Source organism: Marinobacter albus, assembly GCF_030238305.1.
GTDB classification, from domain to species: domain Bacteria; phylum Pseudomonadota; class Gammaproteobacteria; order Pseudomonadales; family Oleiphilaceae; genus Marinobacter; species Marinobacter albus.
On the sequence record NZ_JASSQD010000003.1, the window covers coordinates 343,018 to 573,703 of the forward strand.

The 230,686-nt window shown below is 58.7% G+C and carries 214 protein-coding genes and 3 tRNA genes (1 of these 217 cut by a window edge); 85 read left to right on the plus strand and 132 right to left on the minus strand.

What is annotated here, in order from left to right; translation table 11 throughout:
- Positions 1 to 71: 71 nt before the first annotated feature.
- From QQF73_RS16480 to QQF73_RS16510, 7 genes are all read right to left on the minus strand, one after another.
- Positions 72 to 566, minus strand: a complete 495-nt coding sequence (locus QQF73_RS16480; RefSeq protein ID WP_285368864.1) for a copper chaperone PCu(A)C — start codon at positions 564 to 566, stop codon at positions 72 to 74.
- A 96-nt stretch (positions 567 to 662) separates the two neighbouring features.
- The gene (locus QQF73_RS16485; protein ID WP_219868433.1) at positions 663 to 2,936 is read right to left on the minus strand and encodes a putative bifunctional diguanylate cyclase/phosphodiesterase; all 2,274 of its coding nucleotides are present in this window, start codon (positions 2,934 to 2,936) and stop codon (positions 663 to 665) included.
- 89 nt (positions 2,937 to 3,025) lie between these two features.
- Entirely contained in the window at positions 3,026 to 4,147 is a 1,122-nt protein-coding gene (locus QQF73_RS16490; protein WP_285368866.1) for a dihydrolipoamide acetyltransferase family protein, read from the minus strand.
- Positions 4,144 to 5,136: an alpha-ketoacid dehydrogenase subunit beta gene (locus QQF73_RS16495; RefSeq protein ID WP_285368867.1), complete on the minus strand. Its 993-nt coding sequence runs from the start codon at positions 5,134 to 5,136 to the stop codon at positions 4,144 to 4,146. The genes QQF73_RS16490 and QQF73_RS16495 overlap by 4 nt, the downstream gene beginning before the upstream one ends.
- Positions 5,136 to 6,212, minus strand: coding sequence for a pyruvate dehydrogenase (acetyl-transferring) E1 component subunit alpha (pdhA, locus tag QQF73_RS16500; protein WP_285368868.1), 1,077 nt, complete (start codon positions 6,210 to 6,212; stop codon positions 5,136 to 5,138). The genes QQF73_RS16495 and pdhA overlap by 1 nt, the downstream gene beginning before the upstream one ends.
- Positions 6,213 to 6,399: 187 nt before the next feature.
- Complete coding sequence (locus QQF73_RS16505; RefSeq protein WP_219868437.1) at positions 6,400 to 6,738, minus strand: zinc ribbon domain-containing protein YjdM; 339 nt, start codon at positions 6,736 to 6,738, stop codon at positions 6,400 to 6,402.
- Positions 6,739 to 6,806: 68 nt separating this feature from the next.
- Entirely contained in the window at positions 6,807 to 7,379 is a 573-nt protein-coding gene (locus tag QQF73_RS16510; protein ID WP_285368869.1) for a histidine phosphatase family protein, read from the minus strand.
- 121 nt (positions 7,380 to 7,500) lie between these two features.
- On the opposite strand from QQF73_RS16510, the gene QQF73_RS16515 reads away from it, so the two are divergent.
- From QQF73_RS16515 to QQF73_RS16540, 6 genes are all read left to right on the plus strand, one after another.
- Positions 7,501 to 7,953, plus strand: a complete 453-nt coding sequence (locus QQF73_RS16515) for a YaiI/YqxD family protein (RefSeq protein ID WP_219868439.1) — start codon at positions 7,501 to 7,503, stop codon at positions 7,951 to 7,953.
- Between the two features lie 111 nt (positions 7,954 to 8,064).
- Positions 8,065 to 9,855 (plus strand): ABC transporter ATP-binding protein, encoded by a 1,791-nt coding sequence (locus QQF73_RS16520; protein WP_219868440.1) that lies wholly within the window; start codon positions 8,065 to 8,067, stop codon positions 9,853 to 9,855.
- Positions 9,856 to 9,937: 82 nt separating this feature from the next.
- Positions 9,938 to 10,711, plus strand: coding sequence for an ABC transporter ATP-binding protein (locus QQF73_RS16525; RefSeq protein ID WP_219868441.1), 774 nt, complete (start codon positions 9,938 to 9,940; stop codon positions 10,709 to 10,711).
- Positions 10,701 to 11,630 carry an ABC transporter substrate-binding protein gene (locus QQF73_RS16530; protein WP_285368870.1) on the plus strand — a complete coding sequence of 310 codons (930 nt, stop codon included), beginning with the start codon at positions 10,701 to 10,703 and terminating at the stop codon, positions 11,628 to 11,630. Before QQF73_RS16525 ends, QQF73_RS16530 begins: the two co-directional genes overlap by 11 nt.
- On the plus strand, positions 11,620 to 13,647 hold the full coding sequence (fhuB, locus tag QQF73_RS16535) for a Fe(3+)-hydroxamate ABC transporter permease FhuB (protein ID WP_285368871.1): 2,028 nt from the start codon (positions 11,620 to 11,622) through the stop codon (positions 13,645 to 13,647). The genes QQF73_RS16530 and fhuB overlap by 11 nt, the downstream gene beginning before the upstream one ends.
- Positions 13,634 to 14,446: a (2Fe-2S)-binding protein gene (locus QQF73_RS16540; RefSeq protein ID WP_219868444.1), complete on the plus strand. Its 813-nt coding sequence runs from the start codon at positions 13,634 to 13,636 to the stop codon at positions 14,444 to 14,446. Before fhuB ends, QQF73_RS16540 begins: the two co-directional genes overlap by 14 nt.
- Positions 14,447 to 14,575: 129 nt before the next feature.
- Here the strand turns inward: QQF73_RS16540 and QQF73_RS16545 are convergent, their stop codons facing one another.
- Entirely contained in the window at positions 14,576 to 16,753 is a 2,178-nt protein-coding gene (locus tag QQF73_RS16545; RefSeq protein WP_219868445.1) for a TonB-dependent siderophore receptor, read from the minus strand.
- 212 nt (positions 16,754 to 16,965) lie between these two features.
- On the opposite strand from QQF73_RS16545, the gene QQF73_RS16550 reads away from it, so the two are divergent.
- The gene (locus QQF73_RS16550) at positions 16,966 to 18,087 is read left to right on the plus strand and encodes a PQQ-dependent sugar dehydrogenase (protein WP_219868446.1); all 1,122 of its coding nucleotides are present in this window, start codon (positions 16,966 to 16,968) and stop codon (positions 18,085 to 18,087) included.
- On the opposite strand, the gene QQF73_RS16555 is transcribed toward QQF73_RS16550, so the two are convergent.
- On the minus strand, positions 18,081 to 18,494 hold the full coding sequence (locus tag QQF73_RS16555) for a GFA family protein (RefSeq protein WP_345782973.1): 414 nt from the start codon (positions 18,492 to 18,494) through the stop codon (positions 18,081 to 18,083). The genes QQF73_RS16550 and QQF73_RS16555 overlap by 7 nt on opposite strands.
- Before the next feature lie 120 nt (positions 18,495 to 18,614).
- On the opposite strand from QQF73_RS16555, the gene dkgB reads away from it, so the two are divergent.
- Positions 18,615 to 19,424, plus strand: a complete 810-nt coding sequence (dkgB, locus tag QQF73_RS16560) for a 2,5-didehydrogluconate reductase DkgB (protein WP_285368877.1) — start codon at positions 18,615 to 18,617, stop codon at positions 19,422 to 19,424.
- Here dkgB and QQF73_RS16565 read toward each other — a convergent pair.
- The 4 genes from QQF73_RS16565 to QQF73_RS16580 form a co-directional block, all read right to left on the minus strand.
- Entirely contained in the window at positions 19,360 to 20,073 is a 714-nt protein-coding gene (locus QQF73_RS16565) for a DUF6064 family protein (RefSeq protein ID WP_285368879.1), read from the minus strand. The genes dkgB and QQF73_RS16565 overlap by 65 nt on opposite strands.
- Positions 20,070 to 21,005 (minus strand): aldo/keto reductase, encoded by a 936-nt coding sequence (locus tag QQF73_RS16570; protein WP_285368881.1) that lies wholly within the window; start codon positions 21,003 to 21,005, stop codon positions 20,070 to 20,072. The genes QQF73_RS16565 and QQF73_RS16570 overlap by 4 nt, the downstream gene beginning before the upstream one ends.
- Before the next feature lie 66 nt (positions 21,006 to 21,071).
- Positions 21,072 to 21,764, minus strand: coding sequence for a glutathione S-transferase N-terminal domain-containing protein (locus QQF73_RS16575; protein WP_228743575.1), 693 nt, complete (start codon positions 21,762 to 21,764; stop codon positions 21,072 to 21,074).
- A gap of 110 nt (positions 21,765 to 21,874) precedes the next feature.
- The gene (locus QQF73_RS16580) at positions 21,875 to 22,348 is read right to left on the minus strand and encodes a sterol desaturase family protein (protein WP_219868451.1); all 474 of its coding nucleotides are present in this window, start codon (positions 22,346 to 22,348) and stop codon (positions 21,875 to 21,877) included.
- 329 nt (positions 22,349 to 22,677) lie between these two features.
- On the opposite strand from QQF73_RS16580, the gene dacB reads away from it, so the two are divergent.
- Entirely contained in the window at positions 22,678 to 24,234 is a 1,557-nt protein-coding gene (gene dacB, locus QQF73_RS16585) for a D-alanyl-D-alanine carboxypeptidase/D-alanyl-D-alanine endopeptidase (protein ID WP_285368885.1), read from the plus strand.
- A 64-nt stretch (positions 24,235 to 24,298) separates the two neighbouring features.
- Here dacB and QQF73_RS16590 read toward each other — a convergent pair whose 3' ends face one another.
- Positions 24,299 to 25,699, minus strand: a complete 1,401-nt coding sequence (locus tag QQF73_RS16590; protein WP_285368886.1) for a DUF4397 domain-containing protein — start codon at positions 25,697 to 25,699, stop codon at positions 24,299 to 24,301.
- 158 nt (positions 25,700 to 25,857) lie between these two features.
- Positions 25,858 to 26,100, minus strand: coding sequence for a DUF2798 domain-containing protein (locus tag QQF73_RS16595; RefSeq protein WP_285368887.1), 243 nt, complete (start codon positions 26,098 to 26,100; stop codon positions 25,858 to 25,860).
- Positions 26,101 to 26,247: 147 nt separating this feature from the next.
- Here QQF73_RS16595 and QQF73_RS16600 point away from each other — a divergent pair, with 147 nt between their 5' ends.
- On the plus strand, positions 26,248 to 27,153 hold the full coding sequence (locus QQF73_RS16600) for a DUF6279 family lipoprotein (protein ID WP_285368889.1): 906 nt from the start codon (positions 26,248 to 26,250) through the stop codon (positions 27,151 to 27,153).
- On the opposite strand, the gene QQF73_RS16605 is transcribed toward QQF73_RS16600, so the two are convergent.
- Genes QQF73_RS16605 through QQF73_RS16625 form a run of 5 tightly spaced genes read right to left on the minus strand, consistent with a single transcriptional unit; the run spans position 27,150 to position 31,783 of the window.
- Positions 27,150 to 27,920: an SDR family oxidoreductase gene (locus QQF73_RS16605; RefSeq protein WP_285368891.1), complete on the minus strand. Its 771-nt coding sequence runs from the start codon at positions 27,918 to 27,920 to the stop codon at positions 27,150 to 27,152. The genes QQF73_RS16600 and QQF73_RS16605 overlap by 4 nt on opposite strands.
- Positions 27,921 to 27,936: 16 nt before the next feature.
- Entirely contained in the window at positions 27,937 to 28,626 is a 690-nt protein-coding gene (locus QQF73_RS16610; protein ID WP_219868457.1) for a histidine phosphatase family protein, read from the minus strand.
- The gene (locus QQF73_RS16615) at positions 28,626 to 29,690 is read right to left on the minus strand and encodes a phosphotransferase family protein (protein WP_285368893.1); all 1,065 of its coding nucleotides are present in this window, start codon (positions 29,688 to 29,690) and stop codon (positions 28,626 to 28,628) included. Before QQF73_RS16615 ends, QQF73_RS16610 begins: the two co-directional genes overlap by 1 nt.
- Before the next feature lie 36 nt (positions 29,691 to 29,726).
- Positions 29,727 to 30,548 (minus strand): SDR family oxidoreductase, encoded by an 822-nt coding sequence (locus QQF73_RS16620; RefSeq protein WP_219868459.1) that lies wholly within the window; start codon positions 30,546 to 30,548, stop codon positions 29,727 to 29,729.
- A gap of 23 nt (positions 30,549 to 30,571) precedes the next feature.
- Positions 30,572 to 31,783, minus strand: a complete 1,212-nt coding sequence (locus tag QQF73_RS16625; RefSeq protein WP_285368894.1) for an acyl-CoA dehydrogenase family protein — start codon at positions 31,781 to 31,783, stop codon at positions 30,572 to 30,574.
- A 123-nt stretch (positions 31,784 to 31,906) separates the two neighbouring features.
- Between QQF73_RS16625 and QQF73_RS16630 the strand changes: the two genes are divergently transcribed.
- Positions 31,907 to 32,800 (plus strand): LysR family transcriptional regulator, encoded by an 894-nt coding sequence (locus tag QQF73_RS16630; RefSeq protein ID WP_285368896.1) that lies wholly within the window; start codon positions 31,907 to 31,909, stop codon positions 32,798 to 32,800.
- A gap of 9 nt (positions 32,801 to 32,809) precedes the next feature.
- On the opposite strand, the gene QQF73_RS16635 is transcribed toward QQF73_RS16630, so the two are convergent.
- Complete coding sequence (locus QQF73_RS16635; RefSeq protein WP_219868462.1) at positions 32,810 to 33,166, minus strand: hypothetical protein; 357 nt, start codon at positions 33,164 to 33,166, stop codon at positions 32,810 to 32,812.
- Between the two features lie 28 nt (positions 33,167 to 33,194).
- Positions 33,195 to 33,959, minus strand: coding sequence for an EAL domain-containing protein (locus tag QQF73_RS16640; RefSeq protein ID WP_219868463.1), 765 nt, complete (start codon positions 33,957 to 33,959; stop codon positions 33,195 to 33,197).
- Positions 33,960 to 34,152: 193 nt separating this feature from the next.
- Between QQF73_RS16640 and QQF73_RS16645 the strand changes: the two genes are divergently transcribed.
- Complete coding sequence (locus tag QQF73_RS16645) at positions 34,153 to 35,307, plus strand: isocitrate/isopropylmalate dehydrogenase family protein (RefSeq protein ID WP_219868464.1); 1,155 nt, start codon at positions 34,153 to 34,155, stop codon at positions 35,305 to 35,307.
- 73 nt (positions 35,308 to 35,380) lie between these two features.
- Here QQF73_RS16645 and QQF73_RS16650 read toward each other — a convergent pair whose 3' ends face one another.
- The 3 genes from QQF73_RS16650 to QQF73_RS16660 form a co-directional block, all read right to left on the minus strand.
- On the minus strand, positions 35,381 to 35,953 hold the full coding sequence (locus QQF73_RS16650) for a YceB family lipoprotein (protein WP_219868465.1): 573 nt from the start codon (positions 35,951 to 35,953) through the stop codon (positions 35,381 to 35,383).
- Between the two features lie 97 nt (positions 35,954 to 36,050).
- Entirely contained in the window at positions 36,051 to 36,242 is a 192-nt protein-coding gene (locus QQF73_RS16655) for a CPXCG motif-containing cysteine-rich protein (protein ID WP_219868466.1), read from the minus strand.
- A gap of 9 nt (positions 36,243 to 36,251) precedes the next feature.
- The gene (locus QQF73_RS16660; protein WP_219868467.1) at positions 36,252 to 37,478 is read right to left on the minus strand and encodes a pyridoxal phosphate-dependent aminotransferase; all 1,227 of its coding nucleotides are present in this window, start codon (positions 37,476 to 37,478) and stop codon (positions 36,252 to 36,254) included.
- A gap of 227 nt (positions 37,479 to 37,705) precedes the next feature.
- Between QQF73_RS16660 and QQF73_RS16665 the strand changes: the two genes are divergently transcribed.
- Complete coding sequence (locus QQF73_RS16665) at positions 37,706 to 38,689, plus strand: D-2-hydroxyacid dehydrogenase (protein WP_285368900.1); 984 nt, start codon at positions 37,706 to 37,708, stop codon at positions 38,687 to 38,689.
- Positions 38,690 to 38,747: 58 nt separating this feature from the next.
- Here QQF73_RS16665 and QQF73_RS16670 read toward each other — a convergent pair whose 3' ends face one another.
- From QQF73_RS16670 to QQF73_RS16690, 5 genes are all read right to left on the minus strand, one after another.
- Positions 38,748 to 39,755 carry a fatty acid desaturase family protein gene (locus QQF73_RS16670; protein WP_285368901.1) on the minus strand — a complete coding sequence of 336 codons (1,008 nt, stop codon included), beginning with the start codon at positions 39,753 to 39,755 and terminating at the stop codon, positions 38,748 to 38,750.
- A 335-nt stretch (positions 39,756 to 40,090) separates the two neighbouring features.
- The gene (locus tag QQF73_RS16675; protein WP_218637053.1) at positions 40,091 to 40,756 is read right to left on the minus strand and encodes a LuxR C-terminal-related transcriptional regulator; all 666 of its coding nucleotides are present in this window, start codon (positions 40,754 to 40,756) and stop codon (positions 40,091 to 40,093) included.
- Between the two features lie 41 nt (positions 40,757 to 40,797).
- On the minus strand, positions 40,798 to 42,747 hold the full coding sequence (acs, locus tag QQF73_RS16680; RefSeq protein WP_285368902.1) for an acetate--CoA ligase: 1,950 nt from the start codon (positions 42,745 to 42,747) through the stop codon (positions 40,798 to 40,800).
- 352 nt (positions 42,748 to 43,099) lie between these two features.
- On the minus strand, positions 43,100 to 44,638 hold the full coding sequence (locus QQF73_RS16685; RefSeq protein ID WP_285368904.1) for a fatty acyl-CoA reductase: 1,539 nt from the start codon (positions 44,636 to 44,638) through the stop codon (positions 43,100 to 43,102).
- A gap of 237 nt (positions 44,639 to 44,875) precedes the next feature.
- On the minus strand, positions 44,876 to 46,177 hold the full coding sequence (locus QQF73_RS16690) for an AAA family ATPase (protein ID WP_219868472.1): 1,302 nt from the start codon (positions 46,175 to 46,177) through the stop codon (positions 44,876 to 44,878).
- A 223-nt stretch (positions 46,178 to 46,400) separates the two neighbouring features.
- Between QQF73_RS16690 and QQF73_RS16695 the strand changes: the two genes are divergently transcribed.
- The 4 genes from QQF73_RS16695 (at position 46,401) to QQF73_RS16710 (ending at position 52,519) form a co-directional block, all read left to right on the plus strand.
- Positions 46,401 to 48,380: an HDOD domain-containing protein gene (locus QQF73_RS16695; protein ID WP_219868473.1), complete on the plus strand. Its 1,980-nt coding sequence runs from the start codon at positions 46,401 to 46,403 to the stop codon at positions 48,378 to 48,380.
- Positions 48,381 to 48,404: 24 nt separating this feature from the next.
- Entirely contained in the window at positions 48,405 to 50,579 is a 2,175-nt protein-coding gene (locus QQF73_RS16700) for a putative bifunctional diguanylate cyclase/phosphodiesterase (RefSeq protein ID WP_219868474.1), read from the plus strand.
- 235 nt (positions 50,580 to 50,814) lie between these two features.
- Positions 50,815 to 51,468: a class I SAM-dependent methyltransferase gene (locus QQF73_RS16705; RefSeq protein ID WP_285368907.1), complete on the plus strand. Its 654-nt coding sequence runs from the start codon at positions 50,815 to 50,817 to the stop codon at positions 51,466 to 51,468.
- Between the two features lie 43 nt (positions 51,469 to 51,511).
- On the plus strand, positions 51,512 to 52,519 hold the full coding sequence (locus QQF73_RS16710) for a DUF2156 domain-containing protein (RefSeq protein WP_285368908.1): 1,008 nt from the start codon (positions 51,512 to 51,514) through the stop codon (positions 52,517 to 52,519).
- Here the strand turns inward: QQF73_RS16710 and murI are convergent.
- Positions 52,497 to 53,357 (minus strand): glutamate racemase, encoded by an 861-nt coding sequence (gene murI / locus QQF73_RS16715; protein ID WP_219868477.1) that lies wholly within the window; start codon positions 53,355 to 53,357, stop codon positions 52,497 to 52,499. The two genes, QQF73_RS16710 and murI, sit on opposite strands and share 23 nt — an antisense overlap.
- Positions 53,354 to 54,181, minus strand: coding sequence for an NAD(+) diphosphatase (nudC, locus tag QQF73_RS16720; protein WP_219868478.1), 828 nt, complete (start codon positions 54,179 to 54,181; stop codon positions 53,354 to 53,356). Before nudC ends, murI begins: the two co-directional genes overlap by 4 nt.
- Positions 54,182 to 54,322: 141 nt before the next feature.
- Here nudC and plsB point away from each other — a divergent pair, with 141 nt between their 5' ends.
- Entirely contained in the window at positions 54,323 to 56,791 is a 2,469-nt protein-coding gene (gene plsB / locus QQF73_RS16725; RefSeq protein ID WP_219868479.1) for a glycerol-3-phosphate 1-O-acyltransferase PlsB, read from the plus strand.
- A 6-nt stretch (positions 56,792 to 56,797) separates the two neighbouring features.
- Here the strand turns inward: plsB and QQF73_RS16730 are convergent, their stop codons facing one another.
- The 6 genes from QQF73_RS16730 to ppc form a co-directional block, all read right to left on the minus strand.
- Positions 56,798 to 57,592, minus strand: a complete 795-nt coding sequence (locus QQF73_RS16730) for a class I SAM-dependent methyltransferase (protein ID WP_219868480.1) — start codon at positions 57,590 to 57,592, stop codon at positions 56,798 to 56,800.
- Positions 57,593 to 57,630: 38 nt separating this feature from the next.
- Positions 57,631 to 57,993, minus strand: a complete 363-nt coding sequence (locus QQF73_RS16735; RefSeq protein WP_285368909.1) for a UDP pyrophosphate phosphatase — start codon at positions 57,991 to 57,993, stop codon at positions 57,631 to 57,633.
- 80 nt (positions 57,994 to 58,073) lie between these two features.
- Positions 58,074 to 58,772 (minus strand): tRNA (adenosine(37)-N6)-threonylcarbamoyltransferase complex dimerization subunit type 1 TsaB, encoded by a 699-nt coding sequence (tsaB, locus tag QQF73_RS16740; protein WP_219868482.1) that lies wholly within the window; start codon positions 58,770 to 58,772, stop codon positions 58,074 to 58,076.
- A 35-nt stretch (positions 58,773 to 58,807) separates the two neighbouring features.
- Positions 58,808 to 59,461, minus strand: coding sequence for an adenylate kinase (gene adk / locus QQF73_RS16745; protein ID WP_219868483.1), 654 nt, complete (start codon positions 59,459 to 59,461; stop codon positions 58,808 to 58,810).
- Positions 59,462 to 59,662: 201 nt separating this feature from the next.
- Positions 59,663 to 61,033 carry an HDOD domain-containing protein gene (locus QQF73_RS16750; RefSeq protein ID WP_219868484.1) on the minus strand — a complete coding sequence of 457 codons (1,371 nt, stop codon included), beginning with the start codon at positions 61,031 to 61,033 and terminating at the stop codon, positions 59,663 to 59,665.
- A 61-nt stretch (positions 61,034 to 61,094) separates the two neighbouring features.
- Positions 61,095 to 63,740, minus strand: a complete 2,646-nt coding sequence (gene ppc / locus QQF73_RS16755) for a phosphoenolpyruvate carboxylase (protein ID WP_285368911.1) — start codon at positions 63,738 to 63,740, stop codon at positions 61,095 to 61,097.
- Positions 63,741 to 63,844: 104 nt separating this feature from the next.
- On the opposite strand from ppc, the gene QQF73_RS16760 reads away from it, so the two are divergent.
- Positions 63,845 to 64,078 (plus strand): hypothetical protein, encoded by a 234-nt coding sequence (locus QQF73_RS16760; RefSeq protein WP_219868486.1) that lies wholly within the window; start codon positions 63,845 to 63,847, stop codon positions 64,076 to 64,078.
- A 106-nt stretch (positions 64,079 to 64,184) separates the two neighbouring features.
- Here the strand turns inward: QQF73_RS16760 and QQF73_RS16765 are convergent, their stop codons facing one another.
- The 5 genes from QQF73_RS16765 to cysM all read right to left on the minus strand — a co-directional run bounded on the left by QQF73_RS16765 (position 64,185) and on the right by cysM (position 70,081).
- Positions 64,185 to 64,529 carry a pilin assembly protein gene (locus tag QQF73_RS16765; protein ID WP_285368912.1) on the minus strand — a complete coding sequence of 115 codons (345 nt, stop codon included), beginning with the start codon at positions 64,527 to 64,529 and terminating at the stop codon, positions 64,185 to 64,187.
- A 130-nt stretch (positions 64,530 to 64,659) separates the two neighbouring features.
- A complete protein-coding gene (gene mazG, locus QQF73_RS16770; protein WP_285368914.1) occupies positions 64,660 to 65,517 on the minus strand; it encodes a nucleoside triphosphate pyrophosphohydrolase in 858 nt (285 codons plus the stop codon).
- Positions 65,514 to 67,751 carry a GTP diphosphokinase gene (gene relA, locus QQF73_RS16775; RefSeq protein WP_219868489.1) on the minus strand — a complete coding sequence of 746 codons (2,238 nt, stop codon included), beginning with the start codon at positions 67,749 to 67,751 and terminating at the stop codon, positions 65,514 to 65,516. Before relA ends, mazG begins: the two co-directional genes overlap by 4 nt.
- Before the next feature lie 57 nt (positions 67,752 to 67,808).
- Complete coding sequence (rlmD, locus tag QQF73_RS16780; protein WP_219868490.1) at positions 67,809 to 69,158, minus strand: 23S rRNA (uracil(1939)-C(5))-methyltransferase RlmD; 1,350 nt, start codon at positions 69,156 to 69,158, stop codon at positions 67,809 to 67,811.
- A gap of 29 nt (positions 69,159 to 69,187) precedes the next feature.
- Entirely contained in the window at positions 69,188 to 70,081 is an 894-nt protein-coding gene (cysM, locus tag QQF73_RS16785) for a cysteine synthase CysM (protein ID WP_219868491.1), read from the minus strand.
- A 224-nt stretch (positions 70,082 to 70,305) separates the two neighbouring features.
- Between cysM and QQF73_RS16790 the strand changes: the two genes are divergently transcribed.
- The gene (locus QQF73_RS16790) at positions 70,306 to 73,182 is read left to right on the plus strand and encodes an ATP-binding protein (RefSeq protein WP_219868492.1); all 2,877 of its coding nucleotides are present in this window, start codon (positions 70,306 to 70,308) and stop codon (positions 73,180 to 73,182) included.
- Between the two features lie 22 nt (positions 73,183 to 73,204).
- Here the strand turns inward: QQF73_RS16790 and pdxJ are convergent, their stop codons facing one another.
- The 13 genes from pdxJ to rpoE form a co-directional block, all read right to left on the minus strand.
- The gene (pdxJ, locus tag QQF73_RS16795; protein WP_285368917.1) at positions 73,205 to 73,945 is read right to left on the minus strand and encodes a pyridoxine 5'-phosphate synthase; all 741 of its coding nucleotides are present in this window, start codon (positions 73,943 to 73,945) and stop codon (positions 73,205 to 73,207) included.
- Entirely contained in the window at positions 73,935 to 74,663 is a 729-nt protein-coding gene (recO, locus tag QQF73_RS16800; protein ID WP_285368918.1) for a DNA repair protein RecO, read from the minus strand. Before recO ends, pdxJ begins: the two co-directional genes overlap by 11 nt.
- A 7-nt stretch (positions 74,664 to 74,670) precedes the next feature.
- Complete coding sequence (gene era, locus QQF73_RS16805; RefSeq protein WP_219868495.1) at positions 74,671 to 75,588, minus strand: GTPase Era; 918 nt, start codon at positions 75,586 to 75,588, stop codon at positions 74,671 to 74,673.
- A complete protein-coding gene (gene rnc, locus QQF73_RS16810) occupies positions 75,588 to 76,277 on the minus strand; it encodes a ribonuclease III (RefSeq protein ID WP_219868496.1) in 690 nt (229 codons plus the stop codon). Before rnc ends, era begins: the two co-directional genes overlap by 1 nt.
- Entirely contained in the window at positions 76,274 to 76,663 is a 390-nt protein-coding gene (locus QQF73_RS16815) for a DUF4845 domain-containing protein (protein ID WP_219868497.1), read from the minus strand. Before QQF73_RS16815 ends, rnc begins: the two co-directional genes overlap by 4 nt.
- 27 nt (positions 76,664 to 76,690) lie before the next feature.
- Positions 76,691 to 77,491 carry a signal peptidase I gene (gene lepB / locus QQF73_RS16820; RefSeq protein WP_219868498.1) on the minus strand — a complete coding sequence of 267 codons (801 nt, stop codon included), beginning with the start codon at positions 77,489 to 77,491 and terminating at the stop codon, positions 76,691 to 76,693.
- Positions 77,492 to 77,502: 11 nt separating this feature from the next.
- Entirely contained in the window at positions 77,503 to 79,305 is a 1,803-nt protein-coding gene (gene lepA, locus QQF73_RS16825) for a translation elongation factor 4 (RefSeq protein WP_285369025.1), read from the minus strand.
- Positions 79,306 to 79,409: 104 nt separating this feature from the next.
- Positions 79,410 to 82,136, minus strand: a complete 2,727-nt coding sequence (locus QQF73_RS16830; RefSeq protein ID WP_219868500.1) for a bifunctional diguanylate cyclase/phosphodiesterase — start codon at positions 82,134 to 82,136, stop codon at positions 79,410 to 79,412.
- Between the two features lie 120 nt (positions 82,137 to 82,256).
- Entirely contained in the window at positions 82,257 to 83,732 is a 1,476-nt protein-coding gene (locus QQF73_RS16835; RefSeq protein WP_219868501.1) for a DegQ family serine endoprotease, read from the minus strand.
- A 91-nt stretch (positions 83,733 to 83,823) separates the two neighbouring features.
- Positions 83,824 to 84,273: a SoxR reducing system RseC family protein gene (locus QQF73_RS16840; RefSeq protein WP_219868502.1), complete on the minus strand. Its 450-nt coding sequence runs from the start codon at positions 84,271 to 84,273 to the stop codon at positions 83,824 to 83,826.
- Positions 84,270 to 85,307 carry a MucB/RseB C-terminal domain-containing protein gene (locus QQF73_RS16845; protein WP_345782971.1) on the minus strand — a complete coding sequence of 346 codons (1,038 nt, stop codon included), beginning with the start codon at positions 85,305 to 85,307 and terminating at the stop codon, positions 84,270 to 84,272. The genes QQF73_RS16840 and QQF73_RS16845 overlap by 4 nt, the downstream gene beginning before the upstream one ends.
- Positions 85,308 to 85,309: 2 nt before the next feature.
- Entirely contained in the window at positions 85,310 to 85,867 is a 558-nt protein-coding gene (locus tag QQF73_RS16850; protein ID WP_219868503.1) for a sigma-E factor negative regulatory protein, read from the minus strand.
- Positions 85,868 to 85,882: 15 nt separating this feature from the next.
- Positions 85,883 to 86,569, minus strand: coding sequence for an RNA polymerase sigma factor RpoE (gene rpoE, locus QQF73_RS16855; protein ID WP_219868504.1), 687 nt, complete (start codon positions 86,567 to 86,569; stop codon positions 85,883 to 85,885).
- Positions 86,570 to 86,703: 134 nt separating this feature from the next.
- On the opposite strand from rpoE, the gene nadB reads away from it, so the two are divergent.
- From nadB to QQF73_RS16880, 5 genes are all read left to right on the plus strand, one after another.
- Complete coding sequence (gene nadB, locus QQF73_RS16860) at positions 86,704 to 88,308, plus strand: L-aspartate oxidase (protein ID WP_219868505.1); 1,605 nt, start codon at positions 86,704 to 86,706, stop codon at positions 88,306 to 88,308.
- Between the two features lie 49 nt (positions 88,309 to 88,357).
- Complete coding sequence (locus tag QQF73_RS16865; RefSeq protein WP_219868506.1) at positions 88,358 to 88,630, plus strand: FAD assembly factor SdhE; 273 nt, start codon at positions 88,358 to 88,360, stop codon at positions 88,628 to 88,630.
- On the plus strand, positions 88,614 to 89,096 hold the full coding sequence (locus QQF73_RS16870) for a hypothetical protein (RefSeq protein ID WP_285368919.1): 483 nt from the start codon (positions 88,614 to 88,616) through the stop codon (positions 89,094 to 89,096). Before QQF73_RS16865 ends, QQF73_RS16870 begins: the two co-directional genes overlap by 17 nt.
- Positions 89,097 to 89,099: 3 nt before the next feature.
- Positions 89,100 to 90,113 carry a CAF17-like 4Fe-4S cluster assembly/insertion protein YgfZ gene (gene ygfZ, locus QQF73_RS16875; RefSeq protein WP_285368921.1) on the plus strand — a complete coding sequence of 338 codons (1,014 nt, stop codon included), beginning with the start codon at positions 89,100 to 89,102 and terminating at the stop codon, positions 90,111 to 90,113.
- Positions 90,114 to 90,230: 117 nt separating this feature from the next.
- Entirely contained in the window at positions 90,231 to 91,064 is an 834-nt protein-coding gene (locus QQF73_RS16880; protein WP_219868508.1) for an HDOD domain-containing protein, read from the plus strand.
- 3 nt (positions 91,065 to 91,067) lie between these two features.
- Here QQF73_RS16880 and ung read toward each other — a convergent pair whose 3' ends face one another.
- The 13 genes from ung to ffh all read right to left on the minus strand — a co-directional run bounded on the left by ung (position 91,068) and on the right by ffh (position 104,611).
- The gene (gene ung / locus QQF73_RS16885; RefSeq protein ID WP_285368922.1) at positions 91,068 to 91,799 is read right to left on the minus strand and encodes a uracil-DNA glycosylase; all 732 of its coding nucleotides are present in this window, start codon (positions 91,797 to 91,799) and stop codon (positions 91,068 to 91,070) included.
- A gap of 3 nt (positions 91,800 to 91,802) precedes the next feature.
- The gene (gene lysS, locus QQF73_RS16890) at positions 91,803 to 93,344 is read right to left on the minus strand and encodes a lysine--tRNA ligase (RefSeq protein WP_285368923.1); all 1,542 of its coding nucleotides are present in this window, start codon (positions 93,342 to 93,344) and stop codon (positions 91,803 to 91,805) included.
- A gap of 52 nt (positions 93,345 to 93,396) precedes the next feature.
- A protein-coding gene (gene prfB / locus QQF73_RS16895; RefSeq protein ID WP_219868511.1) for a peptide chain release factor 2 occupies positions 93,397 to 94,492 on the minus strand; the annotation gives its coding sequence in 2 pieces (ribosomal slippage) (positions 93,397 to 94,419 and positions 94,421 to 94,492; 1,095 coding nt in all).
- Between the two features lie 139 nt (positions 94,493 to 94,631).
- Positions 94,632 to 96,365, minus strand: coding sequence for a single-stranded-DNA-specific exonuclease RecJ (gene recJ, locus QQF73_RS16900; protein ID WP_285368924.1), 1,734 nt, complete (start codon positions 96,363 to 96,365; stop codon positions 94,632 to 94,634).
- A gap of 6 nt (positions 96,366 to 96,371) precedes the next feature.
- The gene (gene thrC / locus QQF73_RS16905; RefSeq protein WP_285368925.1) at positions 96,372 to 97,772 is read right to left on the minus strand and encodes a threonine synthase; all 1,401 of its coding nucleotides are present in this window, start codon (positions 97,770 to 97,772) and stop codon (positions 96,372 to 96,374) included.
- An 11-nt stretch (positions 97,773 to 97,783) separates the two neighbouring features.
- Positions 97,784 to 99,085 carry a homoserine dehydrogenase gene (locus QQF73_RS16910; RefSeq protein WP_219868514.1) on the minus strand — a complete coding sequence of 434 codons (1,302 nt, stop codon included), beginning with the start codon at positions 99,083 to 99,085 and terminating at the stop codon, positions 97,784 to 97,786.
- 148 nt (positions 99,086 to 99,233) lie between these two features.
- On the minus strand, positions 99,234 to 99,980 hold the full coding sequence (locus QQF73_RS16915) for a DsbC family protein (protein WP_285368926.1): 747 nt from the start codon (positions 99,978 to 99,980) through the stop codon (positions 99,234 to 99,236).
- A 123-nt stretch (positions 99,981 to 100,103) separates the two neighbouring features.
- Complete coding sequence (xerD, locus tag QQF73_RS16920; RefSeq protein WP_219868682.1) at positions 100,104 to 100,985, minus strand: site-specific tyrosine recombinase XerD; 882 nt, start codon at positions 100,983 to 100,985, stop codon at positions 100,104 to 100,106.
- Between the two features lie 135 nt (positions 100,986 to 101,120).
- A complete protein-coding gene (gene rplS, locus QQF73_RS16925) occupies positions 101,121 to 101,477 on the minus strand; it encodes a 50S ribosomal protein L19 (RefSeq protein WP_070969457.1) in 357 nt (118 codons plus the stop codon).
- Between the two features lie 25 nt (positions 101,478 to 101,502).
- A complete protein-coding gene (gene trmD / locus QQF73_RS16930; RefSeq protein WP_219868516.1) occupies positions 101,503 to 102,261 on the minus strand; it encodes a tRNA (guanosine(37)-N1)-methyltransferase TrmD in 759 nt (252 codons plus the stop codon).
- A 3-nt stretch (positions 102,262 to 102,264) separates the two neighbouring features.
- Complete coding sequence (gene rimM, locus QQF73_RS16935) at positions 102,265 to 102,792, minus strand: ribosome maturation factor RimM (RefSeq protein WP_285368927.1); 528 nt, start codon at positions 102,790 to 102,792, stop codon at positions 102,265 to 102,267.
- A 27-nt stretch (positions 102,793 to 102,819) separates the two neighbouring features.
- A complete protein-coding gene (gene rpsP, locus QQF73_RS16940) occupies positions 102,820 to 103,059 on the minus strand; it encodes a 30S ribosomal protein S16 (protein ID WP_219868518.1) in 240 nt (79 codons plus the stop codon).
- Between the two features lie 163 nt (positions 103,060 to 103,222).
- The gene (gene ffh, locus QQF73_RS16945; RefSeq protein ID WP_219868519.1) at positions 103,223 to 104,611 is read right to left on the minus strand and encodes a signal recognition particle protein; all 1,389 of its coding nucleotides are present in this window, start codon (positions 104,609 to 104,611) and stop codon (positions 103,223 to 103,225) included.
- A 181-nt stretch (positions 104,612 to 104,792) separates the two neighbouring features.
- Between ffh and QQF73_RS16950 the strand changes: the two genes are divergently transcribed.
- The 5 genes from QQF73_RS16950 to QQF73_RS16970 all read left to right on the plus strand — a co-directional run bounded on the left by QQF73_RS16950 (position 104,793) and on the right by QQF73_RS16970 (position 110,939).
- Entirely contained in the window at positions 104,793 to 105,599 is an 807-nt protein-coding gene (locus QQF73_RS16950) for a cytochrome C assembly family protein (RefSeq protein ID WP_219868520.1), read from the plus strand.
- A gap of 81 nt (positions 105,600 to 105,680) precedes the next feature.
- Entirely contained in the window at positions 105,681 to 106,961 is a 1,281-nt protein-coding gene (locus QQF73_RS16955; RefSeq protein ID WP_219868521.1) for an HlyC/CorC family transporter, read from the plus strand.
- A 150-nt stretch (positions 106,962 to 107,111) separates the two neighbouring features.
- Positions 107,112 to 107,714, plus strand: a complete 603-nt coding sequence (locus QQF73_RS16960; protein WP_219868522.1) for a Yip1 family protein — start codon at positions 107,112 to 107,114, stop codon at positions 107,712 to 107,714.
- Between the two features lie 196 nt (positions 107,715 to 107,910).
- On the plus strand, positions 107,911 to 110,118 hold the full coding sequence (locus QQF73_RS16965; RefSeq protein ID WP_219868523.1) for a DUF1631 domain-containing protein: 2,208 nt from the start codon (positions 107,911 to 107,913) through the stop codon (positions 110,116 to 110,118).
- 5 nt (positions 110,119 to 110,123) lie between these two features.
- Positions 110,124 to 110,939, plus strand: coding sequence for a TonB family protein (locus QQF73_RS16970; RefSeq protein WP_285368931.1), 816 nt, complete (start codon positions 110,124 to 110,126; stop codon positions 110,937 to 110,939).
- A 10-nt stretch (positions 110,940 to 110,949) separates the two neighbouring features.
- On the opposite strand, the gene grxD is transcribed toward QQF73_RS16970, so the two are convergent.
- Positions 110,950 to 111,276, minus strand: coding sequence for a Grx4 family monothiol glutaredoxin (grxD, locus tag QQF73_RS16975; protein WP_285368933.1), 327 nt, complete (start codon positions 111,274 to 111,276; stop codon positions 110,950 to 110,952).
- A 240-nt stretch (positions 111,277 to 111,516) separates the two neighbouring features.
- On the opposite strand from grxD, the gene argF reads away from it, so the two are divergent.
- Together argF and QQF73_RS16985 are read left to right on the plus strand one after the other, a co-directional pair.
- Positions 111,517 to 112,431: an ornithine carbamoyltransferase gene (gene argF / locus QQF73_RS16980; RefSeq protein ID WP_219868526.1), complete on the plus strand. Its 915-nt coding sequence runs from the start codon at positions 111,517 to 111,519 to the stop codon at positions 112,429 to 112,431.
- Between the two features lie 4 nt (positions 112,432 to 112,435).
- Positions 112,436 to 113,509 carry an ABC transporter ATP-binding protein gene (locus QQF73_RS16985; RefSeq protein WP_219868527.1) on the plus strand — a complete coding sequence of 358 codons (1,074 nt, stop codon included), beginning with the start codon at positions 112,436 to 112,438 and terminating at the stop codon, positions 113,507 to 113,509.
- A gap of 7 nt (positions 113,510 to 113,516) precedes the next feature.
- Here QQF73_RS16985 and glpK read toward each other — a convergent pair whose 3' ends face one another.
- The 3 genes from glpK to QQF73_RS17000 form a co-directional block, all read right to left on the minus strand.
- Complete coding sequence (glpK, locus tag QQF73_RS16990) at positions 113,517 to 114,998, minus strand: glycerol kinase GlpK (protein ID WP_285368936.1); 1,482 nt, start codon at positions 114,996 to 114,998, stop codon at positions 113,517 to 113,519.
- Between the two features lie 260 nt (positions 114,999 to 115,258).
- Complete coding sequence (locus QQF73_RS16995) at positions 115,259 to 116,839, minus strand: ATP-binding protein (protein WP_219868529.1); 1,581 nt, start codon at positions 116,837 to 116,839, stop codon at positions 115,259 to 115,261.
- A gap of 68 nt (positions 116,840 to 116,907) precedes the next feature.
- Complete coding sequence (locus tag QQF73_RS17000; RefSeq protein ID WP_219868683.1) at positions 116,908 to 117,645, minus strand: response regulator; 738 nt, start codon at positions 117,643 to 117,645, stop codon at positions 116,908 to 116,910.
- Positions 117,646 to 117,892: 247 nt separating this feature from the next.
- Between QQF73_RS17000 and QQF73_RS17005 the strand changes: the two genes are divergently transcribed.
- Together QQF73_RS17005 and QQF73_RS17010 are read left to right on the plus strand one after the other, a co-directional pair.
- Positions 117,893 to 118,654: a GNAT family N-acetyltransferase gene (locus QQF73_RS17005; RefSeq protein ID WP_285368943.1), complete on the plus strand. Its 762-nt coding sequence runs from the start codon at positions 117,893 to 117,895 to the stop codon at positions 118,652 to 118,654.
- A gap of 24 nt (positions 118,655 to 118,678) precedes the next feature.
- Entirely contained in the window at positions 118,679 to 119,497 is an 819-nt protein-coding gene (locus QQF73_RS17010) for a lysophospholipid acyltransferase family protein (protein WP_219868531.1), read from the plus strand.
- On the opposite strand, the gene QQF73_RS17015 is transcribed toward QQF73_RS17010, so the two are convergent.
- From QQF73_RS17015 to QQF73_RS17030, 4 genes are all read right to left on the minus strand, one after another.
- Entirely contained in the window at positions 119,457 to 119,927 is a 471-nt protein-coding gene (locus QQF73_RS17015; protein WP_219868532.1) for an FKBP-type peptidyl-prolyl cis-trans isomerase, read from the minus strand. The genes QQF73_RS17010 and QQF73_RS17015 overlap by 41 nt on opposite strands.
- Positions 119,927 to 122,137, minus strand: coding sequence for an acetyl-CoA hydrolase/transferase C-terminal domain-containing protein (locus QQF73_RS17020; RefSeq protein ID WP_285368945.1), 2,211 nt, complete (start codon positions 122,135 to 122,137; stop codon positions 119,927 to 119,929). The genes QQF73_RS17015 and QQF73_RS17020 overlap by 1 nt, the downstream gene beginning before the upstream one ends.
- 145 nt (positions 122,138 to 122,282) lie before the next feature.
- A complete protein-coding gene (locus QQF73_RS17025) occupies positions 122,283 to 122,606 on the minus strand; it encodes a hypothetical protein (protein WP_219868534.1) in 324 nt (107 codons plus the stop codon).
- A 219-nt stretch (positions 122,607 to 122,825) separates the two neighbouring features.
- The gene (locus QQF73_RS17030) at positions 122,826 to 123,863 is read right to left on the minus strand and encodes an NADP(H)-dependent aldo-keto reductase (RefSeq protein ID WP_219868535.1); all 1,038 of its coding nucleotides are present in this window, start codon (positions 123,861 to 123,863) and stop codon (positions 122,826 to 122,828) included.
- Between the two features lie 114 nt (positions 123,864 to 123,977).
- Here QQF73_RS17030 and QQF73_RS17035 point away from each other — a divergent pair, with 114 nt between their 5' ends.
- Together QQF73_RS17035 and QQF73_RS17040 are read left to right on the plus strand one after the other, a co-directional pair.
- Positions 123,978 to 125,198, plus strand: a complete 1,221-nt coding sequence (locus tag QQF73_RS17035; protein ID WP_219868536.1) for a glycosyltransferase family 4 protein — start codon at positions 123,978 to 123,980, stop codon at positions 125,196 to 125,198.
- Positions 125,164 to 125,736: a phosphatase PAP2 family protein gene (locus QQF73_RS17040; protein ID WP_219868537.1), complete on the plus strand. Its 573-nt coding sequence runs from the start codon at positions 125,164 to 125,166 to the stop codon at positions 125,734 to 125,736. The genes QQF73_RS17035 and QQF73_RS17040 overlap by 35 nt, the downstream gene beginning before the upstream one ends.
- Before the next feature lie 2 nt (positions 125,737 to 125,738).
- Here QQF73_RS17040 and dinB read toward each other — a convergent pair whose 3' ends face one another.
- A complete protein-coding gene (dinB, locus tag QQF73_RS17045; RefSeq protein ID WP_219868538.1) occupies positions 125,739 to 126,803 on the minus strand; it encodes a DNA polymerase IV in 1,065 nt (354 codons plus the stop codon).
- 116 nt (positions 126,804 to 126,919) lie between these two features.
- Between dinB and QQF73_RS17050 the strand changes: the two genes are divergently transcribed.
- From QQF73_RS17050 to minE, 5 genes are all read left to right on the plus strand, one after another.
- On the plus strand, positions 126,920 to 127,198 hold the full coding sequence (locus QQF73_RS17050) for a DUF1244 domain-containing protein (protein ID WP_219868539.1): 279 nt from the start codon (positions 126,920 to 126,922) through the stop codon (positions 127,196 to 127,198).
- Positions 127,198 to 127,578 carry a HopJ type III effector protein gene (locus QQF73_RS17055; protein WP_219868540.1) on the plus strand — a complete coding sequence of 127 codons (381 nt, stop codon included), beginning with the start codon at positions 127,198 to 127,200 and terminating at the stop codon, positions 127,576 to 127,578. The genes QQF73_RS17050 and QQF73_RS17055 overlap by 1 nt, the downstream gene beginning before the upstream one ends.
- Positions 127,575 to 128,345: a septum site-determining protein MinC gene (gene minC, locus QQF73_RS17060; protein WP_285368947.1), complete on the plus strand. Its 771-nt coding sequence runs from the start codon at positions 127,575 to 127,577 to the stop codon at positions 128,343 to 128,345. The genes QQF73_RS17055 and minC overlap by 4 nt, the downstream gene beginning before the upstream one ends.
- A 76-nt stretch (positions 128,346 to 128,421) precedes the next feature.
- Positions 128,422 to 129,234 (plus strand): septum site-determining protein MinD, encoded by an 813-nt coding sequence (gene minD / locus QQF73_RS17065; RefSeq protein ID WP_219868542.1) that lies wholly within the window; start codon positions 128,422 to 128,424, stop codon positions 129,232 to 129,234.
- A gap of 3 nt (positions 129,235 to 129,237) precedes the next feature.
- Positions 129,238 to 129,489, plus strand: a complete 252-nt coding sequence (gene minE / locus QQF73_RS17070) for a cell division topological specificity factor MinE (protein ID WP_219868543.1) — start codon at positions 129,238 to 129,240, stop codon at positions 129,487 to 129,489.
- Positions 129,490 to 129,521: 32 nt separating this feature from the next.
- Here the strand turns inward: minE and QQF73_RS17075 are convergent, their stop codons facing one another.
- Positions 129,522 to 130,529, minus strand: coding sequence for a DUF2804 domain-containing protein (locus QQF73_RS17075; RefSeq protein ID WP_285368950.1), 1,008 nt, complete (start codon positions 130,527 to 130,529; stop codon positions 129,522 to 129,524).
- Positions 130,530 to 130,666: 137 nt separating this feature from the next.
- Here QQF73_RS17075 and QQF73_RS17080 point away from each other — a divergent pair, with 137 nt between their 5' ends.
- The 3 genes from QQF73_RS17080 to QQF73_RS17090 all read left to right on the plus strand — a co-directional run bounded on the left by QQF73_RS17080 (position 130,667) and on the right by QQF73_RS17090 (position 133,375).
- Complete coding sequence (locus tag QQF73_RS17080; protein ID WP_285368951.1) at positions 130,667 to 131,404, plus strand: START domain-containing protein; 738 nt, start codon at positions 130,667 to 130,669, stop codon at positions 131,402 to 131,404.
- Between the two features lie 69 nt (positions 131,405 to 131,473).
- Positions 131,474 to 131,965 (plus strand): CBS domain-containing protein, encoded by a 492-nt coding sequence (locus QQF73_RS17085; RefSeq protein WP_219868546.1) that lies wholly within the window; start codon positions 131,474 to 131,476, stop codon positions 131,963 to 131,965.
- Positions 131,966 to 131,989: 24 nt separating this feature from the next.
- Complete coding sequence (locus tag QQF73_RS17090; protein WP_416383217.1) at positions 131,990 to 133,375, plus strand: PhoH family protein; 1,386 nt, start codon at positions 131,990 to 131,992, stop codon at positions 133,373 to 133,375.
- Positions 133,376 to 133,422: 47 nt separating this feature from the next.
- On the opposite strand, the gene QQF73_RS17095 is transcribed toward QQF73_RS17090, so the two are convergent.
- The 10 genes from QQF73_RS17095 to QQF73_RS17140 all read right to left on the minus strand — a co-directional run bounded on the left by QQF73_RS17095 (position 133,423) and on the right by QQF73_RS17140 (position 144,807).
- Complete coding sequence (locus QQF73_RS17095) at positions 133,423 to 134,775, minus strand: sigma-54-dependent transcriptional regulator (protein WP_285368952.1); 1,353 nt, start codon at positions 134,773 to 134,775, stop codon at positions 133,423 to 133,425.
- Positions 134,772 to 136,586: a sensor histidine kinase gene (locus QQF73_RS17100; protein WP_285368953.1), complete on the minus strand. Its 1,815-nt coding sequence runs from the start codon at positions 136,584 to 136,586 to the stop codon at positions 134,772 to 134,774. The genes QQF73_RS17095 and QQF73_RS17100 overlap by 4 nt, the downstream gene beginning before the upstream one ends.
- 96 nt (positions 136,587 to 136,682) lie before the next feature.
- The gene (locus QQF73_RS17105; RefSeq protein ID WP_285368954.1) at positions 136,683 to 138,878 is read right to left on the minus strand and encodes a TRAP transporter permease; all 2,196 of its coding nucleotides are present in this window, start codon (positions 138,876 to 138,878) and stop codon (positions 136,683 to 136,685) included.
- 92 nt (positions 138,879 to 138,970) lie between these two features.
- Positions 138,971 to 139,948 carry a TAXI family TRAP transporter solute-binding subunit gene (locus QQF73_RS17110; protein WP_219868549.1) on the minus strand — a complete coding sequence of 326 codons (978 nt, stop codon included), beginning with the start codon at positions 139,946 to 139,948 and terminating at the stop codon, positions 138,971 to 138,973.
- A gap of 256 nt (positions 139,949 to 140,204) precedes the next feature.
- Entirely contained in the window at positions 140,205 to 140,627 is a 423-nt protein-coding gene (locus QQF73_RS17115; RefSeq protein ID WP_285368955.1) for a secondary thiamine-phosphate synthase enzyme YjbQ, read from the minus strand.
- A 14-nt stretch (positions 140,628 to 140,641) separates the two neighbouring features.
- Complete coding sequence (locus tag QQF73_RS17120; protein WP_285368956.1) at positions 140,642 to 141,706, minus strand: succinylglutamate desuccinylase/aspartoacylase family protein; 1,065 nt, start codon at positions 141,704 to 141,706, stop codon at positions 140,642 to 140,644.
- A gap of 3 nt (positions 141,707 to 141,709) precedes the next feature.
- A complete protein-coding gene (gene rimK / locus QQF73_RS17125) occupies positions 141,710 to 142,615 on the minus strand; it encodes a 30S ribosomal protein S6--L-glutamate ligase (RefSeq protein ID WP_219868552.1) in 906 nt (301 codons plus the stop codon).
- On the minus strand, positions 142,612 to 143,109 hold the full coding sequence (locus QQF73_RS17130; protein ID WP_219868553.1) for an ATP-dependent zinc protease family protein: 498 nt from the start codon (positions 143,107 to 143,109) through the stop codon (positions 142,612 to 142,614). The genes rimK and QQF73_RS17130 overlap by 4 nt, the downstream gene beginning before the upstream one ends.
- Entirely contained in the window at positions 143,090 to 143,950 is an 861-nt protein-coding gene (locus QQF73_RS17135) for a mechanosensitive ion channel family protein (protein ID WP_219868686.1), read from the minus strand. Before QQF73_RS17135 ends, QQF73_RS17130 begins: the two co-directional genes overlap by 20 nt.
- 47 nt (positions 143,951 to 143,997) lie before the next feature.
- Entirely contained in the window at positions 143,998 to 144,807 is an 810-nt protein-coding gene (locus QQF73_RS17140; protein ID WP_219868554.1) for a hypothetical protein, read from the minus strand.
- 155 nt (positions 144,808 to 144,962) lie between these two features.
- Between QQF73_RS17140 and phrB the strand changes: the two genes are divergently transcribed.
- Positions 144,963 to 146,363 carry a deoxyribodipyrimidine photo-lyase gene (gene phrB / locus QQF73_RS17145; RefSeq protein WP_285368958.1) on the plus strand — a complete coding sequence of 467 codons (1,401 nt, stop codon included), beginning with the start codon at positions 144,963 to 144,965 and terminating at the stop codon, positions 146,361 to 146,363.
- Between the two features lie 132 nt (positions 146,364 to 146,495).
- Here phrB and QQF73_RS17150 read toward each other — a convergent pair whose 3' ends face one another.
- From QQF73_RS17150 to hemA, 4 genes are read right to left on the minus strand one after another with little or no spacing between them, the layout of a single operon-like run.
- A complete protein-coding gene (locus QQF73_RS17150) occupies positions 146,496 to 147,245 on the minus strand; it encodes a HesA/MoeB/ThiF family protein (RefSeq protein WP_219868556.1) in 750 nt (249 codons plus the stop codon).
- Positions 147,235 to 148,125: a peptide chain release factor N(5)-glutamine methyltransferase gene (prmC, locus tag QQF73_RS17155; RefSeq protein WP_219868557.1), complete on the minus strand. Its 891-nt coding sequence runs from the start codon at positions 148,123 to 148,125 to the stop codon at positions 147,235 to 147,237. The genes QQF73_RS17150 and prmC overlap by 11 nt, the downstream gene beginning before the upstream one ends.
- The gene (gene prfA, locus QQF73_RS17160; RefSeq protein ID WP_219868558.1) at positions 148,115 to 149,203 is read right to left on the minus strand and encodes a peptide chain release factor 1; all 1,089 of its coding nucleotides are present in this window, start codon (positions 149,201 to 149,203) and stop codon (positions 148,115 to 148,117) included. The genes prmC and prfA overlap by 11 nt, the downstream gene beginning before the upstream one ends.
- Entirely contained in the window at positions 149,200 to 150,489 is a 1,290-nt protein-coding gene (hemA, locus tag QQF73_RS17165; RefSeq protein ID WP_219868559.1) for a glutamyl-tRNA reductase, read from the minus strand. The genes prfA and hemA overlap by 4 nt, the downstream gene beginning before the upstream one ends.
- A gap of 236 nt (positions 150,490 to 150,725) precedes the next feature.
- Between hemA and QQF73_RS17170 the strand changes: the two genes are divergently transcribed.
- From QQF73_RS17170 to QQF73_RS17215, 10 genes are all read left to right on the plus strand, one after another.
- The gene (locus tag QQF73_RS17170) at positions 150,726 to 152,471 is read left to right on the plus strand and encodes a tetratricopeptide repeat protein (RefSeq protein WP_285368960.1); all 1,746 of its coding nucleotides are present in this window, start codon (positions 150,726 to 150,728) and stop codon (positions 152,469 to 152,471) included.
- Positions 152,471 to 153,112: a lipoprotein insertase outer membrane protein LolB gene (gene lolB, locus QQF73_RS17175; protein WP_219868561.1), complete on the plus strand. Its 642-nt coding sequence runs from the start codon at positions 152,471 to 152,473 to the stop codon at positions 153,110 to 153,112. Before QQF73_RS17170 ends, lolB begins: the two co-directional genes overlap by 1 nt.
- Positions 153,085 to 153,972: a 4-(cytidine 5'-diphospho)-2-C-methyl-D-erythritol kinase gene (gene ispE, locus QQF73_RS17180; protein ID WP_285368961.1), complete on the plus strand. Its 888-nt coding sequence runs from the start codon at positions 153,085 to 153,087 to the stop codon at positions 153,970 to 153,972. The genes lolB and ispE overlap by 28 nt, the downstream gene beginning before the upstream one ends.
- Positions 153,973 to 153,991: 19 nt before the next feature.
- Positions 153,992 to 154,066, plus strand: a tRNA-Gln gene (locus QQF73_RS17185).
- A gap of 52 nt (positions 154,067 to 154,118) precedes the next feature.
- Complete coding sequence (locus QQF73_RS17190; protein WP_219868563.1) at positions 154,119 to 155,069, plus strand: ribose-phosphate pyrophosphokinase; 951 nt, start codon at positions 154,119 to 154,121, stop codon at positions 155,067 to 155,069.
- Positions 155,070 to 155,235: 166 nt separating this feature from the next.
- Entirely contained in the window at positions 155,236 to 155,886 is a 651-nt protein-coding gene (locus tag QQF73_RS17195; RefSeq protein ID WP_219868564.1) for a 50S ribosomal protein L25/general stress protein Ctc, read from the plus strand.
- Positions 155,887 to 155,907: 21 nt separating this feature from the next.
- Positions 155,908 to 156,498, plus strand: coding sequence for an aminoacyl-tRNA hydrolase (pth, locus tag QQF73_RS17200; RefSeq protein WP_285368963.1), 591 nt, complete (start codon positions 155,908 to 155,910; stop codon positions 156,496 to 156,498).
- A gap of 81 nt (positions 156,499 to 156,579) precedes the next feature.
- Positions 156,580 to 157,671: a redox-regulated ATPase YchF gene (gene ychF / locus QQF73_RS17205; protein WP_219868566.1), complete on the plus strand. Its 1,092-nt coding sequence runs from the start codon at positions 156,580 to 156,582 to the stop codon at positions 157,669 to 157,671.
- Positions 157,672 to 157,763: 92 nt separating this feature from the next.
- Positions 157,764 to 157,840 (plus strand) — tRNA-Met (locus QQF73_RS17210).
- Positions 157,841 to 158,422: 582 nt separating this feature from the next.
- Positions 158,423 to 158,827, plus strand: a complete 405-nt coding sequence (locus QQF73_RS17215) for a hypothetical protein (RefSeq protein WP_219868567.1) — start codon at positions 158,423 to 158,425, stop codon at positions 158,825 to 158,827.
- Positions 158,828 to 158,839: 12 nt separating this feature from the next.
- Here the strand turns inward: QQF73_RS17215 and QQF73_RS17220 are convergent, their stop codons facing one another.
- The gene (locus QQF73_RS17220) at positions 158,840 to 159,172 is read right to left on the minus strand and encodes a DMT family transporter (protein ID WP_219868568.1); all 333 of its coding nucleotides are present in this window, start codon (positions 159,170 to 159,172) and stop codon (positions 158,840 to 158,842) included.
- 149 nt (positions 159,173 to 159,321) lie between these two features.
- Here QQF73_RS17220 and QQF73_RS17225 point away from each other — a divergent pair, with 149 nt between their 5' ends.
- The 4 genes from QQF73_RS17225 (at position 159,322) to QQF73_RS17240 (ending at position 165,678) form a co-directional block, all read left to right on the plus strand.
- The gene (locus tag QQF73_RS17225; protein WP_219868569.1) at positions 159,322 to 160,536 is read left to right on the plus strand and encodes a serine hydrolase domain-containing protein; all 1,215 of its coding nucleotides are present in this window, start codon (positions 159,322 to 159,324) and stop codon (positions 160,534 to 160,536) included.
- Positions 160,537 to 160,625: 89 nt separating this feature from the next.
- Positions 160,626 to 161,903, plus strand: coding sequence for an O-acetylhomoserine aminocarboxypropyltransferase/cysteine synthase family protein (locus tag QQF73_RS17230; protein ID WP_218636940.1), 1,278 nt, complete (start codon positions 160,626 to 160,628; stop codon positions 161,901 to 161,903).
- A 130-nt stretch (positions 161,904 to 162,033) separates the two neighbouring features.
- Positions 162,034 to 163,083, plus strand: a complete 1,050-nt coding sequence (gene lipA, locus QQF73_RS17235) for a lipoyl synthase (RefSeq protein ID WP_218636939.1) — start codon at positions 162,034 to 162,036, stop codon at positions 163,081 to 163,083.
- A 99-nt stretch (positions 163,084 to 163,182) separates the two neighbouring features.
- A complete protein-coding gene (locus tag QQF73_RS17240; RefSeq protein ID WP_219868570.1) occupies positions 163,183 to 165,678 on the plus strand; it encodes an efflux RND transporter permease subunit in 2,496 nt (831 codons plus the stop codon).
- A gap of 65 nt (positions 165,679 to 165,743) precedes the next feature.
- Here QQF73_RS17240 and QQF73_RS17245 read toward each other — a convergent pair whose 3' ends face one another.
- Positions 165,744 to 166,202, minus strand: a complete 459-nt coding sequence (locus QQF73_RS17245) for a Spy/CpxP family protein refolding chaperone (RefSeq protein ID WP_219868571.1) — start codon at positions 166,200 to 166,202, stop codon at positions 165,744 to 165,746.
- Between the two features lie 242 nt (positions 166,203 to 166,444).
- Between QQF73_RS17245 and ylqF the strand changes: the two genes are divergently transcribed.
- Positions 166,445 to 167,377 (plus strand): ribosome biogenesis GTPase YlqF, encoded by a 933-nt coding sequence (ylqF, locus tag QQF73_RS17250; RefSeq protein ID WP_219868572.1) that lies wholly within the window; start codon positions 166,445 to 166,447, stop codon positions 167,375 to 167,377.
- Here the strand turns inward: ylqF and QQF73_RS17255 are convergent.
- Positions 167,334 to 168,209: a helix-turn-helix domain-containing protein gene (locus QQF73_RS17255; protein ID WP_285368967.1), complete on the minus strand. Its 876-nt coding sequence runs from the start codon at positions 168,207 to 168,209 to the stop codon at positions 167,334 to 167,336. The two genes, ylqF and QQF73_RS17255, sit on opposite strands and share 44 nt — an antisense overlap.
- Positions 168,187 to 168,720, minus strand: a complete 534-nt coding sequence (locus QQF73_RS17260; RefSeq protein WP_219868573.1) for an Mpo1 family 2-hydroxy fatty acid dioxygenase — start codon at positions 168,718 to 168,720, stop codon at positions 168,187 to 168,189. Before QQF73_RS17260 ends, QQF73_RS17255 begins: the two co-directional genes overlap by 23 nt.
- Positions 168,721 to 168,937: 217 nt before the next feature.
- Between QQF73_RS17260 and fabB the strand changes: the two genes are divergently transcribed.
- Both fabB and fnr read left to right on the plus strand, forming a co-directional pair.
- Positions 168,938 to 170,146, plus strand: coding sequence for a beta-ketoacyl-ACP synthase I (gene fabB, locus QQF73_RS17265; RefSeq protein WP_219868574.1), 1,209 nt, complete (start codon positions 168,938 to 168,940; stop codon positions 170,144 to 170,146).
- A 140-nt stretch (positions 170,147 to 170,286) separates the two neighbouring features.
- Positions 170,287 to 171,039: a fumarate/nitrate reduction transcriptional regulator Fnr gene (gene fnr, locus QQF73_RS17270; protein WP_219868575.1), complete on the plus strand. Its 753-nt coding sequence runs from the start codon at positions 170,287 to 170,289 to the stop codon at positions 171,037 to 171,039.
- Positions 171,040 to 171,056: 17 nt separating this feature from the next.
- Here the strand turns inward: fnr and QQF73_RS17275 are convergent, their stop codons facing one another.
- Entirely contained in the window at positions 171,057 to 171,932 is an 876-nt protein-coding gene (locus QQF73_RS17275) for an SDR family oxidoreductase (protein ID WP_219868576.1), read from the minus strand.
- 160 nt (positions 171,933 to 172,092) lie between these two features.
- Between QQF73_RS17275 and QQF73_RS17280 the strand changes: the two genes are divergently transcribed.
- A complete protein-coding gene (locus QQF73_RS17280) occupies positions 172,093 to 172,449 on the plus strand; it encodes a hypothetical protein (protein WP_285368970.1) in 357 nt (118 codons plus the stop codon).
- Between the two features lie 23 nt (positions 172,450 to 172,472).
- Here the strand turns inward: QQF73_RS17280 and alr are convergent, their stop codons facing one another.
- The 8 genes from alr to rnr form a co-directional block, all read right to left on the minus strand.
- On the minus strand, positions 172,473 to 173,549 hold the full coding sequence (alr, locus tag QQF73_RS17285) for an alanine racemase (protein WP_219868578.1): 1,077 nt from the start codon (positions 173,547 to 173,549) through the stop codon (positions 172,473 to 172,475).
- Complete coding sequence (gene dnaB / locus QQF73_RS17290) at positions 173,549 to 174,955, minus strand: replicative DNA helicase (protein WP_219868579.1); 1,407 nt, start codon at positions 174,953 to 174,955, stop codon at positions 173,549 to 173,551. Before dnaB ends, alr begins: the two co-directional genes overlap by 1 nt.
- 179 nt (positions 174,956 to 175,134) lie before the next feature.
- Positions 175,135 to 175,581: a 50S ribosomal protein L9 gene (gene rplI / locus QQF73_RS17295; RefSeq protein ID WP_219868580.1), complete on the minus strand. Its 447-nt coding sequence runs from the start codon at positions 175,579 to 175,581 to the stop codon at positions 175,135 to 175,137.
- A gap of 20 nt (positions 175,582 to 175,601) precedes the next feature.
- The gene (locus QQF73_RS17300) at positions 175,602 to 176,468 is read right to left on the minus strand and encodes a hypothetical protein (protein ID WP_219868581.1); all 867 of its coding nucleotides are present in this window, start codon (positions 176,466 to 176,468) and stop codon (positions 175,602 to 175,604) included.
- A gap of 26 nt (positions 176,469 to 176,494) precedes the next feature.
- Complete coding sequence (gene rpsR / locus QQF73_RS17305; protein ID WP_007154918.1) at positions 176,495 to 176,725, minus strand: 30S ribosomal protein S18; 231 nt, start codon at positions 176,723 to 176,725, stop codon at positions 176,495 to 176,497.
- A gap of 25 nt (positions 176,726 to 176,750) precedes the next feature.
- Positions 176,751 to 177,167, minus strand: coding sequence for a 30S ribosomal protein S6 (gene rpsF / locus QQF73_RS17310; protein WP_219868582.1), 417 nt, complete (start codon positions 177,165 to 177,167; stop codon positions 176,751 to 176,753).
- A gap of 241 nt (positions 177,168 to 177,408) precedes the next feature.
- Positions 177,409 to 178,146, minus strand: coding sequence for a 23S rRNA (guanosine(2251)-2'-O)-methyltransferase RlmB (rlmB, locus tag QQF73_RS17315; protein WP_219868583.1), 738 nt, complete (start codon positions 178,144 to 178,146; stop codon positions 177,409 to 177,411).
- 15 nt (positions 178,147 to 178,161) lie between these two features.
- Complete coding sequence (gene rnr / locus QQF73_RS17320) at positions 178,162 to 180,732, minus strand: ribonuclease R (RefSeq protein WP_285369027.1); 2,571 nt, start codon at positions 180,730 to 180,732, stop codon at positions 178,162 to 178,164.
- A gap of 255 nt (positions 180,733 to 180,987) precedes the next feature.
- Here rnr and QQF73_RS17325 point away from each other — a divergent pair.
- The 5 genes from QQF73_RS17325 (at position 180,988) to QQF73_RS19295 (ending at position 188,253) form a co-directional block, all read left to right on the plus strand.
- Positions 180,988 to 181,074, plus strand: a tRNA-Leu gene (locus QQF73_RS17325).
- 478 nt (positions 181,075 to 181,552) lie between these two features.
- Positions 181,553 to 183,151 carry a methyl-accepting chemotaxis protein gene (locus QQF73_RS17330; protein ID WP_285368973.1) on the plus strand — a complete coding sequence of 533 codons (1,599 nt, stop codon included), beginning with the start codon at positions 181,553 to 181,555 and terminating at the stop codon, positions 183,149 to 183,151.
- A 38-nt stretch (positions 183,152 to 183,189) separates the two neighbouring features.
- A complete protein-coding gene (locus tag QQF73_RS17335; RefSeq protein WP_285368974.1) occupies positions 183,190 to 186,867 on the plus strand; it encodes a PAS domain-containing protein in 3,678 nt (1,225 codons plus the stop codon).
- Between the two features lie 8 nt (positions 186,868 to 186,875).
- The gene (locus QQF73_RS17340) at positions 186,876 to 187,949 is read left to right on the plus strand and encodes an HD-GYP domain-containing protein (RefSeq protein WP_219868586.1); all 1,074 of its coding nucleotides are present in this window, start codon (positions 186,876 to 186,878) and stop codon (positions 187,947 to 187,949) included.
- A gap of 43 nt (positions 187,950 to 187,992) precedes the next feature.
- Positions 187,993 to 188,253, plus strand: a complete 261-nt coding sequence (locus QQF73_RS19295) for a hypothetical protein (protein ID WP_416383219.1) — start codon at positions 187,993 to 187,995, stop codon at positions 188,251 to 188,253.
- Here QQF73_RS19295 and QQF73_RS17345 read toward each other — a convergent pair.
- Positions 188,243 to 189,172 carry an AraC family transcriptional regulator gene (locus QQF73_RS17345; protein WP_219868587.1) on the minus strand — a complete coding sequence of 310 codons (930 nt, stop codon included), beginning with the start codon at positions 189,170 to 189,172 and terminating at the stop codon, positions 188,243 to 188,245. The two genes, QQF73_RS19295 and QQF73_RS17345, sit on opposite strands and share 11 nt — an antisense overlap.
- Positions 189,173 to 189,749: 577 nt before the next feature.
- On the opposite strand from QQF73_RS17345, the gene QQF73_RS17350 reads away from it, so the two are divergent.
- The 6 genes from QQF73_RS17350 to QQF73_RS17375 all read left to right on the plus strand — a co-directional run bounded on the left by QQF73_RS17350 (position 189,750) and on the right by QQF73_RS17375 (position 194,068).
- The gene (locus QQF73_RS17350) at positions 189,750 to 190,388 is read left to right on the plus strand and encodes a hypothetical protein (protein ID WP_285368975.1); all 639 of its coding nucleotides are present in this window, start codon (positions 189,750 to 189,752) and stop codon (positions 190,386 to 190,388) included.
- 9 nt (positions 190,389 to 190,397) lie between these two features.
- Complete coding sequence (locus tag QQF73_RS17355; RefSeq protein ID WP_219868589.1) at positions 190,398 to 190,931, plus strand: GTP-binding protein; 534 nt, start codon at positions 190,398 to 190,400, stop codon at positions 190,929 to 190,931.
- Positions 190,928 to 192,265: a phosphatase domain-containing putative toxin gene (locus QQF73_RS17360; protein WP_219868590.1), complete on the plus strand. Its 1,338-nt coding sequence runs from the start codon at positions 190,928 to 190,930 to the stop codon at positions 192,263 to 192,265. Before QQF73_RS17355 ends, QQF73_RS17360 begins: the two co-directional genes overlap by 4 nt.
- Positions 192,266 to 192,303: 38 nt before the next feature.
- A complete protein-coding gene (locus tag QQF73_RS17365; RefSeq protein WP_219868591.1) occupies positions 192,304 to 192,711 on the plus strand; it encodes a hypothetical protein in 408 nt (135 codons plus the stop codon).
- Between the two features lie 69 nt (positions 192,712 to 192,780).
- On the plus strand, positions 192,781 to 193,188 hold the full coding sequence (locus tag QQF73_RS17370) for a roadblock/LC7 domain-containing protein (protein ID WP_219868592.1): 408 nt from the start codon (positions 192,781 to 192,783) through the stop codon (positions 193,186 to 193,188).
- Between the two features lie 16 nt (positions 193,189 to 193,204).
- Positions 193,205 to 194,068 (plus strand): 2Fe-2S iron-sulfur cluster-binding protein, encoded by an 864-nt coding sequence (locus QQF73_RS17375; protein WP_219868593.1) that lies wholly within the window; start codon positions 193,205 to 193,207, stop codon positions 194,066 to 194,068.
- Positions 194,069 to 194,114: 46 nt separating this feature from the next.
- Here QQF73_RS17375 and QQF73_RS17380 read toward each other — a convergent pair whose 3' ends face one another.
- From QQF73_RS17380 to mpl, 4 genes are all read right to left on the minus strand, one after another.
- Entirely contained in the window at positions 194,115 to 196,016 is a 1,902-nt protein-coding gene (locus tag QQF73_RS17380) for a hypothetical protein (RefSeq protein ID WP_285368976.1), read from the minus strand.
- Between the two features lie 155 nt (positions 196,017 to 196,171).
- Positions 196,172 to 197,311, minus strand: coding sequence for an acyl-CoA dehydrogenase family protein (locus QQF73_RS17385; RefSeq protein ID WP_285368977.1), 1,140 nt, complete (start codon positions 197,309 to 197,311; stop codon positions 196,172 to 196,174).
- 122 nt (positions 197,312 to 197,433) lie between these two features.
- A complete protein-coding gene (locus QQF73_RS17390) occupies positions 197,434 to 198,087 on the minus strand; it encodes a flavin prenyltransferase UbiX (RefSeq protein WP_285368978.1) in 654 nt (217 codons plus the stop codon).
- A gap of 37 nt (positions 198,088 to 198,124) precedes the next feature.
- The gene (gene mpl / locus QQF73_RS17395; protein WP_219868597.1) at positions 198,125 to 199,519 is read right to left on the minus strand and encodes a UDP-N-acetylmuramate:L-alanyl-gamma-D-glutamyl-meso-diaminopimelate ligase; all 1,395 of its coding nucleotides are present in this window, start codon (positions 199,517 to 199,519) and stop codon (positions 198,125 to 198,127) included.
- Positions 199,520 to 199,675: 156 nt separating this feature from the next.
- Between mpl and QQF73_RS17400 the strand changes: the two genes are divergently transcribed.
- Positions 199,676 to 200,938, plus strand: coding sequence for a 6-phosphofructokinase (locus tag QQF73_RS17400; RefSeq protein WP_219868598.1), 1,263 nt, complete (start codon positions 199,676 to 199,678; stop codon positions 200,936 to 200,938).
- Between the two features lie 80 nt (positions 200,939 to 201,018).
- Here QQF73_RS17400 and QQF73_RS17405 read toward each other — a convergent pair whose 3' ends face one another.
- Positions 201,019 to 201,273 carry a GrxA family glutaredoxin gene (locus tag QQF73_RS17405; RefSeq protein ID WP_219868599.1) on the minus strand — a complete coding sequence of 85 codons (255 nt, stop codon included), beginning with the start codon at positions 201,271 to 201,273 and terminating at the stop codon, positions 201,019 to 201,021.
- A 160-nt stretch (positions 201,274 to 201,433) separates the two neighbouring features.
- Positions 201,434 to 203,560, minus strand: a complete 2,127-nt coding sequence (locus tag QQF73_RS17410) for a methyl-accepting chemotaxis protein (protein ID WP_285368980.1) — start codon at positions 203,558 to 203,560, stop codon at positions 201,434 to 201,436.
- Between the two features lie 60 nt (positions 203,561 to 203,620).
- On the opposite strand from QQF73_RS17410, the gene QQF73_RS17415 reads away from it, so the two are divergent.
- Positions 203,621 to 204,049, plus strand: coding sequence for a YqaA family protein (locus QQF73_RS17415; RefSeq protein WP_219868601.1), 429 nt, complete (start codon positions 203,621 to 203,623; stop codon positions 204,047 to 204,049).
- Here the strand turns inward: QQF73_RS17415 and QQF73_RS17420 are convergent.
- Positions 204,004 to 205,434, minus strand: coding sequence for an ABC1 kinase family protein (locus QQF73_RS17420; RefSeq protein ID WP_219868602.1), 1,431 nt, complete (start codon positions 205,432 to 205,434; stop codon positions 204,004 to 204,006). The genes QQF73_RS17415 and QQF73_RS17420 overlap by 46 nt on opposite strands.
- Positions 205,435 to 205,684: 250 nt before the next feature.
- Here QQF73_RS17420 and QQF73_RS17425 point away from each other — a divergent pair, with 250 nt between their 5' ends.
- Entirely contained in the window at positions 205,685 to 206,776 is a 1,092-nt protein-coding gene (locus tag QQF73_RS17425) for a GGDEF domain-containing protein (protein ID WP_285368982.1), read from the plus strand.
- Between the two features lie 3 nt (positions 206,777 to 206,779).
- Here QQF73_RS17425 and lipB read toward each other — a convergent pair whose 3' ends face one another.
- The 10 genes from lipB to QQF73_RS17475 form a co-directional block, all read right to left on the minus strand.
- Complete coding sequence (lipB, locus tag QQF73_RS17430; protein WP_219868604.1) at positions 206,780 to 207,418, minus strand: lipoyl(octanoyl) transferase LipB; 639 nt, start codon at positions 207,416 to 207,418, stop codon at positions 206,780 to 206,782.
- Positions 207,419 to 207,423: 5 nt separating this feature from the next.
- Positions 207,424 to 207,693 carry an HP0495 family protein gene (locus QQF73_RS17435; RefSeq protein WP_218636911.1) on the minus strand — a complete coding sequence of 90 codons (270 nt, stop codon included), beginning with the start codon at positions 207,691 to 207,693 and terminating at the stop codon, positions 207,424 to 207,426.
- Positions 207,694 to 207,732: 39 nt separating this feature from the next.
- Positions 207,733 to 208,896, minus strand: a complete 1,164-nt coding sequence (locus QQF73_RS17440; RefSeq protein WP_219868605.1) for a D-alanyl-D-alanine carboxypeptidase family protein — start codon at positions 208,894 to 208,896, stop codon at positions 207,733 to 207,735.
- A 44-nt stretch (positions 208,897 to 208,940) separates the two neighbouring features.
- Positions 208,941 to 209,834 (minus strand): septal ring lytic transglycosylase RlpA family protein, encoded by an 894-nt coding sequence (locus tag QQF73_RS17445; protein WP_219868606.1) that lies wholly within the window; start codon positions 209,832 to 209,834, stop codon positions 208,941 to 208,943.
- 126 nt (positions 209,835 to 209,960) lie between these two features.
- Positions 209,961 to 211,103, minus strand: coding sequence for a rod shape-determining protein RodA (gene rodA, locus QQF73_RS17450; protein ID WP_219868607.1), 1,143 nt, complete (start codon positions 211,101 to 211,103; stop codon positions 209,961 to 209,963).
- Complete coding sequence (mrdA, locus tag QQF73_RS17455) at positions 211,103 to 212,998, minus strand: penicillin-binding protein 2 (protein ID WP_219868608.1); 1,896 nt, start codon at positions 212,996 to 212,998, stop codon at positions 211,103 to 211,105. Before mrdA ends, rodA begins: the two co-directional genes overlap by 1 nt.
- Before the next feature lie 9 nt (positions 212,999 to 213,007).
- Entirely contained in the window at positions 213,008 to 213,478 is a 471-nt protein-coding gene (gene rlmH, locus QQF73_RS17460; RefSeq protein WP_219868609.1) for a 23S rRNA (pseudouridine(1915)-N(3))-methyltransferase RlmH, read from the minus strand.
- Between the two features lie 2 nt (positions 213,479 to 213,480).
- Positions 213,481 to 213,831: a ribosome silencing factor gene (rsfS, locus tag QQF73_RS17465; RefSeq protein WP_219868610.1), complete on the minus strand. Its 351-nt coding sequence runs from the start codon at positions 213,829 to 213,831 to the stop codon at positions 213,481 to 213,483.
- A gap of 70 nt (positions 213,832 to 213,901) precedes the next feature.
- A complete protein-coding gene (gene nadD, locus QQF73_RS17470) occupies positions 213,902 to 214,552 on the minus strand; it encodes a nicotinate-nucleotide adenylyltransferase (protein WP_285368987.1) in 651 nt (216 codons plus the stop codon).
- A gap of 5 nt (positions 214,553 to 214,557) precedes the next feature.
- A complete protein-coding gene (locus QQF73_RS17475; protein ID WP_219868612.1) occupies positions 214,558 to 215,811 on the minus strand; it encodes a glutamate-5-semialdehyde dehydrogenase in 1,254 nt (417 codons plus the stop codon).
- Positions 215,812 to 215,952: 141 nt separating this feature from the next.
- On the opposite strand from QQF73_RS17475, the gene QQF73_RS17480 reads away from it, so the two are divergent.
- The 3 genes from QQF73_RS17480 to QQF73_RS17490 are packed head-to-tail and all read left to right on the plus strand — an operon-like array spanning position 215,953 to position 219,409.
- A complete protein-coding gene (locus tag QQF73_RS17480; protein WP_219868613.1) occupies positions 215,953 to 216,969 on the plus strand; it encodes a GGDEF domain-containing protein in 1,017 nt (338 codons plus the stop codon).
- Positions 216,966 to 217,964, plus strand: coding sequence for a GGDEF domain-containing protein (locus QQF73_RS17485; protein ID WP_219868614.1), 999 nt, complete (start codon positions 216,966 to 216,968; stop codon positions 217,962 to 217,964). Before QQF73_RS17480 ends, QQF73_RS17485 begins: the two co-directional genes overlap by 4 nt.
- Positions 217,961 to 219,409 (plus strand): bifunctional DedA family/phosphatase PAP2 family protein, encoded by a 1,449-nt coding sequence (locus QQF73_RS17490; protein ID WP_219868615.1) that lies wholly within the window; start codon positions 217,961 to 217,963, stop codon positions 219,407 to 219,409. The genes QQF73_RS17485 and QQF73_RS17490 overlap by 4 nt, the downstream gene beginning before the upstream one ends.
- Here the strand turns inward: QQF73_RS17490 and QQF73_RS17495 are convergent.
- Together QQF73_RS17495 and QQF73_RS17500 are read right to left on the minus strand one after the other, a co-directional pair.
- Positions 219,406 to 219,984, minus strand: a complete 579-nt coding sequence (locus QQF73_RS17495; RefSeq protein WP_219868616.1) for an LON peptidase substrate-binding domain-containing protein — start codon at positions 219,982 to 219,984, stop codon at positions 219,406 to 219,408. The two genes, QQF73_RS17490 and QQF73_RS17495, sit on opposite strands and share 4 nt — an antisense overlap.
- A 50-nt stretch (positions 219,985 to 220,034) precedes the next feature.
- The gene (locus QQF73_RS17500; RefSeq protein ID WP_219868617.1) at positions 220,035 to 221,291 is read right to left on the minus strand and encodes an HDOD domain-containing protein; all 1,257 of its coding nucleotides are present in this window, start codon (positions 221,289 to 221,291) and stop codon (positions 220,035 to 220,037) included.
- Positions 221,292 to 221,464: 173 nt separating this feature from the next.
- On the opposite strand from QQF73_RS17500, the gene ilvD reads away from it, so the two are divergent.
- A complete protein-coding gene (ilvD, locus tag QQF73_RS17505; RefSeq protein ID WP_285368990.1) occupies positions 221,465 to 223,300 on the plus strand; it encodes a dihydroxy-acid dehydratase in 1,836 nt (611 codons plus the stop codon).
- A 64-nt stretch (positions 223,301 to 223,364) separates the two neighbouring features.
- Here the strand turns inward: ilvD and QQF73_RS17510 are convergent, their stop codons facing one another.
- Complete coding sequence (locus QQF73_RS17510; protein WP_219868619.1) at positions 223,365 to 223,775, minus strand: peptidoglycan-binding domain-containing protein; 411 nt, start codon at positions 223,773 to 223,775, stop codon at positions 223,365 to 223,367.
- Between the two features lie 123 nt (positions 223,776 to 223,898).
- A complete protein-coding gene (locus QQF73_RS17515; RefSeq protein WP_219868620.1) occupies positions 223,899 to 224,999 on the minus strand; it encodes an AI-2E family transporter in 1,101 nt (366 codons plus the stop codon).
- A gap of 154 nt (positions 225,000 to 225,153) precedes the next feature.
- Between QQF73_RS17515 and QQF73_RS17520 the strand changes: the two genes are divergently transcribed.
- The 3 genes from QQF73_RS17520 (at position 225,154) to QQF73_RS17530 (ending at position 226,870) form a co-directional block, all read left to right on the plus strand.
- On the plus strand, positions 225,154 to 225,498 hold the full coding sequence (locus QQF73_RS17520; RefSeq protein WP_219868621.1) for a hypothetical protein: 345 nt from the start codon (positions 225,154 to 225,156) through the stop codon (positions 225,496 to 225,498).
- A gap of 71 nt (positions 225,499 to 225,569) precedes the next feature.
- Positions 225,570 to 225,824, plus strand: a complete 255-nt coding sequence (locus tag QQF73_RS17525) for a hypothetical protein (protein ID WP_228743581.1) — start codon at positions 225,570 to 225,572, stop codon at positions 225,822 to 225,824.
- Between the two features lie 146 nt (positions 225,825 to 225,970).
- Positions 225,971 to 226,870: a haloalkane dehalogenase gene (locus QQF73_RS17530; protein WP_219868622.1), complete on the plus strand. Its 900-nt coding sequence runs from the start codon at positions 225,971 to 225,973 to the stop codon at positions 226,868 to 226,870.
- Here the strand turns inward: QQF73_RS17530 and QQF73_RS17535 are convergent.
- On the minus strand, positions 226,853 to 227,206 hold the full coding sequence (locus QQF73_RS17535) for a thioesterase family protein (RefSeq protein ID WP_285368993.1): 354 nt from the start codon (positions 227,204 to 227,206) through the stop codon (positions 226,853 to 226,855). The genes QQF73_RS17530 and QQF73_RS17535 overlap by 18 nt on opposite strands.
- Positions 227,207 to 227,442: 236 nt before the next feature.
- Between QQF73_RS17535 and QQF73_RS17540 the strand changes: the two genes are divergently transcribed.
- Positions 227,443 to 228,957 (plus strand): DEAD/DEAH box helicase, encoded by a 1,515-nt coding sequence (locus QQF73_RS17540; RefSeq protein WP_219868624.1) that lies wholly within the window; start codon positions 227,443 to 227,445, stop codon positions 228,955 to 228,957.
- Here the strand turns inward: QQF73_RS17540 and QQF73_RS17545 are convergent.
- The 3 genes from QQF73_RS17545 to lgt all read right to left on the minus strand — a co-directional run.
- Entirely contained in the window at positions 228,954 to 229,463 is a 510-nt protein-coding gene (locus tag QQF73_RS17545; RefSeq protein WP_219868625.1) for a dihydrofolate reductase, read from the minus strand. The genes QQF73_RS17540 and QQF73_RS17545 overlap by 4 nt on opposite strands.
- A gap of 77 nt (positions 229,464 to 229,540) precedes the next feature.
- On the minus strand, positions 229,541 to 230,380 hold the full coding sequence (locus QQF73_RS17550) for a thymidylate synthase (RefSeq protein ID WP_219868626.1): 840 nt from the start codon (positions 230,378 to 230,380) through the stop codon (positions 229,541 to 229,543).
- Positions 230,377 to 230,686, minus strand: the 3' portion of a protein-coding gene (gene lgt, locus QQF73_RS17555; protein ID WP_219868627.1) for a prolipoprotein diacylglyceryl transferase. It continues 479 nt past the right edge of the window; the window shows 310 of its 789 coding nt (coding positions 480-789); the start codon falls outside the window, past its right edge; the stop codon is at positions 230,377 to 230,379. The genes QQF73_RS17550 and lgt overlap by 4 nt, the downstream gene beginning before the upstream one ends.

The following is a 230,686-nucleotide window of genomic DNA, read 5'->3' on the forward strand; positions in this document are numbered from 1 at the left end:
ACTAGAATTATAGTCGTCAAACAGGCGTGCTCCATAACATTGGGCAAACCTGCCGCGCTCTGGCAGTCTCGTCATTCCATCTGATGCCCAGAATGGTCCATTTCTTTTTTCATTACGCCGTAATCCAACGGCTCAACAGTGAGCTCGACCTGCACGGTTTCCGCTCCCCTGAACTTCAGTGTGAGAGGTATGCGTTCGCCTTCGTGCAAGGGTTCCGGCAGTTTCTCCAGCATCAGGTGATAACTGTGGGGTTTCAGCTCAACGGTTTCACCCGCGGGGATGACAAGACCCTGCTTCAGGGGCTTCATACTCATTACACCGTCACTCATGCTGGACTCGTGAATCGAGACGTGCCCTGCCCTTGGGGTTTGCGCTCCGATCAGGGTGATCGGCGCCTCGCCAATGTTGGTGATGGTCAGGTAGCCAACGCCGGTGGGGGTGCCCGGCGGGGTTGGGCGACTCCAGGGGTGGTCGATTTTCAGGTTGTCCTGAGTGTAGTCGTGGGCACTGGCCAGTGCAGGAATGATGGAAAGCAGCAAGGCAACAACAAGGGATTTCACTTTCACGGTGCTTGGGTCCTTCGGGCAATTGATTGTGTGTTTGAGCTTACCCGAGGGCCATGACGGAACAAGGGTTTTTCTGCGACGAATCGTCGCACAAGGTCATTCGACGGAAGCGGTGAGCAGTTCCCGGACGTCGCCAATCGGTACGGGACGGCCGAAAAAGAATCCCTGAAAACGCTGGCAGCCGATGGCAATCAGGGTGTCGGCCTGCTCCTGGCTTTCAACGCCCTCGGCGACCAACTCCAGTTCGTGATTGCGGGCAATGGCGACGATGCTCTCCACCATTTTGCGGGCCTGTTTGTCTTCATTGATGCTGTCCACAAAGGTCTTGTCGACCTTCAACTCATCGATGGGCAATGAGCGCAGCAGACTCAGGGAAGAGTATCCCGTTCCGAAATCGTCCATGGACAGCCGGATTCCGGAATCCCGCAACTGATTCAAAACCGGCAGGATGGTGCTCTGGCGGGACATGAACATGGTTTCGGTGATTTCGAGGGTCAGCTCGTTTGGGGCCATGTGATTTTGGCGAAGCTTTTCGAGCACCGTTTCTGCAAACCCGGGCTGCATGAACTGCAGCACTGAAATATTGACGGAAAGCTCCAGTGGAAATGCCTTCTGCCGCGGCAACGTGCTGAAATCCTCAAGGCTACGATCCAGTACGTAGTTGCCAAGCTGAACCATCAGGCCCGAGGCCTCGGCGACAGACACAAATTCGTTCGGCGGTACATACCCCAGTTCGTCGTCATACCAGCGTGCCAGCGCCTCCATGCCGACCACCCTGCCCTTGGCATCAACCTGAGCCTGGTAGGCCATGGTAATCAGATGGGGTTCGAGCGCCCCTCTCAGGCGTTGTTCAATGTGAACCCGCCGCAGGTACCGGGTTTCGATGTCACTCTGGAACAGGCACACGTCGTTTCGGTTCTTCTTGGCCTTGTGGAGTGCAAGGTGAGCGCTGCGCACAATGCTGCTGAACGAATCGCCATTGGCTGGAAAAATCGCGGCACCGATGCTGGCGCCAATCTGCATGTTGAGCGCTCCACTGAGTACGCAGCTGCCGGTTTCGGTCAACAGGCTCTGGCAGTACTCGTAAACCTGTTGTTCGTCCGACACTCCCGCAACCACCGCAAATTCGTCACCACCAAGACTGGCCACCACGGAATCTTCGCCGGCGGCCTGGCGCAGGCAACGGGACCAGTCAGCCAGCACCCGGTCACCAAAATCCTGACCAAACCGATCGTTGATGCCGCGGAAGTTATCAATGTCCACGAGCGCGATGCAAAAGGGACGCCGGGCATCAATCCGCGCGTGGATCTCATCGATGAGCCCTACCCGGTTCATCAGTCCGGTCAGGTCATCATGCCTGGATTGATGAAAGAGCTGGTCCCGCCGTTTCTTTTCAACGCGATCAATCAGACTGAACAGGTAATAGAGAAGGGCCGATATAACCACAAACAAACCAACGAAAATCGCCAGCTGCCGGAAGAACTCCCGGAGAACGCCGGCCATGTCGGATTCCGAGATAACCCAGAGTTCAAATCGTGAATCATAGACCGCCGCTCCCAGATAGGTACCGCTGTCCCGTTCGGAGTAATAGATGACGATATCCGCGTCTCTCTTGATGGCCTCGATACTCTTGCCGGACTCCCGCTCAAGGCGCTCGGTATCCGCCCGGATCTGATCGTCCGGGCGGCGAACCGTGGAGTAGACTTCAGGCCCGACGTCCTCCCGCGACAGAAACTGTAAGTAGCCATCCCGTTCACGAAACAGCATGAGGCTTTCGTCGTCTTCGTTGGGCCGATCACTGCTGAAAATACCATGCTCACCCTCAATCCGTATCCCGGCCGTCATTACCGCCAGCACTTCACCGGCGTCATTACGCAAGGCTTTGCGAACGGGAATGATCCACTCACCAAGAGGTTCGAAGAAATAGGTGCGCCCCAGAATCATCTTCTCTTCCATCAGCGCCTGCTGGAAACTCGGGCGCGTTCGTTCCGATTCCAACAGGTTGGGTAGCCGGTCCATATTGATGTTGGAGCTGAGCGCAATCAGTTGGCCATTGGGTCGGGCCAGGCCCAGGCCGGCCAGCGAAGGACTGGATTTCATGGCGCTGTCCAGCAGTGGCAAAGCCTGCGGTTCCACCGGGAACCTATTCCGACGCAACAGTTCCCGGCCGACCACATCCAGTACCAGTTCCTGCGTGCCAAGGATGTTGGCGACCGATTGGGCAAAGAACTCCACACGGGATTCGTGGTGACGTTCGTATCGGTCAATCGTGGTATTCCAGGAGGATGAAACAAGAGCAATGAGCAGCACGAGGCCGCCGGCATAAACCAGCCAGAAGAGCGTCCAGATGTTACGCTTGAGTGTGGTCAAAGTACCTCCCGGGCATTCCCGCGAGATGTCGAGGGCATCCAGCCAATGCATTGAGTATAGGCTGACTCTCGCCCTCCGTATGCCCGGACCTATTTCGCCGTCAACGCCTCGACCATGGCGCCCAGAAACCGCGAGGCCTCACCTCCGGTCGCCGCCCGGTGATCGAACGTGAGGGACAATGGCAGAATGCGCCGCACTGTCGGTTTTCCACCGCGAGGAACGACTTTCTCGCGGATCCTGCCAGCGCCAACAATCGCCACCTGGGGAGGGGTCACAATGGGGTTGGCGTACTGACCGGTCATGGTGCCGAAGTTGGACAGGGTGATCGTGGCCCCCTGCATTTCCCGGGGTGGAATCTTGCGGGTGGCAACCGCTTCCCGCAGGTTTTCCAGCCCCTGGCGCAGATCCTGTTGCGACCGGTGATTCACGTCCCGCAGCACGGGCACGAACAGCCCCTCCGATGTATCCACCGCAATGCCCACATGCACTTCATCCAGCAGCCGCCGGCTCAGGTTATCGCCATCGAACCAGGCATTCAGCTGCGGAACCGCCTCACAGGCAAGGGCGATCGCCTGCACCAGGCGCATGGTGATGTCCGTGCTTTCGTTCCAGTCGCCGATGTCAGCGTCCTCGTAAATGGAGACTGGCACCACCTGGGCGTGGGACAACGCCATGTTCTTGGCCATGGTCCGGCGCGGGCCCCGCAGCATTTCCGCCTCACCCAGCTGTTTCTGATGGCTGGCCTGTTTGTGCACATCGTCGTTGGTAATCAGGCCGCCGGGGCCGCTGCCCTTGATCGATTCGAGGCTGACACCCAAGCGCTCCGCCAGCGCACGGACTCCCGGCGTCGCACGGTTGGCCCGGGCCCGTCGGCTGGACACCGCTGCGCCGATGATGAACTGATCCCGGGTGGATTCTGCCCCATTGCCCTTGTCGGAGGTTTTCAGCTCACCCACCACAGTGCCGGTGTCATCCCCCTCACCTTCAAACGCCAGCAAAGGCTCACCGGTGTGGATGATGTCGCCTGGATCGCCGTAGAGCTTCGCGATGGTACCCGCCTCGGGAGATGGCACCTCCACGATGGCCTTGGCGGTCTCCACGGAAACCAGCACCTGATCGACGTCGACAACGTCGCCCACTTTGACGTGCCACTCGACAATTTCAGCCTCGGGCAGGCCTTCGCCAAGATCGGGGAGTTTGAAATTTTTCATAGCGCAATCACCTGTTCCACAGCCTCGACAATGTCGCCTACGGTGGGCAGGTAGGCCATCTCATTCCGGTAATACGGCATGATGGTGTCGTAACCGGTTACCCGAACCACGGGTGCCTGGAGATCAAGAAACGCGCCTTCCGCAATGGAAGCGGCAATTTCAGCGCCCACGCCGCCATTGCGGCAGGCCTCGTGAATGATCACGGCGCGGCCGGTTTTGGCCACCGAACACAGCAGCGTTTCCCGGTCCAGCGGGCTGACGGAGGCGACATCGATTACCTCCGCGGACACCCCCTGCTCGGCCAGTTTGTCGGCCGCCTGCAGGGTTTCCATCACGCACGCCCCCCACGTGATCAGGGTGACATCATCCCCTTCCCGGAGCGTGAAGCAGGTATCGAGCGGTAAGGCCTCACCGTTGTTTTCCACGCTCTGGGTCACCGCGCGGTAAATGCGTTTGGGTTCGAGGAACACCACCGGATCGGGGTCACGAATGGCGGCCAGCAACAGGCCGTACGCCCGTTGGGGCGAACTGGGGATGACCACACGCAGGCCGGGAATGTGCGCAAACAGGGCCTCGGTGCTTTCCGAGTGGTGTTCCGGTGCGTGAATACCCCCGCCAAACGGCGCCCTGTAGACGATCGGGCAATGCAACCGGCCCCGGGTACGGTTGCGCATTCGGGCAGCGTGACTGACGATCTGCTCCATACCGGCGTAGATGAACCCCATGAACTGGAATTCCGCCACGGGTTTCAGGCCCTGGGTGGCCATGCCCACGGCCGTTCCGGCAATCAGGTTTTCCGCCAGGGGCGTGTCCATCACCCGCTTGAAGCCGAAACGTTCCTTGAGCCCCACCGTGGCCCGGAACACCCCGCCATTGGTGGCAATGTCCTCGCCCAGCAACACCACATTCTCGTCATGAGCCATTTCCCAGGCCAGAGCCATGTTGACGGCCTCCACCAGGGTGACGTCACGAACCTCTGCCGAGCTCATTATTCACCTCCCCGGTATTTGGCGGCAAGGCGCTCCCGCTGCGCCCGCAACGAGACGGGCAGGTTTTCGAACAGGTAATCCACCATGGCCGTGGGTGGTTCGGCTTCGGTGGCGAGGTACTCTTCCACCGCCTTCTCAACCGTTTGCTTGCACTCGGCCTGCAGCGCCTTTTCCTTGTCCGGATCCCAGAGGCCGGCATCGTGCAGGTAGTTCTGCAAACGTTTGATGCCATCCTTCTCCCAGGCTTTTTTCAGATCCTCGGCACTGCGGTAGCGGGTGGCGTCGTCAGCCGTGGTGTGATCCCCCAATCGATAGGTGACCGCCTCGATCACCATGCCGCCCTTGCCGGCGTGAGCCCGCTCGAGGGCAGCATCCAGGGCCTCGATGACGGAAAAGTAGTCGTTGCCGTCCACAATGTGGCCTGGCAATCCGGCGCTGATGGCTTTCTGAGCAATGGTCTCGGCACCGGTCTGGATGCCGCGGGGCGTGGAAATCGCCCATTGATTGTTGATCACCATGAACACCACGGGCAGGTGCCAGGCGCCGGCGAGGTTGATGCTTTCGAGGAAATCGCCTTTGGACGTGCCACCATCTCCCACGCAGCAGACCACCGCCCGCTCCTCACCACGGATGCGAATGGCCGACCCCACACCCACGGCATGGCAACACTGAGTGGCAATGGGAACGGCAATGGGAAGGTCTTCCGGGCAGCTTTTCCACGCACTGCCCCGTTCGTCACCGCCCCAGTACAACAGCATTTCCACCAGTGACGCACCGCGAAGAATGTGCGCAGCCTGGTCCCGGTAGTAAGGTACAAAAACATCGGTTTTTGCCAGGCTCTGGCCAATTGCGGTGCCAATCACTTCGTGCCCGAGCACCGAGGGGTAGGTGCCGCATTTGCCGGTGCGTTGCAACGCGATGGCTTTGGCATCGAAAGTGCGGGTGAGCACCATATTTCGGTAGGCAGCCAGGGTACGCTCGGTATCCTCGGCCTGGGCCGGCAAATCATCCAGTGGCTTGCCGTGGTCATCCAGATAGCGGGTGCTATCCACATGAAATTCGAAGCGTTGTTTCATCCCACCCTCCTTGCCCCCGCTTCCTGGTGAAAGCGCAACTGCAGGAGTTCTCCGCTTGTGGCGGAGGGGCCGGCAGTTTAGGAGCCAGTCGTCTTGTCGTAACGCGGGTCGCACGTTGTTGGGATTTACTCAGAGCATTCGAAGACGCCCTGAGTAATATCTAGACGATCCGGAGGGATTGGGCAATTCAGGCTTTTTTCACGAACTCCGACTTCAGTTTCATGGCACCGATACCCTCAATTTTGCAGTCAATATCGTGATCACCGTCGACAAGGCGGATGTTCTTCACCTTGGTGCCCACCTTAACGACCGAGCTGGATCCTTTGACCTTCAGATCTTTGATCACTGTGACCGTATCACCGTCCTGCAGTTCATTACCGTTGGAATCCCGAACCACTGCGCCGGCCTCGGCTGCGGCGGCTTCCGCTTCCGACCATTCGTGACCGCACTCGGGACAGACGAGCTGAACGCCGTCTTCATAGGTGTATTCAGAGCTGCATTGGGGGCAGGGAGGAAGCTGGGCCATGAGGGGTTCCTGAAAAAGTAAAGGGCGCGCATGATACCAGAAAGCACCCTTCTGCCGCCCGCCTGCCGTTACTTCCCCGGTGCCACCCGAGCCAGGATTTCCGGCGAGTCCGACAGTGGAAGTGCGATTATGACGCCCTCATTGGAGGCCGGATAAATCCCTGTCAGTGCCGTGGTGTTGACCTGATGGGATACCAGGATAATGGGCGCCCCGTCTGCCATGGCGTTCACGCCCTCAATGGTTTCCCGGGTCTTGCGGGGCCCGCTGCTCCGGTTCTGGAAGAACGAGTTCAGCGGCGGCCAGCCGGTCACCTCGCCGACATTCATTTCGGTTGCGGTATCCATGCACCGGCACCACTGGCTCGAATACACTCGCGCCCCGGTAATGCCATGCTCCGCCAGAAACGTTTTCCAGGCCCGGCCCTGCTCCCTGCCGGTCTCGTTCAGGTTCCGCTGGGTGCTGCAGTCATCCAGTTGGAAATTCGCCGGGTCGCCTGTACCCGGAGCCAGGGCGTGGCGCATCATCAGTATCGCTTCGCCATCGCGAAGTGCCTGCCATGCACTGCCGTTGTTGTCACTGGCCGCCGCCGGTAACGACAAAACCAACACCAATATTCCCAAGGCCAAACCTTTTGAAATCATGTCAGTCCCTCCTGTGCCTGAAATCTCCTGCCATAGAGTGTGATACGCCACATCAACCTACCAGGCTCACACCAACAGAAGGTAAACTTGCCGCCAGAACCAATCGATGAAGGAATCCGCCATGCCTATCTGGGTCGATGCCGACGCCTGCCCTGTCCCCATCCGGGAAATCCTCTGCCGCGCCGCCACCCGCTGGCAGGTCCAGACCACTTTCATCGCCAATCACAGCATCAACCTCCCGCCGAGCCCCTACATACAGCGCCGCCAGGTGCCCCAGGGCTTCGATGTGGCGGACAACGAAATTATGGACCAGATGAGCCCCGGCGACCTGGTGATTACCCAGGACATCCCCCTGGCGGCGGAAGCCATCGAAAAGGGTGCGGATGTGTTCAATCCCCGTGGCCAGGCCTTCACCAGGGAAAACATCCGCCAGCGCCTGGCCATGCGCAATTTCATGGAAGAAATGCGCAGTGCCGGCCAGGTGACCGGAGGCCCCGCACCGTTCAGCCAGACCGATCGCAAGGAATTCGCCGACAAACTGGACCGCTGGCTGCAACGCAATCTCAAGCAATGACTTCCCGGGCATCCGGACTTTCGTTGCGCAGTTGTTGGTAATGATTCTCTTTTATTTTTGAGACGTACCAGCTACCCTTTGCGCTTTTCCAGCCCTTCGCGGAGTGTTTTCATGCCCGGCCATGCCAGCCAAACCACCAGCAGTTTCGCCGCCCTGGCCCGCCTTTTGCGCTACGCGCGGGGCTATCGCCGACAGATTATTGCGGCCGCCACCTGCTCCATCATCAACAAGCTGTTCGACATTGCCCCGGAGATCCTGATCGGCGTCGCCATCGACGTGGTGGTCAACCAGGAACAGAGTTTTGTCGCCGGGCTGGGGTTTGAAACGGCGCGGGAGCAGATCACCATCCTGGCCGTACTGACGTTCTTTATCTGGGCCGGGGAGTCGCTCTTTGAATACATGTTCCAGATACTCTGGCGCAACCTGGCCCAGCGCCTGCAGTCGGATTTACGCCAGGATGCCTACGAGCATGCCCAGCGTCTGGACATGAGTTTTTTCGAGGCCCGCAGCTCTGGTCAGTTAGTGGCCACTATGAATGACGACGTGAACCAGCTTGAACGTTTCCTGGACGGCGGTGCCAACGCCATGATTCAGGTGCTGGTCACGGTGGTAGCCGTGGGCGCCGTGTTCTTCGTCCTGTCGCCGTTAATCGCCCTGCTGGCCTTTACCCCCATTCCCCTGATTATCTGGGGCGCCTTCTACTTCCAGCGCAAGGCGGGTCCCCTGTACGCCGATGTGCGGGAGAAAGTCGGCGATCTGTCCAGCCGGCTGGCCAACAACCTGGGCGGTATCGCCACCATCAAGAGCTTTACCGCAGAACAGCGGGAAGCGGCACGCCTGAAGGAAAGCAGCGAGGCCTACGTGGAGGCCAACCGCCGGGCCATCCGAATCAGTTCCGCCTTCATTCCGGTAATTCGCATGGCGATACTGGCCGGTTTCCTGGCCACTTTCACCGTCGGCGGCATGATGGCTCTGGAAGGCACTCTGAATGTCGGCGCCTATGGCGTGCTGGTGTTTCTGACCCAACGCCTGCTCTGGCCCCTGACTGGCCTTGCCGAAGTAATCGATCTGTTTGAGCGGGCCATGGCCAGCACCCGGCGTATCCTTGATCTGCTTGCAGAGCCTGTCTACGTGCACGACGAGGCCGGGCAACCACTGGCTGGGCCGGTCAAGGGCGAAGTCCGTTTTGAAAAAGTAAGCTTTCACTACCCCGCCAGCGGCGCCGGTATCCGGGATATCGATCTGCAGGTACCTGCCGGTCACACCCTTGCGCTGGTTGGTGCCACCGGCTCCGGTAAATCCACGCTGATCAAGCTTCTGCTGCGCTTTTACGACCCCAGTCACGGGCGAATCCTGATCGACACCCAGCCCATCCAGTCGGTCAGTCTCAAGTCACTGCGTGAGGCCATTGGCCTGGTGAGCCAGGATGTCTACCTTTTTGAGGGCAGCATTCGGGAAAACCTCGCTTACGGAAAACCGGACGCCACCGACGAAGAAATCGTCGAGGCGGCGAAAACCGCCGAAGCCTGGTCCTTCATTGAGGCCCTGCCCGAGGGACTGGAAACGCCGGTTGGCGAACGCGGCATTCGTCTCTCCGGGGGCCAGCGCCAGCGCCTCTCCCTGGCCCGGGCGTTGCTGAAGGACCCGCCGATTCTGGTGCTGGACGAAGCCACCAGTGCCGTTGACAATGAAACGGAAGCTGCGATCCAGCGCTCACTCAAGCGCATTGGCCACAACCGGACGGTGATCATGATCGCCCACCGCCTGTCCACCATTGTCGACGCCGACACCATTGCCGTCGTGGACGCCGGCCAGGTCGTGGAAGCCGGAACCCACCAGCAACTGCTCGACCAACAGGGTGCCTACCACGCCCAGTGGCGGGTGCAGACCGGGCAGGCCTGAGACCCTGCCTCACCCTCAGATCATATTGATAGTAATTCGCATTTAGATTATCCTGCAGACCTTCAGATAGCCCGGAGCCTGCATGTCTGCCTTTTTCGAAGTGACCAACCTGGGTGTCCGCATCGGCGACACCGCCATCGTCAGCAACCTTAACATCGGCTTTCGGGAGGGCGAGGTTACCGCCCTCCTCGGCCATAACGGCTCCGGCAAATCCACCCTGCTGAAAATCCTGGCCCGGCAGCTCTCACCGTCCACTGGCGAGGCCAGCCTGCTCGGGCATTCGTTCCGCGACACCGGGGCCCGGGAGTTTGCCCGTATCGTGGGCTACCTGCCCCAGCACCCTCCCGGAACCGATGGCCTTACCGTCCGTGAACTGGTGGCGCTGGGCCGCTACCCATGGCGTGGGCCGTTGGGACGCTACACCGATGAGGACCACCAACTGATTGACCAGGCCATTGAGGACACCGGCCTGAGCCGCTTCCGGCACCGCTCGGTGGACACCCTGTCCGGCGGCGAACGCCAGCGCGCCTGGATTGCCATGCTGCTGGCCCAGAAAACCCGCTGCCTGTTGCTCGACGAACCGATTTCGGCGCTGGACGTGAAGCACCAGGTGGAAACCCTGCGACTGGTGCACCGCCTCGCCGAGGAAAGGGACCTGACCGTGATTGTGGTTCTGCACGATGTTGATCTGGCCGCCCGGTTCTGCGACCGCTTGGTAGCTCTGCGTGAGGGCCAGTCGATTGCGGACGGGACACCGCAGGAAGTTATGACCAGCGACACTCTGGAAACCATATACGGTGTGCCGATGGGTGTAATGGAACGGGCGCCCGGCCAGTGGGTGTCCTATGTCCATTAGTATCCTTCTCCGAATCACTGCCGTTCTGTGCCTATGTGTCTCCGCCACGGTGGCCACCGCAACAACCTGGCAGCATGAGCAAGGAACCCTGACCCTGAGCGAAACTCCCAAACGCGTGGTTGCCCTGAACTGGGCCGCAACCGAAGCCCTGCTTCTGCTCGGCGTGACTCCGGTGGGAGTGGCGGACAAGGCCGGTTATTCGGTATGGGTCAAGGAACCCGAATTGCCGGAAGCGGTCCCCAATATCGGCACCCGCGTCGCCCCCAGCCTCGAAGCGATTGCCGAACTGGAACCCGACCTGATCGTCACCAGTTCCGAGATGGCCCCTGCGACCGACCTGTTGGAGCGCATTGCACCCACCTACGTGATCAGTATCTACAAGAAGGACTCCAGGCCGTTTTCAAAAGCCCGGGAAATGCTCCTCACCCTGGGTGAAATCCTGGATCTGGAGGAACGTGCCCAGGCCATTCTGACCGATATCGATGACACCCTCGCCGCCCAGCGCGAGCGCCTCCGGCGGCATGGTGCCGATGATCAACCGGTGGCCCTGGTGAATTTTCTTGACGACCGGCACGTGCGAATCTATGCCCCGAACGGGCTGTATCAAACCGCCCTGAACGCGCTGGGATTGACCAACGCCTGGCCACATGCGGGCAACTACTGGGGGTTTTCGGTGGTCGGCCTGGAGGCCATCGCCGCCTACCCGGACAGCCGGATTGTGGTCATTGAACCCACCCGCCCGGGTCTATCCGAACATCTTGAAGACAGCCCATTCTGGACCTACCTGCCGGCTGTTCAGCGCGATGAGATTTACCAGGTCGATGCGGTGTGGCCATTCGGCGGCGTGTTCCCGGTAATGCGACTGGCCAGCAACCTGACAGACGCATTGATTCAGGGAGGCACCGACAATGTACGCTGAAACCCGGCTGGCCACGAACACGCCCGGGCTTCCCGCCAGACTTCCGCTGGCCGCGGCCCTGCTGTGGCTTGGAGCACTGGCCGCCAGTGCGTCGCCCTGGCTGGCCGAACTGGATCCGGCGGCATTGATTTCCGCGTTCTGGACCTACAACAGCCACGACTACACCTCGGTACTGGCCCATTTCAGCTGGGCGCCCCGGGTCTCCGTGGCCATCCTGATTGGCTGCGGACTGGGGCTGGCCGGGGCAGTAACTCAGCAGGTTCTGGGTAATCCGCTAGCGTCCCCGACCACGCTCGGTGTCGAAGCCGGGGGGCAATTCGGCGTGACCATTGCCACCCTGTTCGCCCCGGCGGTGTTGGCGTTCAGCCCGGATCTGGCCGCCGTCGCCGGCGGCTTGCTGGCCATTTTCCTCGTCATCGCGCTGACCTGGCGCCTTGGTTTTTCCCCGGTCACGGTGATTCTCGCCGGCCTGGTCATCACCTTCTTCATGGGCGCCCTGAACATGGCGTTCCTGCTCCTCAAGGGCGAATGGCTGGGCAACCTCTTTATCTGGGGCGCCGGTTCGCTGGTACAGAACAACTGGACGCCTTTTATGGATCTATGGCCGCGGGTTCTGGTTCTGGCTCTGGCTCTGGTGCTGCTGATGCGACCGTTGCAGCTGTTGCAACTGGGTCAGGCCTCCGCCAGCTCGCTTGGTGCCCGTGTCGGCATGATCCGAATGCTGGCGCTGTTTTTGGTAGTGCTGATGAGCGCCACGGTGGTTAGCCGGGTTGGCGTGGTGGCGTTTGTCGGGTTGGCGGCGCCGGTACTGGCCCGGCTGCTTGGCGCCCGGAACCTGGTGGAACGGCTGGTATGGAGCACACTCTTCGGCGGTGGCCTGCTGCTCCTGGCAGATACCCTGGCGCACTGGGCCTCCACCTGGGGTGACGGCTCGCTGGTGCCAACCGGCACAACGACCGCGCTGATCGGAGGCCCCATCATCCTGCTGGCCCTGCAGAGCTTCAGGAACACCCACCACATGCCGGGCCAGGATGCCAGCCCCACCGGATTTATACCCATAAGACGCCCGGCCGTTGTGATCGGCTCGGTATTGCTGACGCTTCTGCTCGCTACGTTTATCGTATCCATGGGCTGGTCGCCTGGCCTTCAGGAATGGAGCTGGACGCCCCTGAGTCAATGGGACGATGCCTGGGTCTGGCGCGGTCCGCGCATGCTCGCGGCCATCCTTGCCGGCGTATCCCTTGGCCTGGCCGGCACCCTCATTCAGCGCATGACCGGCAACGTGATGGCCAGCCCGGAAATGCTCGGCATCAGTGGCGGCGCGGCCCTGGTAATGGTGCTGATTGTCCTGAGCGGCGCTGAAGTAGGACGTGCGGGCCAGCTGACCGCCGCCACCGTTGGCGCAGCCGGCGCCCTCGGCCTGTTGATCCTGCTGGCCCGAAGGCACCGGTTCGCGGGCAATCAGTTACTGCTGGGCGGGCTCGCCTTGTACGTGTTCATGGATTCCGGTTTGCGACTGGTGATGGCATCCGGTGGCACCGTGGCGTCCAAATTGCTGAACTGGATGTACGGGGCCACCTGGCTGATCTCCGAATCCGAGGCCCTGGCACTGCTGAGCCTGATTCTGCTGATCAGCCTGTGCCTGTTCACCGTGATTCGCCCGCTGACCATCCTGCCGCTGGGTGATACCTCGGCATCCTCCCTGGGGCTGCCTGTTGGCCGGGCACGGCTGGCGCTGCTCTTGCTGGCCGCACTACTGACGGCATCAGCTACGGTGGTCATCGGGCCACTGAGTTTCGTGGGCCTGATCGCACCGCACCTGGCCCGGGTACTCGGGCAGCATACCGTGGGCCGGCAGATGATGGTGGCGGCCCTCGCCGGCGGCCTGCTCCTGGCCGTCGCCGATTACCTGTCCCGGATTGTGGTCTACCCCGGCCAGTTACCCGCCGGGCTGCTGGCGGCACTGGTCGGTGGTCTTTATTTCCTGTGGGGGCTGAGCCGCCATGGTCGCAGCTGATCCCTCCGGCGCCGACTGGCCCGGGCGGTATCGGCACTTGCTGGCCAGCGCAGGCCTGAATGCCGAATCCGTCATCGGCCAGGCTTTACAGCCTCACGACCTGGATCGTCCTGCACTGCTCTCGCTCGCCCAGTGCCTCGAACGGCCGGAACTGCTGCAACAACAGCTCACAAAGGACTACCCCGACGCCAGCAACGCCCGCGCACTACGGGCGTATCTCTCCGTCACCCAGCAGGATCTGGCGCTGTCGGTGATTGCACCGTTGACGCTGAGACTGTTTCGCGATGGCAAGTCACCTTTACCCGACCCCCAGCAGATTTTTCTCGGGCGGGCCCGCGAGGGTGCGACGGCAGCGCGATGGTTTCATGCCCCGTCACAGCCAGCGGTTGGTTTAGCAGACTTCATCGGGAAACTGGATGAGCTTGTGACTGCCTGGTATCCGGTTTTCCGGCAGGGATTCGGGGTCAGCCCGGGGGCTTACTGGAGCAGTATCGGTCTTGGTCTGGGAGCGCCTTTTTCGGTCGTGTGGAACCTTGCGGATGCAGAGGCCGTATGCAACCTGGCACAGGCCTGGCTGGAGGAGTTTGCATGTGGTGCGAACCGGTTCGTTGATTGGGTACCGGCCGAGTTCAGTGGCCGGCAATGCGCCATTCCGCAGCGCAAGGGCTGCTGCCTGAAGTATCTGCTGCCGGAAGGTGGTTACTGTGGCACTTGTGGCATTTATCGTAAGGCGCGTCTGGCTGAGACTAGCCGCCGATCCCGGAGCCCAGCGCCAGACCAGCGACTGCCAGCGCAATAAACAGTCCGGCGCCGGCAGCGATTTTCAGCCCTTCGATCATTTCCTGTTCCGGTGTCATCACTCTTGCTCCCTGCATCCATCGACCAGAAGAGAATTCCGGAGCGGACAAGGCCCGCTCCGGAACCGGGTTCAGTACGCCCAGGAGACGGTCAGGCTGGCGTTAGCCGGCTCGCCGTAGAAGCCCTGGGCCGAGGCGCCGAATTTCTTCAGGCTCTCAATGTATTTCTCGTCGGTGACGTTGTTGACGTTCAGGGTAGCGTTCCAGTGGCGGGCAAAATCGTAGCTCGCCATCAGATCCAGGACCGCGTAACTGTCCTGCTCGGTAACAATAGTGGCACCAGCGTTCGGGCCAGTGGTCGCCACGCCCTGCTCCTGACTGATCTCGGACTGCCAGCGGACCTGGCTGCCGACCTTCAGGCCATCAATGCCGGGCACTTTCCAGGTACCCCGCAGTTGCGCCAGGTGTTCCGGTACAAAGGATTTTGCAGCGTTACCATCGGCGTCTTCGATGTCCACGAAGGTGTAGCCGGCGAACAGCTGGATCCGGTCGGTCACATCGCCAACGAACTCGAGCTCAACACCCTGACTCTCGAGACCGTCGATGCCCCGGTAGTAAACGTCGGGTGAGTTCGGATAGGTGCCAGCAGCTTCCGCCACGTTTTTCTGTTCGGTCTGAAACAGGGCCACGGTGGTGTTCACCCGGTCATCGGCGAATTCACTTTTCAGCCCGAATTCGTAGTTCACGCCGTCAATCGGGTCGAGGCGGTCGCGATTAATATCCAATTCCGTCTGCGGCGCAAAGATTTCGGTGTAGCTGGCGTACAGGGAATGGTTGTCGTTGAGGTCATAAATCAGACCTGCGTACGGCGTTTCCACCGCGTCATAGCTGGTGGTTTTGGCGGTGCCATAACTGACGCCTTCACTGTCCAGCCAGGTCAGGCGCAAACCGGTGATAGCGGTCAGTTGATCGGTCAGGCTCCAGCGCGCGGCGGCGTAGGTGGCCACTTCCTTGTCGGTCCAGTCCGAGCCACCCACGCCATTGTCAAAGGTGGGCTTGGGGTAATTGCCATCCCATTCATTCAACGGCGGCAGTGGATCGCCAATGCCCTGACCATAACGGGATTCGTCAACGGTCTCTGAGCGGGACCAGGTAGCCCCCAGAACCAGTTCGTGGGTGCGATTGGCAAGGTTGAACGGGCCAGTGGCGTAGGTGTCCACCACCCATTGTTCAACGTCGAGATCATACTGGCTGGGGTAGGCAAAGAGGCCCTCGCCGGTCTGCGGATCCGGGGTGCCATACTGGTAGAAGAGTTCGGATTCGCTCTCGTTCTTGAGCCGGAATACCGTGCCCTGGGCGCGCCAGCCACCGGCCAGCTCCTGTTGAAGCTCAATGAAGCTGTTGTCCTGGGTGTTGTCCCAGTAGGACCAGTCGGAAGCGGTGCTGGTTGACCGGGCATAGTCCGTTGCGGTGCCGTCGGAATAGAACAGGGGCAAGGCGCCCCACAGCGGACTGTCGGTGTCGGAGGTCTGGAACGAGTGTCCCAGCGTCAGCAGCGTGGTGTCCGTCAGATCCGCTTCGATGACCCCATAAAACATCTGCTTTTCGTTGCTGTACCGATCCAGGTAGGAGTCCTTGTCCTCGTATCCCGCCACAACCCGGCCACGCACAGCACCGGATTCAGACACGGCGCCGGAGACATCACCCACGATGCGCTTCTGGTCCCAGGACCCACCGGTTACGGAAACCGAGCCACTGGATTCGGCCGTCGGGCGCTTGCGGATGAAGTTCACCGTCGCGGCCGGGTTGCCGGAGCCGGTCATCAGGCCATTGGCGCCGCGAACCACCTCAATACGATCAAAAAACGCCGTGTCCAACTCACCCTGCACATTGTCGTAAACCGCCGGCAAGCCAACACCATCGTACTGGAAGTTGTTGATGTCGAAACCACGCGCGGTGTAGTAGGTCCTGTCGGATTCCACCGACTCCACGGTTACGCCGGTGGTGCCTTCAAGCACGTCGTTGATATCGTTCTGGGCGAAGTCATCCATCTGCTCGCGGGTGATAACCGTGACTGACTGCGGCGTTTCGCGGTGGGTCAGGCCCATTTTCATGGTTGTGGTCGTGGATTCCGCGGTGTAGCTGCGGGTCTCTTCCGAGGTAACCGGACCGCGGTCAGCAGACACCTCCAACGCGTTCAGGACGACGGGCTTGTCTTCCTGCGCCCACGTCAGGCCCGGCAAGGTGGCGGCCATCATGGCTGAAATCAGGGCCTTGCGGCGGAAGGCTGTTTCGGGATTTCGGGACATCTTCTTCTCCGTTTCATGGGGTCACTCAAACTTCAGACGCACATCTTAATGCGAATGATTCCGATTTAAAATGTTTAATTTGGAATGACCACCTGAAACGACTTTCTTCCAGCCACCCGGGAACCGGCGGCGTGACGCAGCAGGTGCTATTCTGAGAACTTCGCCGGCAGGTCAATCGAATGCCCCTGAACTCGACACACCGGGAGATTCCAATGCGCTCATTCCGACAACTCGCGATGCTAGCCAGCCTCTTCCTGGCGGGTCTGCCCATGGCTTACAGCCAAACCTTCTCCTCCGACGCCGGGCAGTTCCGGCTCGAAACCGTGGCCACGGGGCTGGAGCATCCCTGGAGTCTTGCCTTCCTGCCGGATGGTTCCATGCTGGTGACGGAGAGAGCCGGACGGCTTCGGATTCTTCGCGATGGCGCTCTCGACCCCGATGCGATCCCCGGTGTTCCGGAGCTCGTGGTTTCCGGCCAGGGGGGGCTGCTCGACGTTCTGTTACACCCGGACTTTGCGGAAAATCGCACCCTGTTCCTCAGCTACGCACACCGCGCGGACCGCGGCATGACCACGAGAGTGGCGAGGGCCAGGTTTGAGCAGGACCGTCTCGAGGACGTCGAGGTGATATTTGAAGCGCTGCCCCGCTCCGGTAAGTCCCGGCATTTCGCCGGGCGCATGGCCTTCGACAGCAACGGGTACCTGTACGTCGCGGTCGGCGACCGGGGAGAAATGGACCGCGCTCAGGACACTGCCGACGACGCCGGCGGCGTGCACCGGATTACCGTGAACGGCGAGCCCGCCTCCGGGAACCCGGGGATGGATAACCCGCAAGTCAATGACACGTTCTATACCTGGGGCAACCGGAACATTCAGGGGATGACGGTACATCCGGACACTGGTGATGTCTGGACCCACGAACACGGTCCCCGGGGTGGGGATGAAATCAACATCCTTCGCGCCGGCACCAATTATGGCTGGCCTGAAATCACCTACGGCATCGGCTACTCCGGCATTCCGATCACCCTGGACACCGAAAAGGAAGGCATGGCCCAGCCGCTGCATTACTGGGATCCCTCCATCGCACCGTCGGGTATGGCGTTCTACACCGGCTCAGGGATTCCGGAATGGCAAGGCGATCTGTTCGTGGGGGCGCTCAAGCTTCAGAAACTCGTGCGCCTGAAAATCAGGGACGAATCCGTGCGCGAAGAAGAGGATTTGCTGACGGATCTGGGAGAGCGGATACGGGATGTTCGCATGGGCCCCGATGGAGCCCTGTGGCTTCTGACCGACGATTCCGACGGCAAGGTGTACCGGTTGCTGCCGGCTCAGTGAGGGTCGTTGGTTCGCTCGGTTTTCTCGAACTGGGGGATGTCGTCGGTGATCTCGAACCAGTCCGATTTTGAACCTGTATACACATGTTGTGCCGGGCCCTTGCCCAGCGGTTCATTGATGACACCGACCCGCAGGCGAAGGATGCCCGGAATCGCATCCACCCGGCTGTAAAGCTGGCTGCCGCAGCGACTGCAGAAGGCCCGGTATTTACCGGGCCGGGATTCGAACTCGGTGACCAGGGCTTCGCCGCGTAAGAACCGGAACCGGATTTTCTGGATAGGCGCACTGGCCGAGAACGCACTGCCGTGAGCCCTTCGGCATTGACTGCAGTGGCACAAGGCAACCGGACCGAGAGGACCGTCGTATTCAAAGGTGATGTCGCCGCACAGGCACTGGCCGGTATACATAGGTTTTTCTCTCAATCTGGCGAGGCGCGTCAATTCAGCGCCGATGATACCCGCCGGCCACTTGAAGAACCAGAGCGCCGACTCCATCTTAGGAACACACAGCTCGAACAGGAGGAACGTATGGCATTCAGCACACTTCCGAACATCGGCATGGGGACTTTCCGGCTGAAGGGCAATGATGCACGGGAAGCGGTCAAAAGTGCCCTGTCTCTGGGTTATCGGCACATTGATACCGCCCAGATGTACGACAATGAGGCGGAAGTTGGCGATGGCATCACGTCCAGCGGCATTCCGCGCCGCGAAATCTTCCTGACCACGAAAATCTGGCACGACCAACTGCACGCAAGCGATCTGATCAACAGCCTGCATGACAGCCTGGCCCGGCTCAAAACCGACCACGTCGACCTTACGCTGATTCACTGGCCCTCCCCCGACGACGAAGTGCCCATGGAGGAATACCTGGGCGCCCTGCGAGACGCCCAGCGGGAAGGGCTGACCGATCACATCGGCATCTCCAACTTCACCTGTGCCCAGATGGACAAGGCGGTCGAGATTCTTGGCCATGGCACCATCTTTACCAATCAGGTGGAAGTGCACCCGTTCCTGGCGAACCGCAAGGTCGTGGAGCACGCCCAAAAGCTCGGAATGACGGTAACCGGCTACATGCCCCTTGCTGTCGGCAAGGTTATGGAAGATGAAACGCTCCAGCGCATTGCCCAGACCCACAACGCATCACCCGCCCAGATAGCGATTGCCTGGGTGGCGTCCCGCGGCGTTGTGCCGATCCCGTCCTCGACACGACCGACGCATCAGAAAGCCAATCTTGATGCCCTGAACATCGAGCTGAGCGAGGACGAGATTCGCCTTATCGACGAACTGGACCGTGGTGAGCGGATTGCGGACCCGGGCTTTGCACCGGCCTGGGACTGAGCCAGACACCCGCGACCAAAGAGGCCAGCGTAGCCAAGGGCAGGAGTAACAACCACTGGGTCTGCAGGGCCCAGTAGGTGGCCGTGCTGAAGAGAACCCAGGTAATCGGCACCGGCAGCAGCAACCAGAACGTTGCGCGGCCGAAACCTCCCACCAAAAGGACACTGGCCGCAACGGTAACGCCCGGCGACAGCCCAAACAGCGCCAGGGTCGTTGGCTCCCCGGACTGGACAACAGTAAGCCAGGGCAACAGCACCACCGCCGCCAGCCAGAACGCGGCAAACCACCCTGTTCTGCCGATCGACAGACGGGGGCAACCTCGGGTAACGGCCAGTGCCGCAAGCAGCCCGCCCTGTACGGTGAACGCCCAGCCAATCCAGACCGCCGGCCAGTTGATCTCACCGAAGTAGTTCACCAGAAAGCCACCGCCACTGAGAATCCAGGCCGCAGCAACAATCACCAGTGCCAATCGACGCCAGACGATCTCGGGCCGGCCTGCCATCCAGGGGACAATGAGGCTTAACGGAACAACGAGGAGCTGCCACGGCCAGAGGTCCTGATTGATCCGCGCAAACAGTCGCAAAAACACCTCTGGCCCGAACATCAGGAAATCCTGCAGGGAATAGCTCAGCCAGGCTAGATCACTCACAGAGACCTCACGTAGGCCACCATCCGCTGCCGCTGCTGTTCATCCGGCAACTCGCCATACATGGCCGCCATATTCTCCTGCATATGCTCAACACTCGAGGTTGCCGGTATGGCGCAGGTTACCGCCGGATGGGCAACAATAAACTTCAGGAAAAATTCGGCCCAGGTGCTCACGCCCGCTTCCCCGGCCCACGCCGGCAGGGGCTCGGACTGAAACCGCCGGAACAGCGAACCGCCCTGGAAAGGCCGGTTTACGATGACCGCAATGCCCCGCTCCTGCGCCAGAGGTAACAAACGGGCCTCGGCCTCACGGTCCAGGACGTTGTAGGTCAGCTGAACGAAATCGAGCGGCTGGGTTTCCATGATGCGGGCGAACTCGCCATGACGTCGCCCGTGGGATGTGGTGATACCAAGGTAACGCACCTCTCCCGCCGCCTTCATGGCCTTCAGCGTCTCCAGGTGTCCCTGCCAGCCAAGAAGATTGTGGACCTGCAGCAGGTCGAAGCGTTCCACACCCCACTTTCGACGGGACGATTCCGCCTGCTTCCTGGTCGCCGATTCATCACCAGTCCAGATCTTGGTGGCGGCGAAAAGCTGATCCCGGGCCCCCAGGGCATCAAGGGACCGCCCCAGAACGTCGGCGGAGGAACCGTACATCGGCGAACAGTCGACCACACTGCCACCATGATCAAAGAACGTCTTGAGCACCTTGGTGCGTTGCTCAATCAGATAGGGATCGCTGCCGACATTGAAGGTAATCCAGGTCCCCATGCCGATGGCGGGGAGGCGTTCGCCGGTCGAAGGAACAGCGCGCCTGATCGGTGCCGGGAGTTGAGTATTCCCGTGCATCGCGAACAAGCCGGGCGCATGAAGAGCCAGCCCCGAAAGACCAGCACCCACAAGAAGCTGTCTGCGCGTAAGATGTTTTGCCATGACCACTTTCTCACTGTCGCGGTGTCAGTGCGAATGGTACGAATGCCGACACTGCCTGGACTCTGATCAGGCAGCGTAATGGGTATCCAGGTATTTCAGGATCCTGGCGGACTCGAACATACCCTCGCCGGTGTTCGGATCTTCCAGATAGGGTACCTGAACCCGCTTGTGCACCTGAAAGAAGGCATCGCGCTTGCCACCCGGAATGGGCGTATACGGCCCCGGCTTCAGGCGCTGCCTTGCCGGGCCGACCTCGGACCAGTGCTCCTTCCCGAGGTTATGGAGCGTGTAGGGAATCTCCAGTTCACACAGTTTTTCACGCACCAGTCGGGAAAACGGACTGCCCTCGAAACTCCAGAGATGCAGAGGCTGTTCTGGCCGCTTTCCAGCTTTTGCCCGCAAGCCCCGCAAGGCACTGGCAGCTGAGGCGACGGACCCCAGTGCCGGCTGCCAGGCCTTGCCCCGATAGAACTTCGGGACCGGCCGGCCAGCGTACTCCCGGAACAGGTAGGCCACGATATTGTTCGATTCGTACATCACCGTGCCGGTATTTTTGTCCACCAGCAACGGGAACTGCTGCTTGCCGCCGAGGGCGGCAGCCTCCTCCCGGAAATTCTGGCCGCCCTTCGGGCAGGGCCGGATTTCCACATCCAGATGGAGCGCGGTGAGCGCCTCGCGCACACGGCGGCAAAACGGGCAGGCCTCCATGTCATAGAGAATGATGGGCTGTTCCGGCTGCACGCTCTTTTTCACGACCATACAGCCCCGCCAGGCTGTCAATGACGAGGTTGTCACGGAACCGAGTAAATTGACGTTGTGTGTTAGCCCGTTGGACATAGTTGAACCCTTGATTGGAATTTCCCTCATTATCACGCAATCGCCCGATTTTCCATTGGCTCGCGGGTACCCATGATGTAATCAAACCAGGGCCTGGTCACACACCAGTTGGCGTCGGGATTCGACCCCATATGATGATCATAGTGCCAGGGCAGGTGTTCCCGGGCCCAGCCCGGATCAAGATGCGATTTCCGGTGGACGCGGTAGTAGTTCCAGGCGCAGTAATACAAGGTTCCCACATAGAAGGGGGCCACCGGCATCAGCGGCGTAACGGCGGCCGCACCCGCGACCAGGGCCGCCACTTCCTTGGTCTGGGCATTCCAGTTCCAGGGCGGTTCCCGGTAATCCTCATCCAGAAACCCGTTCTTGCGCACCTGACGGTGGTGGTCATGCCAGTGAAACGACCAGAAACTGTCGCGGTTGCGCCCCAAATTGTGCAGGACATGTTTGTGGAACACCCACTCGACCGCGTTAGCGGTAATCAGCCCCAACGGTATACCGATCATGATGGCCTCCTGTTCTTGTTTTCGAAACCTGTGGTGACACATCCGATAGCAAACGCTCTTTTGCCGTCAGTTTCCATGACCGAAATGCCGGAAAATGCCCGGATAAAAAGAATTACAAAGTCATTGACATGGAAAATGCAAAACTTCCAAACGCTAACCCTATGATTCACAAAGGGCGACTTACAGGAAGTCACAAAAACCAATACAAACAACGACTCTACTGCCATTTTTTAACGTCATGTAGAACTTCTCTGCATAGTACGCGCCCCAAAGATGGGCTATTGTTGAAGAATAAGAATTCATGGATGGTTAGCAGGATGATTTCGGGTATGCGACGCGCTCACACGACAGGTAACCTTGGGTCGATTTTCAAACGAACGGTCGTAGCAACGAGCGCAGCACTGGCTGTGGCTGCGAGCCCCGCCCTGCTGGCTCTGGACAAAGACGACTCCAGCTTTTCCTCGGCTCGAGTCTGGAGCAGCCAGGTCCGCGATTATGCCGTCAAATCGCTCAACGACGAAAACGCCCTGAGCATGGCGGCCATTCCGCTGAACGGCCCCGGGATCGACCAGTACATCAACGCCGACGAATTGATGAGCCCCGGTTCCATCATGAAACTGGTGACAACCTATGCGGCACTGGAAATTCTCGGCCCAACCCATCATTGGGATACCGACTTCCTGACCGATGGTGAACTGGTCGGCGACACCCTCAAAGGCAATCTTTACGTCCGCTTCGGCGGGGATCCCAAGCTGACCATCGAGCGGCTCTGGGGTACGCTGCGCGAACTCCGCAGCATGGGCATCACCAGCATCGATGGCAATCTGGTGCTGGATGGAACCTATTTCGAGGTAGACGGCGGCTTCCCTGCATTCGAGGACAACGGCGACAATCCCCATGCGCCGTTCCTGGTTGAGCCCTCCGCCTACCTGACCAATCTCAACCTGCTGCACTTCCAGATTCGGGCGGATGAGCGAGGCACCCAGGCCTGGAGCACGCCGTCACTGGATCAGGTAATGATTGATAACCGGGTAACCGCCACGGCCGAGGGCCCCTGCCCCCGCCGTCGCAACTTCGAGTGGGAGCCAATTTTCCACGATGACAACAAAGTCACCGTTCGGGTGACCGGAGAGCTGCCCCAGGGGTGTCGCACCACCCGTTACCTGTCCCTGCTGCCCCATGAGCAATACAGCGCCGGCCTGATTCGTTCCCTGCTCAATGAGACCGGGGTGGCTATAACCGGCAACGACACCGTGGGAACCACTCCGGAAGATGCCCGTCTGGTGCTGAAAACCACGTCGCCGGATCTGGTTACCATGGTGCGCGACATCAATAAGTGGAGCAGCAACGTGATGGCCCGCCAAATGTTGCTGACAATTGGTGCCGAGAACCGGCTGGATGAGGAGGCGGATGATCGCGTCGCCGGCATTCGCGTGATCTACGACTGGCTGGAGAAGAAAGGCATCAATACCGCCGGTATGGTTATCGACAACGGCGCCGGCCTCAGCCGTCACGGCCGGATTACCGCGCGGCAGGGCGCTGAACTGCTGCAACACGCCTGGAACAGCCCCTTTGCTGCTGACCTCATGGCCTCCATGCCGATCACCGCCATGGACGGAACGATGGCTCGCCGGCTTCGCAACACAGGTATGGACGGCAGCGGCCGGATCAAGACCGGCTACCTGGAAAACGTCCGCTCCATCGCCGGCTTTACCCGGGATGAACACAACACCACCTGGGCCGTTGTCGGAATGGTGAACAATGACCCTGCCTGGAATGGCCAGTCTGTCCTGGATCGCATTCTCTACTCCCTGCATTACCGGCCACCCACCGGCACCGCCATTTCCCGGGCCGACTCGGGTTCCTCGAAAACGACCATTCAATGAAAAAAGCCCCGGCGATGCCGGGGCTTTTCAGTTCTGACCCAGTGCGAAGCGATCAACAACCTAGTTATGGGCTCACGAAATCATCCAACAGCGTAAGGCCGGCAATATCGGTCTCGGCGCCGGTCGCCAGGCGCGCAATGGCCGTGTATACACTTCCAGCGGCCAACGTAATACTGCCGGTCTTGAGCAGCGGGCTGCCGTCGGTGGTTGTGATGAAGACCACATAGTCATCCTCCGGCACCTGCAAGTACCCGGATGAATCACCGAACTCGAAATCGTTCAGCGCCGGCTCAGCGTTGTTGATCTCCGTGGCAGATGCACCGCCTTCCGCTGTGGGAATCAGATAAACATCAACCACTCGCGCCTCAAATGCACCGTGAATCACCCTCAGTTTCGCCGCCGTTGCAATACTCCGGTTGTCATCGGCAGCAACGATCGCCTGAATGCTGCTGTCGGCTACTGTTCCAGCCGCAATCACAGTGAACACATCACCCAAGGCCAAACTGAGTGTTTCATCAATGGCCGCAGTGGTCCCCCCTGTCCCGGTGACAATGATCTGATTCTCACCCGCGCCAAGCGGGACATATTCCCCCGTCACCGGCGCAGCGGGAACAGTGTCAGGGAACTCCAGACCAACAATCGCCGCGACATCAACGCCGGGCGATCCATTAACGTAAATATCCACCGGGCCGACATCCGATGAATTATGAACGGCCCGGATACCAGCTCCGGTATTGGTATCCAGAATCTCGGTTACCGCATCGCCGTCTATGGCGATGAGGCTCACGGGTGCTTCGCCAGAAACGGTGTTATCAACCGCACCGATCAGCAAATCAGCTCCCGCCTGCAGTGGCACCGTTCCGCTGTCATAGACCACCGTATCCGCCCCCGCAGGGGTCACCCGAATCTGGTAGTCACCCGCTGGCACCTCAAGCGGCCCTACGCTCTCTTTGAAGGCAAAGGTAAAGGTGGCTTCGTCAGGCAGTGCTGCGCCTGCCGCCGTCACATAAACATCCACCGGTCCAGCCGCGGCAGCCTGGGCGTCGGGGGAAAGGTGGGCAACGCGAAGGCGCACGGAATTCGCCGAATCCCGGCTTCCGTCGTCCGTGAGGATGAGCGGTTCGATGGTCTGGTCACCGACCTTGCCCACCGCAATTACGTCATAACTGGTATCAAACCGGAGCGATGCATCCGCCTCGATCACGGTAGCGGTTTCACCGCCGGGGAGAATCCCGTCAACAGCGATGGTCGCACTCCCGGACCTCGGGTTCAGAACTGCGGCCTGCTTGAAATCTGCGCCTGAAACCACGGTATCGTCATTCAGGCGCACATTAACGGCCGGCGCATCAGAGGAGGCATGTACCACCCGGACGCTGGTATTTGTAGGATCGTCATCATCGTCAAAACAACCGGAAAGCAGAACGCTCCCGGCTACCACTAACGGCAAGGCAAGTCTTGTATTCATTGTCCTGTTCCTCGATTGCTGAGGTTGATTACCAAGGTAAAGTGGTTCGAACCTGCACTCATTCATTCCATGAACTGTGCTTACCAGCAATCTACGGGGCCTCCGAACAATCGGATTAACACGATTTTACATTTGAGCGAACAGGTGTTTTCCAGCAATCAGGACTCAAACAGGCGGAGCGTCCCCTCCGTCAGGCGGCCCGCCAGCGGCGCGATGAAAGTGACCAAAGGAAACGCAACCGCCCAGGCAACCAGGCCGGCCGTGGCCCAGCGAGCGAGGAAGCCGGCATCAATACCGGTATTGAGAAACGTGATCACACCCGACATCAGAAAAGACATTATTCCAGACATATAGACGCCAAAGACGAGTTGGCGAACGCGTGCAGGCTTTATCCTGCGCATAATACCTCCAGCGGGATCACCCGGATTGTGGACATCCCATCCGAAAAGAAGGAAATGTCGTACACTAAGTCAGAGTCAGAAAGGGATACGCATATTAGTAAGCTTGCGATCTTTTTGCGAGAGCCCTGTTCACCTCGGCGGGATACTATGAACAGTCCAAACTCCTGTCCACCTGGCAGCATCCGCTGGATCGCAATCCTCTGCGCCAGCCTGATGATCGTGTCGGGCTGCAGCTCGACCCGAACGGCCTACCGGTACGCGGATTGGGGTATCGTCTGGTGGGTTGAGGATTATGTCACCCTGACCGATGCCCAGGCAGCTCAACTCAACGCCGGTATCGATCAGCTACGGCAGTGGCATTGCTCCCGGGAACTGCCCCGATACGGACGTTGGCTCGAGTCCCTGGAAACCGACGTTCGGCAGCGAGACCTCGACCCGGACACCATCGCCTATCATCAGGAACAGCTCTTCGGCTTTTTCCCGCCACTCCTGGACAAAGCCACGCCCATCGCCACCGACTTGCTGGCCAGCCTGACCGACGCCCAGGTCCGGGAGCTGGCCGAGAACATGGAAGATAGCCAGCGTGAGCGGGAAGAGGAGTATCTCTCTGACAGCATGAACGAGACCGCCTCGGCCCGGGCCGAACGGACCGAAGAGCGAGTGGAACGGTGGCTGGGCGACCTGAACGGAACGCAGAAGAGGATTGTCGCCGAATGGTCGGAACAACGGGGACGGCAGACAGAAATCTGGCTGGAGGGCCGGCGAAAATGGCAACTGGCCTTGCTTGAGGCACTTGAGCGGCGCAATGCCCCCGGCTTCGCGGCCGACGTCGAGCGACTGATCAAGGATTCGGAGGAAATCCGGGGCGAAGAGTATCAGGCCATGATGGTCGACAGCCGGGCCGCCATGAAGACCCTCATGCATGATCTGATTGAGGCGGGCAACTCAACTCACCTCGCACACCTGCAGAACCGGGCGGCTGAACTGAACAGCGACTTCGAAGCCCTGACCTGCTCGGCGGGCTCCGAAATCGCGAGTAGCGCTAGCGATTAAACCGTCAGGTAACCGCCATCCGCATTAATACAGGCGCCGGTGGTGTAGCTGGAGGCACCGGACACCAGGTACAGAACCGTGCCCGCCATCTCATCAGGATCGGCCACGCGCTTCATGGGAATATGCGCCATGGCCTGCTTCTTGATTGCCTCATTGGTGGTCAGCGCGCTGGCAAATTTGGTATCAGTCAGGCCCGGCAGCAGCGCGTTTACGCGTATGTTCTGCTGGCCCAGTTCCATGGCAAACGACTTGGTCATGGAGATAACCGCGGCTTTGGTGATGGAATAGATGCCCTGGAAATGCCCCGGGTTAACACCGTTCACCGAGGCAACGTTCACGATGGCACCGCCACCGGCTTTCTTCATCATCTGGGCGCCGCGGGCGCACATGAAGAAATAGCCCCGGACGTTCACATCGACCGTTTTGTTGAATGCACCGAGATCGGTATCCTCAACTGGCCCGAAATAGGGATTCGAGGCGGCGTTGTTGACCAGAATGTCGAGCTTGCCGTGTTCTTTCTCGATGTGCGCCCAGATCTTTTCGATCTGATCCATCTCGCCAATGTGGCAGGCATGGGCTTCGGCGCTGCCACCAGCTTCACGGATGCTGCTGGCGACCGCTTCGCAGCCATCAATCTTGCGGCTGCTGACAATGACGTGGGCCCCGTAATTGGCCAGCGTGCGCGCAATGCTTTCACCAATGCCCCGGCTGGCGCCGGTGATCAGGGCGACCTTGCCGGTCAGATCAAACAGGTCTTTATTGCTCATTCACACACCTCAATCGTTATCGGAAGGTCACCAGGGCGGGGTCTTCCGCTTCCAGGTGACTGTAATTGTTGAACACCGACAGGCTGCGGCGGGGCCCGGAGTAAAGCACGCGGCTGACACTGGTGTTGGCGATGACCTCGTTGAGTGCCAGAGCGCGTTTGTCGTCCAGTTCCAACAGGTGCTGACAAATCACCGAGATCGGACCACCGGAGGTAGCCACCAGAACATCGCCGCCATCGGCGAACTCGATCATCTCGTCAAAGGCCTGCAGCACCCTGGCCTTGAAGTCCGGCCAGGTCTCGTCGTATTCGTGATCGTGCTCGCCCGAGGCCCAGCGACGGACCGCCTGGACGAAAGCCTCCTGAAACGCCCTCGCCGGTTTCGGGAAGGACTGGAGGTCCCTGGCCATTACCGTCCGATCACTCCACGCCGGGCGAAAGCGAGTGACCACCTCGTTATGGTCAAACTCGTTGAATCCAGGGACAACCTGCATGTCCGGCAGCTGGCTGCCATATCCGGTAGCGATGGCCTCGACCGTTTCCCGGTGCCGTTCCAGATTGCCGCCAAAAACGGCATCGGGCGTCACCTTACCAACCAACCAGCGACCAAGTGACCGCCCCTGCTCCCAACCGGTCGGCGAAAGCTGATCGTAGTTGGCCTTGCCGAAGCTGGCCTGTCCGTGACGAACCAGATACACCGTAGCCATTACAGTGAACTCTCGGCGATCAGCCGCTGACACCGCTTTTCCAGATAGTTGGCAGCGTGGCCGAAGGCAGCAAACCGCTTATCCTTGGTCTGGCCATGGTAGAAACGGTAATAGATCTGCTGGATGATCACCGCCAGCCGGAACAGACCATAGATTTCATAGAAGTCGAAGTTATCAATCCGGAAGCCCGACTTCTCCATGTAATACTCGACTACCTCTTTGCGGCTCAGCATGCCCGGCCGGTGCGTGGGCTGGCGCCGCAGCATCTGGAACGGCCCTTCATCATCAGCTTCGATCCAGTAGGCAAGACTGTTGCCGAGATCCATCAGTGGATCACCAATGGTCGCCATTTCCCAGTCCAGTACGCCAATGACTTCGAAGGGATTATCCGGATTCAGCACCACATTGTCGAAGCGGAAATCGTTATGGATAACGACCTGGGCAATATCATCGGGCATCTTGTGGTTGAGCCAGGCCATGACCGACTCGAAATCACCGACATCCTCCGTGCGGGCCTTGCGGAACCGGTCGCTCCAGCCACCGATCTGGCGCTGAACGTATCCCTCGCCCTTGCCGAGCTTGTCGAGACCAGTGGCCTTGGCATCCACCCGATGCAGATCTACCAGCTTGTCGATCACGTTCAGGCACAGCTTGCGGGTATCGACTTCGCTCAACTCAAAGCCTTTCGGAAAATCCTGGCGCAGGATGATACCTTTGAGGCGCTCCATCACATAGAAATCGCACCCCAGCACATCGTGGTCATCGCAAATGGCGATGATGTTCGGGACATAGGGATAGACAGGCTTCAGAGCCTGCATCACTTTTGCTTCGCGCAGCATGTCATGAGCGGACTTGGCGATCTTGCCAAACGGGGGACGCCGCAGCACAAACGAGCGATCGCCATAATCCACCTGATAGGTCAGGTTGGACGCACCGCCCGGATACTGGCGAATTTCAGGTTCACCCCCGAGGTCCGGCATGGACTGTTTCATGAACCGGTCCACGGCCGCTACATCCAGCTCCTCGCCTTCGCGAACATCCATCGCCTGATCAATCTCAGTCATTCAGGGCTCTCCTATTCTGTTACCTGCCGGTTTGCCTCAGGCCTTGGCCATGCCGCCCATTTTGCTCATCCAGCGTTTGCTTTCCTTGTACATCAACCAGTCGAAGGCCTTGGGAGCATGTCGTTTAAGTAGCCACATACGCCGTTCTTTCGTGTGAGGCAATACCCAGAAGCTCTTGTCTTTCACCGACCGCACGATATCCTCAGCCACGTCCTCAGCGGTGATGTTGGACCGCTTCATCAGTTTATTCACGTTCTGCTGCACGCCGGGCAGATCTGACCTCATGCTGCTGGCCAGGTTGGTCTGGAAAAATGCCGGGCAGACACAACTCACATGAATGCCATCACTGCGCAATTCCTGACTCAATGTCTCGGACAACGCAATAACTCCTGCCTTGGATACATTGTAGCTATTCATCAACGGCGCCAGCATCAACCCGGCCATGGAGGCAATGTTCACAAACGTGCCTGAGCCCTGCTTCTTGAACTGGGGCGTAAACGCCTTACAGCCGCGCACAACACCCAACACGTTGATGTCCAGGATCCACTCCCAGTCGGCCATGGTGGTGTCTTCGATAGAACCCGCCGAAGCAACACCAGCGTTGTTCACCACCACGTCTACCCCACCCCACCTGGCGGTCAGATCGTCACAGATTTTCTCGAGATCCGTCAGCCGGCGAACATCGCACTCCACGAAGTAGCCTTCGCCACCGGCGTTGTTGATCTCCTGTTGCACGCTGGCACCCTGCTCCGGATTGATGTCACCGATGCAGACTTTGGCGCCCTCTTTAGCGTAACGCAGGGCGATGGCGCGACCGAGACCGCTCGCGCCGCCCGTGATAAATACTCTCTGTGTCATAGTGTTTCCGTCTCGCTGGAGGTTCAGTTTTTGTATTTGCGCAGTTCCAAGCGTGCCACCATAGCCCGATGCACTTCGTCGGGGCCATCCGCCAACCGCAATACCCGAGCATAGGCAAACAACTGGGTCAGCGGGAAGTCATCGTCACTGACACCGGCGCCACCGTGGATCTGAATGGCCTGATCAACAATGGTCTGCAGCATGGAAGGAATCACCGCCTTGATCATGGACACCTCCTGCAACGCACCACCAATGCCCTTGGTATCCAGGGCCCAGGCACATTTCAGCGTCAGCAGCCGCGCCTGTTCTATCGCCATGCGCGCATTGGCAATGATATCGGGGTTTCCGCCGAGCTTGGCGATGGGCCGGCCAAAGGCCTCGCGTGTTGTCGCCCGCTTGATCAGCAGTTCCAGGGTGCGTTCGGCCGCGCCGATAGCCCGCATGCAATGGTGAACGCGGCCGGGCCCCAAACGGCCCTGGGCAATTTCAAAACCGCGGCCCGGGCCGGCGATGAACGCGCTCTTGGGCAGGCGGACATCCTCAAAAACCACCTCGCCGTGACCATAGGGCTCATCGTATTCACCAAACACCGGCAGCATACGCTCGATTCGCACACCCGGCGCATCCAGAGGTACCAGAACCATGGAATGACGGCGATGTTTCTGCGCGTCCGGATCCGTCAAGCCCATGAAGATCGCCACCTTACAGTCCGGGTGGCCGATGCCGGTGCTCCACCACTTGCGACCGTTCAGCACGACCTCGTCGCCTTCGACCACCGCAGTAGCTTCCATGTTGGTGGCGTCGGAAGAGGCCACGCCCGGCTCGGTCATGCAGAAGGCCGAGCGGATTTCGCCACTCATCAGCTTCGGTAGCCACTCGGCTTTCTGCTCGTCGGAGCCGTAGTGGATCAGCACCTCCATATTGCCGGTGTCAGGCGCGTTGCAGTTGAAGATTTCCGGGGCAATGAAGCTACGCCCCGTCTCCTCGGCGATCAGGGCATAATCGGAGTTCAGCAGGCCACAACCATGCTTTTCATCCGGAAAGAACATGTTCCACAGCCCCTGGGCCTTGGCCTTTTCCTTCAATTCCTTGATAACAGGCAATACTACCCAGCGATTTTCCAGGGAAGCCAACTCCCTGTGATACTGCTCCTCGATGGGAAAAATCTCGTCCGCCATGAACTTTTTCACGCGGTTGAGGTAGTCCTGACCTTTTTTGGAAATATCGAAATCCATCGTCATACCCTCACTGAAAAAATCACAATGATTGCAGTCTAGGGACGAGCCAACTATTACGCGACTGAATTATTCTTATCGTTTATCATTACCGAAACTAATTCACAGACCCGGATCTTCGACATGGCCCTGAATCGCCTGGACCTGAACCTTCTGCATGTTTTTGACACGATCTATCGGGAGGCTAGCCTGACCCGTGCAGCCCGGGCCCTGCACCTGACACAGCCGGCGGTCAGCCATTCGCTGTCGCGGCTGCGGGACCATTTTGACGACCCCCTGTTCACCCGCCAGGGCAACCAGATGGTGCCCACGCCGCTGGCCCGGCGTTTCCTGGAATCCATGCGCCCCGGACTCACCCAGATCCAGAGTGCAGTCAACCAGTTCCACGCTTTTGATCCGGCCAACCAGAGAAAGACTTACTCGCTGGGACTGCGGGACATCCTGGAATCAACCTTCCTGCCACAACTGATGAGGCGACTGGATCCCTACCCGAATCTCGAAATTTTCAGCCAGCGTATTGCCCGGCGAGAGATGGAGACCCAACTGGCGGCTGGCAAGCTGGATTTTGCCGTGGACGTGCTGTTACCGGTGAGCGACCAGACTGCCCACGAGCTGCTCCGGCGGGACCGGCTGGTCGTGCTTGCGAGGACGGGGCATCCGTTGGCGGACGGGGGACTGTCGATGGAGGATTACCTGACCGCCCGACACGTGCTGGTGTCGTCGCGGACGGAAGGACCGGGCATTGAGGATTTCGAACTCTCCCGGCTTGGCGTTCAACGCAGCATCCGGCTTCGTTGCCAGCACTACTACGCGGCCTGTCGGGTTGTGGAAAAAACCGATCTGCTGCTGACCATGCCGGAAGCCTATGCCCGCATCATTGCCCAGAGAGCGAACATCGTCATCATGGATCCGCCAGCGAACCTGCCGTCAATTGACGTGCATCTATACTGGCACAAGGCCTATGAACGGGAACCGGCACTGATCTGGTTCCGGGAACAGTTGCGGGAAATCAGTTGAGGGCGTCGCCTAGTAGGCGCCCACGGCCATCAAGAACCCAAAGAAGCCAATGGCGGTAATGCCCAACGCGGCCACCACGATCCCGAACCCCCACCAGATGGCAGCCCCGTCGGAAACATCAACGTTGTGCCCACGCAACGTGCGATAGAACGCCCAGGGGCCGAGAATGAAGGCACCGACCACAGCGAAGACGAGCCCGACACTGATGCCGGCAAACGTCCAGGTAGCCAGTGAAGTGGCCCGATCCGAGACCTGATCGGTGACGCCGTGGTGCTCAAGAAATTTCTTGCAGAAAAACCACAACAGCGCGAACAGTGCGGCAACAAAAACCAGTCCGCCGACGAAAGTAATTATTCGATAGAGCAAAGGAATATCCTGTCAGGTAAAGGCTGCCTCACACCGGAAAAACCGGCTCTGGCAGACATTCGAATCCGGGTTTGGCGAACAGGAAGCCCTGGTAGAGGTGAATCCCCTGAGAGCGCAACCAGAAGTACTCTTCCCTGGTCTCCACGCCTTCCGCCACAATCCGCCCCCCCAACTGTTTCATCATGCTGATGATGCCGTTGACAACAGCTTGCTTGTTGGGTTCATTGTGAATATTTCGAACCAGTCCCATATCCAGTTTCAGCAGGTCGGGGGGACTCGCCATCATAATGTCATAGCGGGAATAACCGGCACCAAAATCATCGATGGCAGTACTGAACCCCATTTCCTGATAGGCCTCGATGATTGAGGCCAGGTGCTCCACTGATGTCAGCTTCTCATTTTCCGTCAGCTCGAAAATGATCTTCCGGGTGTCGAAGTCGTAGGTTTTTGCTGCCGCCAGTGTCGTTCGGATACAGTACTCCGCCTGATAGACCGCGTTCGGCATGAAATTGATGCTGAGCATGGTATCCATGTTGAGACGGGAGGCAAGTTTTACGGCTTTGACCCGGCAAACCTGATCAAAGGAATACTGGTTGGTCTCGTTCACCTTTGACAGAATGTGTGACGCCCCTTCTCCATCCAGCCCCCGGACCAGGGCTTCATGGGCAAAAACAGACTTGTTTATGACATCGACAATGGGCTGAAAGGCAAACGTGAAGGAAAAACCCAACCCTTCACCACACGCACATTGATCACAATGAGACTCATCAAAAAGGACTGCGGGCTGGTTCACTTCCACTCCTGAACATCACTCTGAACTGTTTACTGCGCCGATCAGACAGACAACTTCATTCACTATAGCTTTCGGACCCGCTGCGACACAACGCTCGAACGCTATTACCTTGATTTTGGTGGCATCCCCACGCTAGAAGACTAAACTGGGACCTGGTGCACCTACGAGCCAATTGAATAAAGGAGTCCCCCGAATGGCCGAAACTACCCGCATCGCAATCACCCCCGGCGACGGCATTGGACCGGAAGTGGTTGGCGAAGCTGTACGCTGCCTGGAAACCCTGCGCGCCAAGCACGGGCTTGCCATGGAGTGGACCCGATTTCCCTGGCCGTCCCACGCTTGGCATGAGGAGCACGGCGACTCCATGCCGGAGGATGCTCTGAAGCAACTTCAGGCCTACGATGCGATTCTCCTCGGCGCCTTGGGAGACCCGGGGCCGATGGACGACCCTGACCGGTACCTGCTGCCGGACAGCATTTCCCTGGCACCTCTGCTGGATATGCGCAAGGGCTTCGATCAGTGGGTGTGCGAAAGGCCCGCCCGCCTGTTGCCGGGCGCGCGCCAGTACCTTGCCGATGAGCGGGCGAAGGACATAGACATGCTGGTCATTCGCGAAAACTCCGAAGGTGAGTATGTGAGCCAGGGTGGCCGCTTGCGCAAAGGCACCGCCGATGAAGTAGCGACACAAATGGAAGTGTTCACCCGCAAGGCGACTGACCGGATCATCCGATATGGCTTTGAGCAGGCCCGGATTCGTGCAGGGGAAAGGGTGAAAGAGGGGCGAACGCGTAGTTTCCGCACCCTCGACGGCCGGACCTGTGAGAGCCAGGTGTGCCTTGTAACCAAACGCAACGCGCTCCGCTACTGGGGCGACATGTACACCGAGGCGTTTGAAGAGATCGGCAAGGAGTTTCCAGACGTGGCGACCCACCACGAACTGGTGGACGCCGCCTGTATGAAATTCGTGCAAAGCCCCTGGGCCTTCGATGTCGTGGTCGCCAGCAACCTGCAGGGCGATATCCTGACCGATCTGGCCGCGGTATTATCGGGAGGCATGGGGGTTGCCCCATCCTGCAACCTGAACCCGACGGACCCGACGATGCCGTCGATGTTCGAGCCCACCCACGGCAGTGCGCCCGACATTGCCGGCCAGGGCCTCGCGGACCCGACCGCCATGCTGTTCACCACCGCACGCATGCTGGAATGGCTGGGCCGCAAGGATCCGACGCTTGCCGCCGCAGGCAAGGAGCTGTTCGAGGCGGTTGCGGCGGACCTGGCGGAGAACGCAGGGAGCCAGCGCGGTACCCGCGAGATCGGGGCGGCTATCTGCAAGCGATTGACCGCCTGATACACGCCATCAGCGGCGCGCGATCAGTCCAATAGCGCGCCGCTCGGTTGATTTGGCTTCCACCACAGGGGGCTCACTGGTCCGCCATGACGAATTCGAGACGTCCCGGCGCGACACGCACATCCACCGGCATCGCTCCGAACATTCGCTGGGCAAAATCGGTTTCATCCAGACGGTAAACCGGCATGGTTTCCAGCATTTGGGCCACCGCTCGCATGACAGTGTCGGTCACCGGTTTCAGATCTCCCTTGAAATAGGGGGATTCAATATTGCTTTCAAGCAACTGAAGCCGACGGATGAAGATGGCTTTTTCCGTGCTGTCGTATACCGGCGCACCCTCGACTTTCAGAGCAATATCGACCGGCAATTTGGCCAGCAAGGCGTTCACAGCGATCTGGCCCTTGACGTCAATCACGGCAACATCCCGCCCATCGGGGCCAAGGGTAATATCGGCGTCGTTCAGGCTCAGGCTGAGCGGCGAACCACTCTGCAACTGCTGACGATCAAAATCCCTCACCACATCCTGAAGGTGCCGTTCCAGCTCCCCCTCGGAAATGGAATACGGCGAGAAACTGGCACAGCCACTGGTCAATCCAACAACCATGAAAACCAGCGCCCACAGGCCTGTCTTGGGTAATTTAAGCATTGGTTTATCTCCGTAAAGTCGGCTTATATCCTGCGGCAGGGCGGCAGCGGGGGCAAGGTGGGCAGATTAAGGATTGGTCAGGATAGCGCCGGGCCGGTTACTCGTTCTCGGCCCGGACATCCACATGAGGAGTCAGGTCGTCGTCGAAAGTTACGTGAATCAGAATGGGACGACAGCAGACCTGGCAGTCCTCGACGTACTCCTGCTCCGGCACCGACGGGTCGACGCTGACATCCAGCGTCTCCCAACAGTAGGGGCATTGCACGAGGACCGACTCCAGGGCAGACATGACGTCACCTCAGAACTGTTGCTTCGCCATCCAGGGAATGATGCGATCGAACGCTTGCTCGAGTTTCTCGCAGGTTGTTGAGAAACTGATTCGAACGGCGTTGGTGGATTCCTCACCGAAGGCATCGCCCGGCACCACACAAACCCCGGTTTCCTTGAGCATTCGCAATGCCAGGTCCGAACCGTCCACATGAGGCGGCAGAGCCGGAAAGGCGAAGAAGGCACCGCCGGGCTTGTAGCCAGTCATGTGCGGCGTCTGCTCGATCAATTCCACCGTTTTGTCGCGACGCTCGCGGTAGATATTCACCATGTCCTGGACACACTGCTGATCACCGGTAAGTGCGGCCACGCCAGCGAACTGGGACGGCGTGTTCGCCACGGACGTGGTGAACATGTGATAGCGCCGCAGGGACTTGATCGCGGCCTGGCTCGCGATCACCCAGCCAACCCTCAGACCGGCCATGCTGTAGGTTTTGGAAAAACTACTGATGCACATGATGTTGTCCAGGTCCATTGAGCAATTCAGGACACTGGCAAAATCATCATCATCGAAAATCAGGTGGTCATAGACTTCGTCCGCGTAGACCTGAATGCCCCGATACGCGCATTCTTCAAGTATGGTTTCTACGGTACTGCGCGGATAGACCGCCCCGGTCGGGTTGTTGGGATTGTTGAGAATCAGTGCAAAGGTGCGCGACCCCATGGCCCGGATGACTTCATCCGGATCAAGCTGGTGGTCGTTCTCCGCCCGCGTCGGAACAAACTTGACCTCACCGCCATTCATCCGGATCAATGGGGCATACAGCAGGAACGACGGATCGGTCACGATGAATTGCCGACCCGGTGCCGACGTCGCCGAAATGGCCAGGTACATGGCCTCGGTCGCACCACTGGTGATCAGGATATTGTCACGGGTCAGCTTCCGGTTGTAGCGCTTGCCGTAATAGTCTCTGAGCGCAACCAGCAACTCGGGGAGCCCGGCATCCATGGTGTAACCGGTCTGCCCGGCATTCAGGGCATCAATATAGGCATCGATGACGTGCTTGGGCGTCGGCAGGTCCGGCTGACCGATGGAAAGATGGATAACATCTTTCATGGTGGCCGCCATATTCACCATGCGACGAATGCCCGGCACCGGAATCGCCTGCATGGCAGGGTTCCAACTGGCCTTGTTTTTCCGGTACTTCACTTTACGCGGTCTGGACTGGCCGGTTTCGTGGTTGGCGGCTTCTGCCATAAACACCTCCTGCAAACGGGGCAAAAAAACCTACCCCTGCAGGTTAGCCAGTAACACCCGGCCACACAAGGCAAAAACTGAGAAAGATGCGGCGCTTGAAACCACCATCAGGATCGCTTTTCCGGAAGCTCAGGAGTAACAGCAAGTTGACCGCACTGCACCGGCATACCAGACTGTCGTGAGGCCCACACAGACGATCGTCAGTCACACACACAGGCGGAGGTTCAATGACACAGCCAAGCAAGCCCGTTGTAACCGTTCTCACTGCTCCGGGGGAGCCGGAGCCACCGGGAATGGATGCTCTCAGGACACGCGCGGAAGTACGGTTTGCCTGTGACGAACAGACACTGAGGGACACCCTTCCCGGCACCGATATCATGATGGTAACGGACTTCCGAACCGAAGCTCTGGAAGCCGCGTGGCCATCGGCGGATAAGCTGAAGTGGATTCATGCCACCAGCGCGGGCGTGGATGCCCTGATGTTCCCTGCCCTGATCAAGGGCGATGTGGTGGTGACCAACGCCCGCGGCATCTTTGATCGCACCATTGCCGAGTACGTGCTGTGCACTATCCTGATGTTTGCCAAGGATTTCCCGGGTTCAATCCGGCTGCAGATGAAGCATCAGTGGAAACACCGGGATACCGAGCGGGCCGAGGGCAAGCAGGTGTTGGTGGTCGGAGCCGGATCTATTGGTCGGCAGATTGGCCGGCTGGTTGCCGCTGCCGGCCTGAAACCCCATGGTATTGCCCGCACGCCCCGTCACGACGACCCGGATTTTGTGAAAGTCCACGGCAATGACGAACTGTTCGAACAGTTAAGCCATGCCGATTTCGTGGTGATTGCCGCTCCGCTGACGCCGCAGACCGAGGGCCTGTTTGATGAGAAGGCCTTCAAGGCCATGAAAAACACGGCACGACTGATCAACATCGGCCGAGGCCCGATCGTGAAGACCGACGATCTAATCACGGCGCTCCAAAACGGCGAGATTGCCGGCGCTGGCCTCGATGTCTTCGAGGAGGAGCCGCTGCCGGAAGGCCATCCGCTCTGGAACATGGAAAATGTCACCATGACGGCCCACATGGCCGGTGATTTCATTGGCTGGAAACGCGCCCTCACCGACCAGTTCCTGGAAAACTTTGATCGTTGGCACAAAGGCGAGGACCTGTTCAATTTCGTGGACAAGGAACTCGGCTACGCCGGCAGCAAATAAAGCCGGTCAAGATAGAAAGGGTGGGCCTCGGCCCACCCTTTTTTCATCTGGTTCGGAGTTAACGGTTACTGGCCGCGTACTGCTTTTGCAATGGAAGCAGATCAACCACCCGCCCGGGGTTGTTGGGATCGACCAGTTCCGTGGCTGAACGGTAAACCCGCGGCGTGCTATACAGCAGCTTCAGTGCCGTGGAGTGCGGCATCGCCACGTAGCGATCGCCATGGTGCTGCTCCAGCCAGACCCGCACCCGCGGCGCCTTGTTGGAAGACATCTTCGGAAAGAAATGATGCTCCACATGGTGACTGAACCGGAAATGCAGACGATCCAGCACCGGATGGCTTCGCAGACTCATGGAGTTATCCAGCGGGTTGTTGGTCGCGGTCTGGGGTCGCAGGAAATGGTTGGTCAGGATGTAACCCTGCCCCAGGGCGTTCGCCACCATAAACGGCACCAGCACGGTGAAAACCGCCAAAGGGCCGGACAGCACCGCAAGCACGCCCCAGGCCGCCACGCAGACAAACGATTGCCGAATTGCCTTGCCGCGGTCGAAGCCCTTGAACGGCTTCCGCTTCCTGGCCTGGAACCACAGCACCAGCTGTGCGTGAAAGGTAAACGAGTAAACCAGAAACAGATAGCTGTACCAGGTACCCGATCCCGGCGCCAGTCGGGTGAATCTCTTCTGTTTGGGGTCCGCCTTGTAGCGACGCAGTGTGCCGAAGCTGTCCGGATCGGCATCACCGGCATTGGTATTGCCGTGGTGAACCACGTTGTGCCACTTTCGCCAAAACTCAGGCGGCACCACAAACGGACCAAAGCCCAGCCAGCCAAAGAAATTCTGCCAGCGCCGGCTCATGCCCAGTGCACCGTGTAGTACCTCGTGCGCCAACAGCGCCTGGCAACCAATGCTGTGCCCGACCACCAATGCCAGCGTTAGATTGCCATACCAGGGCAGGCCCGCCAGCAGAATCACGGCCATCCCGCCCCAGATGAGCATCTGCAGCGGCAGGAACCAGATCACCCGCCAGGTCTGAGCCCTGAATGTGTCCGGCGGCAGCTCTCTCTTCATTCTGTCCCGAAGCTCACGTTCATCGGGTTTCCCATATACGGTCTCACCCAAGATGTCGGAGTTCACAGCTACATTCATCGGTCACCTTCGCCTTCCTGACATTTGAACTCATACATATCGCCACTCCTATTTAGGAGTACAGTTGTACGCTGAAGTTAACCAATTAAGACAGCAATAACAATGGCATTGTTATTTTTTCTGGACACAGAAATAGTTATATAAAACAAATGTACCGTTTTTTAGGGATGGAGGCGGGCAGATGGCGATGGTCTGGACGGATAAAAAAAGGGAGCCCGAAGGCTCCCTTTTTCCTATTCGCGGACTAGCGCTGGCATTCAGCTACCCGACAGCGACTGATCCGAAGGATCGATCTCCATCTGCTGAATGGCAATCACGGCCTGGGTGCGGTTGCGAACCCCAAGCTTGCGGAACACCGCGGTGATGTGAGCCTTGATGGTAGCCTCCGACACGTCCAGATCGTAGGCGATCTGCTTGTTCAGGAGCCCCTCGGCCAACATCCCCAGTACCCGGAATTGCTGCGGCGTCAGTGAGGCCAGCTTTTCCGAGAAATCGGTGGCGTCCGAATGCATTCGCTCAATCTTGTCGGCCACCCCATCGGGCAACCAGACATCCCCTTCCAGGACTGCCTGAATCGCCTCGGTGATGGTGGGCAACGGGGCGGACTTCGGGATGAAGCCGGACGCCCCGTAGTCGATTGAACGACGCATTACCTGCAATTCTTCCGAGCCTGACACAACCACGACGGGAAGCCCCGGATACTGGCCACGCATGAACACGAGTCCGGAGAAGCCATGGGCACCCGGCATGTTCAGATCCAGAAGAACCAGATCCGCGTCCGGGTGCGACTCTACCGCCGCCTGCAGTGCCTTGATGCTGTCGACCTCTACGGTCTCCGCATCCGGAACCGCCTGACTGACCGCCTGCTTCAATGCTGCCCGAAACAGCGGGTGATCATCGGCGACGATAATTGTTTGTGCCATTCAACAGTTTCCTTAACAGGTTTACGTTGGGTACTGAGATCTTACTTGAATTCACGACTGCTGATCAGCTCATCGACCACACCCGGATCTGCAAGAGTGGACGTGTCTCCTAACTGATCGTGCTCGTTGGCCGCAATCTTACGCAAAATCCGACGCATAATCTTGCCCGAACGCGTCTTCGGCAACCCCGGAGCCCACTGGATCACATCCGGCGAGGCAATCGGACCGATTTCCTTGCGCACCCACTGTACCAGTTCTTTCTTCAGCTCGTCCGACGGCTCTTCGCCCTGCACCAGAGTCACGTAAACATAAATGCCCTGACCCTTGATGTCATGGGGATAGCCAACCACAGCCGCCTCGGCAACCTTGTCGTGAGCAACCAGCGCGCTTTCGACCTCGGCGGTGCCCAGACGGTGTCCGGAGACGTTCAGAACGTCATCGACACGGCCGGTGATCCAGTAGTAACCATCTTCATCACGACGGGCGCCGTCGCCCGTGAAGTAGCGCCCCTTGTAGGTACTGAAGTAGGTCTGCTTGAAGCGCTCATGGTCACCATAGATGGTACGCATCTGGCCTGGCCAGCTGTCCAGAATAACCAGGTTACCCTCGGTTTTGCCTTCAAGGATGTTGCCATCGTTATCAACCAGCGCCGGCTTGATACCGAAGAACGGCACCGTCGCCGAGCCAGGCTTGAGATCAATTGCACCGGGAAGTGGCGAAATCAGAATGCCGCCGGTCTCGGTCTGCCACCAGGTGTCCACGATCGGGCATTTGCTGTTGCCGATCACGCTGTGGTACCACTCCCAGGCTTCCGGGTTAATCGGCTCGCCGACCGAGCCAAGCAGCTTCAGGCTGTCGCGGGTCGTCCCATCCATGCAGGAAGCACCTTCAGCCATCAGCGCGCGGATTGCCGTCGGGGCGGTATAGAGGATGTTGACCTTGTGCTTGTCGACCACCTGCCCCATGCGCGAGCTGTCGGGGTAGTTGGGCACGCCCTCGAACAGCACGGTGATCGCACCGTTGCACAGCGGTCCATACAGAATGTAGCTGTGCCCGGTAACCCAGCCAAAGTCAGCCGTGCACCAGTACACATCGCCATCGTGGTAATCGAACACGTACTCGTGGGTCATGGAGGCGTACACCATGTACCCCCCAGTGGTGTGCAGCACACCTTTCGGGGCGCCGGTCGAGCCTGATGTGTACAGCATGAACAGGGGATCTTCGGCGTTCATGGGTTCCGGCGGGCAATCCGCGGAGGCAGACTTCATCAGATCCTCGTAACGCTCATCCCGAGCGTCGTTCCAGGGCACATCCTTGTTACCGGTCCGGGTGACCACGACCACTTTTTTAACGCCGGCTGTATCTTCGTTTTTCAGGGCCGCATCCACGTTCTTCTTGAGCGGAATCTTGCGACCGCCACGAACCCCCTCATCGGCGGTGATCACGAACCGGGAATTACCATTAACGATCCGGGCACCCAGGGCTTCCGGGGAGAACCCACCAAACACGACCGAGTGAATCGCGCCAATACGGGCGCAGGCCAGCATGGCAACCGCGGTCTCAACGATCATCGGCATGTAGATGGTGACCACGTCCCCTTTCTTGACACCCAGCCCTTTCAGCACGTTGGCGAACTTGCTGGTTTCCTCGTGCAACTCACGATAGGTCACGTGACGGGAGTCGGCCGGATCATCACCTTCGAAGATGATAGCAGTCTGATCGCCTTTGTCGGCGAGGTGACGGTCAAGACAGTTGGCTGAGGCATTCAGCTCGCCGTCTTCAAACCATTTGATGGAGAGGTTGTCGTAATCGTACGTGGTGTTTTTCACCTTGCTGTAGGGCTTGATCCATTCAAGGCGTTTGCCGTGTTCGCCCCAGAACGTATCCGGATCTTCAACGGATTGACGATACATGTCGTCATACTGTTCCCGATTCAGCAAGGCCCTTTTGGCCACGTCCGGGCTTACCGGATAAACCTGTTTATCGGTCATTGTGCTCCCCCTTTAGTCAGAGTCTGTTGTCATTGTCGGTTATTGGAATACAGAGCGAAGAGGCCTTCGTTGGCCTTTAAGACGGATAGCCGTAGTTCAACATGTGAGCGACTGAACAATGAATTAGACTAACGTCCTAATGTGCCTGAACTTTTAGCCGAAACGTCTCGGCAACCTGCACGCCACCAACAGCATATTGTGTGGGATGAGAAGCTTTTTTAAGGATAGACCTAAAGGACCTGTTCGCAACCAGGCTCATGTAACGGAGGAGCAGCTTTCCACGCTGGGCAATGCCCGGAAAGGAACGTTAAAGGAAGCCCGGTCCGGGTGGACCGGGCGTTGAGGGTTCGGCTTACGCCGCTTTTTTCCGGGCCTTCGCCGAACGCAGGCTGTACAGTTTCCGTTCCTTGAGGGCATAGCGGTTCAGACCGGCCAGGTGGATCTTGCGGAGGTAAACACTCCAGTCGATCTGGCGGGCGTCCACCGGAAACAGAACCTTGTCGACCTCGCCCATCCGGGAAGAGAGGGACAACAGCTCGTCATTCCGGAAAATGTAGTTCGGCGCCGTATAGAAACCGAAGATCGTGGCGAGCGACCGGGTGGTGTCCAGATTCTTCAAAACTTTCAGCTCGCGATTGTGCCCGAGCATTTTCAGGACCCGGCCGGTGAGGCTGAGCGGTATTCGCACACCGCCGACCACTGCATCAAACAGCTTTCGGTTAACTGCCACAAAGGGCTTCGTCGGCTGCCGATAGAACAACTGGTCATACTCTGCGTAACTGGCCTTGGCTTCAACCATCAGGTGATCGATAAATTCACCGAGGGAAATCGGATTCGAACTGCCGCTGCAACACTGGTAGATCCGCTGCCCTACAGGCTCGGAAAGTGCTTCGGCCAGGGACAGAATAATGGCATTGGCAACCAGGTCCACCGGAATGACATCAATGACGCCTGAGCGCTTACCCGGAAACAGAGTTACCTTCTCGCGGGCGTAGGCAAGGATAATGGCATCAGCCACCTTCACGCCCTCAATCCAGCCCGGCGCAGGTTCCTCCAGCGCACTCTCTATAATTGAGGGACGAACTATGGTCAGGGAACGGCCAGACAGAGCTTTCATGAGCAACTGTTCCCCCAGCCACTTGGTGAAGGTGTAGGTATCGCTCCAGCCATAACGGTTGGCTTCCCGAATGCCCAGGTCCACCAGTTTTTTCTCCAGTGTCTTGCCGGAATACCGGGAACGCACGTCCGCAATCTTGTCTTCCAGCAAGCGGACCAGCTCATCAATCTCGTAGTAGCCCTCCGGGCTGCAGGGAATGTCCTCTCCGGCGGGCTTGATGACGGATTCGGTAACCTGGCCGGAATTAATCCCGTTGACGTAACAGGTGGACACCTGCAGAACCGAGAGCTCCCTGTTCTGACGGGCCAGTTCGGCGACATTATCGAGGCACCGGGTGTTGATGGCGAGGGCCTTATCCAACTCCTCCCGGAAGTTCACACTGGCGGCGGAGTTGATAACGGCATCAATCCCTTTGGCCAGGTTGCGGAACTGGTCGGGAGAAAGGCCGAACAGGTGCTCAGTTACTTCGCCGGTGACACAGTGAACCCGCTCTTCCACGAAGGTTTCGAAGGCTTCGTTGTCGTCGTGGCGCAAACGCTCAAATACCGAAGACGTTGCTATTTCATCCAGAAAGCGACCGCGGGCATCTGGGTGTCGTTTGTTCCCCCGGATCAACAGGTGAATGCCGCCAATATCCGGTACCGCCCGGATCAGTTTTTCAAGTACAACTTTGCCCAGGAATCCGGTCGTGCCGGTGATAAGGACATGTTTGCCTCGGAGCTGTTCAAGAACATTTGACGACGACTCTCCGGATTTCAACTGCTGTGCTGCCATGGGTGGAACTCCTTCTCAACTTTCAAATCTACGACCGGTCGAACACCTTGCCGGCGGGGAAAATGTGTTTGTGAATTGCTCACAGGAAAGAAGTTGCATTATACGGGCCACCGCCGAACCCCATGATTAATATTTGCACACTATTCGTGACAGAGCGGTGACACACTGCAAAATTACGCCACAAAAGGTGCTAATAAAATGACAGGGAACTGGGCAGGGTTTTTAGGGGATCCGGGGTCATTTCCGGTCATTGCCGGCCAGGGAGCGCAACAACTGATCCAGTGAAATCTCCGCCGGCTGCTCCTTGAGCGCCCTCACCAGGCGGTCCTGCTCACCGAAGCTGACACGATCATAGACAGGCTCTGCCTGACCCGGGCCCGTCGATACCGGGGCCGTATCCGGTCCCTGTTCCGGAGCGATCTGGTCGGCCAGGTGCCTCAGGTGCATGGCCAGATGACGTTTCTTCTCATCACTCAGTTTTTCCCATTCGAGGGAGCCAAGCCCGGTCTGGATAATTTCAATGGTGTCACTGTCCGGCGTGCTCCCAAGAAGTGCAAAAAGCCGGGTAAATGCTTCATAACGCAGCATTGCATTGTCGGGCGTTTGCGCCAGCGTTGCCTCAAGATCACTCACGGCATTCAGGCAACGCTGACGTGGATTCGCCGGTTCGACCAATCCCGCTTGCACCGGCCTGGCCTCCAGCTGCTGGCGCGAAACCCGGTGCCAGTAGGCGGCGATTCCGGTCTTTCTCGGCGGCGACTGAGAGAGGCGAACATTGAGCATGTCGGCAAGGGTATGAAACTGACGACAGGAGGGATCGCCAACCGGCAGCAGTGCAACCGGTTTCTGGTTGAGCACCGACTGCCGCAGGGTTTCGTCTCTCCAGATCCCCCCCATGTAGTGAAGGGTCAGGTCGAGATGACGCCGGGCGGCCGAATCCAGGCGCTGGAATACAGACCGGGCCTGACTGGCGCCCTGAGCCATGTTGACCAGGACACTTGGAACCCGCTTGTAGCCCCGACGCCGGATGACTTTGATGAGCGAAAATGCATCGGTCAGTGAGGCCGGATCCGGGGTCACAACAATACAGGCCAGCTCCGCCGCCGCGATCATGTGCAGGCTCGGCGCCTGCAGCCCGGCCGCAGTATCCGTAATCACATAGTCGTACCGGCTTTCCAGCTGAGAGAGCGCCCGCAGAATACGCAGGCTATCGGAGGGGCTCATGTCCATGCACTCCTGAACGCCAGAAGCGCCGGGGACAATATGCAGGCCATAGTCCGTCTCGAGCAGGGTGTCCTGTAACCGGCATTCACCGGCAATCACGTTGGCCAGGGTTTTCTCGGGATAAAGACCGACCATGATGCTGACGTTGGCAAGGTCAGTGTCGCCATCAAGTAACAGGACTCGTTTACCCTGGCGCGCCAATGTAAGCGCCAGGTTGAGAGCAACCGACGTTTTGCCGACCCCGCCCTTACCGCCGGTAACGGCAATGGTTCGAGGTTGGTTCGATTTGGGCGTGCCAGATTCTTCTACGGTCATGACCGGAGCTCTACGTCCCTGATTGTAAGGAATCCGCCATTTTAACCTGTAAAAATTCTACACATATCACAAGACAGATAATATACTGCTTAAAAATACACCAATAAGTATTTAATAACGACGGATTATTGTCTAAGCTCCATTGCAACAACAACTACGAATACCCCGTCATGCGTGAACCGACGACGGCATGACACCGAATTAGGCGCGACAGGTAAGCTCTATGGATTTAGCTCCTGATCTACAGTTACCGAGTCTCCCGGAGGTTACCCTCCGGGCACTTGAGGCCTGTCACCAGGACGAGAGCTACCGAACCATCAGCGAGATCGTGTCCGTGGACACGGCTCTCGTTGCCAGAATCCTGGCGCTTGCCAACTCCGCACTCTATCGCCCGGCCACACGCATTACCTCGGTGGACCAGGCCTTGTTGAGACTTGGCACACGTCGTTTTCAAACTCTGGTGTTGACGGCCGCCCTGCGCCAACTCCTGTTCGAACTGGGGGGCGACGAATGGCAGCAGCTCAGGGATTTCTGGCGACACTCACTGACCACGGCCCTGACAGCCCGGGCTCTGGCCACGCTCACGCGTTACCGGGAACCCGACGAAGCGTTCATGTTGGGCATGGTCCACAACATCGGCGAACTGATCGCCATCAAGACGCCCGCACCCGACGCCAAGCAGTACTTTATCACTCACCAGTCCGACATAGCTGCAGAGCTGGTGACGGCCTGGGGCCTCGGCCCTATGGCCGCAGACGCCATGCGCTACCAGCAGGCGCTTCCCCACGAACTCCGGGACGCCGGACACCTGGTCAAGCTGATAAGCCTCGCTACACGACTGGCACTGTCCGATGCCGGGGGTATCGCCGCAGCAGCTACGGTTTTTGGCCTGAGTGAAGAACTAACAAGGGAGATAAACCGGCGAATCTCCCACGAAGTCTCCGGCATGGCCGCGTCATTGGGAATTCCCCTGGACAACGAATATGACGGTGAAACCGCCACCCGGAAACTGAAACAGACAATCCTGCGGCAGGCGATGGCCAACCAGTCGCTCGGTTTTGCCAATCTGCATGGCCCGGTCGACGACGTTCTCTCGGAGACCGTAAACAGCCTGACGCTGGTTACAGGCCTGCCCGCGCTCTGTTTCGGGCATAGCGACGATAACCTGGTTCTTTTGTCGGGCACCACCGGCGCGGTTCCGGAGCTTGCGGTTTCCGCCAACCCCGGCGGCAGCGTGCTGACCGATGCCTTCAGTTCGGGCAAGCCGGTCAGCCTGGCCGACCGCGCGCCCACGGTTCTCGATCGCCAACTGCTGACCCTGCTGCGGACCCCCTCGCTGCTCGCTGTGCCAGTAGTCACAGGTAACGACCGCCCCGGCGTGTTTGCTCTGGGCACCGATGAAAAAGACCCGACGACCACATCCGAACTCGCCACTCTGTTCGCCCGCCAACTGTCGGTGGTCCTCGAGGACCGATCGCAGACCCCCGATGCGGATGGCCAGCAGGATGCCATCCAGCAGGAAGTTGCTCGCGAAATGGTTCGAAGGCAGGTTCACGAAGTCAGCAATCCCCTGACAATCATCCGCCAGTATATTTACCAGCTCAGGAATCGGCTTGAGGACTCGGACGTTCAGCGGGAGCTGGACGTTATCCGTGACGAACTCGATCGTGCCGGCAATCTCCTGCTGCAGATGGGGCACACCACCACAGATGACGATGCCGAGGGCGCCGAGCTCAATGCCGAACTCAAAAGCCTGTCACGCATTCTGGAGGACAGCCTGTTCACGGACGGCAAACGTCAACTCAACGTGATAATGTGCAGGCAGCCGACGCTGCTGACGGTGGGTGCGGCACCCATTCGCCAGATCGTCATCAACCTTGTACGCAATGCCGTGGAAAGCCTGCCCGAGAAAGGCGGCAAGGTTGAGATACGGACATCGGCCCCGGTCTGGCAGAACAACCGGACCTGGGTGGAACTGGAAATAACGGATACCGGGACAGGAATTCCCGACGAGATCCGAAGTTCCCTGTTCACCCCGGTGAAAACCACAAAAGGAAAAGGCCACAGCGGATTGGGCCTGAGCATTGTGAAACAGCTAATTGATGACATGGAGGGCATCATTGCTTGTCGCACAGGGCAGGAAGGCACAGCCTTCAGGATTCTGCTTCCGGCGGCCAACCACAACAAGAACGAGACCGACTGACGCAGAAACGACGGACATAGAGCGATGGCACCTGAACTCACTGATCAGCTTCTCAGTAACGAGTTAACGGCACGCATCCTGGTGGTGGACGACGAACCCCGCCTGCTGGATTCACTCGCCGCCCTGCTACGTGACAGCGGTTATCAGGTCACCGAAGCCCACGGAGGAAAACGCGCCTGCGAGCTGGCGGATTCGCAGTCGTTTGACCTGGCCTTGCTTGACCTCAGAATGCCGGACGTGGATGGCTTCGATGTCATGGCTCATCTGGCCGACGTGCAGCCCGACTGCGGTGCCATCGTGGTCAGTGGCGAGAGCTCGTTCAGCGCCGTCAGCCGGGCCCTGCGGCGGGGTGCGCTGGATTACATCCGAAAGCCCTTCGATCCGGAAGAATTGCTGGCAACGGTTGCCAGCGTGACCAACAAGCAGTCCCTGCTCAAGGCCCACGAACATATCCAACTGCGCCTGGAAAAATCCGAGGCGCTGCACCGCTACATCGTCAACAGCTCACCCGATATCGTGTTCATGCTCGACGACGACGGCCACTTCTGTTTTGTGAACAGCAAAGTGGAAAGCCTGCTGGGCTACCCGCCCTCCGAACTGTGCGGGCATCATTTCCGCCATATCCTGGATGACCGGGACGTCACTCGGGGCATGTATGCCCTGAACGGACCCAACATAACCGCCGATAACCCGCGAACTCTGGAGGTCCGGCTGAAGACCAGGGGCAGCCGGCGAGCTACCCGCCATTTCGAGATCACGGCGTTTCCAATTGACCCGCAGACCTGGCCATATTCCCATGCCACGCAAGGCGGAGGGAACGGCCAGACCGCCCGCTATTACGGTACCGCCCGCGATGTCACGGAACGTAAGGAAGCAGAGGCGTTCATCAACTTCCAGGCGTACCACGATCTGCTGACACGACTGCCCAACCGGGCCCTGTTCAAGGACCGTCTGGAGCTTGCCATTACCCACGCCCGCCGCAGCGACCAGAAACTGGCGGTCATGTTTTTGGACCTCGACCGGTTCAAGGTGGTGAACGACACCCTCGGGCACGCCATGGGTGACCGGCTGCTGCAGGCAGTCACGCACCGGTTGGAAAAATGCCTCCGCAAAGGCGATACCCTGTCCCGCTTCGGTGGCGATGAATTCACGCTTCTCTTGCCATCCATCCACAGTCATGAGGATGCGAGACAAATCGCAAAGAAGTTGATCAATGCGCTGCGGGCGCCTTTCCAGCTCGGCGACCACGAGGTGTTCGTGGGAGTCAGCATAGGTATTTCAATCTATCCGGAAGCTGGCGACAGCATGGACCACCTCATCCAGAATGCCGACATCGCGATGTACCATGTCAAAGCCAGAGGCAAGGACGGCTACCGTTTCTACTCCGAAAGCATGAGTATCGATTCCGCCAACCGCCTCAACCTGGAACGGGATCTGCGCTTGGCACTTGAGCGGGACGAATTACGGGTGTTCTATCAACCCCAGGTGTGCTCAACGACCAATCGCATTGTCGGACTTGAGGCTCTCGTTCGCTGGCAGCATCCGGAGCGCGGACTGCTCTATCCGCGGGACTTCCTGCCACTGGCCGAGGAAACCCGCCTGATCGGCCAGCTCAGTGAGCGCGTCCTCGACCAGGCATGCCAGGACGTCGGACTGTGGATTCGATCGGGGCATTCCGACCTGCGACTGGCGGTCAATCTCTCGCCGGTTCAGGTCGAACATCCGAAGTTTGTGGATACACTCATGCAACGGGTGAGAGCCCACCGCTTCCCTGCCCAGAACCTGGAAATCGAGATCACCGAAAACGTGATCATGAACGATCTTGAGCAAATCAGCCAAAAGCTCCGGGAACTGGCCGCCCTGGGCGTGCGCATAGCCATCGACGATTTTGGTACGGGTTATTCATCCCTGAACTACCTGCACCGGCTTCCCATCCATACCCTGAAAGTCGATCAGTCCTTTGTCAAAGCGATCCGCAGCGGTGACGACGGCGCCTGCATCGTCAACGCCATTGTTGCCATGGCCCACGGCCTCAAACTGGAAATCGTCGCGGAAGGGGTTGAAACCGACGAACAGCTCGAATACCTTCGAAAGCTGGGCTGTCATCAGGTTCAGGGTTTCTACTATGGCCCCGCTCGACCGGCGGAGCATATCTCCAGAACCCTGGCGTTTCCGACAGCCCAAGCAGCCTCCATCTGACACCCAATTATCAATTGTCCGACACTCCTAACTAAAACCTTGATGCGGTTTGCAAAGTATTGCAAAGCGTTATTTTTTGTATCCCGAAATGCGTAGTGCTGCACATAAATCCCCACCCCTGTTCTCTAAGCTCGAGATCGTTAGGCGTTGATCACCGGAATCCCGACAGGCCGTCGGGCAACAACGACAAAAACGGTGACAACATCCCGAGGAACAAGAACAGGCAGCAGTCATCATGCGCGACAAGTACAAATACATTGGCCCGGTTTACGATTTCCTGAGCAATTTATACAGCGGCAAGAACATACATCGCTGCAAAACCGCCATGCTTGATGTAGAAACCGTTCAGCCCGGGGATCGCATCCTTTTTGCCGGAGTCGGCCATGGCAGAGACGCCATCCGCGCCGCCGAGCTGGGCGCTGACGTAACCGTTGTCGATCTTTCCGAAACCATGCTGCGCAAGTTTGGAGAAGCCCAGGAAAAGAAGGCGCCGCACCTGGCCATCCGCCGCATCCACAGCGACATCATGAAGGTGGAAGAGTTCGAACAGTACGACATGGTGGTAGCCAACTTCTTCCTGAATGTGTTCGACGAAGACATGATGGTCCGGGTCCTGGAACATCTGATCCGCCTGGGCAAGGCCGACGCGCGGGTCGTGGTTGGAGACTTCTGCTACCCCACCGGCAATATAGTCGCCCGCATGTTCAAGAAGCTCTACTGGTACATGGCGGTCTTTACCTTCTGGCTCTTTGCCAACAACGCCTTCCATAAGATCTACAACTACCCCGAGCACATGCAGCGTCTGGGCCTGCAGGTCACCGAAAAGAAGCATTTCAAGCTTCTGAACATGGACTGCTACTGGTCCATCCTCGGTCGCAAACAGGCCTGAGTGCCGCAGCCATCCAACCAACAATAAACCGGGGAGCAGAGACATGTCGGATCAGATTCTTGCACTGGACGGACTCCGTGAACTGGCAGACAACTCATTTACCTTCGCGGAACGGGTTGGCTACCTTAAGAAATACGGGCTCCACTCCCAGTCTTTTTCAACCCTGCAGCCCGGCATGCAGTACTTTGACGTTCCCGGGATCGGGTACCTGGCTTACATGCGCAAATGGGGTGGAACCTTTGTGCTGTCGGACCCGGTCTGCGCCCCCGAGAACTTTTCGGTGATTCTCGAGCATTTTCACAACCGTTTTCCCAATGCCTGCTACATTCAGGTTTCCAAGCCCGTGGTGGATTTCCTGCACCTGCGGTTCGGCCTGTATGGCACGCAGTTTGGCAGCGAATCGCGGATCGACCTGAGGAAGTGGTCACTGGCCGGCAAGAAAAAACAGATCCTTCGCACCGCACTGAACCAGGCCGAGAAGAGCAACATCACGGTGAAAGAGCGGTTCAGTGATGACCACACCCGGGAGATTTCCGAAGCCTGGATACGGACCCGGAAGTGCAAGAGCAATGAGATCCGCTTTCTGATTCGCCCGATGGAGATGGAGTACCGGGAAAACGAGCGCCATTTCTACGCCTATCAGGGGGACAAGGCCGTCGGCTTCATCTATTTCGACCCGATTTACTGCAACAATGAAATCATCAGCTACGTGCCGAACATTTCCCGGGCCAACGCCGATTTCCGCCAGGGCATTTTCTACACCTTGATGGCACACGCCATGGACGTGTTCAAGGCCGAGGGGGTTCCCTACCTCGACCTGGGCCTGATTCCACTGTCACTGGATGCCACCACCGAACACCAGGAAAGCCGGTCGCTGAAACGACTCCTGCACCTGGTCTACGAGAAGGGGAATTTCCTATATAACTTCAAAGGCCTGGAATTTACCAAGTCGCGTTTCCGGGGGGATGGCTTCAAAACCTACTGCTGCCACAAACGCGCGATCCCTGCCCTCGAATTCTTGGCCATGTTCAAACTGACGCGGCTGTTGTAACCGGACGGGGTTGCGCGGGCCAGTCAGCAAGAACTGATCTTGGCGCCAGGCCCAGAGCTTCCATGAATCCGGCCACTCCCTCGGGAGCCGGGCCGGAAAAGAGCGCAGCCCGCACCGGTTGGCTATTTGCCGGGTTTTCCCGACTCGCGTCAGGCGCCTTCCCCAGCTCCTCGAGCAAAACCGCCACCCGCCGGGCGATGGCTTCTCCAGAGTCCACCCAGAATTCAACGTCGGGCAGGACTTCCCTCAGAGCATCCAGCAATAAGGGGTAGTGTGTGCACCCCAGAACCACGGTGTCCACCTCCGCCTGATGAAAGCCCGCGACCGCTTCGGCCAGTTCATGGCGGGGCACATCCGCACCACTCACCGACTCTTCCACCCAGCGCACCAGATCCGGGTGCCCGATACGCTCGACCTGGCAGTGTCCGGCGAACTCGTCGACCAGGTTGTCCAGATAAGGTCGGCGCACCGTGGCCGGGGTTGCCAGCAGACCGATACGACCATTCCGGGTTTTGGCGGCAGCCGGTTTGATAGCGGGCACCACGCCAACCACCGGTGTCGATGTCATGGCCCGGAGATGGGGCAGAACTACCGTACTGGCGGTATTGCAGGCGACGATGATGACGTCGCAGGGATACTGGGCCAGCGACTCGCCAATCAACCGGCAGCAGCGCTCAATAACTACCGACTCTGGCTGGTCACCATAAGGAAACCCGGCATTGTCGGCCAGATAGACGAGCTCCGTTCCCGGCAGATGCTGGATGACGCTGGCCGCAATACTGAGGCCACCGACGCCGGAATCGAACACCAGAACCCGAGGGGAAGAATCCGTCTTCAAGACGCTGATCCTCTCGGAGAAATAGCGCTCTCCATGGCCCGGATCAGGCGACCGGCAATGGTCGTTTGAGGCGGAACCGGGGGAGTGTCGCCCGGCACAAACCAATCCGCATCGGCCAGCTCGTCTTCCTGGAGTACAAGATCGCCGCCGGCGTAGTCAGCAAAGAACCCGACCATAAGCTGGTGCGGGAACGGCCACGGCTGGGACGATTGATACCGGACGTTGGTAACGTCCAGGCCAGTTTCCTCTTTAACCTCACGGACCACGGCTTCCTCAAGACTTTCGCCCGGCTCGACAAAGCCGGCAATCAGACTGTAGAAGTGATGACGGGCCCGGGAAGACCTGGCGAGCAACAGGCGGTCATCCCGCCGAATCACCACGATTACACAGGGCGCCAGTCTCGGGTACCAGGGAATCCCGCAGGGTCCGCACCATTTTGCCCGCTCGTGTGGATGAAATTCGGTTTCCTGCCCACATCGCCCGCAATAGCGATGATCCCGCCACCACTGCCAGACCTGGAATCCGGTACTCAACAATTCGGCAGGAGCCTCCTCCATCATCAACAGGGCATCCCTGAGGGGCACGGGTTCCAGCCCGCCCCTGACAGGGTCCGGCAATTCCGTGACATAGACGGGCTTACCGTCCACGATACCAAGGGAGACAGGCTCACAGTCGATTCCCTGGTGCACGTCAGAACCCCATAAAAGAAACCAGCCCTCTTCCGGCTTGAGAATGGCCGAGCCGGAAATCGCCAGCAAACGGTCTCCGGCCTGTGGCGGGTTCGTGGTCCAGCCCGGAGTCCAGTCTGTGTTCGAGATTGCCATTAACTGTCCACACCTGCGTGATGAATGGGCCAAGCTGAAATGTACCACACTGAATGACGGGGCAAGTAAGAGGAGTGACTTTCCGCACCGTACTCAACCAAGTAAACTTGGCCCCTATCTGATTCACCGGAGCAACAGTTTATGCGACTTTACCAGGGCATTCGCAGCCTGATCCTGACCATTCTCCGCAAGATGCTGTTCCTTTGGGTCAGGACCGACGTCAGCGGGAATAGCCTTGAAGCTCTGGGACTGGATCCGGACAAGCCCGTCTGTTACGTGCTTCAGTACAGCAGTCTGTCGAGCCGGTTGGTACTGGAGCAGGAAGTCATCCGCGCCCACCTGCCCGGTGCCACCGATTCGTTGCCGGTAAAAAACGGACCGTCCCACTCGTTCTTCTTTCTCTACCGTCGCACCGGCGGTCTGTTTCGCCGTCGGCAGACCCCAGTACTGACCACCGAGTTCGAGGCATTGATTCAGTACGGCCTCGAGCATCCGGACGAGGATGTCCAGATCGTGCCGGTATCCCTGTTCTGGGGTCGCTCGCCGGACAAAGAGAAATCCCTGGTAAAATTGCTGTTATCCGATACCTGGACCGTGGCAGGGCGGCTACAGAAGTTACTGATCATCATGGTTCATGGCCGCAACACCTATGTGCAGTTTAATCAGCCCCTGTACCTGAAGCAGGTCATCGATGAATACCGGCACTCCGAAGAACGTGCGAGACGCAAACTTGCGCGCATTCTGCGCACCCACTTCCGACGCGTTCGTCAGGCTGTTCTCGGACCGGACCTGTCCCACAGGCGAACCCTTGTCGGCGGATTGGTGCGCACCCAGGCGGTCAAGGAAGCTATCCGGGAAACCGCTGCAAAGGATGATATTCCGCCCGAGAAGGTTCGCGCCAAGGCCTGGAAATACGCGGACGAAATTGCCGCCAGCATGTCGATCGTTACCATCCGGTTCCTGGAAGTGGTATTGGCCTGGCTCTGGAACCGCATCTACAACGGCATTGCCATCAACAATATTCGTGTGGCCAAGGAAGTGGCCCAGGAAAACGCCGTGGTATATGTGCCCTGCCACCGGTCACACATCGACTACCTGCTGCTGTCCTACGTACTGTACAAGAACGGCCTGATGCCACCCCACATTGCCGCCGGCATCAACCTTAACATGCCGATTGTAGGTCCGATCCTGCGCCGCGGCGGCGCTTTTTTCATGCGCCGGAGCTTCAAGGATAACCCCCTTTACGCCACCGTATTCAACGAGTACATGCATGTAATGTTCTCCCGGGGGTACTCCGTTGAGTATTTCGTCGAGGGAGGTCGTAGTCGGACCGGTCGCATGCTGCAACCACGGCCCGGCATGCTGTCGATGACCGTTCGCAGTTTCCTGCGCGATCACCGCAAGCCGATCGTCTTTGTGCCGGTCTACATTGGCTACGAAAAGGTGATGGAAGGCCGCTCCTATCTGGGCGAACTCCGGGGCAAGAAAAAGCAGAAGGAGAACGTGTTCGCACTTGCCAAAACCGTTCGCAAACTGAGCAACTCCTTCGGCCGCGTGGCAGTCAACTTCGGCGAAGCCATCCCGCTCGCCGACGTGCTTGATGAGGTTCACGACAGCTGGCGGCAGGAAGCCTACGATTCGGAATATCGCCCGCCGTGGCTCAAAGAGGCGGTTGACCAACTGGCGTTGCGAGTGGCCTCCAATATCAACGCCTCCGTTGCGGTCAACCCCATCGGGATGACCGCAACGGTCCTGCTCGGAACCGATCGTATGGCCATGGACGAAGGCCAACTGATTCGCCTGATGGATCAGTACTCTGGCCTGCTCAAAGCCTATCCTTACGCCGAAACAGTGACGTTGCCGGAGGGATCTGGCAAGGACTGGGTTGCCTACTGCGAGAACATGGGGCTGATCACGCGGCAGCCGCAGAAACTGGGCGATATCATCGCACTGGAAGGCAGCAATGCCATCCTGATGACCTATTACCGCAACAACATACAGCACCTGTTCGCGTTGCCGTCACTGGTCGCCAGCCTGTTCGAGAACACGGATTCGCTGCGACGGGACAAGGTCGTGTTCCTGGCCAGCGTGGCCTACCCCTACCTGCGGTCTGAACTGTTCCTCAAGTACCAGACGGAGGATGTGGAAACCGTCATCAATCGCTGGATCGATGTGCTGATCGAACAGGGGCTGCTGGAAAGTCTGGATGACGATCGCATTGGCCGGCCCGAGGAAGGCACGGAGGCCATGTTACGACTGAGGGTACTGTCGCACTTCATCATCCAGACCCTCGAGCGCTATCACATTGCCCTGGGCATCCTGCGCAAGTACGGCTCGGGCAAACTCAGCGCAGCCGAGCTCGAAGAACAGAGCACACTGCTGGCCGAACGCATGTCAATCCTGTTTGGCCTGAATGCCCCCGAGTTCTTCGACAAGAGCCTGTTCCGGAATTTCATTGCCAACCTGCAGAAGAACGGCGTCATTACCACCGACGAAACCGGATTGATCTGCTATGGCAAGGGGCTCGATGACGTCGCCGAAGACGCCCGACTGGTGCTCAGCGTTGAGAAACGGCAGGCGATCCAGCAGGTCACGATGCTGGGAGCTTAAGGGAGATTACCGGGCGGGCAGCGCTTTGAGAGAATAGATGTCGTAGCGACTGCTCTTGCCCTCTATCCGTGTTGCGGGCTCGGGGCCGGCGATCGTCGGAGCCTTGCGGGGACGCTTGACGACGACCCGGTAGGTCGCGCATCCAAGTGCCGCTTCCAGGAGCGCTTCGGCGTCGGTGTCGTCACCCACCACCGACCGGAATACCTGCATTTCCTTTTTGACCAGGGCTGACTTGTCCCGATGCGGGAACATGGGATCCAGATAGATTACGTCTGCCGAACCCGGCGCTGCAGCCTCCAGCCACGTTAGACTGCTGCCTTCCTTGAGCGACATGCGCGCGATAATGGGCGCGCAGTCCACGTTGAGCGATGCCCTTGCCAAGCCGTCGGCCAGCAGGGCATGAATCACGGGATTACGCTCGAACAGGGTCACCTCACATCCCAGACTGGCGAGCACAAAGGCGTCCTGACCAAGGCCGGCAGTGGCATCGACCACGCGCAAGGTCGCGCGGGTTTTCTGCAAACCCACGGCTTTTGCAACCATCTGCCCGGCCCCGCCGCCGTGCTCTCGGCGATAGCCCATTTTCCCGGTGACAAACTCCGCGCGCACCGGCCCTGGGGCGCCTTTACCGGTCACCTGCAAACCCAGCCCGTTCTCATCCAGATACAAAACCATCGCGAAGTCCCGGATCTCCTTCGGGCGAACGATGCCAAGGTTTTCGATGGCCAGGGACTGGCTCAGTGCGACAGCCTGTTCGGCATCCCCGAGCGGACTGCGCCCCACCGCTAACGCACTGGGCATGTCAAAATCATGGGCGGGAAAGGAAGGGAGATCGGTCATCAAACCAGAATATCAATGCCGGCAAGCGTAGCGTCGCCGCCGGACGCCTGCCCTGCGGCTGCAACCGCTGCAAACGTCGACAGCGCCCGAGCCGTCGGCAACGGCAGGTCGTCAGCCCGAAAGCGCTCCAGGCGGGCATCTTCCGCGGCCCGGCGGGCCTCTACCCGTCGTTCCAGACTGGTATCGGGGACACGCTCAATGGGGGTAAGCGAACGGCCATCGGCCAGATTACGGCGTGCAGACTCGGTGGACTTCTCCGGGGAAGACGCCGGCGCACGGGCAACATCGCTGCGCTCCCGGGCCGGACTATTGTTTCCGGGCTGGTAGCCGTAACCGTTTCCTGAATGAATACCACCGATCATGAACTGATCTCGCTGGCTCAGTGACAAAGATGTAGAAGGAAAGTATGGAAGAATCCCGCCGGGATTAAAAGCGCCTGATGTTATTCACGACCCGGCAGTTTTTTCCAGGCAACCTCATCCCGGATATACACCGGCTGCGCCTGGTCGGCAGGAACCGCCTGACCCTCCCGGTATCCGGTTTCCGCCAACCTGGCGACCCAGGCTGCCCGCGGGACCAGAGTGTCGTCGACAGACGCAACCCGGGCCAGCACCTCTGCGGGCATATCATCCCGCAAGCGCCAGCCCTGCCCTGCTCCCACCCAGTGCCCGAAATCGCCTTCGAGGGCAACCAGGGCAGGTGGACATACCCTTTCTTCGCCCAGCAATACCGGGAGTCCGTCGCGGCGGGAAAAACAGCCCCAATAGACCTCTCCCATACGGGCATCGAACGCCACGGCAACTGCACCGTCACCCTGCAGGTCCATGGACTCCATCGCTCCAAGCGCTACGGCCGCCAGCGAGGACACCGGCACCACCGGCACATCCAGTCCCCATGCAAGGCCCTGAACCACGCCCGTCGCAATCCGAATGCCGGTGAAGGAACCCGGACCACAGGCAAAGGCCAGCGCATCCAGGTCCTTGGGCTCCAGACTTTTTTCAGCCAGGAGCTCCCGCACCATGGGCATCAACAGCCGGGTGTGGCCGCGGGGCGCAATCTCGAAACGTTCGGATATCTCGCCATCAAGAAGAAGGGCTGCCGAGCAGCCCTCCGATGACGTATCCAGTGCAAGCAGTTTCACGGACGTGAAAACCCTCGGGTCGGGATATCGTTGATTTACTGAAGCTTGGACAGAATCTGGTCACGAATGCTGTCGAGGCTGCCAACGCCCTCCACACGCACGTACTTTGGCGCGTCCTCCGGAGCCTCAGCAGCCCAGTCCTGATAGTAACCTACCAGCGGCGCCGTCTGGTCGTGATAGATTTTCAGACGCTTGCGAACGGTCTCTTCCTTGTCGTCTTCACGCTGGACCAGTGCTTCTCCGGTTTCGTCATCCTTGCCCTCAACCTTGGGCGGATCGTATTTCACGTGGTAGATACGGCCACTGCCTTCGTGCACGCGGCGGCCGGAAAGACGGCTGACAATTTCTTCGTCATCGACCGCAATCTCGACCACGAAATCGATAGCAATACCCTGATCCTTCAGCGCTTCGGCCTGGGGAATGGTGCGCGGGAACCCGTCCAGCAGGAAGCCGTTCTTGCAGTCAGGCTGCTGAATGCGCTCCTCGATCAGGGCGATGATGATATCGTCAGATACCAGACCACCGGTTGCCATAACCTCCTTGACCTGTTTTCCCAGATCGGATTCGGCCTTGACCGCGGCACGCAGCATGTCACCGGTGGAGATCTGGGGAATATCGAAACGTTCGGTGATGAACTGGGCCTGCGTCCCCTTCCCCGCGCCCGGCGCGCCTAACATGATGATTCGCATAACGTTGTGCTCCCGTTTTAGTCATTATCGTTTGAAAAGTTATGGCAAAAGCCCTTGCCTTTGCGACAACCTCTCGGTATCGAACGGATGTGCGCCAGGATCGGCGAACGCGCATTATACGAAGTCAGCCTGCCCAGAGAAAGTCGACCTCCGTATCATGCACTGCGAATGGGCATTTCGGGCCCGGAACGCCCGGCGGACTCAGGATGACAGGGATGTGGCCAGTGCGTCCAGATCCGGGGCAACACGATCTATCTCTAGCTCGAGATCGTCTACCACCGCAGGAGAGAGCCCGAGTCCTTCAAGAAGAGAGGGGATATCGTCAGCGTTGAATTCGTCACCAATTCGCCGAGCCTTGAGCAGGGCGTTGGCCAGTTGAACCATCAGCACATACTGTTCATCGTCGCCGTGATACCCCGCATGCTGGTGCATGCCGGCTGACTTGATCACTGGATCGGGCAGCTGCCAGAGTCGGTGCAGGATGCCGCCAATTGCACCGTGACCGACGGCAAGAACCTGCTCATTGCGGGCATGCCCGAACACCTGCTGCTCCAGGGAATACATGCTCGCCTCCGGATTGGCCTCGCGCAGGGCGTTCAATTCCTCGAATTCGGCAGGGAACAGGTGTCCTACCAGCAACAGGCCAAAGTTGTGCAGCAGACCGCACAGGTAGGCCAGCCCCTTATCGACGCCACAATAGGGCGCCAGGCTCTGACACAGGAACGCGCAATAGAGGGAGTGGCGCCAAAAATTGTCCATGCCCAGCATGCCCTTGCGCGGTATATCGAAAGCTCGCACCGAGGCGATACCCAGGGCGATGTGAGCCACCCGGTCAAAGCCCAGCACCCGCGTTACCGCCTCCTGGACCGAGTTGACCTGCCCCGGGTAATTGAACAGGGCCGAACGGGCGTAGCGCATGATCTGGGCGGTCAGGCTGGGATCAAATTCGATCAGTTCGGCCAGCTCCCGGGCGGTAGCTTCGGTGTTGGCGGTCAGGCGCAGAATACGCAGGGCCAGGGCAGGCATGGGCGGGAGTCGATACAACTGCTGCAGCTTGTCGGCGACCTCATCCAGAGTCAGCGCGGCACGATTGCCGTTGCCCTGCCCCCGGATGACGAGATGCCCACCACGGCTTCCCGCCAACGCCAGCCTCAGGTGACACCCTTCCATTTCAAGCACCCCGTGGTCGGATCCGCCGGTAAACAGAACCCGCTCCGCCCGGGACACGTCTTCGTCCACCAGTACGGGCAGCTCATAGGCCGCACCAATCGGTGGAACGAAGCCCGGATCGCAGTCACTGAACAATCTCATGGTCTGACGGGCGGTCAGCAGTTGCAGATTGCGACCAGTAAGGTGATGGACCGCATCCAGATCCAGAGAACTGTCGAATTTGTGCACTGCCATGACGGCGCCGCCCATATCGATCAGCAGGGTTGCCTGAATGAAGTCCGCCTGTGGCTGTCCGGAGGCCCTTACCGCTGCGTCGAGGTTCGCCGCCTGGTCGATCCGGAGATCCGCGTAGGGTATGGCCTTTCGGGCCAGAAATCGTTCCAGTCGCGCAGCTAGAGCCACAGCCTACTCCCGTTCTTATTTATTGGCGCCAGTACAGACCACCGGTTTTATCGAGCCTAGCTTAACCGGTGTTGCGCATACCCGCAGCAATTCCCGCCATGGTCACCTTGAGCGCCCGTTCGACAAGCTCGGGCACCTCACCCTTGCCCTCACTTTCACGATTGCGCCGAAGCAGCTCGGCCTGCAGGTAATGCAGGGGATCCGTGTAGGGGTTGCGGACCCGCATGGAGTGGGCGAAAACCGGCTCGCCCTCCAGCAGATCTGTCTGCTCTTTCAATTCCAGCAGGCGCTGGATACATCGCCGCAGGCGGTCACGAAGATCGGCGCCAAGAGCCTGCAGTTCCTCGTCGTCCAACAGGGTTTGCTCGTAGTAGCTGGCAATTCGGAGGTCCGACTTGGCCAGCACCATTTCCAGCATATCCACGTAGGTCCGGAAGAATGGCCACCCCTTCATCATGTCCCGTAACACCGGCAGGCGATTGTCCTGGGCCGCCTCTTCCAGCGCCACGTCACTGCCCAGCCAACTGGGCAGCATCAGCCGCATCTGGGTCCAGGCGAAAATCCAGGGAATGGCGCGCAAACTTTCGACGCCGCCCGTGGCTTTGCGCCGTGCCGGTCGGCTGCCAAGCGCCAGTTTGCCCAATGCCTGCTCGGGCGTGACCTGACGGAAGTAAGGCACAAAATCCGGATTTTCACGGACCACCTCTCGATAGGCCTTGAGGGACCGTTCGGTCAGCCAGTCCATGGTTTCGCGCCAGCCGGACTCCGGTTCCGGTGGCGGCGCCAGGGTCGCCTCAATAACCGCCGTGGTGTAAAGGGTCAGACTTTGCACCGCCAGGTGCGGCAGACCGAATTTAAAACGAATCATTTCACCCTGCTCGGTGATCCGGAAACTGCCGTTTACCGACCCCGGCGGCTGCGAAAGGATCGCCCGGTTGGCAGGACCGCCGCCCCGACCAACTGTGCCACCACGGCCGTGGAACAGGGTCAGGTGCACACCGTACTGGTTGGCAACCTCAGTGAGTTTTTCCTGAGCCTGGTATTGCGCCCAGGCCGCCATCAGCTGACCGGCATCCTTGGAAGAATCGGAATAACCGATCATGACTTCCTGACGCCCCTGACAGTACTCCCGGTACCATTCGACTTCGTAAAGTGACGCCATGCTGTCTGGCGCGCCCCGGAGGTCATCCAGGGTCTCGAACAGGGGGACGACCCGCATCGGGTACTTCATCCCGGATTCCCGAAGCAGCAGAATGACGCTGAGCACATCCGAAGGTTTGCTCGCCATGGAGATTACATAGGAACCCAGAGCCTGAGGCGTCTGTTGCGCTACCACTTCACATGTTGCCAAGACCTCGCGAACTGGCTCCGACGGTTCCCAGTTGCGTGGTACGAGAGGCCGGCGCCCTTGAAGCTCGTTCACCAGAAACGCCTGGCGGTCAGCTTCCGACCAGGACAGGTAGTCGCCCAGGCCAAGGTAGCTCACCATTTCGGCCACCGCCTCGGCATGTCGGGAGGCCTCCTGGCGAATGTCCAGACGAATCAGTGGCAAGCCAAAGGTGTGGGCGCGGCGAATGGTATCGAGCAGTGGACCGTTGGCGATCGATTCCAGCCCACAGTCCACCAGCGAGCGGTAGCACAGCTCCAGCGGCGCGGTGAGGTCTTCATTCTCGAACAGAATGTCCGTGGCATCGGCAGCCTCGCCATTGACACTGGCCTCCGCCCAGTCACGGGTTTTGACCAGACGTTCGCGCAGCTTTGCCAGCACCTGACGATAGGGCTCGCGGGTATCGCCGACGTGCTCCCGGAGCTCGTCACTGGCCTGCCACATGGACAACTCTGCCCGTAACGCCTGAATGTCCCGCAGGTAAAGGTCAGCCGCCATCCAGCGGCCAAGCAGGAAAACCTTTCGGGTAACCTGGTGAGTGACGTTGGGGTTGCCGTCCCGATCGCCACCCATCCATGATGCAATGCGGATGGGTGAGGCCTGCAGCGGCAACCCCCGACCGGTCGAATCGGCCAGGGCCGCATCGAGACTGCTGAGGAAACGTGGCAGGGCCTGCCACAGACTGTTCTCAATAACCGCAAAGCCCCACTTGGCCTCGTCCACGGCCGTTGGTCGCTCGTAGCGAATCTCGTCGGTGTGCCAGGCCTCGGTCACGAGCCGGGAGAGCTGATCGACAATTTCCTCGCGCTCAGCCGGCATAAGGTCGTCGTGATCCAGTCGCGCCAGGCACTCGGACATCTCGTCGTACTTCATGATCAGAGTCCGGCGCGCGACCTCGGTCGGATGGGCCGTCAGTACGAATTCAATGCGGAGGTTGGCCACCCGCTCGTGCAGCTCCTCGGGACTGACGCCGCCCGATTTCAGACGACCAAACACCTCTCCCAGGGACTCGACCATCAGGTCTGACTGATGGCCGCGTTTACGACGAATACCGTGGTACTGCTCGGCCAGGTTGGCGAGGTTGAGAAACTGGTTGAACGCCCGGGTAACCGGCAGCAGTTCATCGTCGCTCAGCTTGCGCAGCAGGCTGACCAGGCGCTGGCCAGAACCACTCTCCTGACGCCGGTCGCCCTTGGCCGCAGCGCGCACCTCCTCGATCAGTTCGTAACATTCCAGCCCGGGGTAACGCTGGATGCTCTGGCCCAGCAGTTCCCCCAGCAAACGCACGTTCTCTCGAAGATCGGGATGTAGCTCGGTCACATTGACGTCCTTTTAAATTGACGGAGGCGAAGTAAACTTACGATACTAAGGAATAGTCGAGAAAGTCTATTGGCGTTTCAAGCCTTTGGCCGCAAGGAGTATTCATGAAAGTAACTGATCTGCCCAAGCACTGGGAAAAGCAAAAAGAACCCGTGGAGCGGACCCACGACTACAACCTGCGCCTGCCGTTGGAGGACGCAGCACGGATTGCCGCCCTGGCAGAACTGTATCCGGACCGCAGTGAAAGCGACATTCTCAACGACATGATTGGCGCGGCCCTGGACGATCTGGTCCGCCAGAGTCCGCTGAAAGACAAGCTGGAAAACAAAGACAAGTAAGAATCCCGAAACACCGGGCAGGAAATACAGAGCGTAGGGCGTAGGTTCGGAGTGGCGAACGCCACTCCGTCAATTCGATCGGGACAGGCCTTGGGCTGTCAACCGGTCAGGCGACCGATTCCAGCTGACGGGCCTTGAGACGCTGGATATGCTTCTGGCTCAGACTCACGAACCTGGGGGTCAGCCCCTGGTCCTCATAGATTTCAAAGCCGTCCTCATCATAAGCCACCACCTTGGTACCCTGAACATAGGGAAAACTGGTTTCCATTTCGTCCAGCGCAGCTGAAATCAGGTCACGCATCAAATCCTGCGGTGATTTCATCGGGTAGAGCGCTGCCAGTTTGTCCAAACGCTTGTGATGCTGGTCGGACAACGCCATAAAGTAGGCGTCGCGGGTCAATCGTCCGCGCGCATGTTTGTCCCAGTAATTGACCAGATCCTTGATTTTCATGGTGCCTTCACTCCTGCATCTTATTGATGGCGCACGGCGCACGGAATCAGTGCGTCCGTTCCCCGAAGTGTAGACGAAGCGGCTGCGGCGGGAACCTGGTAATTGGTAACGGATTGTACTTACCGTTGCCCTATTCTCTGTTCCCGGAGCTCCCCTTTTCCACGCCCTTGACCGCTTGCCACACGGCGTCCAGCGCTTCGAGGGATTCCTCGTCCATGTCGCGGCCTTCTCGCGTGAGCACCCTCTCAATCGCCCGGAACCGGGCATCAAATTTGTGATTGGTGCGCTTGAGGGCCTGCTCGGGATTAACCTTCATGAAGCGTGCCAGATTCACACACACAAACAGCAGGTCACCCAGCTCATCCTCGACCGCATCCGGATCACCGGTTCCGCTCTGGGCGGCATGCCAGGCTTCCTTGAGCTCATCGATTTCCTCGTGGAGCTTGTCGAACACCGGGCCAATTTCCGGCCAGTCGAATCCGTGCCTGGCCGCCCGCTTCTGAAGCTTCTCGGCGCGCGCCATCGCCGGCAGGGTCCGGGCGATGCCATCTAGCCGACTGACGGGCGCATCCGAAGTCGGAACCAGTGCTCTCTCCTCGGCTTTGATACGCTCCCAGCTTTCCTTGATCCAGGCCTCATCGGGCCGATTGTCCGGATCGATCCGACTGTCCAGCGTACCCTCCGGAAACACGTGGGGGTGGCGCCGGACCAGTTTGCGAACCAGGTTGTCGACCACGCCATCGAAATCAAAATGCCCATCCTCCTTCCCCATCTGGGTATAGAAGATCACCTGAAACAGCAAATCCCCGAGTTCATCCTTGAGATGGGGGTAGTCTTCCCGTTCGATGGCATCGGCGACTTCATAGGCCTCCTCCAGCGTGTGCGGAACAATGGTTCCGTAGGTCTGCTTTGTGTCCCAGGGACAGCCGGTTTCCGGATCCCTGAGACGCGCCATCAGGGTTTTCAGGTCGTCTATGGAATAGCTCATCCGCGCTTGCGCCTCACGTCGATGATATTGGGCAGGTTGCGAATCTGTGCCAGCAGCCGGGCCAGTTGTTCGAGGCTGGATATCTCCACCGTCACCGTCATGGTTGCCGTGTTCTCATCCTGGTTGGTCAGGGTATTGAGGGCCAGGACATCACTCTTTGAAGCCGAGAGCACCTGGGTAATGTCCCGCAACAGCCCGGAGCGGTCATAGGCCTCGATCTGAATATCCACCGGATACACGGCCGCGGGCTGACCGCCCCAGCTGACTTCGATAATCCGGTTGGGCTCAAACTCCCGAAGGTTCAGAAAAGTCAGGCAATCCTGACGGTGCACAGTCACCCCCCGGCCGACGGTGATGTAACCACCAATGGGATCCCCGGGAAGTGGCTTGCAGCATTTGGCCACCTGGGTCTTGAGCTTCCCGACACCCTGTATCTGGATATCGGTTGCGGTGTCGTAGGGCTTGTGGCGTTGGGCACTGAACTTCAGATCCAGTTGCTCGGATTTGGGCTCCAGCATCTGCTGGGCAACATGCGCGACATGGGCCGGCCGGAGATCACCGGCGCCGATGGCGGCAAACATGTCCTCCGAACCGTGATAGTTCACCTTTTCCGCCAGATCGTTCAAATTGACGTCATACAGTGATAGCCGCTTGAATTCATCCTCAAGAATGGCTCGCCCATCGATGACATTGCGACCGCGGTCTTGCTGTTTGAACCAGTGGGTCACCTTGGCCCGGGCGCGGGACGTCTGAACGTAACCCAGGCTCGGATTCAGCCAATCCCGGCTGGGTGCCGGGTTGTTCGAGGTAAGGATGAAAATCTGATCGCCGGTTTTCAGCGGGTACGTCAGCGGCACAATCCGGTTGTTGACCCGCGCGCCGCGGCAGGCGTGACCGATCTCCGTGTGAACCCGGTACGCAAAGTCGACCGGTGTTGCGCCCTGGGGCAGATCCACCACGTGTCCTTCCGGGGTAAACACGTAAACCCGGTCCGACGCGACATCCGATTTCAGGTGGTCGGCAAGGCCCGAGAGGTCTCCCAGATCTTCCTGCCATTCCAATACCTGACGCAGCCAGTTGATCTTGGCGTCGTAGCCGGTAGATTTGTTCCCCCTGTCGGTGCCCTTGTACAGCCAGTGAGCACAGACGCCCAGCTCTGCTTCCTCATGCATTTTATGGGTACGGATCTGGACTTCCATCACCTTGCCCTCGGGGCCAATCACGGCGGTGTGCAGCGACTGGTAACCGTTTTCCTTGGGATTGGCGATGTAATCGTCAAATTCGTTGGGGATATGGCGCCACAGACTGTGAACAATCCCCAGTGCGGCGTAGCAGTCGCGGACCTCGGGCACCAGAATCCTGACCGCTCGCACATCGTAGACCTGGGAGAAGTCGATGCCCTTGCGCCGCATTTTCCGCCAGATGCTGTAGATGTGCTTGGCCCGGCCCGACAGGTCCCCGACGATACCGGAGGCGTCCAGTTCCTTGTGCAGAGCGTCAATGACACGTCTGATGTAATCGTCCCGATCCAGCCGCTTTTCATCCAGCAACTTGGCGATTTTCTTGTAGGCAGTCTCGTGCAGGTACCGGAAGGACAGGTCCTCCAGTTCCCACTTGATATGACCAATCCCGAGTCGGTGGGCTAGCGGGGCGTATATGTCGAACACCTCGCGCGCCACCCGCATACGCTTTTCTTCCGGCGCATTCTTCACCGCCCGGATCGCGCAGGTACGTTCAGCGAGTTTGATCAGGGCAACCCGAACGTCGTCGATCATGGTGACCAGCATTTTGCGGACGTTGTCGAGCTGGCCCTCACTCTGCCCCAGGACATTGCCCTTGAGCGGATGATGGATGGACGAGATGGCCGCCATCTGCTGGACACCGTTGATCAGCCCGGCAATTTCGTCGCCGAATTCCTTGCGCACGTTATCCAGCGGCACCCGCTCCTCGCGAACGGCCCGGTAGAGAATCGCGGCAACCAGGCTGGCCTGGTCCAGGTGCAACTCCGCCAGAACCTGTGCCATTTCAATGCCGATTCGGAAACTGCTGGACCCCGGTGCCCAGAGTCGGTCCTCGCGAAATGCCTGAAGATCAATCTCCGCCGCCTTTTCGCAAGCTTTGCGAAACTGATCGACATCGTCCAGATGGGTCTGAGCAGCGATTGTCTGGACCCATCTTTCGATGTCCACCTCGCCGTCACCGGTTAATGCATAATCTTCGCGAACTTTTACCATATCGGTTTTGCCATTTCTGCTGGTTCCCGCACCCATCCCTGGGACATATCTGTTCCGTCAGCCGGAATCCCGCTCAAATAGGGCGATGGATTCAACATGAGTGGTATGGGGGAACATGTCCATCACACCGGCACGCACAAGCCGATAGCCGTTGCGCACCATAACTCCCGCATCCCGTGCCAGGGTTGCCGGGTTGCACGATACGTAGACGATCCGGTTAGCTCCAAACGCGGTCAGGTATTTGCAGATTTCTTCCGCACCGGAACGCGGCGGGTCAATCAGGATCTTGTCAAACCCCTCTTTCGCCCAGCTCTGGCCGGTGAAGTCCCCGTGCAGATCGGCACCGTGAAAAGCCACGTTTTCCAGGCCGTTCAGTGCCGCATTTTCCCGGCCGCGAACCACCATCGCATCATCCCCTTCCACGCCGACGACCTGACCACCTTTTCGCGCAAGCGGCAGCGTAAAATTGCCGAGTCCGCAGAACAGATCAAGCACCCTTTCTCCGGGCTGGACATCCAGCCATTCGACAGCCCTGTGTACCATGGTGCGATTGATACCTGCATTGACCTGGGTAAAGTCCATGGGATGAAATTTCATGGTCAGGTCGAATTCGTCAAGCCGGTAACTGAGGCGCTCGTCTTCATGGCCCGCGGATACAGGCCAGATCCGGTGCACCGTATCCGGCCCCTTCGGCTGCAGGTAGATATGCAAATCGTGGGCCTGACCAAACGCGACAAGCCGGCTCCGGTCGTCCTCGCTCAGGTCGTCCATGTTGCGAAAGACCATGACTGCCTCGTCATCACCGCACGCCACTTCGACCTGCGGGATGCGATTGTAGGCATCGAGGCCGTGGAGCAGTTCGCGCAGCGGCAGAATCCGTTCACCAATTCGGGGATCCAGAACGACACACCGGTCTATGTCAGTGAGGAAGCTGTTCCGCTTCTCGCGAAAACCTACCAGCACCGACTCCCGCGCCGGAACGTAACGGACGCCCAAACGGGCCTTTCGGCGGTAGCCCAGAGTGTTTTCCGAGCGCATCGGAGCCACCCACTCTTCCGGCTCTATGCCTCCAAAATGGGCAAAATGTTCCCGCAGCGTATCCTCCTTGAACCGGATCTGGGCGTCGCCGCTCATGTGCTGAAGGCTGCAGCCACCGCACAGATCGGCAAAGTCACATGGGGGCGTCTGGCGTTCCGCAACGCTCTCAAGCACCTCCAGGGTTCGCAGCTCGTCAAACTTGCTGCGGGTGCCCACCATTTTGGCCATGACGGTTTCACCCGGCAGGGCGCCGTCCACGAACTGGGTTTTGCCGTCCTGACGGGCAATACCCCGCCCATCGTGACTCAGCTTCTCGATGTCGCAGCGCACGGGCTCTTTGGGAAGAGCCTTCCGGCGTCGTCTACTCATACTGGTTACTCTTGATGAAAGGGTCCGGTTCAGGCGCCCGGGAAGACGCCGGTGGACAGATAGCGGTCGCCGCGATCACAGATGATGGCAACGATAACGGCGTTTTCAACCTGTTCGGAAAGTTTCAGTGCTGCGGCGATGGAGCCCCCGGACGACACGCCGCAGAATATCCCTTCCTCCGAAGCCAGGGCACGCATGGTATTCTCCGCCTCTTCCTGGCCGATATCGAGCACCTGATCCACCCGCGTGGCGTCGTAGATTTTGGGCAGGTATTCCTCCGGCCAGCGACGGATTCCGGGGATGGCCGCTCCTTCCTTCGGCTGCAGCCCGATAATGCGGATATCCGGGTTGCGCTCTTTCAGGTACCGGGAAACCCCCATGATCGTCCCGGTCGTACCCATGGAACTCACGAAGTGGGTTACCCGGCCCTCGGTCTGGCTCCAGATTTCCGGCCCCGTCGTGCGGTAATGAGCGAGGGGATTGTCGGCATTGCTGAACTGGTCCAGCACCTTGCCTTTACCCTCGACTTCCATCTGCAACGCCAGGTCCCTGGCCGTCTCCATCCCTTCTTCCTTGCTCACGGTAACGATTTCCGCGCCATAGGCCCGCATGGAGGCCCGCCGTTCTTCACTCATGTTCGCCGGCATGATCAGCACCATCCGGTAGCCCTTGATGGCGGCGGCCATGGCAAGTGCAATACCGGTATTACCGCTGGTTGCCTCGATCAGGGTGTCGCCCGGCTTGATCTCGCCACGACGCTCGGCTTCCTGGATCATACTGATCGCCGGCCGGTCTTTCACGGAACCCGCCGGGTTATTGCCTTCGAGCTTGGCGAGAATCGTGTTGGAGGTCTCACCGGGGAGACGTTGCAGGCGAACCAGTGGGGTATGCCCGACATAATCTTCAATCGTGGGGAAATTCATATCATTACCCTGTGGTACACTTTTGCGTTCGCATGATACTCGTTATGACCGCAGTCTCCCAATACAGCTTCTAGCTATATCCATGACCCGTGGCTATAACCAAATCACGATATCAGGTGGCCGTGGGACTAATACCTCAGTCAATGGCCTCCGGATCATCTATTCTGACAGGGACGTGACTCCGGAATTGCTCCCGGGGCCGAGGCAATAAATCAGGAACAGGTATGCGACGCTGGGGCATTCGCAAAAAAGTACTGGTAGTGACGCTGGTCCCTACCCTGCTCACCACACTCATGCTGGGTATGTTTTTTACCTACAGCTGGGTGAAAAACATCGAGAGCCTGCTCAAAGACCGGGGAGAGTCGCTCTCCCGCCAGTTGGCTGCCGGCTCCGAATACGGTCTGTTCACTGCCAACCGCAGCCTCTTGAGCAGCCTTTCCAATGCCCTGCTGGAAGAGCAGGATGTCCGCTCCATTACCTTCTTCGGCAGCGACGGTGCCAGGCTTCTGCATACCGGGCCAGGCAGCTCCGATTCCATCACGGCGGACGAACTGCCGACCGAAACGGCGACCAGCGTGCGCCGGGAAAACAGTACCCGATTTGTCACCCCGGTCACGCTGCAAGACCTGATGCTCGAAACCATTCTCGACCCCGATGCCCGGGAATCGATGGCCCAGCCAGACGCTCCATTAGGCTGGGTAGCGGTCGAGATGTCCCACGTCCGGACCGAAAAGGAAACTTACAAGGCCCTGTTGATTTCGCTGTTGCTGGTGCTCGGGGGGGTGGTCATCAGCCTCGCCATCGCCCTCCGGCTCAGTCGAGCCTTCACCAACCCGGTCTTCGAACTGAATGAAGCCGTGGCCAAACTCAAAGAGGGCAAGCTCGATACCCGGGTATTCACCGGGGCCGGCCCCGAATTCGAGCAACTCGAATCCGGTCTGAACGCCATGGCCGAGGAGTTGAGCAAGGCCCAGGCCGAGATGCAGCAGAACATTGACCAGGCAACGGAAGATCTCCGGGAAACTCTCGAGACCATCGAGATCCAGAACATAGAGCTGGACTTTGCCCGCAAGGAGGCGCTCGAAGCCAGCCGAATCAAGTCCGAATTCCTGGCGAACATGTCCCATGAAATCCGCACTCCGCTGAATGGCATCATCGGGTTCACCGAACTGCTTCTCAAAAGCCCACTACCCCGCCAGCAACGGGACCATCTGAGCACCATCCGCAAGTCCTCGGAGATTCTGCTGACGATCATCAACGACATCCTGGACTTCTCCAAGATTGAGGCTGGCAAGCTGATCCTTGATCGCGTCCCCTTCCAGCTTCGCGACATTGTCGAAGAAGTGATGGTCATGTTGGCGCCGGCAGCCCACGCCAAGAACCTGGATCTGGTGCCTCTGGTATACAACGACGTGCCCGACAACATCATGGGAGATCCGTTGCGGGTGAAACAAGTGATTACCAACCTGGTCAACAACGCGATCAAGTTCACCCAGACCGGTGAAGTGGTGCTTCGGGCAAGCCTCGAAGAAGAGGAAAAAGACAGCAACCGGGTCACCCTCAAGCTGAGTATCACCGATTCCGGCGTGGGACTGTCCCGGGCCCAGCAGCAGTCCCTGTTCAATGCCTTCAGCCAGGCCGACGCATCCACCGCCCGGCAGTATGGAGGCACCGGCCTCGGGCTGGCCATTTCCAAACGGCTGGTGGAGGAGATGGGCGGCAAGATCGGTTTGGAAAGCGAACTGGGCAAGGGCTCCACGTTCTGGTTCACCCTGACCTCCGAGCTTTCCGCCACCGGCGAAGCCATTGCCCCCAGGGACGCCCTTCGTGGCGAGCGGGTTATCTATCTCGAGCAACAGAAAACCACGGGCCTGGCGGTAGAGCACCTGCTCAAGGACTGGGGCATGACCGTTGACCGGGTGGCTTCACCCGCTGCCATGCAGGAACAGATTGAAGAGGCCCAGAAGAGCCAGGCCGGGTACGCCCTGGCCATTATCGGGATTACCCGGCACCTGCTGAATTCCAGCCAGTACTGCGGGCTGGTACGCACCCTCGAGATCGAGCGGGATTGCCGCACCCTGCTGCTGACCCCCACCCTTGAGACCCACGACAGCGCACTCTCCGGCCTCGCCAGCGGCCACCTGAGCAAACCTGTCTGCCGGGATGCATTCTACGAGGAACTGCTGCTCCTCGTGCACGGCATCAGCTCCGGTGGGCGAATGGCGCTGGACTACGACAGTTCGGTGGCCCGTCTTCCAGCAGGTAACGTGCCCAGAGTATTGGCGGTGGACGACAACGACGCCAACCTGAAACTGGTGATGACCCTGCTGAACGACTTTCAGATTGAAGCCGAGGGCGCATCCAGTGGATTCGAGGCATTGAGCAAGGCCCGGCAGAAACCTTTTGACCTGGTCTTCATGGATCTGCAAATGCCGGGGATGGACGGCGTGGAAACGACCTCCCGGTTGCGTGACATGGACCCCACCTCTCACCGAACTCCAATCATTGCCCTGACGGCCCACGCCCTCGCCGACGAACAGGAGCGCCTGATTCAGCAGGGTTTTGACGGCTACATGCCGAAACCCATCAGCAGCGCCCAGTTGACTGACATCATCCGCGATTACACCGGTTATGTATGCACCAGGCCCGATCGCGAAGACCAGATTCTGGTACCCGAGGTTCGGGATACCCGGCGCGCCATGCGGCCATCCACACGCAAGATGCAGCAGGACTGTGTCAGTATCCAGGAAAGCATTCAGCTCGCCGCCGGCAAGGCAGATCTTGCCGAGGAGCTGTTCAGCATGCTGCTTGAGCAGATGCGAAGTGACCAGTCGAGGGTGGAAGGGTTCTGGAACAACGGCGACCTGGACGGCCTACTGGAGTGCGTGCACAAGCTGCACGGGGCAACCCGCTACTGCGGGGTTCCAGAGCTTCGGGCCGCCGCGAACCGTCTTGAAACAGCGCTGAAATGTTCGGCGCCGGACATCGAGCACCAGAAAGACCAACTGGTCTCAGCCATGGAGCGCCTGCAGATCTGGAGCGACCAGACCGACTGGCAACTACTCTTCCGGGAACAGCATCAGCAAACGGAAACGACCTGAAGACCGGGGTTACCGGCGCCAGTCAGATTCTGCCACGGGCCTGATCCAGAATCGCCTTCATATCACGGACCGCTTCTTTCAGCCCGGTAAACACGGCCCGGGCGATGATGGCGTGTCCGATGTTGAGCTCGTTGATTCCGGAAATCGCAGCCACCCGCTCGGTGTTGTGATAGTGCAGGCCATGACCTGCATTGACGATCAACCCCTTTTTCCGGGCGTAGGCCACGGCGTCGGCGATAACCTTGAAGGCGGCTTCGGTTTCACCGGCGGTCTTCGCTTCCGCGTATTCACCGGTATGCAGCTCGACAACCGGTGCGCCACAACGGACGGCTGCATCGATCTGGATCGGATCCGGGTCGATGAACAGCGACACTTCCGATCCGAGTCGGGCAAGACGCTCGCACGCCTTGGCCACCCTCGTTTCCTGACCTTCGACATCCAGACCGCCTTCGGTGGTCAGTTCCTCGCGTTTCTCCGGCACCAGGCACGCACATTCCGGCCGGACCTGCTCGGCAAACGCCAGCATGGCGTCGGTCACCGCCATTTCGAGGTTCATCTTGGTCTGCAGTGTCTCCCGGAGCAGGAGCACATCCCGATCCTGAATGTGACGCCGATCCTCTCGAGGATGGATGGTGATGCCGTCTGCGCCGGCTTCCTCCGCCACCAGTGCGGCCTGAACCGGATCCGGGTAGCGCGTCCCCCGAGCCTGGCGCAGTGTGGCCACATGATCGATGTTGACGCCGAGTAGGACTCTAGGATTCATGCCGTTCTCCCCGAAGGTGACTGAATAAACTGCGACTGTGCAGGGGCCGTCCCTGCAGAAGATAATCGGTTAGTACCCGCATTACCCGCTTGGCGGTGCGCCGGGACGAATCCGATTCCAGATCCCCCGACGCCAGGGCCAGTAACACGTCCCCGGACAGGTTCTGCAGCCGGGTGCCCGGCCCCGGAGACGCCACAATACCCTGCTCGGGGTCATAACAATACGGCTGGCCCGGCTCGACGGTTCGTCCGGTATCCGTTACCAGGTCCCAGGCAAAATCAAAGCCGAGCGCGGCCGCAAAGGCGCGCTCAAATCGACGCAACACGGGTTCAACGTCGGTCGTTTCGGCCAGTTCCGCGAGTGCATCGATGTAGGCAGCAAACAGTGTCGGATGCGGATCCGCCGCCGGCATGACGCGCTGCAGAAGCTCATTCAGGTAAAGACCGCTATAGAGCGAAGCCGTGCGATGCAAGGAAGGCCCGCTGCGCACTTCAACATTGGTGAGCGTCTTCAGGTCCCCTCGTCCGGTCCAGTCCAGCATTAATGGCTGGAACGGCTGCAACTGAGCCTTTAGGGGACTCTTGGCGCTGTTGGCACCGCGGGCGATGACCGTCATACGCCCACGGTTGAGGGTGAACACGTCCGCCATAAGGCTGGTTTCCCGCCAGGGCCGGCGGTGAATCACGTAGGCGGGCTCCTGCTGCTCCGGCCCCCTCATAGACGCCTCAGAGGTCGTTCATCCCGAGGCTTTTCAGGGCCCGGTCGCTGTCGGCCCAGCCCCTCTTGACCTTGACCCAGAGCCGCAACATGATTTTGCTGTCAAACAGCCGCTCCATATCGGCCCGGGCTTCCTGGCCAATCCGGCGCAGGCGCTCTCCCTTGTCACCGATCATGATCTTTTTCTGTCCTTCCCGCTCGACCAGGATCAGTGCAGAGATATGCAGGGTCTTACCTTCGCGCTTGAACTCCTCGATCTCCACCGCAACGGAATACGGCAGCTCGGCGCCCAGTTGGCGGGTAATCTTCTCACGCACGATCTCCGACGCCAGAAAACGCTCGCTACGGTCGGTGATCTGATCATCGGGATAGAAGTGGACACTTTCCGGCAGAAACCGGCCAACGGCTTCTTCCAGTGGCTCCAGGTTGTTTTCCTTCAGCGCGGACAAGGGAATGATCTCCGCGAAATCGCGCTTCTTGGACAGCATGTCCAGGTGCGGCAACAGGGTTTCCCGCTTCTCAATCTTGTCAACCTTGTTCACCGCGAGGATGACCGGGCATTTGAGCTTGCTGAGTTTCTCCAGAACCAGTTCATCGGCGGTCGTCCAGTACAGCTGGTCGACGACGAAGATCACCACATCGACATCAATCAGCGCAGACGTCGCGGCCTTGTTCATGTAACGGTTCAAGGCCCGGGGCTCTTCCTCGTGCATCCCCGGCGTATCCACGTAGACGGCCTGCACGGGTCCCAGGGTCTTGATGCCCAGCACCTGATGGCGGGTGGTTTGGGGCTTGCGCGAGGTGATACTCAGCTTCTGGCCGAGAATGTGGTTGAGCAATGTGGATTTGCCCACATTGGGTCGACCGACAATCGCCACAAAACCGCAGCGACTGTCCGGGTTTTCCGGACGGGTGATATCGTTCATTACTGGTTCTCCACGCCCAGCTCTTGCAGGGCGTTACGGGCTGCCTGTTGCTCGGCGACCCGGCGACTGCTGCCGGTTCCGGTCGTCTTACGGTCCAGCGAAGGCAACGCACAGGATACATGGAAAGTCTGGTTGTGGGCTTCGCCATCAACAGAAATAACGTCATAACGCGGTAATGGGAACTGACGGGATTGCAGGTACTCCTGCAGGCGGGTCTTCGGATCCTTCTGGGTATCCTGAAGGTCCAGTTTCTCGAGCCGCTGTTCAAACCATTGCAGAACCTTTTCCCGACAGGTATGGAAATCGCTGTCGAGATAAATCGCACCGATGATTGATTCCACCGCATCGGCGAGGATGGACTCCCGGCGGAAACCACCGCTTTTAAGCTCGCCCGAGCCCAGACGCAGGTAGTTGCCCAACTGGAACTCCCGCCCGATCTCGGCGAGAGTCACCCCCTTGACCATACGAGCACGCAACCGGCTCAGTTGGCCTTCCCGGGCCTTTTCAAAGTGCAGAAACAGGTACTCGGCAATCACCATGTTCACAATGGAGTCGCCCAGAAACTCCAGGCGCTCGTTATTCTGATTGCCATAACTGCGATGGGTAAGCGCCAGCATCAGCCGCTCGGGCGATTTGAACTGATAGCCTATGCGGCGCTGTAACTGATCCAGATCCGGTTGCGAACTCACTTGCCCTTCATCTCGTATTCATGCTTGAAGTGGACGACCGTATCCACATTACGGAAAAGATTGTTGCGGACTTCGTAGTCCACCAGGATCACAACGAACTCGCCGTTCTTTTCGACGGAGATATTCTTGGCATCAAAACCGCGCACGTTGTTCACACTCAGACGCTTGTTGATCAAGGTGCGCACCTGAGCCGGCCCCATGTTGGACAGACCTTCCGTCCCGTCCAGGCTTTCCAGTGCCTCCTGAATGGTGATGTCATCCAGGTAAACCGGGCCCAGCTTGATCAGCAGTGTCAGCAGGCCGCCGAAGAACAGCACCATGACCATGACCGTCAAAGCCGAGGCGCCGCCCTGTCGCCCCATGGCGGAGAGTTTGTTTTTCTTCATTGTTACTGCACTCCAGACTCGTTCGAATTACTCAATGCCGCCTACTCGATCAAAGGATGGCAGACTGGTAAGTGATTTCCAGTGCATCCAGATGCCGAAGGCCTTGCCCACCACCAGCTCGTCGGGAACCATGCCCCAATAGCGGCTGTCGTTGCTGTTATCGCGGTTATCGCCCATCACAAAGTAATGGTCCTGCGGCACGACCCATTCACCCTCGCCGGCCGCACCGGGACGGCCCATGGTCAGGAAGATATCGTGCTCCACTTCGCCGAGGTCTTCACGGCGCAATTCCACGGGAGGCAGACGGGCGACAAACCGGGTTTCGACCTTCTCACCGTTTATAAACAGCTGCTTGTCCCGGTAGCGAATCCGGTCGCCGGGCATCCCAACCACCCGTTTGATGTAGTTGGTCTCGCCGTCCTTCGGGTAGCGGAACACCATGACATCGCCGCGTTCCGGGTCGCCCACTTCCAGAACCTTGGTACCGGCAACGGGAAGGCGAAGACCGTAGGCATACTTGTTGACGAGGATGAAATCACCGACTTCGAGCGTCGGCAACATGGAACCGGATGGAATCTGGAAGGGCTCAACCAGAAACGACCGGAGCACCAGAACGATTGCCAACACCGGAAAGAACGACCGGCTAAGGTCAACCAGGTAAGGCTCCTTCGGCTCCTCAGTCTCGTCCGTAACCGCATCTTCGGCTGTCGTGCCGTTGGCGCGCGCCGCAGCCAGGCGGCGCTCTCTCAAGAACAGTTTGTCCGCCAGCCAGATCAGACCTGTGGCAAAGGTCAGAACAACCAGAACCAGGGGAAAATCAATATCCATCCAGGTGCCTTTTATTTATCCACTTGCAACACGGCCAGAAACGCTTCCTGAGGCACCTCGACATTACCCAGCTGCTTCATGCGTTTCTTACCCTCTTTCTGCTTCTGGAGCAGCTTCTTCTTCCGGCTAACGTCACCACCGTAACATTTGGCCGTTACGTTCTTGCGCAATGCCTTGACCGTCACCCGTGCCACCACCTGAGTGCCAATCGCAGCCTGAATGGCGATATCAAACATCTGCCTCGGGATCAGTTCCTTCATCTTGTCGATCAACTGACGCCCTTTGTAATGAGCCTGCTCCTTATGGACGATCAAGGCCAGGGCATCCACCCTCTCACCATTGATCAGGACGTCCAGACGGACCAGGTTGGCTGGCTGGAACCGCACAAAATGGTAGTCCAGCGAGGCAAAGCCCCGACTGGCCGATTTGATGCGGTCAAAGAAGTCCATCACCACTTCCGCCATCGGCAGCTCATAGGTGAGCTGCACCTGGGTGGACATGAAGTGCATGTTCTTCTGTACGCCCCGCTTTTCCTCACACAGTGCGATGACGTTACCCAAGTGCTCCTGGGGTACCAGGATGCTGGCCTCGACAATGGGCTCGCGCATTTCCTCGATGGACCCAATATCCGGCAGCCGGGACGGGTTGTCTACCGAGAGTGTCTCACCCTGCTTGGTAACCACCTCATAGATTACGGTCGGCGCCGTGGTAATCAGGTCAATGTCGTACTCGCGCTCAAGCCGCTCCTGGATGATTTCCATGTGCAGCATGCCAAGGAAGCCGCAGCGGAAGCCAAAACCAAGCGCATCGGAATTCTCGGGTTCGAAGAACAGGGAGGCATCGTTCAGGGTCAGCTTTTCCAGGGCATCCCGGAAATCGTCGTAGTCGTCGGCACTGACCGGGAAGAGGCCCGCGTAGACCTGAGGCTTGACCTTCTTGAACCCCGGCAGCATCGGTGTTTCTTCGGCAAACTTCTGGTGTACGATGGTGTCGCCCACCGGAGCCCCGTGAATGTCCTTGATGCCCGCCACGACGAAGCCGACGTCGCCGGCTTCGAGAACATCGGTATCCTTGGGTTTCGGGTTAAAAATCCCGACCTTGTCCGCATTCCAGCTTTTGCCGGTGGACTTGATCACGATCTTGTCACCCTTTTTCAAGATGCCCTCGGTCACCCGCACCAGCGACACCACACCCAGGTAGTTGTCGAACCAGGAATCAATAATCAGCGCCTGCAGCGGCGCCGCTCGGTCGCCCTTGGGCGGCGGAATCCGCTTGATCAGATCCTCCAGCACATCCTCCACACCGAGGCCGCTCTTGGCACTGCAGCGCACGGCTTCTACCGCCTCAATCCCGATAATGTCCTCAATCTCTGCGGCCACGCGCTCGGGTTCGGCCTGGGGAAGATCCATCTTGTTCAGAACCGGAACCACCTCCAACCCCTGCTCGATCGCGGTATAACAGTTGGCCACGGACTGGGCTTCAACGCCCTGGCCGGCATCAACCACCAGCAAGGCGCCTTCGCAAGCGTACAGGGAGCGGGAAACCTCGTAGGAGAAATCCACGTGTCCCGGAGTGTCGATAAAGTTCAGTTTGTATTCGTGACCGTCCTTCGCCGTGTAGTTGAGCGTCACGCTCTGGGCCTTGATGGTGATCCCACGCTCCCGCTCCAGATCCATGGAATCCAGGACCTGTTCGGCCATTTCCCGGTCCGTCAGGCCACCACAAATCTGGATAAAGCGATCTGCAAGGGTAGATTTACCATGGTCAATGTGGGCGATGATGGAGAAGTTACGGATTCGGCTCAGTTCAGTCACAGACAATGAATACTCATATAAGACGTAGGATTGAGCCCGGAAGGGCCGCTACCGGGATCCGGGAACGGCGTGATTTTACCGGTTACCGGCTGTCATTGCCATGATCAGGACATAAGCGGCTTTTCATACTGACGGATCAGGAAGCCGATCAGCGCGTCCTCATCCAGTGGATAACTGAACAGATTGCCCTGACACTGGGCGCACCCGGAGGACTTGAGGAAGCTGAGTTGCTGCGGTGTTTCGACACCTTCCGCCACAACCGTCAGGTGCAGTTTTCGGGCCAGGGCGATGACCGCAGACGCCACATCCGTGGCACTGACGTTGTACGGGATATCGCGGATAAACCGATGGTCAATCTTGATCACATCCAGCGGTAGCTGCTGCAGCGACACCAGTGAACAGGACCCCGTCCCGAAATCGTCCAGAATCAGACAGACACCGAGATCGTGCAAGGCAATCAGCAGCTCCCGGAGCGTCCGGGGGTCCTCATTCAGCAATTCCGCCGGCATTTCCAGTTCCAGCCGCTCCGGCGACACCCCGGTCTCGGTGATAACCTGCCGGATCATGTCCAGGAAACCGGAATCGGTGAGCTGCCGGACCGACAGGTTAACGGCCATCTTGAGGGATTCGAAGCCCGCCCGCTCAAGCGCCTGCACCTGAATACAGGCCTGGCGCAACGCCATTTCGCCCAGACGCACAATCAGACCGGTTTCCTCCGCGAGACCGATGAACTGCTGGGCCGATACCAGCCCCTTTTCAGGATGATGCCAGCGCAGGAAGGCCTCGACCCCAATCACCCGATCGGTCGCCAGATCCACCTTGGGCTGGTAATGCAGCACGAAGCGATCACCCTCCAGCGCCGTCGCCAGCTCTTCCTGCTGAAGCAGCCGGCGCGCGGCCTTGATGTTCATGGCGGGGGTAAAGAACTGGTAGGTGTTTCGACCCAGCTCCTTGGCCCGGTACATGGCCAGGTCGGCATACTTCATCAATGTCCCCGAATCCTCACTGTCGTGGGGAATCATGGTGATGCCGATACTGACGGTAATTCCGACTTCGTGGTCATTCAGGCGAATGCGCTGGCACAGACGACGCAGAATGGTCTCCGCCACCTTGCCTGCGGCATCGGGCCCGCTTATCCGGGACAGCAAGACTACAAACTCGTCCCCGCCCAGCCGGGCCACGGAATCCTCCTCACGCACGCAGCCCTCCAGCCACTCGGCCACCTGACACAGCAGCTCGTCTCCGGAGTCGTGGCCCAGGGTGTCATTGATTCGTTTGAAACCATCAAGGTCGAGGAGCATGAGCGCCGCGGGCTCGCCACTGCGACGGCTGCGACGCACGACATGATTGAGCCGATCACGGAATAGCTGGCGGTTCGCCAGCCCGGTCAGGGGATCGTAAAACGCCAGTCGGTGAAGTTCGGACTGGGCCGCTTTCAACTGTGTCAGATCCCTCAGGCTCAGCACCACACCGTTGACCCCCGGCACAGTCAACATGGCAGTGAACGTTCCCTCCATATCGCGCCACTGGCCACCCGCATCGCGGATCCGCGCACGAATCACCGGCATCTGTTTGCCCGGGGCCGCGATCGACTCATCAAACCCCTTCAGCAACTGAGGCCAGTCGTCGGCGTGCGCGAGGGATTCGAGCGCGAGTGCCTGCAACTTACCCGGATCAAAGCCAAGAATATCGAAACTGGACGGGCTGGCGTAGATGGCGTTCCCGCTCCGGTCCATGACCAGCGTAACGTTGGCGGCGCCCTCGGTAATCGCACGGTAGCGACCGGCGCTGATCTGCGCCATCAGGCGGGAGCGAATCAGCGCCAACACAAACAGAAACAGGAGCACGCTGATCACCAGACCGCTTCCCAGTACAATGGGGGGACGCGGGTCCGACGCCAGGAAATCGAAAGCCGGTGTTGAACGTGTCTGCAGAAGCCAGTCCCGACCACCGGCGGTAACCGTCTGGCTCATCTCGAAACTGAACTCGTTGTCCAGTGACCCAAGGTTGGAGCCATACATCAGGGTGTCCCTGCTGACCACGCCGTTGTCGTAGATGCGCACGTCGAGGAAGGGCGAGATTAACCCGACAATGCCATCAATCAGGTTATTCATCCGAAAGGCGCTGAACACATACCCGGCCAGCATCATGCGGCGCTCGGCCCGGATTTCCGGGACATTTCCTCCCTGATAGACCGGGTAGTACATCAGGAAACTCGCCTGATCCTCCGCAAGCTCCTCCTGGACCAGCACCACCTTGCCGGTCACCGTCGGGATCGCGTCATCCCGGGCCTGCTCCATGGCACGACGGTGGACCGGGTCACTGAAAGCATCATAGCCCAGAGCCCGGCGGTTTCGGTCAGTACCGGGCTCAAGGTACACCATGGGATAGTAATATGGGCCGGAACCCAGCGGGCTCACCAGATAGTTGTGGACACCGTCGGCACGGACTGACGCAATGTGGTCGGCCATCTGCCGCACACCAATACGCCGGACATAGCCAATGCCCTGAATGCCGGGGTAGTAACGGTTGATATCGACCTTGTCGACGTATTCACGCCATTGCTCCCGGGACACGTCTCCGGCTACTGCAAACAGGCCGGCACTACCCGCGAGCACCTGCTCGTAGTTCAACAAACGTTCTTCGATGGCGGTTTTGAGCTGCAGGGACTGGGTCCGGAAACGGGCCTGGGTCCGGTCGTCCACCAAGCGAATTGACACCTGCCAGAGCAATGTCGTGACCGCAATCACAACGGCAAAAACAAGCCACGCGACCCACGCGTTCCGAAATTCCAACAGCTGTCGGAGGGGTAGATCCTTTTTGTTCATCATCTGATCCGGTCCGTTCCATGGCCATGCTATTTTTTTGTGTCGCGAAAGTATAACAAAAGCCTCCGGACGTGTCGTTTTCAACACGCACCGGAGGCTTCGTTTATGACTTGATTGGCCCGATCAGGGCTTCATGACAAGATAAACCGCTCGGCCCTGGCGAACCACCCGGACAGACACCGCACGATCTTTCGGAAGCGACTCCACGACGTCTCTGAACTCTTCGACCGACGCCACCGACTTCCGGTTGATCTCGGTAATCACATCGCGAGGGCGAATACCCGCTTCAAAGGCAGGCCCACGGCTGACGTTGGTAACAACCACACCACCGTCAACTCCCAGGGAATCCGCCAACTCGGCCGGAATGGGCTCAACAATCATCCCCAGAGGGGCCGAAGACGAACTGTCACTCTCAGAGGGCTGAGCCTGCTGCTCGCCGCCCTGCTCCGGCAGCTTGCCAATTTCAACATCCAGCGTCATTTCCTCGCCACCTCGGAGGACGGTCAGACTGGCAGTTTCACCAATGGGTGTTCTGCCCACCATGGGGGGCAAATCGGATGACAGCTGTATCTCCTCACCGTCGTACTCAAGCACGATATCGCCGGACTGAAGGCCCGCTGCCTGCGCCGGTGATCCGTCCATCACCTCCGCAACGAGAGCACCCCGAGGACGCTTCAGGCCGAAAGATTCAGCCAGATCCCGGTTCACTTCCTGAATCAGGACACCAAGCCAGCCGCGGGCAACCATGCCAGTATCCCGGATCTGACGAAACACGTTCATGGCGTCGTCAATCGGGATGGCGAAGGAGACCCCCATGAACCCACCGGAGCGGGTGTAGATCTGGGAGTTGATCCCGACCACGTCACCGTCGAGGTTAAACAGTGGACCGCCGGAATTGCCCGGGTTAATGGCGACATCCGTCTGAATAAACGGCACGTAGTTCTCGGTCGGCAGCGACCGGCCCAGAGCACTGACGATGCCTGCCGTAACGGTGTAGTCAAAGCCGAACGGCGAGCCGATGGCGAATACCCACTCGCCGACTTTCAGATCCCGGGAACGCCCGATCTCCACCACCGGCAGATCATCCCCGTTTTCAATCTTGAGCACCGCCATGTCTGAGCGGGGATCCGTCCCCACCAGTTTGGCTGGCAATTCCCGCCGATCATTCAGTCGAACGATAATTTCGTCTGCACCCTCAACCACGTGGTTGTTGGTGAGCACATAGCCATCGCGGGATACGATAAAGCCCGACCCCATTGAGCGACGCGGCTCGGCGTTGCCTGGAGCCCCACCGAAGGGGGATTGAGGGCCGCGGAAGAAATCCTGGAAGAATTCTGGCAACTGTTCGAGCTGACGCTCACTGAAGGGCGATCCATTTCCGGCGCCACTCGCGGCCTTTGGCGTGCTGGTAGTACTGATATTCACCACGGCACCGGCATTATCCTCCACCAGTTCGGTGAAATCCGGCAGGTTTCTCGCTCCCGCGCCCTGACTCCAGAAAACCGACACCATGACGGACAGCATCAGCAGAGCACCCAGTATTTTCCTTGCCCGCACGGCAGGATCTGGCTGGGCAACCTCTGTCAGTATTCTCGGCATGTTATTCCCCCTTGCGTTCGTGTCACTAATCGAAATCTTGAGATGCTGAATGCGATTTTCAACTTACAAAACAGTAGGGTTTGCGTAGAGTTCAGGTACAGGCTTCAGACACGATGCGATTCACCCGAAGTAGCCGTGGTTCAAACTGACCTTCCTTTCGGGCCTGCATCCGACGGCTTAATAGAAAGCCCGACAACAACCCCACCACGGCACCCAGGATGGCCCCGGGATCGGAGCCACCAGACAACTGATGCCCGACAATGCTCGCCAATACCATCAGAAGCAAAGGCAGGGCATACACGATCAACGAAGCCCCCAGCAGTGCCTGTTCGTCAATGCCTATGGTCACCTCGTCGCCGACCTGCGCCCTGACAGTATTCTCGACCAGCACCTGATTGGCGCGACCGCCGGTGGCCGAAGCCAACACCCGCTGGCCGCAGCCGCTGCGCGCGGAACAGCTCTCGCAGGCACTCTGACGAATGGTCTGGACCCATACCCGATCATCCTTCAAAGCGACGACCGTTCCGTTTTCCGTAATCATGACCCACCCGAATGCTGCGCAAGAGCGTCACCGATCTGGACGGATTCGGCAACCTGGCGGGCGGTCTTGGGCGGTATTTCGCCAACCACGGTGACCAGAAAACTGCCACTGCCAGCTTTCAGCTCTCGCATATAGACCGTAGTGGCACCGATTCGGGACGCACCTATGGGCATCCGGACCTTTCCCTGCGGCTCGACGAAGACCGAGAAAGCGGCAACCCCATCGGAAAATGCCACCGCCTGCCCCCGGCCGGATCGGGGTGCCGCGGCGGGAACAAACCCCTCCGGATGCCAGCCAAGATTCCAGCCGTCCATGGACGACCGCTCCACAGGCTCGCCGGAGGCGACATCCTCCAGATTTCGGGTAATCTCACGACCCTCCGTCTGGATTTCAAACTCCCTGTCCGGAATATGGTCCGTGATTTCGAGGCTGGTGAACTGGAAATGTTCAAGCACCTTGCCGCCGGGTTCACCCACATGACTCTTGACCAGCAGACCGGAATTTTGCTCCAGCCAGAGACGGTGACTGTACCGATGCGAATCTTTGGCGGTAAGCGCAATAATCACCACGTCATAACCGGCAATACGGTCCTCGCCCACCAGCTCGGCCTGATACCACCGACTGACGGGCACGAGCTCGTTGGCGAACGCTTCCGCAAACGGCCCTGAGGGAATCACCTGATCCAGCCTGATCCGGCCTCGTTCGGGCAGCACGCACACCACGTTCATGCCCTTTCGAACGATCTCTCCGTCACCACCATCCTGGAGCACCAGACGCTCCTCAACCATGCCGTTATGAAAACGGTGGGCAATGCGCATGGAGTGAACGCGGTCCCCCCGGGCATATACAAACACCCCCCGGTACGTGGTCATATTGAGGGCAGGGCCCATCCGTTCCAGCCACCGGGTTGCCTCGGCATCTTCGGCCGCAACCGGCCGGACCACCAGTAGTATGAAAACGATCATCAGGAGCGATGACAAGGCCGCTTGCCGGGTGCCATTGCCCGATCCAGACGAGGAAATTCGGCCGTACATAATTAGTAACCGCTGCCCGAGGCACTCACCAGCCGCGCATAGCCGACGGAACCCCGGCCAGCCCCCACACTGTTATGCTGGGCATGTTCCAGGAGGTAGCGGCTCATGTGCTCCCACTGCTGCTCATCGAGTCCCTGGAGTGCAATTTCATTGACCGGCTGCGCGGTCGTTTGATCAACCGGCTGCGTGGCTGCAACCGGGGCACCGACTGTGCCATCCACTGATTCCCAGCCGGCACCGGCACCAAAACCGATCAGAAGCGCCATGGTCACCATGGCGACGGCCGGCCATTGCCAGCGAGCCGCAGGCTTCGGATCCGTCACCATGTGGTCACCGGTCTGTCTGGCCCGCCCGTCCAGCACTTCCCGCACCGCCACACTGACATCGACGCCGTCCGCCGGTGAGTGGCTGCTGTGCATCAGCCCACGTACCTGCTGCCAGCGCTGCCACTGCTCGCGCACCTCATCCTGTCCGCCATGGGACAGTAGGCGCCGAACCGCCAGCTCATCGGCCTCGTCGTCCATCATGGCTGAAAGTGTTTCTCTGAGACGATCGTCCATAGGATGCACCCTCAACTACGTCACTGAATTATTAAGCAAAGGCCCGAGGTGCCGGTCAACCGCATCCCGCGCCCTGAAGATCCGGGAGCGCACGGTACCGATCGGGCAGTCAAGTATCCGGGCGATGTCCTCATAACTGAGGCCGTCATACTCCCGCAGCAAAAATGCCGAACGTAACTCCTCCGGCAGTTGCGTAATCGCCTCTGACAGCGCTTTCTGGAGCTCTTCGCGCTGCAGCAGTCGTTCCGGAGAGGCGACGTCCCTGAGGCGACCGCCGTCATCAAAATTCTCAGCCTCGACCACATCGGCACTGCCCTGGGGTCGACGCCCCCGGGATTCCAGGTAGTTCTTGGCGGTATTCACGGCGATCCGGTAGAGCCAGGTATAAAAGGCGCTGTCCCCACGGAACCGGTCCAGGGCCCGGTAGGCTTTGACGAAGGCTTCCTGGGTCAGATCCATCACTTCCTGACTGTCGTAGACGTATCGACTGATAATCGATGCGACCCTGGACTGATACTTGACGACCAGCAAATCAAAAGCCGCACGGTCCCCATTCCGCACCTTGCGTACAAGTTGCAGATCGGTTTGGCTGTCGGAACTTTCACCCTGTCTCTGGTCTTGGTCAGGAGTCATGGACTGTGTGCCGGGCTTCCCTGTTTTAACGGCCAGTTGACCGATCTTCGCTAGGTTTCGATGCGTCATTGTTGCTGTCCGGCGTCCATTCATTGAACGGGTCGAGCTACCCTTTCGGAGGCTTACCCTGTCAGGCCAAATAGACAGCACGTCCAAAGTTTAGTTCAATAGACCTCCACATTATGGCCCGCGATCACGACCCAATGCCACAGTCCTACGAATTCGATGTCCTCATTATCGGCAGTGGTGCTGCCGGCCTTACCGTGGCGCTCAATTTGCCGGAGCACCTGCGCATCTGCGTTCTCAGCAAGGCCGAAATTTCCAGTGGGGCGACGCTTTGGGCCCAGGGAGGTATTGCTGCCGTTCTGGATGACGACGACTCCATTGAGGATCACATCCAGGATACGCTTGCGGCCGGCGCCGGGCTCTGCCATGAGGATGCGGTCCGGTTCACTGTTGAACATGGCCGGGAAAGTATCGACTGGCTCATCAATTCCGGCGTCGACTTCACCAAAGACGAGAACGCCCATTACCACCTGACCCGTGAGGGCGGGCACAGTCACCGCCGCATCATTCATGCCGCCGATGCCACCGGCCATGCGGTATCCACCACGCTCACGGAGCAGGCCCAGGCTCGCCCCAACATTGAGCTTATGTCCAGCCGGGTTGCCATCGACCTGATAACAAACCGCAAGCTGTCACTACCGGGCAACCGCTGTGTCGGCGCCTACATCCTCAACCTTGAGGACAACCACGTTGAGCTGTTCCGGGCCCGGTTTACGGTGATTGCCACGGGCGGCGCCTCCAAGGCCTATCGCTACACCACCAATCCGGACGGCGCCTCCGGCGACGGGATCGCCATGGCCTGGCGTGCGGGCTGCCGGGTCGCCAACATGGAATTCAATCAGTTCCACCCGACCTGCCTGTATCACCCGCACGCCAAATCGTTCCTGATTACAGAAGCCGTACGCGGTGAAGGCGGACTGCTGAAGCTGCCCGACGGCAGCCGCTTCATGGACCGGTTCGACGAGCGGGCCGAACTGGCACCGCGGGATATCGTGGCTCGAGCCATTGACCATGAAATGAAACGCCTGGGTGCCGACCATCTTTATCTGGACATCAGTCATAAACCGGCTGACTTTATTAAGCACCACTTCCCGACCATCTACGAAAAATGCCTTGGTTTCGGCATCGACATCACCCGGGAACCTCTCCCGGTCGTGCCAGCCGCCCACTACACCTGTGGCGGAATCATCACCGACGAACGCGCCCGCTCAGACATCAACGGCCTCTATGTGGTCGGCGAGGCCGGTTTTACCGGCTTGCACGGCGCGAACCGGATGGCCAGCAACTCCCTCCTGGAGTGTCTCGTCTATGGCCGTTCCGCCGCCCAGGACATCGCCCGCCGGGAAGCCGATATTCCACCACCGCCGGAAGCACCGGACTGGGATGAAAGCCAGGTGCGGGACTCCGACGAGGACGTGGTCATTTCCCATAACTGGGATGAGTTGCGGCACTTTATGTGGGACTATGTCGGTATTGTCAGGACCACCAAACGACTGCAGCGGGCGAAACACCGCGTCGACCTGCTGTCCCGTGAAATTGGTGAGTTCTACAGCAACTACCGGGTCTCCAACGACCTTCTGGAACTGCGGAATCTGGTGACCGTGTCCGACCTGATTATCTGCTCTGCTCTCCAGCGGAAGGAAAGCCGGGGGCTGCATTATACCCTTGATTACCCGGGCCTGACCGGTGAAGCCAAAGATACTGTACTGGTTCCGACGACCTACCGTACGCTGTCTCCCTGAGCTGCGGTTACTTTTACCATTGACTCACACCACACCAACGGAATCTGCTATGCCCGAACACGCTGCTCCCTCAGACAACTCCGAATTCAATCGACTATGGTGGCATAGCCGCCGCGGCATGCTGGAACTGGATGTCCTGCTGATCCCCTTTGTTGAAGAGGCTTACCGAGACCTGCAAGCCGAAGACAAGGCGCGTTACCAGAAGCTGCTAAGCTGCGAAGACACCGACATGTTCGAGTGGTTCATGCAACGCAGCCGGCCCGAAGATCCCGATCTCCAGCGCATGGTTGATATGATTCTGAATCGTGTCCAGCCGGATTGAACTGACCCTCAATCCATCCGTTGCCACCGGCCTGTTGGCGATCGCCCCCTGGCTGGTCCTGCTTGGCTTCCTGGTAGCCGCGGCGTACGGGGACAAACCGTGGCTGCTGGCTGGCCTGCCAATAATGCTGGCGGGCGCCGCCGTTCAATACCGCCGCGCCGGTCGGCTCAGAGGCCGCTCAGCCGTCAACGCACTGATCGTTGAACATGGCCAGCTGACCGCCCGACTTGGCGACGGCCGACAAATTTCCGTAAAGGCAGCCAGAACGAGCCGGCTTGGCGCTCGCCTCGCGCTCTTGAAACTCCACCCCTGCGACACCACAGTCAAAGCGTATTCTGCCATTCTTCTGGCCAACACAGCCTGCCTTAGAGGCAACGTGCCGGAAGACGAATTTCGTCGCCTCAGGATTTGGCTTAGACTGGGACAGCCCCAATCAACATCCCGGCGACGCCCTGATCAGGAGTAATGCATGACCGACCCAGTCACACCAGTCTCCGGCGCTACATCCTCGGCTCTCACGACTGCCGTAGCCCCCTTGCCCGAGGCCGGCTGGTCTAAGCTGAGCAACCGCATGCTTGTGCGCGTCAGCGGCCCCGGTACCGACAAGTTCCTGCAGGGCCAGTTCAGCCAGCACCTCGATGAGGTTGTCGCAGGATACTCACCCCGGGCCGCAGCGGCCACACCCAAGGGGCGCGCCTACTGCCTGACCCGTTTGGTACGGGATGGTGCCGACATTGTGATGGATCTGGACACGGCACTGGCAGAGTCGACCCTTGCGCACTTGCGCAAGTATCTGATGTTGTTTCGGGGCACCTCCGCAGACCTCATCGCAGACGGTTGCATCTTTGGTCTGCTTGGCGACTCAGACGCGCAAAAGTTGGCGGGGGAGGCGGTTTCAGACCTGAAGCGCCCGGGCGATTCGCTGGCACTCGACCACGGTTTCCTGATTCGTGTGGAACCCACCGCCGAGGGCCTGCCCCGGTTCGAATTCTGGCAAACCGACGATTCCACGACGGGCCTGGACACCCGAGATGAGCGCAGTCTGACCGACTGGCAGGCATCAGAGATTGCTGCCGGTATCGCTGCGCTGACAGAACAGACCAAAGAGGCTTTCGTACCCCAGATGCTGAACTGGCAGCATGTCGGTGGCGTGCACTTCAAGAAAGGCTGTTACACCGGCCAGGAAATCATCGCCCGCATGCATTTTCTGGGTCAGCTCAAGAAGAGCCTATATCGCTTCCGGCTCGAAACGACCGTGCCCCCCGAACCCGGCAAATCCATCCTCGCCGGTGAACGGTCGGTCGGCAGCGTGGTCAATTCCGTGGCGTTGCAGAACGGCACCTGCGAGCTGCTGGCAGTGGTCAGGCATGACGCGGCGGACGATGAGCTGACGGTCGACGGACTGGACGGCCGGATGCTGGTCCAGCTACCCCTCCCCTACGCCGTGCCCGAGAGGGAAAAAAGCCCACAGACAGATACATAAGTTGACAGGCAAATCGATCGTAATTTGCTATAAAGTAACTCACTTATATGATTTTTATGGTTGCTGGCGACCGCTGTACGCCGGCACCAAATCCTGTCAATCGGACTGTTGCTGACCATGTCGAATATCGTCGAAACCATAAAAACTGATCTGATCACCGCCATCGAAAATGACAAACTCGTCCTCCCGACACTGCCGGAGGTGGCCCTGCAGGTCAGGGAAATCGCCGAGTCGGAAGACTCCGCAATTGCCGATCTGGTCAAGGTGATCAGCAACGACACCGCGCTCTCGGCTCGCATCATCCGGGTCTGCAACAGCCCGCTTTTTCGGGGCAGTCGCGCCATCGAGAACCTGAACATGGCGTTAAGCCGTCTGGGCATGGCGTACACCAGCAACCTCGCGATGGGCCTCGCGATGGAACAGATGTTCCAGGCCACGTCTGACATGGTCGACAAGCGTCTGCGGGCCACTTGGCAGACCAGCACTGAAGTGGCCGGCGTCTGTCATGTACTGGCTCAGCATTACACCAAGCTGAAGCCGGAGCAGGCGACGCTGGCGGGCCTGGTGCACCAGATCGGTGTCTTGCCGATCCTGCGTTACGTCGAGGATCAGGATATCCAGATCAGCAGCATCATGCTTGATAACGTGATTGATGAGCTCCATCCCCGACTGGGTGTGGCGATCCTGAAAAAGTGGGATTTCCCTAAAGAACTGCAGAACGTGCCCCTGGACTATGCGAAGTTCCAGCGACAAGCGCCAGCCGCCGATTACGCGGACCTGGTGATGGTTGCTAACCTGCAGTTGGTTGCCGGCAGCGGCCACCCATGGAACGAGATCGACTGGAACAGTATCTCCGCATTCGACCGCCTGGGGCTCGATCCCAACATCGACATGAGCGAGGAAGAAGACCTGAATGCCGAGATGGAAGCGGCAATGGCGCTGCTTCAATAAGACCTACTTCTGGTAGCGGGCAATCAGCTCGGCTTTCGAGGGCAGCGTCCAGTCAATGGATGGCTGCCCTTTTTGTCGCAACCAGTCGTTAGCGCGGGAAAAGTGCCTGCAGCCAAAGAATCCGCGATATGCGCTGAGTGGTGAAGGGTGTGGGCCCTCCAACACCAGATGCTGGTTGCGGTCTATGTGCCGGCCTTTCTTTCTTGCGTAGCTGCCCCAAAGCAGGAAAACCACACCTTCCCTTTCCCGGTTGATGGTTTCAATTACCTTGTCGGTGAAGGTTTCCCAGCCCTTGCCCTGGTGCGCACCTGCCTGCCCCTGAACCACCGTAAGTACGCTGTTAAGCAACAGCACACCGTCTTCGGCCCAGGGCTGTAAGCAGCCGTGATCGGGGGCTTCGATATTCAGATCGCTCTGGATTTCCTTGAAGATGTTGACCAGTGACGGCGGTGGCGTAACTTCCGGCCTGACGGAAAAGCACAAGCCATGGGCCTGCCCGGGGCCATGATAGGGGTCCTGCCCGAGAATCACTACGGAAACCTTATCCAGGGGCGTGCTGTTCAGCGCATTGAAGCAATGCTGGCTGGCGGGAAACAGGACCTTCCCGGCCTGCTCCTCTTCGGCAAGGAATTCCGCGAGCGCCCGCATGTAGGGCTGACGGAATTCGTTGCCGAGATGATCGGACCAGCCCCGGTCAGGCCTGAGCTGGCTCGCCAGTACCTCGGCCGGGTGCATGGTCTACGCCTCGTCGCCTGCGTCGTGGTGGTCGGAACGGTGCTCCGGGCGCATGTGCGGGAACAGGATCACGTCACGAATAGACGGGGAATCGGTCAGCAGCATGGCCAGACGATCGATGCCGATGCCTTCGCCGGCGGTCGGCGGAAGGCCATACTCCAGCGCCATTACGTAGTCCTCGTCATAGAACATGGCCTCGTCATCGCCGGCATCCTTTTCAGCTACCTGGGCCCGGAAGCGCTCAGCCTGATCCTCGGCATCATTCAGCTCCGAGAAGCCGTTGGCAAGCTCGCGGCCACCCACGAAGAACTCGAATCGTTCCGTCACGAACGGATCGTTGTCCTTGCACCGGGCCAGCGGAGAAACCTCCTTGGGATAATCGGTGATGAAAGTGGGCTGGATCAGCAAGTGTTCCGCCGTCGCTTCGAAAATTTCGATCTGCACCTTGCCCAGGCCCCACGTATCCTTGAGCTGAATGCCAAGATGGGCGGCAACGCGACGGGCACTGGCTTCATCACCGAGCTGACCGGCCTGGATGTCGGGGTTGTGTTCAAGGATGGCCTCAACGACCGTCATGCGCCGGAACGGCTTACCGAAATCGTATTCGACGGTTTCCTGCTCGCCGTTGGAGAGCTCCCGGGTGTTCACCACGGTCGTGGTGCCCAACACCTCCCGGGTGACCTGGCGCAACATATCCTCGGTCAGATCCATCAGGTCGTTGTAGTCGGCGTAGGCCTGGTAGAACTCGACCATGGTGAATTCCGGATTGTGCCGGGTCGAGAGACCTTCATTCCGGAAGTTGCGGTTGATCTCGAACACCCGCTCGAAACCGCCAACCACCAATCGCTTGAGAAAAAGCTCGGGGGCAATGCGCAGATACATGTCGATGCCCAGCGCGTTGTGATGCGTAGCGAACGGACGCGCCGTTGCACCACCCGGGATCACCTGCAGCATCGGGGTTTCGACTTCCATGAAGCCGCGGGCATTGAAATAATTCCGCATGCTGCTGATCAGGCGGGTGCGGGCCATGAACACCTTGCGGGTATCTTCATTCACCATCAAATCGACGTAGCGATGACGGTAACGGGCCTCCATGTCGGTCAGCCCCTTATGCTTCTCCGGCAAAGGACGCAGCGACTTGGTCAGGAGCACGTACTCATCCATGGTTACGTACAGGTCGCCCTTGCCCGACTTGGTCAGCGTGCCGCGAACACCCACGATATCGCCCAGATCCCAGTGCTTGGTGTCCTTCTGGACATGCTTGGTGGCGTAGATCTGGATCCGCCCGGTCATATCCTGAACAACCTTGAACGCCTTGCGGTCGAGCATCATGCGGCCGGCGATGGCCACCTTGATGTCCAGCTTTTCCAGCTCTTCCTTGCTCTTCTCACCGTATTTTTCCTGCAGTTCAGCAGCAGTGCAGTCACGGCGGAAATCATTCGGGAAAGGATTGCCTTCGGTGCGCAGCTCGGCCAGCTTGGCACGGCGCTCGGCAATCAGCTTGTTGTCCTCGTGCTGGGTGGCGCTGTGGGTTTGTTCAGTCATGTTGGCTCACTAAAGATCGGGAATTATCCGGGTTTTGGTTTGATGGCGCGGGTTACAGCGCCATCTTCAGGCTGGCTTCGATGAACTTGTCGATATCACCATCCAGTACCGACTGGGTATTGCTGGTTTCGACCTTGGTGCGCAGATCCTTGATACGGCTGTCATCGAGCACGTAGGAGCGGATCTGGCTGCCCCAGCCGATGTCGGCCTTGGCGTCCTCGGCCTTCTGCTTCTCGGCATTACGCTCCTGCATCTCGCGCTCGAACAGCTTAGCCTTCAGCTGCTTCATCGCCTGGTCTTTGTTCTGATGCTGGCTTCGGCCGGCCTGACAGGCAACCACGATACCGGTCGGGTTGTGGGTCAGACGAACGGCCGACTCGGTGCGGTTGACGTGCTGACCACCGGCGCCGGAGGCGCGATACACATCGACGCGCAGGTCGGCAGGGTTGATTTCAATCTCGAAGCTGTCATCCACCTCCGGAGACACGAAGACAGATGAGAACGAGGTATGGCGACGGTTGCCGGAATCGAACGGCGACTTCCGGACCAGGCGGTGAACACCGGTCTCAGTGCGCAACCAGCCGTAGGCGTAATCACCCTGAATGTGGATGGTGGCGCTCTTGATACCCGCCACATCACCTTCCTGCAGTTCGACGATCTCAGCCTTGAAACCACGACGCTCGGCCCAGCGCAGGTACATGCGAAGCAGCATGTTCGCCCAGTCCTGGGCCTCGGTGCCACCGGAACCGGCCTGGATATCCAGGTAGGCATTGTTGGCATCCATTTCACCGGAAAACATCCGGCGGAACTCGAGCTTCTCAAGCTCCTTGTCGAGACCGTCAAGATCCGCCTCGATCTCGGCCACCGTTGCCTCGTCGTCTTCCTCAACCGCCATGTCCAGCAGACTCTCGGCGTCGCCCAGACCACTGGTGAGGTTGTCGATGGTTTTGACGATCAGTTCCAGATCCGCCCGTTCCTTGCCCAACCCCTGGGCCCGCTCGGGATCTTCCCAGACCGTGGGCAATTCCAGTTCACGCTCTACCTCGACCAGACGTTCACTGCGCTGGTCGTAGTCAAAGATACCCCCTGAGCGCTTCAGTGCGCTCACGAAGCTCTTTAATCTTCGTCACAATGGGATTAATTTCCATGAAACCCTTACTCGCTCTAGAAAATGGTGAGTAAAACAGTGGCGGGATTCTACCGGAATTCTGTACTTAAATCAGCCGGGGAAACCGTAACGCCAATCCCGGCAGTGGGGCCTGCAGCCATTCTCATGCAGCTCGGTGGCTAGTTCAAAGGCTCGAGATAATCCACGAGGAGCTGTAGATTGGTGCGGCCCCGAAACGTATTGGCATCCGGCTTGTACACGACCCGGGCCCCCGTGCGGGTATAGTCTGGCACTTCCGGACCGGTATTGAAGGCGATGCCATCGATGATGCCACCACCCTCCAACGGCTGCAGCACCAGTTTCAAATGGTTGTCCCCCACAATGCGCTGGCTGACCACCCGGAACTCGCCATCAAAGACCGGTTCCGGAAAATGCTGGCCCCAGGGACCCGCGCGTTTCAGCAAAGCGGCGGTATCCAGGCTCAATTCATCGACGCTCAGAGGACCGTCGGTGGTGATGGCGGCCTCCAGGTCTTCGGCCCTCAGGGTGTCCCGAACCGCCTTATCGAAGGCCTCGGAAAACCCGTCAAGGTCCTCCCGCGCCAAGGTCATGCCAGCGGCCATGGCGTGACCGCCATACTTCTTCATCATGCCAGGGTGCCTGGCGTCTACAGCCGCCAGCACGTCACGAATGTGCAGGCCCGGTATTGACCGCGCAGACCCCTTGATGTCCTGACCGTTCTCGTCATTGGCGAAGGCAATGGTTGGACGGTGGGTCTGCTCCCGAATTCGGGCAGCCAGGATCCCAATAACCCCCTGATGCCACTCCGGGTCAAACAGTGCAAGCCCCCAGGGCAGCCCCTCCAGGTCAAGGGACATGGACGCCAGCAAATCCTGGGCCTGGGCCTTCATGCCCTTTTCGATGGTTCGGCGTTCCCGGTTGAAGCTGTCCAGCTCCTGCGCGAGGCGACGGGCTTCGTCCTCACTGTCGGCCATCAGGCAGGCGATGCCGACACTCATGTCATCGAGGCGTCCGGCGGCATTCAGTCGGGGCCCCACCACAAAACCGAGATCGGTTGAACTGATGGCGGCGTGGTCGCGACCGGCCACCTCGAGCAACGCCAGGATGCCGGGGCGCGCCTCGCCCTTGCGTATACGGCGCAATCCCTGCTCCACGAAGATTCGGTTGTTATGATCCAGAGGCACAACGTCCGCCACGGTACCAAGTGCCACAAGATCCAGAAGTACGCCGAGGTTGGGCTCGGGCTGGGGCAGGCGCCCGGTTTCGCGAAGGTGTTTGCGCAGCCCGGTGAGCACGTAGAACATAACGCCGACACCGGCCGCATTTTTGCTCAGGAAGGGACATCCGGGCTGATTCGGGTTCACAATGGCATCCGCATCCGGCAGCGTTTCTCCCGCCAGGTGGTGATCGGTAACAATCACCTTCATGCCCCTTTCCCGGGCGGCTTTGACACCGTCGATGGCGGAAATCCCATTATCGACGGTGACCAACAAATCCGGCAGCTCACCCTCGTCTGCAAGCCGCTCAATGATCCCCGGAGTCAGGCCGTAGCCATCGGCAAACCGGCTTGGAACCCGGAAATCGAGCCCCTGAAGCCCGAGCATCGACAGACCAAGCATGGCCACCGCCGTGCTGGTGGCGCCATCGGCATCGAAATCGCCAAGAATGAGGACCCGCTGCTGTCGATCAATGGCCTCGGCCAACAGGGCAACGGCGCGACCAATACCGCGAAGCTGCATCGGTGAGGCAAGCGACTTGAGGGTGTAGCTCAGTTGCTCATCGGAGGTAACCCCTCGAGCAGCATAGAGGCGACGAAGCAGTGGCGGGAGCTGTTGCCCCCAGGCGGACGTATTATCCGGCTGGGGGCGGCGCAGGATCTTTTTCAGCGTCATACCGGATCAGGCATTTTTCCAGTGCCTGGCTATGAACTCCTGAACACCGGCAATATTGTTGTCCAAAACGGTGTAGCGCTCTTCCCGCTCAAACAGGTCCGCCATGTGGGCGGGCAACTGAGGCTTCACCGTCACTCCGGATTCGGCCACGGCATCCGGGAACTTCGCCGGGTGAGCGGTACCCAGGGTGATCATCGGTACTGAACGGTCACGCCGGCAGTTACGAGCCGCGCGCACGCCAATGGCTGTGTGCGGGTCGAGCAGGTATTCGTTCTGCTCATGAATTTCACGGATGGTGTCGCAGGTCGACTTGTCATCAACCGCGTCACTGTCGAACAGCTTGCGCGCGTGACGCCAGCGGTAATCCTCAATGCTCACGGGGCCCTTGGCAGCGTTTTCCAGCAGGGTTTTCACCGCCTGACCATCACGACCGTGCAGGTCAAAAAGCAGACGCTCGAAGTTGCTGGATACCATGATATCCATGCTTGGCGACAGGGTATGCTCCAGCTTGTGCTGCTCGTATTTGTTGCCACTCATGAACCGGTGAAGGATGTCATTGCGATTGGTGGCAATAACCAGCTGGGATATCGGCAGCCCCATCTTTTTGGCCAGATAACCGGCAAAAATGTCACCAAAATTGCCGGTTGGAACCGAAAACGCCATGCTTCGATCAGGGCCACCGAGCGCCAGGGAAGCCTGGAAGTAATAAACGATCTGGGCCATGATCCGCGCCCAGTTGATGGAGTTCACCGCTGCCAGTTGGGTTTTACCACCCAGGAAGCCCTGGTTACCAAAGCTTTCCTTAACCATGCGCTGACAATCATCGAAATTGCCCCGTACCGCGATGTTATGGATGTTGTCGCCTTTGACCGTGGTCATCTGCCGGCGCTGTACTTCCGAGACACGCTCATAGGGATGCAGGATAAAGATATCCACGTGCTCACACCGGCGACAGCCCTCGATCGCTGCCGACCCAGTGTCACCTGAGGTGGCGCCCATGATCACAACGTGTTGCTTGCGCTTTTCCAGCACGTAATCCAGCAAACGGCCCAACAGCTGCAGGGCAAAATCCTTGAACGCCAGGGTCGGCCCACGGAACAGTTCCATCACCCACTCGTTGCTGTCCAGTTGAACCAGCGGGGCCACCGCCTTGTGACTGAACACGGAATAGGTTTCGTCCAGCATCTTGCGGAAATCGTCGGCCGGGATGGCATCATCCACGAACGGATGCATCACGTTAAATGCGAGCTCGCTGTAGGATAGTCCACGCCAGCTGCGAATTTCCTCGAGACTGAAGTGCGGGAGCGATTCCGGCACATAAAGCCCGCCGTCGGTGGCCAGACCGGTCAGCAGAACATCCTCAAAGCCCAGTGCGGGCGCTTCCCCCCGCGTACTGATATATCTCACAAGCGTACCTGTTAGTTAAAGTTTTCAGCGCGGATGCGAACGACCTGACCATCGGTATCGGTCAGGGCTTCCAGCTCTTCGATGGCACGATTGACCTGCCGCTCCTGGACCGTGTGGGTCAGGATAATGACCGGGATACGGCCATCCTGCAGCTCGGATTCCTTCTGCATGATCGACTCGATGTTGATGCCATGTTCGCTGAGAATAGAAGCAATCTTCGCCAGCACGCCCGGGCGGTCCAGAGCGGTGATTCGCAGATAGTAGGCGGACTGGACATCCTCCATGGACAGTACATCAAGGTCCTCCATAGCCTCTGGCTCGAACCCGAGGTAGGGCACCCGCTGCTGGCTGCCGGTGGAAACGGAGCGGGCAACGTCAACAATATCGGCAATGACAGCGGAGGCTGTCGCCTCATCACCCGCACCCGGCCCGTAATACATGGTTTGACCGACGGCATCGCCGTCCACCAGCACCGCATTCAGCACGCCGTCCACCTGGGCAATCAGATGGCTCTGGGGCACCAGGGTCGGGTGAACCCTGAGCTCGATACCGTCATCGCGGCGACGGGCAATGCCCAAGTGTTTGATGCGATAGCCCAGCAGCTCGGCGTGAGCGATGTCATAGGGCGTGATTTTCGAAATGCCCTCGGTGAAGCCTTTTTCAAACTGCAAGGGCACACCAAAACCGGCGGAGGCCAGGATGGTCAGCTTGTGGGCCGCGTCGATGCCCTCGACGTCAAACGTTGGATCGGCTTCGGCGTACCCGAGGTCCTGGGCTTCCTTCAACACCTCGGAAAATTCACGCCCGGCACGCATTTCGGTCAGGATGTAGTTGCCGGTGCCATTGATGATGCCGGCAATCCAGTCGATGCGGTTCGCCGCCATCCCCTCCCGGATCGCCTTCATGACGGGGATACCGCCCGCCACACCGGCCTCGTAGGCAACGACCACACCGGCCTTCTCGGCGGCGTCAAAAATCTCGTTGCCGTGCACCGCAATCAGGGCCTTGTTGGCAGTAACAACGTGTTTGCCATTCCTGATCGCCGCCAGCACCAGTTCTTTTGCGGTTTCGTAACCACCGATCAACTCCACAACAACGTCCACGGCGGGGTCGTTTACCACGTCAAAAATGTCGGTGGAAAACGGTACATCCCCGAGATCCATATCGGTCCGGGGACGACGGCTGGCGATCCTGGTAATTCGGATGTTGCAACCGGCCCGGCCTGCAATGAGCTTTGCATTCCGGGTCAAGACATTGAACGTACCGCCGCCAACGGTACCCAGTCCGCAGATTCCGACACTGACGTCTTTCAAACTCTCACCTCTGAACCCGTAAGGGGTGCTGATGAATTACAATTAGGGAGGCATAGTATACCGATTCAGGTGCCCGTGAATAAGCCCTGAACCGGAAGGATGTGAAATCCGTGAGAGGCCCCGCACAGGAGCCCGACCCTCAAGACGGTCAGAGCAGGCCGAGGCCCTTGGCAAGGTTATCGGCGGGAACATAGCCACGGACCATATTGCCGTCCTCCAACACGATCGCGGGAGTTCCGGTCACACCGATTCGGCCACCCAACTGGTACTGCTCGAGCACGGGATTTTCACAGCTGGCCGACTCCACCGGGCGACCGGCCTTGGCTGCATCCATCGCTGCCTGCTGATCCTCTGCGCACCAGACCGACACATATTTAGCGAACGATGGCGTGCCCGGACCGGAACGTGGGAAGGCGTAATAGTTGACCGTAATGCCATAGGAATTGAGTTGCGGCACTTCAGCGTGAAGTTTTCGGCAATAGGGGCAGTCAATGTCGGTAAACACATCAATAACGGCCTTTTCCTTGCCGTCTGCCGGGAAGCGGATCACGCCATCGTCACCAAACTCCGCCATAACCTGTTCCCGCTGCCCGGCCCGGGCCTCTTCGGTCACATTGGCGATGCCGTTGCTGGTGATCTTCAGCAGATCCCCGGTCAACAGGTACTGTCCGCCTGCCGTTGTATAAATCGTATCGCCGTTATTGCTCTGCACTTCGTACAGACCCTCGGCTTCGGATTTCCGCACGGACTGAATCTTGAGCCCGGGCACGGCCGTAGCCAGACGCTTGGCGATCCCATCTTCAACCTCGCCGGCGGTGGCCGGCAATGCGATCACAGCGCCAGCCATCAGGCCAACCGCCATTGCAACTTTCTTCACGCTTTCTCTGGCAGACATAGTTACATCCAGTCAGGTAATTTTGGACCCCCGCCCAAACAGGCCGGGCCATGGGAATACGATACTGCGACACAGGGCTGCCGCAAAAGTTCAAACCCGGTACCTTACCCAAAAACCCCGACCTCAGCCACGGGGATGATGCGACTGATGCAAAGATTGCAGGCGCTGGCGCGCGACGTGGGTGTAGATTTGCGTGGTTGAAAGATCGGAATGCCCCAGCAGCATCTGAACCACTCGCAGGTCAGCCCCATTATTAAGCAGATGGGTTGCGAACGCATGACGCAGGGTATGAGGCGAAAGGTGCTTGCGGATGCCAACTCGGGACGCGTAATGCTTGATGCGATGCCAGAAGGTCTGCCGGGTCATTGCGGCGGGCCGGTTTCCCGGGAAAAGGGCGTCACAGGAGTGCCCCTTGAGGAGCTCGGCGCGAGCTTCCTTCATATACCTCACCAGCCAGTCGACCGCCTCCTCCCCCAGTGGCACCAGACGCTCCTTGTCCCCCTTACCGGTTATGCGAATCACGCCCTGACGCAGGTTGACCTGGTCAACACGCAAACAGGTGAGCTCGGTAACTCGCAGGCCGCAACCGTACAGGATTTCCAGCATCGCCTTGTCCCTGAGCTCAATGGGCACTTCCGGGTCCGGCTCGGCCAGAAGGGAATCCACCTCCTCTTCCGTCAGCGAATCCGGCAACCGTCGCGGCAGACGCGGGCTGTCAATTCGCAGTGTCGGGTCCTCGGCAATCAGGCCCTCGCGCAGGAGAAACCGGAAAAACCGACGCATCCCCGACAAACGCCGCGCGGCGGTGGACGCTTTCACACCCTCTGCCAGCCCTCTGGACATCCATGCCAGCAGGTCGGTTCTGCGAGCCGCCTGCAGCAAGGGCTGCCCTGGCTGCTCTTCAAGCCAGGATGCCAGACGCGCCAGATCGCTGCGGTACGCCTGGCGCGTTTTTTCCCCCAACCCGTCCTCAAGCCAGATGGCGTCGGTAAAACGGGTGATCATGGCCTCATCTTCCGGTCTCACATCACCACTCTCATGCTTTCACCCTGAAACGAGCATGCCTCACCCGGGGAACAGACACAAAAAAGGCAGCCCGAGGCTGCCTTTTTATAAGCGCGCTGTTCAGCGAATAGCTGATCAGCCCAGCTTCTCCTTGATACGAGCTGCCTTACCAGACAGGTCGCGCAGGTAGTAAAGCTTGGCCTGACGCACGTCACCGCGACGCTTCACACTGACGCTGTCGATCAGCTTGGAGAAGGTCTGGAAGGTACGCTCGACGCCCACACCGTAGGAAATCTTACGTACGGTGAAGGAAGAGTTCATGCCACGGTTACGCTTGCCGATGACAACACCCTCGAACGCCTGCAGACGCTCACGGTTACCCTCGGTTACGCGAACCTGAACGACCACGGTGTCGCCCGGCGCAAACGCAGGGGTTTCCTTGGTCATCTGTTCTGCTTCAAGTTGACTGATGATGTTGTTCTTGCCGCTCATCGTAATGCTCCTGATACCCAATCTTTTAATGCCCTGATGATTCAGAGGCACCCGGTTCGTTCAAAATCTCTTCCAGCAGCTGACGCTCTTCATCCGTAAACACCCGCTGCTCCAGCAGGTCGGGGCGCCGCTCCAGGGTTCGCCTCAGCGACTGTTTCAGTCGCCAACGCCGGATCTGATCATGGTGACCGCCCAATAAAACATCCGGCACCGCCTGACCTTCATAAACCTCGGGCCGGGTATAGTGCGGACAATCCAGCAAACCGTCAGCAAAGGAATCCTGCTCTGCCGACTGCGCATGACCCAGCGCTCCGGGGATGAGGCGTGTAACCGCATCAATGACGGCCATGGCCGCCAACTCGCCACCGGATAAAACGAAATCACCCAGCGACACTTCCCGATCGACTTCCGTCGATATCAGGCGCTCATCCACACCCTCATATCGGCCTGCAACCAGAATCAACTGTTCCTCCGCCGCAAGCGACTCAACAACAGATTGATTCAGCGCTTCACCCTGAGGCGACAGATACACCACACAGGCCTTGCCGGGTGCTGACTCCCTTGCCGCATGAATGGCGTCCCTGAGAGGCTGAATTTTCATCAGCATCCCTGGACCACCACCATAGGGCCGGTCGTCCACGGTGCGATGACGGTCGTGGGTGAACTCACGGGGATTCCAGCTCCGGAAAGTCAACAGACCCTCCCGAACCGCTCTACCCGTAATACCGTAATCCGTTACCGCACTGAACATCTCCGGGAACAGACTGACTGCGCCAATCCACACCCGTTAAAACTCCGGGTCCCAGTCAACGACCATACGGGCCGCAGCCAGATCCACTTCCCTCATTACCTGATCCGGCAGATAGGGAATCAGTCGTTCTCGCTGATCAATGGAGCCTGCCGAGGCATGCACCACCAGAACATCGTTGGAACCCGTCTCAATCAGGTGATGCACTGTTCCCAGGCATGCACCCTCGACCGTAAAGACATCAAGGCCCTCGAGCTGGAACCAGTAAAACTCCCCTTCCGGGAGGTCCGGCAGCTCATCGGTACCGACTTTGACGTCCGCGCCGCAGTACTTGAGTGCGACATCCCGGTCATCAATACCTTTAAGCCTGACGACGATCCCCTGCCCTTGGCGGCGACCTTCCTCAAGCTTGGCCGGAACACGTTTACCGTCCAGATCCAACGTCCAGTCGCGGTAGTTCAGTATTCCTTCCTTGGGGTCAGTGTAGGAGTAAACCTTGAGCCACCCCTTGACCCCAAATACCGAGGTAATCCGGCCGATCACAGTTTCCTGCGAATTCTGTGTCATGCCATGAACCTCAGCCTCAAGACGTGATTACTCAGCGCCCTTCAGCAGCTGCGCAACGCGCTCGCTGGTCTGTGCACCCTGGCCCAACCAGAAATCCACACGATCACGATCCACGCGCAGACGCTCTTCCTGACCACGGGCGATCGGGTTAAAGAAGCCAACACGCTCAATAAAACGACCGTCGCGAGATTTGCGGCTGTCGGTGACTGTCAGATGGTAGAACGGGCGCTTCTTGGAGCCGCCACGAGCCAAACGGATTATTACCATTTAACCAATATCCTGTTCTGTTGTACGAACTTTGTACGATTCACACCAACCGAACCACGGCTGACGCGAAGACCCATACTCGAAAGGGGCGCTATTCTATGCTAAAAAAGCGCCAAAGAAAACAGGAAAACACGCTGTTTCCCCGTTTTTGGTGTAAGGCATTTTACATACGGCCAAACGGAGGCATACCACCTCCGCCACCACCGGGCGGCATCATACCACCAAGACCGCGCATCATATTCGCCATACCACCCTTTTTGCCAAACTTTTTCATCATCTTCTGCATCTGCTTGTGCTGCTTGAGCAGTCGATTGACGTCCTGGATCTGGGTACCGGACCCACCAGCGATTCGGCGTTTGCGGGAATTATTGATGACATCGGGATAGCGGCGTTCCTTGGGCGTCATGGAACAAATAATTGCCTCCATCTGCCCCATGGACTTGTCGTTGACCTGCTGCTGTGCCATCTGCGCCATTTGGCCCATGCCCGGCAGCTTGTCCATCAGGCCACCAATGCCGCCCATGCTCTTCATCTGCTGGAGCTGATCGCGGAAATCCTCCAGGTCAAAGCTCTTGCCCTTCTTGATTTTCTTGGAGAGCTTCTGGGCCTTCTTCTGATCCAGCTTGCGTTCTGCCTCCTCTATAAGGGAGAGCACATCACCCATACCAAGAATGCGGGACGCCACACGATCCGGGTAGAAAGGCTCGAGCGCATCCGATTTCTCACCGACACCGAGGAACTTGATGGGCTTGCCGGTAATATGACGGACGGACAGCGCCGCACCGCCTCGGGCATCACCGTCGGTCTTGGTGAGGACCACACCCGTCAGCGGCAGCGCATCATTGAACGCCTTGGCGGTATTGGCCGCATCCTGACCGGTCATGGCATCAACCACGAACAACGTCTCAACCGGATTGACCGCCTTATGCAGCCGCCCGATTTCGCCCATCATCTGTTCATCAATGTGAAGACGACCGGCAGTATCCAGAATGACCACATCGACGTGCTTTTTGCGGGCTGCAGAGATCGCGCCCTCGGCGATGTCCACCGGATCCTGATCTGCGGTGCTGGGGAAAAACTCGACACCCACTTCACCGGCCAGCGTCTCCAACTGCCGGATAGCGGCAGGACGGTAGACGTCGGCACTGACCACCATGACCGACTTTTTCTGGCGCTCTTTAAGGAAACGGGAAAGCTTTGCCACGGTGGTGGTTTTACCCGCACCCTGGAGACCCGCCATCATGATGACCGCTGGTGGCTGCACCGCCAGGTTGAGGGATTCGTTGCCCTCGCCCATCACGCGCTCCAGCTCCTGCTGGACCACTTTCACAAACACTTGCCCCGGTGTCAGACTACGCTGCACTTCCTGACCAACGGCACGCTGGCGAACACCTTCAATGAAATCCTTCACCACCGGCAGGGCGACGTCTGCTTCCAGCAGCGCCATCCGCACTTCGCGCAGCGTGTCCTTGATGTTGTCGTCGGTTAGCCGCGCCTGACCGGAAATCTTGCGCAGGCTACCGGAAAGTCGGTCTTGGAGGTTCTCAAACATGTTGCTATTCCGTACCCCGGATAAATTGAGTGCATGGTCCGCAGAGCCGGCCCCGGCTCCTTGATTCCAGTTGCATAATCGCGACATTATAACCAGACTATCGCCCTGAAACGACCAGCCCGGTCAAATCGGTGTTTCGAGCCACCGATCCCCAGCAAGAACAGTGGTATATAAGGAAGTCATGGGAACGCTGATCCTCGCGGTCACCTCACTTTTTCTGTACAGCGTTGGCACCGCGCTGCAGGCGCTCCATTTCAGAGGCCGAGTCACCAGCAATCTTGCCGTTACCACCCTGATCGGCGTTCTCGCCCTGACCAGCCATGGCCTGCTGATCGCCCAGAGCGTTCATCACGATGGGGGGTTTGATTTCGGCTTCTTCAAGAGTTCGGTTCTGATCTCCTGGCTGATTGTCTTTCTGCTGCTGGGACTGAACCTGAAAAAACCGGTCCAGAACCTGTTTCTCGGCGTCTACCCGCTGGCCGCGCTGACCATCATCCTGGCGCTGGTGACCCACTCCCCCTCGAGACTCGTGTCCGATGACAGCTACGGCATGTTGTCACACATTGCCCTGTCGGTAACAGCCTACAGCCTGTTTACCCTGGCTGCCATCCAGGCCACGCTGCTCTACTTCCAGAATCGCCAGCTCAAACACAATTACAACAGCCTTCTGGTGCGCAACCTGCCACCGCTCCAAACCATGGAGTCCCTGCTGTTCGAGATGGTGTGGGCGGGCGTCGTCATGCTGATTCTGGCAATCGTTACCGGTGCCCTGTTTGTCGAAGACCTTTTTGCCCAGGACCTGGCCCACAAAACCGTGTTTTCCCTGCTGTCGCTGGCGGTGTTTGTCGCGCTGTTGGTCGGCCGCTACACCAAGGGCTGGCGTGGCATTACTGCCAGTCGCTGGACGCTGGCCGGCTGCGTCCTGCTGATGCTGGCATTCTACGGCAGCAAGTTTGTCCTGGAACTGCTGTTTCAGAAGGGCGGCTGACTGACCGGACCGCATAACTTGACACCGGGCTTGGCCACACCCTATTTTCCCTACTCGTCGGTAATATAAGGACTCCTTCTCTTGAACGAAACATCGCTTACCGCGCTGTTTATCCTCCTTGTCGGTCTGATCCTCCTGTCCGGTTTCTTCTCGAGTTCCGAAACCGGAATGATGTCGCTGAACCGGTATCGTCTGAAACATCTCGCCAAAACTGGTCACAAAGGCGCTAAACGGGCACAGAATCTGCTCCAGAGAACAGATCAGCTGATCGGCGTCATTCTGATCGGCAACAACTTCGTCAACATCTTTGCCTCATCGATCGCCACGGTCATCGCCATTGAGATCTGGGGGGACGCAGGCATCGCGATTGCCACCATTCTGTTGACCGTGGTGATCCTGATTTTTGCCGAGGTGACTCCGAAGACTCTGGCCGCCTTGTTCCCCGAGAAAATCGCCTTTCCGGCGAGCTACGTGCTCGGCCCGCTGCTCAAGATCCTTTATCCGATCGTCTGGGCGGTTAACCTCCTCACCGGCGCCATTCTCAAGCTGCTGCGCATCTCGCCCGAGGAGGCAGCCAGTGACCACCTCAGCCGCGAGGAACTGAGGACCCTCGTGAATGAGGCCGGTGCCCTGATTCCGGCAAAACACAAGGACATGCTGGTCAGCATCCTTGATCTGGAGAAGGTCACGGTCAATGACATCATGGTGCCGCGCAACGAAGTGGTCGGCATCGACCTGGAGGACGACACCGACACCATCCTCCGCCAGCTCCGGAGCAGCCAACATACCCGGCTGCCGGTGTTCAAAGGTGACATCAACAGCATCCAGGGTATTCTGCATCTGCGCAGCGCATCAAAACTGCTCCAGCAGGAGGAAATCAACAAGGCGATGATCATGCAGCTGTGCCAGGAACCCTACTTTATTCCCGAAAGCACGCCGCTGAACACGCAGTTGATCAATTTCCAGAAGGGAAAACGCCGGTTCGGTATCGTTGTGGATGAGTATGGCGACGTACTCGGGCTGGCGACGCTCGAAGACATCCTGGAGGAGATTGTCGGCGAATTCACCACCGACTACGCCGCGACCAGTCCCGACATCATCCCCCAGGATGATGGCACCTTCATCATCGATGGCACGGCCGCAGTGCGCACCATCAACAAGACGCTGGGCTGGAAGCTACCGATCGATGGCCCGAAAACCCTGAACGGCCTGATCACCGAGACCTTGGAAAACATCCCCGATACCAACGTGTGCCTCAAGGTGGAGGGGCACAGGGTTGAGGTTCTGCAGATCAAGGACAACGTGGTAAAGGCAGCCATCGTGCACCCCCGGAAACGAAGAAAACGCTCACTCGGCCGCTGAAGCCCCCTCCCTGAAGCTCCGCTATAGTCCCCAAAGTTATAGCGGAGCAGTTTCTAGAAAGATCACAATTTAACCGCTTCCTTGACCCTTATCGAATCGCCACCAACACTCAAACGGTGCGAGACAAAAACAATGATAAGGAGTACATCCATGAGCCTAACCCACAGCTTTGGCCTTCTGACCCACCCGGATCAGGAATGGGAAGCCATTCGCAATGAATCCGAAACGACTACGCGGCTGTACCTTGGCCACATCCTGCTACTTGCCCTGATTCCGGCGGCGGCAGGCTTTTACGGCACCACTCAGGTGGGCTGGCAGATCGGGGACGGCCAGATAACGCGACTGTCGAGCGGGAGTGCATTGCAGCTTTCCGTGCTGTTCTACGCGGCCATGCTGGCTGGAATTTTTGTGCTCGGTAAGTTTATCGATTTTTTCGCGGCAACCTACGATGCCGTGGAGCGAACCCCTAGAGGCGTTGCCCTTGCCGCTTATACAGCCACGCCGGTTTTTCTGATTGGCGTGATCGCGATCTATCCCAACATCTGGGTCAACATGCTTGCGGGGCTGATTGCCATCTCCTACGCTGTCTACCTCCTGTACGAGGGCCTTCCCATCCTGATGAAAATTCCGGAGGAACGCGGTTTCATGTTCGCCTCCGCGGTGCTGACCGTCGGCCTGGTGATGTTCGTCGCGCTGATGGCGATCAGCGTAGTTATTTGGAGCATGGGAGTTGGACCCGTCTATGTGAGCTGAGCTTGAGCTATCGATAGCAAGCCGCTGAAATAGCGAAGGGTGCCCGCACAGGCATCCTTCGTTTTTTTGAAGGCTGTCCCATGTTTGCTTTTATTCATGTTAAGTTTGCTGGAAATGCGGTAAATTTGATCAATAACTAAAAGATAGGATTGAAAGCTCGGTCATGTATCCGGTTGAGGCGTAAAAGGAGTCTGCCATGAACAAGCAGTCCGGCATACATTACCTCCGTGAGCACAAGGAAGCGGGCAACGGCAAACCGGTTCCTGTGGAGGTTACCCGCATCCGTGACACGGTTGTCGCCGGACTTGGCGACCTGATGCAGGGCGCTTTCGATGCCGTCGATGATTCGCTGTTCGAATTGGCCAATAATGCCCGCAGCAACAACGAGCAAAACCGCTATTTCGAAGCGATGCGGGAAATCCGGATCAAGCGGAAAGGCGTTGAACGGCATTTTCAGAGCGCAGTTGCCCGGTTTTTCTCTCGCCCCCCGCACACCGGACAAAGCCAGGAAGAGACCCTGAACCCGGAGCCCGGCATCGACGGCTTGTCACTGGTTGGCGATGAAGACCTGGAAGAACAGGTTGCAATCAACGCCATGATCACCAAGGCCAAGGCACACTTTCAGGGCCCACTGCTGCAACTTCAGACCCGATTCAGTCAGGTTTACCCGGAAGCTACCGACGAATCGCCCGTCAACCCGATGGCGCCGGAGCATCTGTGCAGCGCCTTTATCGAGGCCATCCAGTCGCTCGAGATCCAGATCCGCGAACGCCTCATCCTGCTGAAACAGTTTGACCGCTACGTTGTCTCCAACCTGGGCATGTTACTGGACGAGGCCAACCGGATACTGATTCAGGCCGGAGTCATTCCCAACTTCCGTTACCACGGCAAAGCGGGCAAACAGCATGGGGCCGAGGCTGACAAGAGTGCCCGCTCCCAATCGGCCCAAACCGAGACCGGTCACACTGCTGAGGACCTGAGCAACAGCGCTGTTTTTGACCAGATTCGGCAAATGTTGGCACTGCAACGCGCCAATGCCGGCATTCCACCCCGCGCGTCCGATCCCAACATCCGGGTTGTCGGGGATTCCGAACTGGCCGACCTGCTCAATGCCTTGCCGCTGCCGGATACCCGGCCGATCAGTGGAAACCTGAGCGATGGCGAACCGATTACCATCGACCTTCGATACGTGGTGCAACAGATCCTCGCGAACGCGGATGCCGGCGACGGTCGCAAGCCTGCACTGAATGAGGCTGACGAGGATCTGATCAATCTGGTCTCGATGCTGTTCGAGTTCATACTTGATGACTACAACCTCTCGGCCCCCGTTCAGGTGCTGATCAGCCGCCTGCAAATTCCGATTCTCAAAGTAGTGATCCGGGACAAGAGCTTTTTCAGCCAGGCGACTCACCCCGCCCGCCGTCTCCTGAACTCGCTGGCCCGCGCCGGTATTGGCTGGAGCTCCAGTGACGAGAAGGCCCGGGACAAACTGTACAATCAGATTCACAACATCGTTCAGCGGATTCTCAATGAATTTAATGGCGATATAGCCCTCTTCGAAACCCTGAACCACGAATTCGAACAGTTTCTCGAAAAAGAAAATCGCAAGACTTCCCTGGTCGAACAGCGCACACGGGAATCAGAGCGCGGCCGTATCAAATCTCAGAAAGCACAGGAAACCGTAGACAACCTGTTGAAGCAGAAAATCGCTCGTTACAAGTTGCCCGATCCCGCCCATGACATTCTGATGAATGGATGGAGCCGTGTCATGTTCCTGGCGTATTTGCGGGATGACGTGGAACACCGCTGGAATGAAACTGTGCGGATTGTTGATGACCTGATCTGGTGCCTGCACCCACACCAGGAGGATGAAGAGCGGGATCAGTGGGTGAGAGTGGTGCCAAGCCTGCTCAAATCACTTCGGGCCGGCCTGGAAGAGGTTTCCTACAACTCGTCCAAACTGGATGAAATGATGGGCCGTCTCAAACACGAACTGGCCGAAGCATTCCGAACCAACGCTGCCATTGAGGCACGCGAGGATTCGCCCGCAGATGACGAGGAAGAATTCGCCCCACTCCACCCGACCGCTGTGGAACGACAGCAGCAGCTGGAGGAAGCGGCGATTTCCGAATTCGTTGCCCAGATCGACAGTATCGAAATCGGAAATTGGGTGGAATTCCGTCTGGTGAATGGCGCCAGCTTCCGGTGCAAGCTGTCGGCCATTATTGAAGATGCCGACAGCTTTGTCTTCGTGAACCGCATGGGCCTGAAGGTAATCGAGAAGAACCGCATTGAACTGGCGCACGAGATGCGTCGGGGTCGCCTGACACTGCTTGAACAGGGCGCCCTGATAGATCGGGCCATGGACGCGGTGGTAGGCAGCTTGCGGAGCAAGACAGCCTGATATTGATGCCGGAGCTACAACTGACGACACACCGCTCGCCGGCAAACTACAGGATCGGTCTGGCAGTATCCACGGCGCTGCTGATACATACACTCCTGCTGTCCGGATTGCCCGCACCGATCCAGCAGCCCGAAGACACTCGCCACCGCATTCGCTTCGAACTCGTCAGCCCCGGGGCAACGGCCAGCCCCGCCCTGGCCCCCTCGACCTCCACGGAAGCTCCCGACAGTCGTAACCCGAGATTCGAGGTAGCGCCAACGGTAACCGATAGCGCCCCCAACACCCCAGAGCCAACGACAACCGAGTCTGAGCGCAAAACGGCGAGGACCGAGCCTACACCCCGGGAACGGACTAGCCAGGCTTCGGAGGATCAGGTGAAGGCAGCGCCAACGACGTCTTCGCCGGCCCGCGAATCCCAGGCCGAGGAATCCCGCGCCACGGTCGCGGCCCGCTCAGGCGAACAGGCTCCCGAGACAGAATCCAAGCCGACCGCCAACGCAACCCAGGTCACCGAGTCACCGAGCGAGCGGGATCCATACCTGGTCAAACTGGCCGTCCATCTGAGCCATGAGCTTCAGAGGCTGAGAGTGCCGGCGATCAACCAGCTCTCAGAGAAGGTGGCGATGGAAATTGAGCTTCAGCTACTGGAAAACGGCGCCCTGACACGGGCAAGAATTCTGAAATCGACGGGGATAAAAGTAATAGACGATGCGGCTTATCGCGCATCACTGGCCGCCAGCCCCTACCCGGAGCCACCGGCCGGAAAGGAAAGCCAGAACCGCTTCGAGGTGGAACTGGTGTTCTCCCCGAAACGGCTCTGATTGCGCTAAATCAGGCTTCTGCCTGCTTTGCGGCTTCCTTGACCATTTTGGCCAGCTCGCCGCTCTCGGACATTTCCAGAATGATGTCGCAACCGCCCACAAGCTCACCATTGATGTAGAGCTGGGGATAGGTGGGCCAGCTGGAATAGACCTTCAGGGCCTCGCGCAGCTCCTGATTATCCAGGATGTTAACGAACGCGAAACGCTCGCCACAGGCCATCAGTGCCTGGACTGTCTTGGCGGAAAATCCGCACTGGGGCGCCTGCGGGCTACCCTTCATGTACAGAATGACGGGGTTATCTTCGAGCTGGCTCTTGATGGTTTCGTTGATGTCCATGAACACTCACCTCTGAAAGGAAACAAAATTGCCAAAGGGCAACGGACTTGACGCTATTGTACACGTCACGCGAACACCGCACCAAACGTCTGACTTCCATCGCCCGTGGGGCCCCGGCCTGCGGCGTTGTCATCCCCGCCGCGAAGGGCTAGACTTGTTGGCCCTTTTTCAGGCAACACCTTAGCCATATTTTTCGCTGACCCCGCTGATCCGGGGGTTCGTTGACATAAGGGCCATTGCATGGCGGCAAGACACTTTCTGACATTGAACGACATGAACACCACCGAGCTTGAGAGCCTGGTGGATCACGCCACCAGACTCCGCAACGAGTGGCGTCAGGGAAAGGTTCGGGACTCCCTGAAGAATCGCGTTCTGGCGATGATTTTCGAGAAGTCTTCCACCCGGACCCGAGTCTCGTTCGAAGCCGGCATGGCCCAGCTAGGCGGTTCAGCCCTCTTCCTGTCTCCGCGGGATACGCAACTGGGGCGCGGTGAGCCGATTGAGGATTCTGCCATCGTGATCTCAAGCATGGTGGACGCCGTTATGATCCGCACCTTTGCCCACGATACGGTCGAGCGCTTTGCCGCCGCATCCAGAGTGCCTGTGATCAATGCCCTGACTGACGACTTCCACCCCTGCCAGTTGCTTGCGGACATGCAAACATACCGCGAACATCGTGGCAGCATCCGGGGAGCCACCGTGGCCTGGATTGGCGACGGCAACAATATGTGCCATTCCTACGTCAACGCGGCCTCGCAGTTCAATTTCCATCTGAATGTAGCCTGTCCGGAGGGTTACGAGCCCGATGCGGCGCTGCTTGAGGCCCATGGTGACCGGGTCACCGTCTTCCGGGACCCGGCCGAGGCGGCACGCAATGCTAACTTACTGGTCACGGATGTCTGGGCATCAATGGGCCAGGAAGAGGAGCAGAAAATTCGCGAGCGGGCCTTCCGCAACTACCAGATCAATCCGGACCTGATGAAGGTCGCGGATAAGGATGCGCTGTTCATGCATTGCCTGCCCGCACACCGCGGCGAAGAAATCTCGGTCGATATGATGGAACACCCCGGCTCGGTGGTCTGGGAGGAAGCCGAAAACCGGCTGCACGCGCAGAAGGCGTTGCTGGAATTTCTTATCCTCAACCGCCTGGATTGAGCCCATGGGAATGACGGCGAATTCTCCGGGAGACTGGCTGCTTGAAGTCAACAACCTGTCCTGCGGTTATGGCGGAGATTCCGTGATCCGGGACGTGAGCTTTGCTCTGAGTCACGGCGATATCGGCTGCCTGCTCGGTCCCAGTGGTTGTGGGAAAAGCACCATCTTGCGAGCACTGGCGGGCTTTCTCCCGCTAAACAGTGGCGAAATCTGCCTGCAGTCCCAGGCCATCAGCCTGCCCGGAAGGACACTGCCCCCGGAGAAGCGTCGTATTGGCATGGTGTTCCAGGACTATGCTCTGTTCCCGCATCTGACAATAGCCGACAACGTCGGTTTCGGCCTCCGCAAAATGCCCAAGGCGGACCGGCGCCAGAAAGTGATGGAACTGCTCGACGTCGTGCATCTGCGGGACCTGGCCGACAACTATCCCCATGAGTTGTCAGGTGGCCAGCAACAGAGGGTTGCACTCGCCCGGGCACTGGCACCCGAGCCGACCCTGATCCTGCTCGACGAGCCATTTTCGAACCTAGACGCAGACCTGCGCCGACGCCTGAGTCTGGATGTTCGGGAAATTCTCAAAACGCTGGGCATCAGCGCCATTCTGGTCACCCACGACCAGCAGGAAGCCTTCGCCATGTGCGACCAAGTTGCGGTCCTGCGGGACGGGCAAATCCAGCAGTGGGATGTGCCCTACAACCTTTATCACGAGCCTTCGAACCGGTTCGTCGCCAGCTTTGTTGGCCAGGGTGGCTTTGTACCGGGGAAGGCGCTGGGGCCGGACACGATTGAATCCGAACTGGGCGTCATTCGTGGTAACCGGGCCTACAAATGGTCACCGGGCACTCTGGTAGATGTCCTGATTCGACCGGACGACATTCTCTACGATCCGGACTCCGAGCTGCGCCCCAAGGTGGTTGAGAAAACCTTCGCCGGTACGTCGACGCTATATCGCTTCCGTTGCTCGGAGGAAACCGAGTTCGAGGCCCTGTTCCGCAGCCACCTGGATTTCCACTTGGGCGAGACGGTGCCAGTGCGGGTTGAAGCCGACCACCTCATTGCATTCGAGCGCACGGCCTGAACAAGGCTTAGTTGTTGCAAACGCGCTCTACCGCATCCAGCCAGCCGGCATACAGTGATTCCCGTAGTGCCGGCCCCATTTCGGGATGGAATTGGCGCTCACACTCCCAGAGACGGGATATCTCGTCCAGGCTCTCGTAGACTCCGGTTTGCAGGCCTGCAAGAAAGGCGGCACCCAGCGCGGTGGTTTCCGTCACCTTGGGGCGATCCACTGTGACGTTGAGGATGTCGGCCAGAAACTGCATCACCCACTCGTTGACCACCATGCCGCCGTCCACGCGCAGTGACTCCAGCCGCGCACCATCGTTTTGAATGGCTCGGACCAGATCCTTGGTTTGGTAACACACCGACTGCAAACCAGCAGTCACGATTTCCGCGATCCCCGTGTCACGGGTCAGCCCCATGATGGCGCCACGAGCGTGAGGGTCCCAATGGGGGGCGCCCAGACCGGTGAAGGCGGGCACCATGTACACGGGGTTGTCGACGCCGACCGACTCCGCATGGGCCGACGATTCATCAGCATGACTGATCAGCTTCAGCCCATCCCGCAACCACTGCATGGCGGCCCCAGCCACGAAAATGCTCCCCTCCATGGCGTAGCAAGGTTTCCCGTTCAGCCGGTACGCCATAGTGGTCAATAACCGGTTTTCAGACCGTAATGCCCGATCGCCGGTGTTGAGCATCAGAAAGCAGCCCGTCCCGTAGGTGCTCTTGGCCATCCCGGGCTCAAAACAGGCCTGACCTATCAGTGCCGCGTGCTGATCACCGGCAATACCGGCGACGGCGACCGGAGCACCCAGCCATTCCGCGTCGGTGCTGCCAAAATCGGCTGCGCTGTCCAGGACTTCAGGCAACAGGGCCCTCGGTACTCGAAACAGTTTCAGGAGTTCATCGTCCCAGGCCTGACTGTGGATGTTGAACAGCGCCGTACGGGATGCATTGGTCGCGTCGGTGTAGTGGGACGTACCACCGGTCAGATTCCACAACAGCCAGCTGTCCACGGTACCGAACGCAAGTTCCCCGGATTCGGCCCGGGCTCTCGCGCCCTCGACGTTATCTAGGATCCAGGCAATCTTGGTCGCGGAAAAATAGGGATCGATTAACAGGCCGGTCCGCTCGACAACGGTATCCTCGTGGCCATCGGTCTTGAGCTTGGTACACAGGGAAGCTGTCCGCCGGTCCTGCCAGACTATGGCGTGGTATATGGGCTTGCCGGTGGAACGTTCCCAGATCACCGTGGTCTCGCGCTGGTTGGTGATGCCGATGCCGGACAATTGCCTGGCCGCCACGCCGGCTTTCTCCAGTGCACCCCGACAAACCGCCAGCGTACTGTCCCAGATTTCCAGCGCGTCATGCTCCACCCAACCATCCCTCGGGAAATACTGGTGAAACTCCTGCTGGTCAACAGCGACGCTGCTGCCGCTCTCGTCAAATACAATGGCACGGGAACTCGTGGTTCCCTGGTCGATGGCAAGCAGATAGCGGGTCATGGACATCTCCGGTTGTTTTTCCGGATTCTAGCAGCAGTGCCACGACGGTGAGAGTGAACAGGACAAAAAACGGGAGGAAAGGCATAAAAAAAGGGCCGGAAAAACCGGCCCTTAAATGACGAATGAAACAAGGAAAGTTCGTAAGAACTACAACCTCAAAAGTCATCCCTTACGCTTTCTATTATTGATAATGTCGCCGGGATCTTCAGTAGCGGTTATGTAGCAGCTTTGTTACATCAGGTTAGAGGGTGAGGTGCAGTTCACACAACGGCATCGACAGGCTTCTTACGCGGCCACACCAGGCTGAATCGGGCCCCGCCCAACGCATCGCTACGGCCGACAAAGGCCTGGCCACCGTGCCAATAGAGAATCCGCCGAACAATAGAGAGCCCCAGACCGTAGCCACCGGAGGTCCGTGTCCGACTGTCATCGAGCCGGGCAAACGCGGTAAACACTTTTTCCCAATCCTGCTCCGGCACGCCTGGCCCGTCGTCCTCAACGTCGATGCGACAATTGTCCTCGTCAATGTGACAGCGAACCAGGACACGACCTTCGGCATACCGACCCGCATTGCCTACCAGGTTCTGGATAGCCCGGTGAATGTAGCGGGGTTCGACATCCGACATTGCCCACCGTTCCGCCTCCGGTTCGATGTCTGCCTCGATGACCAGCGCCGGGCGAATGATCTGCTGTTCGGAAACCACCTGCCGGACCAGATCCGTCACCGATGCCTCCTGCAGCGAAAATACGGGGCCGCCCTGCTCAAGGCGGGCGTACGTCAGAATCTCATCGATGAGTTCATCCAGCTCCTGGATGTCGCCATCGATGTCGTCGAGCTGTTTCTGCAGCCGGTCCTTGTCCTGGCAGGACTCGATCATCTGAACGCCAAACCGGATTCGTGCGACCGGCGTCCGTAACTCGTGGGACACTGCATGAATCATTTCACGCTGGACCTGAACCAGACGCTGGATGTGTTCCGCCATCCCGTTAAAGGAGGCCGCCAGCCTGGACACCAGGGTGCCGGTACCGGCTTCAACTCGCGCCCCCATCTCGCCCCTGGCTATGCGGATCGCAACCGACTCCACCTTGCGAAGATTACTGTCGACTTCACGCAATCCGAGATACAGCGCCACCGCGAGCACGCTACCGATGACCAGGACCATTAACAGAATGACCGGCCACGCCCAAGGGTCAAAGGGGCCCGCCATATCCATCCGCAACAACTCCCCGTCTTCAAGCCTGATCAACACTTGCCCCTGCCCGGAGGCATCATCACGAAAGAACACCATGCCCTGTCTGGCAACCTGATCAAGCACCTCAGCGGAAGGCAGAAGCGCAACGTCATCAACCGGCCGCACCCGGACATTCAGCTCCTCCGACATCCGCGCTGCCATTTCCGAGCGCTCGTCGGAACCGGATGAATCCAGGTGCCATCGAACGATCAGGGCCACCGCTTCGGCGACCTGCTTATAGGTATCGTCCAGCCGCACCTGCAGGACCCGGCCTTCTTCCGGTGCGCCCACCAGAATTCGGTAACCGGTCGAGCCTTCCACAGCGACGACCTGATGGTAGCCGAGACGTTCAAGGGTGATCGCGGACAAGGATTCGAGCTCTGCCGAACCGAGGACGGAAAAGTTGTAGAGCGATCCAAGCCAGTGATAGCGATCGGAGGCCGCTGGATCGGACTGAAGCCAGCGCATCAGAGGCTCGGGGAAACGCTCATGCCAGAACTGTGATCTGACCGAATTGACACCGACAAACAACGCTACACAGAGCAGCACCACCAGTGCTGTCAGGCCGGCAACTCGGGCATAAAGCTTGAGGAAGAACATCAGGGGCATGTCACAAACCCTGGCACGGAACGCCGGCGTGACCAACGCGGTTCACACCGGCTCCAGAGGCTGAATCGTCAGGCTTCCTTAACGAACAGGTAGCCTTTGCTGCGAACGGTCTTGATTCGCCGTGGGTGGATGGGATCGTCACCGATTTTCGGCCGTATCCGGGAAACCCGGACATCGATGGAGCGATCCTGGCCGTCGTACTCGATGCCACGCAATGCCGTGAAGATTTCTTCCCGGCTGAGCACGCGACCGGCATTGCTGGCGAGCAGCCAGAGCAGATCAAATTCCGCGCTGGTCAGATCGATGCTTTCGTCGCTCAACCAGGCTTCGCGCATAGAGCGGTCGACCACAAGGTCATTGAACTGCAACCGTACCGGTTCCTCCCCGCTCTTTTCTTCACCACCATTCTGGCCGGTCTCGGTAACCCGGCGCAACATGGCCCGGATCCGGGCCAGCAGGACACGGGGCTTGACCGGCTTGCCGACGTAGTCGTCTGCGCCCATTTCCAGACCCAACACCTGATCCAGGTCGTCGGTGCGGGCAGTCAGCATGATGATTGGACCGGAGTAGTAAGGGCGCACCCGACGACAGATAGACAAACCATCCTCGCCCGGCAGCATCAGGTCCAGAACCACCAGATCAGGCTGTTCGTTCCGGATGCGCTCCACAGCCGGGCCCCCATGGGTTTCGAGGGACACCTGTAGCCCGTTACTTTCCAGATACTCACGGGTCAGTTCTGCCAGCCGCTCGTCATCCTCGACAATGAGAATTCGCCAACTTTCGTTTGTCTGTTCCACGCCATCCATCTCTGGTTTTGTTATTTCGGTTGTGAGTAACATTGCTTGCCCGACGATACAGGCAACCTGCCGTAACAGCAATTATACATGCTATTCAGAAATATACATGGAAGGACGCCTCTGTTACACCCCGTGACAATAGGCACAACTGGCCCAGATCCAAGGGCAATGTCACGAAGACGTCACTCCCCGGTCACCCATGTGTCACACCGGCTTCATAACCTTGTCGGCAAATGGACACAGAAGAGACCATGCCATGACCGCACAATCCCTGAGACCCCGCCGCAGTGCCCGTCGGCTGAAAACCGATACCACCCGCACCCCTGACATGATCGAAGAGGCACAGCGTTTACGCTATCGGGTGTTCTCGGAAGAATACGGCAGCGATCTCGGCGCGGAAATTCCAGGCCTCGACGCAGACACTTTCGATACCGTCTGCGACCACCTGGTTGTGACCGATAGCGACAACGGTCAATTGGTGGCCACCACCAGAATCCTGCACCAGGCAGACACCGGCCCTGTCGGCGGCTTCTACTCGGCCGGGGAGTTTGAGCTTTCTGCCCTCAAGAACCTGCCCGGCGCCGTTGCCGAACTAGGACGCACCTGCGTGCATCCCGACTACCGGAATGGCGCGACCATCAGCCTGCTCTGGTCTGCGGTGGCAGAATACCTGGTGTCCCACAACGTCGACTACCTGATCGGCTGCGCGAGCATCAGCATGTCCGATGGCGGACTCAAGGCCTGGCGGATTGCTCGTCACCTGCAACGGGAATACTTGGCGGACGACACCTTCCGAGTCTACCCCCTGCGCGCCCTTCCGCACCTGACCCACACTGCCAACGAGGAGCTCCCGGTAGAGGTACCACCGCTCCTGAAGGCCTATATGCGACTCGGCGCACGAGTCTGCGGCGAGCCGTGCTGGGACCCCGACTTCCGGTGCGCTGACCTGCTCGTGCTCCTTGAGGTCAACAACCTGGCCTCCCGTTACAGCCGGCACTTTCTGGGCAAGGCTTCCTGAAGCAGAAACGGCCAGGAGGCCCCCATGGAATGGCTCAGACTGACCTTCCGGCTCACAAACTTCAGCCTGTTCCTGGCGGCCACCGGCTTGCTGGCGACGTCTCTTCTGATAGCCGAAATCCTGGCGCGGCGGCCCATTGACCGCACGCGCTGGGCCCGGCGCTGTTTCCGCGGTGCATGCTGGTGCCTCGGCCTCGACATTCATGTCCACGGCACGCCCCCCGTTCGAAACGCCCTCGTTGCCAGCAACCATATCAGTTGGTCAGACATTCCGATTCTGGGCAGCCTCACCCCGGTCCTGTTCCTGTCCAAGGCCGAGGTCGGGCAATGGCCGGTGATTGGCTGGCTGGCACGAGAGGCGGGTACACTTTTCATCAAGCGTGGCGGCGGCAAGGCCCGGCGAATCCGGCGAGCAATTGCCGAAAAGCTCGCAGCAGGCGAATCCATTCTCATCTTTCCGGAAGCAACGACCAGTTGCGGCCTGACCGTTCTACCCTTCCACGGCTTGCTCCTGGGCGCTGCCGCAGATTCCGGCGTCCCGATTCAGCCGGTGACCATCAGTTACCGGCGCAACGGGCGCCCGGACCACCTGGCCCCCTTTGTGGGGGAGGACACCTTCCACGGTCACATCGTGACGATGCTGAGACATCGACCCGCTCAGGTCGATGTGCTTTTTCACCGCCCGATCGAAGTGGGCCCGGAGACGGGCACAGCGGGCCTCGCGGAACAGCTCCGGAACATTGTGCGGGCGGGCTTGGCCGGAATCCAGCAGGGAGAACTGGACGTTCAGACTGAGCAGGGGATCAGAACAGCGGGCGACCCTGGGTTATCTCGTCCTCAGTAGCTTCCCGCCGACCGACGATTTCCAGGTCAAAGTAGAGCGTGAAGCCCGCCAGCGGATGATTGGCGTCAACCTTCACCAGGTTTCCGTCAATGCCGACGACCTGGACGATCTTGGCCTCGTCGCCGGTGTTGGTCTGAAACTTCATGCCGATCTGAAGATCTTCCACGCCCTCAAACATGGACCGTGGCACCTTGCGGATCAGCTCCGGATTGTGTTCACCATAAGCCATCGCAGGCGGGACCGTGACTTCCAGGCAATCGCCCACGTTGCGATCTTTCACCGCTTTCTGAATACCCTCAATGATGTCGGGGCTGCCATAGATAAAGTGGAGCGGCTCGCTACCTTCGGAGGTGTCAACGAGTTCGCCAATCTTGTTCTTCAGAACGTAGTGGACGGTGAAAACTTCGGGTTTGGCTTGTGAAACATCCATCAGGCTTCTGGCTTTCCTGTATCGGTTGGTGTGTCAATCAGTTGCAGACCGTGAATAACCAGACGCTGGTCCAGCTTCTCCCGTACCCCGGAGGGGCTACCCAGGCCCATGCGTTCCAGCAATGAACCATAGCGACCCTCATCATCCCGGGCCCGGAAGGCCTGCCACAATGTTGACAGTTTACCACGGCGGGTTGCCGTTGCGGCCTTCAGGGTTTTAAGGGCTTTCCCTAACGTCAGCTCCTCGTCGGTAAAATCTCGGCCGAACGGAAAGGCTGGGAACCAGTCTTGATCGCCACCCACTGAAACCGCGTTGCGAACCGCTTCCGGTGTGTTGTTGCACCAGTCAGCCGGCAGCCGGAAGGCCGAATCCACCTTGCCCGCCTTTTGCGCCTGATTCAGCAGGTCCTGCTGGAAGCGGGAATCGGCAATACGGATGAGCCGCAGATAAACCTGCTCGTCCGATTGACCTCGCAGGTCGGCGATACCGTACTCGGTAACCACGATATCCCGGAGATGGCGGGGAATTGTGCAATGGCCATAATTGAAAACGATGTTGGAGAGCGTCTTACCGGCGGAGTGGCGGGTGGCACGCAAGGTGAGGATGGACCGCGCGCCTGGTAACTCGTGGGCCATGGCCACGAAGTTATACTGACCACCTACACCGCTGACAACCCGACCGTCGTCCAGACCATCAGACACCGCGGCGCCATTGAGCGTGTGCATCATGGTTGAATTGATGAACCGACTGTGAACCCGCTGTGCCGCTTTGAGTCGCTGGTTCCCGAAACGATGATCGTATAGCTGGTTGATGTAATTCACGCTGGTCATGCAGATCTGGTTACGCTGCTCATCGCTCAGTTCCCTCAGCGCCTGGTAGAAGCGCTCTGGCCCGACGTAAAAGCCGCCATGCATGGCAATACCGCCCTTGAGACAATTCCCCAGCGCCAGGGTTTCGATGGCCTCACGGGCCTCCTGGCTGTCGAGATCGCCCTCAACGGACTGCTCACCGATCAGCAGACGCCCACCCTTGAACTCCACCGAGTCCTTCAGGACCCCCAACTGCACCAGCCAGCTGACGTCTCTCGCCCGCATGGGTGAATCAATCAGCCGTTCCCGGCGGAGCACGTCCAGCGACGCCATGGACACGTCCCGGGTCAGTTCCCCCTGGTTGATGAGGGTCTGGAGGTCGGCATGATCAAACACCTCGCGCCGGAGAATGCCCGCCTGCATGAGGTAGAGGAAGCCATCCACCATCATTTCACTGCACCCGTACAGGCCCTTCTCGAACGGCCCGGTGCCGCCGTCGGTTTCGACGACCGGGAAACGCTCCGCGACCTTGAGGTGGTCGAACACAGCCCGCCAGGCGTCGTTATGCTGGTGCCGGAGAATGGCGCTGTGAACCAGGGCGGCGCCCAGGGATCCGATGCCCACCTGCAGAGTCCCTCCGTCCCGGAGCAGAGCACTGGCATAGAAACCGATGAGATGGTCCTCGGGGCTCACCGCCATTTCCGGAGCTGAGAACAGCGGGTGGTCGGTGTCCGGTTGATCGAGGACCACATCGAATTCCGCCTCCTCCACCGCCGCATGATGATCCATCCACGGCAGATTACGATTCATTTCCGCCACCAGCGCTACCGGTGTGCCATTGGCTTCACGCTCACGCATCAGGGGTAACAGATCAAGCGTCAGATCCGGGTTGCAGCTGAGGCTGACCATGCCGGGACGGTCCGAAGCCTCGCCCGGGGAAACCATCTGTGCCACGACATTGATCCCCTGAGCCATCAGGTCGCGCACCGCATGGGTGTAATTACTGCACACGTAATGCCGCTGCTGCGACCGGTTGTTGAGGTAACTGCCCGCTTTGAAGAAGAATTCGGAGACCTGCACGTTCGCCGGCAGACGATTGGCAGAGACCGCCCGCGCGTAGGCCAATTCCGGAATCTGGCCGTAGAGGCGCTCGGCGAAAGGACCCAGAAAGCGCTTCTCCAGGGAAGAGGCGCCTCGAGGAGCCAGAAGCGAGAGGGCCGTGACGATGCGCAGTTGAATCTCGGGATCGTCGACGGCGCGCTGGTACATTGCATTAACGAACCGGACCGGCTTCCCCAGACCCAGCGGCAATCCCAGCGTAATGTTTTTGCCTACCCGACGAATCACTTCATCGACACAGGCGTTCACATCGTTTGCACGACGATCATTTTCGTCCGCCATCTACCAAGCTCCTTGTGGGTCAATCAGGCTGTTGGGCGATGATCACACGACGCAAAGGCACTGGCAATGCGCCAGATCATGATTCAGGAGAAGTTTCGGGAGAGGCTGACTGACAGAACGTTGACGAAATGAGAGGGGAAAGGCGTCAGAAGTTCCACTTCAGGTTAAGGCAGGCGCCCTCGTTGAGCAGGGCGATGCCGTGGTCGGGTCTAGCCGGCTCGGAAGCGTAGCGCTTACCGCTGTTGTCGGACCGGGAAAGCGTCAGGGTCAGGAGGCGGGAACCAAGCTCACTGAAAGCCTCAACCGAGTCCTCTTCGAAATCGCCTGACATCTGCTCCTGAAGCTCATAAACGTCTTCAATGACAACGGCTTCGCCCATCTCATCGAATACGCGCTCGCCTGCTTCGGCGCGCACGACGAAAGCAACCAGATTGAGAACGAGTAATGCGACAAAAATGCGAATAATCATGACACTTCAAAGACCTTTGACAGAGCCGGAATTTTACGGATACGTAAGGCTAAAGTCTAATGATTAAACGCCGGAAAGATGTGAATTTGCACACATATGCGTCGATTATTTGTCAACAAACGACCATCTTTTTGTCAAAATATAATCCAGAATATTTCAGGTTGTAACCGTGGCAGCGGCAGACCCCGGCAACCTTGGCTCCGGGGTCTGCTTGCAAAATTACGGGCAGGGATATGTGAACTCCCCGTGAATTGACTCGATGGCCTCAAGCACCTCCGCATTCAATTCCAGTGTTGCCGAGCCGAGGTTTTCCCGAAGTTGCTCCATGGTCGTGGCACCAATGATATTGCTGGTTACAAAGCTCCGGCTGTTGACGTAGGCCAGTGCCATCTGAACCGGCGACAGGCCGTGTTTGCGGGCCAGCTCCACGTAAGCACGGGTAGCGTCCATACCGCGGCCACTGGTGTAGCGGCTAAATCGCTCGTACAGGGTCAGCCTTCCTTTCTCCGGCCATGCCTCGCCCAGGTATTTGCCGGACAGCATACCGAAGGCAAGCGGTGAATAGGCCAGCAGCCCGACCTGTTCCCGGTGCGCGATTTCCGCCATTCCCACTTCGAACGTACGGTTCAGCAGATTGTAGGGATTCTGGATACTGACCGGGCACGGCCACCCTTTCTCTTTGGCAAGGCGCAGATACTCCATTGTTCCCCAGGGGGTTTCGTTCGACAGCCCGACATGGCGGATCTTGCCTTCACGGACCAACTCGTCCAGGGCACCCAGTGTCTCTTCAATTGGGGTAAAACTCTCGTCCGGATTGTGCTCATACCCGAGCCGGCCAAAGAAATTGGCATTACGATCCGGCCAATGCACCTGGTACAGATCAATGTAGTCCGTTTTCAGGCGCTGCAGACTCGCATCACAGGCCTCCCGGATGTGCGCCCGGGTCAGCCGAGGCCCGTTCCGGAGGTAGGTCAAGCCGTTACCCGGCCCTGCCACTTTGGAGGCGATCACGAGGTCATCCCGACGCCCGCGCTTCGCCAGCCAATTGCCCAGACAGGTCTCAGTCTCCCCCTGGGTCTCGGCACGGGGCGGCACCGGGTACATTTCTGCCGCGTCGATGAAATTCACCCCCTGCGACGTGGCGTAGTCCAGCTGCTCAAAAGCGTCCTGCTCGGTATTCTGCTCACCCCAGGTCATGGTGCCGAGGCAGATCAGGCTGACATCAATGTCCGTATTTCCAAGCTTTCGCGTTTGCATAGTATCTCCGCATCAGTTTGCTCAACGGGTAAAGGGAATGTCACGGGACTGTCGTTTAACTGTCATGCCCGCTTCCCACACTGGGGACATGTCAGAGGAACCACAGGAAACATCGTGACCGAGACCATCCAGGCCAAGCGACGTGAACAACACATTACCATTGTTTCCGAGACCTTTCCGCCGGAAATCAATGGGGTGGCGAATACTCTGAGGCATCTTTGCCAGGGTCTGATGCAACACGGACATCGCGTCACCGTGATACGCCCCCGACAGCGTCACGAAAGCAGGGGCACGGTGGCCGGTGCTGGCCGCGCCCTGTTCAGTCACGAGCATGTGGTTACCGGCGTGCCGCTGCCGGGCTATGCAGATCTCCGGTTCGGCCTGGTTCGCAGTCGCCACCTCAGGAAGCTCTGGCAAAAAGACCGACCAGACGCCATTTACGTCGCGACCCAGGGTCCACTGGGCGTAGCCGCCGTGACGGCCGCGCGGGGATTGGGCGTACCCGTCAGCTCTGGTTTCCACACCAATTTTCACAGTTACAGCCGCTATTATGGCGTCGGCATCCTGGAACGCCTCCTGTGCGCCTATGGCCGCTGGTTTCACAACCGCACCGCGGTCACCCTGGTGCCAACGCGAAAGATGGAGCAGACCACGGCAACCATGGGCATCAGAGCCACCGGACTCTGGAGCCGTGGTGTCGATTGCGGCCGCTTCAGCCCATACAAACGGGACAACGCATTGCGTGCATCCTGGGGCCTGAAGACCAATGACCGCGCGGTGATCTATGTCGGCCGCCTGGCGCCGGAGAAAAACTTGCGCATGGCCGTGGCCTGCTACGAGCGGATCCGAAGCCTGCACCTCCAGACCCGTTTCATACTGGTTGGCGACGGCCCCCTGCGGCGGCAACTGGCGGAACGGCACCCAGATTACATTTTTTGCGGTACCCAGCGCGGAGAAGACCTTGCACGCCACTATGCCTCCGCTGACCTGTTCCTGTTTCCGAGCAAAACCGACACGTTCGGGAACGTCGTCCTGGAAGCCATGGCCAGCGGACTTGCGGTGGTGGCCTTTGACGACGGCGCCGCCAGCGAACACTTGCGACATGAAGGGAATGGTATGAAAGCGGCCCTGGCCCAGGACGAAGACTTTGTCGACAGCGCCCTGCGCCTGGCCGACCAGCCTACCCTGCTCAATCGAATTCGCGCCCAGGCTCGCCTCGACGCCCTCGAACTGGACTGGAACTCGCAGATTGACCAGTTCGAACACCTGGTTTTCAACCAACAAGTCAGGATCGGATACCGTGGCATCAGCAAGCAAAGCATCTCGATTCTTTAACCTGGCAGACCAGCGGGAATACGCCTTCTGCCAGGCCATCAACCGCGTGGCACGATTCCCGGGCGTGCTCGGCTACTTCCAACTGGTCAGCCGACTCGGCGACGGCGGGTTCTGGTATGCACTGATTCTCGCCATCCCGCTGCTGGTCCCGGATCAGGGACCGGCGCTGGCCCTGCTGATGACATTGACCGGGCTGGCCTGCACGCTGACCTATAAGGTGCTGAAACGCAGACTGGTTCGTGAGCGGCCCTTCATTTCTTTTCCATCCATCAACTGCGGCACGCCGCCCCTCGACCGTTACAGCTTCCCGTCCGGCCACACCCTGCACGCCGTCTGCTTCCAGGCCATGCTGCTAAACGCTGCGCCTGCCCTGGCGCTGGCGATCTTGCCGTTTACCATCAGCGTGGCTGCATCCCGTGTGGTATTGGGCCTGCACTACCCCACTGACGTTGCCGCCGGCGCCGTGATTGGGGGCCTGATGGGCTATGCCTCTACCCAGTACGTGCTTTTCGAAATGCGGGTGTTGTTGTCAGCCTGAGGTCAATCGAACAGTCGAAGCTGGGTGACCGGTGCGTCATCGTTCCGGAACCGCACTCCAAGCCCCAGCAGGCGCACCGGCCGGTCCTTGTCACCAACCAGTTCCTTGAAAAGCGGCAGGTAATCCTCGAAAACAGGTTCTTTGACATGCTCCCGTACCCGCTCCAGCGTATGGGTTGAAAAATCGCTGTAGCGGATCTTGATGAATAGCTTGTGAATTGGTTTCCGCCGTGCCTTGCGAGTAAGACGGAGGTTCAGGTCTGCCACCAGTGAGGCCATGACAGTCTCACACGCGGATCGGTCCGGAAGGTCCTGGGAAAAGGTACGCTCGACGCTGATCGACTTGGCGATGCGGGAGACGACCACTGGGCGCTCATCACGGCCGTGGGCCATTTCGTGCAGACGGTATCCCTGCTTGCCAAACCGGTCCACCAGCACCTCCGGACCCACGGCCTGGAGATCTCCGCAATTTTCGACACCGAGTGCATGCAATTTCGCCGCCGTAACCTGGCCGACGCCAAACAGCTTTTCCACCGGCAGCCCGCGCACGAAGTCATCGACGTCTTCGGGCCGGATCACGAACAGGCCATCGGGCTTCTCCCAATCGCTGGCAATCTTGGCCAGAAACTTGTTGGGGGCGACGCCTGCCGAGACGGTAATACCGACTTCCCGCCGAATGCGCTCCCTCAGGTAGCGGGCCATCAACGTGGCACTGCCCTTGTGATCGGTTATTTCGGAAACATCAAGGAAGGCTTCATCCAGCGACAGCGGTTCGACCAGGTCCGTCATCTCCCGGAGAATGGCCATCACCTGTTGCGATGCTGCCCGGTAGCGGGCCATATCGGTCGGAACGGTCACCAGGCCGGGGCATAGCCTCCGGGCCTCGCTGCCCGGCATTGCGGAGCGCACCCCGAACGCCCGCGCCCGGTAGTTGCAGGTGGTCACCACACCGCGGCCGCCGTCACCACCCACCGCCAAGGGTACATCCCGAAGGCTGGGATCATCCCGCATCTCCACCGCCGCATAGAAGCAGTCGCAATCCACATGGATAATCTTGCGCTGGTGCATGGTAAAGGGGCAGCTCGCGTTTACATTCTGTACATTTATACAGCCTTGTATCTTAAGCTATCATGCTGAGAATGTCAGGAACCCCTTATAACGAGTGAGAATCATCGCGAGGCCCCATGAGCAACCCAATTCCAGAGTCCAACCGCACTGAAATCGAGGCAGCCGCCTTCCGGCGCCTGGTAAAGCATCTGCAAAGCAACACCGACGTGCAGAATATTGATCTGATGAACCTGGCCGGTTTCTGCCGAAACTGCCTGTCGAAATGGTATCGCGCCGAAGCGGAAGAGCGCGGGTTCGAGATTTCGGATCCGGACGCCCGGGAAGAAATCTACGGCATGCCGTATGAAGACTGGAAATCCCGCTACCAGACCGGTCCCAAACAGGATCACAAATAATGAACGTCAATGACGCGGTACGCATTCATCTTGCGTCTCTTGCGGCAGGCCATGCCGATTTCGACGATACCCTGGCGCTGATCGACCGTCACTTCGAATACCAGCCGACCGGCTTTCACAACGGCCCGCTTCACAACCCCGCGGGCGAAAATGCCGGTTCGTGCCGGGTGTTTGCCCTGGGCCGCTACTGCACCCTGCCCGAGGCGGAAACCCTGCAACTGTTCGCACAGCACTACCAGCAGGTCATGGGCGATCCCGTCGGTGATAGCCATGGCAACATTCGTCAGTTCATCAGTACCGGTTGGTCCGGCATTCGCTTTGAAGACGAGCCCCTGCGACTGCGCCCAACGCCAAACACCATGGAAGAGACCCGTTCATGACCGATACCGCCACCTCCGGGGTTAACCAGGTTTTTCAACTGAAAAGCGCCAGCGTGTCCATGACGGCACTGGAACTTCATTACTTCGACAACGATGATTTTGAAGCAACATTGCGGGACAAGATCAGCCAGGCACCGGGCTTCTTCAAGGACATTCCCATCATTGTCAGCCTGGACAAATACGAGGGGCTCGACAGCGAGCTGGATTTTTTCAAGATTATCGGCACCTGCCGCCGCCACAACATCCATGTTGTCGGGGTTCGCGGTGGCAATGATGACCAGCGTCGACTGGCCAGAGGCGCGGCACTGGCGTTACTGCCCGGCAACAGTCAGCGCGACCGCGCCCACGAGCAGATTCGTGAACCGGAGTCGACAGCCACCGGAGAGACGCCGGAAGCCACCGAACCCGCGGCTACCAACACCACGGAACCCAGCCCTGCCCGGGTGATCAATCAGCCGGTTCGATCAGGCCAGCAAGTGTACGCCCCTGACGGGGACCTCATCATACTGGCACCGGTTCAGGCCGGCGCCGAAGTACTCGCTGCCGGCAACATTCATGTGTACGGCCCCTTGCGGGGTCGAGCCCTGGCGGGCATTCACGGGGCCGAATCGGCCCGGGTTTTCTGCCAATCTCTTGAGGCGGAGCTTGTGTCCATCGCCGGACACTATAAAATCTCCGAAGATCTTCAGGACAATGGCTGGAAAAGCGCTGTACAGATCCAGCTCAGGGACGACCTGCTGGTGGTAACGCCACTGGACAAGGCCTGATATCAAGAGGACAACAACAACTTGACCGGATAATTCGGCAGACACGACGAATCCACCGCGAAACAGGAATCTAACCTTGGCTAGAATCATTGTCGTTACTTCAGGAAAGGGCGGCGTTGGTAAGACCACCACCAGCGCCTCAATCAGCACCGGCCTTGCTAAACGCGGCCACAAAACCGTCGTCATCGATTTTGACGTGGGACTGCGCAATCTTGACCTGATCATGAATTGCGAACGACGGGTCGTGTACGACTTCGTCAACGTTATTCAGGGTGAAGCCAGCCTGAACCAGGCGCTGATCCGCGACAAGCGCGTCGATACCCTTTACATCCTGCCAGCCTCCCAGACCCGCGAGAAGGAAGCGCTGACCAAGGATGGCGTCGAGAAGGTCATCAACGAGCTGTCAGAAACCTTCGATTACATCGTCTGCGATTCACCGGCCGGGATCGAGCATGGGGCCCTGATGGCCCTGTACTACGCCGATGAAGCAGTTGTGGTCACAAACCCTGAGGTCTCCTCGGTTCGGGATTCCGACCGCATTCTGGGTATTCTGCAAAGCAAATCCCGCCGGGCAGAGATGGGGCAGGATCCTGTCAAGGAACACCTGCTGCTCACCCGCTACAACCCGGACCGGGTCGAGAAAGGCGAAATGCTGTCGGTGGGTGACGTCGAGGAAATCCTTGCGATCCCCCTGCTGGGCCTGATTCCGGAAAGCCAGGTGGTGCTGAACGCCTCCAACCAGGGTCTGCCCGTGATTCTCGAGGAAGAGAGCGACGCCGGCCAGGCCTACGAAGACGCCGTGGCCCGCCTTCTGGGCGAAGACCGGGAACACCGGTTCATGACTGCCCAGAAGAAGGGTTTTTTCTCACGGATGTTCAAGGGAGGCTAACGGATGAGTTTCCTCGATTACTTCAAGGGTAAGAAAACCAACACCGCGCACGTGGCCAAAGAGCGATTGCAGATCATCGTTGCCCACGAACGCGGCCAGCGAGACCTACCGGATTACCTGCCCAAACTGCAGCAGGAGCTGTTGGCGGTGATCCGAAAATACGTCCAGATCAGCGACGACATGGTACAGGTCGAGGTGGATCGCAACGAAAGCTGCTCCGTTCTCGAACTGAACGTGACCCTGCCCGAACGATGATCGATCCCGCCGGAGCCCCGGCATAGCGGGGGCTACCAGCGGGCGAAATGATCTTCCATTAATCCCCGTAGGCCGTCTACGGGGATTTTTGTTCCCGCCTCATCAACAACATGACCTGTGAAAGTGCCAATGAACTGGCGGAAGTTGGACGCCAGTACCAAAGCATTCAGCTTTTCCTTGCGCACCCCTGCCGGCACGAACTTGAGATCCACCCGGCCATCGTCCGTACTCACCCCCCAGTCACTGCCCGGCCGATAACGGTCAAACTCGAACCGGGCAGCGCCCAGCTTGATGCACCGACCATCCAGCCACAGGGCGTTTTCGGTCATCCCGGTTTCATTGACACCGGCTGCGAGGTTGAGGCCAAGGGAGCGACCGTCCGCCAGTTTGCCCGCAAGGCACGCCCAGTTCCAGGCGGTCTCCCGACGCATGAAACCACAACTCCAGTCGATGGAGGCGCGGGTGTCGGCATCACATCGCCAGATGCGATGATCCCAGCGTACCTCCCCTTCCACCGGCAAGCCGGCGGATTTCCGGGTAAACACCCAGCCATTGTAGCCGGCCGGACACACCAGCCTGAGCGGGTCGTGGTCCTCCTGGATCTCAAGGTCGACCCGGATACCCCCCGGGGCAATGACCGTGATGTTGCGACCACCCGGTGCGGCAACGATCCGGAGCGCAACCTCGCCCTTGATGAACGTTGCCATGCCATGCTCGGGATTCGGTTCGATCCGTGCGCCACTGCCGAAGGGCTGGAGAAAGGACTTTTCATACAGGGTGCCGGTTTCAAAGTCGTACAGGTAGAAGAACCCGTTCGCCACCAGCTTCAGATCCACCAGAGCCATTCCGAAGACCCAGCCGGGGCCCATGGCGCTGACAAACTGGAACTGGTTGAACCGCCACTGGCGGGCAAGGCGGGAGCGCGGCCGGTCCATGACCGTCCGCAGATCATAATCGAGGTAATTGATCTCATCCACCGGACCGTCGAGGATGCCGGCAGTGATTTTCCCGTTTTCATCAATCAGCTTTCGTGTGCTCATGGTCATCGTCACTTCGGGCCATTTGACGGGAGCAGCGGTCCAGGGAGTTACCTGGTTCACAATCCCTTGTTTCCGTGGCCTTATCCATTAAGGCGTCATGCTAGACTCGGGCCACCATCGTTAAGGAAGTTTACCCTATGAGAAAGACCGGAGCCCACCGATTTACGGGCCTGGCCTCAGCCATCAGCGGCGGCCTCTGTGCCCTGCTGGTTACCGCCCTCGCAGCAGCCCATGCCCGGGCGGAACTGCCGGCCGAGGACGCGGATGGCTGGAGCCTGCGCAAGGAAGCCGACAGTATTCGCGTCTACACGATTGACCGGAACGATTCCAGCTTCAAGGCCTTCAAGGCGGAGGCCGTTCTGGACGCGCCCATCGAGAACCTGATGGCCGTGATGATGAACCCGCAGTCCTGTATCGAGTGGGTCCACAACTGCACCGAGTCCTACGCTTTCGGTAAGGGCAACTTTCATGACCGGTACGCCTATTCGGTCAACGACATGCCCTGGCCAGTAACCGACCGGGACTACGTTCTGCGCATACGGACCCGAGGCAACCAGGCGTCCGGCGAGATCATCATGGATCTGAATGCCACCCCGAACCAGCGCGCCGAATTCGACACCCGGGTTCGGGTAGACCGCTCGGACACCCTGTACCGGTTTATCCCGGAAGGTGACAAGACCCGCATGATCTGGTTGCAGCACACCGATCCCAACGGGGCCCTGCCGGGCTGGCTGGTCAATTCCCTGCTGGTGGACATCCCGGTCCGCTCGCTGCAGGCTCTCGAGCAGGTTGCCGGAAAAGATCGTTACCAGGGCTTTGAACTGGTCTATGATGAAACCGGACAGCTTGTGGATGTGCGCCATTCCGGAAACTGAAGGGATGACGCACACCCACTGAAAGGCTAAGCTTGAGCCAAAGGACATTTCAGAGGCAGGCGCTATTCGATGACCGTTCTCGCTTACGAGATCATGACCCCGAGTATCAAGGCAGTACCCCAATCCTGGACCATGAACCGTCTGGCACGCTTCCTCACCGACAACGAAATTACCGGCAGCCCGGTTACCGACGAGAACGGTGACATTGTCGGCATCGCCACCCTCAAGGACATCACCGAATTCCGGTGGAACGCCAACCGTTCCGATAACGATGCCCGCCTCACGCCCGAAGAAGAGGAAGAAGCCCGTCGCCTGCGGATGGTCATTTTCGAGGAGATGGGCAAGGTTCCGGTCGAAGTCCGGGACATTATGACCCCCAGCGTTTTATCGGTTGACGAGCAGACGCCCGTGCGCGACATTGCGGATATCATGATGCGCGAGCACCTGCACCGGATCTTTGTCACGAGGGACTCAAAAATTACCGGTATCATAACGACTTACGATATGCTGAAGCTGATCTCGGACACGGAACTTACCCAACGCTGTACCCGTAACGACTGAGCCACCAGAGAGGTAGCGCCACCTATGCCCAGAGCACCGCAAGCTCGCAAAAAGATGTACGTCCTCGACACCAACGTCCTGATTCACGATCCCAACGCCCTCCTCAACTTTGAAGAACACGATGTCATCATTCCGATGACCGTCCTCGAAGAACTCGACAGTCTGAAATCCGGCAAGCAGGCGGTGGCTGCGGACTGCCGGCAGGCCATACGGAACATCGACAAGCTGCTTGGCGATGCCAGCCCGAAAGAGATAGAGAAAGGCGTTCCGATCGTACGGGGCAAGAAAGCGGATCCCCTGGGAAAACTGCTCATCCTGATGAGCACCGAGCATGTAGAATCCCACTCCCTGCCGGAACACCTGAACGACAACAAGATCATCAACACCTTGGCGGCCCTGCAGAACAAGCACAAGGCCCGGGACATTATCCTGGTGAGCAAAGACATCAACATGCGCCTGAAAGCGCGTGGCTTTGGTGTTGAAGCCCAAGACTATCATAATGATCAACTGCTCGATGACATCGACCTGTTGCCCAAGGGCTACCGGGAATTCCCCAACTCTTTCTGGGACACCATCGAGAAGGTTGAAACCATCCAGCGGGAAGGAATCACCGAGCACATCCTCAGGCGTGAAGGGGATCTGGCGCGGCTCAACATCAACGAGTTCGTCATTGATCAGCAGGGCTTTGTCGGCAAGGTTTCCGATCTCTCAGACACCCAGATAGTGATCCGGGATCTGCATCAGCACGACCTGATGAATGAAGAGGTGTGGGGACTGGTGCCAAGGGATGTGTATCAGGCCCTGGCCCTGAACCTGTTGCTGGATCCGGACGTTCACCTGGTGAACCTCACCGGTTCCGCCGGCTCGGGTAAAACCATCCTTGCCCTGGCCGCCTGCATCGAAATGACAGTCGCCTCCAAGCTTTACAAACGCATCATCGCCACGCGCTCCACCCAGGGACTGGACGAGGATATCGGTTTCCTGCCCGGCACCGAAGCCGAGAAGATGGAACCCTGGCTGGGCGCCATCGTCGATAACCTTGAGGCCCTGCACGAGGACGATGAGAACATGACCGCCAGTGTGGACTACATCCTCAGCAAGGTTCCGCTGCACTTCAAATCCATGAACTACATCCGTGGTCGCAGCTTCCAGCACAGTCTGATTATCATTGACGAGTCCCAGAACCTGACGCCACATCAGATCAAGACCATCATTACCCGGGCCGGCAACGGGTCCAAGGTGATCTGCCTGGGCAACCTGGCACAGATCGACACGCCTTACCTGAGCGCCCTGAGTTCGGGCCTGACCTACATGACGGAACGTTTCAAGAGCTTCCGACACGGCGCGCACATACACCTGCAGGGGGTGCCCCGCTCCGTGCTCGCGGAATTTGCCGAAGCCAATCTCTGAGGCAGAAACGAAAAACGGGGCCCAGGCCCCGTTTTTTTGTATCGTTTTCAGTCTTTGAACTCGGCCTTGTCCAGGCCATGTTTTTTCATTTTGTCGTAGAGGGTCTTGCGGGCAATGCCGAGCTGGACCATGGTGTCCTTGATACTGCCATGGCAGGCATTCAGGGCACTGATGATGGCCGAGCGTTCGAAGCCATCCATCATCTCGGTGAGGGTTTGCCGGCCCGCAACATTGGCGGTGCCATCCCCGGCATTGCCATCAAGGGCTGCCGGACCCAGCAATACATAGCGTTCAGCCAGGTTACGCAACTCCCTCACGTTACCGGGCCAGGAGTGTTGCATCAGCCGCGCTGCCTGACCGGCGTCCAGAGGCACGCTTTCCCGATCATAGCGTGCGGCGGCGATCAGCACGAAGTGGTGGAATAGCAGCGGAATATCTTCTTTGCGCTCCCGCAGTGGCGGGATATCCACCTTGACCACGTTCAGCCGGTAATAGAGATCCGAGCGGAACTCACCCTGATCGCTGAGCGCCTTCAGGTCGGCCTTCGTGGCGGCGATGATGCGGACGTCCACATCCTGCACCTGATTACTGCCCAGTCGCTCGACTTTTTGCTCCTCCAGTACCCGCAGCAGTTTGACCTGCAACGGCATCGGCATGCTCTCGAGCTCATCCAGGAAAAGGGTACCCTGATGGGCGTGTTCGATCTTTCCAATCCGGCGCTTGTCGGCACCGGTAAAGGCTCCGGCCTCGTGGCCAAAGAGCTCGCTTTCAATCAGGTTTTCCGGCACCGCACCGCAATTAATGGCCACAAAATTGTGGGCACTCCGGCGGCTGTTCTCATGAATGTAGCGGGCCAATGCATCCTTGCCCGCTCCGGTTTCGCCATGGAGCAGGATGTTGGCCGAGATATCCAGAACCGGATCGACCATTGCCATCACCTTCTGCATGGTTGGCGAATCCCCCAATATTCGGGGACCGGGCCGCGCCAGATGGCGTAACTGGGCCTTCAGCCGACGATTTTCCAGTGCCAGGTGGCGCTTCTCCAGGGCATGGCGCAGCAGCTCGATCAGCTCCTCGTGATCAAAGGGCTTCTCGATGAAATCGTAAGCCCCCTGCTGCATGGCGGAAACCGCCGTGCTGATGTCACCCTGCCCCGTAAGGATGATGACCGGAATGGCCTCGTCCACATCCCGAATCCGGTCCAGCATCTCAAGACCGTCCATCCCCGGCATGTTGTAATCACACAGCACCACACCTTCGTACTCCGGGGAAATCAGTTCCAGTGCCGAAGGCGCGTCCTCGAAACAGGCGACGGGCAACTCCTCCAGGGCGAAGGTCTGACTGATGGCCTGACGAATGTGCGGTTCGTCGTCAACAAAAATTACCGAAGGATCTGTCATTCCATGGCCTCCCGTTTTTTCAGGGTTAACACGAATTCCGCGCCCGGCCCGCCGGACCGGTTGTGGCCCGTCAATCGACCGCCGAGGGCGTCGACAATCTGCCGGGAAATGGACAGCCCGAGGCCAAGCCCCTGTTTCACCGATTTTGTGGTGAAGAAAGGCTCGAATATCTGCTCGGTGTTACCCGGCAAGCCAGAGCCATTGTCCCGGACAATGCACTGCCAGCTATCGCCATGATCCCTGATTTGAATGCTGACGCGGGGGTCTTCCCGCCCCTCTACGGCCTGCACCGCGTTGGCCATCAGGTTCACCATGACCTGTTCGATACGGATCAGGTCACCGTGACACATGACCGCCTGGTCCGGACGTTGCCAGTCTATATCAATACCCGTGCTGTTTTTCTGGGCGGTGATGATCTTCAGCGCCGCATCCACCGGCAAGCGCAGATCCACCACCGACGGTGGCCCCTCCGATTTCCGGGCAAACACTTTAAATTGCCGGGTCAGCTCCGCCATCTTGTCGCACAGGGTGACGATTTCCTGCAAGTTGGCATCCACCATCTCCGCGGCGCCCTTCTCAAGGAACTTGCGACTGTTCCGGGCGTAAGTCTGGATCGCAGTAAGCGGCTGGTTCATTTCATGGTTCAGACCCGCCGACATCTGGCCCAGGACCGCCAGCTTGGCTGCCTGAATCAGTTCCTGCTGGGTTTCCCTCAGCTCCGTCTGGGTGCGTTCCCGCTCCCGGATTTCCTCAAGCAACTGCTCGTTGGAACGCTCCAGATCGGCGGTTCGCTCCGCCACGCTGCGCTCCAGCTGCTCCCCCCTGAGTGCCAGCTCCGCTTCCCGACGGTAACGCTCCCGCAGGTAAAGCCAGGTGAGGAAGCCGCCACAGAAAATGGCAAGACCGCCCAGTACGAACCCAAGCCGGGTCCAGACTACCGGGCGGGTGCTCACCATGACCTGAAGGGTCCAGTCCAGGCGAGGCAGAGCGGTGCGAACACTGAGGTAGTCCCCGCCCCGGATCTCTTCCTGGATGCGGATTTTTTCAGACTGTTCGGAAAGACCCCAGGGCCGGCCAAGCAGCTCAATCTGAATCGGCGCAAGGTCGCGGTCGGGGTAGCGTTGTCGGGCTTCCTCATTCGCCTCCGGGCCGGTTTGAGGTTCGAAGTCCCGATACAGCCAGTTGGGTTTACTGGCCAGGAAGCTGACCCCTGACGGGTCCAGAACCACCATTTCCGCTTCGCTCAGGGAGGCGGGGCGGTGCCATTGGGATTCCAGTTCATGGACCAGTACCTTGACCGCAATGACGCCCAGTGTCTTTCCACGCGCATCCCGGATCGGGTGCGAAAAATACAGCCCCCGCACCCCCGACATCATGCCGAGCGCAAAATAGATTGCCGAATCACCTGAGTTCACCGCCTCAAAGAAATAGGGTCTGAAGGCATAGTTACTGCCCACAAAGCTGTCTTCCTGCTGGTAGTTGCTCGATGCGATCGTCAGACCGGTTATGTCCATCAGGTAAACGTCAGAGCTACCAACGATGGTGGCCATGCGTTGCATTTCTTCGTTGGCCTGAAGAATGACCGTTCTGTCGTCCGGGTTTTCAAGCGCTTCGCCCAGCAACGGGTGCTCGGCCATCAGTTCTGGAATAGGCAGATAACGATTCAGCTCGTTGGCCACAAGCTGGCGGTAGCGGAAGGATTCCTCGAGGCTTTCCTGTTCAACCTGGCGATAGCCAACCCAGCCGCCCAACGTCCAGGACGCGACCAGGGTGATGACAAACAGTGCCAAAGCGCCAATCCGGTAGGGCATGGAAACCGGTTCCTGCAAAAGCCGCTAGAGTAGCGCCCGGAACCGGGCGGGACAACCACAAGGGATGCGATTGCCCCGCCCAACCCAGGCTCGGGGTCAGGCTGTCGCCATTCCCAGCGCCCGCTGACGCTGCATGAAGAATGCGAGGACCGCCAGCCCGATGCCACCGAGATCGGTCCATCCCCCCCCCTCGATCATCATCAGGGCGGCGACGATCAGCAGGATGCGGGTGGACCAGGGCGCCGAAACCCGGGCAAACCAGCCCAGGACTCCGCCAGACAGGATGTACACCCCGAAGGTGGCGGTAACCAGCGCCCGCGCAATCTCCAGCCACTCGGCTTCCATCAGCAGCGCCCCATTGTAGAAAAACATGAAGGGCACGATGAAGGCAGCGATGCCGATGCGGAAAGAGGCGACCGACGTCTCCATGGCGTTGGCGCCGGAAATACCCGCGGCTGCATAGGAGGCCAGGGCTACCGGTGGGGTAATGGCGGACACAACCGCGAAGTAGAACACGAAGAAATGCGCCGTCAGTGGCTCGATGCCCAACTGGACGAGGCCCGGCGCAACGACGGATGCAGCCACCGCGTACGCGGCAGTGGTTGGCATGCCCATGCCCAGCAGAATGGAAATGAACATGGCGAACACCAGCGCCAGCAGGTTACTGGCGGCGGCGACATCCAGAAGCAGAACCGAGAAGCGCGCGCCAACGCCAGTCAGGGAAATCACCCCGACAATCACCCCGGCGGCGGCACAGACCACGATGATCTGAATGGCCATGTAGGAAGCAATTTCCAGGGCCCTCAAAATGGAAGCGATGCCCATCTTGTGCGGTGAAATCCAGCTCACGACCGCCGCAGACACGGTGGCCAGGGTACCTGCCCGGATCACGGAATAACCCTGGAACAGGGCAACGATCAGGATGACGATTGGCACAAACAGGTACGCCTGTTTCGCCAGCCGCTTCAGGTTCGGCAGCTCGTCTTCGCGCATGCCACGCATGCCTAGCTTCTTGGCTTCGAAATCCACCATGAAGTACACCGACGCGAAGTACAGGATGGCCGGGATAATCGCGGCAATGGCAATTTCGGTATACGGAATGCCAGTGATCTCGGCCATGATGAACGCGCCGGCGCCCATGATCGGTGGCATGATCTGGCCACCAGTCGAGGCTGCAGCTTCCACTGCACCTGCGGATTTCTTGCTGTAGCCAACCTTCTTCATCAGCGGGATGGTCAGGGAGCCGGTGGAGACCACGTTGCCGGCACTGGTGCCGTTGATCATGCCCATCAGGCCGGAAGCAAAGATCGCCACCTTGGCGGGCCCGCCCCGGGACCGTCCCGCCGCCGCAAATGCGAAGTTTACAAAGTAATCGCCTACCTTGGAGGCCTGCAGGAAGGCGGCAAAGATGATGAACAGGATAATGTAGGTGGAAGACACAGCCGTGGTCGGACCGAGGATGCCCGCGTCAGTATAGACCTGACTGAAGAAGCGCTGGACCGACAGCCCCGGATAGCCGAGAAAGCCCGGCAAGTAGGGACCGGCAAAGACGTAGATCAGGAAAACCAGCCCGATCACCACCAGCGCCATACCGGCCACGCGGCGGGTCAGCTCCATGATGAGTGCGGTACCCGCGATGGCCGCAAAGGAAATGCCGATCGGTGCAAACGATGTCCCCGTGGACATCCGCATACTGGTGTTATAGACCACGAGAAAATACGCTGCGACCGCCACGGAACACACAATCAGCACCAGGTCCGGAACACTGAACCGGGCCCTGTCGCGCTGATGGAACCAGCTCATGATGATACCGGTAGCCGTCGCCGCCAGTAGAGGCCAGCCAAACTGCCAGGTTTCGAGTTCGACAGGAATCCGCACGGTGCCGCCCTGCACCATCTGATAGAACGAATAGGTCTGGTACAACGCATAGAGCGCCGGCAGCAGGGCAACCGCACCAATCCAGGTGGTCCAGCGATGACGGGCCGGGCCTTCCTCAGCAGACACAAAACGGGCACCGGCATAGAGTATAAAACCGAGCACCAGGGCGCCGGCTATGTGCACGATGCGGAAAGACCAGGTCTCCAGCGGCGCGATGTTCAGGGTGTAAAGGTGGAATGCTGAATAGGCGATGGCCAGCAGCGTCACGAATTTCAGGAGCCCACCCTCAAACACTCGGCGATTGGCTTCAACCGGCTCTTCATCCACGTCGTGGGCGAGTATATGATCGTCATCGGGCATGGCATTCTCTGACGATTGGGTAGAACCGTCTTTGGGATATTGTTCTGTGGTCATGATAAACCCTGCTTACAGAAAAACCGGAATCGGCAGGTGGCCGACGGCACCGAGGCGGGCCGCAGGGGCGACCCTCCTCGATGCGATGGTTACTACTTGATCATGCTGTCTTCGATCGGGTAACCGTTCTCGTTGAACCAGCGAGCTGCACCGGGATGCCAGGGCAGGACATTGTTCTTGGTGTAATTCTCGGGAACGGAGTTCTGCGCTGCCTTGTGGATGGAGACCATCTTGTCGTTGTTCTCCATGGTCAGCTTGGTGATTTCATACACAAAGCTTTCCGGCATGTCGCAGTTCACCATGGCGAAGTTCCACATAGACACCACGCGGGACGGCTCGTTCAGGGACTGATAGGTGCTGGCCGGGATCACGAACTCGGAAACCGGAAAGTTGTTGATGACTTTCTTGGCCTCGGCATCGTTCATGCTGATGATATTCACATCGGTCTGGACCTCCAGCTGGCTGACCGCCGGAATCGGAATCCCCGCAGCAAACGCTACCACGTCAATCAGGCCGTCCTGCAGCTGACCGCCCAGATCGGACCAACTGCCATTGCGACGCTCAAAATCCACACCCAGGGTTTCCATCATGCGCGGGAAATAGGTGTCGGATGTGGAGCCCGCCGGACCGAAACCGATGGTGGCACCGTCAGGAATGTCGTCGATGGAGGTAATACCGGAACTGGACAGCGCGGTCACCGAGAACGGGGTTTCGTACATCGGGAACATGGCGCAGACGTTGTCCATTTTCATGCCGGGAGCCAGCGGGCTGTTGCCCTCCATAGATTCCCGGGCCGGGCCCATGGTGGTCAGGCCGAATTTCAGGTCGCCGGTGTGAACCAGTGCCATGTTCTGCATCGGACCGCCGGTGATTTCGGCACCGCCAGAAACATTCAGGTTTTCGGCAACGAAGTTGGCCCACCCTGAGCCATAGGCGAAGTAGGTTCCCCCCTGACTTGCGGTGCCAACGGTGAAGTTATCCGGCCATTCAGAACGGTCCTGGGCAACTGCAGGGTTTGCAACAACGAGAGTGGAGGCGAACGCCGCCGCCATTACAGCTTGGGTTTTCATAGAGAGTGCTCCCCGTTTCATTTTGTTTGTTGGGTGCTTGACGGAGCCTTGGGAACTCCGGTGGTACACAAGGGAGCAAAGAGCAGACCACATCCGAAAAATTCATTTAAAACAGGGGATTCCAGAAAATCATGGACCGTTTCTGGTGAAAAATGGGTGTAATCTCACCCATCTTTCAGGAGCAATGGGTGGAAATACACACCTGGTCGACTCGGGGAATGGGAACTGCGAGGGAGGACTGTATTAATCGGGCGGATTAACGACCCTGCAGGGTCGCCACCAGTCGACGCCCACCGGCACGATCCCGATGTTCACAGAGATAGATGCCCTGCCAGGTACCGAGCGCCAGCCGGCCGTGGTTGACCGGCAGCGTCAGGGAAGGGCCGATCAGAATGTTCTTGATGTGGGCCGGCATATCGTCCGGCCCTTCCATCACATGCTCGTAGTGTGGGGCGTTCTCGGGCACCATCACGTTGAAGTGCCGCTCAAGATCGCCGCGCACGTCGGGATCGGCGTTCTCGTTGATCGCCAGCGACGCGGACGTGTGCTGGATAAACAGATGCAGCAGACCCACTTCGCAGGTGCTGAGGTCCGGCGACCGGGCAATGATCTGGTCCGTTACCAGGTGAAAGCCCCTCGGAAGCGGCGCCAACTCAATAAATGTCTGCTCCCAGATCATAGCCGTCCTCGTGTTTATCTCTGCCGATCATCCCACGGGTGAACCGGAACCACATCGTCGCCAACATCACTCTCATAGCTACTCCGGAAATAATCCATGGCTTTTTCCGCCTCGCCGAGCTCGTCGAACCGGGCCACGTGATAAATCGCCTCGCCCTCGTTGACCAGCGGCAGGTTGTTCACGCAGATAACGATACCGGAGCAGGGTGACACCACGGCGGTTTCAGATTCTCCGAAGGGATCGGCGACCATCGCCAGCCGCTGCCCTTTTCGGACCTTCTGCCCCAGGCGGGCGACGGGCCTCATGATGCCGTCGATATCCGCCCTCACCCACAGGGAGTTGGCGGCGGTTTCCGACCGTTTTTTCGGTGCCTTCGGCCCCTTCTTGGCGGGCACCATTTCCAGTTCGCGCATCACCCGGATCACGCCCTTCACACCGCTGCCAATCACCACATCATCGAAACGCAGCGCCTCGCCTCCCTCAAAGGTAATCACCGGAATATCCTGTGAATCGGCATAGGCCCGAAGACTGCCCTCGCGCAGCCCGGCATTGATGATAATTGGCGCACCGAATGCTTCTGCCATTCGGACCGTTTCCGGATTTTTCAGTTCGGCCCGTATTTGCGGCAGGTTGAAACGGTGAATTGCTCCGGTGTGCAGGTCGATAATGTGCGTCACCTTCTCCATGATCTGGGTACGCAACAGGTAGGCAATGCGCCCTCCCAGCGAACCCGACTCAGTACCCGGGAAACACCGGTTCAGGTCCCGCCGGTCCGGCAAATATCGGGTGCGCTGTACGAATCCGAAGATATTGACAATGGGTACCGCCACCAGCGTTCCTCGCAGGTGGCGCAGGGCGGAATTGGTCAGCACCCGCCGGACAATCTCGACGCCGTTGATTTCATCGCCATGAATGGCGCCGCAAACCATGAGTACGGGCCCGTCCCGGCGACCGTGGACCACTTCCACCGGGATATGCAGGGGGGTGTGGGTGTAGAGTTTGGCAACGGGGACTTCGACGGTTTCCCGGGTCCCGGCTTTGATCTGGTTTCCGGCTATCTCAAAGGGCGCACGGGCCATACATCAGCCCCTTCCCTTCGTTCTGGTTTTCCACGGCTGCTGATTCTTTTCAGTCCAGTTGATGATCATGCCGGCAACGTTTTTGCCGGTGGCGTTCTCAATCCCCTCAAGGCCCGGAGAAGAGTTCACCTCCATCACCAGGGGACCACGACTGGAACGCAGCAGATCCACACCCGCCACATTCAGGCCCATGGACTTGGCGGCCGTGATCGCCGTTCGACGCTCTTCGGGGGTAATACGCACCAGCGACGCGCTGCCGCCTCGGTGCAGGTTGGAACGGAACTCGCCCTCCGCTCCCTGTCGCTTCATCGCGGCGATCACCTTGTCACCAATGACGAAACACCGGATGTCGGCGCCACCGGCTTCCTTGATGAATTCCTGAACCAGAATGTCGGCCTTCAGGCCCATAAAGGCTTCGATGACGCTCTCGGCAGCTTTGCGGGTCTCGGCCAGCACCACACCAATGCCCTGGGTACCCTGCAGCAGCTTGATCACCACCGGTGCCCCGCCCACCATTTTCAGCAGCTCCGGCACGTTATCGGGCTTGTTGGCGAACCCCGTCACCGGCATCCCCACGCCTTTGCGGGCCAACAGTTGCAGGGAACGCAACTTGTCCCTCGAACGGGTAATGGCCACGGATTCGTTCACCGGGAATACACCCATCATCTCGAATTGGCGCAACACCGCCGTTCCGTAGAAAGTAACGGAGGCACCGATACGCGGGATAACGACATCGTAGTTCTCCAGCACTTCCTCGTGGTAGTGGATCTGGGGTTTGGCCGAGGTAATGTTCATGGAACAGTGCAGACAGTCAATCACCCGCACCTCATGTCCCCGATTGATGCCCTCTTCCACCAGACGACGGGTGGAATACAGGTTCTTGTTGCGCGACAAAACCGCAATTCTCATTTTTCAGTCCTTAGGGCCGGTTCACCGGCAAGATAAGAAGCTTCGGGGTAAACCACAGAGCGACCGGACATGGCGGTGCGCCCCAGCAGCATCCGGAAGCGCATGGAGTCCCGGTTGGTCAGTGTCATTTCAATGGGCCAGCTCTGATCACCCACCACCAGAGTGGTCTCAATCACCAGGCGGATTTCTTTGTGCCCGCCCGAGTCCGACACGTTGCGTTCATCCAGCACCTTGGCATCGCACTCCACAACATTGTGCATGTCATTCTGCACCGGGTGGACCCAGAACCGGACCCGGCGCTCGCCATTCTCGGTGTAGGGTTCCGTGCGGAAGGTATGCAGACACGAGGTGCGTGCGCCGGTATCCACCTTGGCCTTGATACGGCTGATATCCAGATCCGGGAGCGCGACCCACTCCCGCCAGCCAAGGCCTACCTTGTTTTCGTTGGGTTTAGGAGGGATCGGTTTGATCACTTCAACGGTCTTCGTCGACATCCAGTGGTTCCTTGTTAACAAGTGTCTCCGGCCCCAGCAGCTGCACACGGAAGGGCTCGGAATGGCTACCCGCATAGACACTGGTGTGCGGAAAAGGTATCTCGATGTTTTCCCGATCCAGCGCTTTCTTGATCGCCACCATGATACTGCTGCGCCCATCCAGCACTTTGTCCTTGGGTACCCAGAAGGAAAACTGCAGATCCACAGACGACGGTCCGAACGCGGTCACCAGCACAAATGGCTTGGGCTCCTCCAGGCAAACAGGGTTCTTTTCCGCCAGCCTTAACAACAGAGCTTCGACTCGTTCCACATCTTCAGCGTAGGCAATCCCCACCGTCAGGTCGAGCCTACGAATGGGAAACCGGGATCGGTTCACCACTCGCGTCTTGATCAGGGTCTCATTGGGAATACGCACGTACAGATTGTCCGGTGTGCGCAACTTCACGCTCAGCATGTCGATACCGACCACTTCGCCGAGGGTTGCGTCGACCTCGATCAAATCGCCAATTTCAAAGGGCTTCTCCACCAGCAGAAACAGGCCACTGATCATGTTGGACGCGGAGGTCTGGGAGGCAAAGCCGATGGCAACCGTCAGAATCCCTGCCGCGCCAAGTACCACATCGAGCGAGAATCCGGCTTCCCGGAGCGCGGCAAAGGCAAACAGCAAGACAATGAGATAGAACACCAGGCGGCGAACCATGACGGTATGGTGCCGGGTGCTCCTCTGGGACATGAAACGGGTGATGCTTCGGGCCGCCAGTGACGCCAGCACCAATCCGAGCAGCATCAGAAAAATCGAATTGACCCACGTTCCCCAGGCAACACCGTTGAGTACCGACATGGCGCCGGTTTGAATCTGCTCCAACAAGACTTCGACTCCCTAGGGGATTAACCAAACATTCGATCAAAGGCCCGGACAAGTCTGCCCCGGGCCATGTTTTCACGGGCCGGCCCGACTTGCCGACACGGACCGGCTTCCGCCAGCAGCGTGTGCTCCACGCGCAGGCTCGCCGAGTTCATTTCGGTTTCGCACTCCACCGTCACGCCGGGGGTCCATAACTGGCCCCGCTCATTCAGGTGCAGGGATAGCAACGGCGTCGGCAGGCTGAAACGCTCCAGCAACAACGGTTCCTCGCGCCGGTTGACGATGGTCACGGGTGTAACTGCGCGCCAGGGCCGTTTAGGCACGGCTTCAAGGACCAGACGGGCATAGCTGGACGAGGAATAACACAGTTCCCCCTCCATGGTATTGCGCCCAACCCACGTCAATGACGGGACACCGAGGGGAACCTCGGTCAGCACGGTTTGCTCTTTGCCGACGCAGACTTTCATCCAGAGCACTGTACCAACGTAGATGACGCAGCTCCCGTCGGCTGGAATCGTGAGTGACTGATAGGGACGAATCACGGTAGGCAGGGCGGCAACAGCGGGGATGAATGTAACCGTTTCGGCTTCACCCGAGCGAATAAAACGCTGGAGCGGCACATCGGATGATGGCAGCGTATGACCAACGGTTTCAGTCCAGGTCACCGGATCGGTGTCCGGCTCCATCGTCTGGGCGCGAACCTGCCATTCCTGATCCAGCAGGGTCACCCAGAGGCGTACCTGCCCTAACTGGTGGTACTGGGTCTGCCCGGAAGCCAAGTGATAGGGCTGGGCCCATACGCCATCACGCCGCCCTTCGGTTTCGGATTCCATCTGCGCCACGTTTCTCCTTACAGTCTTGCGGGCAATTTCAACTTACTATAATCCAATCATGGCACCTCAGCGAATATCCAAGTCTGTGATTTTATTGAAACACTGGCATGTATTTACCCTTATGCCCGGATGCACAACGCGACACAGGACTTCCCATGAAACATCTGGTCTGGTTCCGGAACGACCTCCGGATTGCTGACAACCCTGCTCTCACTGCCGCCTGCAAGGAAGCATCCGAGTTACGCGCCTGTTTTCTAGTGACCCCAGAGCAATGGTTGGAGCACGACTGGTCGCCCGCGCGAGCGCAGTTTGTCATCGCTCACGCCAACGCGCTGTCCGAGGAACTCGCCAAACTGGGCATTCCGCTGACATTCATCATGGCCAAGCGATTCGAGGACAGCGTGGACCGGCTCGAGCAGTTCTGTCGCGACAACGACATTTCCCGGGTGCACCTCAACGAGGAGTACGGCGTCAACGAACGGCGACGGGACAAGGCTCTGAAACACCGGCTGGACAATCTGGACATCGGAGTCAGCAAGTATCGCGATCAGACCGTGGCACCGGTGGGCGAAATACTCACCCAGCAGCAGGAGCCCTATTCCGTTTTCACTCCCTTTTCGCGACGCTGGCGCAGTTGGGTCGAGGAAACCCAACCGGTTGCATTCCCGATCCCGCCGGCCCACGGTACTCCAATCAACCCTGAACGGATGGACGACATCCCGGAGCCGTTCCGGGATGCACCACCGGCACTGGTGGAAACCGGTGAGGATGCGGCCCACAGCCAACTGGAGTCGTTCCTGGGCGAACGGGCCGGAGCTTACAAGAACGATCGCGACTTCCCCGCCATTGACGGGACCAGCCAGCTCTCCCCCTACCTGGCCAACGGCGTCCTTTCCGGCCGCCAGTGCCTCCTGGCCGCGCGTCAGGCCCAGGGCATGGGCGGCAACCAGGAAGGACTGATGACCTGGATCAACGAGATCGCCTGGCGGGATTTCTACGTCAACATCCTGTACCACTATCCCCGGGTCAGTATGCATCGGGCGTTCAAGCCGGAAACCGAAGCCCTGGTGTGGAATACCCCGGGCGAGAAGTTTGAAGCCTGGAAGGCGGGGAATACCGGCATTCCCATCGTCGATGCAGCCATGCGCCAGTTGAATGAAACCGGCTGGATGCATAACCGCCTGCGCATGGTCACCGCCATGTTCCTGACCAAGAACCTGTTCATCGACTGGCGCCTGGGCGAAGCCTATTTCATGTCCAGGCTCGTGGACGGCTTCCTGGCGTCAAACAACGGTGGCTGGCAATGGAGCGCGTCGACGGGAACGGACGCCGCGCCCTATTTCCGGGTCTTCAATCCGGTGACCCAGAGCGAGCGCTTTGATCCGAAGGGCGATTTTATCCGCCAGTGGGTGCCCGAGCTGGCAAAGCTTGACGCCAAACGCATTCACGATCCCGGCAAAGGCGGCGTGATTCCCGGCGGTTATCCGAAACCGATCGTAGACCTGAAGGAAAGCCGGAAGGAGGCTATTGCGAAGTTTCAGGCATTAAAGGAGTGAATTCGGGACTGGTGCAGCAGCGAAACGGAAGACCTCTCCAAAACACGCTGTGAATACCTCCCTGTCCGCTCGGCTCCGCCATCCATGGCTCCGCACGGTTTTGGAGAGGCCTTCCAGTCCGATGCTATCCGATTACGAAGGTCTGCATACAGGACATTCCGGATCCCGGGCCAGCTTCATCTCGCGCCACTGCATGTCCCAGGCATCCAGAATCAGAAGCCGGCCAATCAGCGGCCGGCCAACTCCGGAGATCACCTTGATCGCTTCCATCGCCTGGGCTGCTCCGATCATGCCCACAAGGGGCGCGATCACACCAGCCTCCGAGCAGGTCAGGTCCTCGTTGCCCTGCTCAGGGTAGAGGCAGTGGTAACAGGGGCTGCTTTCATCCCGGGAATCGTAAACTGATAACTGCCCCTCACCTCGAATGGCCGCACCGGATACCAGCGGCACGCCGGCGGCAACACAGGCGCGATTAAGGGCAAAACGGGTGGCAAAATTGTCACTGCAGTCCACCACCAGGCTGGCCTCTTCCACGGCCCGGTCCAGGGCATCGCCGTCCAGGCGCTGGTTCAGTGCGGTGACAGAAACCAGGGGGTTGATCCGGCGTACGCGGGCCGCCAGCGCCTCCGCCTTGGAGTCGCCCAGCTCCGACTGCTCGAAACCAATCTGGCGCTGGAGGTTTGCCAGCTCAATGTCATCATCATCCACGAGCGTCATCTGTCCGACGCCCGCAGCGCCCAGGTAAAGTGCTACCGGGCAGCCCAGGCCGCCGGCACCAAGAACCAGCACCCGGCCGGATTTCAGTTTTTCCTGGCCGGCCACGTCGAATCGGGGCATCAGTATTTGTCGGCTGTAGCGAAGCAGCTCGTCATCACTGAGCATCTTGGTCTCCTGTTTCCTGATCCGGCAAGGCAGCGCCCTGTGGCCACTGCCCCAGTGTCATTCGCTCTTGATTACCGTAGTCCTTCCGGCTTTCAACCGCCACGAATCCCCGGGCTTCGAACAGCGCACGAACCGCTGCGGCCTGGTCGAAACCGTGTTCCACCAGTAACCAGCCTCCTGCCTCGAGCCAGTCCGGGGATTCATTGATGATCACTCGCAGATCGTCCAGACCATCGGCACCGGACACGAGCGCCGAAGCCGGCTCAAAGCGGACATCGCCCTGTTCAAGGTGGTGGTCCTCGGCGGCAATATAAGGCGGGTTAGAGACGACCAGATCGAACGGGCCGCCGCTCAGCCCCCGAAACCAGGAACTCTGCGTCACACTGACCGGAAGGCCCAGTTCCCGGGCATTCCGCTGCGCCAGCTCCACCGCCTCTGGCACACAGTCGCAGGCGCTCACCTGCCATTCCCGGTGTTCGCTGGCCAGCGCCAGGGCAATGGCACCGGTGCCAGTCCCCAGATCCAGCACCCGGGCACTGACCGGAAGTGGCAGGCTGAGCGCTGCCTCTACCAGGCATTCGGTGTCGGGCCGGGGAATCAGCGTGGATGAACTGACGTGTAAAGGAAGGGACCAGAATTCCTGGTTTCCAAGCAGGTAGGCAACGGGTGTTCCGTTCACCCGTTTGGACACCAGTTCCTCGAATCGGGCCGCATGGGTGGCGGAAATCTCCTGCTCCGGCCAGGCCCGGAAACTGGTCCGGCCAAGCCGGGTTACGTGGCTCAGCAGCAGTTCCGCGTCCAGTCTCGGGGTTTCACCGGCAATACGTCGTGCCGCCTCCTGCAACAGGCTCTCACAGGTCAGTGAGGGTTTACTGGTCATCGGCAAGGGAGGCCAGGAGCTCAGTCTGATGTTCCTGCTGCAGAGGAACAATAACCGCATCCAGATCCCCGGACACGACCTCATCCAGCTTATACAGGGTAAGATTGATGCGGTGGTCGGTGACCCGGCCCTGGGGGAAGTTATAGGTACGGATACGCTCGGAACGGTCGCCACTGCCCACCAAGCTCTTGCGAGTCTCAGCCACCGATTTCTGCTGACGCTCTATCTCCGCATTCTGCAGCCGGGACGCCAGAAAACTCAGGGCCTTGGCGCGGTTCTTGTGCTGGGAACGCTCTTCCTGGCACTCCACCACGATACCCGTGGGCAGGTGTGTAATCCGGATGGCCGAGTCGGTCTTGTTGACGTGCTGACCACCGGCTCCCGATGCCCGGAAAGTGTCGACCCGGAGGTCGCCCTTGTTGATTTCCACGGCCTCGGCTTCATCTGCTTCCGGCATCACCGCCACCGTGCAGGCCGAGGTATGAATACGGCCCTGGGATTCGGTTTCCGGCACCCGCTGCACCCGATGGGCACCGGATTCGAACTTCATGGCACCGTAGACCCCTTCGCCGGCTACCCGGGCGATAATCTCCTTGTAGCCACCGTGCTCACCCTCACTCTCACTCAGGACCTCCACCTGCCAACGGCGGCGCTCGGCATACCGACTGTACATCCGGAACAGGTCGCCGGCGAAAATAGCGGCTTCGTCGCCGCCGGTACCGGCACGGATCTCCAGAAAGATACTCTTGCTGTCGTTGGGGTCCTTGGGCAGCATCAGGCGCTGCAATTCTTCGTCCAGCTCTTCGCTCTTATGCTGGGCCGCGTCCAATTCATCGGCGGCCATCTCACGCATGTCTGCGTCGCTGTCTTTCGCCAGCTCCCTGGCTTCCTCGATGTCATCGAGAGAACGGCGCCATGCCTCAAAGCAATGCACGATCGGTTCAATCTCCGAGAACTCCCGGGAAAGATCACGGAACTGGTTCTGATTGGAAATAACGGAGGGATCGCTGAGCAACGCGCTGACCTCCTCGAACCTGTCAGTGAGCTGTTCGAGGCGGGATTGGATCGATGGTTTCATAGTTTTTCCGGGGTGGTCGGCTCGTCTGCCTCAAGAACATCCAGCTGGTGCAATTCACGCAGCCATTCGGTCACCTCGGGACGCCCTTCGGTGGTCGCCTTGCGGACCTGAACCGACGGTTCATGCAGAAGTTTGTTGGTAAGGCCTCGAGCCAGACTGCGCAGTACCGTTTCCGGATCGCCGCCGTTGCGAAGCGTGCGCAGAGCTTTTTCAGTTTCGGTGTCGCGCAGGATTTCGGCGCGCTGACGGAACTGCTTGAGGGTAGATACGGCGTCCAGGGCACGTAGCTGGTTCAGGAAATCCTGCACGCCAGCGGCCACCAGGTTTTCGGCCTCCCGGGCGGCTCCCTCGCGAGACCGGATATTTTCTTCAATAACCAGGCGCAAATCGTCCACGGTATAAAGATAGACATCTGCCAAGGAGGCCACTTCCGGTTCAATGTCCCGGGGCACAGCGATATCCACCATGAAATAAGGCCTGTGCTTGCGCTTCTTCAACGCGCGCTCGACCGCCCCCTTGCCCAGAATCGGCAGGGGGCTGGCGGTCGAGGAGATGATGATGTCGACGTCAGTCAGGTGGTCGGGGATTTCCGAGAGCAGGATGCCCTTGCCGCCGTAGGACTGCGCCAGCTCCTGGGCCCGCTCCAGCGTGCGATTGGCAACCAGAAAGTCTTTCACCCCGGCGTCGGAAAGGTGTCGCGCCACCAGCTCAATGGTCTTGCCGGCACCGATCAGCAACGCCTTGTTGCGGGCCAAGTCCGCAAAGATGTGGTGTGCCATGCTGACGGCAGCGTAGGCCACCGACACCGGGTTTTCGCCGATCGCGGTCTGGGTGCGCACGCGTTTGGCCACCGAAAAGGTCTGCTCGAACAACCGGGACAGAAACGATCCGCTGGCGTCGTTTTCCCTGGCCAGGGCGTAGGCGTCTTTCAATTGGCCAAGAATCTGTGGCTCTCCCAGAACCATCGAATCCAGCCCCGCCGCTACCCGCATGACGTGCCGGACTGCGTCGGCATCGCGGTGCACATAAAGAGACTGTTCCAGCTCGGCGGCATCCAGATCATGGAATCCAGCGAGCCAGCGCAACACCGATGGGGCACAGTCGTCGTCGCCGGCGAGGTAGAGCTCGGTGCGGTTGCAGGTTGAGAGGATGGCCGCTTCAGACGCACCCGACGCAGCCCGCAACTCGGCAAACGCCTCGGCCATGCGCTCGGGCGTGAACGCAACGCGTTCGCGCAACTCGACCGGAGCGGTGCGATGATTGATTCCGAGCGTTACAAGTGCCATCTCGTAGGTGAACAACCTTATGCGAACAGGGGGTATTTGCCGACATTTTAACGGTCAGCGCCCTCCACTGCCACCCAAATGCCTGAGCGCTTCGGCAAGTGCGGACAGGTTGGGCAAGATCAGACGCTTATGCCATTATAGGGAACCGGCCGAGGCCACGAGCCGATCCAGCTCAAAAAAAGTAGCAGATTGGCAATTATTTCTGATGCGTTGTCGACAGATTCACGGGAAGTTGCATGCACAAATCCGCACCGTTTTTGGTTAGCTGCCTGATTGGCCTCTCTCTCGCAGGCTGTGCCGGCCTCACGGGCCCCAAGGAAGCACCGGACACAGAAGAGCCCGCCACTTCCAAGGCAGAAGCTCCCAGTGAAGACAGCATCCAGTACGCTGACTTCGAGCCGGAAGTTCTCTACCTTCTATTATCCGGAGAGATTGCCGCCCAGCGAGGCCGCTTCGACGTCACCCTCGTCAACTACCTGAAGGCGGCCCAGAAATCCCGGGACCCTGGCGTCATCGAACGCGCCATGCGGATTGCCCAGTCCCTGAACGGGGATAACGCCCAGAAGCAGCTTGCGGACCTCTGGCTCGAAGTCGATCCGGACAACCCGAAGGCGCTTCGGGTCTCCGCCATCCAGGCCGTGAAACGAAAAGAGCTGGACGTTGCCCTCGGCTACATGGAAAAAATCATGGATCAGGGTGGCGACGCGGATTTCGATAGTCTGGCCGCCTTGGCCGGCAACCTGCCCCCAGAAGAACAGCAGGAATTGCTCGTCCTCTATAAGGAACTGGCGGAACGTCATCCGTATTCGCCGGAACTGGAATACAGCATCGCCCTGCTTCTGAAAGCGATTGGCGATCCCGGGCAGGCACTCGACCGGCTCGACCCGTTGCTCGAGGCTCACCCCAACTTCCAGCCGGCAATCATCCTCAAAGGCGACCTATTGTACCAGGCGAATGCAAAACAACAGGCACTCGACTACCTGATGGTCAACACCCGCCGCTTCCCGGCCAATCGCCAGATGGGCACCCTGTATGGCCGGATGTTGATAGGCGAGGGCGAGTTACAGGCAGCCCAGGACGAATTCAACCGCCTGACCAAACAATACCCGAACAACCCGAGCCTGCTGCTCTCCCACGCACTGGTAGCCCTGGAGAACGGCCAGACCGATCTGGCAAAGAGAGAGCTGAAGAGCCTGGTCCAGCAAGGCCATCACACCAACGAGGCCAACTACTATCTGGGGCGCATCGAGGACGAAGCCGGCAATACCCAGCAGGCGATCGGCTACTATTCGGGTGTGACCCAGGGTAACTACTATTTCCCGGCGCTGGCCCGGACCAGCGCCCTGCTGGCTGCTGACGACCGACTCGATGAAGCGGTCGCCAACATTCGCAACCTCAAGGGAGCCAACCCCCAGCAGGCTGAGAACTTCTGGCTCCTGGAAGTGAACCTGCTGCTCGACCAGAATCAGCAACAGGATGCACTGGCAACCGCCACCGAAGCCCTGGAAGAACATCCCGACAACATCCAGATCCGTTACGCCCGCGCCATGCTGCTGGACACCCTCAATCAGCCAGGCCGCGCAGAGGATGACCTCAAACGGATCATTGACGAGGATCCCGGCAACGCGGTGGCACTGAACGCCCTGGGTTATATCCTGACCACCCGAACTGACCGACTCTCCGAAGCCCGCAATTACATTGAGCGCGCGCTGGCCCTGGACCCGGAGAACCCGGCCATTCTCGACAGCATGGGCTGGGTCCTTTTCCAGGAAGGGCAGCTCAAGCCGGCCCTGGATTATCTGGCCCGAGCCTGGTCGGCTTACCCGGACCCGGAAGTGGCCGCCCACTATGGCGAGGCACTGTGGACGAGCGGAGCCGAGGAACAGGCCCGCATCGTCTGGAAAGAAGGACTGAAGCAGGATGCCGATCACGATATCCTTCGGGAGACCATCCAGCGGCTGACCGATAACGGTGATCTTTGATGGTTCAATCGTTCCGCCTCTGGCTGATACTGTCACTGCTGGCTGTGCTGGGGGCCTGCACCACCATCCAGCTGGAACCGCTACCCGAGGGCATGACTGACCAGCCACCCGCAAACTGGGCTGAACGGAGCCAGCAGCTCAGCCGTTTCGATCACTGGCGCCTGATGGGTAAGCTGGCCGTGCGCCAGCCTTCGGACAGCGGCACGGCCCTGATCAACTATTGGATCCAGAACGGTGAAGCCTACGACCTGGCACTGTCTTCCTCCTTCCTCGGAATGGGCAGCACCACCCTCAAAGGCGTACCCGGCTTCATCGAGCTGACACTACCCAGCGGCGACACCTACCGCTCCGGAGACCCTGAAGCACTGGTGGCAGCCGCCACCGGATGGCAACTGCCCCTGAACCACCTGGTCTGGTGGATTCGCGGCCTACCTGCACCAGGTGACGATTTCCGACTGCTGTTTGATGAAAGCAGCCAGCTTGCCATGATTCGTCAGGCCGGCTGGGAAATCCGCTATGACCGGTGGCAGCAGTTCCTGCCCGACCACCCCACCCTGCCCGCGAAAATCACCGCCCTGAAGGACGACAAGCGTGTTCGTCTGGTTGTCAGTGAATGGAACCGGCACGAGGCGGAACAGTGACCGCCAGCCTTACCCTGCCGTCACCGGCCAAACTGAACCTGTTTCTCCACATCGTCGGCCGCCGGCCCGACGGCTACCACGAACTGCAGACCCTGTTTCAGTTTCTCGACTTTGGCGACGACATCACCTTCACCCTGACACCAGAGCAGCCCGGAATTCGCCTGACCGACTCGGTGTCCGGCGTACCGGACGACGAAAACCTGATCGTCCGGGCAGCCAAGGCGTTGGCAGCAAGCGTGTCCGGGCCGTTGCCCGGAGTCAATATCGGGGTCGCCAAACGCCTGCCCATGGGAGGCGGCCTAGGCGGAGGCAGCTCCAACGCCGCCACCACGCTGCTGGGCCTGAACCATCTCTGGCAATTGAACCTGTCCATTGATGAACTGGCCGAACTCGGGCTCGCCCTCGGCGCAGACGTTCCGGTATTCGTGCGGGGCCACGCCGCGTTTGGCGAAGGCGTTGGCGAGAAGCTGACGCCCGCCAACCCGCCGGAGGACTGGTTCGTGATTCTGAAGCCCGCCTGCAACATCAATACTGGCAAGATTTTTTCCGAGGAAGGGTTGACAAGGAACACCCCGAGAATCAAAATAGCGCCCGCTTTTGAGGGAGACGCCTCGAGGTACCGAAACGACTGTGAGGATGTGGTTCGAAAACTGTATCCTGAGGTTAACCGAAGCCTGGAATGGCTTGCACAATTCGGACCTGCAAGATTAACCGGAACCGGGGCTTGCATATTTGGACGTTTCCCGACAGAATCCGCAGCCCGGATTATCTGGGAAAGCAAACCCTCCGGCGTCACGGGGTTCGTAGCTAAAGGGGTGAACAGTTCACCTCTACACAAAAAGCTAACAGAGCTGAAATGATGCCTAAAAAGCACGATACTGGGGTGTCGCCAAGTGGTAAGGCAACGGGTTTTGATCCCGTCATGCGCAGGTTCGAATCCTGCCACCCCAGCCACCTTTCTCCCGCTTCTTCTGAATCAAACGCCGATACTGAGAAGGATGCCGTCGTGTCCAAACTGATGATTTTCGCTGGCAATGCCAACCCCGAGCTTGCCAAAGCCATCGCGCAGAAACTCCACATTCCCATGGGTCAGGCCACTGTAGGTCGCTTCAGCGACGGCGAGACCACCGTTGAGATCAATGAGAATGTTCGCGGCCATGATGTTTTCATCATCCAGCCGACCTGCTACCCCACTAACGATAACCTGATGGAACTGATCGTGATGGCCGACGCACTTCGCCGTGCCTCCGCGACACGAGTCACTGCCGTTATCCCCTATTATGGATACGCGCGCCAGGATCGCCGGGTACGCTCAACACGGGTAGCTATCAGCGCCAAGGTCGTTGCAGACATGATCTCCAGCATCGGCGTGGATCGGGTCCTGACCGTCGACCTGCACGCTGACCAGATCCAGGGTTTCTTCGACATCCCGGTGGATAACATCTACGCCACCCCGGTCATGCTCGAAGACATCGAGAAGCAGCGCTTTGAGAACTTCGTTGTGGTGTCCCCCGATGTCGGTGGCGTTGTTCGCGCCCGCGCTGTGGCCAAGAAGCTGGACGATGCAGACCTCGCCATCATCGACAAGCGTCGGCCGAAGGCCAACGTGTCGCAGGTCATGCACATCATCGGTGACGTGAAAGACAAGACCTGCATCCTGGTCGACGACATCATTGATACCGCCGGCACCCTGTGTAAGGCAGCCAAAGCTCTGAAGGAGCATGGTGCGGCACGCGTAGTGGCCTATATCACCCACCCGGTTCTTTCTGGTCCGGCGATCGACAACATCAACGCCTCCGAGCTTGATGAGCTGGTAGTCTGCGATACCATTCCGGTGAGTGACAAAGCGAAGAATTGTGATAGAATCCGCGTCCTCGGAATGGCCGGTCTGCTCGCGGAGTCCATTCGCCGCGTCAGCAACGAAGAATCGATCAGCGCCATGTTCGACAATGCCTGAGCGAATTTAACGCTTTAGTTTTCAGGCAAAACAAGCAGTTATCGGGTCGGGAGCCTAATCAGGCTCCCGACTCTTTTAGTCAGTCGGAAAAATCCGGCTTTTCAGAAACATCACCTGATCCAACGCCTGGTCGCGGGCAGTTCAGGTGACGATTGAGGTTATTACCATGTCTCAGGAATTTGTTATCGAAGCATTTCCTCGTGACGATCAGGGGAGAGGTGCGAGCCGCCGCCTGCGTCGTGAGGAACGGAAAATCCCGGCCATCATCTACGGTGGCAAAAAGGATGCGACTCCGGTTGCCATCTGGCACAACGAGCTGAAGAAGGCTCTGGAGAACGAAGCATTCTTCTCTCACGTTCTGACCATTGAGCTGAACGGCAAGAAAGAAAGCGTGATCCTGAAGGATCTGCAGCGTCACCCGTACAAGCCTATCCTGACCCACGCTGACTTCCTGCGCGTAGACAAGGATCACGAGATCCACGTCAACGTACCGCTGCACTTCATCAACGAAGAAACAGCACCGGCCATCAAGCTTCAGGGCGGCGTTGCCAACCACCAGATCAACGAAGTGGAAGTGATCTGTCTGCCGCAGAACCTGCCCGAGTTCATCGAAGTCGACATGAGTTCCGTTGACATGGACCAGGTAGTTCACCTGAGCGACCTGAAACTTCCGGAAGGCGTTCGTGTTGCAGCCCTGCTGCAGGGCGAAGATCACGACCTGCCGGTTGTCGCCATTCACAAGCCGCGCGGCGCCAAAGCTGACGAAGAAGCGGAAGAAGGTGAAGAAGGCGAAGAAGGCGGCGAAGAGAAGGAGTAAACACTCCGGGGGCAACGGCGAATGGCACAGGATATTGTCATGGTGGTCGGTCTGGGAAACCCCGGCCCTGACTACGAGAATACCCGCCACAACGCCGGCGCCCTGTTCGTCGAAGCGCTGGCCCGCCATGCGGGCCAGACGCTCCGCCCCGAAAAGAAATACCACGGGCTCTACGCCCGCATCCAGTTGCAAGGTCTTGACCTGCACCTGCTTAATCCCTCGACGTTTATGAACCGCAGCGGCCTGTCCATCAAGGCACTGGCGGACTTCTTCAAGATTGCTCCCGAACAGATCCTGGTTGCCCACGACGAACTCGACCTGCCTCCTGGTACCGCCAAGCTCAAGAAAGGCGGCGGCCACGGTGGCCACAACGGTCTGCGGGATACCATTGCCCATCTCGGCACCAGGGATTTCCAGCGTCTGCGCCTGGGTATCGGCCATCCCGGCGACAGCCGCAAGGTGACCGGCTTTGTACTGGGCCGGCTCGGCAAACGGGAAACCGAAGAGCTCAACGCGGTGTTCGACGAAGTCATACGGGTGCTGCCGGATGCCGCCAGCGGCAAACTGGCCGCGGCCATGAACCGGCTGCACAGCTTCAAGCCCGCGCCCTGAGGGGGCATTTCCCCTTACTCGCACCCACCGGCAGACACCGGTATAATCCGCCCAAATTTTCCGTACCAGCAGAGGCATTCCATGGGATTTAACTGCGGCATCGTCGGCCTTCCCAACGTCGGCAAATCCACCCTGTTCAACGCACTGACCAAATCCGGCATCGGCGCGGAAAACTTCCCGTTCTGCACCATCGAGCCGAACGCCGGTGTGGTGGCCATGCCCGACCCTCGCCTGACCAAGCTGGCCGAGATCGTGAAGCCCGAGCGCGTGGTGCCCACCACCATGGAATTCGTCGACATCGCCGGTCTGGTGGCGGGCGCTTCCAAGGGCGAAGGCCTGGGCAACCAGTTCCTCGCCAACATCCGCCAGACCGACGCCATCGCCCACGTCGTGCGCTGCTTTGAAGACGGCAATGTAATCCATGTGGCCAACAAGGTGGATCCCGCCTCCGATATCGACGTCATTAACACCGAGCTGGCCCTGGCCGATCTCGACACCGTGGAAAAGGCGATCAAGCGTGTCCAGCGGGTTGCCAAGAGTGGTGACAAGGAAGCCAAGGCCCAGCTGGAAATGTTCGAGAAGCTGCTGCCGGTTCTGAACGAAGGCAAGCCGGTGCGCAGCATGAACCTGGATAAAGACCAGATGGCCCTGGTGCGGGAACTGTGCCTGCTGACCGTCAAGCCGACCATGTACATCGCGAACGTGAACGAGGACGGTTTCGAGAATAACCCGCACCTGGACACCGTGCGAAAAATCGCCGAATCCGAAAACGCCGTGGTGGTGCCGATCTGCAACAAGCTGGAAGCAGAGATCTCGGAACTGGAAGACGACGAGAAGGCCATGTTCCTGGATGAAATGGGCATGGAAGAGCCCGGCCTGGACCGGGTCATTCGCGCCGGCTACGGCCTCCTGGGCCTTCAGACCTACTTTACCGCCGGGGTGAAGGAAGTACGCGCCTGGACCGTAAAAATCGGCGCCACGGCGCCTCAGGCGGCAGGTGTGATCCACACCGACTTCGAGCGCGGCTTCATTCGGGCGGAAGTGGTCAGCTACGACGACTACGTCCAGTACAACGGCGAAGCCGGCGCCAAGGATGCGGGGAAATGGCGCCTGGAAGGCAAGGACTACATCGTCAAGGACGGCGACGTTATCCACTTCCGCTTCAACGTCTAACTTTTCAGGAAAAAATGGGCCCGAAGCCTTGACAGCATGGGCCCAAATACTGAAAATACGCGCCTCGTTTGGGGCGAAGCCCAAAGCGAAATGGCAAGGTAGCTCAGTTGGTTAGAGCACAGCACTCATAATGCTGGGGTCGGCGGTTCGACTCCGCCCCTTGCTACCAGTATTCGAGAAGGGTCACGATTCACGTCGTGGCCCTTTTTTGTTGATTCTGCCACTTTCCCCGGCCGGTCCCTGGCACGCCACAACTTCGCTATTTAGCCAGACTGCATTCTTTTACAGCCTTCTTTAGCTTATCGGTGAGACCGGTCTTTTCATGCTTCTTAGCAATGTAAAAAGACACCCCGAACCGACCGGCGTATTGCTGGTAATAAGTGCCTTCATAATCCTTCATTTATCCGGCGACAAGCAATTTGGGGATCAGGACAGCGCCTGCCCTGCCCCTCTTGAGCACCTCCGGAGCCTGTTCCCAAGTCCTCCGCCTGAACGTGTTGCGCACAGAACATAGCGCCGAGAAAGCAATATCTGATCACGACATTAAAGCTTCTCATCTTCCGATGGAGTCCTAATAATCACTGTCCGTTGATTCTATACTAGCTATGGTGGACCTACTCCGGGTTTATTCCCGGTGTCACTTCGGCGAAAACTGCGACAACCGGGGAAAGCCTGGAGTTGATGTGTATCAAGACTGATACCGAGCGAACGGCCCAGAATTCTCTGACGGTAGTTTGGGGTGGGCAGTGAAATGTTCCGGGACACTGAAGATATCATTGTTACTCTCCCACTGGACCTGGCCGCCATTCTCCTCATAGGCATCGCCATGATCGCCTTCCATGACACCAGTGCCAACCAGGCGTTTCTGTTCGCGGTTTCGGTTGTCCCACTTTCCAGGGTCTGGACTATGGTGTACGAACGGCGATGGGGAGATGAGCAGCCCGCCCAGGAGGAACATGGCAGCCGCAACAGGGGGCTGCTCCAGAAAACAATGAGTTACGTCGGCTTTGAACTCGTCCTGTTTTTTGCCTTCACGTCTTGCAGCATCTGGATTCTCAATATCGACACTATCAACGCCATTCTGACGGGCATCGTTCTCGTGCCTGCACATACCACCTATTGGGCCATGGCAAAGTCAATTACCGAAGAGCGCTGACGTTGACTGTGTTCAGTGGGCACCGGCCTTGGACAGTACATTCAGCACGAAAACGCCGGACACGATCAGTGCCATGCCAGCGACTCCCCACGCGTCCAGCTTCTGGCCAAACACCAGCCAGCCGGCAGCGGCGACCAGCACGATTCCAAGGCCAGCCCAGATTGCGTACGCGGTGCCCACCGGGATGGTTCGCAATGCCAGTCCAAGAAGGTAGAACGCGACCCCGTAGCCCAGGATCACGATCACCGACGGCATCAGACGGGTGAAACCCTCACTCGCCTTCAGTGAGGACGTCGCGACCACTTCCGCGATAATAGCCAAGGCCAGAAAAACCCAGTTCGTCATAGCACAACCTCCTGAATCAAGGCGGGCCATTGTGCTTGGGGCCGGCCGGAAAATGAACCGTAAAAACCGATAGCACTCCAGTCGAAGTCTGCCCCTTCACCCGATTGAAAGAATGGCATAAGCTCCTGTTTTACCCGGAGGACCTGTTCATGCCCCAAACCACCACCGTCGCCGGCCTGTCGCTCGACCGACTGGAGCGCATTTCCCGCCACCTTGACGAAAACTACATCCAGCCCGGCAAGCTTCCCGGAGCCGTGACACTGGTGGCCCGGCACGGTGAAGTGGCCTGGACGCGGGCCCAGGGACTCATGGACATTGAACGCAACAAACCGGCCCGGCGGGATACCATCTTCCGGATTTATTCCATGACCAAACCGGTCACTTCCATTGCCATGATGCAGTTGTACGAACAGGGCCGTTTCCTGCTGGACGATCCGGTCCACAAGTACATACCCGCGTGGAAAAACCTGTCCGTGTACAAGGCGGGTTCCTGGCCGGACTTCCAGACCGAACCGGCCGCGGCCACCATGACCATTCGTGACCTGCTCACCCATATGTCGGGCCTGACCTACGGGTTTCTGGAGCGAACCAATGTCGATGCCGCGTATCGACACCTGAAGCTTGACGGCAGCGGCAGCCTTACTCTGGACAAACTGATCGACCGGCTGACAGAACTGCCCCTTGAATTTTCGCCGGGAACGGCCTGGAATTACTCGGTGTCTACCGATGTGGTCGGCTACCTGGTGCAACTGCTTTCCGGCCAGCCCCTGGATGACTATTTCCGCGAGCACATCTTCTCGCCCCTGGGCATGACGGACACGGGTTTTCAGGTACCCGAGGAAAAACGGGAGCGCTTCGCGGCCTGCTACCTGCACCAGCCAGGCGACACCATGAGACTGCAGGATGACCCGGAGCGTTCCCGCTACCTTCGGACCCCGGCATTCCTGTCAGGCGGTGGTGGTCTGGTGTCCACGGTGGACGACTACCACCGTTTCGCGCAGGCACTGTGCCAGGGCGGTGAATACCGGGGCCAGCGCATCATCGGGCGAAAAACCCTCGAGTTCATGCGCAGCAATCATCTGCCCGGCAACCAGGACCTGCCGACTCTCTCCATCGGGGCATTCAGCGAAACCCCTTACGAGGGTAATGGATTCGGGCTGGGCTTCTCGGTCAAAACCGACGTTGCCAAATCCCATACCAACGGTTCGGTGGGAGAGTATGGCTGGGGTGGTCTGGCCAGCACCAATTTCTTTATCGATCCGGAGGAGGACATGGTCGTCATTTTCATGACCCAGCTGATACCCTCGTCCTCGTACCCGGTGCGACAGGAATTGCGGGCCATGGTGCACGGCGCGCTGGTCTGATCCGGGCACGGATCCTACCTTATCGAACTCTGTGGCATACTGATTTTCGACACCAACAACACCAATGATTACACAGCAAGGAAGTTGCGATGAAACTCGAGACACTGGCTTTACACGCGGGCTTCAGCGGAGACCCGACCACCCATGCGGCGACTACGCCCATCTACCAGACCACCTCCTATACCTTCGATGACACGCAGCACGGTGCGGATCTGTTTGATTTGAAGGTGCAGGGCAACATCTATACGCGCATCATGAACCCGACCAACGGGGTGCTTGAGGAGCGCATGGCGCAACTCGAAGGTGGTGTTGGGGCACTGGCGCTGGCCTCGGGAATGGCCGCCATCACCTATGCCCTGCAAACCATCTGCAAGGTCGGCAACAATATCGTCAGCACCAGCCAGCTTTATGGCGGCACTTATAACCTGTTCGCCCATTCGCTGCCGAACCAGGGTATCGACTGCCGGATGGTGCCCCACGATGATTTCGATGCGGTCGAAAAAGCCATTGATGACAACACCCGCGCCCTGTTTTGCGAATCCATCGGCAACCCGGCGGGCAATGTGGTGGATATCGAGCGCTGGGCCGACATTGCCCACAAGCATGGCATACCGCTGATCGTCGACAATACGGTGGCAACACCCTTCCTGTGTCGACCGTTCGAGCATGGGGCCGACATCGTCGTCCACTCCCTCACCAAGTACATCGGCGGCCACGGCACCACCGTGGCGGGCATCGTGGTGGATTCAGGCAAATTCGACTGGAAAGCCAGTGCCGACAAGTTCCCCATGCTGAACGAGCCAGACCCGTCCTATCACGGCGTGGTGTATACCGAGGCTCTCGGGCCCGCGGCCTTTATCGGTCGCTGCAGGGTGGTTCCCCTGCGAAACACCGGAGCCGCCCTGGCCCCCTTCAATGCTTTCCTGATCATGCAGGGACTGGAGACCCTCGCCCTTCGCATGGAACGTCACTGCGAGAACGCGGAAAAAGTTGCCAACTTCCTGCAGGACCATCCCTCCGTCGAATGGGTGAACTACGCCACCCTCGATGGCAGCCCCTACAAGGCGACCTGTGAGAAGATCTGTGGCGGCAAGGCGTCGGGCATCCTGAGTTTCGGGATCAAGGGCGGCCTTGAGGCCGGAGCACGGTTCATCGATGCCCTGCAACTGATCTACCGGTTGGTCAATATTGGTGACGCCAAGTCCCTGGCCTGCCACCCGGCTTCTACCACCCACCGGCAACTGAATCCGGAGGAGCTGAAAAGCGCCGGTGTGAGTGCGGATCTGGTGCGCTTGTCCATCGGCATCGAGCATGTGGACGACCTGATCGCCGACATCACCCAGGCGCTGGACGCTGCAACCGCCTGATTGCTCCCTGCCGGGTACGACCAATGTCGTGCCCGGCACATCCCCGTGATTGCCCGTACCTGCCTTGTATCTCCGAGTCCCGGCCATTACTCTTGAAGGCTGACCAAGCCTTCATGAGAGTCCCGTTGCAATGAGCGACAGCGCAAAACCCCGCATTACCAGTGGTTCCAAATTCCGTAATGAGCACGGCTTTTCCGCCATCAAGGATGGTATCAAGCGCAGCTCGGGCGAGAATCGGGATTCCAGGCCGGTGGAGCGCAAGCCAAAATGGCTGAGGGCTCGCATGCCAGGGGGCGAGCGCTACGAAGCAGTGCGTAAGAATGTCAGCGAACACCGCCTGAGTACGGTCTGCCAGGAGTCCCATTGCCCCAATATTGGTGAGTGCTGGACGGCCGGCACGGCCACCATCATGGTGATGGGTTCAGTCTGCACCCGGGCCTGCAAATTCTGCGCGGTAGATACCGGCAACCCCAAAGGCTGGCTGGATCACGAGGAACCCGAGAACACCGCCAAGTCCGTCGAGCTGATGGGCCTGCGTTACATCGTTCTGACCTCAGTAGACCGCGACGATCTGGACGATGGCGGCGCCGCCCACTACGCCGCCTGCGTATCGGCGATCAAACAGCGCACGCCGGAAGTGGCCGTCGAGGCCCTGACACCGGATTTCGATGCCGTCATGCCGCATGTGGAGAAAGTAGTGGATTCCGGGCTGGACGTGTTCGCCCAGAACGTTGAAACCGTGAAACGCCTCACCAGCCGGGTGCGGGATCCCCGCGCCGGATACGAGAAGACCCTGAGCGTTCTGGCACACGCCAAGCAATACCGCCCCGACGTGCTCACCAAAACCAGCCTGATGCTGGGACTGGGTGAAACCGAAGAGGAAATCCTCCAGACCATGGACGACCTGCGCGCTATCGGTGTGGATATCCTGACCCTGGGCCAATACCTGCGGCCCACGCCGAACCACCTGCCGGTGGAACGGTACGTCACCCCGGAAGAGTTCAATCGCTACCGGGAAATTGGTCTGGAGAAGGGTTTCATGGAGGTGCCCTCCGGGCCGATGGTTCGCTCCAGCTACCGTGCGGACAAGGTGTTCGACCAGAACAACCTCGGTCTTGCCGTACCGGAAGTACCCCAGGCCACCAACGCCATGCAGATTCCGGTCAAAGCGGTCGACTGACGCGGCAAGCCGCTTTTCCCCGGCGACATCGCCAAAGGTCACAGTCACCGAAAGTTTGTGGCACACTCTGCACTCGTTTTCCAGCAGAGTTGTTGCTTCATGAACCGGTTACGCGCCCTGTACGATCGCCTGATCCTTCCCCACCCCGTTGTTGTCCTAACCGTTTTCGGCCTGTTACTGGGTCTGGCCGCAGTGAAATTTGGCGAGTTCCGGCTGGACGCCTCGGCCGAATCCCTGGTCCTGGAAGACGACCGGTCGCTGGAACAGTATCGGAAGGTCCATCGCCGGTTCACCACCTCCGACGACTTTCTCATTGTTACCTACACCCCGAAACGCGAACTGTTCTCCGAACAGGGGCTCGACCACCTTCGCGCGCTGAGGGATGAGCTGCAGGCGCTCGACGCGGTCGGTTCCACCAACAGCATTCTGAACGTACCTCTGCTGCACAGCCCCGACCTGACCCTGGATACCGTCGACAGCGAGATCAAAACGATCGATGCCGACAATGTCCCCCCGGAAACAGCCCGGGAAGCGCTCCTGAACAACCCGCTCTACCCCAACCTGCTGATCAGCGAGGATGCGAAAACGACGGCCATCCAGGTTAATCTGCCTACGCCGGAGCGCTACTTCGAGCTGCTTCAGCAGCGTAACGAGCTGCGCGACAAGGTTGCAGGCGGCAAGGCGTCTGATGCTGAACGGGCCCAGCTGGAAACGGTCCGGCAGACATTCATAGACTACACCGGAAAGCTCGGCCAGGAGCGTGACGCCACCATTGCCACCGTGCGCACCATTCTGGACAGGTACCGGGACCAGGCGGAGATTCATCTTGGTGGCGTGCCTATGATCGTCTCGGACATGATTCGCTTTATCCAGAACGACCTTTCGACCTTCGGGTTCGGGGTACTGGCCTTTCTGTTGCTCACCCTGGCGATCATCTTCCGCCAGTGGCGCTGGGTGCTGATACCCACTCTGTGCTGTGGCTTTACGGTGTGGTTGATGGTTGGCTTCCTGGGCTGGGCTCAGTGGCCGGTAACGGTGATCTCCGCGAACTTCATTGCGCTGTTGCTGATCATGACTTTGTCTCTCACCATTCACCTGATTGTCCGCTACCGGGAATTTCAGCACGACGAACCGGAGGCCGACCCGAAAGACTCGCTACGCAAGACCGTAATGGCCATGATCAAACCCTGTTTCTACATGGCCGTTACCACCATCGTCGCGTTTGGCTCGCTCACGTTCAGTGGCATCCGCCCGGTAATCGACTTTGGCTGGATGATGACACTCGGACTGACCGTGGCTTTTCTGATCACCTTTATTATCTTCCCGGCCCTGCTCCGGATCCTGCCACCGCCACTGGACAAAAGTGTGCTGTCCAACCGGATTCCGTTCACCGACGTCTTTGCGAGCTTCACAGAGCGCTTTGGAAAGACCGTTCTGGTGGGGTCAGCGGCAATCGCCATACTGTGTGCAGTCGGCGTGAGCAAGCTAACCGTGGAAAACAGCTTTATTGACTACTTCAAGTCATCGACCGAAATTCACCAGGGCATGATCACCATCGACAACCGCCTGGGTGGAACCACACCACTGGACATCGTCATTACCGATGAAAAACCGCCGGAAAATGCCACAACCGACAGCGATCCGTTTGCCAGTGGCTGCGATCCCTTCGCCGAGGATTGCGGCGGTGAGGAGGAATACCGGGACACCTGGTATACCTACCAAAAAATGCAGAAACTGGAGAAGGTGCACAACTACCTCGACAGCCTGCCGGAAACCGGCAAGGTCCTGTCCATCACCTCCACCCTCGACATCCTGGCACTGATCAACCAGGGCGAGCGACTGGATGCCCTGGAGCTGGCGTTTGTGCCGGCGGCAGTTCCGGATGATTTGCAGGACGTTCTGCTGACCCCCTATATCTCCGAGGAACACGACCAGGCCCGTTTCAGTGTCCGGATTCTGGAGACCATGCCCGAACTCCGGCGCCAGGCCCTGCTTGACCGCATCCACTCACACCTGACTAACGAACTCGACTACGACGAGGACCAGGTCCTGTTCGCGGGCATGACCGTCATGTACAACAACATGCTCCAGAGCCTGTTCGATTCCCAGATCAAGACCATCGGCGCGGTGTTCCTGGCCATCATGGCCATGTTCCTGTTGCTGTTCCGCTCGTTCAAAATGGCCCTGATCGGCATTGCACCCAACCTGATTGCCGCGGGCTCCGTTCTGGGCCTGATGGGGTGGCTTGGCATCCCACTGGACATGATGACCATCACCGTGGCGGCGATTACGGTCGGCATCGCCGTGGATGACACCATTCACTACCTGCACAGGTTCAAAACCGAGTTCGCAAAAGATGGCGACTACCTGGCGACAATGCACCGGTGCCACCGGAGCATTGGCCGGGCGATGTTCTACACCTCTCTGACCATCATTGCCGGCTTCTCGATTCTTGTGCTCTCCAACTTCATCCCGACCATCTACTTCGGCCTGTTTACCGGGTTTGCCATGTTCATGGCCTTGCTCGGAGCTCTGACCCTGCTGCCCCGGTTGATTGTCATGGTCAAACCCTTTGGCCCGGGCGCCAGCGCCTGAACCAAAAAAAGGGCCGCATCCGAAGAAGCGGCCCTTATTCCAAGGCAGTGGGACCGGGTGCGAGGTTACTGACCCTGGCCCTGGCCTTGCTGCTGCATCATCTGGCGCTGTTGCTGCATTTGCTGCTGCATCTGCTGCATGCGCTTGTCGAGAGTCTCACGCTGCTCTTCGGTAAACACGCTGTCGACTTTCGCCTGCATGAGGGTCGAGAGCGCAGCGATCTCACCAGTCAGGTCGCCCAGTTCCTCGGCATTTTCGCGGATGGAGTCTTCGTCGTATTCCGGCTTGATCTCGGCCTGCATCTGCTGCTGAAGCGCGCGCGCCTCCTGACGGAGTTCAGCGATCTTGCCCTGCATCTCGTCGATGATGCCCCGGATCTCGGTTTGTTGGTCGTCAGAAAGACCCACCATCTGCGCCAATTGATCAACCTGATCCGGCTGACCGCCAGCGGCCTGTTGGGCCAGCGCCGGAGCGGAAAGGCTCACGGCGACAAGGGCAGTACCAAACAATTTTGCGAGCTTCATAAGGTTCTCCGTTTACAGGGTGGCCACGTCTGAAATACCACCGATTTGCGTTGGTTTCGTCATTCAGGTTGTACACCCTAAAACATCATGGCGACGTTTTTCACCCCGATGCCCCTCCTTTTTGTACACACTTCTCACCCGGTTCTCCCTCAACCCGCCACACAGGCGGCTCCAAACAAATGTGAAAATTTGGTCATTCCCCTTCATAATGGCGCCGTTCACCGACCGGCGGAGTATACGAGATGGCGATTAACTGGTTTCCAGGGCACATGCACAAGGCCCGCAAGGAGATCAAACAGGTAATGCCCCAGATGGACCTCATTATCGAGGTACTGGATGCGCGCATCCCGTTCAGCAGCGAAAATCCGCTGGTGCCCGCCCTGCGTGGCGACAAGCCTCTGATCAAGGTGCTCAATAAACGCGACCTCGCCGATCCGGAGATTACCGGGCAATGGCAGGCGTGGCTTGAACAGGAACGCGGCGTGCGCACCATAACGCTGACCCACAACCAGCGCAGCGAAGCGCTGGGCATCCTGAAGCTGGCCGAGGAAATGACCCCGGACCATGACCGCCAGAAAAGCGCCCTGCGGGTGATGATCCTTGGCATTCCGAACGTCGGAAAATCCACCATCATCAATACCCTGGCCGGACGGCCGGCCGCGAAAACCGGTAACGAGCCGGCGGTGACCCGTGCCCAGCAGGCCATCAAACTGCCCGACAACATCCTGTTGTACGACACGCCCGGCTTCTTATGGCCCAAACTGTCACCGGAAGCCTGCGGCTATCGTCTGGCAGTCACCGGAGCCATTCGCAGCTCTGTCCTCGATTTCGAGGATGTCGCCCTGTTCGAGGCGGATTACCTGAGACAGGCTTACCCGGAGCTGGTTAAGGCCCGCTACGGCCTGGAGCAGCTACCCGCCGATGGCCTCGGTCTGATGGATACAATCGCCGCGAAACGCCGGTTCTTTGGCCGTGGTGGTATCCCGGATCTGCACAAAGTGTCCGAGGTCCTGCTCAACGAATTCCGTGCCGGCACCTTGGGACGCATATCCCTGGAAACCCCGGAAATGGTGGAAAGGGAAGCAGAGGAAGCCGCTCAGGCCGCCGCCGACAAGGCCGCCCGGGAAGAGGTCAAGGCGAAGGGGAAGAAGAAAGGCCGCACCGGCAAACCCTGAACCACCCGGTGGTGACATACTCTGACGGCAGGGCGTCAAACATCCCCCGTGCGGTGCGAACAAAATGCGGCTGATCGTAGAACCCGGCTTCCATTGCCAATACGGACATGGACTTGCCCTGCTCCCAATGGGCCAGGACACGGTTCATCTTCAGGTGCAGCAGAAACCGTCGCAGCGGTACCCCAATCTCCTGCCGGAACAGGTGGCTGAGTCGCGACGACGATAGCCCCACCGATTCTCCCAGCCACGGCACGTCCACTTTTTCGGGCAACTCAGCACGAAGGAAGTCACAGACCTTCCGAACGCGGGGGTCCAGCGGCTCCGGCGAGTCGCCAAGGCATTCAACCGCTGTCGACAGAGCCTGCCAGACCGCGTCACAGCCTCCGGTCTCCAGGGCTGGAATACTGTCGTGCGGCAGCACCACATCCACCGATTGCCCGCCCTTCAGGATCGGCTGGAGAGCCCGCCAAAAGGCGCTGTCTGGGTCCAGTTGCGCGCACCACATGCGGGTGTCGCCGGGTTCCAGCGCCTGCACGGCGTCGGGAGCCACCAGCGCTGCCGATGTCGAACGCCACTGGCCCGCCACCTGAAGTCGAAACGGCCCATCAAGGCCAACGAGCCACGAAGCGCTGATGTGACGGTGAGGACGGTTGGGCATGAGATGCCCGACCACATGCCAGTGGTCGGGCCAGAGGAACAGGGTGCCATTCGGCGGATGCTGCATAGTCGGGCCGGTCAGTGAGTTTTCCTGTGGCCAAAGCATACCCCAGGTCAGCGGTTTCGCCAGCGCATCACCGGCCTGCGTGACATCATTGGCCCTGGATTGACCCACCGTGCTGGTCCTTGCCGTGGCTGCTCAGGGCAGAAGGCACAGGAATTCCAATCTTGGCGGCAAACTCGATGCTGACAAAAATGGGCCCGATCAACAGAAACACCAGATCTTCCACAAACGATGGCTTTTTCCCTTCGACCTTGTGGCCATAGACCTGCAAGGCCCAGGCCGCGACCCAGACCACGAGACTGCTCCAGAACAGTGACCAGCCGGCAGCGATAACACTCTGGATGAGCCAGGCCGAGACGGCAAACCACCCTGCCATCAACACGAATACCCACAGCGACAGACGCAGGTATACAACACCTGACAGCACCGCCAGCACGGTGGCACCATTGACCCACTCACCCGCCATGCCCGTCAGGCCCAGCCAGCTTCCAACCGGTATTAGCCAGAGCAGGCCGAGAGTGGAAAACACAATGGCCGGCACGCACACAATGTGGACCCACTGGTTGAAGGAATTCTGGTGGCTCTCACCGTAGTCGCTCAAAAACTGCGGCAACGATCGCATGGACATCTCCCATTGTTGTTGTCTTTGATAATTGTCACTATATCAAGCTCCCTTTCCCGGTCCTTGTACGTAACAGCTATTGCCCGGTCATTGCCGATCGACTCAATCGCCCCTTACCAAGGTCAAATATCACCGCCACGGCAAAAAGCCTAAACTGTTCATAACGTCACTGATCACATGATTTCGCCATGCCTGGCGGGTCGTAAAGGAGGAAAGTATGAGACGCGTTGTCGTCACCGGTATGGGCATTGTTTCCTGCCTCGGTAACTCACTGGACGAGGTAACGGAAAGCCTGAAAAACGGAAAATCCGGCATTCGATTCAATGAAACCTACAAGGAGATGGGGTTTCGCAGCCAGGTTTCCGGTTCACCGGACGTGGACACCTCGGTCATTGATCGCAAGATCCGTCGGTTTATGGGCCCCTCGGCCATGTACAGCTACCTGTCCATGGAACAGGCCATCGCCCAGGCCGGCCTGACCGAAGACCTGATCTCCAATGACCGCACCGGCCTGATTGCCGGCTCCGGCGGGGCCTCCTGCTCCAGCCAGGTGGAGGCAACCGACATCATGCGGGAGAAAGGCGTCAAACGTATCGGGCCGTACATGGTGCCACGCATCATGACCAGCACGGTGTCGGCGTGCCTGGCCACCGCCTACAAGATCCGGGGCGTGAACTATTCCATGTCCTCGGCCTGTGCCACCAGTGCGCATTGCATCGGTCACGCCATGGAGCAGATCCAGGCCGGCAAGCAGGACATTGTCTTCGCCGGCGGCGGTGAAGAAGAGGACTGGAGCCTGACCATGATGTTTGATGCCATGGGCGCCCTCTCCACCAAGTACAACAATGCACCTGAGACCGCATCGCGCCCGTTCGACAGTGGCCGCGACGGATTTGTCATTGCCGGCGGCGGCGGCATGGTCGTACTGGAGGAACTGGAGCACGCCAGGAAACGCGGTGCCAACATCATTGCGGAACTGACCGGCTACGGCGCAACCTCGGACGGTTATGACATGGTCGCGCCCTCCGGCGAAGGCGCACAGCGATGCATGAACCAGGCCATGGCGACTATTCGCGGCAAGGTTCAATACATCAACGCGCACGGCACCAGCACGCCTGTGGGCGATGTGGCGGAAATGGGGGCTGTACGGAATACCTTTGGCGATAACATTCCCGCCATTTCCTCAACCAAATCCCTGTCCGGCCACTCTCTCGGGGCAGCCGGCGTGCACGAGGCGATCTACTCACTCCTGATGCTGCAAAACGGTTTCATCGCCGGCACTGCGAACCTCAAGGATCTGGATGAGAAAATCAGCAACATGCCACTGGTTGGCCCGGCATCGCAGGAGGCCGACCTGTCTACGGTGATGTCCAACAGTTTTGGCTTTGGTGGCACCAACGCATCGCTGGTGTTCGAGAAGCTATAAGTTGCACGGATTTGCGGGTCCCTCGGGCCCGCTCTTTATTGGCGGTATATACTCTTAGTTCTGAACTTGCTCATTGGCAACATCGTTGTTCCGTATTAAAGTACGCGTTGACATGAATCAATTCGGACGGTTCACCTAATATGGCACAAGCAATCCGACTCCGTCAGGCTTCTTCTCCTCTCAAAGCCTCATGCCACCAGTGCAGCCTGAGCAATCTGTGCCTGCCTCTTGCGATCGAAGAAAATGATCTCGACAGTCTGGAGGATATTGTCCAGCAGGGTCGTATTTTCAATCGTGGCGAGCACATTTTTGATCAGAGCACGCCCTTTCGCTCCTGCTTTGCAGTGCGGAGCGGCTCGGTAAAAACCTCGATTATTACCGAGGGCGGAGAAGAACAGGTCACCGGCTTTTTCATGCCCGGAGAACTGATCGGCCTCGACAGCATGAGCAGTGACAGCTACGCCTGCACCGCCAAGGCTCTGGAGCGAACCAGCGTATGTGAATTCCCGGTTGAGAAACTGGAGGAACTGACTGGAAAGCTGCCGGACCTGCAGCATCACATGTACCATCTCATGAGCCAGGAGATCCAGAACAGCCACCAGCTCGCAATGCTGTTGAGCAAGAATACCGCCGAGGAACGCATTGCAGCGCTGCTACTGTCACTTTCCAGCCGGTTCCAGCGCAGGCGTATGTCCGGCACCAACTTCAGCCTGCCAATGGCGCGTAACGATATCGCCAACTTTCTGGGCCTGGCTGTGGAGACCGTCAGTCGGGTCTTCACCCGGTTCCAGAATCAGGGCATTATCAAGGCCCGTGGGCGCGAGGTTGAGCTTCTGGATGTGGAAGCATTGCAGATGGTCACCCGGGAATTCTCCCGCCAGGGCAGCCAATAAGACATCCGATCCGCCGGCTATTCAGCCGGCGCTTTCACCTCTTGCGGACTGGAAGTCTTCAGCATAGCCAACTCGTCCATCAGCCCTGAGCGCCACGGAAGCTGTTTGATACCAAAGGTATTGCGGATCTTGGTGCAGATAAGCGTGGTATTGAGAGGTTCCAGGTGGCCCCAGTTGGGCACCTCGTCCACCACGCGAATCCCTTCAGGAATGCCCGGAAGACCGGCGATCGCCAGACCGAGTTCGTACAGATTGATTTCTTCTGCGCCCGCATATTGATAGGTGCCCCAGACCTCGGCACCACAATCAATCTGCTGGATCACGGCAGTCATCACCCTCGCCAGATCACGGGCCGCCACAGGCTGACCGCGGCACCGTCCCGGCAATGAGAGCGTCTCCCCTGCCGCAGTGCTCGCCTGAACTTTTCGTATGAACCGTGAGAGACTCCAGCCGGTGCGCAGAATGATGTGCCGGGGCAGGAGTGTTCGCAGCGCCTGTTCACACTCCCACTGCCAGTTGCCGAGCTCATTGAACGGCTGACCGGGATTCGAGGTTATGTACCCGCTTTGTTTGCGGCCATCGAAAACGTAACAGGACGACAGCTGCAGCAACGCCATGCCACGCTCCGAGGCATATTCCGCCATGGCCAGTGGCAGGGAGAAAGCCGCCTTGTGAGTATCTTCCGGGTCATTCTGGGCAACTTCCGGATCCGAAAGCCAGAGGGCATTGACGATCAGGTCGGTATCTTCCGGAATCCAGTTCTCAAGGGCGTTGAGATCAGCACTGGCGGGATCACTGACCAGCAACGGACTAACCTGCAGCGACGTTTCACGCAAGCGCTCCAGCAACAGTTTTCCCAGCGGGCCATAATCATGAACAACGAGCACGTGCACGGGGGCTCAATACCTCCAGAATATCACTGATATGACGGGCCTCACGGACCGGTCAGGCCAATGGCTTAGAATCATCGGCCCCTACAATAACAGCCAATATTAAACGCAAACAGTTTAAAGTTTGCCTTCTCTTTACGGCATAAAAACAAGAGGAACCGACATGCTGAAACAACAGAGCCACATCGTGGCGCCGATTCCGGACGAACTTCGCACCAGGGCACTTTACACAGTAAACGAGCTCCGGGAGCGCGGCAAAGCCGATAAGGAGGCCATAGACAAGCTGTTTGAACTTATTGTGGAGCTCACCGAGTCGGGGCTGGACTTCTTTTTCCTCGAGCCTCTACGTCGCCTTAACGCCAGCAGCATGATGATGGGAATGGCCCGGATGGGCATCAGCAGCATGCTCAAAGGCAGCAAAATGGTGGTTCACAAAGTCCTGAAAAAACTGGACGACAAGAGCCTGGCAGCCATTCTCGACTTCATAGACGAAATCATACACGAGCCGGAACAGGGCTGAACCGTCTTCGCACCCTGACCAGCTTACCGGTACTCTCTTGGCACCCGTGCGGTGATGCCGGTAAGCAGCTCGTAGGAAATCGTTCCGGCACATGTCGCCACTTCGTCAACGCCCACCGTTGGCCCCCAAAGCTCCACCGGATCACCTTCCCTCGCATCCGGCGCGTTACTCAGATCGACTGCGAGCATATCCATTGAGACCCGGCCGATCAACCGGATCCGCTGGCCATTCACGGCGGCAGGCGTGCCAGTGCCTGCATGACGGGGGTACCCGTCACCGTAACCGATAGCAACCATGCCCATGCGGGTATCCCTGTCCGCCACGAAACCGCCGCCATACCCCACCGTCTCGCCGGCCCGCACGGTTCGGGTGGTGATCAGTGGAGCTTCAAGTGACATCACGGGCTTCAGCCCCAACTCGGGGCCAATCTTGGCCAGCATGGGCGACCCGCCGTACAGCATGATGCCCGGACGGCTCCAGTCAAACATAGGCTGACCGGGAATAAAGTGGGCGGCGGAATTACCGACACTTCGCATCAGCTCCGGCCAGTGCGCTGTCGCTTCCTCAAAACGCGCGGTCTGCTCGGCGGTCATCGAGCTGTCGAGGTCATCGGCGCAGGCAAAGTGGGTTACAAAACCCAGCAGGCCTGGACGGGCACCGATTGCATCCAACTTCCTCATCACCTCGGCCAGTTCGGCGGGCAGGAACCCAAGACGGTTCATCCCGGTGTTTACCTTGACCCAGAACGTTGGCCGCGCCGCCATTTGGTCCAGCCAGGCAAGCTGGTGATGACTGTGCAGAACCGGCTCAAAACCTTGCCGTACACACAGCCCGAGATCCCCGGGAGCATGAACACCCTGAAGCATCACCACCGGCTGCCGCAGCCCGGCGTCGCGAATGGCGAGCGCCTCTTCCAGGCAGGCGACCGCGTATTTCGGAGCATCGTTCGCGAGGGCCTGCGCCACGGGCACAATGCCATGACCGTAACCGTCGGCCTTGACCACCGCCATAGCCTGCGCCGGGCCAGCATGCTCGCAGGCCAACCGGTAATTCTGGCGCAACGCCCCCAGATCAATACGGGCAACAGTGCTTCGGGGCATCAGTAATCACCACCGTAATCGCCATAATCACCGTGCGCCAGATCTTCAAACTTGGTGTATTTCCCGATAAAGGCCAGACGGATCGTGCCGATGGGGCCGTTCCGCTGTTTGCCGATGATGATTTCGGCAATGCCCTTATCCGAAGTGTCCTCGTTATAAACCTCGTCGCGGTAGACGAACATGATGACGTCGGCGTCCTGCTCGATCGCACCGGATTCCCGCAAATCCGAGTTCACCGGGCGCTTGTTGGGCCGCTGCTCCAGGCTCCGGTTCAGCTGCGACAGGGCCACCACCGGACAGCTCAATTCCTTGGCGATCCCCTTCAGGGAGCGGGAGATCTCGGAGATCTCCGCGGTCCGGCCCTCGGTGTTGCCCGGCACGCGCATCAACTGAAGGTAATCGACCATGATCAGGCCGATCTTGCCGTCGTTCTCCCGGGCGATTCGCCGGGCCCGCGACCGCATTTCCGTGGGACTCAGGCCCGGCGTGTCATCGATGTAGAGCGGCTTGTCCTTGAGCAGACTGACAGCCGAGGTCAGGCGCGGCCAGTCGTCTTCCTCAAGCTTGCCGCCGCGGACCTTGGTCTGATCAATACGACCCAGGGAGGACAGCATCCTCATGGCCAGGGCATCCGCCGGCATTTCCATGCTGAAAACCAGGACCGGCGTGCCGGTGCTGATCAGCGCGTTCTCAACAATGTTCATGGCGAAGGTGGTCTTACCCATGGAAGGCCGCCCCGCGACGATGATCAGGTCGGCCGGCTGCATACCGGAGGTCCGGTCATCCAGGTCCCGGAACCCGGTGGTCAGGCCCGTGGTCTGCTCGCCCGATTCGAACAGCTCTTCAATACGGCTTAGCGTCTTGGTCAGTATTGGATTGATGGCCTGGGGGCCGGAACCTTCCTTGACGCGAGACTCCGCAATCTGGAACACATTGCGTTCGGCTTCATCGAGGATCTCGTTACTGTTTCGCCCCTGGGGATTGAACGCAGAATCCGAAATCTTGCCGGAGACCTCCACCAGTTGGCGCAGGACCGAACGCTCGCGAACGATATCGGCATAGGCCCGGATATTCGCGGCACCTGGAGTTTTCTCGGCCAGCTCGGCAAGGTAGGCCAATCCGCCGGCATCTTCGATGTCGCCGGCGCGTTCGAGAAATTCCGCCAGGGTGACAACATCCAGAGGCTCACTTTCACTGGCCAGTCGCTCGACAGCACCGAAAATGAGACGGTGATCCTGCCGGTAGAAATCGACAGCAGAAATGATCTCTGAAATCTCGTCAAACCGGCGATTGTCCAGCATCAGGCCACCGAGTACCGCCTGCTCCGCCTCGACGGAATGCGGGGGGACCTTGATGCGACTGGTTTCTAGATCAGAGTTGGCGGATTTCAGGTTGGGCTTGGCCATAACAACGTCTTCAGCTGGATACCACGAAGCCCACAGTTTACGGGGAACGCTTCGGGAATGGGAGAGGCTTACAGAAAGCTAAGAATACCAGAAAGCAACGGGCCCGAAACCGTCTCCGGCTCGGGCCCGTTCAATCAAGCGCGGCCGGGTTGCCCCGGCCTGGCCAATGTTGTTGCAGATTACTCTGCAACAACCGCCAGCTTGACAGTTACTTCAACGTCAGAGTGCAGCTGCAGCTCGATATCATACTCGCCGGTCACGCGGATCGGACCTTCAGGCAGACGAACTTCGCTCTTCTCGACTTCAGTGCCACCGGTGGTGATCGCGTCTGCGATATCACGAACACCGATAGAACCGAACAGCTTGCCTTCCTCGCCAGCCTTGGAGCTGATGGTGAAAGACGCACCTTCCAGAGCTTCGGCGCGAGTCTTGGCAGCAGCCAGCTTCTCGGCAGCCGCTTTTTCAAGCTCTGCACGACGCTCTTCGAACGCCTTCAGGTTCGCTTCAGTGGCAGGTACGGCCTTGCCATACGGAAGCAGGAAATTACGACCGTAACCGGCCTTGACCTTTACCTTGTCACCCAGGGATCCAAGGTTTGCTACTTTCTCGAGCAGAATAACTTCCATCTCGTTAACCTCTTCGTGCTTTATTCAGCCGGCCCGGCAGGGCTTATACGCCTCCGGATATCCAGCCAGCTATCCACAAAAGCCAGAACCACTAACAGAATCATCAGACTTGGGCCCAAAAGGATCAGCGCCACATAGAACATCGCCAACCAGTTCCCACTGAGCTTTTTCAAACCAACAACGCCGTGAACCAGGGCCAGGCTGGCCAGGAACAGCGGTGTTCCCGCAGCCCAGGCAAGCAGCATGGAGTTCAGCCCGAGAAGCGGGCCACCCACCATGGTCACCGCACACAATACCGCAATGGGCGCCGACAGCCGCAGGCCATGGAATTCCTTCCGGAATCCGCCGGGGTTATAGAGCCCCGCCTGCCAGGACCGCGCCAGCATGGTCATGCCCACACCCGTTGCCAGGTAGGTGCCTGCCATGCTCGCGTTCATGGTGTCCCGGATAACCTTATCGAGGTCATCGCCGAGACTCTGCGCAATTTCAGCATTGTACTGTTGGTAAAAGCTCACCCCGGCCTGGACCAGATCGTCCAGCAGACCCGGGTAGATCACAGGCAACATCAGACCTGTGACGATTGCGAGAAAGCTTCCCGCAAGCAGGGCTTTTTCCCAGGACTGCGTGGTTCTGATCAGCGACGCCATGAGCATAACCTGAAGCAGTACAGCTAGAGCGGTCGGGTCCTGCCCGAAAATGCTCCAGCCAAGTGCCGGAAGTAATGCCCAGAGCCCGATGTTGAGCCCCTGGCTGATGCCAAGCCTGAGAATAACCAGGCCAACAACGGCTGCGCCAATCCAGAACAACAAAGGTACCGCAGTCGTAACTGCTGCTACCCCGCCGGCCTGGAAGGGACCGCGCATTACATACTGTGCAAGTGCACGCATGGTCCCAAGTCCTGTGTTTCTGTTACTTAGTTATCGTGGCTGTCCGAGTACGGCAGCAGTGCCAGGTAGCGGGCACGCTTGATAGCGGTAGCCAGCTGACGCTGATAACGTGCTTTGGTGCCGGTAATGCGGCTGGGCACGATTTTGCCGGTTTCAGTGATGTAGCCTTTCAGGGTGTCCAGATCTTTGTAATCGATCTCCTTGACACCCTCTGCCGTGAAGCGGCAGAACTTACGACGTCTGAAAAAACGAGCCATAACTTAACTCCTCAACTCCGGTTAATTACTCTTCTTCGTCCTGGGTTTCAGCACGCTGACGTGACTCGTCAGATTCGGCTGAACGACGCGGGCGATCATCTCCGCCACGACGGTCTTCACGGGACTCGGAAGCTTTCATCGGGGACAGGTCTGTATCCGCACCATCGCGGCGCAGGATCATGTCGCGGATGATTGCATCGTTGAAACGGAAGTTGTGAGTCAGCTCGTCCATCGCGGCCTGTGAACATTCAACGTTCATCAGTACGTAGTGAGCCTTGTGAATCTTGTTGATCGGGTATGCCAGGTGACGACGGCCCCAATCTTCAAGGCGATGTACCTGACCGCCATCTTCAGTGATGACGCCGGTATAACGCTCGATCATCGCGGGCACCTGCTCGCTCTGATCCGGATGTACCATAAAAACGATTTCGTAGTGACGCATGAGTTCTCCCTACGGTTTAAACAGCTTTCTTTTCAACCTTCGGACGCCTGGCCCAACCGGTTAAACGTGAAAGCAAGGAGGTGACAGCCTGGGCTGCCGTTTTTTTGCTTTATCAATAAGGCTTTACAAGAAAGGCTTGATCAAAAGCGAGATTTTGGAGGCCTGACAAGCAGGCAATACAAAACCACCCCTTGGAAAAGGGGTCACGTATTCTAGGCGGCCGGGGGCTTCTGTGCAAGGGTTAACCAAGTCGCTGGCGCAGGGCTTCGTATAGGCAAACACCCGTAGCCACGGATACGTTGAGGCTATCCACGTGACCCAGCATCGGAATATTGATGAGCTGGTCGCAGTGCTCCCGGGTCAGACGACGCATGCCTTTGCCCTCGGCGCCCATGACCAGGGCCACTGCTCCCTTGAAGTCAGCCTGAAACAGCGTGGCACTGGCCTCACCCGCGGTACCAATTAACCAGACCCCCTGATCCTTGAGGGTTCGCAGAAACCGCGCCAGATTGGTCACCCGAACAAACGGCACAGTTTCCGCCGCTCCGCACGCCACCTTTCGGGCCACCGGGGTCAGTGACGCGGATTTGTCCTTCGGGACCACGACGGCCTGAACGCCGACCGCATCAGCCGTGCGCATGCACGCCCCGAGGTTGTGAGGATCAGTTACGCCGTCCAGTACCAGCAGAAACGGCGGCTTGTCACTGCCAGCGAGTTGGGCCAGCAGATCATCTTCCGTCCATTCACGGCTTTCACTGACCGCCGCCACAATGCCCTGATGGACGCCGGACACCCGCTCATCCAGTTCCCTGCGATGCACCACCTTCCAGCGAACGCCAAGGCTATCAAGGGCGTCGGTGACGCTTTTTACCCGCTTATCCTGACGACCGGTCTGGATCCAGACCTGCTGCAACCGCTCAGGCTCACGCTTGAGAACCGCCTCAACCGCATGCCAACCAAATACAAACTCTCCGGACACTGGCTTTGTTTCCTGTTACTTGCGGGATTTCCGTTTTTTATCGCCCTGACCGGACTTCTTGCCTTTCTCCAATGCGAGCTTGGCAGCCTGAGCAACCAGCTCATCCCTGGCCGATGGCGGCTCATTATCTGCACTGGAAGGTTTGGCGGGCGTAGCGGGTTTAGCGGGCGGCTTGCCACCGGATTTTTTGCGCGGACGCTTCAGCTCACCTTCAGCCGACGCACGCACTTTCGGACCCGATTTTTCCCGGGCTCCCGCCTTGCCTTTTCCACCGGTACGCTTGCCCTTCCCCTTGCCACGCTCATCGCCCTTGGGAACAGCCAGAGCGTCACGATCCGCCTGACGGTGCACTGGGTCGCTGATCAGTTCCAGGTCGATCTTGCGATCCTCCATGCCGACTCGAACGACCTTGACCCGGACCTCATCGCCAAGCCTGAAGCTCATCGCGGTGTGCTCCCCGATCAGCCGATGCTTGGCGGCGTCGTGGTGGAAGTAATCCCCGCTCAGGGTCGACACATGGACCAGGCCCTCGATGTAAACACCGGACAGCTCCACGAAGAATCCGAAAGGCACCACAGCCGCAATAACGCCGTCGTATTCCTCCCCGACGTGGTCACGGAGGTACTCGCACTTAAGCCAGGCCATGACGTCCCGGGTAGCGTCATCCGCCCTCCGCTCGGCCATCGAAGTATGCTCGCCCAGGCGTTCCATCTGGGGAAAATCGTAGGGATATTCGGCCAGCGCCGGGTCAGATTTCGGCGGCTTGACCACGTCTTTTGACGCGTTTTCGCCGTGAACAACGGACTTGACTGCCCGGTGGGCGATCAAATCCGGGTAACGCCGGATTGGCGAGGTGAAATGCGCGTAGCCCGCAAAGCCAAGGCCGAAGTGGCCCCCTTCCTCAGGGCTGTATACCGCCTGACTGAGGGAGCGCAGCATGACCGTCTGAATAACATTCGCGTCCGACCGTTCGGCAATTTCGGAGAGCAACGCCTGATAATCGGCGGACGTGGGATTGTCTCCGCCACCAAGCTGCAGCCCCAACTCGCCCAGGAACAGTCTGACCGCATTCAGGCGCTCTTCGGAGGGCCCGTCGTGGACCCGATAAAGCGCAGGAATCTTATGTTTCTTGAGGAATCGAGCTGTGGCAACGTTCGCACACAACATGCACTCCTCGATGATCTTATGGGCGTCGTTACGGGTAACCGGCACAATCTCTTCGATTTTCCGATTCGCATCGAAGACGATCTTGGTTTCCGTGGTTTCGAAATCGATCGCACCGCGTTCGGTCCGCGCCTCGCGCAGCAGCTGATAAAGCCCGTACAGATTATGCAGCTGCGGGAGGACGTGGGCGTACTGCTCCGACAGACGATAGCCCGACTCGGAGTCGGGGTGCTCCAGCATGTCGCTTACCTTGTTGTAGGTAAGGCGCGCATGGCTGTACATCACCGCCTGATAAAAGCTGTAGCCACTGATGTTGCCAGCAGCACTGATGGTCATGTCGGCCACCATACACAGGCGATCGACGCCCGGATTCAGCGAGCAGAGGCCGTTCGAGAGTTTCTCCGGCAGCATCGGAACCACATGATCCGGAAAGTACACCGAGGTACTGCGATTCACTGCCTCTTCATCGAGTGGCGTACCGGGACGGACGTAGTGGGAAACGTCGGCTATTGCGACAATCAGGCGGTATCCGCCCCGCGGCCGGGGCTCACAGTAGACCGCGTCATCGAAATCCCGAGCGGTTTCGTCATCAATGGTCACCAACCGGAGATTGCGGATATCAACGCGATTTTCCTTGTCTTTTTCGGTGACTTCTTCCGGAATCTTTGCCACCTGCTCGCCCACCGACGGCGGCCAGCTGTGGGGGATATCGTATGAGCGAATGGCGACATCGATTTCCATGCCGGGCGCCATGTGCTCGCCCAACACCTCGACCACTTTCCCCAGGGGCTGGGTACGAATACTTGGCTGACGGATGATATCCACCACCACGTACTGCCCGTGACGGGCTTCCCCGGCATGTTCCTGGGGAATCAGAACCTCGTGGTTGATGCGGGCATTCTCCGGCACCACGAAACTGATCCCGCTTTCCTGGAAGAAACGCCCGACCGTCTGACTGGTCCGATACTCGAGAACCTCGACAATCGCGCCTTCCCGGCGCCCACGATCGTCAACCCGATCAACCCTGGCAGCCACCCGGTCGCCATGAAACACCTGCCGCATCTGACGCGCGGTCAGAAACAGGTCAGAGCCACCATCATCCGGAACCAGAAAACCGAAACCATCTTTGTGACCAATCACCCGGCCGGTGACAAGATCGGCCTCTTCGATCGGGAGGTAGGCACCGCGACGATTGCAAATGAGCTGGCCATCCCGACACATTGCGATCAGGCGCCGGCGCAGGGCCTCAATGCCCTCGGGCGAGGTTTGCCCCAGCTCCTCACAAAGTGTTTCGTGAGTTGCCGGCGCACCCCGGTCTTTCAGGTGTTCGAGAATGAATTCCCGGCTCTGTATGGGGTTCTCGTAGTTCTGGGCCTCACGGCTGGCGTGAGGATCCCGGTCAGTTTTCTTCCTGGCAACCATTCGGATCCTTGCTGTCATACTGCACCGGATCGGCGCAGGTTCATTCGTTTGCCATGCAGTATAACGTTGGGATGGCGCACCTGCCTAACATGGAGACAAGAATAGGCATAATTACCTGCCAACCTTTTTTGCAAAAAGTGTTTGACAGGTTTTCCGGGAATTATTAAAGTACGCGCCATCGGTTGGGGGACACACTCTGGCCTTGGCAGAAAGGCCCAGTTTTCAATAAACTAACGGCTAATCTGCAAATCACCTGCCGAGGTGGTGAAATTGGTAGACACGCTAGCTTCAGGTGCTAGTGGGGGCAACCCCGTGGAGGTTCAAGTCCTCTCCTCGGCACCATTCTTCCCTGAATGGTCTCCCAGATATAATCCTTCTCTATCCATAAGCGCAATTGCCTTTCTGATTACGAAACGGCTAATCGCTATATGAAGCGCCTTTGTGGCCGCAGAGTTGATCTCAAAAACCCTCTCAGTCGAATCGAGCTCAATGGTTTTGAGTCCCGGCATTCCGCAGGATCAAGCAACCTCTGCCTTCGGTTGCCCGTTTCCAAGCCCCCCGATATCCATGTTTTGCAAACAAATACCCTCTGAATATCCACTTTCTGCAAAAATAACCGGGCGTTTGCAAGCCATAGCGCCCAACCAAAATTTTTTTTACTTTCAATACATAGAGTTAACGTTCACTCCACGCCTGATTTGATTCATTCAGAGTGAATCTTTAAAAAAACAAAACAAGACAGCACAAGTTGATTTGCAGCATAGTTGGGCAGGCATGGATGCCTAAAATTCACCTATGACTCTGCTGAAGAGGTGCGTCCGTGCGAGCCAATCACCCTGTCACCAACCGCAGCGTGCCTGTCAGTCGAAGCGCCAATATTCTCTCAACAACCAATCCGAAGGGCCAGATCACCCACATTAACGATGAATTTGTTGAGATCAGCGGGTTTTCACGGGAAGAACTGATTGGCCAGGCTCACAACATTATTCGCCATCCGGATATGCCCAGGGCCGCATACGAAGAAATGTGGCGCAGACTAAAGTCAGGCGAGACCTGGCTGGGAGCGGTCAAAAACCGGTGCAAAAATGGCGATCATTACTGGGTCAGGGCCTATGCCATTCCGGTGACCGGGAAGAACGGGGAGGTCCTTGAGCTTCAGTCAATCCGCTCACAGCTTGATCCAGCGGCCGAGGCCCGGGCAGACAAACTGTATGCCAAGCTTCGCGAGACCCAACCGACCAAAGGTCCGGTAGAACCAGTGAGCCTTCGCCGCGGGTTTTCACTGCATCTGAAGCTAATCATCGCAATAGCCCTGATACTGGCCGCGGTCAGCGCAGCTCAGTTCTTTGCCACCTACGTCTACGCCGATCTCGCAATCCTGGCGGGTGCCTTTCTAGTAACCTCTGCGGCAGTTATCACCCTCACCCGCCCGCTGCGGCAATCTGTCCAACGAGCCCGGGATGTCATCAATGACAGCGTCGCTGAGAAGATCTTTGTCGGGCGCACCGACGATATCGGCAGCCTGGATCTCGCTATCCTTCAACAGGCCGCAGAACTGGACGCACTCGTCAAACGCATGGACGACGTTATCGGGAAACTGCAAAGCGGCGCCGAGCAAACAATTTCCCGAAGCAATGACACTCATTCCGCCGTGCAGGAGCAGTCTACTGCCACAGACACCATCGCCGCTGCCAGTGAAGAAATGTCCTCCACTTCGCGGGAAGTGGCCAACAACGCGTCCGGCATGCTTGACCAGGTTCGTTTGGCCAACGACAGGGTTTCCAGCGGACAGTCCCTCACCCAGGAAACCCGCCACAGCATGGATGCGCTATCGAATGAGCTTTCAGAAGCTTCGCGAACTGTCGGCCAGCTAACCGAAGCAAGCAAGGGCGTTGCCCAGGCACTCAACGTTATTGGCGAAATCACCGAACAAACCAACCTGCTCGCTCTGAATGCCTCTATTGAGGCCGCAAGAGCGGGTGATGCCGGTCGCGGCTTTGCCGTAGTGGCGGATGAAGTCCGCAGTCTTGCGTTGCGGACAAAAACGACAACAGAACAGATTAACCAGACCCTTGGCCACTTTCATGAAACCGTTGCGAGTGCCACCGACTCAATGCAGCGCTGTGGCAGCTACGCACACAAAACCGTTGAAAACGCCAACAACTCGGAAGAGACCCTTGCAGAGCTGGTGACATTCATAGAACGAATTTCAGAGGCCTGCGATGGAACTGCCGCAGCGGCAGAACAACAGCACAACGCATCCGCTGAAATATCAGGGAAAATCGTCAGCATCAATGAACTTGGCGATACTGCCATGGGGGTGGTCAAGGAAGCCCAGGAGTCCATGCATGAGCTGAAAAGCCAGATCGGCGAGGTGGCCGGATTGGTTGACAGACTGCGCCAGCGGAACAGCCCCTGATTCAGTAACGTCCAATAAATCACCGATGGTTGTTCTAAGTGATTGAAATCCAGGTTTTGGGTAACAAAGAAACCGCTGACTGGCTGGCGCGGAAGGAGAAAAGCCTCTCCGCTTCCGGATTCCGCTGTCAATTCAGTGGCATAGATGACGAGCCAAGACCGGCAGAGGCCCCTGATGCCTGGCTTGTTGACTTTGATGCATGCGGAAAACCCTCTCTTGCTGACGTCCTCGAAGGAATAGGCAGCAGCGCCAGCGGGGCGGTACCGGTGGTGATTGCCGGAAAAGCAATCAGCATCGGGTCTGCCAGGCAGGCAGCGCTTGGCGGTGCTAGGCGCTTTCTGGAAAAACCCCTCACACCACGAGCACTTGTCAACGCGTGTAGGGGGCTCGGGATATTCAACACCCTGAGCTCCAGAACTGCTGTCGTTCTTGAGAACCGGCAGGCAATCCTTGAAAAAATCTGCAGGCCACTGGCCGAGCAGTCAGTTAATGCATTGCCCGCCAGCTCCGTTGAAGAGGCTCTCAACCTGGCGCGACATAACGATTCGGACGTCATCGTTATCAGCCATGACAAGGAGTCTCAGAGCTATCACGAACTCGCGGCATTGTTTGGCTTTTTCCCGGAGACCTCAGACATCCCGGTTATTTTCATCAATGAGGATATTGCCGATGCCGCTGCAAAGGACTTCCTGAATCGCCTCGGAACCGGGACCTTCTGCCCCTCATACCGAATGCTGGGACAGTTTCTGAGGGAGCAGACAGGCCGACAAAGTCGCCGCACACTCTCAGGTGGACGGGTCTATGACATCCTGCACGAACGGGAACAGGAACACTTTGCGCTGAATCATCACGCCATCGTCAGCACGACAGACAGCAGAGGGATAATCACCGAGGTAAACAGGCGGTTCTGTGACGTCAGCCAGTACTCCAAGACCGAGCTGATCGGCCAGAACCACCGCATTCTGAAATCCGGCTACCACTCCGCCGACTTTTACCGGGATCTCTGGAAAACCGTATCCGGAGGTGACATATGGCAGGGCGAGATATGCAACCAGGCCAAGGACGGCAGCCACTACTGGGTATCGTCCACGGTCGTACCGTTTCTCGACAGCAAAAAGCGGCCCTACAAATACATAGCAATCCGGAAAGACATCACCCATGTCAAAGCATCGGAGCGTCAGGTGGAGCTCCAGGGTGAGCTTGCAAAGCTCGTCAGTGAAGCCAGCGCGCACGTTCTGTCGGGACACTGGTCCAACGCACCGGAAACCCTCCGATCAGCGCTGCACCCCCTGTGTCGGTTTCTTGATGTCCGCCACGTTTCCATCAAACTGCACCGGGCCGTCGGACTTTTATCCAACTGGCAAAACTACACCAGCGGTCCAGACCAGGATGTCTCACTTACCATAACCAGTTTTGAAACCGCCGGAACAGAAAGGCAAGAAAACAATAGCCACGTGATTGAATCCCGACTAGGAACAGGCGAGGAGGAGCTGGGCTCACTGACCATGCATGCAGGTCAGAACAGGATGATCGAGGTTATTTGCGCCCAGGGACTGATCGACGTGATGGGAAATGTCATCTCCCATTCCCTGGTCCGCTGGATATCGGAATACCACAAGGAGCGAGACCGAGAACGATTGCAGACAGCACAGTCGTTCGCGAGGATTGGCACATGGGAGTGGAATCTGGAAACCGACGAACTTCTCTGGACCGACATCATCCCCGCACTATTCGGTCAGCCTGAGGACAATGTGGAAACCTCCTATGACAACTTCATGTCAGCCATTCACCCCGAGGACCGGGAAAAGGTGGAATCAGGGGTAACCGCAGCAATTGAGCGCAATAAGCCCTACCGTGTTGAACATCGGGTGGTCTGGCCGGATGGCACTGTCAGATGGCTCCGGGAAACCGGGGCAGTCAACCGAAGCGAAGATGGAACCCCACGGCAGATGCTGGGTGTTGTCGAGGATATTACCGCCGCCCATGAAGCGGAGGTTCAGCTGGCGCGCCAGGCTCAAATGCTGAACATGCTTCACGACTCCCTGACTGCATTCATCCTCGACGGGAAGTTCGAGGCCACAATAGAGGCCATGCTGGAAAGCCTGCTTGAGCTGACCGATAGCGAGTCCGGTTTCATGGCCGAAGTGCTTTTTGACAGCACAGAAGAGCCCCACCTCAGGATTCAGTCCATGACCGACATTGGCTGGGACGAAGCTTCCAAGGACATATATAAGCAGGCCCGTACCGACAGGATCGAATTAAATCAACTGGACAAAATGCTGGGTGCTTCGATCAGGGAAAGGAGGATTATTCATAGTAATGAAGCCGAGTCAGAAGGCATCTTCAACCATCTTCCACAAGGCCATTCGCCAATAAAAACCTTTCTGAGTGTTCCCATAATGGTGGGTCCCGACCTGGTCGGAGTGTTTGCGCTTGCCAACCGTAAATCGGGTTACGATGACGCTCTAATCAATTTCCTACGTCCTTTTTCAGCAACCTATGGCGTGATCATCAATTCCCAACGAATGGTGGATATGGAGCAGACCCATCGGAAGAACCTGATCAGGGCCAAGCTGCGGGCTGATAAGGCGAACCGGGCTAAATCCGAATTTCTTTCCAGCATGAGTCATGAATTACGCACACCGCTTAATGCCATTCTCGGCTTTGCCCAGCTGCTGGAAAGCGATGACGAATTGAATGACGACCAGCAGGACAGTGTCCGGGAAATCTTCTCTGCGAGCGAACATCTCCTGGCCCTGATCAACGAGGTACTGGACCTTGCCCGGATCGAATCCGGCAAACTGGACCTCTTTCTGGAAACGGTCCCGGTTAGAGATGTAGTCGAGGAAGCGCTCACGCTTGTCCGTCTGTCCGCCAAGAAACGCGGTATCCGCATCAACCTTGACGGACTGCATAACTTCTGGGTGACCGCGGACTGGACCCGGCTCAAGCAGGCACTGCTAAACCTGCTTTCCAATGCGGTAAAGTATAACCACACGAATGGCACCATCTTCCTGGAGACCCTCCCCCAGGGGGACGCCTGGCTAGAGATCCGGGTAACCGATACCGGCGTTGGCATCCCCGAATCCCGGATCCCGGAACTGTTTCAGCCCTTTAATCGCTTGGGTGCGGAGCTCAGTCACATTGAAGGCACCGGTATTGGATTATCACTCACCCAGAGGGTGGTGGATCTCATGGGGGGGAGCATCGGTGTGCGTAGCACGGTAGATGAGGGCTCGACCTTCTGGATCCGCCTGCCTGTCGAGCCCCGGGATAACAATACGAACGAGGAACCATCCCTCTCCAGCGATGCCGTATGGGAGGCACCGAAAGACCAGTCTCTGGCCGAAAAACCGATGATTCTTTATATCGAAGATAATCCAGCCAACCTGAAACTGGTCAAACGTATCATTCAGTGTGATGCCAGGTTTTCACTGTTATCGGCATCCAGCGGAGAAGAAGGATTGCGAGTGGCCGACAACTGCAAGCCGGATCTGATTCTTCTCGACATCAATCTGCCGGACAGGGATGGCTATCAGGTCCTGCACGCGCTAAAGAGCCGGCCCGGAAACCGGAGCTTGCCCATAGTGGCCCTGACGGCCAGCGCGATGCCGAGTGAAGTCTGGCGAGGCAATAATGCGGGCTTTGACGACTACCTGACCAAGCCGTTCAACGTTCAGGAATTGATGAGCACACTGGAAAAACACCTCGGGTAAAAAGATTCATGCATGTAATCCCTGAAGAAAACCTTTTTGAACAGACGATCTTTGTCATCGATGATGAGCCGGTTAACCTCAAACTGCTCAACAAGATCCTTAAAAACGCAGGCTATCTCAACCTGGTTCTGATCAGCGACCCCCGGGATGTTATCGCTTCATACCGGGAACACCGCCCGTCATTGATACTGCTTGATCTCAACATGCCGAATATTGACGGCTATCAGATCATGGAGCAACTGAAAGACCTCGACGATCCGCTGCTGCCCCCCATCATCGTCCTGACAGCCCAGAATCAGCAGGACTACCTACTGCGGGCACTGGAGACCGGGGCCAGGGATTTTGTCAACAAACCATTTGACCGGCGCGAATTACTGATGCGGGTCCGAAATTTCCTGGACGCCCATGTTGCCCATAAGCTGGTTCGCGACCAGAAAAACCATCTGGAGCTTTTGGTGGAAGAGCGGACCCGGGAGTTACAGGCAACCCGACTCGGGATAATTCGCCGGTTGGGCCATGCAGCAGAATACCGGGACGAAGAAACAGGCAACCATATCTTGAGGATGAGCAAGATGTGCGCCCTGCTTGCCAGCAAGGCCGGCTATAACAAACAACAATGCGACCTGATCCTGGCTGCCAGTCCGATGCATGATATCGGTAAAATCGGCATCCCTGATTCAGTCTTGCTGAAACCGGGCAAGCTGGATCCAGAGGAGTGGCGGATCATGAAATCACACTCCGAGATCGGCGCTCGCCTCCTGGAAGGAGATGACAGCGAACTCCTTGCAATGGCCCGCGAGATTGCCCTTACTCATCATGAAAAATGGGACGGGACGGGCTATCCAAACGGGCTACAGGGGAAAGCCATACCGCTACCGGGAAGAATTGCAGCCCTGGCTGACGTCTTTGATGCATTGACCTCTCCCCGCCCCTACAAGGAAGCCTGGCCAATGGAGAAGGCGGTAGAACTGATCCGCGAGAACCGCGGAAACCATTTTGATCCGGACCTCGTCGACCTGTTTCTGGGCAACCTTGATGACTTTCTTGAAATCAAGCTCGCTCACCAGGACGGCACTGACTGAAAAGCCAATGAATCCTGAAAACCTGAAGTGAATACTGAATGCCATACCGGATGCCGCTATCCTGATAGATCCCGGGCACTTTATCGTTACTGCCAACTCCCGAGCCGCAGATATCTTCGGCACCACCGTTGAAAGCATGACAGGTGCGCCACTGGACATCCTGATTCCGGAACACGCGGCTGGAGGCCGCCAACCTTCGGCTGACAAGAGCCCAGGATGCTGGCGGACTGCGAGCAGGCACTCAAGCGTGCAGATGAGGCACTTTACCAAAGCAAAACCGATTCCAGCCGCGCCTATGGGCTGATCTCAACGGAACGAGGAATTGCAGAGCCATGGCGCACACCCTGCCGACTGCGCGCCCCCTCAACGGCCCCCACGTTTTCTGAAAATTTTGTCAGGGATTCAAGGCATTCGAGCGTCTCGCTTGGATACTCACCAAAATGCTCACGGTAATAAGAGGAAAAGCGGCCGAGATGGTTAAATCCCCAGCGGAGTGCGTGATTGGCAATCTGGGGGTCTTCCTCATAATTGCGGATCAGGGACTCCCGGGCCTTTATCAGACGGCGGGACAGACAATAGTTATATGGGCTCATGCCCGTATATTTTTTCATCAGATAGTAGAGGTTCCGGATACTTAACCCGGACTCACTCGCAACCATTTCCAAATCAACACCATGTTCAAGCCGCTCATTTATCAGCTTCACTGCCTGACAAATCCGGCGTTCATCACGGACATGAACCTCAGGCAGTGAGGTAACTGAACCGTCGCCGCAATGCTGCACCAATGCTCGCTCAAACCATTGGACACGCTCCAGGGCATGCTCATGCCCCTTAAGGAATGCCATTTGGATCACAAAACTTTCAAGTAGCCTCGCGATGTTCGGGTCACCGCTCCTGGGGAATGCTTGCGGTTTTCTGGCACCGGGCGATCCCATCTGAACAATGAAGAGATGGGTTTCCGCCGACACATGGGCGCAATACTCGGCATTCGGTTCAAGAACGAAGGGAACTCCGGGTGCACTCAAGAAACTCTGACCATCAAGCTCAAACTCCGCGGCGCCCTCAAGAGGCAAAACAATCACCGGAGATTCGGTATTTGAGCCAGATATTCTATAGGCCTGATTCAGATAGATACCGCAAAGATTGACACGTTTACCCGGCAGGAAAGCCAGGTGGGCATAGAAATCCATCCGCTCACTGAGACCAGTGATTTCCTGCGACATCTTGAGGTTGCCACTCAAGGTCTGAAGCGAGGACAGACAATAGCTCGGACTTCTCGTGGCAAAGCGAAGGTAGTGCTCAAGAATGAAGCATTGGCTGCTACAGGCTCGCAAGACAAACTCCTCTGTTGTACGCACAAGGCTCGCGTATCAACATATCTACATAAGCTGAATGAACCAATATTTCGCTATGCAACTCTTTGTTTCATAAGGGCAAGCTTTATTTTTGCAGTATGCGGACATTGAGAAATATGTTCTGCGCGTATACTCAAGCAGTTGAAATGGGTTGTTTACCTGAAGAAGCCGCTCTTCCTCCAAGTCCAATTCCAAAAATAAAGCGCGCCCTTCACAGAGCATTACAAAAAAAATACGAACTATTTCATTCAGCAATATTAGGTTTCATTTTTATCTTTAAAACATACATTTATGTATTACATTGCGACATATGTTCCACTGAATACTCTACAGGCCGGCCTTAGACTTTTATTGATCAGAATCAATTTTTATAAAGACCTTCAATTCAGATATAAGCCGAAATTCATCAATTGCCGGTAACGCATTTGTCGCTTTGGGAAATCGCATGAACAGCAGAATAGAGTCTTCCAACACCACGAACGCTGGGAAAGCGGAGTTTTTCAGCCCCGACGATTGTCTGATCACAAGTTTCCGGCGAGCGTCAGCGAACAAGCAGGACATTCGCATCTCAACAGACGCTTATGGGGACTTGGTGCTCCTCAGTACCCGGGGAGAATATTTTGCAGACAGCCCGGATTTGCCGGGGCTCCTTCAACACTCTGTGGGGAAATTTCGTGTAAAGGTTCTCTCCGCAGAAGACAGTGACGCCTATGAAAACAAGGTGGGCAGAAACATAGACGAACTGATGTGGAAGACCGCGTTTTATGTTTCGAAAGGACGCCTGATGGAAGGCTGTCACTGGAACGATGTGGTTCAGCTTGATTACTGGCCTAATCTTACCCGCCTCCCCTTAACACCGGATACATTCAGGATCTTGGCCCTGCTTTTCAAGCATCCGACATCCATCTTCTTTGCGTCCCGGCTGTTAAAGGTCCCGGCCAGTGAAATGTGTCAGATATACAGCGCAGCCCGCGCAGCCGGTTTCGCTCGCGCCATCAACCGGAAGCCAGAGGAACCCCGACTTGAGCCTCACCGCAGCCAGACCCTCTTGTCCTCGCTTCTCAGCAAACTCGCCGGGCGCTAGGAGCTCTTTATGGAACATAAAATCATCTTCGCCGGGCCTGTCGGTGCGGGTAAAACGACGGCAATAGGGGCCATCAGTGATATCGAGGTAGTCAGCACTGAAAGCAAGGCAACCGATAGCGTTTCACAACGCAAGGAAACCACGACCGTTGCGATGGATTACGGCACTCTGAATGTCGGAGACGGGCAAAAAGTTCACCTGTACGGGACCCCTGGACAGGAGCGCTTCAGCTTTATGTGGGACATTGTCACGATTGGGGGGCTGGGCCTGGTCGTGTTAATCGACAATAACCGGGAGGATCCACTTGCCGACCTGGAATTCTATATTCAAGCCTTCCGCCCTTTCATTAGAAAAAGCTCTCTGGTCATTGGGGTAACCAGTATGGACAAGAAGGCCCGGCCCGGCCTTTATTCCTACCACACAAAGCTCAGTGAACTCGGAATAAAAGCCCCGGTTTTTGAAGTCGATGCCCGCGAACGAAATGATATTTCTGTTTTGCTACAGGCGCTGTTGGCCATGCTGGACCCGGGAGTGAAGCGTTGAATAGCTTTGAACAGGATGGGCTAACCCCATCGGTTCTTTCACTTAATGGCTTCGGTGTGGCTTTCCGAGAGAAAACCGTGCTTGCGAGTGTCGACCTCGAGGTTGCGGACCGGGAAATCACAATTCTTCTCGGACCCAGCGGAACCGGAAAGTCGACATTGCTCCGGACACTAGCCGGTTTTAACGACCCAAACCCCAATCTCCGTACCTGGGGCAATGTAAGCTACATTGGCGACTCCCTGGGCGAGGGGGAACGGCCCGTACTTGCCGCACAGAACGCCAGAATGGTCATGGCGAGTATCCTCGAAAACATTATTCAGGATCTCCCGGAGAGAAGGTCCCTGTCACCTATACAGCAACGTCGGCTGGCACAAAGACTTCTGAAAACCGCCGGGCTGCAGGAACTCGTTGACAGAATTGATGAGCCCGTTATCCATTTGAGCCTGGCACAACAAAGACACCTCACCACCATGCGGCTTGCAGCAACGGGAGCTCGCCTGATGTTGCTCGACGAGCCAACTACCGGCCTGAATGATCAGGAAGCAGAGCGCCTGCTGCATTATATTGCTTCCGAGGGGCAGCGCCGCTCAATCCTCATCGCATTGCACAACCTCTCTCATGCTTCACTTATTGGCGGGCGCATGGTTCTGATTGCAGGAGGCACCGTTCATGAGTCTGCAAAAACGAGCGACTTTCTCAGGCATCCATCCAGTGAGGCAGGAAAAAGCTTTGTGAGAACCGGCTCCTGTGCCGTTGCTGCTCCCGACGCAGATCCTGAGACTCTGGCTCCTGAAACGCCACCTCCGCCACCTCTCCCGGAGGAAGCGCGTTCCTATGTCAGCGACAGCTTCGGCCCGAGAGGTTTTCTCTGGCTCAAGAAAGGACAACTGGCAGGCACACCCAGGCCGGGAATTGTTCAGGATCTTGAGTATGACCTCAAAGCACTGAAACGTGTTGGCATTACAACTTTAATCACACTCACCGAGACCCAACCTGACACCGAAGCTCTGGCCGAGTACGGGATCGAAAATATCTGGTCGCCATTCCAGGATATGGCGGCCCCTTCAATTACCCAGGCTGCAGGCCTCTGCAAAATGATACAGAAACTCTGCGATGAGGGCGGCGTCGTTGCTGTCCATTGCAGGGCCGGCCTCGGTCGCACCGGAACCATACTTGCCTGCTGCCTGATCTGGGAAGGCAAGGCGGCACTCGATTCTCTGGAAACAGTCCGCCGTATCGAGCCCCGCTGGGTTCAGTCCGAAGCACAAGTGGAATTCCTGGAGAAATTTGCCCTGTTTTTGAACGAACGGGTAAGAAACACGCAGGCATCCTGACAGATCCTGTGAAAACTAAAAGATGAGGAGAACAACGAATGTCCGACCTTGATAACGCTATTCAGCAAGCTATATCAACCATTCCGGAGTGCCTTGCCGGTGGCTACGTAGATCTGTCCAGCGGGATGCTTCTCGGTATTAAAACCGTGGACTCACACCCTGAGGAAGTACTTGAAATGCTCGCGGCAGCAACTGCCGACCTGTTCCAGGGTCCTAACGTCGTCAGCATCGAAAATATGTTCAAGAAAGCCCGAGGCTTGCCACTTGACGACTTCCATTACTTCCAGGAAATCATTGTTAACAGCGAAAACCTGATTCACGTGTTCATGCGAACCAAAGAAAACCAGGACCACGTTGTGACCTTTGTCTGTCGCAAAACAGCCAACCTGGGCATGGTAATTACAAAAGCCCGCAGCGCTCTACCAAAAGTTGAAGCAGCACTGTAACTCATCTGCCGGCCGGGCTTACGCTCGGCCAGGCAACTCCTCCAGTGAGCTATTAAACAGGAATAACGGATGACCGCCGAGATTAATTCCGGGCAAAATCACCCGAAAGCGAGTGCTGCAAGGTCGATTTTGAGAGAGTTAAACGCTTCCTCAGATGACATAGAAGCCTCAGCCACAATGACAACCGACGGTTACATCATTGGTGCTGTACTGAGTAAAGATACTGATCAAGACCGGTTTGCGGCAATGTGTGCATCTCTACTCGCATTGGCTGAAAAGGCTGCGGACGAGATCGCCCGAGGCCAGATGAAGCAACTTTTAATAGAAGGATCTCAGGGACTGATGCTTTTGGTAAGGGCCGGCGGAGACAAGGTTCTCGCGGTGGCTGCAAAACCAACCGTCAATCTCGGACGCATCTTTCTTGAGGCACGCAAATCTGCCACAAAAATTGACCAACTCATCGGTAACGAATACTGAAGCATGAGCAATAGCAATGTTTAAAGTTGAATATCTGGGAAGCCATTATAACTGTGGGTCAGAGGAGACAATACTTGAGGCTATGCTCCGGCAAGGTGTGAAATTTCCATTTTCATGCCGCAAAGGCTCCTGTCACGCCTGCATCCATATTGCCGAAAAGGGGTCGCTTCCCCCTGACTCTCAGAAAGGATTAAGTAGCGAGCAGGTCGATGAGGGGTTCTTTCTTCCCTGTGTCTGCAAACCGACAGACTCGCTCTCGATTATTCCAGGAAACAAAAGAACCCTGAATAAAAAGCTGCCCGCTGGTGCCTCTGAGGGTGGCACATTTTTATCGCCTGACCCTGAAATGTGGGAAGCATTGGACGATGGTCGCGTGCTGGCTGAGATTCTGGAAGATTTCTACACAGAGGCTTTTTCAGATGAAAGGCTTTCTCCCTTTTTTCACGGCGTAACCCAGCAACGCGCTCAAGAAAAACAGTACCTCTTCCTCCGACAAAAATTTACCGGAGAAAAAGTCTATTTCGGAGACAGGCCAAAAAATGCCCACCATTGGATGGTCATATCCAACGATCTTTTCGATTACCGAGAGTCGTTGATGATGGAATGCCTGAAACGCCATAACTTGCCTGAACACTTGATAGAGCGTTGGCGCAGTCTGGAAAACAGCTTTCGTGGGGATATTGTCAAGGATGAGCCCTGGAATCGAAAAATAGGCGATATCGAAATGCCCGTATCAGGTTACGGAGAAGTCACGCTGGAAATCGGGTCACTCTGCGATAGCTGCAATGCTGAGATACAAGAGGGCACAACCGTGCGATATCATCTTCGCTTGGGGACTCTTTACTGCCCCAACTGCATGAATTCGCCTGTGGAGGGCTGACCTGACCATTGAGTGCCGTAATAAGCTCCCAAGCCCATCTTCTTAGTCATTCGAGTAAACCCAGCAAATAATCGGATAACCTCTGGTAGCCATACTCCACGCGAGCATAGGCTCCCGAAGGTGCTTCCTCAAATTCCCGCCCGCAGGCCCGGGCACCGCTGTATTTCTTCAGATAAGCTTCTTCGATTAGGTTGGGCTGCCCGGCCTCGAAGGTGCCTTCGCCCACCGGCGGATAATACATCACCCATTCGAAACTTCCGTCGGCGTCGACGTTGGTCAGGCTGGCCGATGCCGGGTCCAGGAAACCATACCGGAGCGGACGTTTGAGCGTGAGGCGGTCTTCAGGCCCCGGATATGCAAATTCCCTCGCATCAAATTCCAGCGCGAGATCCACAAAACTAGCGGGCTGGGGCGAATACCCCGAAAAGTCATAACCCTGAGCCGCACTGACGACCAGATCCATGCCAACGGCCTCCTGCGCCACCGTGCAGTCAGTCAGGGCTTCACTGAAGGTCAGCGCTTCGAGCTCTGAGCCGCTTTCGCTCAACCGGTAACCGGGAAAGCCGGCCGTGGCGTTTGCCTCTTGCGGCTCCAGCGTTCGGGTAAGCATGGAGCCACCGGGCTGGGGGATTTGAGCAACCAGCTCGGCCAGACTGCCATCCTGCATCGTCCAGCTATAAGTGACTTCCGGATTGCCACCCAGCTCGCTGGACCCCGCAAAAATACCCTCCTGATCGTGACAGGTGGTCGTTGTCTCGAAATAGATGCGGTTATTCACCCAATCAAACTCAAGACGCTCATCAACGCCGGCGTTGGCGAAGTTAATCCGGCTCTGGGCCGACAAAGCAGCAGACGGCAGCCACTGGGTACCGAGATTGGCGACATAACCACCCGCCGAAATCAGCCGCGCCAGCTCGGGCATCGAAGGGGACAGGCAGCCCTCGGCAGAGACGGACTTGATGCGCCCATCTTCGCTGTAGTCAAAGGCCAGTTCGGCCGATATCTGCAGGTCCGAGAGGTTGGCTGGCAAGGTATCAGATCGCTCCGGCTGCGCGAAAACCCGCTGCAGGGTGAGCAACGTCGGATCACTCAGCGCCAGTGGAACCTCCGGCAGAACCAGCGAATCGATATCAACGTTGGCGAAATCACCATTCGCGGCGTCGTTCACGATACCGATCACCTGATTTGCATTCTGGACCAGGGAAATACCAAGAAGGAAAGCCGCCTGAGGGCTCAGGTACCGTTCGGTACCGTCGCTGCCGGGCGCAGCCAGAAGGTGGTTGTACTCCTGGGGCACCTGACTGGCCATGAATCGCGCCAGGGCACGGGCATAGGCGTGTGCCTGATCGTCACCGGCGAGGACGTAATCCCGAACCAGATTGAGGTCGACCAAACTGGCATCCAGGTCCTCCCCTGCCCCTTCCGGCAGGCCAGCCAATCCCCGGAACCTTGCCAGCGTGGTCAGCGGAGTGATATTGCGGAGCCCCGGCGATGCCGACATCATGAAGGCATCGGTAACGACCAAGTCACCGGCCCGGGTCTCCTCCAGTGTCTGCCCCGGGATCGCCAAGGCGATCAAGGGGTAGTCCCGGGGATCCAGATCAGGTCCGACAACGGGGTCAACCGACAGCTCGGATACGTCCAGGGAAAACGCACCACCCGCCCCGCTCATGGCCGTTGGTTCGCCCGACTCCAGAACCACATCAGCGCCATTTTCCAGGGTGATAATCAGCGGCCCGGCGGTGTACTGGCCATCCCGATCCATATCCAGCCAGACCCGTGCATTTTTCAGGTAGCCATCGATAACCTTGCCCGTATAGGCCGCAGATTCGCTGTATTCAGCACCATCAAAATCCCTGCCATCCACGGGCAGCTGATCGGATTCCTCACCGCAACCGGTCAGGGTGAGCGTGAGAGCGAAGACGGAGAGACTCGGGAGGCGTTTCATCGCGGCAACCGTTTATCCTTGTTAGAGGTTGTGCCGCTACTTTAGGGGATGTGGAGATCGGAGACCTTGATAGGTTTGGCAATTTGTAAACTTTGGTAACGCATTCGCAGCGACGGCGGGTCCCGGCGGCTTGACACCGCCGGGACCCAGGCGCTTCAGAAGGAGCGGGCCACGATTTCTTTCATGATCTCGTTGGTGCCGGCATAGATGCGCTGGACACGGGAATCGGCCCAGGCCCGGGCGATCGGGTATTCCCACATGTAACCGTAGCCACCGTGAAGCTGAACGCACTCATCCATGACCTTGCACTGCAAATCCGTGGTGAGCTGCTTGAGCATGGCCGCCGTCGGAATATCCAGTTTCCTCTCGAGATGAAGTTCCAGGCAGCGGTCGGTGAAAACGCGGGCCGCGGTAATCTCAGCCTTCATTTCCGCCATCTTGAACCGGGTATTCTGGAACTTGATGACCGGCTTGCCGAATGCCTTACGCTCTTTCACGTAATCCAGCGTCCATTGCCACGCCGCTTCAGCGGCAGCCACGGCCGAGAGTGCAACCTGGAGGCGCTCAGCCGGCAGCTCCTGCATGAGCTGGAAGAAACCCTGGCCTTCCATGGACCCCAACAGGTGGGTAACCGGCACCTTCACATCCTGGAAGAACAGCTCGGAGGTATCCTGAGCTTTCATACCAACCTTGTTCAGGTTCTGGCCTTTTTCAAATCCTTCCCAGGCGGCCTCAACCAGCAGCAGGCTGGTGCCCTTGGCCCCCTCTTTCGGGTCGGTCTTGGCAACCACAATAACCAGGTCGGCCAGCTGGCCGTTGGTGATAAAGGTCTTGGAGCCATTCAACACATAGTGATCACCGTTTTTGACCGCTGTGGTTTTCACACCCTGAAGGTCGGACCCGGCACCGGGTTCGGTCATGGCAATGGCGGTGATCATTTCGCCGGATACCAGCTTCGGCAGATAGTGCTGCTTCTGCTCTTCCGAGCCGTAATTGAGGATATAGGGCGCTACGATATCCGAATGCAGGCCCCAGCCGATACCCGACAGACCCGCCCGAGACACCTCTTCCATTACCACGGCACTGTAGCGAAAGTCCGCGCCGGCGCCGCCGTACTCCTCGGGCGTAGTGGGGCACAGGAAACCGAGCTCCCCTGCTTTCTGCCAGAGTTCACGGCTGACCTGGCCGTCCTTCTCCCATTGCTCATGGTATGGCACCGCTTCCTGCTCAAGAAACTTGCGGACGGAATCGCGAAAGCCTTCTAGATCGGCATCGAAGAGCGTACGTGGAATCATCGTGAACCTCGGTGGATAACCTGTGTTGTGTTTGTCGTCCACCAAGTCTCGGCCGGGAGGCCCGTTCGCTCAATGATGAAAACCATCAATCGCGCTGACCAAAACCATCGCCGGGGGCAGGATCAGGTTGATGCGTTGCGCTTGGCTTGCGCTCGTTCCTCGCCCCAGCGAGGCATCAGATCCTGGGGAATTTCGAGATGATCCAGCACACGGGCTACCACAAAATCCACCAGATCCTGCACCGATGCCGGCTTGTGGTAGAAACCGGGGCTGGCCGGCATGATCACGGCACCCATCCGGTTCAGCTTCAGCATGTTTTCCAGATGAACCTCGGAAAACGGTGCTTCCCTCGGCACCAGGATCAACTGCCGACGCTCTTTCAGAGCCACATCACCGGCCCGCTCGATGAGGTTGTTGCTGGCGCCTGTGGCAAGAGCGGAGAGGGTGCCGGTGCTGCAGGGGCAGATCACCAGGGGCGCTTTTTCACCGGAGCCCGACGCCGGAGGTGCAAACCAGTCTTCCCGGCCGAACACCAGCACCTGCCCCGGATCCGCCTGCGCCCACTCGGTCAGGGTTGCCTGCATCCCCGGCGGCGTGCCCGGCAGTTTCAGATCGGTTTCTGTGGCAATCACCACCTGCGCCGCCCGGCTGATCATGACATGAACCCGACAGCCGGCCGCAACCAGACATTGCAGGAGACGCAACCCATACTGGGCACCGGACGCGCCGGTGAACGCCAGATTGATGGTTCGCGCCTGCGGGGAATGCTCGGTCATGGCTCAGCCCTGGGTAGAGGAAAGGAACACTGGAATATCAGTTCTGGATACGTTCAAGCTCGGCAACGAGTTTGCCGTGAATCCCCCCGAATCCGCCGTTGCTCATGATGACAATGTGGCAGGGACTCGGCAGATCGTCCAACGCCCGGCCAATCAGGCTGTCAACCGACGCTTCAACGCTGTGCTGACCGGCATCGTCGTGACCGGACTGCCAGTCGGCAACCAGCTCTGGCAACCACGCCATCCCGTTGAGGTTGGCCCAAAGCACCCGATCAGCGGCTGCTGCGCTTGGCAGCAATGTTTTCTGGTGCACACCCTGCTTCATGGTGTTGGAACGGGGTTCAATCAGCGCGACGATCGGTTCGTCCCCCACCTGCGCCCGCAGCCCTTCGAGCGTGGTCGCGATGGCTGTCGGGTGATGGGCGAAGTCATCGTATACCCGGACCCCGCCCACATCGGCCAACAGTTCCATTCTGCGCTTCACGCCGGAGAACCGGCACAAGGCCGCCACAGCGTGGTCCGGCGTCACCCCCACGTGACGGGCGGCGGCGATCGCAGCCAGGGCATTGCGCACGTTGTGCATGCCAGTCTGGGACCACTTCAGTGTCGCCACAGGCTGTTCATGGTGGATCACCATGAATCGGCTACCGTCCTCCGATAGCAGCTCGGCCCGCCAGTCCGAAGTGCGGGGTGTTTCGCTACCGATCGACGTGTCCTGGACCGGGCTCCAGCAACCCAGCTCCAGGGCATTGTCCAGATGTGCGTCCACCGCCGGCCGGATGATCAGCCCCCGGGAAGGCACGGTCCGGACGAGATGATGGAACTGCCGCTCGATAGCCTCGACATTGTCGAAGATATCGGCATGATCGAATTCCAGGTTGTTGAGGATCAGGGTGTGGGGCCGGTAGTGAATGAACTTTGAGCGCTTGTCGAAGAACGCGCTGTCGTATTCGTCGGCCTCGATGACAAAGAAATCGCTGTTGCCAAGCCGCGCTGACACCGGGAAGTCGTTGGGCACACCACCCACGAGGTAACCCGGCTCAAACCCGGCCTGCTCCAGAATCCACAACAGCATGGACGTGGTCGTGGTTTTGCCGTGGGTTCCCGCCACGGCAAGCACCCAGCGATGCCTCAGTACTTCCCGGGCCAACCACTCGGGCCCTGACATGTAATCGATGTTCTGGTTGAGGACCGCTTCCACCTCCTCATTGCCCCGTGACATGGCGTTGCCAATCAGCACCAGATCCGGTACCGGCTCGAGGTGGTCAGCGCTGTAGCCTTCCATGAGCTGGATGCCCTGAGCTTCCAGCTGGGTACTCATGGGTGGATAGACGCCCTGGTCGGAACCGGTGACGGTATGGCCCAGTTCCCGCGCCAAAACCGCAAGGCTGCCCATAAAGGTGCCACAGATCCCCAGGATATGAATATGCATTCCGCTACTGCCCTCTCCCATTGAAACCCGACAAGCCTCCCGTATCCGTCCGGGCCCGTCAAGAGGCTTGCCATCAGCAATCCTGCTCATGAAAATCCGCGTCGATTGGCGTATCATCGGCGCCATTGTCGAACCAGCAGGAGGCTCCAGCCCAAGATGGCCATCAAGAACGCATTCTACGCTCAATCCGGCGGCGTTACCGCCGTTATCAATGCCAGTGCCTGCGGGGTCATCCAGACCGCGCGCAAGCATCCGGACAAGATAGGCAAAGTCTTCGCCGGCCGTAACGGCATCATCGGGGCATTGAGGGAAGAACTGATTGATACCAGCCTTGAAAGCGACGACGCCATTCAGGCCCTGATCCACACTCCCGGTGGCGCATTCGGCTCCTGCCGTCACAAGCTCAAGAACATCTCCGAGAACCGCCGCGAGTACGAACGCCTGATTGAAGTTTTCCGCGCCCACGACATCGGATACTTCTTCTACAATGGTGGCGGTGACTCTCAGGATACCGCCTACAAGGTATCTCAGATTGCCGACAAGATGGGCTACCCCATTACCTGCATCGGTGTCCCCAAAACCGTCGACAACGACCTGCCTTTTACAGACTGCTGCCCCGGCTTCGGCTCCGTTGCCAAGTACATTGCCACCTCCACACTGGAAGCCAGCCTGGACATCAAGTCCATGTGCGAAACCTCCACCAAGGTCTTCATTCTTGAAGTGATGGGGCGTCATGCGGGCTGGATCGCCGCCTCGGGAGGCCTGGCGGGCCAGGGCGAAGGCGAGCCACCGCACATTATCCTGTTCCCGGAGATCCCGTTCGATCGCGAAGCCTTCCTGGCACGGGTCGATCACTGTGTAAAGGAATATGGTTACTGCGTGGTGGTTGCCTCAGAAGGGGCCCAATACGAAGACGGTCGATTCCTGGCGGACGCCGGTGCCAAGGATGCCTTTGGCCACACCCAGCTCGGCGGTGTCGCCCCGGCACTGGCCAATATGGTGAAGCAGGCCCTTGGCCACAAATACCACTGGGCAGTTGCCGATTACCTGCAGCGCAGTGCCCGGCACATCGCGTCAGCTACCGACGTACAGCAGGCCTATGCAGTGGGCGAGGCGGCCGTGGAAATGGCGATCAGTGGCAAGCAGGCCCTGATGCCGACTATTGTCAGGGAGCAGGCCAAGCCTTACCGCTGGAAAATTGGTGAGGCTCCCCTGAGTGAAGTAGCCAACCAGGAAAAGAAAATGCCGATCCACTACATCACCGACGATGGGTTCGGAATTACCCAGGATTGCCGAGACTACCTCGAGCCGCTGATCGCCGGGGAAAGCTTTCCTCCGTTCGATAACGGCCTGCCCAGGGTGGCAAAACTGAAAAACCAGCTGGTCGAGAAGAAACTCAAAACCCCTTTCGATCTTTGAACCGCGCAGATATCCGCCCAATAAAAAACGCCCGGAAGCTCAAACTTCCGGGCGTTTTTAATCCCGTCGGGCGAAGCCGGTCAGTCGGCTGTCGCCGCCTCCTGCTGACGCACGAACATGAAAAACTCGTCGCAACCACCAATGTATCGGTCACCCACCAGAATCTGAGGCACCGTATGCACGGGCCTGCCAATGCGATTGGCGATGTCAGTCTTGCTCAGCCCCTCCGCCATCATATCGACCCACTTGTACGGCAGCCCTTTCGCTTCGCAAAGGCTCTTGGCCCGCACGCAAAAACCGCAGCTCGAGCGGCCATAAATAATCACCTGATCCATAACGACCTCCTGAACACCGGCGCTATTTTACGTTCTACCCATTAAATCTTGGGCCCAATGATCGCACGGTGGCCAGCAATTGAAAATTGATGCTTTGAATCACCGCCATAGTACGGGACGATGTCGCGACTTCTAACCGGGCCCGCGCCCGGATCTCCGGTCAGGTTATCAGTCGCCCAAGCTCCCGCTCGAGTACCTGAACCTGTTCATCCAACGCCGTGCCGCTGCTCTTGACCCGGGTAGCCAATTCCCTCAGATCGTTCGCCGCATCACCAATCTGGGTCAGGTTTCGATTGATCTCCTCACTGACAGAACTCTGCTCTTCGGCCGCCGTGGCGACGTGCGTCACGTGCTCGACAATGGTGCCAATGCGCTCGACCACCGTTGCCAGCGAATGGGCCGCTTCCTGGGTACCGTCGACTGCGTTGGAGGCGCGCTCCACGCCACTCTCGATGACCGAGACCGCACCGCTTACATCGGCCTTCAGGCCGTCAATCATTTCGCTGATTTCGTCGGTCGACTGCCGGGTGCGTGAGGCCAGCGTCCGAACCTCGTCCGCGACCACCGCGAATCCGCGCCCCTGCTCACCGGCCCGGGCGGCTTCAATGGCGGCGTTGAGCGCCAGAAGGTTTGTCTGCTCGGCGACCCCCCGAATAACATCCAGAATGCGATTGATATCCTCGCTGCGGCTGGCAACGTGGCCAATCGCCGTGCTCGCCTCGCTCATGTCTACGGACACTTCGTTGACACCATTGACCGCCGACAGCAGGGTATCCTGGGTAAACCGGATGCCGTCCTGAGCCATTCGCGCGTTATCCGCCGCATCCACGGCAAAGCCGGCGACCTCGCCGGCCGCCGCCGACATCTCGTTCATGGCGGTCACCACACTGTCAATATCCTGATGCTGACGGGAAGTCTGCTCGTCGGTTTCCATGGCAATGGCACCGACGCCTCTGGCCTGTTCGCTCACGCTCGCGTTCACGTCCTTGAGGTCATTGATCATGCCCCGAAGCCGGCTCAGGAAGGTATTGAAACCCGCCGCCAGGTCGATCAGCTCGGCGTGCGTATCGATATCCAGTTCCCGGGTCAGGTCGCCTTCGGCGCTGGCCAGGTTCTGCATCCGGTCCCGGATTTCGTTCAACGGCCGGGTCACCGACCGTACCAGCAGCACCAGTGCCAGCGTAGCCACCACGACCACCACCACGCCAACCAAAGTCTGGCCCGTTGCCGTTGCAGCGACTTCGTCCGACAGCATGGTCGTTATCTCGTGCACACCGGCAAGCGCGGTATCCCGGGGCAACTCGATCAGCAGGGACCACTGGGTATTGGCGAGGCCGATCTCAACCGGATAGGACACAGCGAGTGTGTCGCCGTTATCAAAACTGCCGTCCTCCCGATGCAACTGGACAAACGGATCCGCCAGCTCAGGCAGGGCCTCGCGCAGTGGCCGGCCAAGGTGTTCCTGATAATGGCTGGACGCGGCGATCAGACCTTTTGCGCTCAACAGCGTTACCCGGGACTCGCCGCTGAACAGGTTCTGGCTGACGCCCGCGATGGTTTTCTGCAGTTGGGACAAGTTAATGTCGGTGCCGGTAACCCCGGCGAATTCACCGTCGTTGAGGATCGGCATGACCAGGCTGGTCATCAGTTCGCTGTAACCCCCTTCGATCTCGTATTCGTAGGGCTCCATGATGCAGGGTGACCTGGTGTCACGGGAACAGAGATACCACTCCGCTTCCCGGATGCCGAACTCGTTACGCTGTTCCAGGTATTTGGTAGCAGGGTCCTCGGTCCGGCTGAACACCACGTTGTCGTCCGGGTCCCGATAGTAGTAGATTTCCAGGGTTCCTTCGTCGCTGCTGTGTTCTTCGACGCCCCCGGTAAAATAGCGGTCCTGGCCATCGTAGGCATCCGGCTCGAACTGGGCATAGATGGAACTGAGACTCTCCTGCTCCTCCAGAACCGCGCCAATGGTTTCCTGGAGCGCAAGACGACTGATTCGCCCGGAGCTGTCCGCCTGAATGTTGCGGGTTATCACGTTCCGAACCACCTCCGGCGTCCGGTAGGCGGTGGCAAACTGACCACTCACCAGTTCGCCATACTTCCCTGCCGTTGCGCTCAACTGGTCCATGACAATACCCTGAACCGTATCCCTGGTTTCGGTGGTCAACCGCTGCTCCATGCTGCCGAGTGACATCTGGGCAGTGATGACAATGCTGATTCCCATGACCAACAAAAGCGATATCACCAGGGCATAGAGTTTGAACTGAAGGGAAAGCTGTTTCATGGTGGAGCGACCTGTTTGACGAGAAGGCAACGTTCTGATTCTTGATGGAAGGAGATCCGGTTGGCGTACCTGACACTGTTCCTGACGGCTTTTGCAGCCGCGACACTGTTGCCCGCGTATTCAGAAATACTGCTGGGAACCCTTGTGGCGCAGGGACTGTCGTACTGGTGGTTGTGGTTCTGGGCCACCCTGGGCAATACGCTTGGCTCCGTCGTTAATGGTCTTATCGGCCGGCAGGTGGATCGCTTTAAGGATAAAAAGTGGTTTCCGATCAGCGAATATCAGTTGCATCGTGCACGGAACCGTTTCAACCGGTACGGTCAGTGGTCGCTGCTTCTGGGCTGGCTGCCTCTCGGCGGTGATGCACTGACTCTGGTAGGCGGCATCATGCGGGTGCCCTGGTTCAACTTCGTGATCCTTGTAGGCATTGGCAAGGGGCTTCGCTACGCCTTCGTGCTCTGGCTGGTGGCTGAAGCGTCTTCCCCGTAGAGATACTTGCGCAACAGGGGCTCACCGTTGAACTCAGAGTGCAGCACCGCGATAAAGGTGTACACGCCGATCAGTTTACGGTTGAGAAAAACAAATTCCTTGGGCGGTACCCGGAAATACCGGCTGATGGCGGATCGGGCCGCCTGGCGGGCCACCCTGGAGGGCAGGTCGCTTTGCTTCCAGCGGTACTGGCCATGGACGTTCACCGCATAATCCGGCCACTGGTCCTGATTCCGGGACAACGGCTCCAGCACTGACATGCAGACCGAACCAAAGGTCTCCAGCACATCCCCGGGCCAGTCCCGGCTCATGAAGCGCAGTTTTACACCGCCCTCTATCACCGCTTCCAGATCATTTTCGTAGGAGGCGCGGATCATCTGCCGTACCGGATCAAGAAACTCGTCGCTGTAGGCCTGAACGGCACCGAAATCCAGCAGTACGATGCGATCATAGCCGGGGTCTTCTCCCTCCTCGCCGGCAATCCGGATCCGGTAATTGCCGAAATTGGGGTCGGTCTGGATCTCGCCCCAGACAAACAGCTCACGGAAGAACAGTTCCAGCGCTGCCTCGCCGAGGGCCGTGCGCCGTGCGAGCGGGAGTTCACGGACGGGCCCGGAGCTGACCGCATGACCGTGCTCGTAGGTTGAGGCAATAACGTGGGCAGTGGAAAATTCCTGCAGCACCCGCGGTACGATAAATCGCGGATCGGAAGCCAGCATGCCACGGAATTTTTCAGTCGTTCGGGCTTCGAGACGGTAATCCACCTCTCGGTGCATCATATCCCGCACTTCTTCCAGCCAGTCATTGAATTCCGGACCAAAACTGACCAGACGGGCAATTTTCAGGAGTTGCGCAACCGCATTCAGGTCGCTGTCGACCGCATCTGCCACCCCCGGATACTGGACTTTAAGCACCAGCTCCAGACCGTCGCTGCGCCGCACCGCACGGTGAACCTGACCCAGGGACGCAGCACCGATGGGCTCGGGGTCGACGTCCAGCTCCGCCAGGCGCCCGGCCCCCAGCTCTTCTTTCAGGACTCGCTCTATCGCCGGCCATTCCAGCGACGTGGTCTGATCCTCCAGCGTATGCAATGCCTCGGTCACTTCCTCCGGCAGGAAGTGCTCACCGTAAAGCGCCATGACCTGACCAATCTTGACGACACTGCCCTTCAACTGACCCAGCTCGTCAACGAGGAAGCGAGCCTGACTGGACAGCATGGCCCGGTGCTTCTTCTCTCGCTTTTCCTTGTTGCTGAACCAGTTGGTGGCCATGTGGGAAGCCATGCGGCCGCTCGCGTAAAGACCGGCGCGGGTGAGGCTCAATCGGCGCTCGAAGCTGCCGGTTTTGATGCGGGAGACCGATTTACCTGGACGTCTGGCTGACATGAATGACCTGTCGCGATCCGAAAATTTCACCGTCACCGGCGGCTGTCTTCATTATACGGATACTGTGGCAGCGTAACCTAACCGTATCGACCCTTACTCCTCGGCCGCCGAGCCAATGCACCGGCCTGGCTGCAAGGTTAAAGGTGTCTGTATTACCTGTTTACGTTTTTATACAGTTTTCGGCCCAAAACCGATCTAGTATTGGCTTGCACAGGATCCATGAACCGCATCACAACAACAAGACTCGGACATGACAACTGGTTCACTGAAAACTCCGGACCCGAAACTGTCTCAGTTTCGGGTCAAAGGGGAAATACCGGTCCCTTTACTGATCAACTGGCTGACCGCCGTTGCTATCCCTCTGCTGCTGTTTTTCGCCTGGCGCTCCAGCCTGCGGGACGATCCAGTCACCTCGCCCCTACTCGTTACGATCGCTGTGCTGCTCGCTATCAACGCCGCCGTGTTCTGGTTCAGCGGCAGCAAGGTCGCACAGCGACGGGGTTTCATCGCCCTGATAACCGTGCTGTTTACCTACCTGGCCGTCCATGCGGTGGAAGATGGTTCCGCCATTATCTGGCTGTTCGCCTACCCGCCCATCATCTTTTACATCAGCGATGCCCGCGTTGGGGTGCTGGCCTGCGCGGGGGGCTTTATCGCCCTCTTGCTGCTCTTCAGTCCGCTGGGCGATCTGATCTTCAGCGCGCCATACAGTCCCGGCTTCCGACTCACCATGCTTGCGGCTCTCGGGTTCGAGATGGTCACCTGTTACATCCTTGATCAAAGCCGCAGGCGCAGCAAGCTGGGCCTGCTCAAACTGGCGGCGGATTTCGAATACGCGGCCAAACACGATTCCCTGACCGGGCTTGCCAACCGCCGGGAAGCATTGGCGCAACTGGATGCAGAGTACCAGCGCTACCTGCGCAGCGCGCGCTCCTTCTCAGTTCTGTTGATGGACATTGATCTGTTCAAGTCGGTGAATGACACCCATGGCCACCATGTTGGTGATGAGCTGATCATCCTGGTCGCCCGAACGTTGCGGGGTGAGTGCCGAAAGATCGACACGCTTGCACGCTGGGGAGGGGAGGAGTTTCTGGCCCTGTTACCGGAAACCGAAACCGACGAGGCCCTGAAAATGGCCAATCGAATCCGGGAAGCTATTGCCCGATCCGCCGTGCCCGTGGATGAACATGCGGTAAAGGCAACCATCAGCATTGGCGCAGCCGGAATGCGCGCCTCCGAATCCATCGACCGCCTGCTGCAACATGCGGATGAGGCCCTGTACCGAGCCAAAACCCTGGGTAGGGATCAAGCCTGCGCCGCCGAAGGAGAAAATGCCGCCTGAGCTTTACCAGCCCTGGCGGTAGTCGACGGCAGCGGCTCCGAGACCGGCAACCAACTGCGCAACCAGGCGCGCTTCGAGGTCACTGACTGTCGCACCCGGGACGAAGTCTGCCACCTGGCTCATGGGCATACCGGCATAGCCACAGGGATTGATTCGACGGAAGGGCTCCATGTCCATGGCAACGTTCAGAGCAAGTCCGTGGAAGGAACAGCCCCGCCGGACCCGAAGGCCCAATGAGGCGATCTTGGACTCGCCAACGTAGACACCCGGGGCATCCGGCCTTGGAGCGGCCTCGACTTCCAGCTCGGCCAGGGTGCGAACAATACCCTGCTCGATTTCATCCACCAGGGTTCGCACCCCAAGCTTGCGTCGGCTCAGGTCAATCAACAGATAGACAACGAGCTGTCCGGGCCCGTGATAGGTAACCTGACCGCCTCGATCCACCTGAATGACCGGGATGTCTCCCGGGGCCAGGATGTGTTCGGCCTTGCCGGCCTGTCCCTGGGTATAGACCCGGGGGTGCTCCAGACACCAGAGCTCGTCGGTAACCGTCTCGTCCCGCTCAGCGGTGAAGGACTTCATCGCTTCCCAGGTTTCCGTGTACGGCTGCTGGCCCAATGAACGGACAATAAGATCGGTCATGCTGGTTACAACACCATGTGAACCCGACCGCTGGCCTTCAGTTCCTCAAACAGCGCCTTGAGCTGGGCCTCACCGGTCGCCACGATGGTAAGCTGAACCGATGAGAACCTGCCCTTGCTGCTCTCGTTAACCGAGATGTCGGCTTCAGTGATGCCCGGCGCATGTTGTTCCACAACTTCAACCACAAAATCCGTGAAGTCGGGCGCCGAGTTGCCGATGACCTTGATGACGTAGTCACAGGGGAATTCGATTTTTGGTGCTTTCGGCTCACTCATACCGTCAATACTCCCGGGGCCTCACTCAGTCACCCCTGCTCAGAACAATTGGAAGAAAAAGAGCTTGATGGCATCCCAGATACGTTTGAAGAAACCGCCCTCAGGTACCTCAGTCAGCGCGAGTACCGGCTGATCCACCAGCACGTCGCCATTCAGGGTCACTTTGACCCGACCCAGCTCATCCCCAACTTTAATGGGCGCTTTTATCACGGAATCAAGGTCCACCGTGGATTCCAGGTCGTTGCGGGAACCCCGGGGGATGGTGACGTAGACATCCTCGGTCAGGCCGACCGATAGCTGATCGGACTGCCCTGCCCAGACCCGGGCTTCCATCAGCTCCTGGCCGGCCCTGAACAGGCGCTCACTCTCGTAGTAGCGGAAGCCATAGTTCAACATCTTCTGAATTTCCTGGGAGCGCGATTCCGAGCTACTGGTCCCCATGACCACGGCAATGAATCGGGTGTCGTTGCGTTTTGCCGATGCCACCAGGCAGTAGCCCGCCTCCTCGGTATGTCCCGTCTTCAGGCCGTCCACACTGTCATCACGCCACAACAGGCTGTTCCGGTTCGGCTGCCGAATGTTGTTGTAGGTGAAATGCTTTTCCGCGTAAATCGGGTAGTTTTCCGGGTAATCGTTGATGATCGCCCGAGCCAGAATCGCGAGGTCATACGCGGTGGATCGGTGTTCGGGCGAGGGCAGGCCGGTGGCGTTCTCGAAGTTGGTATCCTTCATGCCCAGTATCTGGGCCTGCTGGTTCATGATGTCGACAAACGCGCCCTCGCTACCGGCCACAAACTCTGCCAGCGCGACCGAGGCATCATTTCCCGATTGGATGATCACACCTTTCAACAAGGTCTCGACGGGCACACTGGTGCCCTCCCGGATGAAGGTTCGTGAGCCCTCGGTTTTCCAGGCGCGAACACTGATCGGCACCATGTCGGACATGGAGATGCGCCCCTCATCAAGCTCCCGCTCGACGATATAGGCCGTCATCATCTTGGTAAGGCTCGCCGGCGGCAGGCGCTCATGGCTGTTTTCTTCCATGATGATCCGCCCGCTCTTCGGATCCATCAGCACGTAGGACGTGCCGGCGATCTGCGGCGGAGAGGGTATCAGAACTGACTGCGCGGTCGTTTTTCCCACCAGCATCAGGGTCAGGACAAAAATGATCGAAAAGGAGCGGAACAAGGATTTTAAGGCCATGGGTTCATTCATTCGTCGTTAGGTGTGTGTCTTTTTAATTGGTATCAATGTGAATCGGTCAACAGTATCGACTGGGAAAATCCCCGCGACTCAAGCAGGCTCTGGGTTCTTCGGGCACTGCCCTCATCGGCAAACGGACCAACCTGGACCCGGTGGAAGCGCCCGGACGCGGTGTCGATGGCCCGAACGCGCATGGGGTTCTCAAGCACCGCCCGGGCCCTGCCCAGCAATTCTTCTGCTGGATGCCGGCTGCTGAAGGAACCAAGCTGGACGAACAGGGCCTCATTACCGGGCGCTATCTGCCCACTGGCTACCACCCTGCTCTCAGGGTAGCTCACTGATGAGCCCGGCACGAACGGCTGGCCGGCCAAAAACATGGATCCGTCCGGTTTGACCGTTATGGCTGCCACCTCGACCCGGGCAGTCCCCCGCGACTGGTAGCCAAGCTTTTTCGCCGCCGCGTAGGACAAATCAATCAGACGATCGCCGTGGAAAGGTCCGCGATCGTTGACTCTCACGATGACCGACCGGCCATTGTCCAGGTTGGTCACCCTCGCGTAGCCGGGAATCCGCAGGGATTTGTGCGCCGCGGACATCGTGTACATATCGAAGGTCTCGCCGTTGGATGTCTTGTGGCCGTGGAATTTTTCGCCGTACCAGCTGGCCGTGCCACGCGCCACGTAGCCGTCGTTAGTCCCCATCACCTGATACTGTTTGCCCCAGACTGTGTAGGGGGACTTGTTACCGGCCCGCCTCGGCTTCTCGTACACGGGCCGGGCATCGGATAACCCGGACGCATCAAAATCCCCCGAGGGCGCGCGATCCTGGGATATTGTGTAACGGGAGGAATGGTCTGGTTCAGGTGCAGACGCACAGCCACCTAACACCAGGGCAGACATCACCGCCAATATCCATGAGAGCGAGGGCTTGAAGTTCACAGTCCGGAATTCCTCTTTCAAGACGGCCGCCGGATTCACTTTCACGCTTTGACGACCATGTCTTTATTGTAACGGGTTATAACCGGTATTCACCATTACCCACTTTCCACCTTTTGCAGGCCGCCGTCAGGCGCTGATCATTCGTCGATGGGTGTGGATGGACATCAATACACCAAAGGCGGCCATCAGCGTCACACCCGAGGTGCCACCATAACTGATCAACGGCAACGGCACACCAACCACCGGGAGCAATCCGCTGACCATTCCCACATTCACGAAGATGTAGATAAAGAACGTCATGGTCAGGGCACCGGCGAGCAGGCGACTGAACGAATCCTGGGCCGTCACCGCAATGTAGAGGCAGCGCAGGATGATGAGAAAATACACGGCCATCAGAGCCATCATGCCGATAAAACCAAACTCTTCCGCCAGCACCGCAACGATGAAATCCGTGTGGCTTTCAGGCAAAAATTCCAGATGGGACTGGGTCCCCTGCAGCCAGCCTTTCCCCTCGATGCCACCGGAACCTATGGCGGTCTTGGACTGAATAATATTCCAGCCTGCACCGAGCGGATCGCTCTGGGGATCGAGCAGGGTCAGGACCCGCTGTTTCTGATAGTCGCGCATGACAAAAAACCACATCATGGGCGCCGAGACCGACACCAGCGCCACGAAGGCGGTGATGAGCTTCCAGCTGATGCCGGCGAAGAACACCACGAAGATCCCGGCCATGCCCACCAGCAATGAGGTCCCCAGATCCGGCTGCTGAATAATCATCATCATTGGCACCAGCACAATGGCCAACCCGATGATGACATGCCGGAAACGGGGCGGCAGGTAATGTCGCGACAGATACCACGCCGCCATCATCGGAACCACCAGTTTCATCAACTCCGAAGGCTGGAACCGGGGCAGCCCGGGAATCGACAGCCAGCGTTGGGCGCCCTTGGCCCCCACACCGACCAGCAGGACCGCCAGCAAGGCGGCAATGCCCGCCCCGTAGAGCCACGGAGCCCAGCGCCTGAATACGGAAGGATCCAGCTGGGCAAACACCAGCATCACGACGAAGGCGACCCCAAGCCGAATCCCCTGGGCCTTGACCACCTCAATGTTTCGATCCGCCCCGCTGTACAGGACAAACAGACCGCCGGAGACCAGGATCAGAAGAAGAAACAGCAGGATCGGATCCAGGTGCAAGGCCGACCAGATTCCCCTTGGGCGACCGAGGGGGTTGGCGGCCGTCGAATCCACGAAATCGTTCAGCGCCATTACCCATCCCCTCCGGCTTTCACGCTGCCCACCAGGGCGCCGTCGTCGTTGGCGGGAAATTCGAGCAGCCAGGCATCGAACAGAGCCCGGGCAACAGGTGCCGCGGTGCTGCTGCCGCCGCCGCCATTCTCGACGATGACGGAGACGGCAATTTTTGGATTTTCAACCGGCGCAAAACCGACAAACAGGGCATGATCCCGCAGCCGTTCCCGGATTTCCTCGGCATCGTACTCCTCATCTTCCGCGAGACTGAAAACCTGGGCAGTGCCGGTTTTGCCTGCCATTCGATAGGGGGCATCGCTGCCGACCCGACGCGCCGTCCCCCGACGACCGTGCATAACCTCGGCCATGGTTTCGACGACGAATTCCCAGTCCCCCGGATTCTTGAGCTTGAGGGGTTCGTGGGTGCCGTCGGGCAGGTAATCCGTCACCGGAGTATCGCCCTCGATTTCCTTTAACAGCCGGGGTTCCGCCCAGGTGCCGCGATTGGCAATCAGCGACGTGGCCGTCGCCAGTTGCAGCGGCGTTGCCAGCATGAACCCCTGGCCAATACCCAGATTCACTGAATCGCCGGGGTACCAGGATTCGCTGCGCATGGCGCGCTTCCATTCCCTGGACGGTAGCAAACCACTCAGGGCGCCGGACACGTCGAGGGCTGCGTCCTCGCCGAATCCAAAGCGGGAGAGATAGCTGTACATGGTGTCCACGCCCATCTTCACGGCAATCTCGTAGAAGTAGACATCACAGGATTCGGCCATGGCGTCCATGAGATCAACCCAACCATGACCGCCCCGCTTCCAGTCCCGGTAGCGACGGCCGGAGTCGTTGAGCCGGAAGTAACCCGGATCCCAGATGGTGTAATCGCGCGTTGTCGCGCCACTGTCCAGGGCTGCGATGGCCAACATCGGTTTCATTGTAGAGCCCGGCGGATACTGGCCCCGGAGTGCGCGGTTGAACAGGGGCTTGTCGCGGCTCTCGCTGAGCTCGCGGTAATCATTGACGCTGATGCCGGTAACAAACTTGTTGGCATCGAACCCGGGCACGCTCGCCAGCGCGAGTATCCCGCCGGTGGCGGGCTCAATAGCGACAATTGCCCCGCGCCGGCCATCCAGCAGCTCGTGGGCCCGTTTCTGAAGTCTAAGATCGAGGTGCAGCTGGAGGTCCTCACCCGGAACCGGATTTTCCCGCTCCAGGACCCGCAGTGTCCGGCCCCGGGCGTTGGTCTCCACGTGCTGATAACCCACCTGGCCGTGCAACAGATCCTCGTAGAAGCGCTCGATGCCGGACTTGCCGATGTAATTGGTACCTGCATAGTTGACGGGATCAATGCGCTGAAGCTCATCCCGGTTAATGCGACTGACAAAACCAAGCGCGTGTGCGGTCAGCTCACTGTGGGGATAATAGCGGACCAGCTCGGCCGTCACTTCCACACCGGGTAATTCATGCCGGTGGACCGCAAGCCGCGCCATCTCCTGTTCATTGAGGTCGTAGCGAAGCGGAATCTCCTGGAAGGGGCGCCGGGGTTCCTGCAGACGGCGCTGGAACCGTTCCAGGTCCTCCTCGGAAACATCGAGAATTCCGCCAAGCTGAGACAGGGTCTGCGCCATTTCGTCCACCCGCTCAGGCACCAGCGTCACGCTGAACACCGGACGGTTTTCGGCCAACAAAGTGTGATTGCGATCGTAGACGAGACCTCGGGGAGGCGGAACTGACTGGACCTGAACGCGGTTTTTATCCGACAGGGTTGTGTAAACGTCGTGCTCAATCACCTGGAGCTGGTACATCCGGGCCAGCAACCCACCGATCAACAACACGACGAAGGTCAGCATCACCATGGCCCGACTCTGGAACAGTCGGCGCTCGGCAGCAGTGTCCTTGAATTCACCCCACGGCATGACGTTTTCCTAAGCCCGGTGGTACGGGTGGTTGCGGGTGATCGACCAGGCCCGATAAAGCTGCTCGGCCAGCACAATACGAACCAGGGGATGAGGCAGTGTCAGGGGCGACAAGGACCACTGCTGGTCCGCCCGCTGGCGGCAGCCCTCGGCCAGCCCATCCGGGCCACCCACGAAGAAACTGACGTCGCGGCCATCCTGCTGCCAGTTCTCCAATTGGCTCGCGAGTTTCTCGGTTGACCATGGCCGACCGCCCACTTCAAGAGCTATGACCCGGTCTTTCGGGCCGGCAGCAGCAAGAAGTGCCTCACTTTCGCGTTGCATCAATCTGGTGATATCCGGGTTCTTGCCCCTATGTGCCAGGGGAATTTCGACCAGCTCCAGGGGCAGTTCCGGCGGCATCCGGCGGGCGTAATCGTTATACCCGGCACTGACCCAGTCGGGCATTTTCTGCCCCACGCAGATCAGACGTAACCGCATGATTATTCGCTGCCCGCAACACCAAGATCCGGGGCATCCCGCCAAAAGCGCTCCAGATCATAGAACTCACGGGTGGCGGGCATCATGACGTGAACAACCACGTCGCCGAGGTCTACCAGTATCCAGTCACTGGCGGTTCCGCCCTCAACATTACCGGCACGGACGCCCTCTTCCTTGGCTTCGGAAACTACGGAGTCGGCAAGTGACTTTACGTGACGGTTGGACGTTCCGGATGCCAGAACCATGAAGTCTGTGACACTGGTACGGTCACGGACATCAATGACACTGATGTCCTGTGCTTTCACATCTTCAAGCGCGTTAACTACCAGATCTTTCAGTTGTTCTGCCTGCATAATCACCCTGTTAGACGGGCGTCGGCCGAAATGGCCGCCCGAAAAGTCATATTCAGACGCGATTGTAGCACTAAAAGTTCCCGCCGGGGCAGGCACCATAGAGCCCCAGACGACGAATCTCCCGCCACACAGAATCCGGAACCAGGTAACGCGGGGACCGACCGTCGCCAATCCGTTCCCGGATGCCGGTAGCGGAGATATCCAGAAGCGGAGGGTCCAGCTCGAGCATCAGACCGCCGGGCTGATTGTGCAGCAGCCTGACGTCCCGGACAGCACGTTTCGCCAGCATCCGCGATGGCTCACCGTCCGGATCAAGCCCCGGGCCGGGCCGGCGGACGACAATGATGTGGGCGAGATCGGGAATCTGCTGCCACTCCTGCCAGCGATCGAAACCGGCAAAGGCATCCGTCCCCACCACCATGGCCAGCGGAGCGTCAGGTCCGAGCTCGTGGCGCAGCTGTCGCAGGGTATCGGCGGTGTAGGACGCCCCGGCCCGCCGGAGTTCCCGATCATCTACCCGTAATTGGGGCTCATCGGCCACAGCCAACTCCAGCAGCTTCCAGCGCTGCTCGGAGGTGGCGCCGGTGTCGCCCCGATGGGGCGGTATATGACAAGGCACCAGACTGACCTGATTGACACTCAGTCGGTCACTGATCTCCAGCGCAAGACGAAGATGGCCGTGATGGATCGGATCGAAAGTTCCGCCGTAGATCACATGCATCGACATCAGGTCCGGATGTGACCGTCGCCGAATACCACGTATTTCTGGGACGTAAGCCCCTCTAACCCGACCGGTCCACGGGCGTGGATCTTATCGGTGGAGATGCCGATTTCAGCCCCCAGGCCGTACTCGAAGCCGTCCGCGAAGCGGGTCGAGGCATTCACCATTACCGAACTGGAGTCCACTTCGGTAATGAACCGACGGGCCCGGGTGAAATTTTCAGTGATGATGCTGTCGGTATGCTGGGAACTGTAGCGATTTATGTGCTCTATGGCACCGTCGAGACCATCAACCACACGAATCGCCAGGATCGGCCCCAGATACTCCGCCTCCCAGTCGGCTTCGACCGCTTCATCGGCATCGATGATCGCGCGGGTCTGGTCACACCCCCGCAACTCCACCCCTTTTTCCGAGAAGGCGGAAGCCAGCAGCGGCAGCATATCCTCGGCGATCTCACAATCCACCAGCAGGGTTTCCATGGTGTTGCAGGTGCCATAGCGCTGGGTCTTCGCATTCACCGACACATTCAAGGCCTTTTCCGGATCGGCATGACTGTCGAGGTAGACATGACAAACCCCATCAAGGTGCTTGATGACAGGCACACGGGCATCCCGGCTGATGCGTTCGATCAGCCCCTTGCCACCGCGTGGCACAATCACATCCACATACCTGGGCATGGTAATCAATTCACCCACCGCGGCTCGATCGGTGGTTTTGATAACCTGCACGGCGGTTTCAGGAAGACCGGCCTCGGCCAGTCCGCGGGCCAGGCACTGCGCAATGGCCTGGTTGGAGTGAATGGATTCAGAACCACCCCGAAGGATGGTTGCATTACCCGATTTCAGGCAGAGGCTGGCGGCTTCGACCGTCACATTCGGACGGGATTCGTAGATGATGCCGATCACGCCCAGCGGCACCCGCATTTTGCCAACCTGGATGCCCGACGGGCGGTAGGTCATGTCGGTTATTTCTCCGATCGGATCCGGCAGCGATGCCACCTGGCGAAGGCCCTCGATCATCGCATCAATGCGCTGCGGTGTGAGCTCCAGTCGGTCGAGCATGGCAACGTCCAGCCCGTTGTCACGGCCACTCTCGAGATCCCTGCTGTTGGCCACGGCCAGTTCGTCGCGGGCCTCATCCAGCGCGCGGGCCGTCGCCAACAGGGCCTGATTGCGCACGGCTGTGGTAGAGCGCGCCACTTGCGTTGCCGCTGCGCGGGCCTGTTCTCCGACGTCAGCCATGTAAGCTGCAATATCCATCCGTTTACCTTCGTGTTTTCGAGCAGAATTCATTAATACCCGCTAACTTTACCTTTCCCGTTTCAAGTACGCACCCCAAACAGATATTATAGCGCTGCGGTATGCCACATACTTAGGGAGTTTCAGAAAAGGAAGGACACCATGGCCCAACTGGCCGAGAAATTTCTATTGAGCAGACTGTCGCGGGCCGGATTCGTCGCCCTGATTGCCATAGCCGCACTTTGCGCCGTGTTGGGGGAGCCACTGACGTCCGCCACGGCAGCCGCAGCCGCCGGAATCGTCATCTGCGGGCGCACTTTTCACGCCAGTCGCCAGCACCGTCCCTGGCCACAGCTCCAACAACTGTTTTTCGTGGTCCTATTGCTGCTTCTGCTGACCAGCTTCTGGACCGGACCCTGGGCTCTCAGCCACTGGTTTTATGCGATCCCCCTGCTTGCCTTTGCCCTGGTCAGGCCGGGCCTGGCAATCGCGATCACCCTGGCATTCATGGCCCTGGCCGGCCTGGCCATTCCTACGGCAACCGGCCTGGCCGATCGCCACCAGATGATCAGCGCGTTCATGCTTACCACCCTGCTTTCGGGCCTGCTGGTGTTCCTGCGCGAGTATAAAACCCGCCAGCTCGCCCCCTTGCGCCGCACTGACGAGCTGACCCAGGCCGCCAGCAGGGAGTACCTCTCGGCTGACCTGCACAAGGAAATCCAGCGCAGCGAGCGCGAAGGAACCGACATGTCGATTATCATGATCGGCCTCGACACCCACTTGAGCGACCATGATCCGGACGAGGACATCCGATCCATCCTGCCCCGGATTGGCCGTTACCTGCACAGCCAGATCCGGGATTTTGATACCTATTATCGGGTCGCGGACCTGCAATTTCTGGTGATTCTCCCCGGCATTGCCACCAGCGACGCCATCAACCGGTCTGAAATCATCCGAAAGGGTCTGTGCACCCTGCTGGAATCCCACGGCATGGCGCTAACCGTGAGCACGGGCATCGCCGGGCTCAACATCGGCGATGACGCCGACAGTTTGCAGCAGAGCGCCGCCAACGCCCTGCGCCGGGCCCAGCAACAAGGTGGCAACCGGACCCAGGCCTACAGCGCCTGGACGCAATCCGGAACCTCAGGCTCAACTTCGGCTGAAGGACCTGCATCATGACCGAAACGCGTCTGCGCACCCTGACCCACAGCATCGGTTACATCCTGGCGACTCTGTTCATCTTCACCCTGGCAATGCAGAACCTTCGCTATGGTTTTTACGAGTTGTTCTACCTTGCCACCGGCATGGCCATGCTGACCCTCGGCGGTGTTGCCTATACCTTCATTTGTCGCCGGCACCAGTTGTCGGCGCCGGGGCACCTGATCATCCTGGCGGGGCTGAACAGCGGCCTGCTGGCCGCCCTGCTCACCCTGGACAGCCCCGGCATCGCCCACTGGGCCATGCCCATGCTGATCCTTAACCTGCTGATCCTGCCGCTCAGACAGGGCGTGGCACTGTCTGTCCTGCTGCTGCTGCCGACCTCTGCAGCGGTCCTGTTCCGGCAGGCACCCGCAGACGCCCTGACCGTGATTGCAGGACTTTTCATTCTGCTCACGGCGGCCTCCCTCTACATCTGGCATTATGACCACATGGCCCAGTCCGCGGAGGATCTGGCAATCACGGATTCGGTCACCGGAGCCCACAATGCCCGCTTTCTGGACGAAACCCTGCAGAAGGAAATCAGCCGGGCCATCGCCACCGGCCACCCGTTGTCTGTGATTGATCTGAGTATCGACTACGCAGATGAGGCCGAGGACCTTTACGGCAAGGGCGGCGTACAGAATCTGTTTCGCGACATGACGGAGCACCTGTTCGGCGTGATCCGCGCCGGTGACACGCTCTATACCTTGAATGAGTCGGAATTTTTCCTGATTCTGCCCTTCACTCCGGAAGAAGGCGTGAGAGTGATCGCTGAGCGCATTCGTCGCACCATCGCTGAACACCAGTGGCCAGTTGTTGGCAAGGTTACGGTCAGCCTCGGCTGCACCACCCGTGGCAGCGGTGACACGCGCACCGACGGGCTCCGTAAGCGCGCCCACGAGGCCATGGAGGAAGCCCGTCGGCGCGGCGCCGATTCGGTCTGGTTCAGTGCTGGAGAGACCATCACGGCATGAGCGCGGACTGGCTGCAGAATCTGTCGGCCTGGCTCAGCGTGCACCCCGGCTGGCTGGCTATCGCCCTGTTCAGCACCGCCTTCGTTGAATCCCTGGCCCTTGCGGGTATCGTTGTGCCCGGGGTCGCCATTCTATTTGCGTTCGCGGCACTGGCCGGAAAAACCGGCATGCCCCTGACGGAAACACTCATCTGGGCCGGCCTGGGCGCGATTGCCGGCGATACGCTCAGCTTTGCCCTGGGACGGAAACTCCAGGGTCGGCTGGATTCGGTCTGGCCGCTCAGCCGCTACCCAAAGCTCATTCGCAAGGGGAAGTCCTTCTTTCGTCAACACGGCGGCAAGAGTGTCGTCATAGGTCGCTTCGTTGGGCCCGTTCGCCCTGTCATCCCGCTCATTGCCGGCGCCCTGTGGATGCCCTGGCAACGGTTTCTCGCCTTCAATATCGCTTCGGCAATTGGCTGGGCGCCGGTATATATTCTGCCGGGCTTTCTGGTCGGAAGTGCACTGGCCAGCGAGATTCAGCCGCCCGCGCATTTTTACGCCGTGGTGGGGGTCAGTCTGGCGGTCATGGTCGTGGTTTACCTGGTGCTGATACAGTTCCAGCTCGGACTCGGTCAAGGCAGCCGGTTTTACTCCTGGCTGGAACGACGGATGGCGACCTACGACGCTACCCACCGCTTCTGGCGACTGTATACCAATCACCGGCCGGACCGGGGTGGTGAGTTTCCCCTTCCCTCGCTAATGATGGCATTGGGGGCTTCCGGCTTACTGTTGCTGTGGGGACAGCTCGCGACAAACACTGCGAGCCTGGAACCGTTCGACCAGCTGGTGTTCGCCTGGTTCGAACAGCTCCGGCAACCCATCCTGGATGGCCCGGTCATCATCGCGACCCTGCTGGGAGATCCGCCAGTGTTGATCACTGCGGCGATTCTCGCGACCCTGGCGCTGGTTTTTCGGGGCTACTACGCCGCCGCTATCCACATTGTCATGGCGGCGGCGCTCACCTTCGTCCTGGTCTGGCTGTTGAAATCCACGCTCGGGGTCACGCGACCGGACGCGGTGCTCAGCCCGCCTGCGTCGGATGCCTTTCCGAGCGGTCATAGCGCTGGAATCACTGTATTTGTGACCCTCGCTGCCAGTTTCGTTGCCGGGGAAACCCGAAGCCACAATCGGTGGCAATCCTACGTGCTATTGTCTCTGCCGCTGCTGCCTGTGGCGCTTAGCCGACTGTATCTCGGCGTACACTGGTTTACGGATGTGATCGGAGGCATCTTGCTGGGGATGGCGATTACCGGGGCGATACGGGCAAGCTACAGCCGATACGATCGGATTCACCTGGCACCGGATGTATCCATGGCAGTGGCAGGCGCCGTATGGCTGGCATTCACCATCGGCTATGTGGTCCTGGCATGGCCACAAGCGCAGATGGATTTCCGGCCGATCTAACCCTCTTCAAGGGCTTCGAGCAGTTCCTGCAATCGGCTGAGCCTTTCAAGCGGATCCTGCAACTCAACCAATCGCTGCTTTTCCTGCTTATCCAGTGGCAACAGTTCGGTCAGGCGCCAGCCCACGTGTCGGGCATCCCGGTAGTCCACATCCATGTCGAGATCACGAACCACCGGATGCTTGAAAAGCGCCCGAAGCACCGAGGGCAGCTCGCTGAACCGTGCCGGCACTTCGCGGTCGGCCTCGTCCAGCAGGACCTCGACATCACCGACATTGAGGCCATCGTCCTGCTGCCAGCTGCGAACCACCGTCACTTTGGAGGCGCCTTCCACGGTGATGCCGAGCAGGCCATTCTCCAACTGCTGAAAATCAATAATCCGGACGTAGGTGCCGATGTCATAAAACGAAGCGGTCGGGCCTGTCTCCGCGCCATCGCGCAAGAGGACCACGACAAATCCGCGATCTTCCTTGAGGCAACGGGTGAGCATATCAATATAACGGGGCTCAAACAGCTGCAGGGGTATCCTCCCCCGGGGGAGAACGATGGAATTCAGGGGGAAGAGAGGTACATTCATATCAACACTAGTCACCGCGTGGCGGACCCAAAAAAATCAGACCCATCGGGTCATCGAATAGAAAGCAACTGCTGTACTTCGTCAACCCGGGCACGAGCCTCGGTCAACAGCTGGAGGCTGCGCGAGGCGTTAAGCTCCAGCTCTCCCAACCGGCGATAGGCCGGCACCTGATCGAACCGTGGTAACTCGGCATTCTGGTGCGAACCAATCATCGAATGCAATTGCGCAACGATCACCACATCGGTCAGTTGCGGCTCCGGTTCGCGACATTCATGGTGCCACTCTTCCGCGTGGCGAACCGACTCGATGAAGGCCGGCGGAAACGCCCAGCTTTCCAGCACCGCCGTACCGACATCTGCACGAAGTTCACGGATCGCATGTCGCAGGTTGTCCGGATCCGAGAACAGGCTCGGGTGATGCTCCGCCTGGACCAACACCGGCACCACACCGATGTCGTGCAACAATCCGGCCAGCATGGCCTCCTCCGGGTTCAGCCGGGTAGCGTGATCGGCCAGCACCCAACACAATGCCGCAACCTCCCGGGAGTGGCGCCACAGGTTCTCCATCTCTTTCTGCAAAGCTGCCTGCCGGCTCTTGAAGACCTCGCGCATGGAGAAAACCGTCACCAACTGCCGGGTGGTTCTCATCCCCAGCCGAACCACCGACTCGCGAACATTGCGCACGTCACTGAAGCCGCGATACAGCGGACTGTTGCACGCCCGCACCAGCTTGGCAGCTATGGCCGGGTCGGCGGAAATGGCACTGGCAACCTGCTCGGCCGTGGAATCTTCCCGGTCAACCAGCCGGCGAACCTTCCATGCCACGTCCGGGACGCTGGGCAGCTTGATCTGGTTGGAGCGCAGCTCGGAGTAAAACTCCATCAGCAGCTCATGCGCTTCACCTTCTCTGCCACCAAAACCTTCACCCGAATTCATGTCCACCTGGTCTACGGGTGCTGATCGCAGCATCTGGTTCAGGATATCCTGCTCGACCGCAAGAATTTCGCACGGCCGTACCGCCGTCACCTCGTACATCCGTGGCTGAAGTCTGGCAATAGGATTGAGCGCTTTCTCGGTCTCGGCCTCGATCAGGGATTTGCGACCATCAACCGACTCCAGCTCCACCAGGCCCGAGACCAGGAAGAAATCGAGACCGTCCCTGACCCCGCGTTCCACCACACGTTGGCCGGCACCGTACGTCCGGCGCTCTGCACGACTGGCCAACAGTACCAGTTGATCATCGCCAAGCCGGTTCAGGGGCTGGAATTCTTTCAGACGGCGAAGTGGCAGGCTTTCCCGGCCGGCCATAGGCAAGCTCCTTTCATGAGGCAAATCCGGAGGCGATTTGTGCTCCCTTATATGCATTGTAAACACGGCCTGCTAAAACAACCATGCGATAGGAGTCTAATCTGGTATTCTTTTACGTCGCACAAAGCCAACCAGAAACCACCATCAGGTAACAACAGAGAGATCAGAACACCATGCCTCAGTATCGTTCGCGGACTTCCACCGCTGGCCGCAATATGGCCGGCGCCCGCGCCCTCTGGCGCGCCACCGGTATGAAAAACGAGGATTTCGGCAAACCCATCATCGCAGTCGCCAACTCCTTTACTCAGTTCGTACCCGGTCACGTCCATCTGAAAGATCTGGGGCAGCTCGTCTGCCGCGAAATCGAGGAAGCCGGCGGTGTCGCCAAGGAGTTCAACACCATCGCCGTCGATGATGGCATTGCCATGGGCCACGACGGCATGCTGTATTCCCTGCCTTCCAGGGAGATCATCGCCGACTCTGTTGAGTACATGGTCAACGCCCACTGCGCCGACGCATTGGTCTGCATCTCCAACTGCGACAAGATCACCCCGGGCATGCTCATGGCTGCCATGCGTCTGAACATCCCCACCATCTTCGTGTCCGGCGGCCCGATGGAAGCCGGCAAAACCAAGTTGTCTGAACACAAGCTTGACCTGGTTGATGCCATGGTTATCGCCGCCGATCCCAACGCCGACGATGAAACCGTGGCCGAATATGAGCGCAGTGCCTGTCCCACCTGCGGCTCCTGTTCCGGCATGTTCACAGCCAACTCCATGAACTGCCTGACGGAAGCCATCGGCCTGGCCCTGCCCGGCAATGGCTCCCTGCTGGCCACCCACGCCGATCGCGAGCAACTGTTCCTGAAGGCCGGTCGTCAGATTGTGGAGAATACGCGGCGCTATTACGAGGAAGACGACGCCAGCGTTCTTCCCCTGAGCATCGCCTCCATGGCCGCGTTCGAAAACGCCATGGTAATGGACATCGCCATGGGCGGCTCGACCAACACCATCCTGCATCTTCTCGCGGCGGCTCAGGAAGGCGGAGTGCCGTTCTCCCTGAATGAAATCGATCAACTCTCCCGCAAGGTGCCCCAGCTGTGCAAGGTTGCCCCCAACTCGCCCAAGTATCACATGGAAGACGTCCATCGGGCCGGTGGTATCATGGGCATTCTCGGGGAACTGGAACGGGGCGGATTGATCAACACGGATTTGCCCACCGTGCACAGCAAGACGATGAGCGAAGCCCTCGAAACCTGGGACATCATGCGCTCTCCGCCCGCCGAAGTGGTGGAATTCTACAAGGCTGGCCCGGCCGGGATTCCAACCCAGACGGCCTTCAGCCAAAGCACTCGCTGGCCAACTCTTGATGGCGACCGGGAGACCGGCTGCATCCGGTCGGTTGAGAATGCCTATTCCTCCGAAGGCGGACTGGCAGTGCTCTACGGGAATATTGCCCTGGACGGCTGCGTTGTTAAAACCGCCGGCGTCGATGAAAGCATCTATGTGTTCGAAGGGACGGCGCGGGTGTTTGAAAGCCAGGACTCCGCTGTCGCCGGCATCTTGAGCGACGAGGTCAAACCGGGCGAGGTGGTCATTATTCGTTACGAAGGCCCACGCGGTGGCCCCGGCATGCAGGAAATGCTGTATCCCACCAGTTACCTGAAGTCCAAGGGGTTGGGTAAGGACTGCGCCCTGCTGACCGACGGTCGCTTCTCCGGCGGCACCTCTGGCCTGTCGATTGGCCATGCCTCGCCCGAGGCCGCAGCGGGCGGTGCCATCGGCCTGATTGAGAATGGCGATCGCATTCGCATCGACATCCCGAACCGCACGATCAATGTCGAGCTGGACCAGCACGAACTGGATCGCCGGCGGGAGGCTCGCGAGGCCAAGGGCTGGAAACCCGACCTGGCCCGGGACCGCAAGGTGTCGGCGGCCCTTAAGGCATACGCCCTGCTGGCCACCAGTGCCGATAAGGGCGCGGTAAGGGACCTGAGCAAGCTCGATTAGGCCGCGTCCGCCCAAAAAAAAGCCCGCTCAGGATACCTGGCGGGCTTTTTTGTCGGTGGCCGACTTACCAGAGCGACCAGCCGCCCTCGTCATCTTCTTCAATTGCACCTTCTTCGGCGCTTTCGGTCTTGGCCGGCGCCTCAGACTTCGCTGGTGCGGAGGAGCTGGCACTGCTCTGTGCCGGCGCGGTAGAGGCCGCAGCGACCTTCACCGAAATCATGCCCAGCGCCTTTTTGGTCTCATCGTTCAGGGTTCCAGTCGCCTGAAGTCCGTTTTCCTTCTGGAACGTGGTCAACGCCGCGCGCGTGGCATCGTCCATTTTAGAGCTGACGTTCGTAATGTTATACCCGGCGCCATAGAGCGCATTCTTGAGGGCAACGGTTTCATCCGCATAGGCTACGGGCGCCAGCCCAAGCATGGCAGCGGTGCCGGCCGCCATTGCCAGTCGGCCCAGATGGTTGGTCGCTTTTCTCATGGTACTCACCTGCATTACTCCTGATATCTCGCCGATACCCGTTTCTTTTTTGTTTTGTGGTGCCTATCTCCACAGGCTGGGGCAAACAATGAAAATCGTATCACACTTTCGCGACATGTAACCTCACCCGGCTCCATCGTCACCATGGCCGTGACTGGGTCCAACTTTTTCAGTCCGCCCGGTCTCCTCCCCAAACTCGCGGATAAAGATTCCCCAGAACGCCATGAACAGCGCCGCCACCAATGGCCCCATGACAAAACCGTTAACTCCGAACATGACGATGCCCCCCAGAGTGGACAACAGTACGATGTAATCGGGCAGCTTGGTATCGCGGCCCACCAGCACCGGGCGCAGGAGGTTGTCCGCCAGGCCGATAACCACAACGCCAAAAATGGTCAGTATCACTGCCTGGATCGTGTCCCCGACTGCGGCCAGGTAGATGGCGGCCGGCACCCAGACCAATGCTGCACCCACGGCCGGCAACAGGGATACGATGGCCATCACAACACCCCAGAGCAGTGCGCCGCTAATTCCCAGGATCCAGAAAATCAGACCGCCCAGAGCCCCCTGGATAATGGCGATCAGTAGATTGCCTTTCACGGTGGCCCGGGTTACCTCGGCAAACTTCGCGAACAGCAGTCGTTCACGCTCATCGCCGAGCGGCAGTGCCCGAATCATCAGCTCCACCAGCTTGGTGCCGTCGCGTAGCAGGAAGAACGCCAGATACACCATCAGTGCCAGGCCCAGGAAAAACTGAAAGGTATTCTGACCAACCCCAAGCGCCTGTTTTGCGAAAAACTGACTGCCACCGACAAAGATGTTGACCGCGCGGTCACGAATTTCGGCGAAATTGATATCAAACTGGGCCAGAAACGACTGGATGGCGGGGAATGACTTGTTCACCTGATCAATATACTCGCCCGGTCGTATTTCACCATCCTGGATCTGCTGGTAAACGCCGACACCCTCGGCGATGAGCGACGTTATCAGCACCAGCACCGGAATGACGACAATCACCATGCAAGTGACAAGCGTAATCAGGGCATTCACGTTCGGACGCTCTCCGATCTTGCGTACCAGCAGTTGCTGAACCGGGTGAAAAATCAGCGCGATGGCAACGGCCCAGAAAATGGGACCGAAAAACGGTTTCATGAGCCACACAAAGGCCAGGGAAACCCCCACCAACATCGCGAGAAAAGTCCGAGTTTCCAGTTTTGCGTACATAATTGTGGTTTTTCCTGACAAGTAAGAGCAAAAAGACGGCCCTGCCCGGCTTCAGCCGCAGAACAGGGCTAGCCTACCACGGCAACGTGGCCACTGTAGCCCGCTTCAGGTTATAGTGAACGGTTGTTGATCAGCTATTAAACAGGTCGCGCTGTTGGAACTGGAAACCTTTACACCGGAAACCGCCCTGGAAGCCGCCATTGAACTGCGCCGGGTGCTGGCAGCCCGTACCCACCGCCGCAAGGTGTTGGGGCAGGAGGTGCTGGTCCCGGGCCAGTTGGGTGAGGCACTGCAGCTGCCGCGTACCATCAACCGTCTGCAGAGCAAGCAACAACGGCAACGTGAACTCGGCCTGGACGATTTTCAGGAATTGTGGCCAACCCTTTCACCGACAACTCGCGAAAAAGTGCTGAATGGCATAGGCTGGTATGATCCGAAGGAGCTTGATTGGGAAGACAAGCGTTCCAACCGTCGACCAGTGGTCGATCCGGATAACTAACGCGTAATGGGGCAGGAGACTTTTATTTGTCACACTCCGTCCCTAGGTTGGACTTTATCAGGAGGATAATCATGAGCATAAACGATCAACATATCTACACTGCCCTGGTTGCTGAGGGCAGTGCCGTCCCGACCCTTCTCTGCGGTCATTGTGGTTCAATACTGTCCCGCGCCCGGATTTTCCGGAACGAAGGCGATCGCCTTCAGGACGTCAAATGCATGACCGTCGGTCTGTGTTCGGCCGACGATTGCGGCGCCGTAAACTGCTGCGATTCGGCCATGGCCAGCATTGAAAACCCGGACCAGCTATTTGGAATGGCGTCCTGATTCAAAGCGGCAACGCACTGTTACGCAACTCAAACACACAAAATTTCCATCTGCTTTATCCTGATCTTCGACGATTGTCTTATCGGCCTTCCAGTGCAGGAAGACCCGGACAATCACGCAACCAATCAGTCAGGACAGTCGATGGCATGCGTATTCTGAGAACCGATGAAGCCCGCTTCGCAGGCCTTCCGGATTACCCTTTTACTCCGCATTATCTTGATGTAGCGCCCAACCTGCGTATGCATTATGTGGACGAGGGCCCGGAGAGTGCTTCACCGGTGCTGATGCTGCACGGTGAGCCATCGTGGTCTTACCTCTACCGGCACATGATTCCGCAGGTGGCTGCGGCCGGCTACAGGGTTCTGGCGCCGGATCTGATCGGTTTCGGAAAATCCGACAAACCCGCGGCCGTCGAGGATTACAGCTACGAGCGACATATGGAATGGCTTGCGAGCTGGCTGGAAGCCCTGAATCTGACAAACGTCACCCTGGTTTGCCAGAACTGGGGGTCGCTGCTGGGTCTGAGACTGGCAGCAGAGCACCCTCAGCGTTTCAGTCGGATCATCGTCGGTAACGGAATGCTGCCGACCGGCGAGAATCGTGTCCCGACGGCGTTTTCACTGTGGAAGGCCTTTGCCAGCCACAGCCCCTGGTTTCCGATCGGGCGAATCGTCCAGCTCGGCACTGAACGGACCCTGTCCAAGGCAGAACTGGCCGCGTACGAAGCACCGTTCCCGACAGCGGATTACAAGGCGGGCGCCCGGGCATTCCCGAAGCTGGTTCCCCTGTCCGGTGATGATCCGTCGGGGGAAGCCAACAGGGAAGCCTGGAGAGTGTTGGAGAAATGGCGCAAGCCCTTCATCACCTGCTTTAGTAGCGGGGATCCGATTACCCGGGGCGGTGATCGCTACATGCAACGCCGAATCCCCGGCGCCCATGGTCAACCGCACATTACATTGCGAGGCGGGCACTTCCTGCAGGAAGACTCCCCAGAGGACTTTTCCCGCATCATTATAGATGCCCTGAAATCAGAAATGGCGGCCTGAGTCGCCCGGCGACAGTGCAGGACGTGGGTGGATGATATCAAGGGCCCAGCTCAGCGAACTGGCAGGTACGGGGCCACTTAGGTGCGGCAGGACCGCCGTTGGCCAGGTGTTAACCAGAGCCACGATGTGGGCATCGGAGAAGGTTTCAGGCGACTCGCAGAATTGCATCCAACCTCCCATTTCCCGTCCGCCCTTGCCTGAGAAGGGCATATGCCCGAATGACCAGCGCATCTCAATGTGCCGAGTGAATTCCGGGGTCGTATTGGGAATATAGGGTAACGCCGGGCACTGCTCCACGGGTTGAGCCTCGGATGCCGAAAGGGCATCCACCTGCACCACGGATTCCCGGTCGCCGACAACAACTGATCAAAGGTCATTCCTGAACCCTGTTAGCAACCTACCGGAAAAGGAAAGACTGCCTCAGATGCACCACCAAAGCAATAGTGGCGCACCGGCAACTACCTACAGGGATTAGGGGATTATGCATATTAAAGCAACGGCAAAGCGGCTATAATGCGGCCACATCGTGCATTGCCCGACAATGCCTTACCCCCCGAATTCCGAGTAAATCAATGTCAGAATTGTCCTTTGCCGAACTGGGTCTGGACCCGGCCGTACTTGAAGCCGTGACCGCTGTTGGCTATGAAAAACCGTCTCCCATTCAGGCTCAGTCCATCCCCGCACTGCTGGCCGGAAACCATCTTTTGGGTGTTGCCCAGACAGGTACCGGTAAAACAGCGGCCTTTGCGCTTCCTCTGCTGAGCCGAATTGACGCATCCATCACTGAGCCCCAGATTCTGGTGTTGGCTCCGACCCGGGAACTGGCCATTCAGGTGGCTGAGGCATTCACAACCTACGCCAGCAAGTTCCGCCAGTTCCATGTGCTGCCGATTTACGGCGGCCAGGATTTTTATCCCCAGATCAAGGGCCTGAGGCGCGGTGCCCAGGTTATTGTCGGCACCCCGGGGCGCATGCTCGATCATCTGCGCAAGGGTACCCTGAAACTGGACAGCCTCAAGGCTCTGGTTCTGGACGAAGCCGACGAAATGCTGCGCATGGGTTTCATTGACGATGTCGAAGCGATCCTGGCCAAGACGCCAGAGAACTGCCAGCGCGCCTTGTTCTCGGCCACCATGCCTCCTCAGATCAAGAAGGTCGCCCAGACCTACCTGCGCAACGCAACCGAAGTAAAAATCGAGAGCGAAACCCGGACGGTCGAGCGGATCTCCCAGTTCGTCCTGCCGGTCTACGCCGAGCGCAAGCTGGACGCCCTGACCCGCATCCTGGAAGTCGAACCGATCGATGCCGCCATTATCTTCGTGCGCACCAAGGCCGAAACCACCATGCTGGCGGAGAAACTGTCGGCACGCGGCCATGCCGTCGCGCCCCTGAGTGGCGATCTGAATCAGCGCCAGCGCGAGCAAACCGTTGAAGACCTGAAACGTGGCAAGAAAGACATCATCATTGCGACCGATGTAGCCGCCCGCGGTCTGGACGTCTCTCGCATCACTCACGTCATCAACTACGACGTGCCCTACGATACTGAAGCCTACATCCACCGGGTGGGCCGGACCGGTCGCGCCGGTCGTACTGGCAAAGCCATCCTGCTGGTCACTCCCCGTGAGCGCAGCTGGCTGAAGACCCTTGAGCGCGCCACCAATTCGCCGATGGAAGCCTACGAACTGCCCTCCCCCACTGATCTCAAGAAGATGCGGGAACAGCAGTTTGAGGCCCAGCTGCTGGGTTTCGCGGAGGACAAGAAACTGGCGAAGGCGATGTCGCTGCTCGACGAGATTGCCGAGCGTAATGAGATGGATATGGCGATGGTTGCCGGTGCCCTGGCGTGCTGGATGGAAGCTGCGCAGCCAGGCTCACTGCCGCTGGAGCAGCCGGAAGCCCTGCCGGTCGTTTCTGCCACCCCGCCCCGCCGTGATCGCAAAGGCGGGCGTCCTGGCGAGTTTCGCAAGGGCCCGAAAGGGGGCTTCAAGAAAGGCGGGCCCAAGGGCAAAGGCGGCCCAGGCGGTCGCGGTAAACCGCCCGGCAAGGGCGGCAAGCCCGCTGGAAAGCGCCCACCCCGCCAGGCTTAAGCCTGGCGCTGGTAGACGACGAAACTGTAGTCGTACGGATTGTTGTCGGACGCGGAGAAATCCTCCCGTCCGATCTCTTCCCACTGGCCCCAGTCCACTTCCGGAAAGAACGCGTCCCCGTCCACTTCTGCGTGCACCTGGGTGACGTACATTCGATCCACCATCGGTAGCGCCTCGGTATAGATCTGGCCGCCCCCGATGATCATCACCTCGTCCCCCCCTTCCAGCTCGGCCTGAGCCTCGGCTTTGACCAACGCATCCTGCAGCGACGTTGCCGCCACCGTGCCGGCGGGTGCCTGCCAGTCCGGATTCCGGGAAATAACCACGTTCATGCGACCCGGCAGTGGCCGACCAATGGAATCCCAGGTCTTACGCCCCATGATTATGGGCTTGCCCATGGTCGCCTGCTTGAAGTAGCGCAGGTCGCCCGGCAGGTACCAAGGGAGATTGTTGTTGCGACCGATGACCCGGTTACGGGACATGGCGACGATGAGGGCTTTCCTCATTTCGGATCCTCTTGCTTTGGCGTTGGCAAGCTCTACCTCCCGCCCGCAGTCAGGCTGAAGAAACAGTCAACTGAAGTTTAAATCGCGATCGGAGCCTTGATCCCCGGATAAGGGTCATAACCTTCGAACTCAAAATCTTCCAGTTCATACTCGAAGATGGATGCCGGTTTGCGCCTGATCACCAGCTTCGGCAGGGCACGCGGTTCACGTTTGAGCTGTTCGAAGACAATGTCGTCAGTCAAGTGGTTCTGGTACAGGTGGCAATCACCAAACGTATGCACGAACTCACCAACGTCCAGATCGCATTGCTGGGCGATCATATGTGTCAACAGGGCGTAAGAGGCAATATTGAACGGCACGCCGAGAAAGAGATCGGCGCTGCGCTGGTAGAGCTGGCAGGAGAGCTTGCCGTCGGCCACGTAGAACTGGAACAGGCAATGGCAGGGGGCCAGCGCCATACGACCTTGACGAACGTTATCCTGGGGGCCGATGGACTCGTCCGGAAGTTCGGCCGGATTCCAGGCCGAGACAATCAGGCGCCGGGAGTTCGGCTTGGCTCGGATCTGCTCAACCACTTCGCTGATCTGATCGACCACCCGACCGTCCGGGCACTGCCAACTACGCCACTGCTTGCCGTATATCGGTCCCAGGTCGCCATCGTCCAGGGCCCACTCGTTCCAGATCGACACCTTGCGCTCTTGCAGCCAGGAGTTGTCGGTGGAACCGTTCAGGAACCAGAGCAACTCGTAAATAATACTGCGCAGATGGACTTTCTTGGTGGTGACCAGCGGAAAACCATCCTGGAGATTGAAGCGGACCTGGCGCCCGAACACGGATCGCGTGCCGACGCCAGTCCGGTCACCTTTACCGTATCCGTTATCGACAACATCCTGCATCAGGTCGAGATAGGCTTTCATTCCGCATTTCTCCGGTAAGCAATGTACATAAGGGCGGCACCAGCCAAAATCATCGGCGTCGACAGCACTTGCCCCATGGTTAGCCAATCAAACGCCAGGTATCCAAGTTGCGGATCCGGTTCGCGCACGAATTCCACCATGAACCGGAACACGCCATAGAAAATCAGAAACATGCCGGACACCGCCATCCGCGGTCTGGGCTTTGCTGAAAACCACCACAGGATAACGAACAGCGCAACGCCCTCAAGGGCAAACTGATACAGCTGGGAGGGGTGCCGGGCCAGTGCATCCGGCGCAGTCGGAAAG

Coding starts and splice junctions, on each gene's coding strand:
- QQF73_RS16490 (WP_285368866.1), bottom strand. CDS start 4,147: ATGAAAAATTTCAAACTCCCCGATCTTGGCGAAGGCCTGCCCGAGGCT.
- QQF73_RS16495 (WP_285368867.1), bottom strand. CDS start 5,136: ATGAGCTCGGCAGAGGTTCGTGACGTCACCCTGGTGGAGGCCGTCAAC.
- pdhA (WP_285368868.1), bottom strand. CDS start 6,212: ATGAAACAACGCTTCGAATTTCATGTGGATAGCACCCGCTATCTGGAT.
- QQF73_RS16505 (WP_219868437.1), bottom strand. CDS start 6,738: ATGGCCCAGCTTCCTCCCTGCCCCCAATGCAGCTCTGAATACACCTAT.
- QQF73_RS16510 (WP_285368869.1), bottom strand. CDS start 7,379: ATGATTTCAAAAGGTTTGGCCTTGGGAATATTGGTGTTGGTTTTGTCG.
- QQF73_RS16515 (WP_219868439.1), top strand. CDS start 7,501: ATGCCTATCTGGGTCGATGCCGACGCCTGCCCTGTCCCCATCCGGGAA.
- QQF73_RS16520 (WP_219868440.1), top strand. CDS start 8,065: ATGCCCGGCCATGCCAGCCAAACCACCAGCAGTTTCGCCGCCCTGGCC.
- QQF73_RS16525 (WP_219868441.1), top strand. CDS start 9,938: ATGTCTGCCTTTTTCGAAGTGACCAACCTGGGTGTCCGCATCGGCGAC.
- QQF73_RS16530 (WP_285368870.1), top strand. CDS start 10,701: ATGTCCATTAGTATCCTTCTCCGAATCACTGCCGTTCTGTGCCTATGT.
- fhuB (WP_285368871.1), top strand. CDS start 11,620: ATGTACGCTGAAACCCGGCTGGCCACGAACACGCCCGGGCTTCCCGCC.
- QQF73_RS16540 (WP_219868444.1), top strand. CDS start 13,634: ATGGTCGCAGCTGATCCCTCCGGCGCCGACTGGCCCGGGCGGTATCGG.
- QQF73_RS16545 (WP_219868445.1), bottom strand. CDS start 16,753: ATGTCCCGAAATCCCGAAACAGCCTTCCGCCGCAAGGCCCTGATTTCA.
- QQF73_RS16550 (WP_219868446.1), top strand. CDS start 16,966: ATGCGCTCATTCCGACAACTCGCGATGCTAGCCAGCCTCTTCCTGGCG.
- QQF73_RS16555 (WP_345782973.1), bottom strand. CDS start 18,494: ATGTATACCGGCCAGTGCCTGTGCGGCGACATCACCTTTGAATACGAC.
- dkgB (WP_285368877.1), top strand. CDS start 18,615: ATGGCATTCAGCACACTTCCGAACATCGGCATGGGGACTTTCCGGCTG.
- QQF73_RS16570 (WP_285368881.1), bottom strand. CDS start 21,005: ATGGCAAAACATCTTACGCGCAGACAGCTTCTTGTGGGTGCTGGTCTT.
- QQF73_RS16575 (WP_228743575.1), bottom strand. CDS start 21,764: ATGGTCGTGAAAAAGAGCGTGCAGCCGGAACAGCCCATCATTCTCTAT.
- QQF73_RS16580 (WP_219868451.1), bottom strand. CDS start 22,348: ATGATCGGTATACCGTTGGGGCTGATTACCGCTAACGCGGTCGAGTGG.
- dacB (WP_285368885.1), top strand. CDS start 22,678: ATGCGACGCGCTCACACGACAGGTAACCTTGGGTCGATTTTCAAACGA.
- QQF73_RS16590 (WP_285368886.1), bottom strand. CDS start 25,699: ATGAATACAAGACTTGCCTTGCCGTTAGTGGTAGCCGGGAGCGTTCTG.
- QQF73_RS16595 (WP_285368887.1), bottom strand. CDS start 26,100: ATGCGCAGGATAAAGCCTGCACGCGTTCGCCAACTCGTCTTTGGCGTC.
- QQF73_RS16600 (WP_285368889.1), top strand. CDS start 26,248: ATGAACAGTCCAAACTCCTGTCCACCTGGCAGCATCCGCTGGATCGCA.
- QQF73_RS16605 (WP_285368891.1), bottom strand. CDS start 27,920: ATGAGCAATAAAGACCTGTTTGATCTGACCGGCAAGGTCGCCCTGATC.
- QQF73_RS16610 (WP_219868457.1), bottom strand. CDS start 28,626: ATGGCTACGGTGTATCTGGTTCGTCACGGACAGGCCAGCTTCGGCAAG.
- QQF73_RS16615 (WP_285368893.1), bottom strand. CDS start 29,690: ATGACTGAGATTGATCAGGCGATGGATGTTCGCGAAGGCGAGGAGCTG.
- QQF73_RS16620 (WP_219868459.1), bottom strand. CDS start 30,548: ATGACACAGAGAGTATTTATCACGGGCGGCGCGAGCGGTCTCGGTCGC.
- QQF73_RS16625 (WP_285368894.1), bottom strand. CDS start 31,783: ATGGATTTCGATATTTCCAAAAAAGGTCAGGACTACCTCAACCGCGTG.
- QQF73_RS16630 (WP_285368896.1), top strand. CDS start 31,907: ATGGCCCTGAATCGCCTGGACCTGAACCTTCTGCATGTTTTTGACACG.
- QQF73_RS16645 (WP_219868464.1), top strand. CDS start 34,153: ATGGCCGAAACTACCCGCATCGCAATCACCCCCGGCGACGGCATTGGA.
- QQF73_RS16650 (WP_219868465.1), bottom strand. CDS start 35,953: ATGCTTAAATTACCCAAGACAGGCCTGTGGGCGCTGGTTTTCATGGTT.
- QQF73_RS16655 (WP_219868466.1), bottom strand. CDS start 36,242: ATGTCTGCCCTGGAGTCGGTCCTCGTGCAATGCCCCTACTGTTGGGAG.
- QQF73_RS16660 (WP_219868467.1), bottom strand. CDS start 37,478: ATGGCAGAAGCCGCCAACCACGAAACCGGCCAGTCCAGACCGCGTAAA.
- QQF73_RS16665 (WP_285368900.1), top strand. CDS start 37,706: ATGACACAGCCAAGCAAGCCCGTTGTAACCGTTCTCACTGCTCCGGGG.
- QQF73_RS16670 (WP_285368901.1), bottom strand. CDS start 39,755: ATGAAGAGAGAGCTGCCGCCGGACACATTCAGGGCTCAGACCTGGCGG.
- QQF73_RS16675 (WP_218637053.1), bottom strand. CDS start 40,756: ATGGCACAAACAATTATCGTCGCCGATGATCACCCGCTGTTTCGGGCA.
- acs (WP_285368902.1), bottom strand. CDS start 42,747: ATGACCGATAAACAGGTTTATCCGGTAAGCCCGGACGTGGCCAAAAGG.
- QQF73_RS16685 (WP_285368904.1), bottom strand. CDS start 44,638: ATGGCAGCACAGCAGTTGAAATCCGGAGAGTCGTCGTCAAATGTTCTT.
- QQF73_RS16690 (WP_219868472.1), bottom strand. CDS start 46,177: ATGACCGTAGAAGAATCTGGCACGCCCAAATCGAACCAACCTCGAACC.
- QQF73_RS16695 (WP_219868473.1), top strand. CDS start 46,401: ATGGATTTAGCTCCTGATCTACAGTTACCGAGTCTCCCGGAGGTTACC.
- QQF73_RS16700 (WP_219868474.1), top strand. CDS start 48,405: ATGGCACCTGAACTCACTGATCAGCTTCTCAGTAACGAGTTAACGGCA.
- QQF73_RS16705 (WP_285368907.1), top strand. CDS start 50,815: ATGCGCGACAAGTACAAATACATTGGCCCGGTTTACGATTTCCTGAGC.
- QQF73_RS16710 (WP_285368908.1), top strand. CDS start 51,512: ATGTCGGATCAGATTCTTGCACTGGACGGACTCCGTGAACTGGCAGAC.
- nudC (WP_219868478.1), bottom strand. CDS start 54,181: ATGGCAATCTCGAACACAGACTGGACTCCGGGCTGGACCACGAACCCG.
- plsB (WP_219868479.1), top strand. CDS start 54,323: ATGCGACTTTACCAGGGCATTCGCAGCCTGATCCTGACCATTCTCCGC.
- QQF73_RS16730 (WP_219868480.1), bottom strand. CDS start 57,592: ATGCCCAGTGCGTTAGCGGTGGGGCGCAGTCCGCTCGGGGATGCCGAA.
- QQF73_RS16735 (WP_285368909.1), bottom strand. CDS start 57,993: ATGATCGGTGGTATTCATTCAGGAAACGGTTACGGCTACCAGCCCGGA.
- adk (WP_219868483.1), bottom strand. CDS start 59,461: ATGCGAATCATCATGTTAGGCGCGCCGGGCGCGGGGAAGGGGACGCAG.
- QQF73_RS16760 (WP_219868486.1), top strand. CDS start 63,845: ATGAAAGTAACTGATCTGCCCAAGCACTGGGAAAAGCAAAAAGAACCC.
- QQF73_RS16765 (WP_285368912.1), bottom strand. CDS start 64,529: ATGAAAATCAAGGATCTGGTCAATTACTGGGACAAACATGCGCGCGGA.
- mazG (WP_285368914.1), bottom strand. CDS start 65,517: ATGAGCTATTCCATAGACGACCTGAAAACCCTGATGGCGCGTCTCAGG.
- relA (WP_219868489.1), bottom strand. CDS start 67,751: ATGGTAAAAGTTCGCGAAGATTATGCATTAACCGGTGACGGCGAGGTG.
- rlmD (WP_219868490.1), bottom strand. CDS start 69,158: ATGAGTAGACGACGCCGGAAGGCTCTTCCCAAAGAGCCCGTGCGCTGC.
- cysM (WP_219868491.1), bottom strand. CDS start 70,081: ATGAATTTCCCCACGATTGAAGATTATGTCGGGCATACCCCACTGGTT.
- QQF73_RS16790 (WP_219868492.1), top strand. CDS start 70,306: ATGCGACGCTGGGGCATTCGCAAAAAAGTACTGGTAGTGACGCTGGTC.
- pdxJ (WP_285368917.1), bottom strand. CDS start 73,945: ATGAATCCTAGAGTCCTACTCGGCGTCAACATCGATCATGTGGCCACA.
- recO (WP_285368918.1), bottom strand. CDS start 74,663: ATGAGGGGGCCGGAGCAGCAGGAGCCCGCCTACGTGATTCACCGCCGG.
- era (WP_219868495.1), bottom strand. CDS start 75,588: ATGAACGATATCACCCGTCCGGAAAACCCGGACAGTCGCTGCGGTTTT.
- QQF73_RS16815 (WP_219868497.1), bottom strand. CDS start 76,663: ATGAAGAAAAACAAACTCTCCGCCATGGGGCGACAGGGCGGCGCCTCG.
- lepB (WP_219868498.1), bottom strand. CDS start 77,491: ATGGATATTGATTTTCCCCTGGTTCTGGTTGTTCTGACCTTTGCCACA.
- QQF73_RS16830 (WP_219868500.1), bottom strand. CDS start 82,136: ATGATGAACAAAAAGGATCTACCCCTCCGACAGCTGTTGGAATTTCGG.
- QQF73_RS16835 (WP_219868501.1), bottom strand. CDS start 83,732: ATGCCGAGAATACTGACAGAGGTTGCCCAGCCAGATCCTGCCGTGCGG.
- QQF73_RS16840 (WP_219868502.1), bottom strand. CDS start 84,273: ATGATTACGGAAAACGGAACGGTCGTCGCTTTGAAGGATGATCGGGTA.
- QQF73_RS16845 (WP_345782971.1), bottom strand. CDS start 85,307: ATGTACGGCCGAATTTCCTCGTCTGGATCGGGCAATGGCACCCGGCAA.
- QQF73_RS16850 (WP_219868503.1), bottom strand. CDS start 85,867: ATGGACGATCGTCTCAGAGAAACACTTTCAGCCATGATGGACGACGAG.
- rpoE (WP_219868504.1), bottom strand. CDS start 86,569: ATGACGCATCGAAACCTAGCGAAGATCGGTCAACTGGCCGTTAAAACA.
- nadB (WP_219868505.1), top strand. CDS start 86,704: ATGCCACAGTCCTACGAATTCGATGTCCTCATTATCGGCAGTGGTGCT.
- QQF73_RS16865 (WP_219868506.1), top strand. CDS start 88,358: ATGCCCGAACACGCTGCTCCCTCAGACAACTCCGAATTCAATCGACTA.
- ygfZ (WP_285368921.1), top strand. CDS start 89,100: ATGACCGACCCAGTCACACCAGTCTCCGGCGCTACATCCTCGGCTCTC.
- QQF73_RS16880 (WP_219868508.1), top strand. CDS start 90,231: ATGTCGAATATCGTCGAAACCATAAAAACTGATCTGATCACCGCCATC.
- ung (WP_285368922.1), bottom strand. CDS start 91,799: ATGCACCCGGCCGAGGTACTGGCGAGCCAGCTCAGGCCTGACCGGGGC.
- lysS (WP_285368923.1), bottom strand. CDS start 93,344: ATGACTGAACAAACCCACAGCGCCACCCAGCACGAGGACAACAAGCTG.
- recJ (WP_285368924.1), bottom strand. CDS start 96,365: ATGACGCTGAAAAAGATCCTGCGCCGCCCCCAGCCGGATAATACGTCC.
- QQF73_RS16915 (WP_285368926.1), bottom strand. CDS start 99,980: ATGTCTGCCAGAGAAAGCGTGAAGAAAGTTGCAATGGCGGTTGGCCTG.
- xerD (WP_219868682.1), bottom strand. CDS start 100,985: ATGATCACCCGTTTTACCGACGCCATCTGGCTTGAGGACGGGTTGGGG.
- rplS (WP_070969457.1), bottom strand. CDS start 101,477: ATGAGCGGCAAGAACAACATCATCAGTCAACTTGAAGCAGAACAGATG.
- rimM (WP_285368927.1), bottom strand. CDS start 102,792: ATGACACAGAATTCGCAGGAAACTGTGATCGGCCGGATTACCTCGGTA.
- rpsP (WP_219868518.1), bottom strand. CDS start 103,059: ATGGTAATAATCCGTTTGGCTCGTGGCGGCTCCAAGAAGCGCCCGTTC.
- ffh (WP_219868519.1), bottom strand. CDS start 104,611: ATGTTTGAGAACCTCCAAGACCGACTTTCCGGTAGCCTGCGCAAGATT.
- QQF73_RS16950 (WP_219868520.1), top strand. CDS start 104,793: ATGGGAACGCTGATCCTCGCGGTCACCTCACTTTTTCTGTACAGCGTT.
- QQF73_RS16960 (WP_219868522.1), top strand. CDS start 107,112: ATGAGCCTAACCCACAGCTTTGGCCTTCTGACCCACCCGGATCAGGAA.
- QQF73_RS16965 (WP_219868523.1), top strand. CDS start 107,911: ATGAACAAGCAGTCCGGCATACATTACCTCCGTGAGCACAAGGAAGCG.
- QQF73_RS16970 (WP_285368931.1), top strand. CDS start 110,124: ATGCCGGAGCTACAACTGACGACACACCGCTCGCCGGCAAACTACAGG.
- grxD (WP_285368933.1), bottom strand. CDS start 111,276: ATGGACATCAACGAAACCATCAAGAGCCAGCTCGAAGATAACCCCGTC.
- argF (WP_219868526.1), top strand. CDS start 111,517: ATGGCGGCAAGACACTTTCTGACATTGAACGACATGAACACCACCGAG.
- QQF73_RS16985 (WP_219868527.1), top strand. CDS start 112,436: ATGGGAATGACGGCGAATTCTCCGGGAGACTGGCTGCTTGAAGTCAAC.
- glpK (WP_285368936.1), bottom strand. CDS start 114,998: ATGACCCGCTATCTGCTTGCCATCGACCAGGGAACCACGAGTTCCCGT.
- QQF73_RS16995 (WP_219868529.1), bottom strand. CDS start 116,839: ATGCCCCTGATGTTCTTCCTCAAGCTTTATGCCCGAGTTGCCGGCCTG.
- QQF73_RS17000 (WP_219868683.1), bottom strand. CDS start 117,645: ATGGATGGCGTGGAACAGACAAACGAAAGTTGGCGAATTCTCATTGTC.
- QQF73_RS17005 (WP_285368943.1), top strand. CDS start 117,893: ATGACCGCACAATCCCTGAGACCCCGCCGCAGTGCCCGTCGGCTGAAA.
- QQF73_RS17010 (WP_219868531.1), top strand. CDS start 118,679: ATGGAATGGCTCAGACTGACCTTCCGGCTCACAAACTTCAGCCTGTTC.
- QQF73_RS17015 (WP_219868532.1), bottom strand. CDS start 119,927: ATGGATGTTTCACAAGCCAAACCCGAAGTTTTCACCGTCCACTACGTT.
- QQF73_RS17020 (WP_285368945.1), bottom strand. CDS start 122,137: ATGGCGGACGAAAATGATCGTCGTGCAAACGATGTGAACGCCTGTGTC.
- QQF73_RS17025 (WP_219868534.1), bottom strand. CDS start 122,606: ATGATTATTCGCATTTTTGTCGCATTACTCGTTCTCAATCTGGTTGCT.
- QQF73_RS17030 (WP_219868535.1), bottom strand. CDS start 123,863: ATGCAAACGCGAAAGCTTGGAAATACGGACATTGATGTCAGCCTGATC.
- dinB (WP_219868538.1), bottom strand. CDS start 126,803: ATGCACCAGCGCAAGATTATCCATGTGGATTGCGACTGCTTCTATGCG.
- QQF73_RS17050 (WP_219868539.1), top strand. CDS start 126,920: ATGAGCAACCCAATTCCAGAGTCCAACCGCACTGAAATCGAGGCAGCC.
- QQF73_RS17055 (WP_219868540.1), top strand. CDS start 127,198: ATGAACGTCAATGACGCGGTACGCATTCATCTTGCGTCTCTTGCGGCA.
- minC (WP_285368947.1), top strand. CDS start 127,575: ATGACCGATACCGCCACCTCCGGGGTTAACCAGGTTTTTCAACTGAAA.
- minE (WP_219868543.1), top strand. CDS start 129,238: ATGAGTTTCCTCGATTACTTCAAGGGTAAGAAAACCAACACCGCGCAC.
- QQF73_RS17075 (WP_285368950.1), bottom strand. CDS start 130,529: ATGAGCACACGAAAGCTGATTGATGAAAACGGGAAAATCACTGCCGGC.
- QQF73_RS17080 (WP_285368951.1), top strand. CDS start 130,667: ATGAGAAAGACCGGAGCCCACCGATTTACGGGCCTGGCCTCAGCCATC.
- QQF73_RS17085 (WP_219868546.1), top strand. CDS start 131,474: ATGACCGTTCTCGCTTACGAGATCATGACCCCGAGTATCAAGGCAGTA.
- QQF73_RS17090 (WP_416383217.1), top strand. CDS start 131,990: ATGCCCAGAGCACCGCAAGCTCGCAAAAAGATGTACGTCCTCGACACC.
- QQF73_RS17095 (WP_285368952.1), bottom strand. CDS start 134,775: ATGACAGATCCTTCGGTAATTTTTGTTGACGACGAACCGCACATTCGT.
- QQF73_RS17100 (WP_285368953.1), bottom strand. CDS start 136,586: ATGCCCTACCGGATTGGCGCTTTGGCACTGTTTGTCATCACCCTGGTC.
- QQF73_RS17105 (WP_285368954.1), bottom strand. CDS start 138,878: ATGACCACAGAACAATATCCCAAAGACGGTTCTACCCAATCGTCAGAG.
- QQF73_RS17110 (WP_219868549.1), bottom strand. CDS start 139,948: ATGAAAACCCAAGCTGTAATGGCGGCGGCGTTCGCCTCCACTCTCGTT.
- QQF73_RS17115 (WP_285368955.1), bottom strand. CDS start 140,627: ATGATCTGGGAGCAGACATTTATTGAGTTGGCGCCGCTTCCGAGGGGC.
- QQF73_RS17120 (WP_285368956.1), bottom strand. CDS start 141,706: ATGGCCCGTGCGCCCTTTGAGATAGCCGGAAACCAGATCAAAGCCGGG.
- rimK (WP_219868552.1), bottom strand. CDS start 142,615: ATGAGAATTGCGGTTTTGTCGCGCAACAAGAACCTGTATTCCACCCGT.
- QQF73_RS17130 (WP_219868553.1), bottom strand. CDS start 143,109: ATGTCGACGAAGACCGTTGAAGTGATCAAACCGATCCCTCCTAAACCC.
- QQF73_RS17135 (WP_219868686.1), bottom strand. CDS start 143,950: ATGTCGGTACTCAACGGTGTTGCCTGGGGAACGTGGGTCAATTCGATT.
- QQF73_RS17140 (WP_219868554.1), bottom strand. CDS start 144,807: ATGGAATCCGAAACCGAAGGGCGGCGTGATGGCGTATGGGCCCAGCCC.
- phrB (WP_285368958.1), top strand. CDS start 144,963: ATGAAACATCTGGTCTGGTTCCGGAACGACCTCCGGATTGCTGACAAC.
- QQF73_RS17150 (WP_219868556.1), bottom strand. CDS start 147,245: ATGCTCAGTGATGACGAGCTGCTTCGCTACAGCCGACAAATACTGATG.
- prmC (WP_219868557.1), bottom strand. CDS start 148,125: ATGACCAGTAAACCCTCACTGACCTGTGAGAGCCTGTTGCAGGAGGCG.
- prfA (WP_219868558.1), bottom strand. CDS start 149,203: ATGAAACCATCGATCCAATCCCGCCTCGAACAGCTCACTGACAGGTTC.
- hemA (WP_219868559.1), bottom strand. CDS start 150,489: ATGGCACTTGTAACGCTCGGAATCAATCATCGCACCGCTCCGGTCGAG.
- QQF73_RS17170 (WP_285368960.1), top strand. CDS start 150,726: ATGCACAAATCCGCACCGTTTTTGGTTAGCTGCCTGATTGGCCTCTCT.
- lolB (WP_219868561.1), top strand. CDS start 152,471: ATGGTTCAATCGTTCCGCCTCTGGCTGATACTGTCACTGCTGGCTGTG.
- ispE (WP_285368961.1), top strand. CDS start 153,085: ATGGAACCGGCACGAGGCGGAACAGTGACCGCCAGCCTTACCCTGCCG.
- QQF73_RS17195 (WP_219868564.1), top strand. CDS start 155,236: ATGTCTCAGGAATTTGTTATCGAAGCATTTCCTCGTGACGATCAGGGG.
- pth (WP_285368963.1), top strand. CDS start 155,908: ATGGCACAGGATATTGTCATGGTGGTCGGTCTGGGAAACCCCGGCCCT.
- ychF (WP_219868566.1), top strand. CDS start 156,580: ATGGGATTTAACTGCGGCATCGTCGGCCTTCCCAACGTCGGCAAATCC.
- QQF73_RS17215 (WP_219868567.1), top strand. CDS start 158,423: ATGTTCCGGGACACTGAAGATATCATTGTTACTCTCCCACTGGACCTG.
- QQF73_RS17220 (WP_219868568.1), bottom strand. CDS start 159,172: ATGACGAACTGGGTTTTTCTGGCCTTGGCTATTATCGCGGAAGTGGTC.
- QQF73_RS17225 (WP_219868569.1), top strand. CDS start 159,322: ATGCCCCAAACCACCACCGTCGCCGGCCTGTCGCTCGACCGACTGGAG.
- QQF73_RS17230 (WP_218636940.1), top strand. CDS start 160,626: ATGAAACTCGAGACACTGGCTTTACACGCGGGCTTCAGCGGAGACCCG.
- lipA (WP_218636939.1), top strand. CDS start 162,034: ATGAGCGACAGCGCAAAACCCCGCATTACCAGTGGTTCCAAATTCCGT.
- QQF73_RS17240 (WP_219868570.1), top strand. CDS start 163,183: ATGAACCGGTTACGCGCCCTGTACGATCGCCTGATCCTTCCCCACCCC.
- QQF73_RS17245 (WP_219868571.1), bottom strand. CDS start 166,202: ATGAAGCTCGCAAAATTGTTTGGTACTGCCCTTGTCGCCGTGAGCCTT.
- ylqF (WP_219868572.1), top strand. CDS start 166,445: ATGGCGATTAACTGGTTTCCAGGGCACATGCACAAGGCCCGCAAGGAG.
- QQF73_RS17260 (WP_219868573.1), bottom strand. CDS start 168,720: ATGCGATCGTTGCCGCAGTTTTTGAGCGACTACGGTGAGAGCCACCAG.
- fabB (WP_219868574.1), top strand. CDS start 168,938: ATGAGACGCGTTGTCGTCACCGGTATGGGCATTGTTTCCTGCCTCGGT.
- fnr (WP_219868575.1), top strand. CDS start 170,287: ATGGCACAAGCAATCCGACTCCGTCAGGCTTCTTCTCCTCTCAAAGCC.
- QQF73_RS17280 (WP_285368970.1), top strand. CDS start 172,093: ATGCTGAAACAACAGAGCCACATCGTGGCGCCGATTCCGGACGAACTT.
- alr (WP_219868578.1), bottom strand. CDS start 173,549: ATGCCCCGAAGCACTGTTGCCCGTATTGATCTGGGGGCGTTGCGCCAG.
- dnaB (WP_219868579.1), bottom strand. CDS start 174,955: ATGGCCAAGCCCAACCTGAAATCCGCCAACTCTGATCTAGAAACCAGT.
- rplI (WP_219868580.1), bottom strand. CDS start 175,581: ATGGAAGTTATTCTGCTCGAGAAAGTAGCAAACCTTGGATCCCTGGGT.
- QQF73_RS17300 (WP_219868581.1), bottom strand. CDS start 176,468: ATGCGTGCACTTGCACAGTATGTAATGCGCGGTCCCTTCCAGGCCGGC.
- rpsR (WP_007154918.1), bottom strand. CDS start 176,725: ATGGCTCGTTTTTTCAGACGTCGTAAGTTCTGCCGCTTCACGGCAGAG.
- rpsF (WP_219868582.1), bottom strand. CDS start 177,167: ATGCGTCACTACGAAATCGTTTTTATGGTACATCCGGATCAGAGCGAG.
- rnr (WP_285369027.1), bottom strand. CDS start 180,732: ATGGTTGCCAGGAAGAAAACTGACCGGGATCCTCACGCCAGCCGTGAG.
- QQF73_RS17340 (WP_219868586.1), top strand. CDS start 186,876: ATGCATGTAATCCCTGAAGAAAACCTTTTTGAACAGACGATCTTTGTC.
- QQF73_RS17345 (WP_219868587.1), bottom strand. CDS start 189,172: ATGTCGCAGGAAATCACTGGTCTCAGTGAGCGGATGGATTTCTATGCC.
- QQF73_RS17350 (WP_285368975.1), top strand. CDS start 189,750: ATGAACAGCAGAATAGAGTCTTCCAACACCACGAACGCTGGGAAAGCG.
- QQF73_RS17355 (WP_219868589.1), top strand. CDS start 190,398: ATGGAACATAAAATCATCTTCGCCGGGCCTGTCGGTGCGGGTAAAACG.
- QQF73_RS17365 (WP_219868591.1), top strand. CDS start 192,304: ATGTCCGACCTTGATAACGCTATTCAGCAAGCTATATCAACCATTCCG.
- QQF73_RS17370 (WP_219868592.1), top strand. CDS start 192,781: ATGACCGCCGAGATTAATTCCGGGCAAAATCACCCGAAAGCGAGTGCT.
- QQF73_RS17375 (WP_219868593.1), top strand. CDS start 193,205: ATGTTTAAAGTTGAATATCTGGGAAGCCATTATAACTGTGGGTCAGAG.
- QQF73_RS17380 (WP_285368976.1), bottom strand. CDS start 196,016: ATGAAACGCCTCCCGAGTCTCTCCGTCTTCGCTCTCACGCTCACCCTG.
- QQF73_RS17385 (WP_285368977.1), bottom strand. CDS start 197,311: ATGATTCCACGTACGCTCTTCGATGCCGATCTAGAAGGCTTTCGCGAT.
- QQF73_RS17390 (WP_285368978.1), bottom strand. CDS start 198,087: ATGACCGAGCATTCCCCGCAGGCGCGAACCATCAATCTGGCGTTCACC.
- mpl (WP_219868597.1), bottom strand. CDS start 199,519: ATGCATATTCATATCCTGGGGATCTGTGGCACCTTTATGGGCAGCCTT.
- QQF73_RS17400 (WP_219868598.1), top strand. CDS start 199,676: ATGGCCATCAAGAACGCATTCTACGCTCAATCCGGCGGCGTTACCGCC.
- QQF73_RS17405 (WP_219868599.1), bottom strand. CDS start 201,273: ATGGATCAGGTGATTATTTATGGCCGCTCGAGCTGCGGTTTTTGCGTG.
- QQF73_RS17410 (WP_285368980.1), bottom strand. CDS start 203,560: ATGAAACAGCTTTCCCTTCAGTTCAAACTCTATGCCCTGGTGATATCG.
- QQF73_RS17420 (WP_219868602.1), bottom strand. CDS start 205,434: ATGTCAGCCAGACGTCCAGGTAAATCGGTCTCCCGCATCAAAACCGGC.
- QQF73_RS17425 (WP_285368982.1), top strand. CDS start 205,685: ATGACAACTGGTTCACTGAAAACTCCGGACCCGAAACTGTCTCAGTTT.
- lipB (WP_219868604.1), bottom strand. CDS start 207,418: ATGACCGATCTTATTGTCCGTTCATTGGGCCAGCAGCCGTACACGGAA.
- QQF73_RS17435 (WP_218636911.1), bottom strand. CDS start 207,693: ATGAGTGAGCCGAAAGCACCAAAAATCGAATTCCCCTGTGACTACGTC.
- QQF73_RS17440 (WP_219868605.1), bottom strand. CDS start 208,896: ATGGCCTTAAAATCCTTGTTCCGCTCCTTTTCGATCATTTTTGTCCTG.
- rodA (WP_219868607.1), bottom strand. CDS start 211,103: ATGGCGCTGAACGATTTCGTGGATTCGACGGCCGCCAACCCCCTCGGT.
- mrdA (WP_219868608.1), bottom strand. CDS start 212,998: ATGCCGTGGGGTGAATTCAAGGACACTGCTGCCGAGCGCCGACTGTTC.
- rlmH (WP_219868609.1), bottom strand. CDS start 213,478: ATGCGGTTACGTCTGATCTGCGTGGGGCAGAAAATGCCCGACTGGGTC.
- rsfS (WP_219868610.1), bottom strand. CDS start 213,831: ATGCAGGCAGAACAACTGAAAGATCTGGTAGTTAACGCGCTTGAAGAT.
- nadD (WP_285368987.1), bottom strand. CDS start 214,552: ATGCATGTGATCTACGGCGGAACTTTCGATCCGATCCATCACGGCCAT.
- QQF73_RS17475 (WP_219868612.1), bottom strand. CDS start 215,811: ATGGATATTGCAGCTTACATGGCTGACGTCGGAGAACAGGCCCGCGCA.
- QQF73_RS17480 (WP_219868613.1), top strand. CDS start 215,953: ATGGCCCAACTGGCCGAGAAATTTCTATTGAGCAGACTGTCGCGGGCC.
- QQF73_RS17485 (WP_219868614.1), top strand. CDS start 216,966: ATGACCGAAACGCGTCTGCGCACCCTGACCCACAGCATCGGTTACATC.
- QQF73_RS17490 (WP_219868615.1), top strand. CDS start 217,961: ATGAGCGCGGACTGGCTGCAGAATCTGTCGGCCTGGCTCAGCGTGCAC.
- QQF73_RS17495 (WP_219868616.1), bottom strand. CDS start 219,984: ATGAATGTACCTCTCTTCCCCCTGAATTCCATCGTTCTCCCCCGGGGG.
- QQF73_RS17500 (WP_219868617.1), bottom strand. CDS start 221,291: ATGGCCGGCCGGGAAAGCCTGCCACTTCGCCGTCTGAAAGAATTCCAG.
- ilvD (WP_285368990.1), top strand. CDS start 221,465: ATGCCTCAGTATCGTTCGCGGACTTCCACCGCTGGCCGCAATATGGCC.
- QQF73_RS17510 (WP_219868619.1), bottom strand. CDS start 223,775: ATGAGAAAAGCGACCAACCATCTGGGCCGACTGGCAATGGCGGCCGGC.
- QQF73_RS17515 (WP_219868620.1), bottom strand. CDS start 224,999: ATGTACGCAAAACTGGAAACTCGGACTTTTCTCGCGATGTTGGTGGGG.
- QQF73_RS17525 (WP_228743581.1), top strand. CDS start 225,570: ATGAGCATAAACGATCAACATATCTACACTGCCCTGGTTGCTGAGGGC.
- QQF73_RS17530 (WP_219868622.1), top strand. CDS start 225,971: ATGCGTATTCTGAGAACCGATGAAGCCCGCTTCGCAGGCCTTCCGGAT.
- QQF73_RS17540 (WP_219868624.1), top strand. CDS start 227,443: ATGTCAGAATTGTCCTTTGCCGAACTGGGTCTGGACCCGGCCGTACTT.
- QQF73_RS17545 (WP_219868625.1), bottom strand. CDS start 229,463: ATGAGGAAAGCCCTCATCGTCGCCATGTCCCGTAACCGGGTCATCGGT.
- QQF73_RS17550 (WP_219868626.1), bottom strand. CDS start 230,380: ATGAAAGCCTATCTCGACCTGATGCAGGATGTTGTCGATAACGGATAC.